The following is a 230,686-nucleotide window of genomic DNA, read 5'->3' on the forward strand; positions in this document are numbered from 1 at the left end:
CTGGTCGTAACGGTCGGTTAGTCTGTACCAGTATTTAAATACTCTGGATGGGAATTTAGGGCTGGTTACCGTCTGGATTTCTAAATGTAGCATGAAGAGTTCCTGCTTTCCGGTACGGAGGTATATTCTGGCCAGCATGTCTGCGTTTCTGGTTCCGCCTTTTTTATTCCGGTCTGGAGAGATTTCCAGAAGCTCTTTGTCCATGAAGCTGATGGGTTTTTCCAGATCAAAGATCTGATCTGCGTCTTTGTACAGAAAGCGCAGCATGTCACAGAAATAATCTTCGAATGCACTTTTGAAAAAGATGTCGTTCTTTTTCTGGATTGGTTTTTTATCTTTTTTCTGCGCTGGCCTGTTGGTCCGTTTTTCTACTGCTCTCATTTATGCTAATGTAGATTTGATATTTCTAAATAAAAAATAATCACAAAACATTTCGAAAATATATTTATTTAGGAGAATTATAGGCGTGGGTTTATTCTAGCTTACGAAGGTTGAGGTTGAAAATATGTTTTCTGATCGCGCTGAACCTTCCAGGTTCTGAGGCTTGATCATGAAAACATATTTTCTTGGGTGCAGACCGGGGAGGGGGGAGAAAGGGAAGGGTAAAATGGTTACTGAAATATTACAAGAGCGGGGCCATGGGGTAATTATCCGGTATGTGGCTATCCTATAATGTAGGTTTTAATATCGGATTTTGTGATATAGCGCAGAAAATTGGAGTGTCTGGCGCTCGTTCTTCCATGAATTGGAAGAACTTGGGGGGGAGGGTGTTAGAGTGCTTCGATTTCCTGAACCGAAAGTTTGGTAGTTTTGGCTATAAATTCATTGGATAAGCCTTCTTTTTTTAATTCTTGAGCTATTTCCAACGCTGTTTCCATTTTGCCATTAATCTCACCTCTGATGTACAAGATGTCTTTTTTTTCTTTGAAAATTTTTCCTGTTAGTGCCATATTATTAAATGAATCTTTTTGTAAGTTACGCAATTGCATCAAAACGCGCAATTGTTTTAAATATCTTCCTTCCTCTAATTCTCCATTACTCCGATTTTCTATTTCCTGAACGATCTCTTGCAAGATGAGTTCCGGGTCTCCGGTAGAGAAATCGCCCAGGATAGCCAGCATCTTTTGCTCTATTTTATCTGAGTTTAAAAACACCTGGGAATCAACCTCCGATAATGACACCAAATTGTACCAGAAGTGGAGATATTTATTACTGATCTCTGTTTGGATTTTTGGCTTCCCGGCACCAATGTAAATTATAAATTGGATAACTGGTAACCCATACTTTCTTTGGAGCATAATACTATATTCTGCCATACGGAAAGGGAGATTTTTCTCGTTGTTACGCTGGTATTCTATTTGGACAATAAAAGTGTTTCCCTTATCGTCTTCCACCTTTTTTAGAAGGTCCGGTTTTCGCTCCTTAGTGTGCTGAACATCATCTGGAATTTCTTCACTTTTAACAATACGGAGGTGCAGTACATCTTTCATAATGTCTGGCAGGGTCTCTTCCATGTTTTCGCGCAATAACTTGTCATACAAGCTGCCCTGTTCAGGGCCATTAATTTTATCGGTCATATTTTATCTGAATTTCACCAATGTAGAGAGGGGAAATTCTAATAAAAAATTATGGTTGATATTTGAAACGGAACAGCTAACAAAGAGAAATTTTGTCCAAAAATGCATAGTGTCATAACAATCGAATACTTATCTTCAGCTCAATAATGGAGATATGGACAGCTTAGTTAAATTTTGCGTAGGTATTGTATTGTTTATTGTGGCTTATGTATTCTATCGCGAGGTTAGGGGTAAAAAACCTTTAAGACTGGGTGATAACCGATTCTTTATTGAAGATGAAAATAGGGTTTCGGCTACTAATTATTACAAAACTTGGCGTATGGTGATTGTCTGTATCATCGGAGGGATAACATTTATCGTTTATTCACTTGAATCTTAGTGTCAGCCTAGTTTCGGGGGTGAAAATATGTTTTCTGATCGCGCTGAACCTTTCAGGTTCTGAGGCTTGATCATGAAAACATATTTTCTTGGGTGCTGACCGGGGAGGGTGGTGAAAGAGGAGCCACTGACTCCACTATGTGCAATTTCTGTAATTCCAATCAACCTGTTCGCTCTATTTAACAGTAGTATTCTAAATTCTTCTAAGAACTGGATTTTGTTCTTATCCGATGTTAGTATTAACACTAAAGATTCGGCAGGTTTGGTGATTTTAGGTCCTTCTGATGCTTTGAAATGTGATTTGTAGCTGATGATTCCTATCTCAGCTACTTTGAATAATGTGTTATGTACCGTAGTTTTATACGTAACCGACCAAGCTTTCAACTCAACTAGGTCAAGAAGCAACGGAATAAATAGGTGGTGCAATAGCCGTATGAGCGTTTATACCGGGATTTCTTGGAACGTGTGAGGGGGACAAGTTAACTTCGTTTGATGATTAAAAATATTCTACTTTTCATCTCTGCTATTGGGATTACATTATCTTCATATCCTCATAGTATGCGTTATTAGAAAAGGATCTATTATAGAAAAATAGAACATGATCGTCCCGCACTCAGGAAGTTCAAAGAATAGAGATTCATTGAATAATATCTAAATAAAGTCCATTAATTAAATTAGTCTATTGTTTTTCTTTATCAATAAGCCGAAGTGAGGCATGAATTGTAGCCAAATAATAATAAAACATCCAGCTGTACCAAATAGCTTTATCATACTTCACCTTCTGGTTTGCATTATGATGTCGAATACCAAAGTTGTTGGCTAAGTTAAAGATATCTTTTTCGTCATTACTCATCAAGGCTTCTTTAATGCTAGGACGTAGATATTCCAATACGTCTGCCAATTCTCTTAAGGCGCTACGTCTATCCTCTAAAGAGGATCTATGTCTTCTGAATTTTGAAATCGCATTATCAACTTTTAAAGTTACATTCTCTTCATCTGTAGATGGGATATTTGCGTCAAGGAGTGGGCCAAGATTAGAATCAGGTAAACTTAAGATTTCTCCCTCAGGGGATAGTTCAAATCCTTCCTTGTAATCTGCTAACATATCATTAATCTTTTTCCGATACTCTGATCTTCCCTTTTCATCATCAAATTTGTTGTAATGCCAACCACAATCATTCCAACTATGGTAACTGCCGTCTAATGGTTTAGAACAATGGTCATGTAAGTATTCAATAATAGTAAATAAGTCATCTTCGGAATATCCCTCTATATTTTCATTAATTGGCCATAGCGCCTCCTTTCTTAAAGTGAGAAATACAACTGTTGGGATATCAGGCCCCAATTCACCTGAAAGTTCACCTCCATCAACACAATAGAAGCCGAAGTACTTCTGAAAGTAGCCATCTCTCTCTAATTGATTATATGTAAATAAGAATAACCTTTTAAAGAGTTTCAGAGTTAATTCTGGGGAATCCTCAAGTTTGCCTTTCCTTTGTGAGTAATACTTCTTCTGATTCATATTTATTAGATTCACACATTAATGTTTATGCATAGAGTTTTAATTATTAATCCAAATATATCTTCATTAAACATGCATTATACCTCGCGCCATAGCCTGATTAGTTAAACCTTGATCAAATGAGACTATATAATGGATCAATAAATCTTTATCCTCAAGCATTAGAATCATAATTTCGTCAACTAAACTAACATCCATTTGTCCATATTTAGATTTAACGAAGAAGTTATCTAATGCTTTCTCATTGTATTTTGAATCGGATATTCTAAACACATTTGGTCTTTCTATAATCTTCTTAAACTCATGTTTAGCTTCTCTTCTAGATAGTTTTGAGTTCACGAATTCATAAAGTGATGGAAATGGAACCACTATATTATGATCTATAATTTGCTCTGCATATCTACTTGCAATCGTATTACGTTCGACCTCCTTTTCAGGATTGTATAAAGCAATCCAGAATCCAGTATCAACTAGTATATTTAGACCGCTATTCACCATCAACTACACTATTTTCCGTATTCAATCGTCCATAGCCCTCCCATGGGGACTGCTTTCTTGCTCCGTTAATAAATTCTCCTCTGATTTTGTTATTGAGACTATCCTTCCATATGATATAGACTCTATCAGTACGAGATAACTTCACTGATTTTTTAATGTCAGAAGTAATCTTTTCTATTAAAGATTTATCTTTTTTATCAATTCCGAGTTGAGATACATCAAAAGAACAATACGCCAATCCAATGCCACATTCTTTAGCATTATTATTGTCTAACCATGTATATAATCCCGTATAATCACCCTTTAATCCGAAGTCGTAAGAGATCCAAATTGCTTTTTTATCAATCATTTGTGTATATAGCTGTATATATTATGAAGATAGTATAAACTTTTAATTTTCAATACTACTCTCACGCAATAATAATTCAACTAAACAGAAGAAATTCACAAATGACTGTTAAGTAAATATTAATACTAGTTACGAGTAAAACGCTTGTAATATTTTGCTCACCGCCTGCGAACGGAGCTAAGATGTCAACTGAAGCAGTACGAAGTACGACAGTTGACTATGTTTTAATACAAGCAACAGGCGATATATTTGTTCGAACATAATGACAGTTGTGAAGCCTGAAGCGACCAGGTAGGTGAGCCGAATAAGGAAAGCTTCTGTATTAAATCCTTGAACGCAGTGAATGCTTTAATGCAGGAAGTGCTTTCACAAAGTAAATTTCTTGAACGATGCAAAACGAATGACAGATTAATCTGGCATGATGTTTTGCGCTTATAACTTTGCGGAGCACCGATTTTCCTGCGTCTAGCTTTGTTTAAAACTCGCAGGTGGAATGTCAGCACGAATGCTCGCGATGCCATTTGTAAACAGCACTACGGGATGTTGATAGTTTTAACATTAAAATAGCTGTATCTGGCTTTCAATCTTAGGATAGAATGCCCCAATTATCATAAATGGATTTTTGGATGGATAATGGTGTACTTGGCTAGTTCCAAGGAAGAGGTGTAAATCATTCTCTTTAGTAAACTTATCAAAGTACTTGTGTTTAACAGCTGCTATTGCCTTATTCTCATCTCCCTCACTTGAAGTCAAAGTATTCCAATATAATTGACCAATTTCCCAATCTTCAATCATCAATTTACTGACTTTGCCTTCTTCGTCTTCGAACACATATTTAAACTTATAAGGTAACTTTTTGACAACCTCAAACAGATCCTCTGGTTGTTTGAATAAGTTAAATTGGATACGTTCTTTCTCTAGTACGTCTAGTTTCTTTTTATCCCATTCCCTAGAGACCTCTTCGACTGTGAAATCTAAAAATCTAGAAGGCTTAAACACAGCTAATGAGGTACAAATATTCTTATTATGGGCTTCCGCAATAAGTTTAGTCATATTTGTATAGACTTTTCTAAGGGCGTGCTGCTTCCTTAAATACCAATTAGATGCTGTATCTACATGTTTCAAGATTTTAATCTCAGTTTCATGAGAGTGTGGTCTATAGCTTTCTGGACGAAAGTCACTTTCGTTCTTGACAAGATCTAATTCAATCCAATCATATTTCTTGTACTGTTGATCATAATCTTTTTTTCTAAAGGCTATTGGATATATTCTAACCCAAGATCCATCTTCTCTAAAACCTGCGGTGCAAACGAGTTCGTCATATTTGCTTGAAATGGTTGGGTATGTCTTGACAGCTATTAGTACTTTTGCGAGAGCCATTGTGCTAGATGTGTTTTAATTCATATTTAAACTCTGGTAGCGATTTAATGCTTTCTGCCAGAGGTTTTCTATGGCATTGACATATATTAGCTTCAAAGCAAGTTAATGCAATCCTTTTATGTTGTTTAAGGAGTTCTAATATAGCGATTTGTACAGACAAAGTAGATGGCAGTCCTTTTTTATATTCTTCAAACAACTTATCATAGTCGCTCTGTGTATTTAACTCTTGCCGTTGGTTAGATTTTATGCCAACTTCAGGGAAATGTTTATAGTCAATTCCTAGGCTCTCACAATAACGGCTCAGAAGGGTTTTGCTGAAGCCGAATTTCATGCTAAGCGGATTACTCCTTACATCTACTAGGACTTTAATGTCATTAATAACAAGTTTGTTCAAGTATTCTTCAAGAGAAGTCCCTTCATAGCCTATTGTATAAAGCGTTGTGTTTCGTCTTTCTTCTTTTAATGCATTGACTTTGGCTAATTCTTCAACATTTAGTATATCACTTGCAACAGTACTTTTGATCGCCCAATATGGATAATGAATATATGTATATTTCATTAGTGAGTTCGAACTCATCTGCCCATAATGTTTATTGATATCCCTAATAATAATTTTGTCATCTTCTTTAATTCCTTTGAAATAGTCTGTTTTATTAGGGAGTAGATATGATGTTGGCGTTTCTGTAAGAATGCCTTTCTTAACCATTGTAATAAGATCTGCTTTTAAGGAAAAAGAATAACAACCAAATTTATATGGAATAAATTGATACTCTGAGTTCTTCTGTCGTTTACACGTTAGAAAGATTAACTTTTGCAGCTTTATCTTCTCAATTTCTCCATTAAACACTTGCAATAATGCCATCAATATCTTTCTTCTATAGAACATAATTCAAAGGTAAGAAATGATTTAAAACAACTAGCTCATTAATAAATCACCAATGTACGAGAATGGATATAAAACGACTTAGATAAGTTTATGTATATACGGAAAGGTTTGCTCACCGACTGGCGAACGGAGCTAAGGTGTCAACTGAGGGAGTGCGCAGTGCGACAGTTGACTATATCTTGACACAAGCAACTGGAATGCATATTTGTTTCAAATATCATAACAGTTGAGCGGCCTGAAGCTACAACGCAAGGTGAGTTGCACCCCTTAAACTCAAAGCCTAGGAAATTTTTCCCAGGTTTTGAGTTTAGATTTTCTTTTGTCCTGCGCGCTACCTTGCTTTGTGTTGGTTGTTCGATGATATGGCCTTTTAGTGCTGATTGTTTGATGAAAGTACCTGTTTGCTTAAGTTATGGGGTAAGAGGGGCGGAGAAGCGACGGACTAAGACGAAACCGGGTATCCGCTATGGGGCCGCTTTTCATAAGGTGTGTTGTTTTATAATCCTGTTAAAACTGGGCATTAATATTTTTTAATTCTGTATTGGTTTAACATGATCCGGAAAATTACCAACGGGCAAAGCGACTAGATTCTTGTTCTAAGTCTGCTACTTCTATACCGCCTAACTTAAGTAAAAGAAGCGCCTAAATTTAACATCTGTTTTAGTAAAGCCGACTTTTTAAAGTTGGCTTTACTAAAACATGCCGCCGGCAGGGCATTAAGGGAAGGAGAGTCAAGGATTGGGCAGATGTAAATAAACAATACATAAATTTTTTAGCCCATTTAATACCATCGGCAATCACATTTCTGTCAGAATTTTGCTTTGATTTATTGCTGTGGGATAATATTTTTTGTGTAGTGAAAAAATAGTAACCACTTATTCGTTTTAATTATTTACTGTTGCTAAAAGTTTTTGGTACTTTTAAACTAACCCTACCTGTGCGTTTATTTAGTAACCGGCTTTGCCATAGCAATATGTAACGATGAGGATGTACGATAAGCTTTCTGATATTGAATTAACTGCTTTGTTAAAAGAGGGGGATGAGGCTGCTTTTACCGAAATCTATAATCGGTATTGGGAGAAGATGGCATCTTATGCCATTAGATTGACTAAATCTTCGGACGAGGGGGGCAGATATTATTCAGGAAATGTTTGTGTCTTTGTGGAACAGGAGTGGAGGTAAGGGGAGCGCTAATTTCTTATTTGATCAAGGGGACCAGAAACCTTTCTTTAAAATACATTGAAAAGAACCTGACTAAGCATAGGTTTCTCGAGCGGCTGTCTGTTGTATCACAAGACCTGAGTTCTGAGATTGAAGAGAATTTGTCTGCAAAAGAACTGCAACAGTATGTAGATGGTGCTGTTGCAAAATTACCAGGAAAGATGAAAGAGATCTATCTTTTGAGCCGGGACGAACAATTAACTCACAGAGAGATTTCTCAGCGCCTTGGAATTGCAGAGGGAACTGTGAAGAAACAAATTAGTAATGCTTTAAAGATCATTTCCACTCATATTAAACCGAATCTGTCGGGTGCGATATATGTTATTCTGATGCATATTTCAAAAGCGTAGGTTCGGGTCCTTGTTTGAAAAATCTTAGCAAAAAGTAATACAGAATAAAGTCTGATAGGAATTATTTTAGAGCTTGTTTTTTCAATTTTATGTGGTTGAATTAAATATAATTATTTGACTGTCAGTATTTTGATTATTTATTTTTTTTGTTATTGTAGCAATATTTGTTCTGGAAATATATAAGTTAGCAGACAACTAATTTATACTGTATGAGTAAAGAAATTGAAAAGTCAAGGCAGATTGCAGATGACATTAAAACACTTATTGAAACGAGTAAAGAACAGGTAGCTCAGACTGTAAACAGTGAAATAACATTGCTATACTGGAATATTGGCAAACGTATTAATGAGGAAATACTCGGGAATGACAGGGCAGAGTATGGTAAGCAAATTGTCGCATCATTAGCGCAGCAATTAGGGAAGGAGTATGGAGGGTCATTTTCGGAAAAAAATTTACGCAGAATGATGCAGTTTGCTTCTGTTTTTTCGGATAAGCAAATTGTCGTATCGGCGATGCGACAATTGAGCTGGACTCATTTTATTGCCTTAATCCCTTTAAAAGATTCATTGAAGAGAGAATTCTATTTAGAAATGTGTAAAATAGAAGGGTGGAGTGTTAAAGTACTCCGTCAAAAGATTGACAGCATGCTTTATGAGCGTACTGCTATTAGTAAAAAGCCAGATGAGCTTATAGAAAAAGAGCTTAAGGAATTGAGAGAGGAAAATAAAATTAGCCCTGATCTAAGGGTCAAATAGAGCTTTATCTTAGATGGCTGGAAAAATATGAAATGCAGGAAGGTGAAGAATTGCCTATTGGACTTATTCTCTGTGCAGAAGGAAATACCGAGCAGATTGAATTATTGCAACTAGACAACTCCGTGCATTTGCATAGGTTTGTCGTTTTATAATCTGGTTAAAACTGGATATCCATTTTCTTAATCCTTTATTGGCTTAGCACCTGGATTTAAGATATCTGATATTTTAAAGCAAAATATTTCTTAGAAGTGTTGTTGATGGATAATATTTTATGTTATGTGAAAAAATAGTAACCACTTATTCATTTGAAATATTTACTATTGTAAAATGATTTTGTAAAGGGCTCTTGCTCTTATATCTACAAATCAAATAAAATGAGTAAATTAGGGATACTAAAGGTATAGGTTAAATACACTATGGCTACAGAACAACCATATAGCAACATACACTTGCCCATTCATTTGAGCCATAACGCCGTATTTGATGTTACTTACCAAAGTTATTATCATCCTCTGTGCTTTTATGCTTCAAAGTTTGTGGGCAGTGAAGCAGAAGATATTATCGAAGATCTGTTTGTTAAACTCTGGTATAAAAAGCAGGTGTTTAATGATCCGGGGCATTTGAGGGCTTTCTTATACCAGGCTGCAAGAAATGCCTGTATGGATTATATCCGCTCCAATCGGAAATTTGGCCAAAAAACAGATACAGAAACAGCAGAAGGCCTGGCGATATCTGATGATGATCATTTGAGTTTTCTGATTAAGGCCGAAACCAGGGGAGAGATTTACCGTGCGGTAAAGGCATTGCCAAGTCAATGCAGTAAAGTGATTTCTATGAGTTTCCTGGAGGGCTTAACCAATTCGGAGATTGCTGCCCAGCTGGGGCTGTCTGAGCAAACTGTAAAAAATCATAAGGTGCGAGGATTGAATATACTGAAAGACAGACTTACGGGAGATGCATTTACTTTGTTGATGCTGTTGGTTTGGGTAAATTAATATCCTTAAACTATTATCAAAACATGGTCTTTAATTGTTTTATTGATTAATAAAAATAATTATAGATTTATTAATTATTCTTTTTATGTTTGCGGTGTAAGGAGGGCTGAAGTGCCTTTCTGATAAATTGTTAAATCTTGTTTTTGTATCAATAATGGCTAAATTGAATTACATTTGTAATAAACGTGACTATGCAATGCCGAATACCGAGAGAGAAACGCTGCTTCTGAAAAGTATCCATTTGAAGGGATTTAAGTCTATCGAAGATCTTTCTGTGGATATTAAACCTGGGCTTAATATTTTAATTGGAAAGAATGGCTCCGGTAAATCTAATTTTTTGGAGTTTTTAGAGGGTGCAATAGGTAGCGGTAATAAACTCAATTATACTTTCGCGTCTTTAGATTATTTTTCAAAGACTAAGAATTTTCAATTGTCCTTTGAAAAAGAAAAGGCTCAAAAGAATTTCAAAAATAAACTTGATGCCGGAATTGATAATGAATATTTAGCCAAAGTTGATGTAGAGGGAAAGAACTTATTCAATTCTAAGGCGTATGTTTCCGGTCAAGATCAGGAAGCTTTTAAATTATTCCAAAAGTTTGCAGCTGAGGTCACTGGAATAACTCATGCAGAAAAGTCCCCTAATGGTTTTCGATACTTGCAAAGAATATTAAAACCACTGATTATCAAATTTAACATTCCGGAATCTATTGGTTTTGTTTCCACACCGGGAGTGTTAACTGTTCCTTACGATGGTGCCTGGTCATGGACCGATACGCTGGATTTTATTGACGATATAGTTTGGGATTTAGAATTTCTAGAAGAGGGCATTGATTTTAACAGTGACAATACAAAACAAGGAATTATTACTGGTTTTAAATTCTCTGAAGAAATTATTGATAATTTAAGGCTGTTCACTCCAATAAAGGATTTGCGGCTCAATGACGCTTTTAGTGTGTATGATGCCGATAAAAATTTCATTGTAGATAATTTAAGGCTTGATTTTTTAATAAATGATACCTGGGTTCCATGGTCATATCTGTCTGATGGTACTAAAAGACTGTTTTATATTGTCACTGAAATCACCTTCAAAAAAGATGGTTTGATCTTAATTGAGGAGCCTGAGCTTGGTATCCACCCACATCAGTTTCATTTGTTGATGAACTTTTTAAAAGAACAATCGAGCGACAAGCAAATTATTATTTCTACGCATTCTCCTAAAGCTCTGGATATTCTAAATCCAGATGAATTAGATCATATCATGATTGCAACTTATGATGTAGAAAGAGGTACTCAGATCAGTGGAATGACAGAGAGCCAGAAAACTAAAGCGAAGGACTACATGAGCGAGGTTGGTTTTTTAAGTGATTATTGGTTAATGTCTGATCTGGAAGAATGGTGAGAGTAGGCCTGGTAGGAGAGAGTCCATACGATACCTTAGCTATTAAAAACCTTTTGTCGAAGAAGTATTCGGATTTAAGTTTTAAAGTCTTAGCTGAGGGTGTTACTGGTTGTCAGTTGGATAGCCCAAAGTTAAGTAGAGCTATTTCAGTTGCTTTAAGGAATGAACCTTTCGATGTGATCTTATATATGAGGGATTTGGACGGTTTTCGGACGCAAACTTCAAAAATTGAAGAATTGAATAACTGGTATAATAAGCTCAATGAAGAGTTTGGAGGCAATGGCTTGTTTTTATTGAATATTTGGGAGCTTGAGGCCTTAATTTTGGCCGATATTGATACTTTCAATAAAAATCATAAAACTAGCCATCAGTTTAAAGGAGATCCTTCTATGCAAAGTAGGCCAAAAGAGACGTTACAGAGGATTACTAAGGATAGTAGAAAAAAATATACAGTTTCTCGTTCTCCGGAAATATTTAATCAACTTGATATTAATACTGTTGAAAGAAACTGTGTTTATTTTCGTCAATTTCTAAAGCAGTTCAGCAAAGCAGTTTCCGTTAATTAACTATCAAATCTCGCAGTTACCAACTGCGAAATTTGACGATTTATTCTTGTAATAAGCTTTACCCTCTATTGCAATTTATAAAACATGTTCAATCAAACCATTATGGAATGGCAATTAAAAAACGGGTTTAAAAAAAAGTTCATTTTCAATAGGTACTTTTTTCAGGTTTATACGTGTTGTGGGTATATCGTTAAAAAATGACACCAGAATACGACCAAAATATAGACCGAATCATCTACTTGCTTGCTACTAAGGCGGCAGGGGAATTGAACGCGGAGGAGCTTAGCGAATTAGAAGCCTGGAAGGATATTGCGCCTATCAATCGGGAGACTGCAGACGAGGTTTCAGTTACTGGTTTTACAGCTGATTTATTGAATAACTGGAAACAGGAAAAGGCAGATCATTCTCTGGGTAGAGTAAGGCAGCAAATAAACCGTAAAAATTTTCGGGTTCTATGGCCACGTATCGCTGCGGCAGCAGCTGTTCTTTTGGTTGTTGGCTTGGGTGTTTTCTTTTATACTCAACGTCATCTCGAGGGAAGCGGAGCGACGAGTGATCTGTTAGCTAATGACATTAAGCCTGGTGGGAACAAGGCTTACTTGGTTCTGTCTAATGGTAAACGGGTATCACTAACGGATGCGGCTAATGGTGAGCTTGCTAAGGAAGCAGGAGTGGAGATTACAAAGACTGCTGATGGGCAGGTGATATATACCGCGAGAGGTAGCGATGGGGTGAAATATTCGAATGCTCTCAACACAATCGAAACGCCCCGCGGGGGGCAGTATCAGATCCGGCTCCCTGACGGATCCAGAGTATGGCTTAATGCCGCTTCTAAATTGATTTATCCTGTGAGCTTTAATGGGCGTGGGCAGCGGGTGGTTGAACTTAGTGGCGAAGCCTACTTTGAAATATTTAAGAATAAGCTCCAACCTTTTGTGGTGAAATCCAAAAATCAGGAGGTTACTGTATTGGGTACGCACTTTAATGTGAACAGTTATAGTGATGAGCCGGATACTAAGACTACGCTTTTGGAGGGCTCTGTGCGGGTAAGCTCCCTGCAACCTCTCGCCCTTTCAGGGAGAGATGGGCAAAGCCCAGAGAGGGTTAACGGAAGTGCTGGTAACTCAAACTCCTCTCTCCCCGCAAGGGGGATCTCTCCTCGGGGAGGAGAGAGGTTTGGTGGGGTGGTCTTAAAACCTGGTGAGCAATCTATCATTGACCGCAACCGTAACTTCGATATCCGGGTTCAGGAAGTTCAAAACCTGGAAGCGGCTGTTGCCTGGAAAAACGGAACTTTCATATTCGATAGTGAACCTATACAAGTGGTCATGAGGAAGGTGGCCCGATGGTATGACGTAGATGTAGAGTACAAAACAACACCAAGTACAAAAAAATTCACAGGAGCTATAGCACGTACAGAAAACATATCTCAGATCTTAGCCCTCTTTGAAAAAACAGACGGTGTAAAATTTGAGATCGTAGGGAGGAAGATCATAGTAAAATAAATAGTAAAATAATAACTAACCGACTATTAACCAACTAACCAACAACCATGTCAACTACAAAAAACCAACCACAGCCGAGTTAAATAGAGAAAACACAGGCAGCTCATAAAAAAAGCCGGAACCGTGCTACGAACACGATCCGACTCTAAGTCTGAGTTAACCTTCCCTTCCAGATCTTGATCGGGTAGGGTAAAGAACAATTGCGAAACCGTTTCTTGAATCAACTCAAACCGACATAAAAGTATGAAAAAATCTACTTTTAACCTAGGTATGCTATATCAATGGCTACCGCCTAAACTATTGTTAGTTATGAAACTAACTACGATGATACTGCTGCTTGCCCTAACCACCGCAAGCGCCACCACATACGGACAAAAGATAACTTTGTCTGAAAAGAATGCAACACTAAAACAACTCATCACAAAGATCAGGGTACAAAGCGGATATGGCTTTTTGTATACTGACGATATGCTGGCCAATACCAAACCTATAACAATAGAATTGAAAGAAGCCAGTCTGGAGGATGCATTAGACGCTATCTTTAAAAATCAACCCTTAGAATATGCCGTAGAGCAAAAAAATATAGTGATCAAGATTAAATCCCCCACCTTTCTGGAACGCCTGGCTAATCGCTGGGCTAGCATTGATGCTTCTGGGCGCGTGGTGGATTCGGAGAATCGTCCGCTTCCGGGCGCGAGCGTGAAGGTGAAGAAAACAGGGAAGGGCGTGAGTACGGATAAGGACGGAAGGTTCTTTCTGAGGGGTGTGGAAGAGGGGGCTGTGCTGGTGGTGAGTTTCATTGGATACTTGCCAAAGGAAGTACTTGCCAGTGCGAATATTGGAAACATCGTACTGGAGCAGAGCTTGTCTAAATTGGATGAGATTCAGGTGATTGCATATGGAACGACTACGCAAAGGTTGAGTACAGGTAACGTGACGACGATTAAGGCGGATGTGATTGAGAAGCAACCGGTGAATAATCCGCTGTTGGCTTTACAAGGAAGAGTGCCTGGGTTGTTTATCGAGCAGGCTACAGGCTTTGCGGGAACAGGGGTGAAGGTGAGGATACAGGGAACGAATAGTATTGGAAATGGTAATGATCCATTGTATGTAATTGATGGAATACCTTTTACTTCTCAGTTGTTACCAGGGGGTAATCCCATTTTAGGGCAATCTGGAGGTTCAGGTGATAATGGTTTTTCATATGGAAATCCGCTAAGTTTTATTAATCCATCTAATATTGAAAGTATCGATGTCCTTAAAGATGCAGATGCAACAGCGATTTATGGCTCGCGTGCCGCTAATGGAGCGATATTGATTACGACTAAAAAAGGAATAACAGGAGATACTAAGGTAAATCTGAACCTCCAGTCCGGTTGGGCAAAGGTCCCCCGTAAGCTGGATTTAATGAATTCACAACAGTATCTTCAAATGAGGAAGGAAGCGTTACGAAATGATGGGATTAGCATTCCCGATCCTGGTTCTTATTTGGATAACGATTTAAATGGAAATTGGGACAATAGCCGTTATACAGATTGGCAAAAAGAGTTGATTGGAGGTACAGCCTCATATCATGACTTGAATGCTTCGGTATCAGGGGGAAATGATCGAACCACATTTTTAGTTGGTGCGGGTCATCATAGGGAGACTAGTGTTTTTCCAGGTAATTACGCAGATAATAAAATATCCTTACATTTTAACATCAATAATGCCTCCGCCAATCAGAGATTTAAAATTCAATTTTCAGGGAGCTATTTATTGGACAATAACCAATTACCAAATAGAGATCTAACCTCGGATGCAATGACATTAGCTCCGGTAGCTCCTGCATTATATAAATCCGATGGTGGTATAAATTGGGCACCCGATGCTGCTGGAGTAAGTACGTTTACTGCGAATCCGATTGGATATATATTCAATAGCTTTATAGACAAAACAAATAGCTTGATGAGCAATATGACATTAAGCTATCAGATTATGTCTGGTTTGGAAATAAAGACTACTTTTGGCTATAACAAATTAAGTTCTAATATAATTGAGAAGAAGCTTCTTCAATCTGTTATACCTGAATTTCTGCAGTACTATACAAGGAGGACAAATTTTACAAATAGTGATATCAACTCATGGTCTATCGAGCCACAGTTAACTTATAATCATGCAATTAGTAAAGGTAAACTAGACGTATTATTGGGGACAACTGTTTATAAAGAATCTGCGTTAGGATCACAAATATATTTCTCTGGTTTTAGCAACGACTTAGTAATGGAGGATATGCTTTCTGCTACGAGGGTAACCCCATTGTCTTCAATAAGTTCAAAATATAAATATAACGCAGTTTTTGCCAGGATCAACTATAATTGGGAAGATAAATATGTATTGAATTTATCAGGGCGGAGAGATGGGAGTTCACGTTTTGGACCAAAAAGCCAGTTTCACAATTTTGGATCTATAGGCGGGGCTTGGATTTTTTCTAATGAGAAGTTGATTAAAGACTGTTTTGATCTGTTAAGTTTTGGAAAGGTTAGAATAAGTTATGGAACAACAGGCAACGATCAGATTCCAAATTATCGTTTTTTGAGCCTATATGATCCTCTTCGTCAGGATACGCCCTATCAAGGAATTGTTGCTTATCAGCCTAATCGACTCGCTAATCCATATCTAGAATGGGAAGAAACAAAAAAACTACAATTTGGATTAGATTTAGGATTTCTAAAAGACAGGATACTGCTAAATGTGAACTACTACAGAAACCGTTCCTCTAATCAGTTAAGGAGCTATACTCTTCCACTGACTACTGGTTTTGGATCTATAGACCGAAATTTAACAGATAGAATAGAAAATTCAGGATGGGAGTTTGGAGTTACAAGTACGAATCTTCAAAATGGGGATTTTAAATGGACAAGCAATATCAATTTGACAATACTTAAAACCTTGTTAATGGCTACCAATGACACCCGATTTTCTTCTAAACCTATTGTTGGGGATCCATTAGGTAGCTTTCGAGTATATCACTTTTTAGGTGTAGATCCGGCAACTGGAATTTATCAATTTCAAGACCATAATGGAAATCCAACATTTTCACCCGATCCAACTTTAGATGCAAAAGTGCTAATTGATCCGGCACCTAAGTTTTACGGGGGTATCCAAAATTCATTCTCCTACAAAGGTTTACAATTAGAATTCTTATTTTCTTTTGTGAAACAAATTGCTCAAACTCAAAAATTCGGTATCAATGGCGTGGGAGGTTCTGGTGCCGGTCTAGGGAATCAACTGATTACCTTATTGGATAGGTGGCAAAAACCTGGAGATATCGCCCCAATACAAAAATTTACAACGGAAGGATCTGATGTATCCCAAGCTTTAGATAGAGTGACAATAAGTGATGCTGCTTGGACTGATGCTTCTTATATACGTTTAAAGAATGTTTCTCTTTCCTGGCAATTGCCTGAAGGGTGGAGTAAACAGGCACATTTGCAGAACTGCAGTTTGTTTGCCCAAGGACAGAATTTGTGGACTTTTACCAGTTATAAAGGACTGGATCCTGAAACAAAAAGTTCGACAACGCTTCCACCTTTAAGAGTAGTTACTATCGGTTTAAAAGTAGGCCTATAAATGTTTTTCAATCTAAAAAATAGCAAAATGAATTTTAAAGTAATTTCCGTTTTGACTTTAGTACTTACTGCTTTTATACTGCCCAGCTGTAAGAAACTCGTTGAGGTAGACGGCCCAGCAACTAGTGTAAGCTCAAAGAATGTTTACAATAATGATGCAACAGCTATTGGTGCTATCACCTCTCTGTATGTAAATTTGAGTAATGGTAGTCCTATAAATTCGCAAGAACTTACCGGGTTATCATGTATTGCTGGCTTATCTGCAGATGAATTTGATTATTATTCTGGGGCAGGAAGTCAGACTTTGGCTGTATATTTTCAGAATGCTCTGAACTCAACAAATGTAAGTAATGATTTTTGGCGAACAATTTATCAACGGTTGTATGTCGTAAATGAAGCTTTAGAAGGACTTGGATCTTCAACAAAGCTTACTCCTAGGGTAAAGCAAGATCTAACTGGTGAAGCATATTTTATGCGCGCTTTTTATTATTTCTACCTGGTCAATTTATATGGCGACGTTCCGCTGGTATTAAGTACTGATTATACGGTTAATGCAGTAATTAAGAGATCACCTAAAGTTCTAGTATATAGCCAGATTGTAGCAGATTTAAAAGAAGCGCAAAGCCTTTTAAATGATTTTTATTTAAAAGGTGATGTGATCACAGCTTACCCAGTTGGATTTGAAGAGCGGGTAAGACCAAACAAGTGCGTAGCAACCGCTTTTTTGGCCAGAACATATCTATATATGGGAGAATGGACAAATGCTGAAATACAGACTACGAATGTTTTAACAAACACTACTCAATTTCATTTAGAGCCATTAAATGAAGTGTTTTTAAAGAATAGTTATGAAGCTATTTGGCAACTACAACCTACTCAGAATGGATTTAATACACAAGAAGCAAACACTTTCATCCTGTCGGCTGAGGGGCCATCAAATGGTGCTTCCGGTAATTATCCAGTTTACATTAGTAACGAACTGATCAAAGATTTTGAAATTGGGGACCAAAGAAAAACTAGTTGGATAGGTTCTGTGAGTGTAAAGAACACCACTTATTACTATCCCTACAAATACAGGGTCAAATATTCGTCTGTAACCAACGCACCGATTACGGAATATAATACTATTATGCGTTTGGCGGAATTGTACTTAATCAGAGCAGAGTCTAGAGCTCGGTTGGGTAATCTAACTAATGCGATTTCTGATATAGATCAAATCAGGAACAGAGCAGGGTTACCTTTGGTTAAGGATACTAATCCAAATATTAGTCAGGAAGATCTGCTTACACTTATACTAAAGGAAAAACGGATAGAATTTTTTACAGAATGGGGGCACCGATGGCTGGATCTGAAAAGAACAGGAAAAGTGGACGAGGTGATGGCTAAAGTAACGCCAAAGAAAAGTAATGGGGGTGAATGGAAAAGTTACCAGCAATATTATCCGATTTGGTCTTATGAGTTACAAAGTAATCCAAATTTAATTCAAACCCAAGGTTATTGAGGCTAATCATGATGAGGATTTTTTTTATAATAATTCTATTTTTCTGTGTAAATAGTTCATTTGGACAGAAACCGATAATAGATTCGATTGCTTATAAACAGTGGCCCTCCTTAGACAGGCCAACAATTAGCAATAGTGGAAAATATGTATTCTATACTATTGAAAATGTTCCGGTAGGAAGTAAGACTTTATTCGTACAATCTACAGATGGCAAATGGAAGAAGGAATTTAGAGGAGGGCTGAAAGATGGCAATGGAGGGGGATTGAGTGATAAATACTTCTTCTTTATCAACAAGAACGATAGCCTGGGCATACTTACTCTTGGAACGAATCAAATTAAATATATTCCAAACACCTCTTGGTACAACCTTCTTGCGAATAAGGGGGTGGAGTATTTAAGGTATCCTTCACCTTCTGGCCATAATTCAAAGGACTTTGTTTTAAAGAATTTAAAAACGAATAACGAAAGGATATTTACCGACGTCGACAGTTATCGTTTTGATGGAGATATACTGGCTTTGATTAAATCTGTTCAAGATGCTGACCACAAACAATCCATTAATATTGTCGATATTACTACTGGAAGAATTTCAAAAGTATGGGAAGGTTACAGACCAGAAAACCTAGTCCTGGATGTAAAGCATAGGCAATTGGCGTTTAAAGCTAATGATTCGGTTTGGTATTATAAATTTGATTCAGGTAATGCTGTCTGTATCTTTGATAAATATACCTCAGATATCGAGGCCGATTTTACTTTGGGTTATTTGGAGTCTTTCAGTAAAGACGGAAAGGCCATATTAACTTCATTAATCAGAAAAGGGGAGACCATAAAACCCAAAAATGAAGTCGTAAAAATCTGGGGCTATAAGGATATAATGTTGCTAACTGAAACGGAGAAAGCAATAATTGATAGAAAATACCTTTCAGTGATTAATATAAAGGATCATCAGATTATACGTTTGCAGCAGGAAGAAGGGGAATCGTTTCAGTTCTCAAAAACTGATAATGCTCAAGATACATTAGGCCTAATACAGAATCCTCGTGTCGGCGATATGTGGAGCAACGCATTGAAATTTACCTGGAATTTGGTTACAATAAAAAACGGAAAAAGAAAAAAATTAGATTTTCTAAATAAGAATAATATAGGATTTGGTAATATTGAACTCTCTCCAATCGGGAAATATATAGTCTATTTTGATAGAATAGCACAGAATTATTTTAGCTACGAAATTGCAACTGGTGCAATTCGAAATTTGACGGAAGCTCTGAGTGTTGTATGGACTAGAATAGATAGAGATGATCTTCCTAACCCTGTAGTTGGAGTTAAAGGATTAGCAACCTGGCTAAAAAATGACAAATATGTTTTAGTTTATGACAGGTATGATATCTGGAAATTAGATCCTCTAAACTTGGAAAAGCCAGTTAATCTTACCAATGGTTATGGAAAAAGAAATCAAATTGTTTTCAATTGTATGTTTGATTCAAATACAGAAAATATAGTAAGTAGTAATGACAAACTATATTTAACTGCATTTGATGAAAAAAATAAAAACAATGGTTTTTTTATCAAACTATTAGATAAAATTGGAGATCCAGAGCTCTTGCATATGGGACCATATTTATATCAAACTAATAGTGGGTATGTCCCACAAGGTTGTAATTTTTCACCTATTAAAGCTAAATATGTGAATACTTACATTGTCCAAAGAATGAGTGCTACTGATGCCCCAAATTATTTCAGTACGAAGGATTTCAAGACTTTTATAAGATTAAGCAATTTACAACCTCATAAAAAATACAATTGGTATACAACGGAATTGCATAGTTGGAAATCACTTGATGGGAGAACCCTACAAGGTATTTTATATAAACCGGAGGATTTTAATTATAAGAGGCAATATCCAGTAATCTTTCATTATTATGAACGTAAATCAGATGGGCTTAATGCCTTCATTGAACCTGAACCTCTTTCAGATGATATGAATATTAATATTCCTACCTATGTAAGTAATGGCTATTTAGTGTTTTGCCCAGATATATACTATGAAATAGGAAATCCTATGCAGGGTACTTATGATGCAGTTGTTTCTGCCAGTAATTATGTTTCTACTCTACCTTTTGTTAATGATAAGAAAATAGGTTTAGAAGGTGGGAGTTTTGGCGGCTTGCAAACCAATTATTTAGTAACTCATTCTAATCTGTTTGAAGTGGCTGTTTCTTCTAGTGGACTCTCAGATATGGTAAGCGGGTATGGCGATTTAAAAGATGGTATTGCTAATAGTCTTGCAAGTTATTTTGAAATTGGACAGGGTCGGATGGGTAAAAATCTCTGGGAGCAGCCGTCTGCCTATATTAGGAATTCTCCAATTTTTGATATACATAAAGTATCTACACCACTTTTGTTAATGCATACAAAGAAAGATGGCATTTATTCATACACTAATATTATTGAGTTTTTCGTAGGACTCAGGCGCATGGGGAAAAAAGCATGGATGCTAGTATATTCAGAAGGTAATCATGGTATTGAAGGTAAAGAAGCTGATGATTTTAGTATCCGAATGATGCAGTTCTTTGATTACTATTTAAAGGATAAACCAGCTCCGATCTGGATGCTCGACAGTTCTAAAGATATGAACCGCAAAGATAGTCTAGAATTGGATAGTAAAGGGAGGATACCTGGACCTAATTTATTAACCGCTGAAGAACAGCGGAAAGTAGATAATCTGATGACAAGAAGTACGATAAGAATTATACTCAAGTGAGTAAGAAGAACTAATAAAAGAAAAGATGAAAAAAACACTATTAGGTTTGGCTTTTTTAGGCCTCGCAAGCCTTGCTTTTGCTCAAAAAAAGGCTGATTATTCGAAAGTACCTTCTTTAGTAAAAGAAACGAGGGAAAAAGGGAATCGCAAATTAGCTGACTCTCTTGCGCAGGATTATATTGATAATTACCTGTGTCGGCTGAAAGTAGATCAACTGATGAATAAAGACAATTTATCGTTTATCAGCGAAAATTTGAATGCTACAGATACTAGAGGGTTTAGATTTTTTTTCAAACAGCGGAATAAAATAAATTCCGTTTTAGGACGGGATAAAGCTGAATATGCAATTAGGTATGCAATAGCCAGGCAGTTTATCCCCAAAGGAACTGGACAAAATTCGGCAGTTGTAGATTGGGAAAAAATAGAACATACAATTACTGCAAAATTTGGTGCCTTGGGTCAAGAAATGGTATATGGAAGAAGAATGGGGTATTACGCCAATGTTAGTGATTGGAATAATTTTGCTAAATACTACATGCTTTATTTTGAAAGAGCATTGAAACGACCAGAATATCATATCAATGGAATTACTTGGCCGTTGTTCGAAAATGTGAATGATCCAAAGGTTTTAAAGTTTGCTTGTGATGTTGTAATGAAGTATGCAATAGAAGAATGGTATCAGAATGACGCTGCCGCCTGGGATACCTACGCTAATCTTTTATATAAAATAGGTAAAAAAGATGAAGCTATTGAATGGGAAGAAAAGGCGGTAAAACTTTCCAATAACACAAAAGAGTTTTTGGAAACGCTAGAGAAGATGAAAAAGAATGAAAGAACCTGGCTGGAAACTGCCAATAACAGATAATCAAATATACACAATTATGAAAATGATATTCTTATCAATTATGGTGCTTTTATCAGTACTTATTTTAGTATCCTGCAAAAAGCAAGAAATTAAAACAACTTCATTGGCGAGTATTCAAATCACTAATGCTGTGGTTGGCGGTAGTGAACTGCGGTTTGGAACTAATGCAGCAACCATTCCAAATAATACATATACCGTTTACGGCATTTTAACTGGAAGTCAAGTGTTGAAATTATCATCAACAATTGCACCCAATCTGATGTATTACAATCAGACCAAGGATTTTGTAAATGGCGGTGTATACTCGCTATTTCTTACTGGAACACCTACTGAGGTGGAGTCTGTGTTTTTGAAAGAAGAAAATATTCCTTCCCATACAACTGATGTATTTGGTGTCAGGGTGATTAATTTGGTTGCCGGTGGTGTTCCGATTAGCGTGAACCTACAAGGTAGTGCTAACGGATCGTTTGTGAGTAGTCTTGTATATAAAGCCATTTCGACCTTTAAGGATGTTTCTTCTGTATCTGCGGAGGGCGATAAGGTTTTTGAATTCAGAAATGCCGCTACGGGTGACTTGATTACTTCCTTTACTGTACCTAACTATGATCTACCAATATTCAGAAATATTACACTTGTGTTTGGTGGAGTGTTAGGTACTGAAATTGTGCTAAGAGCCAATAATTATTGATATTAAAATAATACAATATGAATTATAAAACGAGAACTGTGATAGTAGAAGTGATTTCAGCTATTTTTATCTTACTCTTTGTATATGCTGCATTAAGTAAAATATTAGATTATGAAAAGTTTAGGGTAGAACTTGGAAAATCACCACTATTCAACGCTTTTCCCGGAGCCACTTCTGTAATAGTTCCATTAACAGAAATAGTAATAGCCTTATTATTGATTGTAAAGCGATATCAATATCTGGCCTTGTATATTTCCTTCAGCTTGATGGTGATGTTTTCAGTATATATCTGGATAATCTTGAAGTTTAGTCCATATATACCTTGTTCTTGTGGCGGTGTTTTACAAAACATGACCTGGACACAGCATTTAATCTTTAACATTGGATTTGTGATTCTTGGAGCGATTGGGATACTGGTATATCCTTCAAATATAAAAACCTTATCTGCAGTAAGAGGGAAGGCTTGCGCCCTGTAATGTAAGCATTTATTTAAATAACTAAATACATGAAATTAAGAAAATTATTAATGACCGCAGTGTTGTTAATTGCGATTGGTAGTTCATTTGCTTTTAAACCAGCTAGTACGTCTATGCCCTGGTATTCAATTAATTTAGGCAGTGCAACAAATCCATTTTGTGATATTGTTCAAGTTAATACTGATTGTAAGACAAATTATACAGGTCCTCAATGTACCGCTTATGCAGGTGGAGTTCTTAAGCCAATTTGGGAGGTTCCATATCCGGCGGGTCCAATTTGTGTGACACCCTTGCGTCAATTTTTTCAATAATGGATTTAGGCCTGACTTTTTGTGTCAGGCCTCTTGTGATATTTCGTATGACTATAAAACGATTAAAAATCTTGATTATTTGCTTAATTGGAAGTACCTCTCTTATTGTCATCCTGTACTTTATTTCCAATAAAGGGCATGCGGCTGAAAATGGATTTATTCGTTTGCTTCCTTCTCATAAACTGATTGGAGTAATTTCTCAAGACATTAGATATAATATCTGGTATATCGCCGGTACAAGTAATGGTGCTATTTATTTTGGGAATAATATTGTCCCTGGCAGAATTTCAAAAGTAGATACCTCTATGGTAAATTATCAGGAAATTAATCTTTTTGGTTTTGAAAAGATGCAGGTTAGTAAGGGCTCTTTTATCCAGATAGATTCACCTTTCTTTTATTTTTTAGATGGAGTTAAGCCAGTTATTTTGAGAGGCAGTGTTTCAGACTGTCACTTGTCTAAGCAATTGAACTCCACTACCTATTTTACTGGTGGAATTCCTCTGACTAAAAACTCATTTGCTTTGCGTTCTGTTTATAATGGATTGGGTAATAAATTGATTAAACAGAGTATTAAACCTGGTTCTTTGAAAGCAACTAGCTTATTGGAAAAACAGGTTGATGGAATGTTCTGTACAGATGGGGAAATGGTCAAAATTCCTGGATCATCAAAAATGATCTATGTGTATTATTACCGGAATCAATTTCTATGTGCAGACAGTAATTTAAACCTTTTGTATAAAGGAAAAACCATTGATACGATCAGCCATGCGCAGATTAAAGTGGCCAGGATTAAATCTTCAGGCGAAATCACCATGGCTGCACCACCCTTATATGTCAATAAACGAGCCTGTGCAAATGAAAAATACCTGTTCGTGCAATCTGCCTTAAGGGCGAATAATGAAACGGATTATATGATCAAGGATGTATCTATGATTGATGTCTATGCGGTGAAAGACGGGAAGTATCAATTTAGCTTTTACCTGCCAGATTTTCGAGGCTTTAAAGTTCGTGACTTTAAAATCTACGGTCAATCCCTATATGCCCTTTATGATCATTATCTATACAAATACCAATTGAACTTTTAGAATAAATCACTCATGAAAACTAAAATATTAACTCTGATGCTCTTTTTAATGGTAGGGTATACTGCGGTAGCACAACAAGTGCTGCCGCTCTACCCGGATACTATTCCAGGAAGTACCATAAAACTCTCCAAAGAAGAAGAGCCAACCTTGACCCTATATCTACCCATTAAAGAAAAAGCTACGGGAACAGCAGTACTGGTCATCCCGGGAGGAGCTTATGGCTTTTTAGCTTTTGAAGAAGAAGGTATCGCCATTGCCAAAGCCTTTGCAGAAAAAGGGATTGCTGCCTTTGTACTTAAATATCGGTTGCCAAAAAAGGAGACCATGAGAGATAAAAGCTTCGGCCCATTGATGGATGCGCAGCAGGCAATGAAAGTGATTCGGTCTAATGCGGTGAACTGGAACCTCAATCCGGCTAAGGTCGGTGTAATAGGATACAGTGCAGGAGGGCATTTAGCTTCAACTTTAGGTACCCATTTCTCTAAAAGCTATATCCCCAATAAAGATAACATCAACCTTCGGCCAGATTTTATGATCCTGGTTTATCCTGTGATCAGTATGAGTGATCAGTTGACGCATATGGGATCTAAGATTAATTTATTGGGCATGGAGCCTTCGAAGGAAAAAGTGGATTTTTTCTCTAATGAATTGCAGGTAACTAAGGAAACTCCGCCTACTTATTTGACGCATTGTGGTGATGATGGTATTGTAGATGTGAACAACAGCATTGTATTTTATCAGGCATTACAGAAGAATGGGGTAGATGCGGAATTGCACTTGTTTCCGAAGGGGAATCATGGGTTTACGCAGAGACTGCCTGTGAGCGAGTGGCTGGATCCGATGCTGGGGTTTATGAAAAGGGAAGGGTTTTAATCCTCTCTGCCCTGTGGGCATCTCTCCTTGAAAAGGAGAGAGGTTGCATGGTGCTTACATAGCATATTTACTAAAACACTCGCTATAATACACTCGCTACCTCTCGCCCCTCCGGGGAGAGATGGCACAGCCAGAGAGGGGCAAAATGACTTGGAGGTAATAACGACATAACATACGAATTATGAAAAACAAACAAGGATTAAAATACAACATACAACTCTTCGTCGAACTTCTGGATGATCTGGAAAACCACTCCCTTGATGTTCCTGCTGCGGTGAATGTCAGAGTTGATCTAGCTTACCGAGGTTTATCCGGTTATCTCTTTGATCTGGTCTTATCTCAGGAAGAAGACTTGGAATATAAACAATCGGTGATTAAAAAGTTTATTTCTTCCTTGCTGTTCAGAACTTTCGCCTTACTTAAGGAATATGGTCCAGTGCCTGAAAAATCCGGTATGGAGTTGAATGTACACCAGTCTGTTCTGTTACAAATCAAAGCGGGTTTACATCGCATATTGCAATTCATTAATTACCAGCCTTTGGAAGAAATCTTCCTGGAACTGAATCTGGTGTATCGTCGAATTTTAAAACGCAGTTTATGAAAGAGAATTTTATACCCGAAGAATTGGTCAAAGCTTTCCTGGATCATGTGGAAGGGAAACCATTTACGCTACCAGAGGTTGCAGTGGCTTTAGACTTAGATGAGGAAACAGCGGTGAGCATCCTGATCTATGTCATAGAAAACAAACTGCTTGATGTGACTTGTACCTGGGTGCCTAATAAAAAGTAAAAGGATGTTGCAGGAAACGAATACTTATACAGAGCGCTTTAGACTATTCGATTTAGACTCCATACAATTCCCCTCCTTGCCTTAAGGAGGGGTGCCCATTGGGCGGGGTGGTCTGGGGATTAAAACAAGTAATTAAACCTTAACTAACGAATATCAAAACATCAATAACCTTAGTTTAACATCTCTACCTATGACTAAATATCTTCAAAAAACCGGATTTGAACTCTTCCTGTCCTTACTTCTGGAAATAGGGAACACCCGTAAACCCATCGGTCCTTTTTTCTCCGAACGGCTTACGCATGCGCATTATACGCTAACTACAGAGATCTTTGACATTATTGCGGGCAATACTCAAAAGCAAGCTGCTAAAAATTTGATCAGGGTTAGAATCATCCTTGTTAAACTCCGGCAGGGCATGGGTTTGGATCTGATCGTTCGTTTTGATCCTGAATTAACGGGTATTGGTCAAGGAAGACAGGAACCTGATGTTTTTCGGTTGAAACTTGTTCATCTGGTATTGAAGGAACTGGATGGGATGATTGATTTTATCATTGATTATAAGCCGATACCACGGGTGCCGAAGCGGATTTGATTAGGAAGTTATGCAAACGGATATAGAGCGCAATCATACTTCGGTTTTCACTTCCGGCTTTGTACCTAATGATGTGAAACTGGTTAATGAGCTTCAGGATTTAATTGAGATTTATTATAAAACTTGGCGAAGCCCTGAGTTGTATTGCGATCGGTTAAATATTTCTTTAAAACGGTTGAATCGGTTAACGCGGTGTTACTTTAAGAAATCTGTGTATCAGATGATGCAGGACAGGCTTCACCGGGAGGCAGTGTTACTGCTTATGCATTCAACATTGACGGCTAAGGAGATCACTTTTGAGCTTGGGGTATGTGATCCGGCTCATTTTAGCAAGTGTTTTAAGCAGAGAACTGGCTACAGCCCGGGTGAGTTCAGGAAGATGGTGTGTTCTAAAACATCAGACTGAAGCCTTTGCCTCCTTTTTTGGGTTTGGTCATCTCTTGGAATTTTTCGATCTCCTGTGTCAGAGACTTTTTATATTCATCAGTCATGAAAGCGCGGAAGATGTTTAAATCCTCTTTTTCACGGGTATCTATCAAGGCTTGAATATACTCAGCCTTGGATTCATTGTGCACAATAGCTAATGGAAGTCCATAACATGCCTGAATATAGTTCATTATTAATCTTGATGTCCGTCCATTGCCATCATAAAAAGGATGGATGCTTACCAGATTAAAATGAGCATCAAAAGAAAGATTGATCTGATCGTCCATTGAAATGTCTGGGATCATCATTTCGTTGATCTTAGCTACCATATTGTTGGTCAGCTTTTCTACTTTGTCATAGTTAGGAAAGTAAGTTGATCCAGCAGTTACATTTCCTTTTCTGAATGCACCTGTCCTGGCATCTACGATGCCTAACATGGTATTATATACGCTTCCGGTATTTCTGATTACTAATGAATTGATTTCCTGGATGAGATCTGTTGAAACCGGTCTTTTTGCTTTTGCCTGTTTTAACACAAATTGCAATGCGGCATAGTGATCAGTAACCATAAAAGTGTCCTGAACCGGTTTGCCTTTAGGTGTAAGTCCCTCATTAAGGAGTACTTGGGTTTCAACTTCGGTTAAGGTTGACCCCTCAATTTTGGTAGAGTGGTGCACAATAGAGATGAGATTGAACTTCTCATGGTCTATCACATCATCGATACCAAGATACTTATATCTCTCTATTGTTTTAATTAGGTCCATTTGTACTAGAATATATGTACAAATATATTCGTTCTGGAGCTGACTAACTAATATTGCTGACTTTTTGTAAGTATCGCCATTGGATTACGGAGTGTTGCTTTTGGAAGGTGAATTTTCTGTAGCAAACTGCAGGGGAACGGTATGAGAATCTGGTGATGGTCATACAGGGTGTTTAAACACAATTTTTTGGAAGTAATACTCAATCTTATTGATCTTCTGGTCTTTAGATTTGTAATTGTGAGGGGTTTCCTTTAACTATTTGATTACCTACTAAAATGAAATATATCATCAAAAACGTTCTACTTTACTTGCAGGACCAACAGCATCTGGTGCTTAATGATACTGTGTTGGCCAGAACTTTTATATCTGGTTATTAGGGGCATATATCATGTTGCAGGAAACGAATACTTATACAGAGCGCTTTAGACTATTCGATTTAGACTACTGGCCTCCGGCCTTTAAGCGATTAAAGGTTTTGCAATCTTTGATTGAACTGGATTTTCGGTACAACCGGGATATTTCTGTGTATGCGGTTAAAATGGATACCAGCATTCATGCTTTGAACAGATTTGCGAAGGCTTATTTGGGGAGATCGGTTTATGAGTTGCTGCAGGACAGGATTTATCGGGAGGCTTTGTATTTGCTGCAGTATACGAGGCATTCGGTTAAGGAGATTTCGGAGTTGCTGGGGTTTAGCGATTTGCCCTATTTCAGCAGGTGGTTTAAACAGAGAAATGGCGAGACCGCTAAGGCGTACAGAAAGGGGTTTGAAACGTGAATTACAGGGTGCTGAAGTGGGAAAATATGTTTTCTGATCGCGCTGAACCTTCTAGGTTCTGAGGCTTGATCATGAAATCATATTTTCTTGGGTGCAGACCGGTGAGGGTTCATATCCCTTTTTTAATCCTCTAAAAAATCAAAATATTGACAAGAATTATTATAAATCTAACCAAATACAAATTTTATGATCAAAACTAGTGACCTGGTCCAGTACTTCTGGACTCATGCTAATCTCATTACCAGCAAAGAGGGTGTTGAAGCTGCGCTTCATGGGGATCAACTTATTGAGGTGAGTGTGATGCTCCGCAATCATGAGGAAAATGAGGTGCGGCTTCAGCTGAGATGTGCTTTTAATTCGCCATTAAGGTTTATTGAAGCTTTCAATTTGCAATATCCGGAAGACATCAAAAAGATCAGCATGGAAAATCTGTTATTGCTGTATAAAAACGGGAAGGCGGAACTGAGTGTAACTGAATATCCCAACAACTAAACAAAACAATTAAAAACTAACGATCTATTCTAAAAAACTAAACCTATTAAATTAATGAAACTCGAAAAAACTAAAAAGGAACTGATGGAAATCATTTCATTGGATTCTAATACCCTGACTCAACTTCTGGAAATGCTTAGGAAAGTCAAGAACCTGGGCGAACCGTTTGATCATTATCTGAAGGAGGTAATGGTGGCCAAGCAATGCCTGGAGACTCACGTGATCCATAAAGAAGGAGAAATTACCAAAAGTGCTTATTATATCACTTCTGGTTTTATGATTGCTTATTACTTTACTGAAGCAGGTGACCTTAGGGTGGTCAAGATTCTGGGGCCTGGCAGTATTATGGCTGGTCATGGTTTTCTGAACCATAAGAAATCTAAGTACAACCTGATGATCTTTAAGGATACTTGTGTGTTGGAGATTACTTATGATCAAATGCAGAATGGTTATGCCCAGGTTGGCGGAATGCAGGAACTGGCTATGTTTACCAAGGAGAGTTTTGAGGAGAAAGATTTGGCCCGTAATGAAATGATTAGTAAAACAGGGGAGGAAAGGGTACTTGCTTTTTATAAGGAGTTCCCTATGCTGCTGCCTCCGGGTAGATATATTACAGATATTTATATTGCCAGCCATCTGCATTTATCTTTGGCTACTTTAAGGCGTGTTAGGGCGGATCTGATCGCCAGAAGGTTGTTGTGAAATTTTTTTATTTTTTTGGTGGGCTCTCATTTGAGTGCAGTGTGTTGTTTTTTGAGTGGTATCTTTAGGTATACTAAATTAAACAACTCTTATATATGAAAACTACGCATCTCGGTTACCCATTTACATTTCGAATTAAAATAAACACTGCAGCCTTTCGTGGCCTGGTTAGCCCCGGCTTTGGTGTTGTCGGTTAATACCTGCGGGTGCCAGTGGTTCTGGTACCCGCTTGTTTCTTCCTGAATATTCTTTGTGGCGCGCGACACGGATTGAATATATAATCAATTAATTTTTTACTTTAAAATTCATTAACATGAAAAAATCGTTTAAGGCGGCTTTAATGGTCGTGCTGTGTGCTGGCGGATTGACCGCAGCTTTTGCTTTTAACAAAGCAGCGTCTGTTCAAAGGGCGGGTTTAATTGCTTATACGTACAATTTGGGTACGTCTACTGGTGCGAGGAATGCGGCCAACTGGACGCTGGCTACGGGTTCTACGCCGAGTTGTGGTGTTGCGGGTTCGGTGCCTTGTAAGGTGATTTTTGATTCTTCTGTGTATCCTACGTTGCAGGATTACATCAATGACCAAGGGTTTACGAGTGATGCTGAAGTGGCTTCGGGGCCTGGGGTTGTGAGTAAGCAATAGTCTTTTTTGAAAAATATGTTTTCTGATCTCGCTGAGCCTTACAGGCTCTGAGGCTTGATCATGAAAACATATTTTTCTTGGGTGCAGACTTGTATTGTGTGTAATTGTATGCTGCCACTACCTCAAGATATTTTAGACGTCTTGCTTCGGTTAGAGGGAAAGGTGGATTTGTTGGAAAGTAAGGTGTGTTTGATTCTGGTTAGGGTTGGGCCGGAAACTGAGGGTTCGCCTGTTGAGGAGGAATGGTTGACGGCCAGGCAGGCTATGGAGTTTCTTTTTATGGAGGAGCGGACGTTTTATAGGAGGAAGAGTGAGGTGAAGGGGAAGTGGGTGGTGAGGAGGGTGGGGAGGAAGTGGTTATATTTGAAGTCTTCTTTGTGAAAAATAGGTTTTCTGATGTCGCTGAACCTTCTAGGTTCTGAGGCTCCATCATGAAATCCTATTTTTCTTGGGTGCAGACTTGAGGGGTGGTGATTGGAGTGGGGGGTGATTGGGCAATGGAAAAATAGGGCAGAAATGGCTTTACTTGAAATCTTCTTTGGTTGAGAGAGGGCTTTTTCGTTAAGTTAACTGTTTTGAAGGTCGTTGATAAGATACCTCATTGTGTTTGCTAGATTTGTGTAATCTATAAAGAATTGTATAGTATAGCACAAAAGATTATATTTGTATCGTTATGACAACCAAAGTATTGTATATAAAAAAACCTTCTCAGGGTTTGTTAAATCTTGTAAGAAAGCTTCAAGCAGATAAAGATGCTAAGAAAGAGGCTTTAATTGCATCTAAATTCAATTATTTTCCTAATAAATAGCTCGTTTTTAAATGAGTTTAGAAAAAGTAGTGCCTCTTACTGGTAAGGAGGGGCATGAATATTTCATCCAGTTTTCGCTTTTTAATCAAGAAGTTCTTCCTGCTACATATAATATTGACATTATAGATCTAGTTATCACCTTGGTTGATGATAAAAGAAATGGGTTTAATAGTGCGAGCACATTATTTCAGATATCTGCTTGTATAAAAGAATATTTAGAAGATAATAATGTCGTGCTATATTGCTATTGTGACAATAAACATATTGACAGGAATAAAAATAAGGCTCACCTCAGCCCTCAACAATATAGGAGTAAGTTGTTCTCAAAAATGTTTGATAAGGGAGATGATAAAACCTATACAAATAGCTTAATTGTAATAGGTGATCCTGCAAATCAAGACCATTATATTCATTTAATTTCTAAGAAATCAAATCAAACCATAATTGATGTAATTGCTGCAGATATAAAAGGTTTCGATAATAAATAATCTGTATACCAATTGGCAGAGGTCATTAATTTAAGCCCGGAAGATATGAATGCGTACCAGGAAAGTTTAAAGATTAAGCGTGATAACTACAGTGCTCTTGAGTCTGCGGAGTTGAGGGGGGAGCAGCGTGGGCAGAAGCAGGGTGAGCAGCGTGGTATTGAAATCGGTGCGGAACTGGAACGTGCTAAAGCGGAGCGGGAAAAAAGGGAAATGGCTGTGAAGTTAAAAACTAAAGGTATGCATATTGAAGAGATTGCTGAATTGACTAAACTCCCTATCGAGGAAATCCAGGCACTGGTATAACTTTAAGATAAGCATTAATATTTGAATAAGCCGGGGGAGAAATTCTTGCGGCTTTTTTTGTGAAAAATAGGTTTTCTGATGTCGCTGAATCTTGCAGATTCTGAGGTTCCATCATGAAATCCTATTTTTCTTGAGTGCAGACTGGAGGGGGGTGATTGGGTAGGGAGCAGAGTTGGGGTGTTGTTTGGGTGTAAATAGTGCTTGAATATTTCTTTGTATTATATTTATTGATTTTATTGGTTAATATTTTTTATTTTAAATATCTCTGTATAAGTTTGCTTAACCAACGAAAAACGAATGGCAAAAAAAGCAGACATATTATGGAAGGGGATACTTGAAGATGTATTCGAAGACTTCCTTTGTTTTATTTATCCGAGTGCAAGAGATATTATTGATTTTATACTACTACCGTATTTTGGATAAGTATCAAAAACCCATTACTGCTTTTGTGATTTTTACTGAGTCTACAACGCTTGACCGGATCAACCATTATGAAAGAAACTTTATGGGTACCCGATTATTTTACCAATTCAATACCTTGAAAATCTCGCAGCAAAAAGACGAGGACCTGTTGGCCAGCGATAATCCTTTTGCATTGGTTGTGCTTAGTGCGAAAACTGCTTTTTGTGGGAAAAAACTGGGAACTGATGTTGAAAGGGACAGGGTTCTAAGAGAACTTAAACTAACGATTGTAAAAGCGTTGCATGCTAAGGGTTATCCGGAACATAAAATTACGAAGATCATGAACTTTTTAAGGTTCTATGTAAACTTTGAAACAGAGGAAATTAACAATATCTTTGAACAGGATATACAAACCATTACTGAAAAAACGACAACAATGGGTATAGAAGAATTATTATTGGCAAGAGCAAAACACGAGGGATTAAAAGAGGGGGAGAAGAAGTTAATAGCTGAAAAAAGAAAAGCTCTAGCAGAGAAAAAACAAATTGCGCAGATACTGAAGCAAAATGGTATTGAATGGAACATTATTGCAGAGTCGACTAAATTACCTCTCAGCCTCATTCAATCGTTATAGCTGAAATTCAAGCTTTAGTATAGGAATAAGATCAATTTTAATATTTAAATAAGCCGGGGAGAAATTCTTGCGGCTTTTTTTGTGAAAAATAGGTTTTCTGATGTCGCTGAATCTTGCAGATTCTGAGGTTCCATCATGAAATCCTATTTTTCTTGGGTGCAGACTGGAGGGGGGGGTGATTGGGGAGTGGAAAAATAAGGTAGAAATAGCTTTACTTGAAATCTTCTTTGGTTCAGTATAGGCTTTTTCGTTAAGTTAACTGTTTTACAGGGTATTGGTGAGATATGTAATTGTATTTATTAAATTTGTGTAATTGATAAAGAGATGATCATGAGTGATAAAGACGTAAAAAGACTTATTAATCTTGTTAAAGACGAATTAAAGAGAGAAACGACTAAAGAAGAGGCTTTGCAATCCTTGGTAAGTGCGGGTATTCTAAATAAAAAGGGGAAATACACTAAAAACTATCCAAACCTGGCAAGGTTTGCTGAGGCGCAGCATGTATAATGACAGACCAAATTTTATTCTTGGTTTTCATGGCTGCGATGAATCTGACTGTCATTCTTTATTAAATAGCTCTAGTAAAATCAAGTCTAGTAAAGAAGCCTTTGATTGGCTTGGCCACGGCATGTATTTCTGGGAAAATAATTATGAACGAGCTCTGGTATGGGCGAAGGATAAAAAGAAAAGGGGTAAATTAAAAAATCCTGCTGTAATTGGAGCAATTATTCAACCAGGTCATTGTTGTGATTTCACCGATACGAAGTATATTGAAGTGATAAAAGCTTATTACAGATTGTTATCTGACAAGCATTATAAGGCAGGGGTTCCTTTACCAGTCAATAAAGACGTAAAACATGATCTTCATAAGGATCAACTGATGCGTGAATTGGATTGTACCACTATAGAATTTATGCATAACGGAATTTTAAACCAATTTAGCTCAGATGTGAACTCAAAAGGGTATAGTGAATTTCGATTGTTTGATTCAGTGAAAGGTGTATTTACAGAAGGTGGCCCAGCCTTTCCCGGAGCAGGTATATATAATAAAAGCCATATTCAAATTTGTGTAAGGAATTCAAATTGTATTAAAGGTTTTTTTCTTCCACGAACCAAAGCCGTCTGGCCTTAATTTTCGCTTCTATAATGAATATTTTGAGTAAATGTAACAGTGGAAAAATCAGTCCTGTGGTACCTACGTATGTCAAAGACTGACAAAATCACTGTCAAACGCTGACAAAGTGCTTTGGGCTCTAGGTGGTTAAATATTAGTGGTTTATGTTTGCTTCTGTAATTAGAAAAGTGGTACCGGTGCACAGGTACTGCGAGTCCTGCAGGCGGAGTGATTACATAATTCACAAAAATGTTTAACTATAAAATCTCAAAGAAATGGGAACATATAAAAAAGGGATATTAAGTCCCTTCAGAGGAAAAATCGGGACGGTTATTGGAAGTGTCTGGAATGGGATATTCCACATGAAAAGTTTACCGGATATTACTCCGAACAGAAAGCCGACGACGGCTCAGTTGAATCAACAGATTGTTTTTGCTTTGATTACTGTTTTTTTAAAGCCTTTAAAAAGGGTGCTGGAAATCGGGTATCAGTCTTTTACTAAGGGTGTAACGCCGGTTAATGCGGCTACAGGGTATCATCTTAAATTTGCGGTGACTGGTACGGCGCCTAATTATGAAGTGGATTATCCAAAGGTGATCTTGAGTGTGGGTGATCTGGAGGAGCCGCAGGGGCCTGGTATTACGGCTACGGCTGGGACGGGTAAGATGGTCTTTGACTGGGGTGCTTTGGTGGATTCGGAGGTGGGTAATCTGACCGACCGGGCTACTTTTGTGGCTTATAATCCGACGTTGAAGAAGTATACGACTATCCGTAATGTGATTGCACGTAGTGCTTTAACTTACTCGCTGCAGTTGCCTGCGGCCTGGATAGGGCATGATGCGCATTTCTGGATGGCTTTTACGAGCCTGGATGGAAAGGTGGTGAGTAATAGTGCTTACGTGGGAATGAGTCCTGTACTTTAATTCTGGTGTTGATCCGGTGGCTGAACAGGCCGCCGGATTTGTTTTTAAATCAATCAAATGAAAAATCATGGCTAAATATAAAAACGGAATCACGGGTTCATTCTCGGGAAAGATTGGTCCGGTAGTGGGGGCCACTAACCGGGGGGTAGATTATATGCGTAGTCTGCCGGAAAAGATTACCAAACCTGCAAGTGTTGCGCAGCAAAACAGGCGGGCGATATTTGCTTTGGTGGTGGGGTGGTTACGGCCTTTGCAGAAATTGATCAATGTGGGCTATCAGGTCTATACAGGTACTAAGACGCCGATGAATGGTGCGGTTTCCTATCATATAAGAGAGGCTGTTGTTCAGGATGAAACAGGTTTCAGCATTGATTTTGCTAAGGCAATTTTAAGCAGGGGGGAATTGCTTGTTTCTTTCATCAGGAGTGTTGTTCTCCAAATGGATTCTACTTTGCATATCACCTGGGAAAATGGGCCTTTATCTGTCTTTTGCAATGCTTCAGATCGGGCTGGTTTCGTAGTGTATAATGTCAACAAAAAGAAGTTTATGACTTTTAAAAATGTTGCTGCACGATCAGATCGGGCAGTTACGTTGAAATTGCCGGGGAGCTATGTTGATGATGTGTTGCATGGATGGATGCATTATGTAAATGTGAAAGGAGATCAGGTAAGTACGAGTGTGTATATGGGGCAATTGGTTGTTTAATAAAATAATAAATTATTATATATATTTGTTTGAAGTATTTGATCCGTACATACAGTAACATTCTCAAATTAAAAAGAGCTAGAATTAATATAATGCTATTCTGATGTACAACTATAAGAACCTTTCTGATCCGGAGCTCATTGACTTGGCCAGAGAAGGTGACCATATCGCTTTTACGCAAATTTATGATCGTTATTGGTCTGTGCTTTATCTTCATGCAAAGAAAATGCTTAATGATGAAGAGGAAGCAAAAGATATTGTACAGAATCTTTTTTATAATTTACTCCAGGCTATACCTACCTTGAACTTTCAGATCTCTTTGTCTGCTTACTTATACAGGTCGGTAAGAAATATGGTTTTGGATGCGATAAGGCATCAGCAAACTGCGGCCAGGTACCTGGAATCTTTTAATCAAACTTTGCAGGAGAATCATTTGATTACCGATGATAGTGTTCGGGAGAGAGAACTTGAACGCCTGATTGAAAATGAAATCAAGCGGCTTCCTAAAAAAATGAGAGAGGTCTTTCTTTTGAGCCGGAAAGAACATTTGTCTCATAAGCAAATCTCTGATCGCCTGGGGATTACCGAACATACGATAAAAAGTCAGATAGGTAATGCCATTAAAATTTTAAGGATGAAAATCAATGTTGTTCTGGTTGTTATCCTTTACGGATATTTTTTTTAAAAATTTCTCATACCATGGCATTACTTATACGTCATAGATATAAGAAGGCAAGATAAATGATATGGAAGAAGCTGAATTTAAAAATTTACTGGGTAAATATCTGGAGGGCAATTGCACCAGAGAAGAATTGATTGCACTGGAAACCTGGTATATTAAAGAAGGTAACAAAGACCATATTCAGGATCAAGGGCTTAATGAAGCAAAAGAAGTTATCTGGAATCGCTTAGTAGCGCGTTCGGGAACGCAGCTGTCTGAGGTTCAAAAGCAGAGCAAGGAACGTTCTTTGTATTGGAAACTTGGAATCGCTTCATCAATTCTAATTGTACTCACGGCAGGATTTTATTCTTATAGAGCCTATAGAACTAGCCAGACACTTAAAACATCCTCTAGGGCTGAAAATATTCTTCCGGGTGGCAATAAGGCAATCCTTACCCTTTCCAATGGTACTAAAGTGGTTCTTGATGAAACTCATAATGGTCAGCTGGCTAAAAATTCGGGTATACAGATTGTTAAATTGTCTGATGGACAGTTGCTGTATAAAATGTCAGATAGAAAAAATTCAATGGGTTCAACGGAATACAATACTATTGAAACTCCACTGGGTGGTCAATATCAGATTATTCTGGAAGACAACACTAAAGTTTGGCTCAATGCAGGTTCTTCCTTAAAATATCCGGTTGTTTTTAATACTACAAGAAGGGAAGTGGAACTGACGGGTGAAGGTTATTTCGAGGTTTCAAAAGATAAACAAAGAAGGTTTTTAGTAAAGACGGAAACAGAGCAGGTAGAAGTTTTTGGAACGCATTTTAATATAAATGCTTATAAAAATGAGCATCTTGTAAAAACCACACTGCTTGAAGGTAGTGTGAAGGTTTCTAAAAAGGGAACTGAAGGTTCCGCATTTCTTGAACCTGGTCAGCAATCAGAATTCAGCAAGGGCAAATTTCAGATTATACATGTAGATGCGGAAGAAGCGATTGCCTGGAAAAATGGATATTTTGTATTTGACAACGATGATCTGAAGACTGCCTTAAGAAAAGTGGCCAGATGGTATAGTGTTGACATAGACTATAAGGAAGAGCTGGGGGATGTTCAGATTGGTGGATCTGTTTCTAAGTTCTCCGACGTTAACAAAGTATTAAGTGTATTACATCTTACAACAGGGTTAAATTTCAAAATAGAAGGAAGGAGGTTAATCGTCAGTCGTTAAAATTTTAAACCTTGCATGAAGGTCAAAGGCGGTGGAACGCCTCTGACCAATTTAATTGCAGCCTACAGCTTATCAATCTATAAACCAATTAAACAAACCAAATATATGAATTTCAAACATATTATGGGCTGGACAAACTATGTCCGTCCGGATTTAAAACGATATCTGATTATGAGGATTTCACTAACTTTTATTTTGATCACATTTGTGTTTCTGCAAATGAGTATTGCTGCCTCCGGTCAGAATATAAGTTTAAACGAAAAAAATGCCAACCTGAAAGAGGTTCTGAAAAAGATCAGAAAGCAAACCGGTTATACATTTATTTTTCTCAATAATATTATCCGGAATTCCAGACCGGTCAATATCGTTGCAGACCATCAGGATATCAGTTCTGTGTTAGAAGCCACGTTTAAAGACCAGCCCTTAGATTATGTGGTCAACAACAAGACCATTATCATCAAAGCTAAAATACCAACATTTATAAATCAATTTCCCCTTATCTTCAAGATGGATATTAGAGGTAAGATTGTTGATGAAACGGGTGGTCCATTGCCGGGGGCAAGTATAAAAGTAAAAGACAGCAATGTAAGTACCACCTCTGATATCAATGGTTTATTTAGCCTGAAAGGTATTCCTGATCACTCTATCATCACTGTGTCTTTCATTGGGTATCAGAGTATAGATTTAAATGCAGAGTCAGGGGAGCAAATGCTGATCAGATTGTCGCCTGTAGTATCTCTTCTGGGTGATGTGGTGATTGTGGGCTATGGTACCCAGAAAAAAGCAAACCTTATCGGATCGGTATCGCAATTAAGCGCGAAGGATATTAATGATCGTCCGGTAACTTCCCTGTCCAATGCCCTGACCGGGCAAATGCCAGGGATATCCCTTATACAAAGAAGCGGCCAGCCTGGACAAAGCGGTGCAGCGATGCAAATTCGCGGCGTGGGTTCATTTGGCTCAACATCAAGTGCATTTATTTTGGTTGATGGAATTCCAGTTAATTCCTTTGATGATATAGACCCGAATGACGTAGCCAGTATCTCTGTGCTTAAAGATGCTTCAACGGCTGCAATCTATGGTTCGAGGGCAGCAAACGGGGTTATTCTTGTCACCACAAAAACAGGTGCCACTTCAAAAGGAAAGCTAAAGATCAATTACAATGGCTATGCAGGTTTACAACGGGCTACTGCTTATCCTGATTTTGTAGACTCCTGGGAATATGCAAGTTTGTTGAATGAGGCTTTGCCAGGTACTTATACACAGGCGCAGATCCAAAAATTCAAGGACGGCTCTGATCCGGACAATTATCCTAATGAGAACTATGTCAAGGATGTTTTTAAAAAATCAACGCTCCAGACGGCTCATAACCTGGGCATTTCCAATAATACAGAAAGTACAACGTATTTGCTATCTGCGGGCTATTTGTATCAAAATGGCATTGTGGAAAAAAATGATTATACCCGTTATAATCTGCGTCTGAATATGACCAATGATTTCAGCCGGAAACTGAAACTTACCACCCGTTTGTTTGGGGCTAAATATGTAGATAATCAGCCAGCGCCTCCGGCTACGCTCGACTGGACAGATATGCTGACCAATATTAGTCAGGTGATCAGGGTTCCTGCTATTTATCCAAACCGGCTGAGCAATGGTGACTATGGACTTGGCGTTGTGGCCAAAGGTACTCCGGTTTCTTATTTTGATAACGACTCTTTTTACAAAAACAGGCAAACGGACCTTTTGGCAAACCTGAAGTTAGACTGGGAGGTGATTAAAGACCTCAAACTTTCATTGATAGGTGGTTATACGCAATTAACTGGTCAAGACCAGCGCTTTTTAGCCAGCCAGCGATTAAACAGCACGGTTACGCTCGGACCCGGGAGTTTAAATCAAAGTACCTTAAACAATTCTTATAAAACCTTCCAGCAACTGGCTGAATATAAAAAAGAATTTGGGAAGAATGAATTGGGGATTCTTGCGGGTCACTCTTATGAATATAATAGTTCAGGTAGTTTTTCTGCTAACCGTACCGGCTTTAACAGCAATATTTTAACGCAATTAAATGCAGGAGATGCCAGTACACAGAAGAACAGCGGGACTGCAGCTGAATATACCCTGGATTCTTATTTTGGAAGGCTGAACTATAACTATGCCAACCGTTACCTTGCGGAGTTTACCTTAAGATACGATGGCTCTTCCAGATTCCCTGCAAATTCTAAATATGCTCCTTTCCCTGCGGGGGCTATTGGATGGAGAATTTCAGATGAGCCCTTTTTAAAAGATAAAATCAGCTGGTTAACCGATCTTAAAATTAAAGCTTCTTATGGAACGTTGGGAAACCAGAATATTGGAAACTATGCTTACCAGGATGTATTTACTTCTGGTTATAATTATCCTATCGGAGGTTCATTGTCAACTGGTGTTGCCAATACGACGCTGGTAGATCCTACCATCAAATGGGAATCGACCAGAACAAAAGATCTGGGGATAGATGGTACCTTGTTTAAGGGGAAACTGAATTTCAGCGCCACCTATTTTGACAGGTATACTTATGATATCCTGGTGAGTCCGGCTGCAAGTGTATCCAGTGTACTGGGCTTTGGTGTAGGCGTTCAGAATTCAGGGAAACTGAGTAATAAGGGCTGGGAGTTTACCCTGGATTATAAGAATACCATCGGTGCCTTTTCGTATGGCATTAATGGAAATTTCTCCATCATAAACAATAAGGTACTTGATCTGGGGGTTGGAAATATCAACCAACCGAATGGAATGGTTGGAAATGGTTCGTCTCTTTTTATTAATTATCCAATGAATATTTATTATGGCTACCAGACGGATGGTTTATTTGCAGATCAGAACAGTATTGCCAATTATGCCAATCAGAAAGCAGTCAATCCAAATGTACAGCCTGGCGATATCCGTTATAAAGATATCAGCGGTCCAAACGGTGTACCTGATGGAAAGGTAGACGCCGTTTATGACCGCACGGTCCTGGGCAGCCGGATTCCAAAATACACGTATGGTTTCAATTTGTCAGCCAGTTACAAAAACTTTGATCTGTCTGTGCTCCTGCAGGGCATCAGTCATGTAAATGGTTACCTGGATAATTTTGCCGGGTGGGCATTTTATGGCAATGGTAATATTCAAAGGTACCAGGCCGATAACCATTGGTCGGTAGCTCATCCAGATCCAAATGCCAAGTATCCCAGACTGGAAAGCATTTCAAATACCGGTACCGGAAATACACTGACCTCTTCTTTCTGGATGCTTGATGGCAGCTACCTTAAAGTAAGGAATGTTCAGCTTGGTTATAAATTCCCTGCACCACAACTCAAAAAATATGGTTTGGAAGGGCTTCGGGTGTATGTTACTGCTCAAAATCCGCTCGCTTTTAGCAAGTATCCAAAGGGCTGGGATCCGGAAACCAATACCAGTGGGTCCTATTATCCTATTCTGGCCGCTTATACCTTGGGTTTAAATGTTAATTTTTAATGATTTGGAAATGAAAATATTCTATAAAAATATAATACTGGGCATTTTCGTTCTGCTGGCAACTGCTTCATGCAGAAAAGAGCTGAACAGGGCTCCTCTGGACCAATTCTCCAGCGAAACTTTCTGGACTTCAGAACAAAATACCATGCTGGCCCTTACAGGGGTATATCGTGGTAATATCCAGATGTCTGTGAACCCAACCGGAGCAGAGTATTCTGCAACAGACTGGTGGTCTTACCATGGTTTGTTGTACCTGGAACTGGCAACAGACAATGCCTACGACAGGCGGGGGGACAATTCTGCTTTTAACAAATTGACCAACGGAACATTGACGGCGACCAACAGCTATCTCAGCAATTATTGGAACTTAAGTTACAGCCGGATAGCGAGGTGTAATTATTTTCTTGAAAATATTGGTAAAGCGCCTGTTGATGCGGCTAAGCTGTCCAGAATGACGGCAGAAGCCAAATTCATCAGGGCTTGTCAGTATTTTTACCTTTCGCAATATTTCGGGGCAGTTCCACTTGTGCAAAAAACGCTGTCATTAACTGAAGCGAATACGGTAACGAAAAGCACAAAAGATCAGGTGCAGGCTTTTGCAGAGTCTGAATTTAAATCTGTGGCCAGCTTGCTGCCAAAGCAAAGTGCTTTGCCTTCAACCGAACGTGGCAGGGCTACCCAACAGGCTGCCCTGGCTTTTCTGGGGAGAACTTACCTGGCAGAACAAAAATGGACAGATGCTGCTGCGTGTTACAAGCAGATTATAGATGTTAATGATAATATTATTGATCCTGATTTTGAAGGTCTGTTTAATGGTACAAACGAAAGCAGCCGGGAGATTCTTTTTGCCACTCAGTATTTGCAGGACCTTGCTCCAAATGCAATGTTGCAGCACAATTATCCGGCTAAGCTTGGTGGATATGTATTGGAATGTCCTTTAGGCAGTTTGGTAGAATCTTATGAATTTACCGATGGTACGCCTTTCTCCTTTACAGATCCGCGATACAACGCTGCAGATCCGGGGCAAAACCGTGACCCAAGGCTGAGGTATACCGTGCTGTATAATGGCCGTGCCTTCAAAAACATCATTTACAACAGTAATCCCGACGATGCTTCTTCAGCGGATCAATTGACCTTATCAAAACAGGCCACACGTACAGGTTTTGCGCTTAAAAAATTTAACAGCGAAGCTTTTTCTGGTGGTGATCTTCAAAACTCGGGTATTGACCTGCCTATAGTGAGGTATGCTGAGGTATTGTTAAGCTATCTGGAAGCGAAATTAGAATCTGGTTCTGCAATTGATCAGACACTTTTGGACCAGACCATTAATAAAGTAAGAGGTCGTGCTTCGGTTAATATGCCAAAGGTAACAGAAACCAGTCCTTCTGCTCTGCGGACGATATTGCGCAGGGAAAGGAGGAATGAGCTTGCTCTGGAAGGACTCCGCTATTGGGATTTATTGCGTTGGAAAGTTATCGGGCAGGTTTTAAACGGAGATTTTTATGGCGCTGCTTTTCCTAATGCCGTTAATTTGAGGAAAAAGGGAACAACATCAGATCCTTATGGACGCTGGTATGTGACCTCAAAAGCTTTTCGTACCGGGACGGATGAGTTGTGGCCTGTTCCACAATCTGAAGTAAGTATTAATCCTAATCTAAAATAAAATATGAAGTTCCTATTCCTTTTTATCGCCGTTTTCCTGACCATGAATGCATTTTCGCAGGAGAAGCCCAATGTGATTCTTATTTGTGCAGATGATCTTGGGTATGGAGATTTAAGCTGCTATGGTGCCACAAAGATCCATACGCCCAATCTGGACCGATTGGCTTCTACTGGTTTACGTCTAACCAACGGGCATTCTACCTCAGCGACCTGTACACCTTCCAGATATGCGATGATGACCGGAAATTATCCCTGGAGGAGAAAAGGTACTGGAATTTTACCTGGTGATGCGGCACTGATCATACCTACAGGGCAAAAAAATCTGCCTTTGGTATTTAAAGGTGCGGGATACGCTACCGGAATTATTGGTAAATGGCATCTTGGACTTGGTACACAGGTAGAAAAAGACTGGAACAACGAAATCAAACCCGGCCCGAATGAGGTTGGGTTTGATTATTCATTTATTTTTCCGGCAACAGCCGATAGAGTACCTACCGTTTTTCTGCAAAACCATTCTGTTGTCGCACTAGATAAAAATGATCCTATTGCTGTGGATTATAAGCACAAGATCGGAACAGATCCAACAGGTAAGGAGCATCCGGAATTGTTGAAAATGAAAAGCTCACCGGGACAGGGCCATGATAATACTATTGTGAATGGCATTGGAAGGATTGGTTATATGAGTGGAGGACAGACGGCCAGATGGGCAGATGAAGAACTCTCTTATACTTTTTTGAGCCAGGCACAGGGCTTTATTGAAGAACACAAAACCAAGCCCTTCTTTTTATACCTGGCTCTAACGGAGCCACATGTACCGAGAATGCCGGGTACTCAGTTTAAAGATAAAAGTGGTTTGGGCGCACGGGGCGACGCGATATTGCAGATGGACTGGGTAGTTGGAGAAGTGATGAGGCGGGTGCAGGCGTTGGGGATTGCAAAAAACACACTCATTATTTTCACCAGCGATAATGGACCGGTGCTGGACGATGGCTATCAGGATGAAGCAGTGACCCGTTTGAATGGCCATACGCCTGCAGGGCTGCTGAGAGGAGGGAAGTACAGTGCATTGGAGGGCGGTACTAGGATGCCTTTTATTGTAAACTGGCCAGCCAGAATAAAACCTGGGGTATCTAATGCTCTGGTTTCTCAGATTGATCTGGTAAGGTCTATGTCTGCTTTGCTGGGTCAGCAACTTCCGGCTACGCTTGCCAGAGATAGTGAGGATATGCTTGCTGCGCTTTTAGGTAAAGATAAAAGTGGCAGAAGGACGCTTGTTTTACAAGGCGGACCACTTTCTGTGATCAGCGAGGGTTGGAAATATATTACGCCTGGTGCCGGTCCGGCATATGATAAGCTGGTTGGGATTGAAACTGGAAATTCGCCGTCTGCTCAGCTCTACAATCTAAAAAATGATATGGCCGAGAAAGACAATCTTGCAGAGAAATATCCTGAAAAGGTTAAAGAACTTGCCGCTTTGCTGGAGCGCATAAAAAATCAGCGTAATGATCATTAATACACGGAAAAATGCAGAAGTTAAAAATATATCTGTTGCTGTTTGTTCTGATGCTGCATGCGGGTTCCATGCTGGGGCAGGGGAAGCGCCTTCGCCCGGGTGGGAAGCCAAATATTATTTACATCTATGCCGATGATATGGGCTATGCAGAATTAGGCGCTTATGGACAGAAAAAAATCAAAACGCCAAATCTGGACCGCTTGGCCAGGGAAGGAATGAAATTTACGCAGCATTATACCGGGACACCAGTATGTGCTCCCGCCAGATGTATGCTGATGACCGGAAAGCATGGAGGTCACTCCTATATCCGCGGGAATTATCCTATGGGCGGCAATGCAGACAGCCTGGAGGCTGGGCAAATGCCTCTTCCTGAAGGTACTTTTACTATACCAAAAATGCTTAAGACAGTGGGCTATGTTACAGGGATGACGGGAAAATGGGGGCTGGGTATGAACAATACCACGGGTTCTCCTTTAAACCAGGGATTTGACTTCTATTATGGCTATCTGGATCAAAAACAAGCTCAAAATTATTATCCTACACATTTATGGGAAAACGATCGTAAAGTTAATCTGGGCAATACAGATTTTAATGTCCAGATCGGACTGGACTCTGCTAAAGCCACAGATAAGGGTTTTGATGGGTATAAGGGAAAAGTTTATGCGCCTGATATGATGACCAAAAAAGCCTTGGCTTTTATTGAAAAAAACAAATCAAAGCCGTTTTTTCTGTATATGCCTTATACCATACCTCATGTTTCTTTGCAGGTTCCTGACCAATATATCGGGCAATACCTTGGCAAATTTGACGAGCGTCCTTATTATGGACAAAATGGTTATGCTCCATCAAAATATCCTTTGTCTACTTATGCGGGTATGATCACTTATTTAGATGACCAGGTGGGCATTATCATGAAGGAAATCAAAAAGCTGGGTCTGGATGAAAATACCATAATTATGTTTTCAAGCGATAATGGTACGACCTTTAACGGAGGGGTGGAAGCCCGGTTTTTTGAAAGTGTGGGAGATTTCAGGGGCTTAAAAATGGATGTTTTTGAAGGGGGGATACGGGAGCCTTTTATTGCGAGGTGGCCTGGAAAAATACCAGCCAATACGGTTAGTGATCTGATTTCTGCCCAGTATGATATGATGGCAACTTTTGCGGATATGACCGGGGCAAAAATGAACCATACCGATGGTATCTCTCTACTGCCAACGTTAACAGGTAACCATAAGACACAAAAGAAACATGATTTTTTATATTTTGAGTATCCTGAAAAAGGTGGGCAACTGGCTGTTCGTACGGGCAACTGGAAAGGTGTAAAATTGAATATGCGGAAGAATCCTGGTGCGGGATGGATGCTGTTTGATTTAGAAAATGACCGATCTGAAAGCAATAATGTGGCAGCTCAGCATCCTGATATTATTAAACGTCTGGACGCTATCGTAAAAAAAGAACATCAGACTGCGCATATTAACGAATGGGAGTTTGTTGATAGCAAAATGAGAAAATAAGGAAGCCGACAGTACAGGATGGCAATTCCATAAATACTTTGCATACTTGTATTTTCTAACCAAATTTCTTGTTCTCATGGACCTTTTGCTAAAACACCGTTTCTTCCTTGTTGTTCTGGTTTTATTCAGCGTAAACAGTTTTGCGCAAAAACTGGCTGTTAAAAATCAAACTGTAGAGTATCAATATAATCCTATAGGTTTAGATAGTGCTGTTCCGCGGTTTAGCTGGGCGTTGTCTACTTCTCTGAAAAACACTTTGCAAGCCAGCTATGAGCTCAGGGTGGGGATGGACAGTGTAAAACTCAAAGCTGGAAAGGAAATGTTTTGGACCAGTGGGACGCGTCAAACAGATCAATCTGTTCTGGTTAATTATGGCGGCCCGGCATTACAATCGGATACCCGGTATTTCTGGCAGGTAAGGGTAAGGGATAACCATGGCAATACTTCGGCCTGGTCTGCGGTTCATTTCTGGCAAATGGGGCTTAAAGCTGCAGATTGGACCTCATGGATTACGGTTGCGGGTAAGGATACTTCAAAAGCCAGTCCTTATTTCAGAAAGGATATTCAGATCAGCAAACCTATCCGGAGGGCAACTGCTTATTTGACGGCTAATGGTTTGTATGAAGCTCATATCAACGGGTCAAGGGTTGGAGATCATTATTTTGCACCGGGCTGGACCAGTTATAAAAACCGTCTTCAGTATCAGGCCTATGATCTTAGTGCTCTGTTGAAGAAAGGAAACAATGCAATTGGTATTGTTTTGGGCGATGGGTGGTATAAGGGGAGAATTGGATTTGATGGCCAGCAGCACTATTATGGAGATCAAAGGGCATTTTTGATGCAGATCGTGGTGGAATATACCGATGGCAGCAAAGAAACATTGAAAACGGATAGCGGCTGGAAATATCAATATGGGGCGATTCTTTCCTCTGGTATTTACGATGGGGAAGTGTATGATTCCAGAAGAGTACTCCAGGGATGGTTGGATGGGCGTGTTTTTAAACATGATGCGGTTCCACTATTGGGTACGGTTTCTCCACCGGTAAAGAAACATGAGGAGTTTAAAGCGATTCGGGTATTTAAAACGCCTAAAGGGGAAACTGTTGCTGATTTTGGGCAGAACCTGGTGGGCTGGGAGCAAATTAAAGCTTCCGGACCGGCTGGAACCAAAATCATCATCAGCCATGCGGAGGTTTTAGATAAAGAAGGTAATTTTTATACCCAGAATCTTCGGAGTGCAAAATCTCAAAATACCTATGTTCTCAATGGAGAAGGAGCGCAGGTTTTTGAACCGCATTTTACTTATCATGGATTCAGATATATTAAAATAGAAGGGTATCCGGGGGTGTTGGAGCCTTCTGCTTTAACTGCAATTGCTTTGTATTCTGATATGAAGCAGAATGGCACATTTGTAACTTCAGATACCTTACTGAACAAATTGCAGCGCAATATACTTTGGGGTCAGAAAGGGAATTTTTTAGATGTGCCGACGGATTGCCCGCAAAGAGATGAACGATTGGGGTGGACAGGGGATGCTCAGGCTTTCTTTAGTACGGCTGCTTACAATATGGATGTGGCCGGTTTTTTTACCAAGTGGCTTAAAGATCTGGCTGCCGATCAGTATGCGGATGGTAGTGTGCCTCATGTGATACCGAATGTATTGGGGAGTGGGCAAGGCGGTGCAACCGGCTGGGCAGATGCTTCTACCATTATACCTTGGGGAATGTACGAGAATTATGGTGACAAGCGGATTTTAGAGGAGCAATATGCCAGTATGAAAGCCTGGGAGGGGTATATGATTGGCCAATCTAAGAATGACCTTTGGGCGACCGGTTTTCATTTTGGCGACTGGCTGTTCTACAGGCCTAATGATGATACGGAAGGCAGGTCTGCGGTAACGGATAAATACCTGATTGCACAGACTTTCTTTGCGCATTCTACCCAGCTTTTAATTAATACGGCAAAGGTTTTGGGTAAAAAAGAAGATGTTGAAGTTTATACCGCTTTATTGGCGAAGATAAAAGCTGCTTTTCAGAGGGAATATATGACCAGTACGGGAAGGCTGGTGTCGGGAACGCAGACGGCCTATGTACTTGCGCTTCATTTTGATATGCTCCCTGAAGCCTTAAGGGCTCAGGCTGCAGAACGCCTGGTTAGAAATGTAGAGTCCTACGGTAACCATCTTACCACTGGTTTCCTGGGTACGCCTTACTTATGCCAGGTTTTGAGCCGTTTTGGTTATACAGATGTGGCGTATAAGCTCTTGTTCCAGGAAAGTTATCCTTCCTGGTTGTATCCGGTAAAAACGGGAGCAACAACGATTTGGGAAAGATGGGATGGAATCAAGGAGGATGGGACTTTCCAGAATGATGGAATGAATTCTTTCAATCATTATGCTTATGGTGCCATTGGAGAATGGATGTACAATCATATTGCAGGGATTACACTTTCGGCTCCGGGCTATAAGCAGTTCACCATTGCTCCGGAACCAGGTGGGAAATTAACGTCGGCAAAAGGAACTTTAATGACGCCTTATGGGTTGGTTAAATCGGAATGGAAAATTGAAAACGGAAAAATACTACTGGACATTTCTATTCCTGCCAATACCACGGCAAGTTTGTTGTTGCCGAAGGCGGTGCAGAAGGAAGTAAAGGAAAATGGGATAAGTCTTAAAACGGAGGCTTTAAATGCTGTAGGAAAGGATCTTCAACTCAGCCGGGGTTCCGGGGATTATCATTTTGAATATGGGTTTTAAGGCCTGTCTGACAAAATACCTTCGCTTGTCAGTTTTTGCAGTTTTTTAAACAGGTGCTCCGGACTAAAGGGTTTTGACAGATAGTCATTCATTCCGGCTTCCAGTGCTTTTTCGACAACATTGTCACTTACGCTTGCCGTAAGGGCTATGATAGGCGTAGCGGATTTTGGACCGTCCATTTTCCGGATAGCTGCTGTAGCTTCGTATCCATCCATTTCGGGCATATAAAGGTCCATTAATATTACATCAAATTCTTCCTCCTTTAATTTTTGAACGGCGGAGATTCCATTCTCCGCAATCACAGGAACGATTCCCCATCTTTCGAGCGTTTTTTTTATGACCAGGATATTGACAGGATTGTCTTCGGCCACTAAAACTTTCAAAAGGCTCAGTCCGTTCTCCGGAATCTCTGGTTGAGGTGGTGTGGCCGTATCAAGGGTTTGATAACGAAAATCAATATCAAAAAAGAATGTAGTTCCTACATTTGGGGTACTCATCAGGTTAATATGGCTGTTGAACATGGTGAGTACCTTTTTAACAATAGGAAGTCCAAGACCAGTGCCACCGTAATTCCTGTTGGTGCTTTTTGAGGCCTGTGTATAGGGTTCAAAAATATGTTGTTGTTGGCTAGGGTGGATGCCTATGCCTGTATCTTCAATGCTAAAACGGATCCTGATTTGATCTTTTGTTAAGTCCAGAACCTCTACATTTAAATTGACAGATCCTTTTTCTGTGAATTTAATGGCATTATTGAGCAGGTTTAACAAAATTTGAGTTAAGCGTGTTGGATCACTTAAAATAACTTTAGTTTCCAGTTCTTCGGGAATGCGAAGGTTAAAGTCCAGCATTTTTTCCCGTGCTTTTAGTTTAGTGCTTGAATAGTTGTTTCTGATCAATTCTGCCAGATCAAATGGAATAGTTTCGAGTTCTACCTTGTCAGAATCCAGCTTATTGAAGTCAAGAATATCATTGATCAGGAGCAACAGGTTCTCTGCAGAGAATTTAAGTACGGCCAGATTTTCCTCCTGGTCTTCTCTGGGATTCTGGAGCATTAAGGCGTTTGATATGCCAATAACTCCGTTTAGTGGTGTCCTTAACTCATGAGACATGGTCGATAAAAAATTCATCCGGCTGTTGGACAGTTCTTCGAGATCAGATAGTGTGATACAGAGCTTTTCATTGAGCGCTTTCAACTCATTTTTGGTTTGAGTGAGGTTGATGAAATTCCGGGTAAATGCTTTGAAAAAATAATAGTGGAGGAAAACAATTAATGCAAAATTATAGGTGGTTACGAAGAGATAAGTGGACCTGCTCACTTCATAAGGTCCTGAGCTCAGATAAAAGTAGCTTTTGTGGTCTATAGCGGTATAAATGACTACAGGCAATATATTGATAGCTGAATAAAACCAACCCCATTTTAGGCCGTGCATATAAAAGCTGAGTGCACAAGCAAACCATATAAATTGGAGTGTTTCTGCATTTATTCCATGTACAAATATGGTTAGGTTGCTCCAAACTGCAAGTGTAATGAGCCACAGTGCGGCATGAGAGACGGTCTTCCATCTGTTTGTATAGTAGATAGAAGCAATAAAAAAGGAACTGCAGACGAAAACAATGCTGACCCGAACCAAATGCGCTATTTCTCCTCCTAAAGCATAGGCTGGAATCAAGATGCCCGTGAATATGGAATATAGTACAACTATGCAGAACAGCATTTTCACGCGTGCCTTATTGATAGGGTCCGTTTCCCGGTTCCCGATTTTAAGGAGAACAGCATTAATGTATCTGAATAAGGAAAGCATAATTATTTAAGTTATACAAATCTAAAATAATTGAGCTAAAACTTACCTGATTGATCTTTTTAAATCAATAATTGCCCTGCCGTATAAATTGGGCGTCGGTGAGTGTGAACAGAAAACGAATGAGTTCTTTTTTTTCCTCGTTACTTAGTGGAATACCTGCTTTGCCCTGTTTGTACAAAGTACTGTCTAAGCCTTTGGTGTTGTTCAGTCCGTTGCTGTAATGGTCCATGACTTCCATTAAGGTGTTAAACCTACCATCGTGCATATATGGAGCGGTTAATGCTATATTGCGAAGACTGGGTACTTTGAACTTTCCCATATCTTCCGTTTTTTTTGTAAGTTGACCAAGGCCTTGATCTGCAGTGGTTCCTGTTCCGGTATTTCTTAAGCTTTCATCGGTAAATAATTCGCCGGCATGGCAGGGACTGCATTTCTGCCTGAATATCATTAATCCCTTGTGTTCTTCCTGGGTGTAGTCCAGACTTTCCTTTCTGGAATACAGATCGTATCTGGAATTGGAAGTGACCAACGTTTGCAGGTAATCAACAAGTACTTTTTTGAGCTTTTCTTCAGTGATGTCTTCTGTTCCAAATACCTTTTTGAACTGCTTTTTATAGCCATCAGATTGATTGAGCCGGGCTAAAACGGCAGGTATACTGGAGGCCATTTCTACTGGACTTTTGATGGCATTAAGAACGGTTTGAGACAAATGCTGTGCTCTGGCATCTCCAAAATAGCTTTTCTTCCATTGCAAGTTCATTAAGGCGGGTGTGTTTCGGGCAGCATGTACTGTGCCGCTTCCTCTGCTAAATGCGACACCCGGGTCTGCGTAGGCATGTTCATTTTGGTGGCAGGATGCACAGGAAATGCGCCTGTCTGCCGACAATCCGGGATCTTGAAATAAGGTTCGGCCCAGGGAAATTCCTTTCAGGGTGGCAAGGGCAGTATCTCCAGGGAGCTTGGGGAAGTTAACTGGCCGATTCTGTTTCATTTTTGAATCTGATGCTGAAAACATAAAACCCAGTGCTAAAATGCCAAACCCGGCTGCCAATAACCCTACAATAATCAATTTCCCTTTCTGTTGTCCAGCCATATTATTTTATCATTCGTCAATACTGAGAGAGGGCAAAATTTCGATGTGCAAAAGTAAGAGAAGTGAAGGGGTTTTCCTAGATCGTTTAGAATAATGGTAATAATCTATAAGGAGAAGATAAAATATCTGTCGATCTTAGCAAGAACTGGGTTTAACGATCATCTTATTAGCGATAAATTTGTTGTATAGAAATTACATATTATGAAGACGCAACAAGAATTAGATTATGAAAGGATTGCTGAGGCAATTGCCTTCCTGAAAAATAACTTTAAAGCGCATCCAAAACTGGATGAAGCAGCGGAGCATGTTCATTTAAGCCCGTTTCATTTTCAGCGCATGTTCCAGGATTGGGCCGGGGTAACACCTAAACAATTTTTGCAGTATCTCAGTGTTGAGCATGCTAAAAGATTGTTAATGACGACAAACGCGACTTTATTTGATACAGCCTATGAAACAGGTTTGTCGGGTACCGGACGCTTATACGATCTGTTCGTAAAAGTAGAAGGTATGACTCCAGGGGAATATAAAAATGGTGGTGCAGCATTGGTTATTAATTACACTTTTGCCGACACTCCATTCGGACCGGTTATTGTTGCCTCTACAGGTAAAGGTATTTGCCATATGGCATTTGTAGACGAGGGCGAAAGAAATGCGCTGGAGAATTTGAAACAAATTTTTCCAAACGCTATTTACAACCAGTTAGCCGACAGAAATCAACAAAATGCCTTGTTCGTATTTAATCAGGACTGGAGCAAGCTGGATGAAATCAAACTGCACCTGAAAGGAACTGATTTTCAGATTAAGGTTTGGGAAACCCTTTTGAGTGTGCCAACAGGTGGTTTAACTACTTATGCTGATCTGGCCAGGAAATCTGGCTATACCAGAGCATCAAGGGCTGTTGGAACCGCTGTAGGCAAAAATCCTGTGGCTTTTCTGATACCATGCCATAGGGTAATTAAATCAACCGGAGAAATCGGACAATATCATTGGGGCGCCGCCAGAAAAAATGTGATTATAGGCTGGGAAGCAGCCAGAATGCATAAATGATGGATAATAGATTCCCTTTTCTAAATAAGGAGGGTGAGAATTTGAATTTTTTCTTAAACGCCGCTGAGAAATGCGTGGTGTATTTATAACCTACTTGTGCTGCCACTTCCTTTAAACTAAGGCTAGGATCTTCCGTTAACAGGTGTTTTGCTTTCATCATTTTTAAATCGAGGGTGTAGGTGTGAATGGTTTTTCCGAAAATTGCTTTAAATCCTGTTTGTATTTTTGTTCTGTTCATACCTGCAATCTGGGCCAGCTCATCGATAGAGTAATGTTGGCGGAGATTGCCTGAGATTATACTTTTCAGGCGTTTAAATACACTTCTTTCCTGGACAGTAAATTTGAGGTCTTGCCGGGTAGCCGTTTTTACGGATAAAATGCAGATCAGCAGTTCGCAGACCTTTGTCTGGAGATAAAGCTGCTTAAATTTCGAATCACATGAACAATTCATAATGTCGTGGATAATCATACGGACAGGCATGGATAATTGTTCGATATGCAGGCTGGAAAAAAAATCAGTTGTGATTGATATTTTACCCATCATTTGCAGGAGGGAGTCTTCTGAAATTGTGATGTCCAGGGAGAGCTTATTGTGTGTTGATTTTTCCTGGTCACTGCTTTCTTTTCTTTTGAAGAGTCGTTTAGTCTTTAGCTCATCATTTCTGATTTGCAAATTAACTGTTGGATAATCAGCGCTTTCTAATTCGCATTTCAACAAATATTCGTCCGTTTTCTTAATCTCTATTTTATACATTTTCCTGTTAAATCCGTACAAATCCCTGCACATTCTGTACATGGATTACTCTATTTTTGCCACAAATTAATAATTAGTCTAAATAAGAACAATTAAAATATGCAATATTTATCTCAACGGGTCTATGCATTGCTCATTACACTGGCTTTTCTTTTTAGTGTAGTGCCTGTAAAAGCGCAGCAAAAAATAACAGTAACTGGATTAGTGAAGGGTAATGGTGGGGCGCCATTACCTGGGGCCGGTGTTTTTTTATCACCAGGTAAAAAAAATGCAGTGACTGATGAGAATGGTAAATTTCAACTTTCTGATGTACCGGCCGGGGTTTATAAGATCCGGATTACTTTCATTGGTTTCAGGGATGTTACACAAAATATCGAATTTCCTTTGAAAAGCAAAAATTCATTGGTGTTTTCTCTGGAAGAAGATAAAAATGATTTATCTGAAGTTACTGTTCTCGGACGTACAGCAGTGCAGGAAACCAGCCAGCAGGCTTATAATGTTACGGCTATAGATGCTAAAAAGCTGTACAATACGACACTTGATATTTCCGGTGCATTAGATCGTGTAGCGGGTATACGTGTCCGTGAATCAGGTGGAGTTGGGTCTAATTTTAACCTTTCGCTGAATGGCTTTTCCGGCAATCACATCAAATACTTTATTGACGGGATTCCGATGGATAATTTTGGTTCTTCATTTCAAATTAACAACATCCCTATTAATATTGCAGACCGTGTAGAAGTTTATAAGGGTGTGGTACCTATGTGGTTGGGGTCTGATGCTTTAGGTGGTGCTATTAATATCGTTACTGGTGATCGCTATCGTAACTATGTTGATGCCTCTTATTCCTTTGGATCTTTTAACACGCACAGGAGTGTGGTAAATGCAGCAGCAACGACAAAAGGTGGATTGACCTTTCAACTGAATGCATTTCAGAATTATTCGGACAACAACTATAAAGTAAAAGTAGAAGCTTCGGATATCTATACGGGTGCATATGCTCCTAAAGCAACTCTAAAAAGGTTCCATGATACCTATCACAATGAAACGGTGATTGCAAATGTTGGGGTGGTTGACAAAAGTTATGCTGATAAATTATTGCTGGGTATAACTATGGGCCAGAATTATAAAGAGATACAGACCGGGGCCCGCATGGTATCTGTATTTGGCGGATGGCATAGAAAAGGAAATATTGTGATGCCCTCTTTAAAATACAAAAAGACCAATTTAATTGAAGGCCTTGATGTAACGGTTAATGCGAATTATAACCTTGGACAGGAGCAAAATATTGACACCATGAATGTACGTTATGATTGGTATGGCAACAGCAAGCCAAACGGTTCCAACGGAGAACGTTCCAGAAGTTTATACAAATACAAGAACAACAATGGTCTGGCAACGGCCATGTTCAATTATAAACTGGCTGAAAATCAGTCTCTGGCCTTAAGTAATGTGTTTACGACTTTTAATAGAAAGGGAAGTGATGAACTGAACCCGGCGAACGCTGAATATGAAAAAACAAAAAAGACCAACAAGAATATTTTAGGTCTTGGCTATAACTTCGAAATCAAAAATAAACTCGGAGCTACGGTATTCGGTAAATATATCTATCAGAACAACATTGATGGGAGTGGAAATGCGGACCAAACGGCTATGAAAAAACTCGGATATGGTACTGCCTTAACTTATTTCTTTACACCAAACCTGCAGCTTAAAGCATCGTATGAGTTGACCAACCGTATGCCCGAAGCACAGGAGATATTTGGTGACGTAGAGAACCAGGAGGGAAACCCTGCATTGAAACCGGAAAAGAGTGATAATGTTAACCTTGGAATGAGCTACAGCTTTTCAATAAATAAGATCAACAACTTTTCGGTTACTGCCAATGCTATTTATAGAAAGTCTGACAATTTTATTTATAACCGATTGAACAGTAATCAATCTAAACTGATTGCGGACAACAGAGATGGTGTTCGTACCTGGGGTGTGGACGGAGAGATCAGATATTCCTACAAGGATTGGTTTACGGCAGGGACGACGGTAACTTATCAATATTTGCAGAACCTTCAAAAGTATGAGATCAATCCAAATACTGGCGAAAAATACACTACGGAGAGCGCGGTATATTTAGATCAAATGCCTAATATTCCATATCTGTTTGGTAATGGTGATGTGTCTGTATCCTTCAAAAATGTGGGTAAAAAAGGCAATAATTTGAATATAGGCTATAATCTGCTGTATGTACATGCTTTCTGGTTGTATTGGCCAAGTCGTGGTGGCAGCAGTTCCAATGGGAGTAAATATGTAGTTCCTAAACAGTTGTCACACGATATCAACCTGGTCTATAGTTTAGAGAAAGGCCGCTATAATATTGGGCTTGAAGCAAAAAACATTACAGATGCGCTTCTTTACGATAATTTCAGTTTACAGAAACCAAGCCGCGGGTTCTATTTGAACCTGAGGTATTTCATTAATAAAAATAACAACAATTAATATGAAAGCAACTATAACTAAAGTATTCGGAACTTTGGCTTTTGCAGCCATGCTCAGCTCTTGTACAAAAAAAGACAGAGCAGCCGAAAATCTTGGGAACTATATTCTGGCGGTAACCCCTGTGGCTTCTACTGGTGTTGCAGATTACCTGCTCACTGCTGGTGATTTAGAAAAAGGCACCATATCTACAGCTGGAAATGGTGTAGAACAAGATGGGACTTACCGCTACTATGTAACAAGTCATAATAAGTTCTTTAGTATGTTGTATGGCCAGGGTAATCCTGGAGCAGTAACGACTTATAACATTCTGGATGGTAGGATCAATAAGCTGTCAAATTTCCAAACGGAAACCGTTCAGGCATTTACGCCGGTTAATGACGATCTGTTGCTGGTGAAGATTTCGAGAAATATTACCAATCCATTGTCGAACTGGTATCGTATCAATACCAATAGTCTGTTGATTACCGGTGAAGGAACCGTAAATACGCAGACCCTTTCCAATAATGGGGAAACGGCACATTTTAGCTGGATTAAGCAAGTTGGCAATAAAGTATATGCCCCTTATTTTTCTATAAAAGGATGTTGCGGTGATTCATTTGGTACGGCCTATCCTGATCAGGCATGGATTGCGGTGTACTCTTATCCGCAAATGCAATTGGAAAAAGTGATTAAAGACGACAGGACCAGTTTTATAGGAAGATATATGACCGATGGTTTAGCCGTAGTAGAAAATGGGGATGTATATGCTTTCTCTTCTTCTGTGGCCACCACAAAGAGTGTTTTAAGTTCCACAAAGCCCTCTGCAATCACCAGAATTACTGCTGGTACTACAGAATTTGACCGGAGTTATTTTTATGATTTCGAAGCGATTTCCGGGGGCTATGTAATTACCGACTGGCTTTATATAGGCAATCATAATTTTGTTGTTAATGCGATCCTAAAAGCGCAAAGGGGCGCTTATTCTACAGGAAAAACTATAGCGATTGTGAATGTGAAAGACAAAACCTTTAAGCAAGTAACCGGATTGCCTTCTGAAGCCAATATCGAAAGTATTACGACCAATAATTATACACCAAAAGACGGCAAGCTGGCCTATATCGGAGTGAACATGAAGGGCGCTGCTAATTATGTTTATAAGATAGATGCCTCCAGCCAAACTGCTACTCAGGGATTAAAAGTTGAAGGTGGGGTAATTACGGCTATCCAGTATATAAAATAATGGGACCTAATTCTAAGAACAAAGCGATGGCACCGGGTACTAAAAATGGGGCAACGAAAAAGAAAAGCAAGGATTCCTTATTTACAAGGATTAATAAATGGCTCCATCTTTGGCTCGGTCTGGTTTCTGGTGTCATTGTTTTGATTGTGTGTTTAACCGGTTGCATATGGGTTTTTAATGAGGAAATTACTGGTTTACTGGAGCCTGAAACAAAGATAGAAAAACAGGACAAGCCTGTCCTCAGGCCCTCACAACTTAGTGCTGTTGCTTTGAAATTATATCCTGGGAAGGTAATTTCCTATGCTCAATACCAGCAGGGACGGGCTATACATGTATTTTTAAAGCAACCGAATGAAAAAGGCAGGAGAGGTGGTGGTACAACCTTAAAAATAAATCCTTATACCGGAGAGGTTCTTAAAGCAGAGGTGCGCAAAAAAGGAGAAACTGATTTCTTTAGGTTTGTATTAAACGGTCACCGGTTTTTGTGGATGCCTTATGCTGTCGGGCGGCCAATTGTAAACTATGGGACTATGGTTTTTGTTGTTCTGCTGATTACCGGACTGATCTGGTGGTACCCAAAGAAGTGGAACAAAAGCACAAGAGACAAGAGCTTTAAGATCAAATGGGGCGCATCCTTTAAAAGGGTAAACCTGGATCTCCATAATGTGCTTGGTTTTTATTCCTTGATTTTTTTGCTTGCTATTGCCCTGACCGGAATGGTGTACGGGATTAACTGGTACAGTGAGGGTTTGTATTGGATAACTACGGGTGGAGAAAAAATGGCCGAATTCAGGGATTTGAAATCGGATACACTTCAGGTTAAAAAAGGGTATAGCCCAGATCAATCTATGGACATTGCCTGGAGCAAGGTCATAGCCAAACATCCTAAATCTCAGGGTTTTTATTATTCGTACCCTGATACTGCTGAGAAAAAATCTACCATTGGTATTACGGTTTATCCAACTGCTGGTCAGTTTTATAATAGCCAGGGATATACATTTGACCAGCATAGTTTAAAAGAATTAAAACGCAAGGACATCTATTCTACGCCCTATGCTGATGCTGGCTTCGGAGGAAAATTAAGAAAAATGAATTACGACATTCATGTTGGTAGTATATTAGGTTTCCCAGGTAAAGTACTGGCCTTTTTATGCTCGATGATTGGTGCGTCATTGCCTATAACCGGTTTTCTGATCTGGTACGGACGTAAGTTTAAGAAGAAGCGAAAGACCTGATCTTAAGAAAGCCCGGACTTAAATTTGAGTCCGGGCTTTTTTATGCGGTGCATCATTAAGGATTGTACAAATTTTAAATTTTTATTTAATTAGAAATAAAATAGGTATCTATGTTTTCTGTAAAAATTTAATATACGTATTCTCTTAATGAAGGCACTGATCTTCTTACTTTGTTTTTTTTCAATAACGACGTTTGCCCAGCCGCCTGTTGGAAAGGTGATGCATTATACGCAGAAAGAAGGTCTTTCTTTTGGCATTATTAATAGTATTACACAAGACAACAAGAGTTTCATGTGGTTTGCTACCGCATATGGATTGAACCGTTTTGATGGTGCTACCTTTAAAGTATTCAGATTTGACCCCAGTACAGAGAAAGGATTGCCGGGTAATTATGTACAGAAAGTATTTAAAGACTCTTCAGGAGATTTGTGGGTGTCTTCTCGAAACGGTTTGTTTAGGTTTGATCCTGAAACGGAGCATTTCAATCGGTATAAATTGATTTCTGATCCTCAAAAAAAGGCAGATGTTACTTGCATTAGTGAAAATAAAGAGGGGAATTTATGGATTTCCATGAGTGGCACGGGGTTCTCTTATCTGGATAAAAAAAGAAAAGAGGTTAGAAATTACAATACAAATAACCTGAAAGGTTTATCCAGTAACAGTATTCTAAATATTTATGAGGATACTGTTGGTTTTTTGTGGGTAGGTACAAGAGATGCGGGTATTAACGTTTTCCATATCAACAAGGGCAAAATTGGAGAAAGGGTAATTTTTACTGATCCTATTTCTACATCGGCCCGGGTCAACTGTATATACAGCGATAAGGAGGCAAATATTTGGATAGGTACTTCCGGTGGTTTATGGTTGTATGAGCGTAAAAGCAATAAGTTTCATTTTATATATGGCCAGAACTACCGGCTGAGAAGCAATTTTTTTCTTTCGGTGATTCAGGATAGTCAGCGGCAACTCTATGTTGGATTGCAGGACGGAGGCTTGTACGTTCTTGATTTGAATAGATTTAAAGTTTCTAATCCTTCTGAATTTGTTTTTGAACAGGTAACTAATGAGAATGGCCTCCACATTACCCCCAGATCTGTACAGGACTTATATATCGATAAAGATAAAAATCTTTGGGCAGGGACTTATGGCGACGGTGTTTACATGGTTAATAAGACAACTGAAAAATTCAGGCTCTTTCATAAAAAAACAACAGATCGCTATGGTGAAAGTTATATCCGTTACTATGGTATATGCATGGACAAGGAGGGCTATCTCTGGCTTGGAACTGACGGAGATGGTATTTACAAATCGACTAAAGAAGGTAAAATACTTAAACATTATACGGCTGACGGTAAAAAGAACAGTTTAACTGATCATGCTATTCTTTATGCATTTAAAGACAGTAAAAACAACCTCTGGTTTGGAACCTATGCAAAAGGGCTGCTGCTCTATGATCCCCGTTCAGACGGCTTTATTAGTTTTCAACATCATGCAGCTGATCCGTCTTCACTTGGAGGAAATGATGTTCGGGTTATCCATGAAGATAAGCAGGCAAATATTTGGGTGGGAACGAATGGTGGAGGATTGAGTCTTTTTAACCCCCTTACCCGAAAATTTAAAAATTTCAATACCAGCAACAGTAAAATTAGTTCTAACGACGTAAGGGCTTTGGAACACGACCAGGATAACAATCTTTGGATAGGTACGTATGGTGGTGGGCTGAATTATCTTGATATCCGGCAGCAAATGTTCCGTCCCCTTCTACTCAAAACTAAACGAGAGCCAGGAACTTCAAGTGATATTATTTTAAGTTTGTATTTAGATCAGCAGCGTCATTTATGGATTGGAACAGAAGGGGACGGATTATTGCTTTATACTATTCCCCAAAAGACGCTGACCAGATTCAATGAAAAAAAGGGGCTCGCCAACAATACCGTTTATGCGATCAAAGCAGAGCGGTCTGGTAAAATATGGCTTAGTACAAATAATGGTTTGTCTACCATTGACCTCAGGAATCATAAGATCTATAATTATGAAGAGAGCAACGGCCTCCAGGGAGGGCAGTTTAATCCAGGTTCGGCCATCTATGACGCGAAGGATGATCTTATGTGCTTTGGAGGAACTGAGGGCTGGAATTTGTTTTACCCAAGCCTGATAAAGCCCAGCAGTTATTTGCCGGAAGTGAGGATAACAGGCCTTCAACTGTATGGTAAGGAGGAGGGTGATAATGGTGATATTAAGAATGTAAGCGAATCAAAACAGATTGTTCTGGATGCCAGCCAGCCGGTATTTTCGATACAATATATGGCCTTGAATTATGCTTATCCAAAATCAGCACAGTTTGCTTATAAACTGGAAGGGCTGGATAAAGACTGGAATTATGTAAAATATCAAAAATCTGCTACCTATCGGTACCTGAGTCCTGGAATCTATACTTTTAAGGTGAAAGCCTCTAATCAGGACGGTACCTGGAATGACAGCTATGCAAAAGTTGATATCAGGATATTGCCTCCCTGGTATAAGAGTTGGTGGGCCTATTGTGTTTATAGTATTGTTACCGGAATGGCCGTTTATGCGTTTATCCATTACAAATCAAACCAGGCTAAATTAAAATACAAGATCAAAATTGCTCATATAGAAGCAGAAAAGGAAAAAGAAGTTCATGAGAATAAACTTTCTTTTTTTACGAATATTTCACACGAGTTCCGGTCTCCTCTTACACTGATCATCAATCCGGTTAAGGAAATGCTCCATGATCAGGAAAAAAGCTCCGATTTAAGTAGTTTGAACATTGTTTATCGGAATGCTAAACGCTTGTTAAGCCTGGTTGATCAGTTATTGCTGTTCAGTAAGGCAGAAACTCAGGCAGATCAGCTTAAGGTTTCTGAAATGAATCTGGTTGAACTTGGTCAGGAAGTATTTCTATGCTTTACGTATCAGGCAGCGAAGAAGAATGTTCAATATGAATTTATCTGTAGTCAGGATGATATCTGCATTTTTGGAGATCGGGAGAAAATAGAAATTTCCCTTTTTAACCTCCTTTCTAATGCTTTAAGGCATACACCTGAAGGCGGCAGGGTAGCACTTTCTATACGTGACGAGGAAAGATATGTTGATGTTGTGGTTACAGATACCGGCACAGGGATTGGGGCAGAAGTGGGAGAAAAGATCTTTGACCGTTTCTACAAAGTTCAAAATAGAAGAAATTATGCTAAAGGAGGCTTTGGAATTGGCCTTTATCTTGTCAAAAATTTCGTTGAAAGTCATGGCGGAAAGGTAAGTTATACCAGTAAGGTAGATGAGGGAACCGATTTTAATCTGCGATTTTTAAAAGGCAAAGGACATTTCAGGCAGGAACTTTTTTTTGAAGAACAACTGGAAAGTTCTGTTATTCTGGAGGAACTCCGTGAAGAATTTGAGGAAGAGGGAATGCCTTTATCTCAGCCAGATCTGCAGGAAGATTTGGCTTCTGACAAGAAAACAATGTTGCTGATTGATGATAATATGCAGATCAGACAATATATAAAACAGATCTTTAATTACAAATTTGACTTGCTGGAGGCTGACAATGGAGAGCTTGGGCTGGAAATGATTGGCCGCTACCTGCCGGATATTGTAATCAGCGACGTGCTTATGCAGGGGCTAAACGGCGTAGAGCTTTGTAAAAAAGTAAAAGGAGATCCTGCATTGAATCATATCCCTTTCATCCTGCTTACCGCCAGTACTTCTTCTGAAATCAAATTGAAAGGTATTGAGTGCGGAGCAGATGATTATATCAGTAAACCCTTTGAAAAAGAAATCCTGGTTGCCAGGGTGGAGGGCTTGTTAAAGAGCAGAAATAATCTGCAGCAGTATTTTTATAACGAAATTACGCTGAAGGCTGATAATTTAAAGATCTCGTCTGAATACAAAGAATTTTTGGATCGCTGTATAGCTGTTGTAGAGAAGCACATGACCGATCCAAACTTTGGTATTACCACACTTGCTGAAGAAACAGGTATGAGCCGATCTAATCTGTATGTGAAGATTAAATCGATATCGGGCCAGTCTGCAAATAGTTTTATCCGGTTCATCCGTTTAAGAAAAGCAGCTGAGTTTTTTATCAGCACAGAATACACGGTTCAGGAAACGACCTTCAGAGTGGGGATTAAAGATGCCCGATATTTTAGAGAGCAGTTTCATAAACTGTTTGGTATGAATCCTTCAGACTATATTAAAAAATACAGAAAGACATTTAACGCTAAGTATTCTCTTCATAAATCGATGATTAAGCCAAAAGACAATAAATAGTCGGTTTTCTGTTCAAATCCCCCTGCTTTTTTGGGAGTTTACCCCTCACTACTATGGTATAAATATCCAGATTTTAGCATTGTTCTTTGTGTTGGTTCGCCATGGCAAAGAACAATACAACTAAACCAAATATAGTATGAAACGAAATCTACACCACATCCCAACAGGACATACATGACCTGTGCTGAACATCCAGCCTTAATTCAACATGTATTCACTCAAATTAAATTTATTATGTATCACAGATATTCTATTATCAGGAGTATTCAATTGATTGTGGGGATCTTCATGGTCCTCTTTATTGCTCCATCGGCATTTTCGCAGACGGAAAGTGTTTCCATACAAGGTAAAGTAGTAGATGGTACTGCTTTGCCTATGGCAGGAGTTAGTGTCAAGGTAAAAAATACGACGCTGACTACCACAACAGATGCCCAGGGGCATTTTCAGCTCCGTGTTCCTAATAAAGGTGCTGTCCTCCAATTCTCTTATATTGGCTTTGCTTCTCAAGAAGTCGTGGTCGGAGATAAGACCATGATCAATCTGGTCCTTCATAGCGATGACCGTTCTTTAAATGAAATCATGGTTGTAGGATATGGTTCTCAAAAGAAAGAAACTGTTACAGGATCTATTTCCCAGATCAAAGGCGCTGATCTGGTTAAAAGTCCTCAGCCCAATCTTTCTAATTCACTTGCGGGCCGGTTTTCTGGCGTAGTGATCAACAACAGAGGGGGAGAGCCGGGTTATGATAAATCTGATATTACCGTTCGTGGATTGGCTACTACAGGCAGCAACAGTGTACTGGTGGTTGTAGATGGAATTCCTGGGCAGGTTGGTGGACTTGAACGACTGGATCCAAATGACATTGAAAGTGTATCTGTATTAAAAGACGCCTCCGCGGCGATTTACGGGAACAGGGCAGCAAATGGTGTTATACTCGTTACAACAAAACGAGGAAAAACAGGGAAACCAACAGTAAATTATAGCTTTAATCAGGGCTACACTTCCCCAACGCGTTTACCTAAAATGGCAGATGCAGCAACCTATGCTCAAATCATGAATGAGATCAATTATGATGCAAATGCTGCAGGAGGGCTGAATCAAGCCTATACTGCAGATCAGATTCAGAAATTTGCCAATGGCTCAGATCCGTTATTGTACCCAAATACAGACTGGATTGCTACAGTATTGAAAAAGGTAACTACTCAAAGTCAACATAGTTTATCCGTAACTGGTGGTAATGAGGACGTAAAGTATTTTGTCTCTTTGGGTGCGCTCAATCAGAATGGTTTGTATAAAAATGGGGCAACTACTTATAAACAATATAATTTCCGTTCCAATATTGATGCAAATATCAGCAAACGCTTAAAAATAGGTCTTTCTTTATCGGGAAGAGAGGAAGACCGTAAGTATCCAATTACCAATGCTGGCGATATTTTCCGGTCACTTTACAGGGCAAAACCAATTATTGCAGCCTATTATCCAAATGGCCTGCCTACCCGCGGGCTGGAAAATAACAACCCTGCAGTACAGGTTACTGATCTTGGGGGAATAAACAATAATCCGACTCAAGTTGTGAACGCAATTTTGAAAGGAAGTTATCAGATCCCAGGTATCGAAGGATTATCTGCAGATGGTTTCTTTTCGGTTGATAAGTCCAATACCTTTAGCAAAGCATTTAATAAACCTTATCTGCTGTATGCTTACGACCCTAATACCGGTTTGTATAACAGTAATATTGTAGGTGGAAATAATAATAAAGCCACGCTTATTGAATCGCAAAAAAGAGAATCCCTGATCACCTCAAACGTTAAACTCAACTTTGTGAGACGTTTTGGCTTGCATGATATTAATGCATTTGTAGGTTATGAGCAAAGTAAAAATAATTTAGAATATTTTGATGCACAGCGCTTTAATTATCTATCTGCCCAACTTCCGGAATTGTCGCAGGGTGGAATGTCGGCAACGGATTACCTGAATTCGGGCTACAGCTCTAATTATACGCGTCGAAGCATTATCAGCAGATTGGCCTATACCTATAACGAGAAATACTTATTTGAAGGACAGTTGCGTCGTGATGGATCATCTATTTTTGCTCCCGGGCATCAGTATGGAACTTTTCCATCCGTTTCTGCTGGCTGGAGAATCAGTAAAGAAAATTGGTTTAAAGATGCAACAGGTTTTTTTGATGATCTGAAATTACGTGCTTCTTATGGTTCCCTGGGGAATGATAATGTAAAAGGATTCCAGTATTATGATAATTATACCCTTGTTGGAAATGGTTTTGTAGCGTTGGATCCGCAAGTTTCAGGTGCTACGAATACGATTCAGCCTGGCGTAGGTTTAACTAAACTTGCCAATCCAAATATTACCTGGGAAGTTGCTAAAAAACTGGATATCGGTGTGAATGCAGTATTCCTGAAGGACTTCAGTCTTGAAGCCATTTATTTCCAGCAAAAAAGGTCGAGTATTCTTACCCAGCGTAATGCCTCTCTTCCGGGGTCATCTGGTATCGTGAATCCTTTCGATGATGGTACCGAGAATTACAATCCCCTGGTGCCTTCTGAAAATATAGGTAAAGTAAATAGTGCCGGTTTTGAAGGTACATTAAGTTATAACCATAGGGGAGCTGAATTTAACTGGGGTGTGTCTGGAAACTTTACGTATGCAAAGAGCAAGGTTGTTTTTATAGATGAGGCTGCAGGTACCTTAAGTTACCAGCGTAAAACCGGCAGGGCATTAAATACCTATTTGTTGTATAATGCTATAGGCTTATTCCGTACACAGGCTGAGCTTGATGGTTATCCGCATGTTCCAGGCGCTAAGGTTGGTGATTTGAAATACGAAGATTACAATGGCGACGGCGTACTTAATGCCGATGATATGACCAGGACTAAATATGGCAATACGCCGCAGATTACCTATGGCTTTAACTTTAACGCCTCTTATAAAAACTTTGATATTTCCCTGCTCTTTTCAGGACAGGCCCAGGTGAGTCAATATGTGTTACCAGAGGCTGGCAGTGTGGGTAATTTTTACAGCAGCTGGGCAGATAACCGCTTCAGCCAGAGTAACCCCAATGGTACCTACCCAAGGGTTACCGAACGTGCTTCCAATGCGATTAGTGGTGGGGCATACCGAAATACCTTCTGGTTAAATAACGCTGCATTTCTCCGCCTTAAAAACGTAGAGTTGGGGTATAATTTAAAGGGAGACTTTCTGTCAAAAATAAAATTATCGGGTATCAGATTATATGCCAGTGCTTTTAACCTCTTTACCATCACAAAGGTGAAAGATTATGACCCTGAGGGCAGTAGTGAAAGTGGACAGTTCTATCCTCAGCAAAGGATTATCAATATTGGTGCAAATGTGAAATTTTAATATTTAGCAAGATGAAATACAATCATAAATTATCAGTCCTTATTTTGTTTGCAGGTGCATTGGCGCTTGGCTCATGTAAGAAAGATTTTCTGGATACAAAAGCTACAGATAGAATTCCAGCTAGTACCCTGCAAACAGATACAGCAGTTTTCGAAGCCTTTGTGTTGAATGAGTATATTGGTGCCAGGCTCCAAAATAAAGAAGCTGATGGCTCCAACCCAGGCTTTGGCCGTGGATTTGAATACAGTATGTGGTGTTCTGTTAGCGATGAAGCCATCTACAATAATGACGACGACACCTGGCTGGTGCAAAGAGGTCAGCTGGCTCCTGAAAATTTAGGTGCACTGGGTGTGATCTGGGGCCGTAGTTACCGGAGTATCCGGGAGTGTAATTATGCTTTAAGTGTACTGGCTAATATTTCCATGAGCGCTGCACGCAAATCGCTGTTAGAGGGAGAAATTAAGTTTATCAGGGCTTTTCGTTACCTCGATCTTATCCGTAATTACGGCCGGGTGGTTTTAATGGGGGATAAGGTCTATAATTTGACCGATAATCTTCAGGATCCGTTTTTATTTAAACGGGTCTCTATAAAAGAGGGGATTGATTATGCTGTTGCTCAGTTTGATCAGGCCGCTGCGAAATTACCTTTAGACAACAGTTCAAACTGGGAATTGGGCAGGGCAACAAAAGGCGCTGCTTTGGCTTTAAAATCCAGGTTAATACTGTATGCTGCAAGTCCACTATACAACTCAGGAACCTGGCAGGCTGCAGTTGATGCAGCGCAGCAGGTTATTGCTTTGAATAAATATGGAATTTTTCAGGGTGGTTATGGGAATCTGTTCTTAACCAATCAGACCAATGAAGCTATTTTTGAACGTTTGTTTACCAAAAATGCAAACCATGTCCATCTGGAAATTGCGAACGGACCTAATGGATATGGAGGCTGGGCGGGTAATACACCTTCTCAAAACCTGGTGGATGTATACCAAATGACCAATGGATTACCTGCAAATTCCTCTAACCCTTTGTATAATCCTGCTACTCCTTATGCGAACAGAGATCCTAGATTTGCCGCTACGGTACTGTATAACGGTGCCAGTTATCGGGAACGTAACGTGGAAACTTTTATCCCAGGAGGGAAAGACAGTAAAGATGGCTCAGACAACTGGAATACCACCAAAACAGGTTACTATCTGAAAAAATTCATGAATGACGCTTATCCGCTTCAAAATCCATGGGGCAATGCGGGTTTTCAGCCCTGGATCTATATTCGTTATGCCGAAATTCTGCTCAATTTTGCAGAGGCTGCAAATGAGGCCTACGGTCCTGACGCAGTACCATCTGGCGCAAGTTATACGGCCAGACAGGCGGTGAATATGATCCGGGCAAGGCAGGGTGTAAACATGCCGGCTATTGCCAGCGGTATCAGCCAGACAGATATGCGTACTGCTATTCGGTTGGAACGTCAGGTAGAGCTTGCTTTTGAGGAGCATCGTTTCTATGATGTACGCCGCTGGAAAATTGCAGATGTAACGGAGAATCTGCCGATGAGGGGCGTTATCATCACCAAAAATACAGATGGAACATTTACGTATACCTCTAAAGTAGCTCTGGATGGACGAAAGTTTGAGACAAAACATTATTGGCTTCCTATTCCGCGTGCCGAAATACTCGCTTCCAATAACCAGCTGGAACAGAATCCGGGTTACTAAACGACTTAATTCATTATTTCTATGCGAAGATGCAATTGTTTATTCATTTTATTTAGCCTGTTCATGCCTGGTTTTTTATTTGCCCAGGATATGTCTAAGACCATCTTATTTAATAAAGGATGGAAGTTTCATAAGGGAGAGGTACAACAAGGACAAGCTACCGGGTTAAACGACCAGCAATGGCGTCAATTGGATTTGCCTCACGATTGGAGTATCGAAGGTCCTTTCAGTTCAGAATGGGCCAGCAGTACTGGTTATCTTCCTGCTGGGATTGGCTGGTATCGTAAATCTTTTAAGTTACTGCCCCAACAACAGGATAGGGTATTTATTTACTTCGACGGTGTCTATAAAAACAGTGAGGTCTGGATCAACGGACATGACCTGGGAAAAAGGCCTAACGGCTATATTCCATTTCAGTATGAATTGAGTAAATACCTGAATAAGAATGGAAATAATGTGATTGCTGTAAAAGTAGATCATACAAAATTTGCTGACTCCCGCTGGTATCCAGGCTCAGGAATCTATCGCAATGTTTACCTGATCACTAAAAAGCCAGTTTATATACCAACCTGGGGCGTGTCTTTTACCACACCCCAGGTTGATTCAGAAGTTGCACAGGCCAGCATAGCCGTTCATTTGGAGAATGGCTTGACCAGGGACGCTGCAATTACCGTAAAAAGCCAGTTGCTGGATCCGGAGGGGAAGATTGCTGGCCGTTTTCAACAACAATTAACCGTGAAAAAAAGCAATAAGGCTGAGATCAAAAGTGTTATCCGGCTAAGCAAACCTCGGTTGTGGTCAACAGAGCGCCCACAGCTTTACAGGTTGATCATCTCTGTTTTTGCCAACGGGAAAAAGATGGATGAATACAGTTCGTTGGTGGGTTTAAGAGCTATAAAGTTTGATGCGGATGAAGGGTTCCTTCTTAACGGAAAGAATTTGAAGTTGAAAGGGGTGTGTATTCACCATGATGCAGGTGCGCTTGGAGCAGCAGTGCCCAAAGAGGTGTGGGCAAGAAGATTACGCAAATTGAAAGAAGTGGGCTGCAATGCCATCCGAATGAGTCACTATCCTCATCAGGACTATATGTACGATTTGTGTGATGAAATGGGATTTGTGGTTATGGATGAAGCTTTTGATGAGTGGGCATTGGGTAAGAATAAATGGGTGGAAGGCTGGAATGAAGGTAAGCCTGTTAAGGATGGCTATCATGAGTATTTTCAGGAATGGGCTGACCGGGATTTGCAGGATATGATCCTTCGTAACCGGAACCACCCTTCTATTGTTATGTGGAGCATAGGAAATGAGATTGATTACCCTAATGATCCTTATACGCATAAGGTGCTTGATAGTGGCCGTAACCCTCAAATTTATGGAAAGGGTTATACTGAGGGCCATCCGCCGGCCAGTGATATGGGGGATATTGCCAGGAGGCTGGTGAAGATTGTAAAATTAAATGACACCACCCGGCCTGTTACTGCGGCTTTGGCCGGAGTGGTGATGTCGAATTACACGGATTACCCTGCTTTACTTGATCTGGTAGGTTATAACTACCAGGAATACCGTTATGCTGAAGATCATAAAAAATATCCGAAACGCATTATTTACGGAAGTGAAAACGGTAAGGGAGCAGAGGAATGGCTTGCTGTGGACAGCAATAAATACATCTTTGGACAATTCCTCTGGACGGGTTTTGACTTTGTGGGTGAAGCGAGAAAATGGCCTGTGCGTAGCAGCGGGGCAGGGCTTTTCGATATGGCCGGATTTCCGAAAAATGATTTCTATTTGAGACAATCGTTGTGGACAATACAGCCAATGACCTATCTGATGGCTGCAAAAACGGAGGAAAAGGACAACAACCGATTCTTATGGAGTTCTCATCCGTCCTGGAACTGGTCAGCTGGTGATCAGATCAAAGTGAGGGGTATTACCAATACAGAAGAGGCTGAGCTTTTTTTAAATGGTGTTTCTCTGGGAAGAAAGAAGGCGGGGCGAAAGGAAACTTTGTATTGGGATGTTGCCTATCAGCCTGGAGAGTTGTTGATTAAAGGATTTCGGAATCAGAAGGAGGTGAGTTCTTATAAACTGGTTACTTCTGGGCCGGCGCACATCATTACTGCGAAGGCAGATTTACAAAATTTTGACGCTAAGAGAGAAGAGGTATCCCATATTGAGATTCAACTCACCGATCAGAACGGCAATACTGTATATCATTCCGATAATAATATTGATGTTAAAATTGAAGGGCCGGCCAGGTTAATAGGTCTGGAAAGTGGCGATCTGGCCAGTCATGAAAGCTACCAGTCTGCACAAAGGAAGGCTTACCGTGGAAAACTTCTGGTATATATCAGGTCAAATGCCCGCGCAGGGCTGATAAAAGTGAGTTTAAGTTCGCCTGGCTTAACTTCAAAAACTATAACCTATACTTCTAAATAAATATTTTATAATTTCTTCCATAACCTTGATGAAACAAGCACAAAAAAGTAGATTATCTCCGTTCCTTCTGTTCTTTATCGCCTGCCTATTGATTAATCCGGCTGTGTCAGAAGCTCAAAAAACAGTACATACTTTTCAATTGGGAAATTCTGATTTCCTTCTTGATGGAAAACCACTCCAGATGATTTCCGGAGAAATCCATTATACCCGTGTTCCACGGGAAAGCTGGCGTGCCCGCATGAAAATGGCCAAAGCGATGGGGCTCAATACGATTGGTACTTATGTGTTCTGGAATGTTCATGAACCTGAGCAGGGCAAATATGACTTTTCAGGTAACCATGATATTGCCGAATTTGTACGCATTGCCCAACAGGAAGGATTGTGGGTTGTACTTAGGCCAAGTCCTTATGTTTGTGCGGAATGGGAATTTGGAGGTTATCCTTACTGGCTTCAAAATATTAAAGGTTTAGTAGTCAGAAGTGACGAAGCACAATACCTTCGGGCTTATAAAAACTATATTATGGAGGTGGGTAAGCAGCTTGCTCCGTTGCAGGTTAACCATGGGGGGAATATTCTGATGGTACAGATCGAAAATGAATATGGATCTTTTGGGAAAGATAAGGACTATCTGGAAACCAATAGAAAGATGTTTGTGGAAGCTGGATTTGATGGTGTTTTATATACTTGCGATCCTGCAGAAGCCATTAAAGACGGACATTTGCCCGGTTTATTACCTGCCATCAATGGGGTTGACCAACCTGCAAAAGTAAAACGGCTTGTTAATGAAAACCACAATGGAAGAGGTCCGTATTATATTGCAGAGTGGTATCCGGCCTGGTTTGACTGGTGGGGTACTGCACACCATACCGTTCCTGCAGAAAAATACGTAAGTGCAATTGATTCGGTACTGGGCGCAGGTATCTCCATCAATATGTATATGTTCCATGGGGGTAGTACAAGGGGATTTATGAACGGAGCAAATTTCAAGGATACTTCTCCTTACGAACCTCAAACCAGCAGTTATGATTATGATGCACCTCTGGATGAAGCCGGGAATGCAACAGATAAGTTTATGAAGTTCAGGGAAGTTATACAGAAACATTTGCCTCAAGGGTTTGTTTTGCCGGAAGTTCCGAAAGCGAAGCCTTCTATCACAACACCAATGGTTAAATTTACGACATCAGCCAGCCTGTATGATGTATTGCCCGTACCAAAACTGAGTGCGCGGCCTTTAACCTTTGAACGTATGAAACAAGCCTATGGTTATGTATTATATCGTACAACCTTAAATGGCGGGAAACGTGGGTTGCTCAAGATTAAGGAACTGAGAGATTATGGAATTGTATTTGTTAATGGAAAGAGGCTGGGGACTTTGGATAGACGGCTTGGACAAGACAGCCTGGAACTTCATCTTCCGGCAGGTAAGGTTACCCTGGATATTCTGGTTGAAAATATGGGAAGGATTAACTTTGGTATTTACATGTTACAGAATACTAAAGGCATTACAGAAAAGGTTGTTTTTGCCGGACAGGAGCTTAAAGGATGGAAGATGTTTGGTTTGCCTTTTGATCACCTTCCTTCATTAAAGGCTAAAGTGACAAAGGTCATACCTGGTGTGCCAATTGTGCGTAAAGGGGTTCTTACCTTGGATAAACCTGCAGATACTTATCTGGATTTAAGTAAATGGGGCAAGGGTGTGGTTTGGATCAATGGACATAATTTGGGTAAGTATTGGGAAATCGGCCCTCAGCAAACTATTTATGTGCCTGCAGAGTGGTTAAAAAGGGGGGAGAATGAGGTGGTGGTTTTTGAATTGAATAAACCTGGTCAATCGGTGCTTCGGGGAATAGAGAAGCCTGTTTTGAATAAACTGAAATAGATTATTTATTGATCCTGATGCGGTAAAGTTGGGCATCAGGATCAATAACTATCAATAGTTTGATTATATAGGTTGTGTAGTAGAAGTATTCCGGAAAATTAAACATAGATTTTGGTTAATATCCTGTGGGTTTAAGTTAATACCTGATTATTTTGGAGCTAAATAAATCAGCAGATTTACGGATATGGCCTATCCTAAAAGTTTACCCTATATTATTGCTAATGAAGCCGCTGAACGTTTTAGTTTTTATGGTATGCGATCCATTCTAACTACCTTTCTGGTGGTACAGTTTTTCAATCCTGCCTTAAATCCTTCCTTACAAGGCATTGCAGAAGCACAGGCCAATGAGGCTACGCATTTTTTTGTATCATTGGCTTATGCAGTTCCTTTCCTTGGTGCTGTTGCAGCCGATTGGTTCTTTGGAAAATATAAAGTTATCCTTTGGATATCGATTTTGTATTGTTTTGGACATCTGATTCTCTCTATGTTTGAGAAAGACTTTGACGTATTCAGGATTGGGCTTGTTTTGATTGCAATTGGGGCTGGAGGTATAAAATCTTGTGTGTCTGCCAATGTGGGAGATCAGTTCAATGCAGAGAATAAGCACTTGCTCACAAAGGTTTACGGATGGTTTTATTTCAGTATTAATGCGGGGTCTGCTGTTTCCACATTAGCAATCCCGTTGGTCTATGCAGCTTATGGGCCTAAATGGGCATTTGGAATTCCCGGGATTTTAATGGCAGTGTCTACATTAATTTTTTATTCTGGCCGCAAAACTTATGTTCGTGTTCCACCGGCTGGTATAAAAAAAGACAATTTTCTTTTTATTTCTGTCTATGCATTGGTCCATTTTTATAAAAGGAAGCCCGGTACCTCATTACTGGATGTTGCTAAAGAAAAGTTTAATCCGGAGAAAGTAGAAGATATCAAAGCTGCATACCGGGTGATCGGAATTTTTAGTTTCATTCCATTGTTTTGGGCTATGTGGGATCAAAACCTTTCTGAATGGGTCTTACAGGCTGGAAAGCTGGACCGACATATTTTTGGTTACGAGCTGTTGTCTCAACAGGTGCAGACCGTGAATCCGTTCTTCCTACTGTTGTTGATCCCGGTATTTAATTATGGTATTTACCCTTTCTTTGAGCGCAGAGGTATAAAGACTAGTCCGTTGAGGCGAATCGGAGCAGGACTTATATTGATGGTAATTTCTTTTGTTATTGTTGCCATCTTACAAGGGGATATTGATAAAGGACTTAGCCCTTCCATTTGGTGGCAGGTTTTGGCTTATTTTATTTTGGCTGCGGCAGAGGTTATGGTGTCTGTGACCTGCCTTGAATATGCTTATACACATGCACCAGCCTCTATGAAGAGTACGATGGGGGCGGTATGGTTGCTCACTATTGCTATCGGAAATGTTTTTACGGCCCTGGTCAACCACAGCATCTCCAATCAAGGCTTTTTATCTTCATTTCAGGGAGCCAGTTATTACTGGCTTTTTATTGGATTAATGCTGGTGTTGATCCTGATCTATCTGGTTGTTTCTCCGAGAATAAAGGAACAAAGCTATTTGCATCAGTAAATTAGTGTATCCTTTACAATTAGGATGAAATAAACAATCAATTAATTTTGTTTTTACCCTGTTTGTTTTCTTTGATCCGTTCAATTTCCTTTGCCAAGGTTTGTTTTTCTGTTTTGGATTTTGTTAGCCCAATCGCCTTCTGGTAATGGTTAGTGGCTTTTTCCGAATCAATATTGGTGTATAAGTGACCCAATAATCCATGGTAATAACTGTTCTCATTGAGCTTTAGTTGCTCGGCTTCATGAATTGCTTTTTCATTTCCATATACGCGTGCAAAAGCGAAGGTTCTGTTCAGTGCTGTTACCGGCGAATACTCTATCAGGATAAGTTGATTGTACAATTGCAAAATATGTGGCCATTTATTCTCATTTGCCAATGTCGTATGCCAATAGGCAATACCCGCCTCCAAATGGTACTTAGAGACTTCCAGACCATCACAAGCATTTACCAAATAGTAATTGCCTTTTTCAATCAATGTTTGATCCCACAAACTTTTATCCTGCTGTTCAAATAGAACAACTTCTCCGTTGTCATTTATCCGCGCTTCCAGGCGAGAACTCTGAAAGCACATTAATGCAAGTAAGGCATTGGTTTGTGGTGTATTGGTAAATTGATTTTTTATAAGAATCAATGTTAACCGGACAGCTTCAGCGCATAGTTCCTTTCGGATCAATTGGTTGTCGGTTTTTGAAAAGTAACCTTCGTTAAACAGTAAATACAAGGTTTTTAAAACAATATCAAGCCTTTGCTGGACATCGGTTACGCCTAATTCCCTGATTTGAAAATTTTCATTTCGAAGATTATTTCTTGCTCTTTGCAGACGCTTTTTTATAGTTTCCGTTTTTGTTAAAAAGGCATTCGCTATTTCTTCTACGCTAAAACCACAGAGAATCTGGAGCGCCAGACAGATTTGTGCCTCTGTTGAATTTGTTGGGTTACATACAGCAAATATCATTGCCAGTTGGCTGTCTGCAATGATTTTAATGTCAAATTCAAAAGTATGACTCTCCTGTGCCGTTTCTGTTGGGAGTTCTTTTTTGACCTGGGTTTCAAAAATAGTCAGATGTTTGAAATAATCTTTGGCTTTGTTTTTTGCTACGGTATAAAGCCAGGCAGTTGGGTTTACAGGTACACCATTTACCGCCCAGTTTTCGGATGCTTTCAAAAACGTTTCGCTGGCAATGTCTTCCGCAATTTCAATGTGTCGCAAGCCAAAATAACGGCATAATACAGCCGTTATTTTGGTATACTCTTGTCTGAACAAGTGCGGTAGAATTGCTTCAGGCAAAATTGCGTTTTGCTGCATTAGTCGCGCTTTAAAACCTCTCTCACTTCAATATTGCCGCCGATCTTAAAAATAGGGTTGCTTTTTGCTAATTCAACGGCTTCTTCAATATTCTCTACTCTAACTATGATGTAGCCGCTTATAAATTCTTTGATTTCAGTGTAAGGTCCATCTGTTACCACATTGTCTGGCCGTACCGTTTTTGCACTTCCGGGAATTGGTAAAAGCGTGTTCCCTTTGTCGGCCAGTTTGTTCTGAGCAGCAATATGGCCAAGCCAGTTCATCCTTTCCTGCATTTGTTCAGGTGATGGTTTGAAGTCTGAGGTGTCGTTTAGTCTGAAAATTAATGCAAATTCTTTCATTTTTTTTATATTTATTGTCTGCCCTGATAACGATCCTGATTTCGATATGGGGACAAAATTCTTTCATTTTTTAAGAACATTTAATTTTGAATTGATTGTTCAAACCAAATATACGCATGGCAAAGAACAAAACCAGTGAGACAACAGCGAGCATTCGGGATTTCCTGGAAAAGATCAATGACCCGGTAAAACGAAAAGATAGCTATGTGATTGCTGCACTTATGGAAAAGCAAAGTGGATTTGAACCGAAAATGTGGGGAACTGCGATTGTTGGCTTCGGCAGCTATCATTATAGATACGAAAGCGGACATGAAGGCGATGCGCCTTTAATTGCCTTCTCACCCCGGAGTAATGCCATATCCTTATATATGGCTTCAGATTTTGAGGCTAAAGAAAAGCTACTACAGCAGCTGGGGAAACATAAAACAGGTAAAAGTTGTATCTATATTAAAAAGATTGAAGATGTTAATTTAGGTGTCTTAATACAGCTTATAGATCATTCGCTTGTACATATGAAACGGCTTTATCCAGAGTCTTGATTTCTATGATGCAGCTGCATAAAAAAAGGGACCAGATCTTACGACTGGCCCCTTTTCATTAAATTAACGCTCTCAACGTAAACCTACATAAAAGTTGCGATATGCAAAGAATTATTTTTATTTTTTTTTATCGGATGATAGATGACTTGATGAGCGGGTATTTGATGTAGAGGATGGGGTTGAATTATTATTAACTTAGCTTGCAGCTCAACTGCTTAAGTATGCTTTTTCATTTTAGAACAAAATTTCCTCAGTTAAATGTCTATTGGGACCGGTATCTGGAATTCCAGAAACGACTCGATATTCCTGCGAAGACAATATTGCTGGAAGAAGGGGAAAAATCGCAGAACTATATTTTTATAGAAAAGGGCTGTGTAAGGAGTTTTTTTAATAATAATGGTGAGGATAAAACGGTGCAGTTCTTTTTTGAAAACGAAGGGCTGACTTCTTTTGATAGTTTTGTTAATGATGTACCGAGTCAGTTTACCATTGAAACGATTGAGCCTTCCATTGTCTATTTACTGCCTAAAAAATACGTTACGCAACTAATGGAAGAATTAAGTACAGAGCCCGACTTTCTCCAAATGATCCTGCAAATTGCTGCACAGCGTCAAACCCATTACATTAACGAATTTGTTTCTTTTATACGGGATAGCCCTGAACAACGCTATGAGAAATTGCTGAAAGAAAGGCCACATATTGTGCAAAGGGTAGCACAGCACTATATTGCAGCTTATCTCGGTGTGAGTACGGTTCATTTAAGCCGGATAAAAAGTAAACTGGCTAAAGGCAAATCCCACTTTTAAACTTGATAACATATGTTATCGTCTTGGAAAATTACCACTGCCTACTTTTGTGATGTCTATTTCATTAAAGAAAAGATATAGAAAATGATAAAGATGAAAGCAGCGGTAATGTATCAAAAAGGCGAATTGCCTCAATATGTAGATTTCCCGGAACCAGAAGTGCAGAATGAAGATGAAGTTTTAGTTACAGTCAAAGCTGTTGCTGTTAAACACTTTGATAAAGGTGTAGCATCAGGTAAACACTATTCCAGTGAGGGGTTAAAAGAAAACGGGCGGGTGATTGGTGGTGATGGTGTTTGCGTACTCAAGGATGGGACCAGAGTATATGGAATGGGTGTGTGTGGTATGCTGGCTGAAAAGGCCACGATATATAAAGATAGGATCGTTAAGCTACCTTCGGCCTTGAGTGATGCGGATGCGGCAGCATTACCAAACGCAGTTATCGGTGCAGCGATGGGTTTAAGGTTTAAAGCGGAAATTCAGCCTGGGAAGGTGGTGCTCATCAATGGAGCTACTGGCTTTACGGGACGTGTTGCGGTGCAGATTGCAAAACATTATGGCGCTAAGAAAGTTATTGCAACCGGAAGAAATGAACAATCTTTACATGATTTGTTGTCATTAGGGGCAGATGAAGTCATTTCCATTAAACAGGATGAGGAAGCTTTTATTAAACGCTTAAAGGAAATCCATGAGGCTTCACCCATTGATGTGGTTGTTGACTATCTGTGGGGCCATGCGGCCGAGATGATACTGGCCAGTTTAAAGGGTAAAGGGTCGTTTACTCATAAAACAAGGTTCGTTTCTGTTGGTAGCATGGCTGGGGATTTGATTCAGCTATCAGCGGCGACCCTAAGAAGCGTAGATCTGCAGCTGACTGGCTCAGGCTTGGGAAGCTGGACGAAAGAGCAGGTAGGGAAACTTTTTTCTGAGATTTTACCGGAAATGTTTCAACTGTCTGCGGAAGGAAAGCTGAAAGTACAAACGCTTACCCATAGGCTGGACGATATATCAACGCTGTGGAATCTGGATATTCCTGATGGAAAACGCCTGGTTGTTGTTATTTAGTTTTTCGAAAAATCCTTGTGCTCTACTTCAAGGCTAACGATATCAGGTGCGCGAAGAGCGCACAGATTTCTGAGGCCTTTCCACAGAGCACAAGGATTTTTCGCAGCAAATTGCATAGGGAGGGAGCAGACTATGTAAGGAGCATAAAAATGATTCGGTTAGTCATATTCATTGCGCCAACACAAAGCCACCATTTCCCTTCAGTTCCACTTCATATTTCTGCGCAGTATTCACTTCGCTAATATCAAAGCTAAGCGGCTCTTTACCGTCATTGAAAAGTGTAGCTTTAGCCATTTTCAATGCAGACAAATCGAGTAAAACTTTCTTTGGTTTATTCTCTCCATTTATTCCAGCCACATACCATTTAGAACCACTTCTTCTGGCTATAACGACAAGTTTTCCAGGCAATCCATCTATGAATTTTACCTCATCCCAGTGTACAGGTAATGAACTCAAAAATGTTTTTACATCTGCTGGAACCTTAGCCATCCCTTCCGGCGATTCTGCATAATGCTGGATGCCAGAAAGAAACAACACACTGGTTGCCAGTTCAAAAGCACTGGTGGTTTTGCGGACTACATTTGTTGGGATTTTGTACAGGTTCATTGGTGTAAAATCCATCGGGTCAAACAGGTTGCGTGTAAAAGGGAGCATTGCTGCGTGTGTAGCTTCCATATCTGCCGCCTCCTGCATAAAGGTGACCATTTCAAAACCTTTTACGGCTTCAGTAGTCATTAAGTGAGGATAAGTTCTTGCCCAGCCTCTTGGTAAAGTTGCACCATGGAAATTAACGAGTAACTGGTAATCTGCAGCATCCTTTAGAATTTCCGTGTAATAAGCAATCATAGAGCGTCCATCACCATTAAAGAAATCGATCTTGACTCCTTTGATACCCATTTTTTGCAGGCGGCTGAATTCTTCTACCCGGCTTTCATGCGTTAGCAGTTTGTTTTTTGGATGATAGGGTACTGTATTCCAGCTTCCGGCAGAATTGTACCATAACAACAAGCCTACATTCTTTTTTGCAGCGTAGGCTGCAAGTTCAGTCACTTTTTCATAACCTATTTTAGTATCCCAATCTACATCTATTAAAGTGTAGGCCCATTTCATATCTGCAGCATAATCAATATACTTTTTTTGCTCCTCATAGGTAATAAATTCGTCCTTGCTCATAATCCAGCTCCAGGAAGCCTGGCCGGGTTTGATGAAAGAAGCATCTTTTAAGGATATCGCAGGCAGAGCCAGATCTGTTCCCAGGGTAGACTCCATAACGGTCTTTAAAGAACCAATAGCAATAATCCTCCAGGGAGAAGTCCAGGGACCTTTCGATTCCGGTAAAGATCCTTTGCCAGCGAAAACTTCTCTGGTGTCTGGAAAAGTAATCTGATACACCGGGCTGTCCGGTTCATTTTTTATAAAAGTGCCGCAATATTTGCCATCCATTCCGGCCTCTGTAATGGCCATCCAGACATCATTTGATTTAAAAAGAGCAGGATAAACCCAACCGGTTTTGGAAAACGTGCCGATGGCAACATCTTGCTGATAATTCTCTTCATAGGAAGGATTGGTGTGTTCCCAACCTGTTTGGGCCTCTGCTTTGTGCTGCAGCCAGGCTTTAGCCGTTTCGGGGAAATGATAACTGGTGTATTCTTTATTGACTGTACTAAGCAGATCTTGTTTCCCTGTAAACTCATAACGGAAAGCTACGCCATCGTTGGAAACCTGGAAAGTGACGCCAATCTTCTTTCCTTGTACATTACTCCATATAAATGTGCGTTTGTTGGCTTTATAGGTAATCTCGCGTTTCTTTGCATTCAGCATGTTGTAATGTGCTTCGGTGGTTTGAACAGGGGACACACTGCTTGTTTTTAGCTGATCGTGAAAAGAAAGGTCATTGATGTCTACGCCAAGAGCAGATTTTTGAAGTACTGGAACCTTGTTAAAATAGATACTGTATACCGGTTGACCTGAAGATACCGCTACATCAACTCTAATTTTATGGTCAGGGCTGGACAAGCTTTGTGCCTGTGAAAATGCAGTGCATAAAAGTAAAATCAGAAAGAGGAAATTGTGTTTCATTTGATGGTGATATTTGGTTATTAGAGTAAGTTTTTAAGTTATTAATCGTTAAATTAACATTTATTTTTTAGATGTCTGTTTTTTTTGTCTTTTTATTGTACTTTTAAATGTTGATTTAACGTTTAATGTTTTTTACTACTTTCGATTTATAATCATGAAGCATGGATCATGGTAAAATAATTCCTGCAGCAACCAAATTATAAACACATATTCCCGATAACATCTGATGAACCTACTCCAAAAAAAACTAACCAAATTCACATATGTCTGCTTGCTGAGTCTGGGCAGCCAAGGCTTGTTTGCCCAGCAAACTGTAGTTAAATTACATGCCGATCAACCATCCGGTATAATCAGCAAACATATTTACGGACATTTTGCAGAGCATTTGGGTCGATGTATTTATGATGGTTTCTATGTAGGTGAAAACTCGAGCATCCCTAATACGGCAGGGGTCAGAAATGACATCATCGCGGCGCTTAAGAATTTAAATATTCCAAACCTGAGGTGGCCTGGTGGTTGTTTTGCAGATCGCTACCACTGGAAAGATGGGATCGGGCCAAAAGGGCAGCGACCGTCTGTCGTTAATACCATGTGGGGTGGGGTAACAGAAGACAATAGTTTTGGTACCCATGATTTTTTGAACATGTGTAAATTGCTGGGTACTGAAGCTTATCTGGCCGGTAATACCGGAAGTGGTACCGTTCAGGAGCTTGCAGACTGGGTACAGTATGTGAATTTTGAAGGAAAAAGCCCGATGTCAGACCTGAGGGTAAAGAACGGACAAGTCAAGCCATGGAATGTGAAATTCTGGGGTGTTGGTAATGAAGCCTGGGGCTGTGGAGGCAATATGACGCCGGAATATTATGTAGGAGAATACCGCAAATACTCCACCTTTATGGAAGGAGGCAATCTGTTTAAGATCGCATCCGGAGCTAACGGAGACGATTACCACTGGACAGAGACCTTAATGAAGGGCATTCCATTACAGATGATGGACGGCATTGCCCTTCATCATTATTCCGTTCCGGTCTGGGATAAGAAAGGTCCCGCAACTGGTTTTACCGAACAGCAATATTTTGAAACCATGAAATCAGCTTTGAAAATGGAGGAACTTGTTGCCAAACATTCGGCAATCATGGATAAGTACGATCCAAAGAAAAAGGTTGCCCTTGTTGTAGATGAATGGGGTGGATGGTATGATGTAGAGAAAGACACTAATCCCGGATTTTTGTATCAGCAGAACACCATGCGCGATGCTATGATCGCCGGAGTGACCCTGAATATTTTTAATAATCACAGTGACAGAGTTAAAATTGCCAATCTGGCACAGTGTGTTAATGTACTTCAGGCTGTTATTCTAACCAATAAGGAAAAAATGTTGCTTTCTCCAACCTATCATGTTATGGAAATGTACAAAGTGCACCAGGATGCCACACTGCTTCCGGTAGAAGTAAAAACAGATGATTATGTTTTTGGACAGGAAAAATTGCCCTCGGTATCTGTCTCTGCTTCAAAAAATGCAGCGGGCCTAACACATGTTTCTGTGGTAAATATCAACAGCAGCAAAACTGAAGAGATTGAAATTGATGTAAACGGAGCAAAATTTAAAACAGTAAGTGGCAGGATACTAAGCTCTTCTAAAATAGACGATCACAATACCTTTGAGAAGCCGGATTATATAAAAGCTGTCCCCTTTAAAGGCGCTGTATTGAAAGATGGAAAATTAAAAGTGAAATTACCTCCTTTTTCTTTAGTTGTACTTGAACTTAACTAAAAGGATGATGAGAAAGAGTTTTAAAACCTCCGTTTTACGCAATGCCTGTTTGACGTTGTGCTTCCTGCCTGCATTCAATAGCTTTGCACAGTCTGTTAAAGTTGTGGAAGGCAATCCGATTATTAAAGACAAATACTCCGCAGATCCGGCAGCCCTGGTCTATAAAGATAAGGTCTATCTGTATACTGGCCATGATGAAGCGCCTGCCGGACAGGAACGTTACCTGATGAATGAATGGCTGGTCTACTCTTCTTCCAACCTGGTTGACTGGGAAGAACATCCATCACCACTGAAAGCCAGAGATTTTTCCTGGGCGAAAGGTGACGCCTGGGCCTCTCAGGTGATCGAGAAAAACGGAAAGTTCTACTGGTATGCAGCTGTTGAACATGGTCGTATTCCTGGAAAAGCCATAGGCGTTGCAGTTGCCGATAGTCCAATTGGTCCTTTTAAAGATGCCAGGGGCACAGCGCTGATTACCAATGATATGACTACAGATGTGAAGATCAGCTGGGATGACATCGACCCGACGGTTTTTATTGATGACGATGGACAGGCTTATCTTTACTGGGGCAATAGTCAATGTTATTACATAAAGCTCAAAGCCAATATGACCGAACAAGACGGCCCGATCCATAAAGTTGACCTGCCAGGATTTACTGAAGCCCCCTGGCTACATAAACGTAAAGGCTGGTATTATTTGTCTTATGCCTACCAGTTTCCTGAAAAGATCGCTTACGCCATGAGTCGTTCAGTAATCGGCCCCTGGGAATTTAAAGGTATTTTGAACGAAGTGGCTGGAAATTCCAATACCAATCATCAGGCCATCATTGATTACAAGGGCAAATCTTATTTCATTTATCACAATGGTTCCATTCCAACAGCAGGTGGCAGTTACCGAAGGTCTGTTTGTATAGACGAACTGTTTTACCGTACAGATGGCACCATGAAGCGCATCAAAATGACAACCGAAGGATTAAGAGGGAAATAATATGTTAAAACGATATTTAATTACGACCATAGCCGCATGTAGTCTGTTACATGCACAGGCACAAAAAAGTAAAACTTTTGTGGTGAACCCGGATCAGATCACAGCCCAGGTACAGCCTGAAATGTGGGGCGTATTTTTTGAAGACATCAATATGGGGGCCGATGGAGGTATATATGCTGAACTGATCAAGAACCGTTCTTTCGAATTCTATAAACCCTTCATGGGCTGGACGGTTCAGGGGCAAAAAAAACAGGAAGGCGATATATTGGTGTTGAACAAAGGGGAAGCAGATGCCAATAACCCTCGGTTTCTAAGGGTCGTGTCCAGGGGTTCTGACAAAGCTGATCTCAGCCTGACCAACGAAGGGTTCAAGGGTATAGGGGTTAAAAAGGACCTGAACTACGATTTTTCTATTTACTACAGAAATGCCAGCCCAGGCCTGAAATTGCATGCTGAACTGATCGATAGTACCGGTCGGGTAATTGGTACAGGTGTTTTAATACCCGAACATCAGGACAATCAATGGAGAAAACAATCCCTGAGCTTTTCTGCTTCTGAAACGCTAAATAAAGCCAAATTTAACCTTTGGTTTGAAGGTGCGGGGCAAATAGACCTGGACCAGATTTCCTTGTTCCCAGGCGATACCTGGAAAAACAGAAAGGGTGGTCTGAGAAGAGATATGGTACAAATGCTGGCCGATATGAAGCCAGGTTTTATTCGTTTTCCCGGAGGATGTATCGTAGAGGGGCATGAGCTTTCGACCCGTTACCAATGGAAAAAAACTATAGGGCCGGTAGAAAATCGCAAACTGATGGTGAACCGCTGGAACACAGAATTTGCCCACCGGCCATCACCAGACTATTACCAGACCTTTGGCCTGGGATTTTATGAATATTTCCAGCTTTCGGAAGACATAGGAGCAGAGCCACTTCCGATCCTGAATTGCGGTATGGCCTGTCAGTTCAATACCGCAGAACTGGTTCCGGTGGACGAACTGGATCCCTATATCCAGGATGCGCTGGACCTGGTCGAATTTGCCAATGGCGATGTGAACACCACCTGGGGCAAGGTTAGAGCCGACATGGGGCACCCCGAGCCGTTCCATTTAAAAATGATGGGTATTGGTAATGAGAACTGGGGGCCCCAGTATTTGGAGCGCCTGGCCTTATTTACCAAAGCAGTGAAAAGTAAATACCCTGAAATTAAACTGGTCAACAGCTCGGGGACAGACCCCAATGGCGAGCGTTTCGACCTCCTGAACCAATCGCTCAGGAAAGCGAAAGCCGACATTATTGATGAACATTACTACCGTTCTCCGGAATGGTTCCTGGAGAATGCCAGGCGCTATGACAATTATGACCGGAATGGCTCTAAAGTTTTTGCAGGCGAATATGCAGCGCATCCGAATGGCATTGTCAACCCTCGCGATAAGAACAACTGGAAATCTGCCATAGCTGAAGCTGCATTTATGACCGGTCTGGAAAGAAATGCGGCAGTGGTCCATATGGCCTCTTACGCTCCTTTATTTGCAAATGTGGAAGGCTGGCAGTGGACTCCGGATATGATATGGGTAGATAACCTCAGCGTATATGGTACCCCTAATTATTATGTGCAGCAATTGTATTCTCTGAACAAAGGAACAGATGTGGTGAGGATGCTGGAAGATGGACAGATCATTGCCGGACAAGATAGTATCTATGCTTCCGCAGTAATTGACAGAAACACCAAAGAACTGATCATAAAGGTTATCAATGCCTCTTCTTCAGCCAGCAACAGAGAGATCAATATTGCCGGAGGTAAAAAACTGGAAGCCAAAGGCCGCCTGATCTTATTGCAAAATCAGGATCTGAATGCCGTTAATACTTTTAGTAATGCTGTAAACGTGAGTCCTAAAGAGCAAAGTCTGACGATAAAGAGCAATCGTCTTTCTCTTCAGTTGAAGCCTTATTCCTTTAGTGTGATCCGCATAAAAATGAAATCATGACCAAGATACGCAGTAAAACCGATAAGATCAGATCTGTTCCGTTATAACGCTGACATAATAGGCCTTTTCAATGTTTCCTTTTTCAAATAAGGAGGCCTCGCCAGCTTTTAAAGTTCGGGTCTGAAATTGTTCTGATGGAAAGAGCTTTACACGAAGCTCTTTCTGTTTTAAAACCAGGGGAAGGTTAAAACCTTTTACACAGTCACGCCAGCGATAAGCCACTTCATTTTTTGCCAGGTTGAAACGGAGTTCCAGTTCCGGGATTTGTGTGGTCCTTAAATATTGATCGTAAACCTTACTGTAATCGTAACCTGCCTGTTTAGACAAATAGTTCTCTATTTCTTTAGAGGTAACGGTTTGATGATAGAAGGTTTTATTTAGGCCTCGGATCATATTGCGGAACAGCAGGTCATTGTCTATACTATGGCGAATGGTATGGATCATATTTGCCCCCTTAGGGTACATATCCCCGCTGCCCTGTGCGTTGACGTTATACGCCGGAATAATGGGCTGATCGTTGCGGATGCCCTTTCTGATGCCATAGTTGTAGGCATTTCCAGCTTCTTTTCCAAAACGATATTCAGTGTACAGGGTTTCACTATAATTGGTAAAGCCTTCATGTACCCACATGTCTGCAAGGTCTTTTGTGGTGATGTTGTTACCGAACCACTCATGTCCGCTTTCATGCACAATAATGAAATCCCATTTCATACCCCAGCCTGTTCCTGAGGCATCCCTTCCGCCATATCCGGGTTGGTATTTATTGCCATAAGCCACCGCGCTTTGATGTTCCATGCCCGAATGTGGAGCATCAATAAGTTTGTAACCATCTTCGTAAAAAGGGTAGGGACCCATCCAGTATTCAAAACTCTTAAGCATATATTTTACCTCTGCAGGCATATAGGATCTGGCTTTTTGCAAGTTATAATCCAGCACCCAGTAACTCAAGTCCAGCTTTCCTTTTGCTCCGGGATAGACCTCCGTAAAGTTGACATATTTTCCGATATAGGGAATCAGGCAATAATTATTGATCGGATTAACCACTACCCATTTATAACTGGTTGTGCCATTGCCGTTGTTCTTTTTAGAAGCCAGCCGGCCATTGGCTACGGCAGTTAGACTGTCTGGAACGGTCATAGTTAAAGAAGCGCCTTTATCGGGCTCGTCACTTTGATGATCTTTGCATGGATACCAGATGGAAGCTCCTGCAGCACCCTGGCAGGCCACAGTCATCCAGGGACGGCCCTGTGCGTCTTTAGTAAAGATCCATCCACCATCCCAGGGCGCACGAATGGCTTCATGTACTTTACCATGATAGAAGATCTCAATTTTTTGAATACTGGCCTTTTTCTGATCAGGTAGGTCAAGCAGCCAGGCATTACCATCTTGGGTAAAGTTGATTTTTTTTGATCCGTTTAATAAAATGCTGTCTATGGAAAGCGGGGCTTTCAGGTCAATTTGCATGCGTTTATGGCCTGGATTTGCAGTGACAAGATAAGTGATGCTGTTCTTTCCTTCAATGGTTTTGGCTGTATAATCCGGCTTAACACTGATGTCGTAACGCTGGACATCCCACCAGGACCGTTCAGGTGTCAGGCTCCCCCGGAGGGTATCGGCATGACTATAGGTTTTTGTTGTTGTATGTTGTGCTTTTACCTCATGGCAGAGTATAAGCAGGGTGAAGCTTGTCACAGCGGTTTTGAACAGGAAAGGTATCTTCATTTTATCAAATCAAATTGGTCTAAACAAATAAGGCATCTGATCAAACATCGGCATTCCTGTTTAAATTCTCTGACTCTGAATTGATCCAAACTTTACCAAAATTAACTCTCTTTTTGTTTTTTAGATTGAAATAGGCTTAATTATTGGCCAGATGTAGGGAGCCTTTGTCGTTATGTGCTAAAAATAGGCTATAATCAGACAATTTATGGTGAAATATTGGTGGGGCAGGCACTTAATTTTAGGTTTTGATTTGCTTGTTTCACCCAAACCCCAAAATTATGCCCATTAATCCTAAAATAATTGTATTCGTATTGCTGCAAGGCGCTCTGTGTTTCTCCGGGAAAGCCCAGGACCGATGGAAGGAAATTGCGGCAAGGCCGACTACCCTGGATCTGAAACCGGGAATAATAGATCTTAAAGCAGGCCCTTTCCGGCTTAAACTTGTTAAATCTTCACAAACTGCTGCAGGACTGCAGCCTGAAGGTGAGGCCGACTTTGATTATACACCTGCAGACTGGCTGGAAAAAAGGGGGAAGGATGGGTTTTATCATCTTGGAGACCTCAATTTGCAATTGAGAACAGATCCTTCTCTTTCCTGGCAAAAGTTTTCCACGGCAAGCCAGCGTCATGAAATCAAGACTTTAACTGCCCTGGGAGACACCCTTGCTGCCGCAGATCTTTCAGCCACTTTAGCTCAAAATCTTCCCTTAAATGTGAGGCGCTACTGGATAAAGGATCAGAACAGCCTGATCTTGCTGTTCAGGATCAGCAATACCAGCGCAAGCCCTGTTGAGTTGGGTGCATTGGGTATCCCGATGGTATTTAATAATATTCTGGAAGGGAAATCACTGGAAGAAACCCATGCGGGCAATGTATTTTATGATCCCTATATTGGCCGGGACGCGGGATATGTGCAGGTTACTCGTTTAACCGGGAAAGGTCCGGCTATGTTGGTGCTTCCTTATGGAAAGACACCACTGGAAGCTTATAGTCCTTTGTTGGATGATCCCACCCCCAGAGGAATTGCTTTTGAGGGGTTCCATGAATGGATGGTTTACAGTAAAGCAAGGACAGAGCAGGATTGGAAAGGGGCAGAACAGTGGAACGAAGCTCGTTCTGTTGTGCTAAAAGCTGGAGAAACCAGGGTTTATGGACTTAAATTTGTACTCGCAGATTCTATTGGAGGAATTGAAGCAAAGCTCATACAAGAGCGCAGACCTGTTGCCATTGGTGTACCAGGTTATATCCTGCCAATGGATGTCAATGCAAAATTGTTTCTTAAATACCCTGCTCAGATCAAAGCGATTAAAGTGGCGCCGGAAGGGGCACTTCAGTGGCAGCGGAAAGGTATTTCTGTTGAAGGGTGGACTACTTATGAGGTGAAGGGAAAAAAATGGGGCAATGCCCGTTTAACTTTGACTTATCAGGATGGATTGGAACAGACCATTAGTTATAAAGTGATCAAACCAGAAACGGAGGTGATTGCAGATTATGGGCATTTTTTAACCCGGGAACAATGGTTTGATGAACCTCATGACCTGTTTAAGCGAAGCCCTTCTGTGATCAGTTATGATTATGAAAAGAAGGAGCAGGTAAAACAGGAAGGCCGGGTCTGGATTTCCGGGCTGAGCGATGAAGGCGGTGCCGGTGGCTGGTTGGGCGCCATGATGAAACAACTGGTGCAGCCTGATGCCCTTGAAATCCGTAAACTGCAGCGGTTTGCAGACAGTACCCTTTGGGGCGGGTTGCAGGTTAAAGATGGTCCGGAGAAATATGGCGTAAAGAAGAGTCTGTTTTATTACCAGCCGGATTCGGTTCCTGCAGGGACTTACAGCCCGGACATCAATTATAAAACCTGGGCGGCCTGGAACCATAAGGCGGCTAACGATGTAGGCCGGTCTTATAATTATCCGCATGTAGCGGCAGCAGACTGGGTTTTGTACCGTTTGGCGAGAAACCATCAGGGATTAGTGACCGGAAAGGATTGGAGATGGTATCTGGACCTGGCTTTTCATACGTCGATGGCCATGGTGTCACTTGCGCCAACTTATGCTGAGTTTGGTCAAATGGAGGGGACAGTGTTTTTGCTGATTTTGAAGGATCTGAAAGATGAAGGCCTTGTTCAACAGGCCAACCTTTTGGAAAAGGCGATGCGGGCACGTGCGGATCACTGGCGGTCTTTAAAGTATCCTTTTGGCAGTGAAATGCCCTGGGATTCTACCGGGCAGGAGGAAGTATATATGTGGTCCGATTATTTTGGGTATACCGATAAAGCGGATGTAACCTTGAACGCGATTCTTGGGTATATGCCTACATTGCCAAGTTGGGGGTATAACGGAAGTGCGAGAAGGTACTGGGATTTTCTGTATGGGGGTAAGTTGTCGAGAATTGAGCGTCAGCTGCATCATTATGGTTCGGGTTTGAATGCGATTCCTGTTCTCAAGGCTTTTAGGTCACATCCAGATGATCTTCATTTGCTGAGGGTTGGTTATGGAGGTTTAATGGGCTCTATTGGAAATATTACTGATGATGGATTTGGCCCGGCGGCTTTCCATTCTTTTCCTTCTACGATGAAGATTGATGGGCTTTCCGGTGATTATGGTTCTGGTTTTTTTGGTTATGCGGTAAATTCCGCGACTTATATCACCGAGGATAAGGAGTTGGGTTGGTTGGCTTTTGGTGGGAATCTGGAGGTGAGAAAGGCGTTGGTTCATGTTGAAGTGACTACGGCATCTAAATCCAGGGTGTATATTGCTCCGATAGGCTTGTGGTTGGTTTTGGATGCGGGCACTTTTAAGAGTGTTAGTTATGATGTGCAAAGTAAGGCTGTGGAGGTGGAGCTCTATCCAGCGGATGAATATACAGATCATGCATATTTAGGTATTGAGCAATCAGTTGCTTCTTCTGTTGTTTATGGTTTGCTGGGTAGTTTTGAAACGGAGAGAAATAAGTTTAAGATTCCGTTGAAAAATGGGGTTTTAAAGCTTAAGATTGGACCACGTTAAGTCATGGTTGCTTGCAGAGATAATTTATGGAGGTGAATTGTGTCGGAAAATTCTGTACAACTGCTTCAAGGCTGACGATATCAGGCGGCTGAAGAAGCCGCAGATCTCTGAGGCCTTTCCGCAGTGTACGAGAATTTTCCGTAGCAAATTGCAGAGAGGAGAGCGACGGGTTTTCGTAATTTTATTCTTTTAGCACTTTTCGACTAAAGAGTGATCAACTTTTTATAGGTAGCCTTTCAAGTCTGTTTTTGCGTATTCTTTCAAGATTTTTATGGATCTGGCTTGTATTTTTTGTACGGTTACCGGACTTATTTTCATCTGTGTTGCGATGTCCTTTATTGTCATTGGATAAGCGACATCTAGCCCGTAATGCAAACGGAGGATTTGTTGTTCGCGTTTTCTGAGTTTACTGAGGAGCCTGTTGAGGTCTGATTTGAGGGAGTGGGTATGGAATTCCTGATCTGGTGCTTCTGCCTGGATATTTGGGATCTGATCCAGGAGTATATTACTGTTCTGGTCTTGGGAGGAGGGTTTGTAGAGGGATATGGGATGCGATACGGTGCTTAGGCATTCCAGGATATGTTTTTCGTTCAGTTGTGTGAGGTCTGAGATTTCTTTGAGGTTTGGGGGACGTTCGAGTTGTTGTTCCAGTTTTTGTGATGCTTGTGCAATTTTGGCGTAGCCGGTTATGATGTTTCCTGGGAGGCGGACTAAACGCCTTATTTTTGTAAGGCTGTGGGTGATGCTTTGCCGGATTTCCCAAACGGCGAAGGAAATGAATTTAAAACCTTTGGTTTCATCGTATTTGGAGGCCGCTTTAATCAGTCCTATGTTCCCGTCATTGATCAGGTCACCTAGGGCTACGCCGTAGTCCTGGTATTTTTTTGCAACGGTGATCACAAAGCGGAGGTTGCAGCGAATGAGTTTTTCCCTGGCGTTTGCATCGCCTTCGCGTGCTTTTTTGCCTAGTATAGTTTCTTCCTCCAGACTAAGTGCTGGGTAACGAGAGATCTCAGCGAAGTATCGGTCCAGCGTATAGGTTTTGCTGGTGAGCAATTGGGTGATTTTTATCTCCTTCATACCTCAAACCTATGGGGTTCAAGGTTAATAAAGTGGAATTTTAACTTCGAATTGTGGTGTTTTGGTGATTTTTTCTGAAAACCTTAGGTGTGACGCCTTCCAGCTTCCGAAAACACTTCCCGAAATAGGATGGATCGCAAATGCCGAGTTCGAAGGCAATTTGTTTGGAAGACAGAGTGGTGGTGGAAAGTAATAATTTGGCTTCATTATGGATGCAATCCTGGAGCATTTCGTATACGGTTTTATCAAGATAAAATTTTGTAATCCGATTGAGTCGTGTTAGTGTGAGATGGAGTGATGCGGCATAGTATTCATGATCGTGGTTCTGTCTGAAATGGCTTTTAATAAGCTGCTCGAGTTTTTTTACGAGCTCCAGATCAGGAGGAATATAGCTGCTGGAGTTTGGGTTTAGGTAGTCTGACATTTTTCTGAATGGTTTAGTTTTATTTTATTCAAAAATAAAGTTCTAAAAGCGTTAAAAATTGGACTCTGTGAACGATTCGTTGGACTCTGTAAACACTTTCGGTCAGTTTCATGATTTCATCCGTATCTGAAGTACCAGTAATTGATGTTATAATTCCATTATTTTTTGTTTTTATGGAATAAGTTTGGGTTTCAATTTTTTGATTCATTTATTGTATCGTACGCTTTCTTATTAACGCTTATTCTCCTTTCGAAAATTGAAATTCTTGTTTTTTATACGGGTTGATATTTATTTAAGAAATATAATAGTTGAGTTATGGACAATCAACAAATACAAGACTTAATGGAAAGGTTTCAAACAGGGAAATGTACCCGCTCAGAACTTGTACAGGTGCGATATCTGGTGCATGAATTTCGGGAAAATGAACCTTCTGGCTTGTCAGAACTTGAACTGGAGAGTATAAGAGAGGAGATGCAGACGGCTATTGATCGTGAGCTTGCTTTTGTGGTGCTGAAGCCAAAGCGATTATTGCGCCTGAATGTGCGCTGGGCAGTTTTGGCTGCAGCTGGTGTTGCTTTTATGGTCTTGTTTGTTTATTTCTTTAAAGATCCATTGCATTATAAGCGGTTTGCAAATGATATAGGGCCGGGTTCGAACAAGGCATTTTTGGTTTTGAACGGTGGAGAACGCATCCGTTTGGAAGGTGCAAATATTGGTTTGTTAGCAATGGAGGCTGATACCAGAGTGGTTAAAACCGGGGACGGGAAGATTGTATATACGGATCATCCCGGTGGAGCGAGTATTGCTGAAATGAACAGAATTGAAACACCTCGTGGTGGAAATTATAAAATCTCATTGCCGGATGGCACGATGATATGGCTAAACGCTGCTTCAACTTTAACATATCCTATTTCTTTTAACGGGCGTGGAGAACGTAGGGTTAAGTTGAGCGGCGAAGCCTATTTCGAAGTTTCTAAGGATAGATCCAAACCTTTTTTAGTGGAGAGCAATGGGCAGGTGGTTGAGGTTTTGGGGACGCATTTTGATGTGCGTTGTTATGCTGATGATAACGAGACCAGGACCGCTTTACTGGAAGGAAGTGTAAGGCTGATTACTCCGCCAGTCGGACCGCCCTCCTTAAATACGGTTGGGAAGAGTGTTGCTCAGCGTAGTGTGGTGTTGAAACCGGGAGACATGGCCTTAAATTTGGGGGCTAAGATTGGGGTAAGGCAGGCGGATGTGGTGAGTGCGGTGGCCTGGAAGGATGGAGAGTTTTCTTTTAGAAATGAGTCTATGGAAAATATAATGAAGCAGATTTCCAGGTGGTATGATGTGGAGGTTGTTTTTGAGAATAATAATACTGCACATTTAAGTTTTGGTGGTTCTATTTCTAAATATGAGGATTTATCTAGCGTATTACATATGCTGGAATTGACGGGTGATGTAAAATTTAAGCTCGAGGGCAGGGAAGTGACAGTTTTGTAGGGATTGATTACTTGATATGTTGTTTTCTATATTGTGTGGGAGGAATTTTGGTTACCGCTTTAAATTGTTTAGTGAAATGTGCCGAGCTGTTATAACCGCTATCATAACAAATATCCAGAACTGGCCGGCTGGTTTCTCTCAGAAGTTTACAAGCATGGCCAATCCTGATTTCCCTGATAAAATCAAAATAGCTTTTTTTAATATTTCTTTTAAAAAACCGGCAGAAGGAGGGAATTGACATACTGGTAATTTCTGCAACTTCTTTAAGAGAAATAGGTTTCAGGAAATTTTTGAAAGAATAGTCTATTATTTTTTCAATGACAGAATTTTCTTCACCACTGGTGATGGTATGAAAGGCCGTGGTAATTACTTTTTGCACAGAGGAAACGCTGATTTTTTGCATGCAGTTTAATAGCAGATGAATACGTTCCATTCCTTCAGCATATTCCAGCTGTTTAATGCATAAAGCGATATCACTTGTGCAGTTGCCCAGTAATTGGATACCCATATTTTTATTGTCTAATTGCCTGGATACATTTTTCATTTCAGGCAAGGATAAAAATGCCTCTCCCCAAAAGTCTCTTAAAAAATGAATGACTATTGCACTTCCAATTGTTGTTTGCTGTGATTTTCTAAACCAGTGCGGAACATTAGGGCTCAGGAAAAAGACATCGCCGGGTTTGTACTCTCCAATGTAATCACCAATCAAAGCTGTCCCGTTTCCTTCGGTAATCAGAATTAATTCACATTCGGGATGCTTGTGCCAGGCGGTTTCAAAATCAGGCGTTTTGTAGGTCCGGCAGGCGAAAGAATGGTGCTCTTCTACGTGAATTTTCTGAATGAGTGTTTTCATGTGAATTGATGCCTGTTGTTTTTAACTGCTATATTAACCTAATATAGGATACTTTATTCTGAAAGTTGATCAGATAGCATATTTTTTTTAGTAAATAACAGTTGCGCGGCGCTTACATATTCCTGTAAATTTAAAATGAATGACCCTGGTTGTTTTGGAGCAGCTGGGATAAAACCAAATATATCTTATGCATGAAATTTCAACATACTGCTGATTATGGAAAATACATACGATGCAATTGTAGTTGGTTCCGGGATCAGCGGGGGCTGGGCCGCAAAGGAACTTTGTGAAAAAGGCTTAAAAGTCCTGATGTTAGAGAGGGGTGGCCCTTACGATCATATTAAAGATTATAAAACTGCTCAGAAAAATCCATGGGAGTTTGAACACCGCGGAAGTACGACCGCTGAACAAAGAAAGAAGTATCCTGTTATCCATCGTGGATGGGCAGCTTCAGAAGCCGTTATGGATGCCTGGGCAAATGAAGAAGATTGTCCCTATACAGAAATAAAACCCTTTACCTGGTGGCGCAGTTATCGAATGGGTGGACGCTCTATTTTATGGGGACGACAATCTTATCGCTGGAGTCAAATGGATTTTGAGGCGAATGAGAAGGAAGGTATAGCAACCCCATGGCCAATTGGCTATGCTGATCTGGCTCCATGGTATGACCATGTAGAGAAATTTGCAGGAATCAGCGGTTCACACGAAAACCTTGCCCATTTGCCAGATGGACATTTTTTGCCACCTATGGAGCTGAATTGTGTGGAGAAAGACATGGCAGCAAGAATCAAAAAGCATTATAAGGAAAAAAGGCATTTGATTATTGGCCGGACTGCAAATCTTACTGCCGAGATTCCCGGAAGAACAAAGTGTCAGTTCAGAAACAGATGTTGGGAAGGATGTCCTTTTGGTGGATATTTCAGTACACAGTCTTCTACTTTACCGGCTGCAATGAAAACAGGAAACCTGACGGTGAGGCCTTATTCCTTAGTGAAGCAGGTTTTGTATGACAAGGATACTAAAAAAGCGCGGGGTGTTGAGATTCTGGATACTGAAAACAATCAAACTTATGAGTTTAAAAGTAAAATTGTCTTTTTATGCGCTTCAACTCTAAACACGGCATGGATCTTATTTAATTCGGCAACTGATGTGTGGCCAGGTGGATTGGGAAGCAGCAGTGGTGAATTGGGACATAATGTAATGGATCATCATTATAATATAGGTGCGTCGGGTACTGTTGAAGGTTATGAAGATCAATATGTATTTGGACGGAGAGCGAACGGTTTTTACATTCCAAGATTTGCCAATTTAGGTGGTGATAAAAGAGATTATCTACGTGGTTTTGGTTACCAGGGGGGAGCAAGCAGAGAGGGATGGAGCAGAGAGATTGCGGAGTTAAATATTGGCGGAGATTTTAAAGATGCTTTGACAGAACCAGGCCAATGGACAATTGGAGCAACTGCATTTGGTGAAATTCTTCCTTATCATGAGAATAAAGTTTCGCTGGATCCTCATAAGAAAGACAAATGGGGCTTGCCTGTTTTGGCTATGGACGCAGAATTAAAAGAGAATGAATTCAAAATGCGTAAAGATATGCAGGAAGAAATGCGGGCGATGTTTGATGCTATAGGTGTAAAAAATATTCATACCTGGGATGGCGGCCATGCTTTAGGACACGGTATTCATGAGATGGGCACGGCAAGAATGGGCATGGATCCAAAAACATCTGTTTTGAATAAATGGAACCAGGTATGGGATTGTATGAATGTATTTGTTACTGATGGTGCCTGTATGACTTCATCTGCCTGCCAAAATCCCTCGCTAACTTATATGGCGCTAACAGCAAGAGCTGTAGATTATGCCGTGAGTGAGTTGAAGAAAAATAATATCTAGCCTTATGGAAAGAAGAGAACTTTTAAAAATGATTGCGCTGCTTACCGGGGGCGTGATGATCGGAGGTAATGCTTTGTTGGTTGGTTGCAGCCCTGGAAAAAAGAAAGCAAAAAATGCAATAGATTTTACTCCCGAAGAGGTAGATTTTTTGAACGAAGTTTCTGAAACCATCCTGCCTGCCACTAAAAGCCCTGGTGCTAAAGCAGCTAAGGTTGGCACTTTTATGACGGTTATGGTGAATGATTGCTATGAAGATAAAGATCAAAAAGCTTTTTATGCTGGCATTAGTCAACTTGATGCAGCCTGTAAAAAAATGCATGGTTCAGTTTTTTTAAAAGTGACCCCGGCACAAAGACTGTCTTTACTGGTAAATCTTGATAAAGAAGCGAAAGAATATCAATCAAAAAAAGGTGGTTTAGAAGAGATAGAGCGTAAAAAGAACAAAGACTTTGCTGGCTTGCCAAATCATTATTTCACTATGATGAAGCAATTGACCATGCTGGGGTATTTCACCTCAGAACCTGGTTGTACACAAGCATTAAGATATATTGCCGTGCCTGGACGCTTCGATGGATCTGTTCCTTATAAGAAGGGCGATAAAGCCTGGGCTTAATTTATGAACCAGTTCTTTGGTGCAGATGGCCACCTTGCTATGTATGCTCCTAAAAAAAAGAAGGAATAAGGGAGAAGGCCTTTTAAGGTTTGCGGGCTTTTTCGGCCCGCCTAAGCTTAAAAGGCCTTCGATCTTATCCTTCTTTTTTATAAGAATAATAGGTTTGACTTCAACGTAATGCCTTTAATAACCTGGATTCTGCTTTAAATTAGGGTTTTTCGCAATTTCATCCTGCGGAATTGGAAATAAACTGCGGGTTGGGGATTTCGGGGAGTGGTTGAACCATTGTTTGGTCTCATATATCCCAAAGCGGATCAGGTCTTGTCGACGATGTGCTTCTGCGGCAAATTCCCATCCCAGTTCATCCAGGAAGCGGCCATACTTAATATCAGTACCACCATTTGAAGCGGATATCGTTCCATCAGGTGCTTGCAATCCGTACTGATAAACACTTCCTTTAAGCAAGTCGGCACCTCTGACCGTCGCTTTGGATGCATTGCTTTTAAAGGCACGCTGTCTTACCTGGGTAACGAGGCTAGCCGCCCCATCAGGATCACCTGTTCTCAACAAGGCTTCTGCTTTCATCATCAGTACATCTCCGTAACGAAGGAAAGGAAAGTCATTGTCCAGGTTGTTGGTGGCTTTTTGTTTGATCACAAATTTTCCAATTCTAAAACCTGCATTGCTTGGCGCAACTATGCCGTCCAGACCACCCATTCCCGGTACTGAGTTGACGTAGGTGATGAGTATCTGTCCGGTCAAAGGATTGGATTGTGGCCCCTGGATCCAGGAGTCTTTCAACCTGCTGTCTTCTGGGTCATAGGTGTTGATAAACTGAGGTACAGCACAATTTCCACCCCAAGGCTGAGCAGTCATCTGGTATACACCCTGGCTTAGAGGGTCCAGTGTTTTCATGTGAATCTGGTTGCCTACGCCATAAATTTCATCATATGGAATGGCAAATATGATTTCTGCAGAGTTTTGGTTGGTATAAGTAAATACATCTGAGTAATTGTTGTCCAGACGGTATTTGCCACTGGCTATGATATCATTGGCTTCTTTGATACATTTGGCATATTCAGCGGTACCCACGTAGACCTCTGAGTTCAGATATATTTTAGCCAGCAAGGCTTTTACACCCCATTTGTTTAACCTGCCATAAGTGGTTTTTGCATCCTCGCTCAGCGAGGGCATAATTTCATTGAGTTCTTTTACTACGAAAGCATACACTTCGGCTCTGGTGTTTTGTTTAGGGAGAGTTTTATCATTGGGATCTACTTTGGTAATGATTGGAACATTTCCATGGTTGTCCAGCAACAGGTAATAGCCAAAGGCTCTGACCGCGCGGAGTTCTGCAACTACCCCTGCTTTGATATCGCCCAGCTGAAGGGTGCCCGCATCAATTTGAGAAAGGATGGTATTGGTTTTGGTGATGGTGGCAAAGGCATTTATCCAGGTGTTGTATGGCTGCCATTCCTGGGTAGTCCAGGTATGCTGGTGCATCCGGCGGTAGGTTCCGGCATCATCCCATCCGTTTGGCCGAACGGGTGTAATGATACAGTCTGCAGCCTCTTCCTGCAGGTCAAAATACCCCTGCCATCCACACATCACCGTTCTGAGAGAGGCATAGGTAGGTGCCAGAATGGTTGGGAGATCTTTTTCAGTTGGGGTGAACTTGGAAGGAAGTACTTCAGAGTAGACTTCTTCATCCAGTTTGGTACAAGAGCTTAGAGTGCCTGCGCATCCAAAAGCTGCAATAAGTATATATAATATTTTTGTTTTCATGATGTTATCAGTTAAAGCTTAAAAGGAGACGTTAAGGCCTGCAGTGAACGTTCTTGTGGTTGGATAAGTATCTCTGTTTTCAATACCAGGAGCAAAGCTGAAATCGCCGGTATAACTTACGGCTTCCGGATCCAGGCCTTTGTATTTGGTAATGGTAAACAGGTTCAATGCAGAAACATATATTCTGAGGTTCCTGATGCCTTTAATCAGTTTATCGGAAAAGGTATAACCTAGGGTGACGTTGTCAATTTTAACATAATCCGATTTTTCAATATAGTCACTTACATAAACAAGGTCGCTGTTCAGCGTTTTTCCGTATTTAGGATCGTAAGCGGTTTTTAAAGCATTGTAAGCTTTGTTTACCGGGTTTTCATAATACATCCGCTGCATGTTCAGTACATCATGGCCAAAAGCGCCTCTAACATTCACTTCGAAATCAAAGTTTTTGATCTTAAAGGTATTGTTCCAGCCCAGCAGGTATTTAGGTATGCCATTTCCATAGTACTGTCGGTCGTCATCGCTGGACTGGGAGATGGGGATGACCTTACCGTCTTTACTTTCTACCAGCCATTTTCCGTTGTCGTCTACACCTACGCTTTTAAGTACGAAAAACTGACCTATCGGGCCACCAACTTTTACACGGTGGGTATAGGTTTGTATCGGTTCACCGGTGTATCCTGCATTGATGAAATCTATAGTGACATCGAATTTATCATTGGATAAATTGACCAGTTTGTTTTTATTGGTGGAATAGGTAATGCTGGAATTCCATTTTAAGAGTTTGGTATCTACTGCCTTTACATTGATCAAGGCTTCAAAGCCTGAGTTTTTCATGGTTCCGGCATTGAGCAGCATGTTCCCGGTTAGGAACGGAGGGGTTGGTACAGCAAAATTGTACAGGAGGTCATCTACCGTCCTGGTGTAATAATCCAACGATCCGGTAATTCTGTTTTTGAATAAACCAAAGTCTATCCCTGCATTATACTCTGTCTTTTTTTCCCAGCGAAGATCGGGATTGAAATTTCTGGCAGGAACAAAACCAGGTACCCATTTGCCATCAATATAGGCGCCTTCTGCATAGTCATATTTATAACTGGTCTGTGAGTTATAAGGATCACTGGCGATCGTTCCGGTTACACCATATCCTGCCCTTAATTTTAAATCGGAAATTTCAGGGACGGCTTTCATAAAATCTTCCTTGCTTACACGCCAACCCACTGAAGCTGCCGGAAATGAACCCCAATGATAATTGGCTCCAAATTTGGAAGAGCCTTCTCTCCTGATGCTGGCCATAAACAGATATTTTTCATTCCAGTTATAGGTTAATCTGCTGAAAAAACCAGCCAGCTGCCATTTATTTTTATTGCTGGTCATATCCGCTTTTCCTTCTTTTAGAGCAGCACCGGTTTGGAGGTTATTGTAACTATAGGCGTCTGTAGGGAAGTCAAAATTATAAGCATAGAAGTTTTCATTAACGGCATCCTGCCAGCTGTATCCTCCAAGAATGCTAAAGTTGTGATGGCCTATGCTTTTGGTGTAATTGGTTGTAAATTCGACCAGATTTTCTGTGGCAGCAGTGGTGGAACGGGAGGCTGTACCATTGAGTTTTGATTTGGTGGTGTTCACGTGCTCAAAGGTGGTACTGCTTCCGTACAGGTTATTGGTTTGAATATTGGAAGCCAGCAATTTGATGCTCAGGTCTTTGATCGGACGGTAATCCAAGCTTCCGCTAATACGGGTTTCCCTGAGTCTGGCGTCGTTGGTGGCTTCATTTATCCTGGATAAAGGGTTGTCATAGAAATAGATATCCCGTTCCTGCCATTTACCTTTGTCATTATAAATATTATCGGTTGGATTGCGGATAATGGCCTGACGATAGGCGTAACCATCTGCTCCACCCTGTGAAGAGGTGATGCTGCGATTGATGACGGTGATATTAGTTTTGAGTTTATCGTCGAACATGGAATGGTTTAACGCTGCGCGTACAGTTAAACGTTTCTGTCCGGTCTTTAGAAATAGACCTTCCCAATCTCTGTAGTTTACCGAACCACTGAAATTGGTGGTAGAATTTCCGCCAAACAGGCTTAGGTTATGGTTCTGGCTTACCGGATTTTGTAAGATTTCGTCCAGCCAGTTGGTATTGCCCCCATAATCAGTGTATTTAACCCCCTGGCTGATCAGCCGGCGATAATCATCGGCGGTGAGCATATCAGGTTTTTTAACGATCTTTTGGATATTCACATAATTGGTGTATTCAATAGTTGATTTGGATCCGGTAGGGTTTTTCCTGGTCGTGATTAAGATGACACCACCAGTTGCCCTGGTTCCATAAATTGCAGCTGCAGAACCGTCTTTTAAAACGTCTATGGCTTCGATGTCTTCTGGTGCAACGGTATTTAGCGAACCAGGAATACCATCAATTAAAATCAGAGGTTCCGAGGTGCCGTTAAGAGAATTCAATCCCCGAAGATTAATCTGCGTACCACCTGTTGGGTCTCCCGAAGGAGTTGTAATCCTTAAACCCGCCACTTTTCCCTGGATCAGCTGGCCTGCATCTCTAACCGTACCTTTGGTAAAGTCTTCTGCCTTGACGGTGGCAATTGAACTGGTCACTTCTCCTCTTTTCTGCGTACCGTAGCCCACCACGACTACTTCGTTCAGACCTTTTGATTCGGGCTGAAGCAGGATATTGATTTCCTGCCGGACATTTACGGGCACTTCCAGTTGCGTATAACCTATATACGTAACAATCAGTGTGGCATCGGTACGACTCACTTTCAGGCTATAGTTTCCATTGTTGTCTGCCAGGGTACCATTGGCAGTGCCTTTTTCTTTAACAGAAACGCCAATCAGTGGCGTGTTATCCATAGCATCCCGTACCTTTCCTTTAATGTTCAGGTTGCTCTGGGCAGCGGAAACCTGGTAAATTAAACAGAGCATCAAAAGAGAAAGGTATCTTTTGATGGTGTCGTTCATGTGGTTTTTGGTTAGTGTCATAGTGTTGTTGTGTTAGGTTGGTTATTGTTTTTCGCAGTATGGCGAAAGGAGAAATTAAAGTTACTTGTGCCAGATAACATGTTTTCTTCGGATTTTAGCACATATCGGCAACTTTTTAGCTGGTTAAGACACCTGTTGTTTTCAAGGAAATTGTTTTAGGAAGGAAAAGAGGGTTTTTGTTTCTTGCTTGTTCAGTCTATTGAATGTTGAAGAGTATGATTTTCTCCCATTTTGGCGAATATATTGTTGGTATAGGTTAATATCCTGCTGATATGGTGCTTTTATTAGAATAATTTTGAATTATGTTTTCAAAAGATATATATGTTCAAAGAAGAAGAATACTGGCCAGTCATATCGGGAAAGGCATTATTCTTTTACTCGGCAACCGGGAACAAGGGATGAATTACAGAGACAATCATTATCCGTTTAGACAAGACAGTACCTTTTTATATTATACCGGAATTGATTTGCCAGACCTGGTATTCGTGATGGATCTGGACAGGGGTAAGGAATATGTTTACGGAGAGGAGCAAAGTCTGGAAGATACAGTTTGGACCGGGCCTGTACCTTCGTTGCTTTCTATGGCAGAGAAATCTGGAGTGGAGCAGGTTCGCCGCCTTTCTTCGCTTAAGGATACGCTGAAAGGTGGTTCCACCATTCATTATTTGCCGCCTTACCGTGCAGATGTACAGGTGTTGTTGCAGAGCTGGGAGATCACTGAAAAGCCTTCTGTAGAACTGATACAGGCTGTTGTATTGCAAAGGTCTTATAAGCAAGCGGAGGAGATTATTCAAATTGAGCAGGCTATTGGGGTGAGTGTGGCCATGCAAAAAAAAGCAATGGAACTTGCCCGGCCCGGGATTCGGGAATCTGAAATTGCAGCACAGCTGCAGGCCATAGCTGTTTCGGAAGGTGGGAATCTTGCTTTTCCAACTATACTGACGGTGAACGGGCAGTTTTTGCACAATCATGCTAGTCGTCAGGTGCTCCAGAATGGGCAAATGGTGCTTTGCGATTGTGGTGCTGAAAATCAGATGCATTATGCAGGCGACCTGACCCGGACTTTTCCTGTGAGCGGTGCCTTTACACCGCGCCAGAAAGAGATTTATAGCATTGTGTTGAATGCACATGAAAGGGCCATTGCTGCATTGAAGCCAGGTATACTCTTTAAAGAGGTACACCTGTTGGCTTGTGAACAATTGGCTTCAGGATTGAAAGCCATTGGTTTGATGAAAGGAGACCCAAAGGAAGCTGTGGCACAGGGCGCACATGCTTTGTTTTTTCAGTGCGGTTTAGGCCATATGATGGGACTGGATGTGCATGATATGGAAAATCTGGGAGAACAATATGTTGGCTATACGCCAGACTTACAAAAGAGTACTGAATTTGGATTAAAGTCCCTGAGGCTTGGAAGAGCTCTAGAACAGAATTTCGTGCTTACCGTAGAACCTGGTATCTATTTTATTCCTCAACTGATTGAAGAGTGGAAAGCTACTGGTAAGCATTCGGATTTTATTAATTATGCTGCGGTAGAGGCCTATAAAGATTTTGGTGGCATCCGCGTAGAGGAGGATTTCCTGATCACCTCAAACAGTAATCGTTTACTGGGAACACCATTAAGCAAAAGGATTGAAGAAATTGAAGGCTGACTGAGATTTACGTGTTAATATAAAGCCAGTATGCGGTAATTTTCTGGTAATAAGCCATTTTATTAGGTTTTAAATTTGAATTAAAAATTGAATATATATGAATAAAGATTTTTGGTACGGGGTGTTCCCTGCTGTCACAACTAAATTTACAGCAGAGGAAGAATTGGATATGGACGCCTGTATGGCAGGAATAGAAGCTCAACTGGAAGCTGGTGTAAATGGGATTGTACTGGGTGGTTCTCTTGGAGAAGCCAGTACATTAACTGAAGAGGAGAAATTTAAACTGACCGCTGCTACAGTGGCAAAAGTTGCTGGAAGAGTGCCTGTAATTTTTAACATTGCTGAACAATCTACAAAAGTTGCTGTTCACCAGGCACAGAAAGCAGCAGAACTTGGTGTGGATGGCCTGATGCTTCTCCCACCGCTTCGCTATTTAGCAGCAGAAGAGGAAACCGTTGCCTTTTTTTCAGCGGTTGCGGAGAGTACTTCACTTCCAATTATGATCTATAACAACCCGGTAGACTATAAAATCCATGTTACCCTGGATATGTTTGAACAGTTGAAAAAATATCCAAATATCCAGGCGGTTAAAGAGTCTACCAGAGATGTGGGAAATGTAACCCGTATGCTGAATCGTTTTGGGGATCGTTTTAAGATCCTGACTGGTGTTGACCCTTTGGCCCTGGAAAGTATCCTGATTGGAGCGCATGGGTGGGTAGCTGGATTAGTGGACGCCTTTCCTAAAGAAACCGTGGCTATTTTTCGCCTGGCAAAAGAAGGACGTCATGAAGAGGCCATACAGATTTATCGCTGGTTCATGCCTTTACTGGATCTGGACATCCATCCAAAACTGGTACAATATATTAAATTGGCAGAAGTAGCCACAGGTACCGGAACTGAATATGTGCGTTCGCCGCGTTTGGTTCTTAAAGGTGCGGAACGTGAACGTATTCAAAAGGTAATTGATGATGCTTTAGCGATTAGACCGGAACTTCCTGAAGGAAGCTGGGGCGTATTGAAAGCAGTATAATAAAACATCATGGACGGAAGAAATATTATTGGTTATGAATATGTACCAGCGGGAATTACAGCTTTTAAGGCTGTAAACCCGCTTTCTGAATCTTTACTGGAGGGTGATTTTTATCCTGCAGCGTTAGCTGATGTAGATAGAGCTGTATTGAAGGCTGATGAGGCGTTTAGGCTGTACAGGAAAATGGATAAGAGCAGAAAGGCAGCTTTTTTGCGGTCTATCGGAGAGGAAATTATGGCCCTGGGCCCAGAACTGATTGAAAGGGCCTGTGCAGAGAGTGGTTTACCTGAAGCCAGGATTCTGGGAGAAAGAGGAAGGACAACAGCACAGTTGAATCTTTTTGCCGATCTTGTAGAAGAGGGCTCTTGGGTAGAGGCTGTGATTGATTCCGCGCTTCCTGAGCGCCAGCCTGTACCAAGACCCGACATTAGACGGATGCTGGTGCCTTTGGGACCGGTTGTGGTTTTTGGTGCCAGTAATTTTCCATTGGCTTTTTCTGTTGCAGGCGGCGATACAGTCTCTGCACTGGCCGCGGGTTGCCCTGTTATCGTGAAGGCACATCCGGCACATCCGGGAACAAGTGCTCTGGTTGGTCAGGCCATTGTTAAAGCGGCAAAAGATCATGGCCTTCCTGAGGGTGTTTTTTCTTTGTTGTTTGACCAGGGCTATGAAATTGGTGCCGGGCTGGTGAAACATCCGAAAGTAACAGCAGTTGCCTTTACGGGGTCTTTTAAAGGTGGAATGGCTTTGATCCGTCTGGCAGGGGAACGGGAGATACCTATTCCTGTATTTGCAGAAATGGGTAGTATCAATCCGGTATTGTTGTTGCCGCAAGCACTGGAGAAAAGGGCAGAGGAAATGGCAGTTCAGTATGCCGGCTCAATTTCTATGGGTGCCGGACAGTTTTGCACCAATCCAGGCCTGCTTTTGGCTCTAAAAGGCACAGGTTTGGATCGGTTTAAAGAAAAATTGATTGAAACAGCGTCCGGACTAACTGCTTCAACGATGCTGACTTCCGGTATATTTAAGCACTTTTCGGCGGGAACTGAAAAAGTATTGAAGGAGCAGGGCGTGCAGCTTTTAGTGCAGGCGGGGGATGCGGATGCTGGAAAAGCGAATCAGGCCAGAACGGTGATTGCTCAGGTACAGGCACAGCATTTTCTGAACAATCCGGCTTTGAAAGAGGAAGTTTTTGGCCCCTGGTCTTTGCTGGTGGTTGCGGATACGGAAGCCGAATTACTGCAGGTGCTGAAAGCAGCAGGGGGGCAATTGACCCTATCTGTTATGGCCGAGGCTTCGGAACTGGAATCTTATCCGGATCTTCTGGATCAGGCATTGTTGCAGGCAGGCCGGGTATTGATGAACGGTGTTCCTACGGGTGTAGAAGTTTGCGCGGCTATGCAGCATGGCGGACCTTTTCCCGCCAGCAGTGACAGCAGGTTTACCTCTGTGGGTTCTATGGCGATCAAAAGGTTTGTAAGGCCGCTGAGTTGGCAAAACTGGCCGGTTTTATTGTTGCCTGATGAACTGAAAATTGGAAACCCTCTGGGCATCTGGAGGATCGTAAATAACCAAATGACTAAATAAAAAGATAATGGCAGTAAAGACCTTTTTTTGTGTTGATGCACATACTTGCGGAAATCCTGTACGGCTGGTGGCTGGTGGAGGGCCAAATCTCAGCGGTGCGAATATGAGTGAGAAAAGACAGCATTTTTTGAATGAATATGACTGGATCAGGCAGGGCTTGATGTATGAACCCCGGGGTCATGACATGATGTCGGGTAGTATTCTCTATCCTCCGCATGATCCTGAAAACGATGTGGCTGTTTTATTTATAGAAACCAGTGGTTGTTTACCGATGTGCGGGCATGGTACCATTGGAACCATTACCATTGCCATTGAAGAAGGGCTGATCATTCCTAAAACACCGGGAGTGGTGAAGATGGAGGCTCCTGCAGGGCTGGTTCATATAGAATATGCCGCCGAAAATAATAAAGTGAGCCATGTAAAGCTTCGTAACGTGGCCTCTTACCTGGCGGCTTCAGATCTGACGGTAGAATGTCCGGATCTGGGAACACTGACTTTCGATGTCGCTTATGGTGGTAATTTTTATGCGATTATAGATCCGCAGGAAAATTATAGGGGCATTGATCAGTATGCTGCAGATCAGCTGATTTCCTGGAGCCGGGTGATCAGAAAAAGGATCAATGAGCTATACAGTTTTGTACATCCGGAAAATCCAACCATTAAGGACTGTACCCATATTCTTTGGGCCGGAGATACCATGGATCCAAGTTCTACGGCAAGAAATGCGGTTTTTTATGGAGATAAAGCGATTGACCGTTCACCCTGTGGTACCGGAACTTCTGCAAGAATGGCCCAATGGCATGCTAAAGGAAAACTGAACAAAGGAGACTCTTTTATTCATGAAAGTATTATTGGAAGTAAATTTATTGGCCGGGTAGAGGATGTGGTAGACTTAAAAGGGATAACCGCTATTATTCCAAGTATTCAAGGCTGGGCTAAGGTTTATGGATACAATACCATCAAAATCGATGACGATGATCCCTATGCAAAAGGATTCCAGGTACTCTAAATTAAACGAAGTTTCAACCACATTATCATTTAAACCTTAATGGGAAAAGTTATCATCATCGGAGGTGGGATTATCGGGCTGAGCTCGGCCTATTACCTCCATAAATCTGGCTGGGAAGTCACTGTTTTGGATAAAGGAGAACTGACAGACAATTGTTCTTTTGGAAATGCCGGGATGATTGTTCCCAGTCATTTTGTTCCGCTTGCCGCTCCGGGCATGGTTGAAAAAGGCCTGCGCTGGATGTTCAACAGCAAAAGTCCTTTTTATGTGAAGCCCTCTTTGAACCCGGCATTGATCTCCTGGGGATTAAAATTTCTGAAAAGTGCCAATCAACGGCATCTGGACAATTCTGCCCAGCCTTTAATTGATATTTCATTACTTAGTAAACATTTATACCAGGAACTGGCTATAGCTCTTGGGGATTTTGGTTTGCAGGAAAATGGTATCCTGATGCTATTTAAAACTGGTCATGCCGGAGAGGAGGAGTTGGCGATGTCTAAAGAAGCTAGAAAGCTGGGATTGGATGTTGTTGATCTTTCTCCTGAGGAATGCAGGGCCTTACAACCGGACCTGGAGCTGGACGTGATGGGCGGTGTGCATTACCGCTGTGATGCTCATCTCAGTCCAAATGTTCTGCTGCCAATGCTGACACGCTATTTAGAAGGACAGGGGGTACAGATCAAAAGAAACCACGAAGTGACCCATATTGCAAAAACAGATGGAAAGATCAGTAGTTTAACTGCAGGTGGAAAGGAGCATGTTGCAGATCGCTATGTGTTGGCCGGCGGTTCATGGTCGCCTGGTATTGCAAAACAGGCCGGGTTAAATATTCCTTTGATGCCAGGCAAAGGCTATTCTTTTATGGTAGATGATGTACAGAAGAATATGCATATCGCAGCCTTGCTTTGTGAAGCTAAAGTTGCAGTTACACCTATGGGAGAACAGATCCGCTTCGGGGGAACTATGGAGATTGATCAGATCAACAACCGGATCAACAGGAACCGGGTGAAAGGGATTGTGGAATCTATTCCCAGATATTTTCCCGGTATCCGGCCAGCGCTTCCGGAAGATAAAGACATCTGGTTTGGTTTCAGACCTTGTTCGCCAGATGGCCTGCCTTATATTGGTTCAAGTGCTAAACTGGGCAATCTGGTGATTGCTACCGGGCATGGTATGATGGGCTTAAGCCTTGGGCCGGCTACAGGAAAACTGGTGCAGGAAGTGTTGGACGAAGGGATAAATTCTATCAATATTACCCCTTTTTCGGTGAACCGTTATTTATAGGGGTAATATCTTGTTAGAAATAATAAACGTCAAAATGATTATTATTTTGTGATTTATTATAGAATTCATGTATATTTAATTTCAATTAGATATACATGAAGGTTTTACCATTTACGATACCCGTTTCTCCGAACAAGACCATTATGGTCCAGTTGGAAGAGTTGCCTTACTTCTATACCTTTCTCCACCGTCATCAGGAAATACAGCTGACCTGGGTGCAGGAGGGCGAAGGCACTTTGGTAGCAGGTATGAACATGCATATCTTTCGGTCTGGGGAGATTTATCTTTTTGGCGCCAACATGCCGCATTTATTCAAAAGTGAACCGGAGTATTTTGCACCCGACAGCAAGAAGAAGATCAAAGCGGTAACCATCTTTTTTAATCCCAAAGATAAGCTCTCGAGTTTGTTTGATCTGCCGGAAATGAAAATAGTGAGCAATTTCCTGAAGGATTTTGAAAGTGGTTTTAAGGTGCCTCCTCATATGTATTCTGATATCTCCGGAAGGATTTTAAGTATCCTGCATTCGGAGGGGATTGATCAGCTGATGCAATTCTTGCAATTGCTTAAATCGCTCAGTAGTTTGAAAGATCTGAGCCCTTTAACAGTGAGCTCTTTTCCTCGTTCCATCAACGATAATGAGGGAATGCGGATTGCTTCGATTTATAATTATATCATTCAGAACTACAGCCGTGCGCTGACTCTGGAGGAAGTGGCTGAGCAGGCTTGTATGACACCTCATGCTTTTTGCCGCTATTTCAAAAAACACACACGTTATACGCTGGTGAGCTTTTTGAATAAGGTGAGGATCAATGAGGCTTGTAAAATGTTAACCAGCGGGATTCATAATGGCATTGCTTCTGTAGCTTACAGTTGCGGGTTCAATAGCATCACAAACTTTAACCGGGTATTTAAATCTATTACCGGTAAATCGCCGCGAGGCTATATGGGACAATACTGAATTTTCCTGGTAATTTTGGATCATTATTGATCAATAACGGGAAAGTGCCACCCTGTGAATCTGCTATTTTTGGTTTAAGCTTCAGCTTTTAACGAAGTTGAACAAACCTAAACCAAAAAAAGCAAACCTTCTATGAGTGATTCTACGACTGCCTTTAAGCCTTCTCTTTCCCTGACAGATGCGACCATGCTGGTTGCCGGAAGTATGATCGGTTCTGGTATTTTTATTGTAAGTGCAGATATTGTACGTAATGTGGGTAGTTCTGGCTGGCTTATCGCTGTTTGGCTTATTACAGGGTTTATGACCCTGGCTGCTGCGCTTTGTTATGCTGAACTGAGTGCAATGTTTCCTAAGGCCGGAGGGCAGTATGTATACCTACGTGAAGCCTATAATCCCTTAGTGAGCTTTCTCTATGGCTGGAGTTTTTTTGCAGTGATCCAGACGGCAACTATTGCGGCTGTTGGTGTGGCCTTTGCTAAATTTACAGCTTATATTTTTCCGCAGTTCAGTGAGGATCTGGTTTTTGCAGATCTGGTTCTTGTACGTATTTCCCCTGCGCAGATTCTGGCAGTTGGTGTAGTGATTTTTCTAACCTTTCTGAACACGGCGGGGGTGAAGAGCGGTAAGAATATCCAGACCAGTTTTACTGTAGTTAAACTCCTGAGTCTGGGTGGTTTGATCTTATTTGGTTTCATTGCTGCAAAATCTGATATCTTACAGGCCAATTGGAGCAAGGCCTGGGAGATGCATAAACTGCTGCCTTCGGGAGTAACAGAGGGTTATACTTTTATTCCTGCATTGGGTGCTGTTGCAGCCGCTATGGTGGGGTCTATTTTTAGCAGTGATTCCTGGCATAATGTGACGTTTATTGCGGGCGAGGTGAAGAACCCGAAACGCAATATTGGGTTGAGTCTTTTCCTGGGAACCATGATTGTGACGATCATTTACGTGGCTACGAATTTCATGTATACAGGGGTGCTTTCTTTACATGAAATTGCTTCTGCGGATAAGGACCGGGTGGCGATCACGGCTTCTCATGTGATTTTTGGAAATTCGGGTACAGTGATCATTGCATTGATGATCATGATTTCAACGTTTGGTTGTAATAATGGCTTGATCATGGCTGGTGCAAGGGTTTACCATACCATGGCTAAGGATGGTTTATTCTTTAAATCTGTGGGTACGCTGAATAAGAATGCGGTGCCGTCTTATGCGCTTTGGTTTCAGTGTGTATTTGCTTGTTTGTGGTGTTTTAGCGGGAAATATGGGGATTTGTTGGACATGATCTCTTTTGTGGTGGTTGGGTTTTATATGCTCACGATTTTTGGAATTGTGTTGCTTCGTAAGAAGCGGCCGGATTTGCCGAGGCCGTATAAGGTAATTGGTTATCCTGTTTTGCCGGTTTTGTACATTTTGATGGGATTGGCTTTTTGTGTTTTGCTGATTGTGTTTAAGCCGAAGTTTACCTGGCCGGGATTGATTATTACAGCGATAGGGATTCCAATTTATTACCTCATCAGGCCCAAAAAGGGCTAAGCTTTTTATAAAAGTCAATATACTCTTCGAGGACTGGACTCCTTGCCCCGCTTCGCTCTTGTGGCAAGGCGCCCTGAGGTCCTCTCTGAATATATTGACTTTTCTGGGCGCTTAGTTTGGGTGCTTATCCGGCAAAGCGGATAATATGGAATATTATTAAATCTATATGGAATAACGCTAATATGTAACGTATCAAAATGAAAAAAATGGTTATTTGCCTATGCATCATGCACGGATATCCCCCCTCCATGCTAAGCGCCATGAAAAAATAGATGTTACAAAGGAGAGGACCTCAGGGCGCCTTGCCACAAGAGCGCAGCGGGGCAAGGAGTCCAGTCCTCGAAGAGTACATCTATTTTTTACCCTAGCTTACATTCCTATTTAACTTACATTCCTCTTTCAACCAATTATTTTCGGACGGACTTAAAAAGGGACCAAGCGTTTCAATGACGTAATTGTTGTATGCTTCCAGCCATTGCAGGTGACGATGTTCCAGCAGTTCCGGAAGAACCCCTTTTGGATCAATCACGGCAAGTGTCAATGTTTCTGAGCCTAGAAAAGAACCAAATTCCGTTTCTCCGGCAGGAACCGTGAGGACCAGGTTTTCAATCCTGACGCCGTGATGGCCTGGGCGGTATATACCCGGCTCTATGGAAGTAATCATACCGGCTTTAAAATCTACATCCAGGTTGTTTGGACTGATTGATTGCGGCCCTTCATGTACATTCAGAAAACTACCTACGCCATGTCCGGTACCGTGTCCGTAATTGATACGCTCGTCCCAGAGGGGCTTTCTGATAATGGCGTCCAGCTGGTAGCCGCGGGTTCCTGTTGGATATTGGGCAATGGTTCCCTCTATAAGTGCTTTGAGAACTAAAGTATAGTCTTCTTTTTCCTGTGTTGTTAATGGACCTAAAATGAGCATTCTGGTCACATCTGTTGTGCCTTGGTAATACTGGCCGCCGGAGTCGATCAGATAAAGTCCTTTTTGTTGTAAGGTCAGGTCACTCTGCTCATTTGGAGTATAATGGGGGAGTGCTGCATTTGCCGCATAGCCAGATATCGTATCAAAGCTGGGGCCTGTAAACCCTTCTTGTTCGGCCCTGAATTGTTCGAGGCGTTTGGCGGCAGATAATTCGGTAATGGTCATTTTACCGAGGTTTTCTTTCAACCATTTCATAAAACGGGTCAAAGCAACACCGTCTTTAATCATTGCCTGTTTGAAATTGTTGATCTCCGTGTTGTTTTTTATAGATTTTAGGTGTGATACTAGGCTAATGCCTTGACGGATTTTAACTGAAACTGGGATATTGTTGAATAGCTTTGCATTCGTTCTTTTGGGGTCGATAAACAGACTGGAACCTGCCGGGAGAAGTTTTAAAGTTGCAATGATGTCTTGGTTGTTTGCAATTGTGATGTGGTGATGTCGGAGATGTTCCTGATCATTTCTGCTAAGTTTTTCTTGGTTAATAAACAGATAGGCATATTCTGGTGTAACAAGTGCATAAGCCAGGGTCAGCGGATTGCATTTAATGTCGTTGCCACGAAGGTTGAAAAGCCAGGCAATTTCATCCAGTGCAGAAAGGAGTATGGCATCAGTGTTTAGTTGTTCAAGTTGTTTGCGAAGCTGGTTTAGCTTTTCCGATGCAGATTGCCCGGAATATTGATCTTTTAATAGAAAGGCTGAGTTGGCAGGTAGTGGTGGTCTGTTGTTCCAGATGGAGGAGATCAGGTCTGCTGCAATAGGATTAAAACCGCTGGCCTGCAATTGCTCTAGTAAAACAACGGAAAGCAGTTCTTCTATACAGCCAACTTTGGAGCTTTTAGGGATCCATTTAATGTATTCAGGAGTATGTGGTATATGGAGTTTAACCAGTTGGTAGCTGCTGTTTTTCAGCTGCTGCTCTGCCTGGATGAAATACCTGGAATCTGTCCAGAGCCCGGCAAAGTCCTGGGTAATGACCAAAGCGCCTGCACTGCCGGTGAAGCCCGAGGCAAATGCGATGCACCGATAATGCTCGGGAAGGTATTCATTTTGATAGGGATCAGAAGAGGGGATCAGATAAACATCGATCCCCTCTATTTTCATTTGATTCCGAATGGCCTGTAGTTTTTCCGTATAGGTCATAGTTTATAAAATCTCCAGTTGGTTTTAAAATCTTTGGTGAGGTTTTGATGGGTAAGGATGGCCCGGATCATCTCTATAGGCATACTGTTTTCTTTGATAAAGGAGTCGTGGAATTCTTTGTAGGTCATCTTTCCACTGTCTACCAGTTCTTTTTTTAGGGCCATGACCTGCAGTCCTCCAGTAAGGTAACCAACTTGGTACAGTGGATCTGTCCAGGGAGCAATAGATCTTCTCACTTCTCCTTCGGCATTGGCCCGCTCATGTCCAACACGATCTACCAGGAAGTCGATACATGTCGCCGGTGTCCATTTGCCCAGTTGATAGTTTAAGGAGAAAATGATCCTCGCACAGCGGTGTTTTCTCCAGAAAAGCATACCGATTCTCTCTTCTGGTGTTTTGGCAAAATTCATATCGTAGAGGAGGAGTTCCCAGTACAGAGCCCATCCCTCCATCCAGAACGGGGTGTCGTAATTGCGATGGGTATTGTAGCGACTCATCATAAAATACTGTAGATTGTGACCTGGAATCAGTTCATGTTGTACGGTACCCCTGGAAAAATAAGGGTTGTTTCCGCGCATGCTCATCATCTTGTCTTCATAATTCATACCGTTTGTTGGATAGGAGATACTGATTTCACTTCCGCCGGTAAAAAAAGGATTCACCAGCTGTCTTTCTGGTGTCATCATGATCATACCCCAGGTTTCTTCGGCAAGAGGGGGAATCGTGATCAGGTCTTTAGATTTGATGAAGTCCAGGGCTTCGTTGTAAAGTTTAACGATCAATTCTGGTTGTTTTCCCGGTGCAACATAAGTATTTTTAACCTTCTCCATGGCAGACTGCCAGTCGTTTTTTAAGCCCATTTCTGCAGTGGCCTTTAGCATTTCCTTGTCACACCATTCTAGTTCTCTGGTCGCCATGGTGATCAATTCTTCCGGACTGTAGGGGATCATTTCCATGTCCAGTTTTCTTAGGATCTCGGCTCTGCCAGCAGGAATGCCCTGAAGGCTGGGGTCGGAGCCGGCTTTACTTTCCTGTAGAGTATTTTTGGAAAGTGCAGTTGTGTATACGCGGAGCAGGCTGTCGGTTTGTTTATAGGTTACTGGCACCCACCAGCTAAACATTGGGTCATACTGGTTATAGAAGTCAAATACTTTTTTCCCTGCTTGCAGAAGGTCTCTTCCTGTTTTGTAAGCTTCAAGTGCTTCTGAAGGACTGAATTTTGTGCTGGAGGGTAGTTCCTGGATCAGTTCTTTTAGTTGTTTACTGACCTCATTCAATTGTGCAGCTGTTTTTTCTGGTTCTGAAGTGGTTCCTCTTCTGCATTGTTTTTCCAATTGGTAGATCTGGTCTGCAAAAGGAAAGCGATTTTTGAGTTTTTCATAAGCTTCTTCCGCTTTGCCGATCTGGAAAATCTGCTCTTTTAAGTCTCTGCTGAACAGGAGATAATCTGCCTTTGCTCCGGTATTGAATTGGTTGAAGTCTTCTTTATTGATCTTTTGCAGGTAGTCCTCGGCCAGCGCTTTGAATCTTGCCCGTGATTCTGGTGAGGTCTCAACAGTGTAGAAATTATGGAGCAGGGTTTTATCGGTTTGATAATGCTGCATAATTTGGGCCATAGGATTGGTCTGGGCAATAGATCTGCTGCAATAAAAGACCGATAACGCAAAGAGGAGAAATTTGAATTTGGACATCTTTTTACAATGAAGGGTGAGTCAATTCGCCATTATTTCTGTTAACCGGATCTATTCCCAAAAGCGTTTTCACAAAAAAATCGCGTTTCTTATTTTTTCCAAATGGGCCTCCGTCGCTGTGGCCTAAGCCGGGAACTGTAATGAGTTCGAAATTTTTGCCTGCTTTGATGAGGGCATCGGCAAAGCGGTAGGTAGATTCAGGAGGAACATTGGTATCGGCTTCGCCAACAATAAGCAGGAGATTTCCGCGCAGTTTGGCGGCGTTGGTGATATTTGATTGTGCTTCATAGTGAGGTCCTACAGGATAGCCCATCCATTGTTCGTTCCACCATTGTTTGTCTACACGGTTGTCGTGGCAGCCACAAGCGGCTACCGCAGATTTATAAAATTCAGGATGGAATAAAACAGAACCTCCTGCATTTTGCCCTCCTGCTGAAGTACCATAGACACCAACTCTTGTGGTATCTGCGTAATGGTGTTTTTTTCCAAGAGCTTTCATCCAAAGGATACGGTCTTCGAAACCGGCATCAGCAAGGTTTTTCCAGCAAACATCATGGAAGGCCTTAGAGCGGTTTGCAGTGCCCATTCCATCACACTGAACAACAATAAAGCCGAGTTCAGCAAGACTTTGCATTTCGCTGTAAGGCATAAAACTTTTGGGTACAAAAGAGTCCTGGGGACCTGCGTATATGTTTTCGACTATCGGATAGGTTTTGGTGCTGTCCAGGTGGGATGGACGACATACAATTCCCCAGATGTCGGTTTTTCCATCCCGTCCTTTAGCTACAAAGACTTCAGGTAAAGGAACCCCGGTTTTGAGGAAGGCGGAAATATCTGCTTTTTCCAAATCCATCATTTTTTTGCCGTCTATGGTTCTGTTTAGTGTAGTTATAGGAGGAATGTTGACCTGGGACCAGGTATCCAGATAATGAGATTTATCGGGTGAGAAGGCCAGGTTATGATTTCCTTTTGCAGGCGTGAGCTGAACCAAGCCTTTACCATTGAAGCCGATGCGATAGTAGTGTATAAAATAAGGATCTTCTGAAGGATCCATGCCATTTGCACGGAACCAGATCTGTCTTTTTTGGGTATCCACACTGTCAATTTCTCTGACTACCCAGTTGCCGGTAGTGATGCGGTTCTTTTCTTTACCGGTCAGTTCGTCCATCAGGTATAAATGCCGGTAACCATCTTTTTCTGTGGCCCAGATCAATTCATGGGTATCTGGCAGGTAATGGGTAAAAATCCGTTGTTCATAAATGAAAGTATTGGTCCTTTCGTCGATCAGAGTCTTGGCTGCTGCAGTAGGGATATGTATTTCTATGATCCTGAAACGCTGATGGCCACGGTCTCTTTTTTCGAAGGTAAAATATTGGTTATTTCCTTTTCTCCAGTGGATTTCTGGTGTTCCATAAATATCAAATTTATCGACAGCTGCCTTTTGGCTTGTCCCTTTTTCGGGGTTGATCAGGTACATTTCGAACGTACTGAATTCATCGCCAGGCTGCATGTAATTCTGCGATTTGAGTTCGCCTCTGGTCGTGCCTGGGCTCGAGCTGAGGATATAATAGACTTTTTTATCTTCTTTGTAATTGATTTTATAGGCAATCAGTGTCTTGCTATCCGGAGACCAGATAAATTCTCCATAAGGTTGTTCGGTGCTGCCATCTTTGGTGAATTGGGTTTCTTGCCCAGTTGCTTTGGAACGAATATAGATATTGCCGTTTTTGACAATGGCTGTGTATTTCTGATCTGGTGAAATAGAGTCTCTTTGTTCCTGACGTCGTCTCCAACCTCTTTCTTTGGTTTTTGAAGGTTTTTGAATTTGATCCGATACCAGGAGTTCGTTGTTGCCGGTATCCCAGGTATACCATTTTTTATCTGCAAGGATGCTGATCCTTTTGTCTCCGGGGCTGATGGAGAGGTTTTCTAACGGAAGTTTGCCTGCCTCTGTTTTTTTACCAGTCAGTTTGCTTAAGGCCTCAGCAAGCCGCTGGTGATCAAAAGCAGGTTTTTTCGTTCCTGTAATAAGGTCTACCAGAAGATATTCCCAGGTGTTTTCGGAAGTGTTAATGCGGTACCAGAAGGACTTTCCATTTGTATTCCACTGAGGTTTTACGGAGGAACGGAATACTTTTTTAGAGGCCGTGCTGTCCAACAGGGCCGCATGCTGGTAAGAACGGATCAGTTCCTGGTGGTTTGGCTGGTAGGCTTGCTGTGCATGAAGACCGATCATGGCACTACAAAGGCCGATAAGGAGAAAATATTTCATGGTTCTAAGAGAAGTGTAGGTTTATAGTCTAAAGTACAGACTATAGCCATGAAGAGTTCTCAGGAAATTAGCTGATTGTAGCCGTTAATTAACCCAAATTTCTTAGGAAATGCTTTAAAGTTGCAAGGAATGGTAATTTGGGATACAGTATTTTTTCGATACTGTATCCCGGATAACTACCAGAATTTAACGTACAATGCGGTGATCAGTAATAAAGTGAGGATGATCAGCACCATGGTTGAAGGTTTGACTTTGAACATGCTTTTATCGAGTTCAAAAGCCTTAGGGTTTACTTTTGGTCCGCCTAGGCTAATACCAATCATCAGCAGCATAGTGAACGCAAAAGACAAGCCCATACAAATGTGAAATGGTATTTCAAAACCACCATGACCATTGCTGTATGCAGTGTAGAGCCAAGTGTTATTGCCCAATACTGCTGGAGCAAATTCATTAAAGAAGACCGACAAGACGAAGCCGGCAATGACGCCTACTATAGCTGCAGGGCCGGTAGTTCTTTTCCAGAACATACCCAGGAAGAACATGGCAAATACGCCCGGACTGATGAAACCTGTATATTTTTGGATATAGGTAAAACCACCAACACCACCAATCCCAAGAAGGTCGTTCCAGGTAAACAATACGGCCAGGATCAAGCCAATAAAAACAGTTGCTCTTCCAATAAAGACCAGGTTTTTCTGTTCAGACTCTTTTTTGACGTATTTAGAATAGACATCCAGTGTGAAAATGGTGGATATACTGTTTACTTTACCGGCAAGAGAGGCTACAATTGCTGCAGTTAATGCAGCTATAGAGAGTCCTTTTAAGCCTGTTGGAAGGAAAGTAAGAATGGCGGAATATGCACCATCTTTACCACCGATCAACTGAGGTAAGTGACCATTTTTGTACAAAACAAAGGCAGCAATACCTGGCAGCATCACAATCACGGGCATAAGTAATTTAAGCAATCCGGCAAACAGAATTCCTGTACGCGCGGTATGCAGATCTGCACCGAGGGCCCTTTGGGTAATGTATTGGTTGCAACCCCAGTAGTTCAGGTTAATGATCCAGATTCCCGCTGCATAAGAAGCAATTCCCGGAAAGGTCAGGTATTTACTGATTTCATTCTGGGAAGAGGTTGCTGTGGGTTTAGGGATGATCATTTTGAAATGGTCTGGTACCTGCTGCATTAAAACATTAAAGCCGGCAAAGGCATTGCTGCCCACGCCAAATTTTTCTCCAACTACGCATAAGGCAATATAGGTTGTGACCAAACCACCAAATATGAGTACTGCTACCTGGATTACATCGGTATAGGCTACAACTTTCATTCCTCCCAGAGAGATGAATAAGGCAAAGACTGCAAGCCCAATCATGATCAGGTGCAGATAGTTACCGCCTGTAAGTCCATTAATGGCTACTGCACCCAAATACAGGATAGAAGTTAAGTTTACAAAAACATACAGAAACAGCCAAAATACCGCCATAATCAATGCAACCGATTCATTGTACCTGGTTTTTAGAAATTGAGGCATCGTGTAGATTTTGTTCTTCAGATAGACGGGTATGAACCATACCGCTACGATGATCAGGGCGATGGCAGCGATCCATTCATAGGCCGCAACAGCAACGCCCAGGAAGAAGCCTTCACCACTCATTCCGATGAATTGTTCTGCAGAAATGTTGGAGGCGATCAAAGAGGCACCGATGGCCCACCAGGTTAGGGTGCCTTCTGCAAGGAAAAATGCTTTGGCATCGTGTTCATCCTTTTTCCTTTTCCTGTAGATGGAGTATCCGTAACCAGCTACAATTAAAAAGTAGATGATAAAAACTACGTAATCTGTAGTTGCTAAACTATTGCTCATAAGGTTAATATATATGGTTTGGTTAATTTCCGGATTTAGTGCGTATGGCTTTGGTAATAAACCTCGTTCCATTTCAGTTCATTCCGGAACTGGTTTAAATTGGTATGCTCGTCTATGCTTACATATTCAAGGCCTGCGATGTTCGCAAAATCATTTAAATGCTCAGCGGTTAAGTTTTGGCTATAGCAGGTATGATGCGCTCCTCCGGCATAGATCCAGGCTGCACAACCGGTTTTCATATCGGGCTGTGGCTTCCAGAGTACACGGGCAACTGGTAGTTTTGGAAGTTCGTATTTGGCTTCAACCGGGTCTACTACATTAACCAGCAAGCGGAAACGGTTACCCATATCTACTACTGAGGCATTGAGTGCGGGCCCTGCTGCTGCATCAAAAACCAGGCGTACTGGATCTGCTTTGCCGCCAATACCAAGAGGGTGAATTTCGCATCTGATTGGTCCACTGGCTATAGATTCATCTACTTCAAGCATATGTGAACCCAATACAAAGGAATTTCCTGGTTCAAAATGATAAGTATAGTCTTCCATGAAGGCATTTCCTCCCGCTAAACCACTTCCCATTACTTTCATGGTCCTCACCAGAGCAGCGGTTTTCCAGTCGCCTTCGCCAGCAAAGCCATAACCATCGCGCATTAAACGCTGAACTGCTATGCCTGGGAGCTGAAGCATTCCATGCAGGTCTTCGAAGGTATCTGTAAAGCCCTTGAATTGACCTGCCTGTAAAAAGTTACGCAATCCAATTTCAATTTTAGCAGCTTCGCGCAGAGATTGGTGTTGCGAACCTCCTTTAACAAGACTTTCAGCCAGAAGGTACTGGTCTGCATATTCTTTAACCAGTTTGTCAATGTCACTATCCAGGCTTTGGTTAATTACCTGTACAAGATCACCGATGCCATAGGTGTTTACGGAGTAGCCAAACTTAATTTCTGCTTCTACTTTATCTCCTTCAGTTACGGCTACATTACGCATGTTGTCGCCAAAGCGCGCAAACTTAGCACCTTGAAGATCATACCAGCCTGCGGCTGCTCTTAACCAGGTATTTAATCCTTCGCGTACCTGAGGGTCTTCCCAATGTCCGGCAATTACTTTTCTGTTGATACGCATTCTGGACATAATAAAACCGAATTCGCGGTCGCCGTGTGCACTTTGATTCAGGTTCATAAAGTCCATATCCATTGTGCTCCATGGAATATCGCGGTTAAATTGAGTATGTAAATGAACCAGTGGTTTCTGAAGGATCTTTAAACCACCGATCCACATTTTTGCAGGCGAAAAAGTGTGCATCCAGGCAATAATTCCAATGCAGTTTTCCGCAATATTCGCCTCCTGGCAGATTTTATAAATTTCTTCTGCAGTTTTTACAGTAGGTTTAAATACAATCTTTACTGGGATTTCGGAAGATTCGTTGAGTGCTTTGGAAATTTGAGCGGAGTGTTCTGCAACACTTCTTAAAGTTTCTTCGCCATACAGGTGCTGGCTGCCAGTAATAAACCAGGCTTCAAATTGTTTTAGGTCAGTTGTCATTATATTTGGTTATTGTCCGTAATAGGAGTTTGCTCCGTGTTTTCTTTCGTAATGTTTTTTTACTAATGCATCTTTCATTGGTTTTACTTCAGGCTGTACTTGCTCAGTAAGTAAGGCCATTTTGGCCAGTTCTTCCAATACTGCACTGTTGTATACCGCTTTTTCGGCTGTTTTGCCCCAGGTAAATGGAGCATGGTTGCCCACCAGGATCATCTCGGTCTCTTCGTAGCTGATCTGCTCTTGTTCCAGGTGTCTGATGATCTGATAGCCGGTTTCGTATTCATAATTGCCTGCGATTTTTTCATTATCCATTGGTGGTGCGCAGGGGATGGTTGCAGTGGTATGATCTGCATGGGTGGTTCCGTAAAGAGGAATTGCTCTTAACGACTGTGCCCATGCGGTACCATAGGTTGAGTGTGTATGCACAATACCACCTATGTTTTTCCAGTTTTTGTACAATACAGCATGGGTGAGGGTGTCGGAAGAGGGTCTGAGCTTGCCTTCAACAATATTTCCGTCAAAATCTACAATCACCATACTTTCCACACTTAGCTCCTCGTAGGGCACTCCACTTGGTTTGATGGCAAAAACACGAGCTTCCCGGTCTGCAGCACTTGCATTACCGAAGGTGAAAAGTACCAGTCCAAGTTTGGGGAGGTCCAGGTTGGCTTTGTAGGCCAGCTCCTTTATTTTTTGATAGTTACTCATGATAGGGGTTTTGTTCAATGTAATTTCCAAGGGAAAGGTATTGTGGGTAACGTTTTGCATAATACGCTACATTCTCTGCAATGGGCTGGTATTCGGCATCGAAACCTCTGCCCATGCCAACCATAGCTTCTTCTACCGTAGGATAGATCTCTGCAACTACAGCGGCAAACATGGCTGCACCTAATGCGCAGGTATGCTTGAACTGGTGGATTCTGATGGGCATATTTAGTACATCGGCCATCATCTGCATTACAAAAGGTGATTTTTTTGCTACGCCACCAATACCTATTAAACCTTTAACAGGGATACCCTGTTCCACAAAGCGGTTCACAATGTTTTTTGCACCAAAACAAGTGGCCTCTGCAAGTGCTCTGAACAGACGGGGGGCATCGCTTCCAAGATCAAGATTGAGGAGTGCTCCTTTGAGTTCCTGGTTGGCATCAGGGGTTCTTCTCCCGTTAAACCAGTCTACAGCCAGCTCATGATCCGCTTCTTTGGGTAAAAGGGATGCCAGTCTGCTCAGTTCGGGGATGATCTTTTCTGCTATTTCTTCTTCAAGTGCAGTTGCAGTGGCTGCATCGATAAGAGCAGAATCCTGCAGAAGGTTTTTCAATGGCCAGGATACGATGTTCTTAAACCAGGCATAGGTATCTCCAAAGGCAGATTGTCCCGCTTCCAGACCTACCATTCCAGGGATAACAGAGCCATCTACTTGTCCACAAATGCCTTTAACCAGTTTTCCGTGAAGATCCTCTGTTGGGGCTACTAATATATCGCAAGTAGAGGTTCCCATCACTTTGCTGAGGTAGTATGGTTCAATTTGACCGCCAACAGCCCCCATGTGAGCATCAAAAGCGCCTACGCCGATAACAACATTTGTACTCAAACCCAATTTGTCTGCCCATTCCTGACTAAGGTGTCCGGCAGCCTGATCTGATGTAAAAGTTTCTGTAAAGAGTCTTTGTGTAAAACCATCCAATAGCGGATCCAAAGCATTAAAGAACTCATTTGGTGGTAGGCCTCCAAACTCTTCTGCCCATAAGGCCTTGTGGCCAGCAGAACAACGTCCTCTCTTCATTTCAGAAATGTGTGTTGCTCCGGTGAGCAGAAAAGGGATCCAGTCGCAATGCTCTACCCAGGAATAACAGGCAGAACGGACTTTTTCATCCACCCTCAACACATGAAGCAGTTTGGCCCAAAACCATTCTGAGGAATAAATACCTCCACAATAGCTGAGATAATTGGTCTCGAATTTCGTGGCATGCGCATTGATTTGTGCGGCCTCTTTAACTGAAGTGTGGTCTTTCCACAATACAAACATGGCATTGGGATTTTCCTCGAATTCAGGAAGCAGGGCCAGGGGTACGCCTTGCTCATTTACTGCAACAGGTGTAGAGCCGGTGGTATCTACAGCAATAGCTTTGACATCTTGAGGATGTACAGTCGCTTTGGCTTGCTCGAGGCATTCCCTGATGGTTAATGTAAGCCCTTCGATATAGTCAAGCGGATGTTGCCTGAACTGGTTCGAGCCAGGATTACAATAGAGTCCTTTCTGCCATCGGGGATAATTAAAAACGGATGAAGAAATCTCTTCACCATTAGAGGTGTTGACCAGGACAGACCGGACTGAATCTGAACCATAATCTACTCCAATAACATATTGATCTTTTTCCATAAAACAAATAAACGTCTAATTAACGTTTATTTGTTTACTAAAAGAAATTTTTTGAGATTTTTCTTTAAAGCCTGTGGCTGAAGGCTTAACTGGAAGGTGCGGGGATAAAGCTCAGGAAGTTCGGAAAATTGGTTTTATACCTTTTTTTATCTAGTTTGAAATAGAAGGCCCCTTTTTTTGAATTGGACTTATCTTTTTCAGAAAGCTTGATCAGTAATCCAGCTGCGGTAAGTTTCCTGATGAAATTCCTGTTGTCGATCTGGATATCATAAATGTCTTCGTACAAACTTTGCAGTTGAGGAATGGTGAATTTTTTTGGCAACAATTCAAAAAGCAGTGGATTATGAGCCGCTTTATTCCGGATTGAATTTTTTGCGGTTTCTACCATTTCATCATGGTCAAAAATAAGTTTAGGTTTGTCTTTTAAAGGAAACCATTCCGCATGATAGCGGTCGCTGAGCTGTTGTTTATAATTGTTGATGTCGATCAGGGCAAAATAGACTACCGAAACGGTGCGTTCTACCGGGTCCCTGAAAGGGTCGCCAAAAGCGTGGAGTTGTTCAAGGTATACACCGTCAAGGCCTGTTAAAGTGGTGAGGATGTTTTTTGCAGCCTGGTCAAGGCTTTCTCCTGCTTTAACAAAACCGCCCATAAGGCTCCACTTATCTTTTTCGGGTTCAAAGCCCCTTTTGATTAAAAGAATTTTTAGTTTTTCGCCGTCAAAGCCAAAGATAATGCAGTCAACTGCAATTGCGATCTTGTCTTGTTCTGAATATGTTGTCATTCTGCTCGTTACTTACTGCTGGTAAAATTTTAAATATTAATGTAACTATTAATTCTCAAATTTATAATAAAATATTAATTGTTAATTCGACGTTTAATTATTTTTTTTTACATTGCCTGCCGTTTAACCAATATTAATAAATTATGAACAGGAATATCAAATTAATGTTTTTGATGGCTGGTACTGCCGCAATTTTGAGCAGCTGCCATCAACCGAATGCATCTTCTTCAAATGGTGCAGATTCTACTTCGTTGGTTGCCGGGACAGCCTTGCCCAAGGCAGCAGCATTTAAGAAAACAGTTGATGGGAAAGAGGTACAGTTGTATTTCCTGAAAAATAAAACAGGCAGTGAAGCTGCTATAACTAATTTTGGAGGTAGGCTGGTGTCTTTATTGGTTAAAAATGATAAGGGAGAATTGGTGGATGTGGTATTGGGCCATGATCAACTGGAGGGGTATCAGAAAAAGCAGGAATTCTTCTTTGGAGCTTTGGTTGGAAGGTATGCCAACAGGATTGCTGCCGGAAAATTTAGTCTGGATGGGAAAATATATCAGTTACAGCTTAATGATGGAAAAAATACTTTACATGGTGGTTTTGATGGCTATTACAAACAGGTTTGGGACGCAAAACAGATGGATGATCATACACTTGAACTGAGTTATTTGTCCAAAGACGGAGAGGCCGGTTATCCTGGGAATCTTCAGGTTAAAGTGGTGTATGAACTGACTGAAAATAATGAATTAAAGATCAGTTATCAGGCCATTACAGATAAGGCTACTGTACTGAACCTGACCAATCACGCTTATTTCAATTTGAATGGCGCAGGTGATTCTACCATTACAGATCATCTTTTAACCATTAATGCCGATGAAATTACGCCTGTAGATGAAACTTTGATCCCAACCGGGAAATTGGAAAAAGTGAGTGGAACTCCATTTGATTTTACCAAACCAACACTGATTGGTGCGCGTATCAACGACAACAATGAACAGCTAAAAAGAGGAAAAGGCTATGACCATAATTTTGTGCTGAAGCCATCGAAAGATATTCGTTTAGCAGCAACGTTGCACAGTACCAAAACAGGGATTTATATGGATGTACTGACCGGAGAGCCTGGCCTGCAATTTTATAGTGGTAACTTTTTGACTGGAAAGGAAACCGATGGAAAAGGAAATAAAAGTTACGGCTACCGTTCCGCATTATGTCTGGAAACCCAGCACTTTCCGGATTCACCCAATCAGCCATCTTTCCCATCTACAGTGTTGAAACCGGGACAGGAATATAAAACGACAACAATCTATAAGTTTTATACAGATAAAAAATAATTACAGAGTAGATCCGGCCGTGACCGGATCTACTCTATGTCTTTTAACAAAGCTTTGATGAAGGAGTTAATATTGGGTATCCAGAAGATTTTGGCCCGCGAAAGTTGCCCAGAAACCATCATAACTTCCGGTTAACACAACATTGTTTTTAATTACAGGTGTGGCGTGAACGATGCCGTCGGTACTGGAAAAGAAAACTTTATCCTGGTCAATAGAAGGTGTGGATAGAATTTGTCCCTTGGTTTTAAACTTCCACCTTAATTTACCTGAGCTTTGATTTCAAATTATAGTATGATTTTTCTCTATTTCAACCGGCTGTTCATTTCTTTCATAATCAATGAAGCCAAATCTTTCATGATGTTAACCTGGTCCTCACTAAAGGTTCTTGTTTTTTTATCAGTAATGGAGAGGGTACCTATAATTAATCCAGAAGGTTCGATTAAGGGAACACTCGCATAAAATTTTAAACCATATTCTCCAGCAATAATGGAAGTGCTGAGTAAACATTTTTCCTTTTCGCCATAATTTAATATCATAGGTTCTGAATTTAAGATGGCTATGGTACATAGGCTTTTTTCCCTGGGGATGGAAAGAATTCCATCTGCACCTACTGTGGCTTTAAAGAAAACTTCGTGCAGATCTACAAGAGAGATCAGGGCCATTGGAACTTCAAATATTTCAGCTGTGTGTTGAACAATTCGATCAAAGAAAGCATCTGCAGAAGTGGTGATGAGTTTATAACGTTGCAGTGCGGCTATTCTTTGTATCTCATTGGCGCTGTGGAGGTCAGTGTTGGTTTGATTGGTCATTGTTTTATTTTTGGCGATATGTTTCTTAAACAGGGGGCTAAAAGTAGAGAATTTGGAGTTGTCTGAAGATAATTCAGTTGGGTTTCTTTTTTTTTATGAATATTTAGGGTAAATAAGCGTCTGTGCATTGACGCTTAATAGAAAATATTGAACTCATTATATGATAAAGAACTTTAAATTGGTCATTCAAACTTGCCTGCTCTCAGGAACATTCTTCGCGGCAAATGCACAAAACTCCTGGAAAATGGTAAAGCAGGAACTGGTGTTTGCCCAGCCGCCATTTAAACAATGCCATGCTTCTACCATTGCCGAAAATGAAAAAGGAGAACTTTTACTCTCTTTTTTCGGTGGTTCTGGGGAAGGGAAGAAAGATGTATGCATCTGGCTAATGCAACTTGATAAAAAGAAGGTAAAACCCCATGTGGTTGCAGATGGGATAGTGAATGATACGCTTCGTTTTCCATCATGGAACCCGGTACTTTTCCAGTCTGCTCAGGGCAGGTTATTTTTATTTTATAAGGTAGGGCCTAACCCACGCGAATGGTGGGGAATGGTTAAAACCTCCGATGACGGTGGTAAGACCTGGTCTTCATCCCGGCGTCTTCCTGATGGGATTTTAGGCCCAATAAAGAATAAACCTGTGCAACTGGCTGATGGAACAATTCTTTCTCCATCAAGTATAGAGGAGAAAAATGAACGTTGGAAAGTGCATCTGGAGAAATCAACAGATATGGGGAAAACCTGGAAATTTATTCCAGTAGATACGCTTGGTTTCGATGTGATCCAGCCTAGTATTTTGTTCTACAAAGATCAGCGTTTACAGATTTTGTGCCGAAGTAAGCAGGGAAATGTTGTTCAGGCCTGGTCTTCAGATAACGGAAACAGCTGGGGTAAACTGTCTAAAACGGAGCTTTTAAATCCAAATTCAGGTACTGATGCGGTAACGCTTAAAAATGGTACGCAATTGATTGTCTATAATCCTGATGTGCCTGGAAAAGACTGGTTTAACGGAAGAGGAAAATTACGTGTAGCGGCTTCAAAAGATGGTTTATCCTGGAGCGATATTGCTGTTTTAGAAAATGGCGATAAAGAGGAGTACAGTTATCCCGCCATTATACAAGCCAAAGATGGCTTTGTTCATATTACCTATACCTATGACAGGAAAAATATTAAGCATGTAGTTTTAAAAGAGAATGAATAACTTCTTTATTTTACTATCGGATTAAACCATTTTGATTTTAAAACATCAAAAAGTAAAATCGGACATTATGAAAGCTAACATTTTAGGACGCTCCTTAATGATGTTACTCCTGGCAACAAAAACGATTGCTTTTGCACAGGAAGGTAAGGTTACAAAAACTCACCAACATCTTCACAAAGTTAATTCGCGTTCTGAAATTCATGACAGTCAAATTCAAAGAAATAGGAAAAGAAAAGGAATGGGGAGCATACAAGCCTATAACCTGCATCGGCAATATCGAAGCAACACCCTTAATGAAGAAAAATACCAGATGGTGAAACATCAAGTGCGCGTTATTAAAGGAGCACAAAAACATTCTCCTTTGCCTTGAAAAATAAGTTTTCGAAGAGTTGATGATTAACAGTTCAGCAATCTTATTTATTTGAAATATTCGTCGTCCTCATCATCTTCTTCATCGTCTATCAACTCATTATCACCAATTTCGAAGTAATCGTCTTCATGATCTTCATCAGGATCGCCACCTCCTAAATCGTCTTCATCTAAATCATCTTCATCATCTAAATCTTCGTCTGGACCAGTAATGTTAAATTGTTGGTTCCATTTGTAGGCGTCCTTGTCGTAATTCGCTCCCTGAGTTTTCATAATTGCTGAGATTAAGGGTTTGTATCTTAAACAATTGAGTCTGTTAAAAAGTTTGATAAAGTAATTTTTATAAAAAACGCTGTAATCAATGAAGAGTTAAGTTTGTTTCCATTTTTTCCTGCGCCAAAAAGGTGAAATATAAGCCAATTGAATAGTCTTTTTTTTGCCATAAATTCAATTAAACTTAATTTTTCTGCTGGCTAAGGCCATCTTTGCGGTGGTTAGAAATCAACAGAAAAATTAAATGATAAACAGATTAGCTAAAATACTCTTCTCTACCCGCACAATGGGTGTAATGTTATTGCTTTATGCTTTTTCCATGGCCATGGCCACATTTGTAGAAAATGACTACGGAACAGCTGTCGCTAAAGCACTTATTTATAACTGTTGGTGGTTTGAATTGATTATGCTGATCCTGGTGCTGAACTTTATTGGGAACATCAAGAGGTACCAGCTTACCCAGCGGAAAAAATGGCCTTTGCTGGTTTTCCACCTGGCATTTATTATCATTTTTATAGGGGGGTACATTACCCGATACATTAGTTTTGAAGGATCGATGCATATCCGACAGGGTGAATCGAGTAACTCTGTGGTTTCTGATGCGACATTTTTTAAGGTGCAAATTGGTAAGGATGATCAGGCATTGGCCTATGACGATGTTCCTGCTATTTTAATTTCCAATCACGTACCTACCTATTTAAAACCATTTAAAAAAACATTTACCTCAGAATATGACTACCAGGGCCAGCGGGTAAAGATGAAAATCGTGGATTTTTATGCCAGGGCTCAGGATTCACTGGTTCGGGAGGTCTCTGGTAAACCAACGCTTCATCTGGTGGTACTGGAAAATGGTAAAAGGGCCAATAAATATATCCCTTCTGGCACGGTTCAGCTGCTGCAGAATATGTTGGTGAGCTATAACAAAGAAACGCCTGGTGCCATTAATCTGAACGATTCTAAAGGAGAACTTCAAATCTCCTCACCGTATGAAGGTAATTATATGATCATGGCTACCCAGGAGCGAAAAACGGTAACTGCAGACAACGTTGCCCAACCTTTTCATCTCAGAAGTTTATATACCTATGGAGGTCTGGCCTTCGTCATTCCAGAAGGACCGGTAAACGGACATATCATGTATTATGAAGGTGATAAAAGAACCCATGAACATGATCTGGACCTGGTTAAGGTAGAGGTGCGGACACCAAGCGCGGTAGACACGGTTTCATTTTATGGTGGAAGAGGAATGACCAATTTCCAGCATCAGAGTGAAATCGGAGGACTGAGGATTTCTCTGGCTTACGGTTCTAAGATATATCAGACTCCGTTTTCTCTTAAACTGGTGCATTTTAAAATGGAAAAATATCCGGGAAGTAACAGCCCTGCTGCTTACTCATCAGATGTGATGGTACAAGACGCTGCAGGTGAAAGACCTTATAAAATATTTATGAACCATGTATTGGATCATTCCGGTTACCGGTTCTTCCAGTCCAGCTTTGACGAAGATGAGCAAGGGACTGTACTTTCAGTAAACCATGATGAGTGGGGAACTAATGTAACCTATCTTGGTTATACCTTGCTTTTCCTGGGTATGTTTGTAACCTTATTCTGGAAAGGGACACATTTCTCCAAACTGAATGAGCAGTTGAGAAGTCTTTCCAAGTCAAAAGCCCTCTTGATGTTGCTTTTCTTTCTACCGTTGGGTGGTGCTTTCAGTCAGGAAATTGATATGCATGGCACGGATGGAACCAAACACGATCACAGTCACGAGATGCATGACCATAGCCACGACATCAATGCCGTACAAGGCGGGTTACCGGCTAAAAATGCAGATTCAAAACAGTTTGCCTCTTCTGTTAAAATAGACCAGGAACATGCGGACAGATTTGGTTACCTTCTGGTGCAAAATATAGACGGCCGGATTGAGCCGGTGAATACTATGGCCTTGGAAATACTGAGAAAACTGTTTCATAAAGACCGTTTCTATTCCTTAAACGCGAATCAGTTCTTTCTTTCAGCTTCGACTACGCCGGGCAACTGGATCAATGTTCCCTTAATAAAAGTGCGCAGTAAAGGAGGACCGGATTTGCTAAAAGCTGTACATGCAGACGCCGAAGGCTATGCTTCTATGGTTAACCTGATCCGGCTTAAACCAGACGGTACGCCTGAATTTATTTTAATGGATGATTACTTAAAGGCCTTTTCTAAAAAGGCGGCTGATCAGAACAGTTATGATAAAGATCTTATCGAACTTAACGATCAGTTACAGGCTATGGGGCAATTGGTTTCCGGTCAATATTTACGTATTGCTCCGGTAATTGGTGATGCCAACCATACCTGGAAGGCTTTGACAGTTGGAGAGTCAGACAGCACTGCGACACTTGCTGCCGTTACCCGCTATTTTAAGGCCGTAAATCAAGGCGAAGTATCAGGTAATTGGGCTGCTGCAGATTTTGAACTGAATGGTTTAAAAGCAACGCAACAGAAATATGGTAAAGAGGTTGTACCTTCTGAAGCTAAAATAAAATGGGAAGTAAGCTACAACTCCTGGAATATATTCCTGAATTTAATGATCACTTATGCACTCCTTGGTACGTTGATTCTTGCATTGGCCTTTTTGAAATTATTCAAGAGTTCTAAAATGCTGGATCGTGTGGTAACTGGCGTATTGCTTTTGATGGCCATTGCGGCTACATTACAGGGGATAGGGCTAGGGGTACGCTGGTATATCTCTGGACACGAACCATGGAGTAATGGTTATGAGGCGGTATTGTTTATCAGCTGGATTGGTGTTTTAGCAGGTTTGTTCATGTATAGGAACAGCAATGCTTTTATTCCTGCTGCTGGTTGTTTGATTGCGGTTATTTTAATGGGTTTTGCACATGGCGGATCTCAGATGAATCCTCAAATCACCCCGTTAGTTCCCGTTTTAAAATCATACTGGCTAATGATACACGTGGCCATTATTACTTCCAGCTATGGCTTTTTTGGTCTTAGTGCATTGATCGGTACGGTAGTTTTGGTGCTTTATGTTATTGATAATAAAAAGATTAGTGCAAAAGTGAAAAGCTCTGTAATGGAATTGACCATTGTAAATGAGCTGTCTTTAACCGTAGGAATATTCTTATTGACCGTAGGGACGTTTTTGGGTGGTATATGGGCAAATGAAAGCTGGGGACGTTACTGGAGCTGGGATCCTAAAGAAACCTGGGCTTTTATTTCTGTAATCGTTTATGCATTTATATTGCATGTCCGGCTGATTCCTGGATTAAGAAGTAAATACTTATTTAATTTGTTGTCATTAGTTGGTTTCTCGACTATTATTATGACATATTTTGGCGTGAATTATTACCTCACCGGATTGCATTCTTATGCAAAAGGTGATCCTGTACCTGTGCCTTCATGGGTGTATGTAACCGTTGCAATGGTTTTTGTACTTGCTGTGGTTTCTTATAAGCGTTATCAGAGAAAATTTTAAGTTTGAAAAAGCCCATAAGGATGCACAAATGGTCGGAAGAAATTCCGGCCTTTTTTTTATGCAGAAATAACAGGTAAACGAATAGAGAATTTACTACCCACTTCTGGTGTGCTTTCTACTTCGATATCTCCGTTGGCAGCATGTACAATTTTTCTGGCAAGAAAGAGTCCGATCCCTGAACCTTCCACATCCTGATGTACGCGGCCATAGATGTTAAAGATCTTTTCGTGGTGGTCTTTGGGGATTCCCCTTCCATTATCCTGTACAGAAATGATGATCTCGTTCTCCGATGCTCTGCTGGAAACAAAAATGACAGGAGTTAAATTTTTTGCGAACTTAATGGAGTTAGACATCAGGTTATATAGAATACTCCTCAGGTTTTTTTTAGAGAAATAAATAAACTTAGCCTGCAGGTCAACAACAATTAAAGCTCCTGATTTTTTTATGCGGTCTGCGAGGCTCCATTCAATATTCATAATCAAACCGGCTATGTCAATTTTTTCCATTGGAAGTGTATCATTTTCCAATTTGGCAATGATAGCAATATCGCCTACCAAGGCACGAAAAGTAGAGATAGAGGTGTTTACAATGGCGAGCAATTCTTTTTGCCCCGAATCAGTAAGTTCCTGGTTCATGAGCATAATACTGGTCTCTATGTTGGCTAATGGTGCAAGCAGATCATGAGAAGCTGTATGTACAAAATTATCCAGGTCTGCGTTTATACGAAGCAGGCATTTATTTTTTTTGTCCAGTTCCAGTTGGATTTTCTTTAACTCTGTAACTTCATTGAATGTAATTATCGCTCCGTTTCTCTGAAGGGTGGCTTGCTGGATATAAGGCATGGTCTGAATATGGTACCATTTCCCATCATTGGATTGTATTTCTTTATAGATAACATCTCCATTTACAATCACATTTTTTACATCATTAAGGATATCTTCCAGCTTGAAGTGAGTGCCAAGGCTGCTGAGTGGTTTTCCGAGATCCGATTCCTGGAGATTTAGATGGGTTATGGTACCCGGAGAAAAACGCATGAGCCGGAGATCGTTATCGATGAAAATCTGGCCGTTGATATTGCTTCGGAAGTAATTGTTCAAGTCATCATTAATCTCTAGTAATTCCTTGTTTTTGAGTTTGTAATCGGAGTTAATTGCGTCGAGTTCCTCATTCACAGACTGCATCTCTTCGTTCGTGCTTTGCATTTCTTCGTTGGCTGAAAGCAGCTCTTCGTTAAACGACTGCAAATTTTCATTGTTTGCATCCAATTGAAAATAAGCTGCCTGCAATTTTTCCTTTAGTTCTTTGACTTCTTCTTCCATATTGAGGATATATTCCTGCTGATGAATTTGATGGTCAAAGACAAGATCTGAAGAATCAGAAGATAAGGATTCCGGATAATGCTCCGTAAAAGTGACAATAAGAAGCCTTTCCGTACCTCTTTTTACAGAAAGCGGACTTATAGAAAGATTTATAGAGCGATGAGCAGATATACTTTTGACTTTTATGCCCTTAAGCACTGCTTTCTTATTGGTCGTTAATGCAGTTTTACGAAGAATGTTAAAAGCAATTGCTATAGGTTTAGGCATTAACTCGAGTAAATCCGAATTGAAACTCTTTTGCAATAAGTATTTTGATGTATCCCCGTAGGATTTCAGAACCAGGCCTTCTTCATCGGTGCAAATGACAAGATAGTCGATTTCCCCTGTCAGAGCAGTATGCATGGCTTTGTCCATTGTATTGCTGCTGATTTTTAAATCTTCCACAGGATAGGATACGGGCCTTCGTTTTAGATCCGGACGCTCTGGTAAGAGAAAATTGTCAAAGCGCGATTCCTTTTTGGTTTCCAGGTTCTTGTAAATTTTCCATATTTTATTTTCAACGCTAAGGCTATGGAGGATCGGTGCTGGATTTTCACTCGAACCAAGAAACAGAAAACCGTCTTTCTTCAACCCGAACTGAAGCATGGTAAATATTTTTTTTTGCAGAGCAGGATTCAAATAGATCAGCAGATTACGGCAACTGATCAGATGCATATTACAGTATGGTGGATTTTTAACTAAATCATGTAATGCAAAGACCACCATCTTGCGTATGGCTGGCTTGATCTTGTATTGGTCTTCATCTTTAATGAAGTAATGTTCCAGGCGTTCGGCAGAAACGGTTGAGTCGATGACCGATGCTTTATAAATTCCCTTTGAAGCATGTGAAAGTGCGTGGCTATCTATATCTGTGGCAAAAAGTTTAACGGTGATCTGTTTACCTTCACGTTCCAAAATCTCTGCAATTAAAATGGCCAGCGAATAAACTTCCTCACCAGTTGCACATCCAGCCACCCACATTTTAAGTTCTTCTTCGGGTTGCAGGTTACTAATAATCTCTGGAAGAACAGTAGTCTGGAGATATTCAAAAGCTTCTGGGTCGCGGAAGAACGTCGTAACGCTGATCATAAACTCCTTACACAATTCTTTTATTTCATTGGGATTTGCTTTCAAAAATTCCAAATAGGCAAAAAGTGTTTTGAAATGATGTTTAGCCGCCTTTCTTTGCGTTCTTCTTATAATGGTTGAGGGTTTGTATCCCGAAAAATCCAGTGGAGACTGTTGTTGGATAAGTTCTATAATGGCTTGGATGTTTTCCTCATCTGCATTAGTTTGCTCAGGTTCCTGTGCTTTCATGACAAAAAAATTGGAGCCCTTAAAACCATCATTAAGAACAGTCGTTATCAAAGATAAAATAAATCAGCTCATTTGTACTTTTCTTTGTTAAATATCATGGTTGGATATTTATTTAGGATTGGTTTAGATAGGAATAGAAAGCAGGGGGATATTCAATCCTGAAGCCATGATCCTAGTTTTGCTGCGGTGCACAATGGAAGACCAGAAACCATATTTTTTAGGTACCATGATCAGCAAGTCTGCATTAAACTCTCTAATCTCTTTTTCAATTTCTTTGATCACTTCATTCGATCTTACATTTTTATAATAATAAGTGATACCTTCCAAGCCTTCATTGATAGCATGAACAGCAGTAGAAACATGTGTCTCTGTTTTGAGTTCTTCTACTTTATCATTTACATTGAAAATTTCCACTTCCGACTGACTCAGACTGGTCGCTACCTCTTTTATACGAGCCAGAACTTGCTCGGAAACACCGTGGAATACATCACAGGCGAAGAGAATTTTTCTTGTGCCTTCAAATTTGGCGTGTAATGGTACAGCAAGCACGGGGAAATTCAGTTTTTTAATAGCTGAAGTGGTGGTATTGCCCCATAGGTCTTGTTCCATGGTCTTTGCGGTCATACCCAGCACAACCAGTTCTGCATTGTATTTTGTGATCAGACTGCTTAGTCCTTCTTCTAAAAAAGGAAAGGATGATTCGTGGGTAACCTCTATCTCATAGGTGTAAAAAATAGAAAGTGCTCGTTCAATCAGTCGGATTTCGTTCTCTATCATGAGCCGCTGAATACTTGCGCCAGGTAACAAGGTGTTGGCGGCATGGAATGGAATCGTAAAAGAGTTAAATAATACCAGTCTGGCATTATTTTGCTTGGCTACGGCTGCGGCATATTCTACGGCGTTTTCGGCTACTTCAGAAAAGTCTGTTGCTACAATGATGGTTTTCATGGACTGCGCCTGTTGGTGATTCGTAAATTTAAAGAAATACGATTTAAGAATACCCTGTTATTATAAGCTGGTGTTGTTTTTTTTACAATAAAACAACACCGGCCTTTGGCTGAAATTTAGTTCAAAGCGGCTTTAAAATGCTCGGCCATGATGGCAAATACTTCATTCCAAATTTCCGCCTTTGGATAAGCAAAGCCAATTCTAATGTCCTCAACAGTATCCGTAGGTTTTAGGAAAGGGTTGTTTTCCTGTTTATATATGCCGAGCTTCCTTAAAGCAGGTATACTGCTCATTATAGATTGTGGTTTATTTAAAGCTATCCAAATGACTAATCCATTGGCTGGTAGATGAATAGTGCCAAACTGTGAAAGGTGCTGATTAAAAAGTACTTGTATGTTTTCTGCTTGTTCCTTGTAGTGAGCAAGGGAATCTTGTAAACGTTGCACATATTCCCCGTAACGTGGAACTTTAGCTGCATAAATGATCCAGTCCAGGTCGTCACGATCAGACCTGTCGTCGTTGTTAGAAGAGGAATAATTGTTGAAATCGAGTTCCTGAGTTTCTGGAGTTTCTTCTCCGAGCATTAAGTAAGTCATAGCATTAGGTTTTAACACTATAGGTCAATCAAAACCTATACCTAATATAAAGCCGGTGCCATAAGCACCGGCTTTGATGACGGTTTGAATTATTTAACTCTCCAGTAAACTTGCTGCCTGGCTGTCTAAGAACCAGGTCAGGCTTCCGTCAGTGGGTTGAATCAATTGAGAAGGGTATAAGAACGGATTTCTATCCTTCGGCTGAATCACGTGTTTTGCAGCGTTGGCTTTGTTCTCACCGAAAACAAGGAAAGCTACGTTTTTAGCCTTATTGATCAACGGCGCAGTAAAGCTGATTCTGAAAGTAGAAAGCTTTTCTACATATACAGAATCGACTGATATGCTGGTGTTTTTCAGAATTTCGGTCTCCGGGAAAAGGGAAGCTGTGTGTGCATCATCGCCCATGCCCAGCAGGATCAGATCAAATGAAATTGCCGCACCATCAAAATGTTTAGTGATGGCTTCTTTATAGGCAAGTGCGGCTTTATCAGGTGCGAGTTCCGTATTCACGTAGAAAATATGATCTTCCGGAATATTTAATGGCTCCAGAATACTTTTCTTAGCCATTAAGCCATTGTAATTTTCATGATCTGGTAAAACATTACGTTCGTCGCCAAAAAAGAAATATACCTTAGTCCAGTCAATTTCCGATCTGTATATCGTAGCAAGTTGTTGATAGAGCTCCTTTGGAGAGTTACCACCGGTTAATACAAAATCAAAACGGCCTTTTTCTGCAATAGAAGTATTGGCAATGTTGATGATATATTTGGCCAGATCTGCAAATAACTCTTCCTGTGTTTTATAAATCTGTACGCTCATTAGTCTTTATTTAAAGGTAGGGTAAACCAATGGAAACCATCTCTAGCAATTAAGGCTTCAGCATCTTCAGGTCCCCATGAATCTGCAGTATAATTCGGGAAGCTTAGAGATTTTTTACTTTCCCATGCATTAACCACCGGCATTAATAATTCCCACGCACTTTCTACCTGATCTGCACGCATAAACTGGGTTTGATCACCAGTCATTACATCCAGTAACAGCGTTTCGTAAGCCTCAGGGGTCTCACTGCTGTAGGTGCCTTTGTAGTCAAATACCATGTCCACAGGGTTTAATACCATGTCTAAGCCTGGTCTTTTGGCTTGAACCTGCAACCGAATACTCATTTCAGGCTGAATGCTGATGATCAGCCTGTTTTGTTGCCAGTGTTCCGTTACCGCAGAAGGGAAAATGTGATGCGGAACATCTTTGAACTGTATGGTAATTAATGATGAAGTTTGAAATAAACGTTTTCCTGTTCTTACATAGAAAGGAATACCCTGCCAGCGCCAGTTGTCTACAAAGAATTTAATGGCAGCAAAGGTCTCTGTGTTAGAATCTGGTGCTACACCATTTTCATGTCTGTATCCAGGAACTTCTTTTCCTTCCACCCAGCCCTTGGCATATTGGCCGCGAACAGTACTGAAACGGATATCATCAGGTCCAAACGGACGCATGGCTTTTAATACATCTACTTTTTTATTACGGATCTCATCTGCATCAAAGTTGACAGGTGTTTCCATTCCAATTAAACACAACAGTTGAAGTAAGTGGTTTTGGATCATGTCTCTTAATGCACCTGCTCCTTCATAATATCCACCACGGTCTCCAACACCAAGTTGCTCGGTTACGGAGATCTGAACGTGATCAATATAGGTTCGGTTCCATAGTGGTTCCAGAAAGGAGTTGGCAAAGCGGAAAGCCATGATGTTCTGAACCGTTTCTTTTCCTAAGTAGTGATCTATACGATAGATCTGTTTCTCTGTAAAGATGCCGGTTAAAATCGCATTCAGCTCTTTAGCCGTATCCAGATCTCTTCCGAAAGGTTTCTCAATAACGATTCTGCAAGTATCTTCATTGCCAGCCAGCTCATATTTAGAAAGACACTGCGCGATGAGCGGGAACAAATTAGGGGCAACAGCCAGGTAATAAAGAACCTGTGTTTCCGGACCGAATTCCTTCTGGTGCTTTTCGATGGCAGTTTTAAGGTGGCCAAAAGTATCAGGGGCTTCCACATCTACTGCCGTATAGGAAACATGATCTGCAAATTTACTCCATTTGTCTGCCTTTACTTTTCCTGAACGGGAAAAACTATTGATGCCTTCCATCAGGGTGTCCCTGAACTTATCATCAGTAAGCGGTCTGCGTGCAGTTCCTATAATAGCATATTTTTCGGGCATATAGCCGTCTAAATACAGGTTGTAAAGTGCAGGCGCCAGTTTGCGCATATTTAAGTCACCAGTTCCACCAAAAATTACAACTATGGTCGGTTTTAGGCTAATGCTTGTTTTCATCTTTGTTGTTTTTGCTAGTTAGTTGAATTCCAGTCTGCATGAAAGATACCCTCTTCATCTACACGTTCAAAGGTATGTGCACCAAAAAAGTCTCTTTGAGCCTGAGTGAGGTTCAGCGGAGAATTGGCAGTTCTTAAAGAATCATAATAAGTTAAGGCAGATGCATAACAAGGAATAGCAATACCATGAGCAATTGCTGTAATTACTACATGTCTTGTTCCTGGTATGATATCCTTTAATTTGTGTTGAATACTTTCATCAGAGAACAGATGTGGAAGTTCAGGGTTCTTTTTGTAAGCCTGATAGATATCTTCCAGTAACTCTGCCCGGATGATACAGCCACCACGCCAGATTTGTGAAATTTCTTTCAGGTTTAATTCGTATTTATACTCTGCAGAGGCTGCTTCCAAAAGGTGCAGTCCTTGTGCGTAAGAAGTGATCATTGCAAAGTACAACGCCTGCTCCAATTGCACTTCAAAAGCTTCCTTATGATCGATAGCTTCTCCCTGATGCGGAAGTGCTTTGGAAAGGGCTACGCGAAGGCTCTTGAATTTAGAGAGATCCCTGGTACTTACAGCCTCGTTAATGGTGGGTATAGGCAGTTGCAGGTCCATAGATACCTGCGAAGTCCATTTACCAGTACCCTTAGATTTTGCTTCATCCTTGATCATATCCAGTAAAAGGTTACCTGTTTTAGGGTCTTTTACTTTGAAAATGTCTTTTGTAACTTCCAGCAGGAAAGACTTTAAACGACCATTGTTCCATTTATCAAATGTAGCGTAGATTTGCTCATTGCTGTAGCCCAGGCTATGTTTTAACAAGGCATAGGTTTCGGCAAGTACCTGCATCATTGCATACTCAATACCATTATGAACCATTTTTACAAAGTGGCCTGAAGCACCAGGACCAATATAAGTTACACATGGATCGCCGTTTACTTTTGCTGAAACTGCTTCTAATATAGGTTTTACTGCATTGTACGCTTGTTTATCTCCACCTGGCATCATGCTCGGACCGAAACGTGCGCCTTCTTCTCCGCCGGAGATTCCCATTCCAAAGAAGTGAATCCCTTGCTTAGACAATTCATCTGCTCTTCTGCTGGTATCTGTAAAGTGAGAATTTCCACTGTCAATGATCATATCACCTTTGCTCAGTAAAGGAACCAGTTCCTGGATTACACTGTCAACAATCGGACCTGCAGGAACCAATAACATCACCCTTCTTGGCAACTCCAGGCTTTGTATAAAATCTTCTAATGACGCAAAGCCTTTGAGATCATGTGCTTTACCATCCTCTTCAAGTTTCTTCAGCATCTTGGGATCCTTATCATATCCGGTTACCTGAAAACCATTGTCGGCCATGTTAAGTAATAGGTTGCGACCCATTGTGCCCAGGCCTATCATTCCTAAAGTGAATTGTTTCATTGTTCTGTTGTTTATATTTTAGTAGGGTGCTTATTTATTTGGATTAACGGTAACGATCTGATATTTTTCTGCAGCTTTCCAAAGCTTTGCGCCGCCTTTTATGCCCTCCCTGTTGGAAGCAATAACGACATTGTCATCCAGCTTCAAATCTATAAATTTTGCATTTCCACCGCCAAGATAGAGTTTGTCGTAATTGAAAACAGTCTTGTAAATGTCAATTACACGTTGAACACGCTCTTTCCATTCTTTATCTCCGTGCTTTTTAAGTGCTTTATCTCCAACATAGTCATCATAATCTTTGTCTTTATGAATAGGAAGGTGGGAAAGTTCCAGGTGTGGAAGTAGTTCACCATCAAATAACAAGGCTGTTCCTAACCCGGTTCCAAAAGTGAGTACAATTTCAAAACCTTTACCATCTACAAGACCAAGGCCCTGTTGATCTGCATCATTGATCAGCCGAACAGGCTTGTCTAAAAGATTGCTGACCATCTGCGCAAATTCTATCTTATCCCATTTGCCTTTCTCCAGGTTAGGCGCTGTATATACAACACCGGATTTGGTATAACCAGGAAAACCTACCGAGACTTTAGCAAAGGCACCCATAGTGGCAGCCAATTGTTTGATCACTGTTAAAACGGCTTCGGGAGTAGATTCTGCAGGGGTAGGTAACTTTGTGTATTCTGAAAGTGCCTCACCCTGAGGGCTTAAAAGACATGATTTGATGTTTGAACCGCCAATATCTATAGATAGAATGTTCTGGATCTCTTTGTCCTCGTTTTTTGACATATGAGTTTAATTTTCGATGTAGATTGTTCTGTTATTCAAAATAACAAATTTAGAACCATTTAATCTTATGAATAGTTAATATATTGCAATATTTATTCATTTTAAAAGCTCTTTTATGGATCTGAATTTAGACCAGGGTTATCATCCAGACGTTTTAGGACAGGGTTTTGAAGCGTTAACTTTTCTCCAGCCAGATGATTATGAAGGAAAGGTAGTGGGAACAATAATCCGGAAATGCTGTCCGCAAAAGAGTTCATTAGCTGTTCTCTATGTACATGGCTTCAATGATTATTTCTTTCAGACAGAAATGGCCGAGCAATATATTCTGAATGGTTATAACTTTTATGCTTTGGATCTCAGAAAATATGGACGATCATTTCTTCCTCATCAAAAGATGAATAATGTGCGGGATCTTGCCGAGTATGATGCAGATATTAACTTTGCATTGGCTCTTCTTAAGAATGAGGGAAATACCTTTGTGCTTTTAAGCGGACATTCAACGGGTGGATTGATTGTTTCTCTTTATGCGGCCAAAAACATAGGCCATGAATTGTTTCATGCTGTATTTCTGAATAGCCCGTTTTGGGATATGAATTTGGGGTTTTTGGAGAAGAGCTTAGGGATTCCATTGGTAGCCTGGTGGGGAAAAGGGCATCCGGATGTTCAAATAGATGGTGGTTTTTCTCCGTTGTACGGCCTGAGTTTGCATAAAGATTTTCATGGTGAATGGGAGTACAATTTGGCTTGGAAACCTAATGTAGCACCGCGTGTCAATTGTGGATGGGTAAGAGCTATTCATCTTGGACATAAGCGCGTGAAGACGGGTTTGCGCATTGCAGTTCCGGTTTTGGTGATTCACTCTTCAAGATCTATCAGCGAGAAAAAGTGGAGCGAAAGGATGTTTAGCGGAGATGCCGTGTTGAATATTAAAGACATGGACAGGGAGGCTGCCCGTATACAAGGGGACTGCCAAGTTACTGTGATTGAAGGCGCACTGCATGACGTCGTGCTATCCCGGAAACCTGTAAGAGAAGAGGTTTATGCAGCATTATTTTCTTGGTTGAATTCTTTACCAACCCTTGTTTACCACTAAGTAAAAATGACATTATTTATCCTGTAGTGATATTAATCACTTTTTTTATGATATAAAATTGGTTATTTTGTGACAAAGTGCTTAACGATTACCTGGTGTAACCTAACTCTCAGCTGCATGAAGAACATCTATCCCTTTAACAAAAAATCCAAAAAAACCTTTTTTGCTTTACTTTTCTGTCTGGCTTTCCCAACGCTGCTTTGGGGCCAGAATGACCCGGCAGATAGTACAAAAAAGACCATTAGTATTAACCTTCCAGTTACAAAAATTACCTTTTCAGGTATGCTGCAAACGCAGTACATTTATTCTTTTACAAAGGACAATGATATTAACGGCGTAAACCATGCACCAGGGGAGCAATTTTCTGGAAATTCCTTTTTGGTAAAACGTGCCAGGATGCAGTTGAATGCAGCAGTGAATGACAGAATCAATGCTGTCATTCTGGTTAATTTTGGAGATTTCAGCGGAAACCCCCAAAACAAAGTCCTGGAAAATGCATTTATCAAATACAGTGTAAATGATTACGTTAATTTTCAGGTTGGTCAATTTCGCCCTCAGTTTGGACAGGAAGACAACTATCCAGTAGATTTTGTAAGGTCTATTGACTACTCCAACCAGTACTATCTTTTTGGAGCCAACAGCTGGCAGAGTTTCCAGCTAGGAGGGTCTTTTTCAGGAGCAGTTAAAAATGGTCCTGTGCCTTTCACTTATTCTATAGGTGTTTTTAATGGCAATAACAGGAACCAGGTTGATAATGATAACGGTAAGATTGTTCCTGCCAGAGTGGTGATGGAATTTGATAAGAACTTGCTGCTTGGTTTGAACGGTGGTTATGGGAGCAATACCCGTAAAGAAATCTGGGCGTATGGATTTGATGTAGACTATAAAAAGCCCTTGAATGAAGATTGGAGTTTTGAATTGGTTTCAGAATATAAACAAGGAATTAACAGCCAGATGTTCTTTGCAGCAGCCAATCCAACTTCTATTGGCAATTATCAGATGAGGGGTGTTTATGTATTGCCCAATTTGGTGCGTAAGATTCGGAATACGCGTTTAAAGTCTATTGAATTTGCTTTTAGATATGAGTATCTGGACTCAGATTTTAAACGAGAAGGGAACGCCAGGAACAGTTATGTCCCTATGGTAAGTGCATCTTTTGCGCAATCCTATGCCATTAGGGTGCAGGCAGGTTATCTTATAGATCGTTACCAGAATAATATACCAGGAACTGCTCAATATAATGGAAACAGATTGATTTGCCAGGTTCAGGCTCGTTTTTAATCGCTTATTTAAACTACCTTTTATGAAAGAAATTAATTACAAAATGATGTTGGTGACCCTGGCTTTTGGGGTAATTATTTGGTTTATTCCAGTTCCGGAAGGTGTTAAACCCGAGGCCTGGCACTTACTGGCCATTTTCCTTGCTACCATCCTGGGAATTATCCTAAAAGCAGCTTCAATGGGAACAATGTCCATGATTGCGATCGCTTTAGTTGCAGTTACTGGTGTGTTAGCACCAGGCAATCCGGGAAAGTCCATTTCTATGGCGCTGAGTAGTTTTGGTGATAAAGTGATCTGGCTGATTGGGATTTCTTTCTTTATTGCAAGAGGTTTTATTAAAACCGGCCTGGGCAGTCGCATCGCTTATCTTTTTATACGGGTTTTTGGGCGGAGTTCTTTAGGTCTGGGCTATGGTTTAGGTCTGGCAGATTTGGTACTTGCTCCGGCCATTCCTAGTAACACAGCGAGGGGGGGAGGGATTATTTACCCAATTATGAAGTCTATGGCCATTAACTTCGGTTCTATGCCAGATAAACCCGAAACTCACCGGAAACTAGGCTCTTATCTAACGCTGAACTGTTACAATATCAATCTGATCACCTCATCTATGTTCCTTACAGGAACAGCAAGTAACCCGATGTGTCAGAAGTTTGCAAAAGATCTTGGAATTGACATCACCTGGATGTCCTGGATGTGGGCAGCAATCATTCCAGGAATTATATCTTTAATTGCCATACCTTATATCTTGTACAAGATCTATCCACCGGAATTAAAAAAAACCAGTGGTGCAACCCAGATGGCTTCTGAAAAACTAAAAGAAATGGGACCTGTAAGCCGCAATGAATGGTTAATGCTAACGGCTTTTATCCTGTTGCTGATCTTATGGATTACCGGTGATATTTTTAAAATTGACGCCACAACAACCGCTTTTCTTGGTCTGGTATTCTTGCTCCTGTCACAAGTGTTGACCTGGGATGATGTAAAAAGTGAAAAAGGTGCCTGGGACACCATTGTTTGGTTTTCAGCTTTGGTGATGATGGGAAGTGCACTGAACACTTTGGGTTTAATTCCTTGGTTTAGCGGTTTGGTTAAAGCACAGATTGGCGGGATGAGCTGGACAATGGCCTTTCCAATTATCATTCTGGTCTATTTCTATAGCCATTATATGTTTGCCAGTGCCACTGCGCATGTGGCGTCTATGTATGCAGCATTGCTGGGTGTGGGGATTTCTGTGGGGATTCCGCCTATGCTTTTAGCACTTTCCCTTGGCTTTTGTGGTGGTATTTATGGTACACTAACCCATTATGGACATGGCCCTGCACCAGTTTATTTTGGTAGTGGTTTTGTTGATGTAAAGAGCTGGTGGTCAAAAGGATTTGTTTTAAGTATTGTATTCCTGGTGATCTGGATGGGGATAGGTGGTTTATGGTGGAAAGCAATTGGTATTTATTAAACAGAAACGTATGAAAAAAGAAACGCTATCTACGCTGTCCAGGAAATACCTGATGGCACTAACCGGATTGTTTTTATGCTTTTTCCTGGTCATTCATTTAGCCGGTAATTTCCAGCTTTTCTTGCCCGAAGCTCAAGCAAGGGAAAGTTTTAATGGGTATTCAGAGCTGCTATCGGGAAATATTTTTATTAAAGCAATATCTTATATTTTATATGCTTCAATTATTATTCACTCTATTGATGCCTTGGTAATTACCTTGTTTAACCGTAAAAAGGCGGGGAAATATGAGTATGATAAGAGAGGGGTGGTGAGTAAATGGTATTCGAGGAATATGGGGATATTGGGTACTGTGATCCTGATTTTCCTGGTCTTCCATTTCAAAGATTTTTGGTACCAGTATAAGTTTGGCACTTTACCGGTTGACTCCGCGGGAAATAAAGATCTTTACGAGATTGTGATCCGGGCATATGGCGACCTTTGGTATGTTCTTTTTTATGTCTTGGCCATGTTTGCCCTGGGTTATCATTTGTTGCATGGGTTTTACAGCGCAGCGCGCACTTTAGGTGTTTATCATCCCCGTTACGTTGCCTTTATCAGAGTTTTTGGTACTTGGTATAGCTATATCATAACGTTCGGTTTTGCAGCTATACCTCTATACATTTATTTTACTCATTACTAGCTATGGAATTAAATGCGAAAATCCCGCCAGGTCCTTTAAAGGATAAATGGAATTATTATAAAGACCATGCAAAGCTGGTTAATCCAGCTAACCGTAAAAAACTGGATATCATAGTGGTAGGAACCGGTCTTGCCGGTAGTTCTGCAGCAGCTTCATTGGCAGAAATGGGCTATAAAGTGAAATCATTTTGCTTCCAGGATTCCGCCCGCCGTGCGCATTCAGTTGCTGCACAAGGGGGTGTAAATGCGGCGAAAAATTATAAGAACGATGGAGATAGCGTTTACCGGATGTTTTATGATACCATCAAGGGTGGAGATTTCCGTTCAAGAGAAGCAAATGTGTATCGTCTTGCGGAATGTTCTCTTCATTTAATTGATCAGGCTGTTGCTCAAGGCGTACCATTTGGACGGGAATATGGGGGATATCTGAACAATCGTTCTTTTGGTGGAGTACAGGTGAGCAGAACATTTTACTCCCGCGGGCAAACCGGACAACAATTGTTATTGGGCGCCTACCAGGCACTCATCAGACAGGTAAGTGCAAAAGCAATTACTTTGTATACCCGACATGAGATGCTGGACCTGGTGGTGGTTGATGGAAAAGCCAGGGGTATCATTGTCCGTAACCTGGATACAGGGGAGATTGAAAGACATAGTGCTCATGCAGTTATTCTGGCTACGGGTGGTTTTGGTAAGATCTATTACCTGTCTACCTTAGCTATGGGTTGTAACGCATCCGCCATTTGGAGGGCACACAAAAAAGGGGCCTTAATGGCAAGCCCAAGCTGGACACAGATTCATCCAACCTCCCTTCCGCAATCTGGAGCGTATCAAAGTAAACTGACCTTAATGTCTGAGTCTTTGAGGAACGACGGCCGGATTTGGGTGCCGTTAAAAAAGGATGATGCGCGCAAACCAAATGATATTCCAGAAACAGAAAGAGACTATTATCTGGAACGCAGGTATCCTGCCTTTGGTAATCTGGCACCACGTGATATTTCATCAAGGGCTGCAAAGGAAAGGATTGATGCAGGATATGGAATTGGCGCACAGAAGAATGCCGTTTACCTGGATTTTTCCAAGGCACTCAAAGAACAGGGAGAGGCCAAGATCAAAGAGAAGTATGGCAACCTGTTTAGTATGTACCGGAAAATTACAGATATTGATGCCTATAAAGAACCTATGATGATTTCTCCGGCAGCGCATTTTTCTATGGGCGGGCTTTGGGTAGATTACGAGTTGATGACAACCATTCCGGGCTTGTTTGCCTTGGGGGAAGCCAATTTCGCAGATCACGGAGCGAACAGGCTTGGAGCCAATTCCTTGCTCCAGGCTTGTGTAGATGGATATTTTGTAGCACCATATACGGTTTCGAATTACCTGGCAGATGAAATTAAAACCGGACCAGTGCCTGCAGACAGTATGGAATTTATAGAAGCAGAGCAGAAAGCGAAAGAATTACTGGCCAGGCTTGTCGCCATCAAGGGAGATAAAACAGCAGATTATTATCATAAGAAATTAGGTAAACTTCTCTATGATTATTGTGGATTGTCCCGGAACCAGGAAGGGCTAAGTTTTGCCATAACAGAAATCAAAAAACTTAGAGCAGATTTTTATTTACATCTGGCCGTACCAGGTACACCTCAAGAAATGAATGGTGAACTGGAGAAAGCTGGCCGGGTGGCTGACTATCTGGAAGTTGCTGAACTGATGTGTTACGATGCTCTAACCCGGGAAGAGTCTTGTGGGGCGCATTTCAGGGAAGAATACCAGACACCAGAAGGGGAGGCGCTTCGTAATGATGAGAAGTTCTGCTTTGTATCTGCCTGGGATTGGAGAGGGTTTGATCAGGAGCCAGCGCTCGTGCCAGAGCCCTTGACCTTTGAAAATGTAGCCTTAACGGTTCGGAGTTATAAATAAAACCATAGCCTAATGAAGATTTTTTTAAAAATATGGCGTCAAAAGGATGCTAAAAGTAACGGTAAGCTGGTGGATTACGAGATGGATAACGTGATCCCGCATATGTCCTTTCTGGAAATGATGGATACGCTGAACGAGAAACTGGTTCTCAGCGGCGAGCACCCGGTTGAATTTGATCACGATTGCAGGGAAGGCATTTGCGGACAATGTGGAGTAATGATTAATGGCAGAGCACACGGACCGTTAAAAAACACCACGACTTGTCAGCTTCATATGAGATCGTTTAAAGATGGAGATACCATTTATATAGAGCCTTTCCGGGCCGAAGGATTTCCTATAAAAAGAGATCTTAAGGTAGACCGCTCTGCCTTTGACCGGATTATCGGGGCTGGAGGTTTTGTTTCCGTCAATACAGGGCAGGCACCTGAAGCCAACAGCATCCCGATCACCCATGAAATTGCCGAATCTGCATTTGATTCTGCAGCTTGTATCGGCTGTGGTGCATGCGTGGCTACCTGTAAGAACTCGAGTGCGGCTTTATTTACCTCTGCTAAGATTTCGCATTTAGCAAAACTGCCTCAGGGGCAACAAGAAGCGCGTAAGCGGGCATTGACAATGGTGGCGCAGATGGATGCTGAAGATTTTGGGCATTGTTCCAATACAGAAGCTTGCGAAGTAGAATGCCCTCAAGGAATTTCTGTCCTGAATATAGCCCGTATGAATTGGGAGTTTTTAAAAGGAAATGTGCTTAAGTAACATTTAATTCCAATTCCTTTTTTAATAAGGTCTTCACTTCTTCCCAACTGTGTACCCTTTGATGACGGTCTGTTGTTGCATTATGTGCAGCGTGGAATAAGATGGCTTTTCCTTTACAGAAATCCAGGTTTTTGAAATGGTCATCAATCATATAATCCGTATCGATGATGCTCTTGTCTCCGCAAAGCACGATGTTTTTCCATGAAATAAATGGAAAATGTTCTTGTAGCCACTGGTGTTTTTCAAAAAGAGATTGCGGAAATTCCATTGCTGCAGATACAATATAGACCTCAAAGTCATTCATTAATTCTTTTACAGTTTCTATTGCGCCTGGCATGACCGGTAGCGTGCGGAAAAAACCTGGAGAATTTACAAATTTCCATACGGCTTGTTTGTCTGGAAAAGCTTCTGATTCCGGTTTTCCAATCAGATCTTCCCGGTTGATCTGTACCCCATAATCTTTACGATACCAGGTAATGAAATGAGATTCTGTGTCGGCTATTACGCCATCCATATCGATAGCTATGCTTGGTTTTTTTGTTTTCATATTGCAAATATATGCAATATATTTATTTAATATTGCAACATATTGCAAATAATAAATCTTTATATTTGCAGAATGATTAAGGCAGAAAGACAAAATTTAATCCTTGAATATGTAGCGAAGGATAAAAAAGTATTGTTAGATCAGCTCAGTGAAATTCTGAATGTATCTGAGGATACCGTAAGGCGGGATATTAAAGAATTGTCAGATCAGGGGCTTTTACGGGCGGTCAGAGGGGGTGCGATACATCACTCTCCCATTCCTATGCATTACCGAGACAGACAAAATGTTGATGTCGAACATAAAAAAATCATCGCTGCCAAGGCCTTGGAATTTATTAAGCCTAACATGGTTTTGCTTGTCGATTCTGGCACATCTACACTTGCAGCTGTTGCAAATTTGCCAAAAGACATGCAACTCACTGTAGTCACCAACAGTTTCCCTGTAGCCTCAGTTCTGGAGGATCATCCAAAAATTGAAGTATTGTTTATCGGAGGAAGGTTAAATAAGACCAGTTTTTCTACTACCGGATATGAAACCATCCAGACTTTGAGAAGTATCAGAGCTGATATTTGTTTTTTGGGCGTATGCAGTATCGATTTGAATTATGGAGTTACAGGAGTAGACTATGAAGACAGCCAAATTAAGAAAGCAATGGTAGAAACTTCGAAATATATTGTCGCGTTGTCTACTTCCGATAAGCTCAATACTTCAGAATCCTTTTACATCTGCGCTGCCAATCTGCTTAACGTCATTGTTACGGAAGTTGATCCTAAACTGGTGAATTTAAGCGATTATTCCAATGCAGGCATAGAAATAAGATAGTCTGCCCGAAAACTTTTTTGCAGTTTCTTTGTTCTTCTTTTAGCTGAACCTGAAGGCTCTTTGGTTTGCAGGCGGTTAATCATCTATATCTGAAAAAAAATGGAGAAGCGGATATTAATTGTAGAGAACGATCTGGAAATGGAGGACATCTTTAAAGAGATTTTCTCAGATAATGGTGAAGAGGTGTTCTTCTATGAGGAAACTGATGACATTTTGGAATTGGTAGAGAAGCATCGCCCAACCATTGTTATCCTAGATTACAATTTGAATGGAGTTAATGGTGGAGAGCTTTGTAAACTCATTAAAAGTAGTGAAAAACATAAACAGATTCCAGTGTTATTACTGTCGGCATTTCCTAAGTTTATTTACAGCAACGAAAATGTAGGCAATAATGCTTTTTTAGAAAAACCATTCGATGTTGATGAATTGAAAACCGTTGTAGAACATATAATTAATGGATCACCAAAATGATGATTTATTTAAAGCTTTTCTTCAGAAAACGCATGTTGGTTTAGTCCTTAAAAAGGAAAAATTGTCATTTAGCATCTATGTAGCTGGTGATAATTACCTCAAAATAACTGGATTAAATAGAGAAGCTCTTATTGGAAAGGATATATTTGATGTCGAAAAAGACCTGTTTCCTTCCAATATACTGGAGGTACTGGAAAGGGTACTGATGTATAAATCTGAAGCAGAGATCAGTCCTTTTCTCCTTACGCCCTCCAATCATTCCAAAAGTATATATATATCCATTCACATTTCTCCCGTAGTTGATCATCAAGGGGGCGTAGAATACCTGTTGTATACTGTTAAGGATATTGATCAGGAAATCAGGTATGCAAATGAACGGGCTAACCGAAATTATTTTATGGAGCTGATTGAACAGGCGCCTGTGGGCATGGGGATTCTCAAGGGAAAGGAACTGATTATTGAGTCTGCAAATACCCGAATGCTCGAACTGTGGGGAAAGAACAAATCCGTATTAAATATGCCTATGGCTGTTGCCTTGCCAGAATTAGAAGGACAGCCCTTTTTAAGACTGCTGGAGGATGTCTATACCTGGGGAGAAGCTATGGTAGGGAATGAAGCCAAAGCTTTTATTTTACGCAAGGGGAAGCTGGAAACAGCTTATTTTAATTATGCCTACCAGCCCATTAAAGATAAAAAAGGACAGACTACAGGCATTATGATGATTGCTACCGAGGTTACCCCTTTGGTATTGGTAAAACAGAAACTCGAAGAGAGCGTATCGAGCTTCAGAAGTGTTGTGATGAATGCACATTATTCATTACTGGTATTAAAGGGGAAAGACTGGATTGCCGAAATAGCCAATCAGCGGTTATTGGATTTATGGAACAAAAAGAAGGAGGAGGTCATTGGCTTACCGCTGTTGCAGATCCTCCCGGAATTGGTCGGGCAGCCTTTCCTTGAATATCTGAAAACTGTTTATGAAACAGGAGAGCCCTATGGGCAGGAAGAAGAGGTATTCTATTTTAATACCGCCAACGGAATTGGAAAGAAATATGTGAGTTTCTTTTATGATCCGATGATTGATGCTGAAGGGCGTGTGTATGGTGTTATTGTTGGTGCTGAAGATATTACAGCAAGAGTAGAAAGCAGGCACAAAGTTGAACGTGCAGAGGAGATGCTTAGAATTGCAATTGAGTCTGCTAACCTGGGAACATGGCATTACGACCCGCTCAGTAAACGCTTAACGGTTTCTCCAAGATTAAAGGAACTCTTTGGCTATAAGTCTAATGAAGAAATGACCTATGATACGGTTATTGCACAGGTGACTGAGGAGTACAGGGAAGTGGTGCAGAAAGCCATCCAATCTTCCGTCATTAAAGGCGAGCATTTCGATCTGGAGTTTTCGATTAAGGGCCACTATGATCAGCAATTGCGCTGGATGAGGGCAACAGGAAGAATTTACAGAGATAAAGAAGGAGTTCCCGTTCGGTTTTCAGGAATTCTGCTGGACATCACAGAACACAAACAGGATGAAATCAGAAAGAATGATTTTATTGCCATGGTGAGCCATGAATTGAAAACTCCGCTTACTTCATTAAAAGCCTATGTTCAGTTATTGAGTTCCAAGGCAAAGGCAAGTGGAGATATTCAGGCTACGAATTCGCTAAGCAAAGCTGACGGGCAGGTCAATAAGATGAACAACATGATCAAGAGCTTTTTAGACTTGTCACGTCTGGAGGCTGGTAAAATCAACCTGGAAAAGCAGCAATTTTCCTTGAATGAACTGATTGCCGAAGTCATAGAAGAAATTACACTTACAGACCGGACGCATAACATTTCGACTGGAGACAGCCAGGAAGTTATGGTTTTTGCAGACCGGGAAAAGATTGGGCAGGTCATTAATAATCTAATAGGTAACGCCATCAAATATTCTCCTCAGGGCAAAATTGTAGAAGTGCTCTGCAAGGAAGTGAATGGAGAAACTTTAGTGAGCGTTAGGGATGAGGGGATCGGTATCCCAAAGGATGATATCGGTTTGTTGTTTGATCGCTTTTACCGGGTAGAAAGCAGAAAATTTAAAACCATCTCCGGATTTGGTATCGGGTTATACCTGAGTGCGGAAATTATTAAGCGCCATGATGGCCAGATATGGGTAGAAAGTGAAGAGGGAAAGGGCTCTACGTTTTATTTTACCCTGCCACATAAAGATCTAATTCTATAAGTTCTGCTATTAACATAAAAGAGGGTACCCAAGGGCACCCTCTTTTATGTTAATAAAGATAATTGGTTTAATAACCATAATAATGTCTGTGATGGTGAGGTCTGCCTCCACGTTCGGCAACGATACATGAACTAAAGCTAACAGCTACTGCCAGCAAAAGAAATAGATACTTAATTGTTTTCATATTATAGGTTTTTATGTGTTAATGATAAGACCCTATTGAAATGAAAAGGTTTAGTCTCCCCCCCACAGAATAATGTTAGAATGAATAACGCAGGGTAGCTCCGTAAGTCCTTGGATCACCAAGTACACCAGCATATAGGCCAGAATTACCCGCGGCAGCCTGCAATTGTTCATAATAATTTTTATTTGTAACATTTCTGCTCCAAATAAATGCAGAGAATTTATCTGATTTAAAACCTAGCCTGGCATTAAATAATGAATAGCCATCAACATTTAATACGCTCGAAGGTGTCGGGTTTGAAGAATATTCTGAGCGGTAACTTGCATCGCCGGCAATAAAATATCTACCCGCTTTAGTTGCCAAATTACCCGGAACACTAAATTCTGCACCACCAGAAATATTCCATTTAGATATACCAGGTAAACGGCCTCCTGAAGCATCTTTAAATGCTACCTGCGTAGCCACGCCATTAACCTGTTCTGTATGGCCAGTTTCTTCAAGTGGCAACGGAGCATTTGTGAACTTTACATATTTACCATCCAGATAGGCCAGGGCAGCATTTAGCGTGAAGAACCTTTCCAATTGATAAGTTCCATCAACCTCTAAACCTTTTACATTTACCTTTTCTGCATTGGCAAGATAACCTCTGTTTACACCCAATTGCGGCGATTGAACATTGGTCTGATAATCTTTAATATCCGTATTAAAAGCACTAACATTAACCAATGCACCTTTAAAAGGTCTGGTTTTAACGCCCAATTCATAATGTTGAACATATTCTGGTTTTACTACAGCCAAAGACAAATCTGCTGCTCCGGTAGAAGTAGTTGGAAGGCCCCCTACATTAACACCAACTGGTTTATAAGCTGTAGAGAAAGTTCCATAAGCATTTAAGCTGGGGTTAGGGCGATAAGATAAGGTGATGTTTCCAGACAAATTATTGTTGTCTACATTGGTTGAGAATTGCTGGTTGTTATAAACAGCGGCTTTCAGTGCAAGCAATGCCGCATCTGTAGTTTGCAGACCTCCATAGGTTACCCTGTTATAATCTACATCCTTCTTATCATAAGTATATCGCAAACCAGGTAAAATATGCAGATGGTTCAGAAACTCCCAGTCTACCTGAGCAAACACAGCAGCACTTAAAGATTTAATGGTTGAATTGGTCTTGATGCCGTAGCCATCTAGTAAACCAGGCGTTGAGTACAAGGCTTGAGAACCCGTATTGCTGGTTTGTACAAATCTCCACTGATCTTTGCCAACCTCTTCCGTTTGGTCTAATCCTTTTAAATTCTGTCCAAGAAAAAACACACCAATTACACCGCTTACTTTTTCGGTCAGATTACCGGCGTAGCGAACCTCCTGAGAATATTGATCATGACGTGAGTTTCCCTGAGATTTGGTCAATGCAGATAATTCAGAGAAATCCCTGTCGTTTGTAGGATCCCAGTTCCAGAATCTCCAGGCCGTAGTAGAGGTTAACGTTCCGTTGCCGATTTTATAATCCACATTTACGGATACACCCCCAATGGACTGATTGTGTCTCCATGGTGTATTGGTATTGATCTCTCTGGAAAAAGGATCTATTTTAGGCTGCTGATAACCTAAATCAGAAACGATTTTGGCATACTGGCGATAGGCACTCCTTTCAGTTGTAGCCACACCTGCAATCACCAGCGGATAACCGGCAGGATGCTGAATACTGACATCACCACTTAACAATACCTGCAGCTTATCTGAAGGCGTGTAATACAACTGACCTTTAAAACCCAGGTTGTTTTGACCGCTATATTTGCGTTCTTCTTTGGTGTTCCAGATGGTACCGTCGCGCTGAGTACCGGAGATGGATAACCTGGCTGCAAGATTTTTTGCGACGCTTCCGGAAACCGAGGTTTTAGCCTGAATAAAATTATAATTTCCAAAACTCAATTCTACTTTTCCGGTTGGAATTTGAGTAGGTTTAGCTGTAGTGATGTTAAATGCACCTGCAGTAGTATTCTTACCAAATAAAGTTCCCTGAGGTCCTCTAAGGATTTCAATTTGCTCAATATCAAGAAAATCTGTAGAAGTAGCTGCCGGACGCGCCTGGTAAACCCCATCTACATAAAAGCCAACACCCGGATCAATACCATCATTGGTTAACCCGAACGTAGAGCCTAAACCCCGGATGTTAAGTGTGGTATTTCTGGCGTTTGAAGCATACAACTGTACCGAAGGGACCAGTTCTTTTAAGCGGTTAACATTAAAAGCTCCTGCATTTTCTGCAGCCTGCCCACCGATAACGGTAATGGCGATAGGCACATCTTGCAGTACCTCTGAACGTCTCCTTGAAGTGACCACAATCTCATCTAGTTGTGAACTTTCAATCAAAACCAATTCAAAAGGGGTATCCTGGAGTTTTAAAATCTGGAAATCCTGAGGCTTGTAACCAATTGAACTGACCTGAAGGTAAAATGGAAGGTCTTGCTTGGAGTGGATAATGAACTTTCCGTCGTTATCTGCAATTGCAGAAATCTTGGTGCCTCTGATCACTACTGTAGCGTGTGGTATTGGCGCGCCGTTGCTACCCTTTATGACACCTGTTATCGCATCCTGGGCAAAAACATAGTTTGCCGTAAGTATAAGTGAAAGGATAAGAAGTAATTTTTTTTTCATTTGGAATATAATTATTAATGTTTGGTTTATTGTTCTGATTTGTATTAATGAGCTCGTAAAAAAATTGCAAAGCAAAGCCACATGGATGTTTTAACGTCCAGTTCTATCTCAAACTATTGGATTTGCAGGTGCCTTAATTTTGCAAGGCGATTTTCGAACTAAATCAACAACAACAGCAACAGTCTAAAAGGAAGAGCATTCCTTTTTCAGATGTTTTTCTTTTCATTTTCATAAAATGTAAGTCTGTTTTCATTTGTATCTAAGTTGTAGATTGTTATTTAGTTATGCGAAGATAGCACTCTTTTTCATTAAAAAAATAAAATCTATGGATTTTGTAGTTTTTATTTTAATAATAAAAAAGAAAAGACTGAAATTAGGATGACTTTATCAGTTCTATTGCGAAGAATCGGGAGGTTATATACCGGCTTAAAATCCTGCTTTGATAGTGTATTTTGATCATTTTCGTTACAGACGTCCTATCTGACTCAATAGAATAGTCTTCCTTAAAGACGCTTTATCAGATTTATACCGACAGCAAAAAAAGCATCGATATTGAGCAATATAGCATAACTTTTCCGAGTCTAAAATATCTAAGTTTATGCTTGTATTTATCTAAGCTAATTGACCAGGTTATCTTAAAGCCATCCATTTTTCATGAAATGATCAACAAAAACCATGAGTAAAAAGAAACGGCTGGATGAGCATAATGCTGATGAAGACAGCCTATTATTAGAGCGGATTTTTGCCGGAGATGAACGGGCATTCAACCAAATGTATTATCAGACCAATAGAAACATTTTTAATGCAGTGATGTCCTATGTGAAAAATGAGCATATTGCTATTGAGCTTGTGCAACAAGTGTATGTCAAGTTTTGGAACAATCGCCACAAATTAAAAGATGTAAGGAGTTTGAAAGACTATCTTTTTATTATTGCCAGAAATTTAACCCTTGATCATTTTAAAAAGGTAACCCTGGAGACTAATTTTTTTGCAGAATTTATATTGAGGGAAAATAATCCCGTAAATACCACCGACGAAAAAATTGAACAAATAGAATATGACAGACTATTGAAAGATGCAATTGCACAGTTACCTCCACAACAAAAGGAAGCCTGGCTTTTGATCAATGAAGAAGAGCTCAGTTATGCAGAAACCGCTGTAAAAATGAACATTTCCAGATTAACAGTAAAACGTCATTTGGAACTGAGCCGCAAAAGTGTACGAGAGTACCTCAAGTCTCAAATTTATATCGTGTTAACGCTTCCTCTTTTCATTATTATATATCTTGCTTTTTAACTGTTATGAAGTCATCATACCGTCTGATTCTATTTAGTCGGTTTTGTATGCTGTTGCAGATGGTAGTTTGATTATTTAAATTATTTTCTGATGAGTTGGGCCATTTGTTTTTGTCAATCGTCTTTAGTTAAAATACGATTACAATAATGAACAATAGCCGTTTTTATACACTCTTACAATATTTTAAAGAAGATGTTATTTCTGAGAAAGAATGGCGTGAATTGCAGAAAATGGCAAAAACGGGATGTTTTGATGATCTGCTGGAAGATGACATTTTAATTTCTTTAGAAAGGAAAGGAAAAAAAGAGAAGTGGACTACAGATATCGAACAGGAAATACTAGTTGGTATTCATACTCAAATAGGTAAACATCAAAAAAGTTCCGGGTACAAATTATGGATCGCTGCGGCTGCAGTATTTTTACTGATGCTAACCGCAGGAATAATTTTCATTAAGCCAAAAGGCTTGCCGGCCGTTACAAATATAGCTTACCATAAACATGATATTCCGCCTGGTGGAAATAAAGCAGTTCTTACATTAGCGGGTGCTGAACCTATAGTCTTAAACGATTCGACCCTTGATCAACTAGCCCACCAAAAGGGCGGCCCGATCATTAAAGGTGCTAGTGGTATCCTTATTTATAAAGCGAATTCTTTAGCTGAAAATTCCGGAACACAAACAGGAAAAGACATCTCCAACACCATTAGCACACCACGTGGAGGGCAGTACCAGGTCATATTACCTGATGGAACTCATGTATGGCTCAACGCAGCCTCTTCGCTTAAGTTTCCTTCTGCTTTTAAAGGGGAAAAGCGTCTGGTAGAACTTCATGGCGAGGCTTATTTTCAGGTTACTAAGAATAAACGGATGCCATTTGTAGTGCATACTGAAAATCAGGAAGTAGAAGTATTGGGAACTCACTTTAACATTTGCAGTTATGCCGATGAAACAACAACAAAGACCACCTTGCTGGAAGGTTCGGTTAAGCTAATTGCTCAAGCTCATGAGAAAATCCTGGTTCCTGGCGAACAGGGTCAAACCAATAGAAGGACAAAGGAGATTAAAGTTATGCCAGTTAACATAGAAGATGCCGTTGCATGGAAAAACGGCTATTTCGTATTTAACGACGAAAAACTGGAAAGCATCATGCTAAGAGTATCCAGGTGGTATGACGTTGATTATGAATTTGAAGGTAAACAGCGTGATGTATCTTTCTTAGGTGTAGTAGAACGATCGAAGAATATATCATCTCTATTGAAAGTATTGGAATCAACCGGAAATGTTCATTTTAAAATAGAAGGGAGGAAGATTATCGTTATGCCATAATATTTACAAACCTAACGGTAGTTTAAACAAGTCAGGGATGCGGGAACACCCCTGACCAATGTTTGGATATACCATGATAAATTAAGCAATACAACTCATCAATTATCAACCAAACAACCAAATGTATGAAATTTTACGATCAATCCAGATTTAGGAAGCCGCTTGCTTGGAACTCTGGACAAATAATACGTATAATGAGGCTAACCATTCTCATATTAATCACGTGCTTACTTCAGGTAAGTGCTTCCACAAAAGCGCAAAAGATCTCCCTAAGCGAAAAAAATGCATCGCTGGAAACCATTATCAGGAAAATCAGAAGCCAAACCAGCTATTATTTCATTGGCAATACGGCTTTAATCAGAAAGGCAAATCCTATAAATATTAACGTCAGGGATGTATCTGTTGAAGATGCATTGAACAGGTGCTTCCTAAATCAACCATTGGCTTATTCTATTGTAGATAAGACCGTTGTTATTAAAACAAGAACATTGCTTTCCCTGTCGGAGATGATGAGACAAAAGGTATCCATAAAAGGTAAAGTTACAGATGAAAGCGGAACCTCACTACCCGGAGCTTCTGTAAAGGTGGAGGGTACCGGAGAGACGGCGACCACCAACACCAATGGCGAATTTCAAATCGAAGTTCCCAGCAAGGATGCCGTTTTATTGGTTTCTTATGTGGGATATGAAGTGATGCGGATAAAGGTTGAGGAAGGCACTTTTATGACCATTCGTCTTAAGCCTCAGCTGCGCGACTTAAATGAAGTCGTTGTAGTAGGGTATGGAACAAAAAATAAGAGGGAAATTACGAGTTCCATGGCATCTGTAAATGTAAATGAAATCAGCGCCAATGCTTCTAACAACGTAACAGATGCACTTCAGGGACGTGTTGCGGGAGTGTCGGTTGAATCCAGTAATGGTGCACCTGGCGCGGGATCATCTATTACAATCCGAGGTTCGGGAACTCTTGGCTCCAATGGTCCGTTGGTGGTTATAGATGGAATGCCTTTTGGTAGTTTAGACGGAATAAACCCTTCTGACATACAAAATATTGAAATCTTAAAAGACGCTGCTGCCGCAAGTATTTACGGATCGAGAGCTGCAGGAGGAGTTATTTTAGTCACAACAAAATTGGGCAGGAAAAATTCTGAACCAAAAATTCAACTCAATGCAGTCTATAGCAACCAGTCGATTGCTAAGCGCATGAACGTACTTAATGGAGAGCAGTGGACCAATCTGTTCAACGCACAAGGCGGACACTTTCCAGCATATAATGGCACGAATACGAATTGGCAAGATGAAATTTTCAGATCTGCCCCGGTTTACAAGGTTAATGCAGATGTTACAGGAGGCTCCGAACACTTGTTGTATAGCTTATCTGGTAGTTATTTGAACCAAAAAGGTACTATTGAGAAAACCGATTTCAACAGCGCTAATTTCAGAGCAAAATCGGTATACGAAAAGGGCCGGATAAAAATTGGAGAGACATTTATCTACAACAGGAGCGGTGGCCGAACCCTTCCTCCGGGAGGAGATCAATCTCATAGCAATATATTAAGTGCATTGATTGTACCTCCAACTGTTCCGGTATATAATCCTGCAAACCAACCAGGTGGTTGGGGGGGGATTACCACCGGCATGAAGAACCTTTCAAATCCTGTAGCCATTTTGAATGCCAATGATTTTAGAAACAATAACAGCTCAGTAACTGCAGATATCTTTGCCGAGGTTAGACTGATTGATCAGTTAAAATATAAAGTCAATGCGGCACTATCAGAAAACAGAGGCTTTGGCAATAACTATAGTTATGCCTATAACGATGGGAATGTAATACTTGCCTTACCAACACTGTCTCAAAATAGTGGCGTTTCAGACTCGTGGTTATTAGAACATACCCTGAGTTATGACAAAAAGCTCGGCCTGCATAATATTTCGTTACTTGCGGGTTTTACTGCTCAAAAGGATACAACCAATTCTTTTAATGCAAGAGGAAATAACATTCCAAACGGGATTTATTCTCTGTCGGCAGCCACATCCGGGCAGTCGGTAGGAGGCGGATCGTCGTCTACCAGAAGAGAATCCCTTATTGGAAGGATTTCTTATTCCTATGATACAAGGTACCTGATCAGTGCATCGATTCGTAGAGACGGATCGTCTATATTTCCATCAGGTTATCAGTATGGTGTGTTTCCATCGGTATCTGCAGGCTGGAACATCAGCAATGAAAAATTTTATGGCAACTCAGGAATTTCCGCATTTATGAATTCCTTGAAAATCAGAGGCAGTTATGGTCTGTTAGGAAACGATCAGATTCCAAACTATTCTACCATTAACGGAATTACCAATAACCTGAACTTTCTGACCAACGGCGGAATGATACTGGGATCTATTCCCAGCGGAACTGCTTCACCTCAGAATTTAAAATGGGAACAAACAAAGACAGCAGACGCTGGTCTTGATGCTACATTCTTAAACGGCCGACTTTCGTTGGTGTTTGACTGGTTTAGTAAAACATCAAGCGGCGTATTGCTTGCCGTTCCAATACCACCAAGTGCAGGTATCAATGGTACACCAACAGTTAATGCCGGTACAGTAAATAATAAAGGGATAGAGCTGGCTTTAGATTACTCAGGTACTGCTGGCGAACTTAGTTATAAAGTAGGGTGGAATATGACTTCGATCCGGAACAGAATGACCGCGATTACGATAGGAAGTGGTAACCAGCAATTTGGCGATATCGAAAGAGCTATGGTTGGGTATCCGCTGGGAAGTTTCTTCTTGATCAAAACGGCGGGTGTTTTTAAAACACAAGCAGAGATTGACAGTTATAAGGGCGCAAATGGCCAGAAAATACAGCCTAATGCACAACCAGGAGACCTGAAATTTATTGACTTCAATAATGATGGTAAAATTGATAATAATGATCAGCAATATACCGGAAGTCCTATTCCAACCTTTGAAACCGGACTAACAGGTAGTCTGGTATGGAGAAATTTTGATGTGAATGTATTGGTACAGGCGGTTTTTGGAAATAAGATCTATAATGGAGGCCGAATCTGGACAGAGCAAATGACGGCATATACCAATTTGTCTACTTCAGTTTTAGACGCCTGGACACCTCAAAATAGCACTTCGAATTTCCCAAGATTTACGCTTGCCGACCCAAATTTAAACTCTCGCGGAAATAGCGATCGTTGGTTGGAGAATGGTGCCTACGTAAGGATAAAGCGGTTTGAATTAGGGTATACCTTAGCCGAAAGTATTGCGAAACGATTAAACGTTTCAAAAATAAGAGCCTATGTATCGGGTCAAAATTTATTTACATTTTCGAAATATAAAGGGTATAACCCGGATCTAGGAAATGGCGGTAGTCCACTTTCCAGAGGTTACGACAGTGGAGCATATCCACTTCAACGAATTGTTTCCTTAGGCTTAAACGTATCTTTTTAACTGAATAATTAAAGGAATTATGAATAAAAATATAATTAAAACAATAGCAATAGCCGTTCCGCTTGCATTGTTTACGATATATGGTTGTAAAAAAGATTTTCTTCAGACAACAAATCCAAATCAAATTACCGAAACCCAGTTCTGGAAAACCGAAGCAGATGTCATTTCTGCGGTAGCCTCAGTTTATAGTCCTATGCGACAACCTTTATATGGCTATTGGGGTGCATTTACGGGTATCCAGAACATCAATTCCTTAGGCGATGATGTACTTACATTTCCTGGAGGAGAAGCGGCTACGACGAATATAGCTTTATTCACAAATGATGCTACAAATTCAGACGCATCATCTACTTTTGCAGCGCTGTATAAATCTATTTATCGTGCTAATTTGGTATTGGCCAATATCGATAAGGTTCCAATATCCGACGATAAGAAAAAGGCCTATATCGCGGAGACCAAATTTCTGCGTGGGCTTTGCTACTTTACCCTGGCCTCAAATTTTGGAGATGTTCCGCTGATCATTACTTCGGCAAAAACAGCAGAAGATCAATTTGTTCCAAGTACCCCGGTAAAACAGGTTTACGATCAGGTGGTTCTTGATTTCACCGATGCCAGGAATGGATTGCCAGACTCCAGGCCTAGTGCAGATTTAGGAAGAGCAACCAGTGGAGCGGCCATTGCTTACCTGGGAAAGACTTATTTGTATATCAAAGATTATCAAAAAGCTCAAACTACATTAGCATTGTTAAATGCAAGTCCATATAATTACGATTTAGTTCCTGAATTTTCAGACAATTTCACTGCTAAGAATGAATTTAACAAAGAAGCTGTCTTTCAGTGGGTTTATGGCCCATATGGAGACCCATATAACCCCTGGGGTGCAGAAAATGCAAATGCAGGGATGTACAATTATCTGCCCCAGTTAATAGGCCCTCCAGCCGGAGGCGGTTGGTTTAAATATATCCCAACTAATTATTTTGTTAATCAGTTTATGTTAGAGAAAAGACCGGCCGGTTCGGATACTAAATTTGATAAAAGAATGTATTATACCTTATCATGGAAACGCTCAAATTTTGGCGAAGCTGATGTAACCTGGTATGGAGGCACTCAAACTTTTGATAAGCTTTGGGCCTCAGCCCGTGCTAATGTGACCAAAATCTCTCCTTCGTCATTATTAGATACCTCTGGAACCAACAAGTTTTTGATTAATAAATTTACTAATGGCTGGAGTGGCGTAGCCAGTGCAGATAACTATTGGTCTGCTACACCTTCTACCGCCAACAACGTAATTATGCGTTATGCAGAGGTATTATTGATGCACGCCGAAGCTGCAGCACAAAATGGAGATTTGGCCAGTGCAATTACTGATGTTAACCGAATTAGAGTAAGAGCAGGTTTAACGGCTAAAACAGCAATTGATCTTCCTGATATGATGAGTGTGATGAATGAAATTAGCCATCAAAAAATGTTGGAAATGTTTTTTGAGCAAAATAGATGGCAGGATTTAAAGCGTTGGTATACACCAGCTGATTTAAAGACCCATTTTATCGCGGTAAATAAGCAAGGGGCTCAATACCTGCAGCCTAGAAATTACATTTTTCCAATTCCTGCATCTGAGCTGCAAACCAATAATAAAATTAAACAAAATCCTTTGTGGTAGAATTTTTGACTTTATCCTGCTTATTTTATACTAAATGTATTTAAAAATAAACCCTTCAAGGCTATTTTTTATTGGATTGATGGTTATTGGAATCTGTGCGGTCGCCTGTTTAAACAGTGCGACCGGCACTTTTAATCATATCTCCTTAAATGAAACCGCAGATAAAAACTCCTTGAGAGTTTCTGTTGATTTTTCCAGTTCCAAACCTGTGGACGCCTATGTGGAGTACTGGATAAAGGGGAAACAAAATGAAATGTTTACAAGCCCCGTTTCTATTCAAAAAACGGACTTCAAAATAGTCCTTACCAATCTGAAATTTAATTCCGGTTATCAGTATCGCATTGTATCGGGCAAAGGAGCAGACAAGATTCAATCTGATGTGTATTCTTTTACAACCAAAGATATTCCTGATGGAGTATTAGGTCTGTATCATGTCAGCGATAAGAATCAGGGAGATCTGCCTGTGGAATTCAAACAAGGCAGCATGATGGTTTATAACCGGGAAACTCCAGGTTTTATTGGCATGATAGACTATAGAGGAGATCTACGATGGTACCAGAGACTTAAAAATACCGGAGTTAAGGTAGCTCACTTTACCCGGAATAAAACCATTCTTTCCATTTTGGCCCCAATGAATTACCCGACAAGTTATGGGAATGAAATTTTGGAATTATCGCTCACAGGTGATACCATTTTTCATTTAATGAAGGGAGAAAAAGATTTTAAGAAAACCATTCATCACGAAATATTACTGAACGCAAAGAATCAATACGTTACCCTGTGCGCAGACGAAAAAGTTGTCGATTTAAGGGCAGTAGGTGGTAAGGAGGCAGACTCTGTTAAAGGAGATGGCATTTTAGTGTTAGATAAGTCTGGAAAAAAGATATGGAGCTGGAGTGTTTTTGATGTGCTTGATCCTTTAAAAGAAAAGAATATTCTAAAGGAAGCAAAAGATTGGATGCATGCCAATAGTCTGTTTATAGATGCCGACGGGAATTACATCATTTCGTTTTATAATAATGGACAAATCTGGAAGGTTAATGCCTTAAGTAAAAAGGTGATGTGGAAGTTTGGAAAAGGAGGTGATTTTGCATTACCCCCGGGCGCTATGTTTGATCAGGGACATGCTGTGCACATCAACAACCAAGGTAACCTCATGTTATTTGATAACGGAACAAGTAAAAAACGTTCGCAGATACTGGTTTTTAACTTAAATGAAGCGTCCAAACAGGCATCTCTGAAATTACGCACACAATTACAGGAAGGAAATTTTACGGATAGAATGGGCAGTGCCTATTTGATTAACGACCATACTATTTTAACCTGCGTTTCTAAACAAAACCAAGTGATGCTGACCAGTAAAAACGGTGATGTATTGTGGAGTATGATGTGTGCCAATACTCCTTACCGTGTTGAATTTGTTCCGTTTAGTAAGTCAATGCCTTACATCGGAGAATTGTAAATAAACCAAACTGAACCATTGAGATGTTAAAAAGAACCAAAAGCCGGATAATTCCTTTCTTGCTCATCTTTATAATTTCTGCTGTTGCTTTTTTCTCTTGTAATGAGACAGAAAGCAAGGAAATGAATGAACAGGAGCAAAAGATTGCTGTCGATACGACAATGATCCCAAATACCAAATTTGGTGCTGCCGTTAAATATGGCAGACAATTGATGTTGAACACAGCCTATTATATTGGTCCTAATGGAACCAAAGGCCGGTACCTCGGAAATAAGATCAGCTGTACCAATTGCCATCAGGAGGCGGGCACTAAACTATTCTCTTTTAACCTGATGAAATCGCATGACGATTATCCACAGTACAGAGCCAGAGAGGGGAAAATACTGACATTGGCAGAAAGAATAAACAACTGTGTGATGCGACCACAAAATGGTGTAAAACCGCTTCCTTTGGATGGAGAAGAAATGGTTGCTTTTTTGTCTTATCTGAAATGGATCAATTCGTTTGCCCCTAAGGGCGAAGAAGTGTTTAATGGTCAGAAAAACAAAGCAGTAGATTTACCTGCAGTGGCGGCCAATCCAGAAAAAGGCGCATTGTTATATCAAGCCAATTGTGCGCGGTGTCATGGAAAGGATGGGGCAGGGGTTCTTGCAGCAGATCGGCACGCTTATCGTTATCCACCTTTATGGGGGGCTCAAAGTTACCAGCCAGGATCCAGTATGCACCGGGTAATTAAACAGGCACAATGGTTGAAATCTAACATGCCTTACGATAAGGCAACAGCCGATGCTCCTGTATTGACCGATGCAGAAGCCTTGGATATCGCAGCATTTGTCAATTCAGATAAGATACACCAAAGACCTAATCCTAAAACTTTCGACTATCCACATCCGGAGGAAAAAGCCATTGATTATGCACACGCACCATTTGTTGATCCATTTACCGAAGAACAGCACAGGATAGGGCCATGGCAGCCCATTATAGATTATCTGAAGAGTAAAGGGTATACAGCAACTTATTAAAAACATATTTTCTTGGGTGCATACCGGGGATGGTGCGGATTTGTTTTAATACAAGAAGCCAAACATCCACAAGGGAATTTTATGATTATGGCCAATTTCGATGTCATCTGCTGCTACAAATGAATTTTCAATGTGCTTTACCTGTTTATTTGTTTTGTTCTTTCCACCAATTTCAAAAGTATAGTTTTTGAATGCGAAATCACCTTCTGGTGTGTAGGTAACCGGGCCAAGTTTGCCAATTTGATTAATAAAGAAACTTTCCCTTATGTTGCCAATATTACTTTGTTCATCGGCCAGTGCGTATTGCAGATTTGGATGATGAAGGTAAATCTTTTCAGGTTTTTGTAGTAGTCCGATTCCTTTAGTATCTGGATACAGTCCCTTTATGATCCTCATGTCTTCCAGGTATTTAATGAATAGTACAAGGTTATTGCGACTAATATCTATGCGCTCACTTAGTTTTGAGATATTGGGCTTAAAAGGAACTGATTCTGCAATGATGTGCAGTAATAACCGGATCTTTTCAATACTCTTAAAGCTGATGTCGTGAAAAGCGGGTAGATCTATGCTGATTGCGAGTGAAATGGTTTCGGCAAGTTTTTGGGGGTATAGGTTGGGATTCTCTAAAAAATATGGATAATGGCCGTATTTAAGGTAGTTTCCGAAATGTTCGTAAGGATGCATGTTTGCCACTATATCCATTGCAATGGCGGTGTGGTTATTTATAATATCATTAAAACCAATTGCTTTAAGCGACATATCTTGGGCAAAGTTAAGGTATTCCCGAAAGGAGAGTCCGGCGAGTTCGTACATTACAGCACGCCTGCTTAGGTCTCCTTTTGCTCTATTTAGGTGCATAATCGAAGAGCCGGTAAATATGATCTTCAGGTCTGGTTGGTCGTCATAAATATTTTTAATTTCCTGGGACCAATTTGCATAACGGTGTACCTCATCCAACAAAAGGAATTTACCGCCTTGTTGTACAAATCTATCGGCGAGGTCGACTAAGGTGTTCTCTGTAAAGTATAAACTGTCTAAACTGGTATATAGTGTTTCTTTACCTTGGGGTAGATGTAATTTGGCATATTGTAGCATTAGTGTCGTTTTTCCTGCCCCACGCGCGCCTTTTATGCCAATCAGACGGCTGGTCCAATCAATTTCTTCTGCCAGATATCTTTTAAATTGGGTTGGTACTCTTATCAGTTTTTGATATGATTTTTCGAACAGCCTTTCCATTTTGCTATTATTTTTCAACAAAAATAGTTAATAATGCTTTATATAAAAAGCATTATTAATAAATAGTGCTTTTTATATAAAGCATAAATGGGTCTGACAAGATAGTTAATTTTTAATGGGCCTGATTGGCTGCCGCCCAAGTCTTGAATTGAGCTATTGCTTTGCTTAATACACCAGCAGATCCCTTAAATTTACCTGATCCGCTAGGTACATCTCCCTGGCCATACCATTCATAAAACCCTTTGTTTTTTACCACGCGGTCGATCATAGGACGAACTTCTTCATAGGCTTCTTTTACAAAACCATTTGCAATGAGTTGCTGGATCATTCTTGCACCGAACCAAGTCCAGTCGCCACCATTTTGATAGACATAGGCTTTAGACATTCCACCAGCAAAAAAACCTTCAGGATAAGTAGGGTATAAGGTCAGGCCGATACTAGGCATCCCGGAAAGTTTTACGTTTTCTACCATTTTCTTATTCACTGCGGCAATTTCTGCTTTAGAAAGCAACCCAGCTTCTATCGCAACTGCGGTGCCCCCGTGGTAAAAGATGGTGTTTTCATCAAAGCCAGCTGGGATAGGAGACTTATTAGGGTAGATATGCGGAATAAACTTCTGGTTTTTAGCGTCCCAAAGGTGTTTTCTTACCTTCTGATAAATACCCTTTTTTAATTTGGTCCACTGTTCTACTTTATGCTTGTCTGGTACAACATCAATTAAATATTGCAGGGCGATAATGAACATCGCATTATCATAGACATCAATAGCTTCATCCGAGAGTTCGTTCCAGTCACAGCCAAAGGTATCATGTGGCTGAACATCTCCCCAGTCTGCTGTCATTGCTCCCCACAGTAAGCCGTATTGTTTATTATAACGTTCGCGCAACAGATAATCAATCATTTTCTCTATTCTGGTCAGCACAGTTACACCAGCTACTTTTTCATTTAGGAGGCCAACATCTCCAGTCTTTTTGATGTATTTTCCCACCAGCTGAATAAGCGAGGTTTCCTGATCCGTTTCAACCGTGTTTTTAAATCCTACGTGACCCGGAGCAGCATCGGAGTAATATGGCGTATTGTCATTCCAGGTAAAGTCCTTTTTTAATACATATCCATCCACCATTTCATCGTTTTTTTGCTGGAGCGCAAAGAAGAGCAGGATAGCTCCCCGAACATCTTCTTTGGAACGTACCTCTAAAGAAGTTTCAATCAATGTATTAAAGTCGCGTGCCCAGATCTGAGAGTAACCACTTCCAGCATTGAAGCCCTCTTTAATTACGCCCTTTGCCAGATTGTCTACGACTGTCAATGAAGAGTCTGCAAGGATCCGGGCGGCCAGTTCCTGATTTTGGGCCTTTCCTTTAACGGGGCAGAGGGTTACCAAAAATGCACAGGATAAGATATAAATTGAATAGGATTTCATTTGTTTAATTAAATTTCTAGTTGTTTTTGTAATTGGATGTTATCAGAGGAAGAACCGATCATAATGGTGAAGGTGCTGGTGGATTCAAAAACCTTTTTCATATCCATATTGATGATGGATAAATCATCAGTTGTCAGTTCAAATTCTATAAGTTTTGATGCGCCTGCTTTGAGTTTAATACGCTCAAAATGTTTCAATTGCTTTACAGGTTGAGATGTTGAGGCAAACTGATTTTTCAAATAAAGCTGGGCTACCTCGTCTCCATCATATGATCCGGTATTTTGTAAGGTAAAGGACACCCGATAAGTTCCTTTGGTGGCATCTTTACTGATGTTTAGGTCATGATAAGCGAAAGTCGTATAACTCTTGCCATAACCAAAGGCGTAGCGTGGAGTCGCTTCCTCTTCCACATAACGATGGTCGAGCGGACTTTTCCTGTTGTAATGAACCGGAATTTGTCCAACACTTCTGGGTACAGAAATAGGGAGTCTCCCCGCAGGATTATAGTCTCCAAATAATACATCTGCAACAGCTGAACCACCTTCCTGTCCAGGATACCAGGCACAAAGCAATGCATCCGCATTTTCCGCTGCCCAGTTCATATTCAGTGGCCGGCCTTGTATATAGACAACTACAAGAGGTTTACCTGTCTTTTTTAAGGCCTTTAATAAATCCATTTGCTTGCCCAGAAGATCAAGTGTGGAGCGATCAAACCCTTCGCCACTCTCCATATCTCCGATGGTCTTATCTGTTGCAATTGCAGCTCCTGTTGTGGCATATTCTGTCTTAAAGTCCCGTGCACTGGAGCCACCAACTACAGCAATAACTACATCGGCTTCTTGTGCTGCCGCAATGGCCTGAGGAATGGTGTTTTCTGTGGTATCCCGAATGGCACATCCTTTAACATAGCTTACTTGGGCGGCTGATAATTTGGAACGAAGCCCTTGTAATACCGTGATCACACTTCCTTCAGCTTGTGGAGCGGTATAATCTCCAAGCATATTATATACATTATTTGCATTAGGGCCTACAACGGCAAGTTTGATTCCCTTTTTCAAGGGGAGAATGTTGTTTTTGTTTTCCAGCAGGATGATAGATTCTTTGGCAACCTGGCGGGAAAGCAAGATTTGTTCTTGTGTTTTGATTTCCTTTTTGGCTTTTTGAGGATTTACAAAAGGATGTTCAAATAAGCCCATTTCGAACTTTAAGCGGAGTACCCTGGATACTGCGGTATCAATTAAACGTTCTTCAATCTTTCCTTTTTCAACAGCGGCAATCAGGTTGGGATAGGCATTTCCTCCAAGATCCGCGTCTAAACCAGCTTTAAGTGCCAGGATAGAGGCTTCGGTATAGTCTCGTGCAATGCGATGACTTCCTTTTATGCCCTCAATACTTCCTAAATCGGATACTGAAAAACCTTTAAATCCCCATTCTTTATTTAGTATATCCGTCAATAAGAAACTACTGGAACTACAAGGAACGCCATCTATGGAGTTGTAAGCGGCCATAATTGATTTGGCTCCGGCATTTACAGCAGACTGAAAAGGAGGGAGGTAATACTCCCTAAGTTCCCGTTCGCCAACACTTGCAGCTGCGCCATTGTGCCCTCCTTCAGGTATTGCATAAGCTACAAAATGCTTGAGTGTTGCTATGGTGCTGTAAGGATTGGCCAGCTTTCCTGCGCCCAGTCCCTTAATGATAGAAGCTGCAAGCTTACCTGTTAACACAGGATCTTCACCATAACCTTCTTCCACACGTGACCAGCGTGGATCACGTGATAAGTCCAATACAGGGCCATAGCTGATATGACCTCCTTGTAAACGTACTTCTTTGGATACACATTCCGACATCTTTTCTAATAAGGAGGTGTCCCAGGTAGACGCTTGACCGACACCCGTTGGGAATACCGTGGTGCCAATCGCCATATGCCCATGAGGTGCCTCTTCCGCCAAAAATATAGGAATACCCAGACGCGTATTTTGTAGCATATATCGCTGTAACTCATTTGCAGCTTCTGCTGCCATCTCCGGGTTAAGACCATTGGTCAGGGTTTTTTGTGTCCATGGATCGGCTCTGAATGTTGCCCAGAGCATCCCAATCTGCTTTTTGGATACGATGTCTTTGAATTTCTGGGATACCTTAACTTTATTTCCTTGTCGTTCATACATTTCCCATCCCAGAGGACATAAAAGTTGACCTACTTTCTCTTTGAGCGTCATTCTTTTGATTAAATCCTGAGTTCTTAATGCTATTGGCTGACTGGCATCTTTGTAGAGTGGTTGCTGGCTATAAGAATGAAGAGGTAACGAAAAAAAAGTACAGAGGATTAATATAGTCAGTCTATTCATGATATTGGTTTTCGGAATGTATGTATATACAAGTATAGTAAATTTAAATTTTTTTTGCTAAATATGTATGTACATTTGAATAACCAAAACTTTAAACCAAGATGAAAAGGATTGTTCTCCTCTTATTAATCACTACCCAAACGGCCTTCCTTTATGCCCAGAAAGAGGATGGACCAGTTCAATATGTGAGGCCCAATATCGGGTCTGCCCATAGCCGATACTTTTTCTATACCCCAGCTGCGGTTCCTTTTGGTATGGCCAAATTAGCCCCCAGCACAAATGGAAGTGAAGGCAATCCATCAGGATGGGAAGCCGTGGGTTATGACGATCGCCATACTTCCATAGAAGGTTTCGCAAACTTTCATGAATTTCAGATTGGAGGGGTAGTCTTTGCGCCAACAGTAGGAAAACTAAAAACATTTCCGGGTAAAAAGGAAGAGAAAAATTCAGGATACAGGTCATCTTTCGATAAGTCTGAGGAATATGCCACGGCGGGATATTATCGGGTACTTTTAAAAGATTATCATATAAAAGCAGAACTTACCGCCACAGAAAGGGTGGGTTTTCATCAATATACTTTTCCAGAAACAGATACAGCCAATATTATATTTGATATCGGGCATAAGATGGGCGAGAGTGGCCCGGTGCTGGACGCAAAAGTGACTTATGATCATGGTCATGTATGGGGCTATGTGGTTACCAAACCTGTATATGTTCAGAAATACCAGGAAGCAGCAAATGTGACCATGTACTTTTATGCGGTACTCGATAAAATGCCTGATTCTTATGGCGCATTTAGAGATAGTACACAGTATAAAGGGCTTAAGACCATGCAGGGAAAGGGCGCTGGAATATATTTACAATTTAAAACAAAAAAGGGTGAGCAAATTGGAATTAAAACAGGTCTTTCTTATACTTCAGTAGATAATGCAAAACTCAATTTGACGAAGGAGGCTTCAGGGTTAACCTTTGCCAAGGCAAAAGCTAATGCCATTCAAAACTGGAATAAGTCATTGGGTAGGATTGAAGTAAAAGGTGGACTAGAGCAAGATCGAATTAAGTTCTATACCGGCCTTTTTCATGCACTTTTAGGCAGAGGTCTGGCAAGTGATGTGAATGGTGCATATCCTAAAAATGATGGTACAGTAGGACAGATTCCACTACTGAAAAATGGTAACCCGAAATACCATCATTACAATACAGATGCTATTTGGGGCGCCTTCTGGAACTTAACCCAGCTATGGTCTATTGCCTATCCTGAATACTATAACGATTGGGTACAAAGTCAATTGTTGGTGTATAAAGATGCAGGATGGCTAGGTGATGGTATTGCCACGAGCAAATACGTATCGGGTGTTGGAACGAATTTTACAGGATTGGCCATTGCGGCAGCTTATAATGTAGGCATTCGGAATTATGATGTTCCTTTGGCCTATGAGGCCGTTCGAAAAAATGAACTGGAAAGTAAAGGCCGGCTTCCCGGAGCCGGAAAGTTAGACGTTGGCGTTTTTGTGGAGAAAGGTTACTCGCCCTATATCAATGACCAGAGTGGTAACCCCGAGCTCAATACCCAAGGTTCTCCTTTTGGGGCTTCTCATACCCTGGAATATTCTTTTTCCGCCTTTGCAGCAGCGCAGTTTGCTCAAGCACTCCACAAAACAGACGACTATAAACAGTTCACTAAACTCTCAGAAGGTTGGAAGTTACTATATGATCCTGCAACAAAATTCATGAGACCTAAGGATAGCGATGGTAAATTTTTAGATAAGTTTAATCCTTTCGAGCCCTGGAGAGGCTTTCAGGAGGGCAATGCCTGGCAATATACATTTTACGTGCCTCAAGCACCAGAGCAATTGGTCAGTCTGATAGGAAAGGAGACATTCAGCAGCAGACTGGACAGTATCTTTACTGTTTCGCGGAAAAATTTATTTGGTGGGGGCACGCAGATTGATGCCTTTGCAGGAATTGAAGGTTTGTATAATCAGGGAAATCAGCCAAACTTACATGTTTCCTGGTTATTTCATTATGCCGGCAGACCGGATCTGAGCCAAAAATGGGTTAGGGCAATTTGTAATGAATTTTACGGTGCTGATGGTATTCATGGTTATGGATATGGACAGGATGAGGATCAAGGGCAGCTGGGCGCATGGTATGTATTGTCTGCAATGGGGCTTTTTGATGTAAAAGGACTCACTGGACCTGATCCTTCTTTTCTAATTGGAGCACCTTTGTTTGAAACCGTAAGGATTAAACTTCCTAAGGAGATAAGAAAAAATGAGTTCCTGATTAAAGTTAGTCAACAGGATCCAAATCATCCATATATCCAGCGTGGAACGTTCAATGGCAAACCATTGAATAGGTTGTCGCTCAAATTTGAGGATTTGGCAAAGGGAGGAGAACTGGAATTGGTACTTGGTGGTCAACCTAAAAGGTTGTATTAAAGATGTGTACACGTAGCTTTTGATAAAGCTACGTGTACACATCTTCAGTTGCAAAATTTAACGCCAACCTAATCCAGGTGCCACATGTTCTAAAATAGAAGAAAGTGCATGCACATTGTAGTCCACTCCTAATGTATTGGGAATTGTCAAAAGGATCGTGTCTGCCTCTTGGATGGCTTCGTCTTCAGCTAATTCCTTTATGAGTTGATCTGGCTCGGCGGCATAGCTTCTTCCGAAAATGGCGCGTTTCTCTGATTCAATCATTCCGATTTTATCGACCCGGTCGGTTTCCTGTCCAAAGAAATAGCGATCCTGCTCGTTTACCAACGCGAAAATAGACCGGCTCACCGAAACCCTCGGTTCGCGATCGTGTCCTGCTTTTTTCCAGGCATCTTTGTATAGCCTGATCTGCTCAGCCTGCTGTATGTGGAAAGGTTTGCCACTTTCGTCGTACTTTAAGGTAGAACTTTGAAGGTGCATACCGTTTTCAGCCGCCCAAACAGCAGTAGCATTAGAAGCAGCTCCCCACCAGATGCGTTCCCTTAATCCTTCAGAATGTGGTTCCAAGCGCAGCAAGCCAGGTGGATTCGGAAACATTGGGTAAGGATTAGGTTGGGCAAATCCAACACCTTTTAATTTATCCAGGAATTCCAATGCCTTATGACGTCCCATATCGGCGTCCGTTTCTCCTTCCTCTAATTTATACCCGAAATAGCGCCAGCCGTCAATTACCTGTTCCGGTGAACCTCTGCTGATTCCCAGTTGTAATCGCCCTTCAGAAATTAAATCTGCAGCGCCGGCATCTTCCACCATATACAGTGGATTTTCATAACGCATATCAATTACACCCGTTCCAATTTCTATTTTATTTGTTTTGGCGCCAATAGCCGAAAGCAAAGGAAATGGCGATGCCAACTGCGCTGCAAAATGATGCACACGAAAATAGGCGCCATCTAAACCAATTTCTTCGGCAGCGACAGCCAAATCAATAGATTGAAGCAATGTATCACCCGCTGTACGCGTTTTATAGGCCTGATGGTTAGCCCAATGTCCAAACGATAAAAATCCTATTTTCTTCATAGCTTATTTTCGTACTGAAAAATAACTCTTTATTATCTATTTTTTGTTGCTAAAATGTTTTTTTTCAGTGCCCAACTATATTTTGTAGTTTAGTACTAGACTGGCTGACAATCATCTCAGCAAATGAGTATATATGCAAAGAAACCGAAAAAACAAAGCAACTGAGCCTGAGCAGCCGCAGTCTGAAGGACAGGAAAAACATTTACCCCATGAAGAGTGGCATGTGCTGCAGCAGGAGCATTAAGTTAACCTAAATATAAAACATATTAAACAAGTAAGGTGTTTAATTTAAATAACTTAGGTCATAACTTAAATATAATCATATGAATACTCAGGAAGTAGCTGACAAATTAGTGCAGCTTTGCCGTGAAGGTAAAAACGAACAGGCCATTGATGAGCTTTACGCAGATAATATAGTAAGTAAAGAACCAAAAGGTTCTCCAATGGAGCTGACAGAAGGTAAGGACGCTGTCAAAAAGAAAACCCTGCAATGGGAAGAAAGTGTTGAAGAAATACATAGTGCTTCATGCTCTGATCCGATCGTTGCGGATAATCATTTTTCTATTGTCATGAACATTGATGCGACATATAAAGCACATGGAAGAATGGCGATGAGTGAAATTTGTGTCTATGAAGTTAAAGACGGAAAAATCGTAGCCGACGAATTTTTCTATAGCATGGGCTAAATTGAATTTAAGAATATTTTAAAATGGAAAAGCCTGCAAATCGTAAGATTGCAGGCTTAACTTTTATTATTTCAGTTGCAAAGAAAACATCAGCAAATGTCAAGATGCAAGTTGTTTCTTATTGGATTATAATAGACCTTGGGTTGCTTTACAAAGGGAAATAAAACAAGTGATGAACAAAATTTGCTTCAGCATAATAATAATTGTATTGGTGCCTTTTTTAATGGTACAACAAGGTTACGGTCAAACTGAAAATTTGTGGACAAAGTTGAGTGAGATTGCGAAAACTCCTTATCCTGACTCGTCCATACGTGTGCCATCGCCTGGGCATATAACCTATTTTGTTAACCCTAAAACGGGTAACGATCAAAGCAAGGGAACTAAAGCTTCAGCAGCATGGAAAACCTTTGCTAATGTTAATGCTTTAAAATTTGCGCCAGGAGATAAAATTATCATTGCACCGGGCATCCATGAGCAAACATTGATGCCGTTTGGTAAAGGGACTGTAGAACAACCTATTGTTGTTGAGTTTTTACCTGGAAAGCATGAATTTACCTCATTAAAATCCTTACATCGTGTATGGTTTGTGTCTAACACTGCTGACTTTGCGTTTACTCCAAAGCCATGTGGTATATTAATGGAAGGAGCAACACATGTTAAAATTCGTGGTGGTGGAGTTGCTGGAAAGCATAAAACAACGATTATGATGAGCGGGCCGGAACGTATGGTTGAAGTCATTAATCATTTATCAGATGATATTTCTTATAAAGATTTGGTATTTGATCTTAAGCGCCCATCCGTTTCAGAGATTATGGTTTTGGATGCAAATAGAGATGCGGCTACAATCCAGGTAGCAGATGGATCCACCTATAAAATTAAAAATGGAAAGTTTGCATGGACAGGCGATTTGGGATATGGTTGGATGATGGCGCAAGAGGCAGACTTGAAAACAAGAAAATCGAAGCGGCTAGACAGATGGTCTCCGTTTGATGCCGCCATTGCGACGGATTTAGGAAAAGGAAAAGTAGGTCTTAGCTATCCAAAAAAAGATGGTGTTTTAGAGAAAGGAAAGTCCTATGGTTTTCGGTATATCCTTCACGATTTGCTTAGTTTTCATAATGCTCACAGTAAGAATATTTCTTTTTATAATTGTGAAATTAATGCAATGACCAATATGTCTTTTGTGAGTCAATTCACAGAGAATCTTACTTTTAGGAGAGTTAATGTTATCCCTCCCAAAAATACAAGTCGTGTTTCTCCATCAAGTATGGATGTGTTCCATTTTGCAAATTGCCGTGGTCAAATTTTAATAGATTCCTGTAAAATCTCGGGGGCAGGGGATGATGGCGTAAACTATCATGGGATTAATATTGGCGTAGCAGGAAAACCGGCAGAAAATAAATTGCAATTACGTTTTATGCAACAGCAAACTTATGGATTTGCTCCATGTGCTCCTGGCGATGAAATTGCGGTTATCAATCATTTTACTTTACGTGAAATACATGACAACCCACGCCGTAAAGTAACTGCAGTAGAAGTTATGCCAGGTGATACAACGCGAAAAAATTGGATTGTAACTTTAGATGGGCCTGCTCCAATGTTTAATAAAGGAGATGTGGTAGATAATATTTCATGGCATGCCGATATTACGATGAGCAACAACCTGATAGAATTGGCCTCCTGTCGTGGGATACTTGCCACCACGCGTGGTAAAATTGTTATTGAAGGTAATACTATAAATAGTCTTATGCCGGGCATTTTAATTGAAGACGATGCCAATAAATGGTGGGAATCAGGTCCGGTTCGTGATCTGTTAATTAAAAATAATACTTTCCTCAACTGTGGTATTGATATTGCCCCTCAAATCATCAAAAGCGAAGGTGCAGTGCATGAAAACATACGTATTGTGGGCAACAGGTTTGTTGGTGAAGCAAAAACGAATCCGACCGAGTCAAGAGGTGTAATAAAATGCCCATTTATTACAGCAAATGGGGTTAAAGGATTGAAAATATCAGGCAACAAATTTCCGGGTGAGCTATCCCTGTTTACAGAAAATTGTGAGGATGTGATTATTGAAGGCAATTTGATAAATCAAAAATGATTTTCTTTATAATTGGACTTGAACTTAAGGGATATATTTTAAAATGAAAAAACCTGAAATTTTGTGATTTCAGGCTTTTTTTTCAAAAAAAAGAGCCGCCAGCCGTTGAGCTTTAGTCCTGTCCGCGTAATATGCAAAGCTGTCAATTAACTCGCGTATAGCAATATCATTTCTAAATTCATTTGAATTTCGTTGTTATTGTCTGTCCACTGTGTAATTCAGTTCAGTTACCCCACAAGTAAATTGTCTGGTAGTCAATAGGTTTAGATTTAGTTTGTCTTTGATGTCTACAAACAAAGGAATACCTCGTCCAAGAATAATTGGATTAACAAATAGCCAGTAGCCATCAATTAAGTTCTGTTGAATAAGTGAATGTGTGGCTGTCGGGCTACCAAAAAGCAGGATTTCTCCACCTGCCTGTTGTCTTATTTCGTTTATTTTATCCGAAAGGTTGTCGCTAATAATTGTTGTATCAATCGCACCTGCGTCTTTCATTGTTTTCGATAAAACAACTTTGTGAGCTTTGTTATACCACTTTGAATGTTCGATGTCGTGCTTGGTCGCATTCGGCTTGTCTCCTGCGGTAGGCCAGTAATTTTCCATCATCTGGTAAGTTACTCGTCCGTATAATGCCGTATCCGTTTCGTCGATCCGCTTACCGACATGATCAAAAATTTCCTCACTAAGTTTGATCCAGTTCATCTCTCCGTTCGGTCCTGCTACAAAACCGTCGAGCGATATGTGCATAAATGAAATTATTTTTCTCATATTTTCTATTTTTTTATGGTTTTTTACTTTCTAATATCTTAATATAGTTTTCAAGTCGATTTAAAGTCTGCTTGCCGCCTTCAATGGCATTTATTTTTCTATTTAATTCTTCAATAATTGCTTTTGACTTAAATACTGACTTCAATGTCAGTAATGTTTTTTCTTCAACTTCTTCAAATAAAATTGAAACTGTGAAGTTATAATCTTCGCTTTCCCCAAAATGTTTATAAGATAAAAGGGAAGGTTTTATTACTTCCACGTACTCAATTTTGTTATCAAAATCCTGTCCCCAACCATGCATAGTAGAGTCCAAAATTTTGCCTGGTTCTACATTCATTGATTTTATAGTTAGCGAAAAACCATCTGGCCCCCACCATTCTTTTAAATGTGCTGGATTCGTCCACACTTCCCAAACTAAATCCCTTGGGGCATCAAGAATCTTTGTATGTATAAGAATATTCTCTTCTTGTTTGAATGTATTATATTTTTCCATTTTTCTATTTCTTCTTTTTTTGAATTTTAGCAAGATAACCTTCCAATGAGTCAAGTTTATTGTCCCAATATCTTCGATATTGATCTACCCAATCTGTGACTTCATTTAATTTTTCGAGTTTAGCTTCGCAATATCTTTCCCTGCCTTGTTTTTTGATTACAATAAGACCACAATCATTAAGGAATTGGACATGCAATGAAACTGCTTGTCGGGTAATATCAAACTCCTTGGCAATAGCATTAACATTGAGTGATTTCTGAGCCAGCATACCTATAATTTGTCTACGAGTTGGATCGGCTATTGCCTGAAAGATGTCTCTTGTTTGTGTCATAATGCGCAAGTAATTTCTTGCAAATATATACGCAAGGTTTGACTTGCGCAAATTTATTTTAATATTCCTATAAAAAATAGACCTATTATCATTTTCGGGCTTTGAGACAATACACTATACAGGAACCATCAACGCGAACCACTGATTTTTTAAAATGAACAGTAATTCTCTTTGTGTGTTGCATTCGGCTAATATAGACCCAGACTTTGCTAATTTACTTTTACAAAGGTTAATTGCACAACAGTAATTTAGAGAGTGAGGTTTAATGTCAGTAATCATTTATGGTACGGCCTTCTTTTAACATATAGAACTATTATAAATAACTAATCCTGACATACTAAATAAACAACACATGACAAAAATAATTTATCTAACCCTAACCTTCATTTGTTTGTATTGTACAAAATTGCAGGCGCAGTGGTCCGTATTGAATACGGATGAGATCCCTAAGCAAACGGCTTTTAAGTACCAATCTTTCAGCAAAGAGCAATGGGATGGAAGTAATTTCGCTAGTCCAAAGCAAATGGAATGGTTTTCCAACGCACGTTACGGCATGTTTATTCATTTTGGACTTTCTGCTTATGTTGATAAGGATATCAGCTGGGATATTTGTGAAACTCGTAAAGCTCCAGATATGGGGCATGGTGCTTATCTGGATACCGTATGGAAGAAATGGCCTTCGAAATTTAAAATTGAAAATTTTAATGCCCATGATTGGGTACAAATAGCAAAAGATGCAGGGATGAAATATGTTGTGGTAATTGCAAAACATCATGATGGTTTTCATATGTGGGACACTAAATTTTCTGATTTCAAGGTTACCAATACGCCGTTTGGTCGCGACTACTTAAAAGAAATTGCTGATGCCTGCCATAAAATAAATATGCCTTTTGGAATTTATTATTCTCAACGGGATTGGTATCATCCTGATTATGCACCGGTTGATACTTCAAAAGCAGTGAATAAGCAGAATGGACATATTTGGAAATCTCTTGCTGGAGGAAATGCAATTCCTGGAGCTACACACAAAAAATATATAGAATATCAACGTAATGTAGTCAGGGAGCTATGTACCAAATATGGAAAAATAGACATTTTTTGGTTTGATGCCGCCTGGTGGGGTGGGATGTTTACTGCTGATATGTGGGATGCGGAGAATTTGACCCGTATGATGCGCAAATTACAACCAGATATTATTATAAATAACCGCGCTAGTATTCCTGGTGATTTTGATACACCAGAACAAGAAGTAGGACGTTATCAAAGTCGGCCATGGGAAAGTGCGCTTACTTTAAATGGAAGTTGGGCTTATTCCCCAATTCCTAATAAATCAAAGAAAGAATTATTGCGTGATTTGTTTTCTTCTGCCCAGGGAAATGGCAATGTGTTGTTAAGCTGGGGTGCGCATTGGGATGGCAGATTTGACCCGGCCCAAAAAGATTTGCTGCTTGATATGGGAGGATGGCTGAAAAAATATGGTTATGCCTTTTATGAAACTAAAGGCGGACCATGGATGCCAGGGAAATGGGGTGGTGCTACCTATAAAGGAAATAAGGTGTACTTGTATGTTTATGATTGGAACAATGGTGAAATAAAGCTGCCTGCCTTACCAGATAATTCGGTTGTGAGCTCAAAATATTTAAATGTGGAAGGGGAAAAAGTTAATCTTAAAAGCGGGACTGAAGAATGGCAATTTTCCGCGCCAGTTCAACCAGATAGCATTGCTACTATTATTGAACTGGTGATGGAGAAACCCCTGAAGGGAGTGTTAAAGGCTAAAAATCATTCTGTTTTTGAAGGCATTGCTTTTGGGGGCGCTATAGAAAATAGAGAGATCGCCGGTACTGACTGGAAAAAAAGTCAATACATTCTTGATCTGAAAAAAAGTTGTAATGTTACGGGTATTGGGATCTATGACAGTAAAAATTCCATTGTGGTACGCGTCTCTTCTAACGGGATAAATTGGACTGAGGTTGGAAAGATAAGCGCTTCAGATAGAGAGCTCAGTCTTACTACCTATTTAGCAGGTGCCGAAGTATTAGGTCGCAACATACGGTATATACAACTGAACACGGCAGGAGAACCCTCAAAAACTAAGATTATGGTATATTCTAAGAAGCCGTGAACATGGTAAGTCAATTCACCGAATCACTCACCTATAGGATCTGAATTTGTGCGAAAATTGTAACCCTTTAAAATGTTAAAAGCCTGCTATCATACGATTTGCAGGCTTTTAAAAGGTTTTGATCTCTTGGCGGAGAGTGGGGGATTCGAACCCGCGGACCTGTAACAGTCAACAGTTTTCAAGACTGCCGCAATCGACCACTCTGCCAACTCTCCGGCGCAAAAGTACAAATACAAACCGATTCTGCAAACCCGAATCGGCTGCTAAGCTTTGTCTACGCTGATTATTAGGCTAATAAAACGTGTTAATACAAATTTTTATATTACTTTCAAATATTCTTAACCCTTAGTGAACTTGAAAAAGAGCCTTTTGATTACCTTACTGATGTTGCTTGGCTTTTTTACAAATGGGCAAAGCAGGTCTGAGCAACTACAACAATTGTTTGATACCCTATATGCGAAGCATCAATTTAACGGTTGTGTGCTTATTGCAGATTCTGGGCATCCAATTTTCAAAAGCGCATATGGTTATGCTGATCTTGATAAGAAAACTGCACTAAACCTGGAAACCCGTTTTGAACTGGCCTCCCTGACCAAGCAATTTACAGCGATGGCTATCATGCAACTTCAGGAGCAAGGCAAATTGAAATACAGTGATAGTATCCGGCAATATTTGCCAGGGCTTCCATATCATGGGGTTACAATAATTGATTTACTGCATCATACTTCCGGGATCGGGGATTTTTTAGGATGGACTTCTAACCAGATTGATACTGGAGAGATTCATACTACTGCAGATATCATCAAGCTGTTGCCAATGAACACGCCTGCTACCAACTTTGCACCAGGTACAGCTTTTGCCTATTCCAATTCTAACTATGTGCTGCTTGCAGCCATTATAGTTAAGGTATCTGGTCAGTCTTTCCGCAACTATATGGAAGAAAATATTTTTCATAAAATTGGCATGACAAATACATCGGTGTATTCCAGACGCACAGCAAAACATCCGCTGAATAATTATGCGTTGGGGTATGAGTGGGATGCAGGAGATAACAAGTTTGTAGCACCGGAAACCATGACCGCCAACAGGTATATTAACTATATGGATGGTGTGAATGGAGCCTATGGCATAAGCAGTACAGTAGAAGATCTGTTGAAATGGGACCAGGCGCTGTATACGCAACAACTGGTGTCATCTGCCACCATGAAAGAAGCATTTACTCCCCAAAAACTTAAAGATGGATCATATGCCGGTTTTGAAGAATCGATGCCTTACGGTTTCGGATGGATACTTACAACCGATACCAGTGAAAATACTTTTGTGTGGCATACAGGATCCTGGGCAGGTTATTCAAGCCTCTTAACCCGTTATACAAAACGCCGTCTTACGGTGATTGTACTTCAAAATATAGGAAATGACGTATCTCCTAATGCACTGATGGAGCCGGTTAGTCAGATATTAGATCAGGAACAAAATTATGATTTGCCGGAAGTACCTGCCCTGAAAAAGAGCATTGTAGTTACTTCTGCCCAACTAAAACCATGTGTGGGAACCTATCAGGTAAACGGAGATTCTTCAAAAAAAATGGTCATCAGCTCCCGTCAAAATCGTTTGTATGCCAAATATATGGAGCAAGTAACTGCCAACATCTATCCCTCGTCTGCCGAAACTTTTTTTTATACGGTGATAGATGCGACTATAAAATTTACAAAAAAGAATGGAAGTAATTATGATGAATTAACGCTGTTTCAGAATGGTCATGAAGTTTTGATGCATCGGATTCAATCTATAGTACTTGAAAAGCAATAATCACACTGTTCCCATTTTGTATATTTGATGATTATAGCTAATAAAGCGACTATGATTTTGGAAAACATAATCAACCATTTCAATACAGAAACTTCCGTGTAATTATTGAAGACAAATATATCGAACTTCAAGACAGGTTATTGCAAACGGTTAGTGCCACTGCATTGAACAGGTATGAAAGTTTTATTAACCAATATCCTCAATTAGCCAATAGGCTACCCAGTACTCAGATCGCTTCCTATTTGGGTGTTACCCCCGAATTTCTAAGTAAAATAAAGAATGAGCGATTTAAAAAGTAGCTTAGCTCTTAAACTACATTAAGGGTATTTCTTATCATACCTTATAAGTTCAGATTGATTGTTCATTGCAACTTTGTATTGTCAATATCGACATACAAATTTTTAATATAAGGCGATGAACACAACAACTAAAAAAACTAAAGTAGCCGTTATCGGTTTAGGAAACATCGGTAAAGCCATTGTTGCCAATCTTGTAAAAGGTAACCATCCGGTTATTCTTTCTTCCAGAGAAATTGAAAAGGCAAAAAGCCTTTCTGCGGAGATAGGTACTCTTGCTACGGCCGAAGAGATAGGTCAGGCGATCAACAATGCGGACATCATTATTCCAGCCATCTATTTTGATGAAATCAAGGAATTTTTAGAGAAATATGCCACCGAGCTGAAGGGTAAAATAATTGTAGATGTGTCCAATCCTATTGCACCGGATGGCAATGGAGGTTTCAAAAAAATTATTGATAAAGATGTCTCTGCCGGTCAAATCCTTTCATCATTGATACCAAAAGATGCAAGCCTAGTAAAGGCATTTGGAACATTAGGTGCGGGCTCTTTGTCAGGAGATGCATTTGCGGAGCCTGAAAGAAAGGTGCTTTTCTACGCATCGGACAGTACGAACAGCAATAAACAAATTGAGGAATTGATCACCGATAGCGGCTTTAAGCCTTTTCATATAGGTGGGATCAATCAGTCTATCCGCATTGAAGTATTTGGTGACCTGCATGAGTTTGGGGCATTGGGTAAGACCGTAACGCTTGAAGAAGCAAAAAACGTATTAAACTAACAAAAAAACAAGGCATTATGAGAATGGTTATTGTATCGGTAGTAGCCAAAGTAATTATCAGAGTGCTTTAATCATAAACTTAAACAAAAAAGCCTGCTATCTTACGATTTGCAGGCTTTTTCTTGGTTTTGATACCATAGTGGCGGAGAGTGGGGGATTCGAACCCGCGGACCTGTAACAGTCAACAGTTTTCAAGACTGCCGCAATCGACCACTCTGCCAACTCTCCGGCGCAAAAGTACAAATACAGACTGATTTTGCAAACTTTGATTAAGTAATACTTGGTTGAGAACTGATTATCAGATAGAATAATTGTTGTTGAACTGTTTTTTACGCCGTTTTTCGTTATTTACAGCCATTACTATAGCCTGAATTTGTAGCAGAGAAAATATATTTTGAGATTTTTTGTAACGAATGATGACCTGCGAATACTTATTGATTAAACAACTTTGATGGGTATAACTTTATAAATACATTAGATATAACCTAATACCAGTAAACGACTATTAAAACCGATACATTGAATACAAGAGAAAAGGAATTTCTTGAGCTTATTGATACCCATAAAGGTATTATTCATAAAATCACCAGGATGTATATGAATAATATGGAGGATCAGGAAGACCTGTTTCAGGAGATCGTAGGTCAGTTATGGAAGGCTTTTGACTCTTTTAAAGGGAACAGCAAGTTCTCTACCTGGATGTACCGTGTTGCTTTGAATACCGCTATTGTATTCCTTAAGAAGGAGAAAAGAAAGGTGGGCACTACAGACGATATCCCGGAGAATATAGCCCAGGAACCTGACGATACAGGAGAAAAGGAATTACAATTGAAACTTTTCTATGCAGCGGTGCAAAAACTCGATAAGATAGAACGGGCGATTATCTTCTATCACCTCGAGAATTATTCTCATCGGGAAACCGGAGAAAACTTAGGGATTACAGAAGTAAATGTCCGGGTAAAGTTAAACCGGGCAAAAAATAAAATTAAGGAACTTATACAAAAACAAGGATATGAATTTTGATGACTTTAAATCTGCCTGGGAAAATGACAAGGCAGAAGATCCTATAAAAACAACAATTGACTTAGATAAGTTTAAGACAGCTCGGTTGCCACTGGATCAGTTGCGTGCTAAAATGAAAGACGAGTTCTGGGTGCAATGCATAGCCCTTTTAATTACGGCCTTTTTTCCGCAGATATTCGGTTTAAACCAGGAATTTTACTTGCCTTTTTATGGTTTTTTTGTCTTCTATCTGGCTATTTGTGTGTATTATCTGTCCAGGTTTTACTTTTTCTATAAGCGGCTTTTGCCTGCAGATTTACCCACCATGGAAAATTTGTACGAAACTTATTATGATATAAAATTGCATATAGAGATCTATAAATCCTTTACCTATGCCTTATTGCCCTTCGCTTTTGTGTTTGGGGGGATGATTATTCTGAACGTCAAAAACGGAAAAATAGTGAGGATGTTTATGGAACATGGTATCTCCAACAACCTCACTATTGTCCTTGTCGCTTCTTTTGCCATCGGTATGATCGTTCTGATGCTGATAACCGAGTTTTGGGTTCGGAAGCAGTACGGTAAGTACGCCGCTCAGATCCGTCAGTTACTGGACGAACTTAAAGGGGCCTGAGCGGGTATACCCGCTTTTTCTTTCAGTTTCTCTTCCTGGTAAGGTTGTGCAAAACGAAGTTTAAAGTCTCGTTTTGAATCGTGATAAGAGGTGATGATACCCATTTTTCTTCCAGACCAGATATAGTACCAGGCCAGGTCTATCTGATGCGTCAGAAATCCTGTTCTGGCGCTTTTTGGATATAAATGGTGGTTGTTGTGCCATTCACCGGCCACAATTCCGGGCCACATCTGATTGATGGACATATCGTTTGTATTAAAGTCTGTACCTTCTCGTCTTTTGTCTTCTCCTTTTCCATGACCTTCGTAGTTAAATGTACGTACACCAACAGCCCAGAAAGCGGCTGCAGCAAATACTGTACAAGCCATTGGATGTCCGCCAATTAAAAAGAAAACGGCGTACCAAAAGGACCAGTTCAATAAGCAAAATAAGATCGCTGTGCCAGGATGGGTTACCGAGCCCCAGCTTTGATACTGGGAATAAGTGTTTGGAGTTACCCCGGTATGCTGCATCAGTTTTACTGTTCTGGAGTAATCTTTTTCCGATAAGGTTTTTGATATTGGCTGATGGTTTACGTCGGCCAGGAAACAATATAGGAAACCTCCGGAAGCATTATATGGATCTCCGGGTTGATCTGATTTTGCATGATGTACGTGATGGGAAACCACGTATATTTCTTCTGGGATCATACTTATGGTTAAATTCTGGGTAATGAAACGCCAAAATTTGTTCTTAAAAGTGTAAGCTTGATGTGTACAGTACCTGTGGTGCCATATGGTTCCATGGGTACCCATAGCAATCATGCTGTATACGAAAAAGACAATAAGCAGTGGTATACTGAAAAATTTAAATATAAACAGGAAAACCAGTGGAACGAGTATCAGTACTCTGAACCAGCTAAAGAAAGGAAGCCAGTTTTTCCTGCATTTTATAACGTTCAGTCTCTTAAAGAACTCTTTAAATAATTGTTTTGCTGTGGGTTTACTCAGCGTCCCCTCGTCGTCGGCCCAGCCGTACACCGGCGGATCAAGCACTCTGTCCAAATAGGCCATCAAATATAAATTTGCTCAATATACAATTCAATTTTGACAATAGTGTGATATTTTATGAATAAGTTCTGTATGTCACTTCCACATAAATTTCATATGAAGAATACATTAACTGCATAGCATCTGCACAGCAGGTACATACATTGTTCGCAAAACAGGGGCTTATGTGCGAACAATGTGTGCAGTTTGTATGGGTTTGCCGTACAGTTGGCCATATGAAAATTTTGCCCTATTGATTCGGGGCTAACGATATCAGGTGCGCTGAAGAAGCGCACAGATCTCTGAGGCCGCCTCATCTAATAGGGTAAAATTTTCTGTAGCAAATTGCAGAGGGGGCTGAGTGGACAGGACTGGTCGTCAATAACTGTGTGTTCGTCGATGGTTACCCTGCTGTTGGTCTAATAGGGGCAAAAGGGGTGAAACGTTTCCGGTTTGCGCAGGTCTTATGTACAAAAAGAATTTAAAAAACTTAAAACATAAAGATATGAAAACTGCTATCAAAACCTTATTCGCAACAGCATTAACTGCTATCGTTTTAACCTCATCTGCGTTTGCTACTTTTGCAAAAGAAGGGGACAAAAATCCATCTGCAATTTCTACCGTTTCTGGTGCAACAATGATCAAAGTGACTGGAAATTTGAAGGTGTATTTAACTCAGGGAACTAAAGAAGGTTTCCGTGTAGAGACAGATCAACAGGAAGCTAAAGTTTCTTTCAAAAGAGAGGGTAATAAATTGTTCATCAATTCTACGGGTGATGAAACAACAACCGTTTATTTGACAGTGAATGATTTGAAAAGAATCGATGCTTCTGAAAATGCAATTGTAAAATCAACCGGTCGTTTCAACTTACCAGTGCTTCAGGTATTTGTACAGGATAATGCTAAAGTGGATGTGAATGTTGTTGCTCAGGATGTATACACCGTGACCAAAGATGCTTCTACTTTAAAACTAAGCGGATCTGCAGAACGCCATGTATCGGTAATCTCTGATGCTTCACAAATCAATGTAAATCAATTTGCAGCCTTAAAAACTGTTTCATCGAGCCCTGTATTTCACGCTGATCTGGACGCTCAGCTTGCAGAGTCAGTTAATATAGTTGTAACTTCTAGCAAGCTTTCCAAATAAGAATAAAGAATCTGAATATAAATGGCGGGTATCTAACTGATACCCGCCATTTCTGTTTAGCGATTTCATCAATTGTGTAGGTGACTTGCCCTATAATATAGGTTTTAATATCGTATTTTGTGGTTATGCGCAGAAAATTGGAGTGTTTGTCGCGCGTTCTTCCAAGAATTGGAAGAACTAGGAGGCAGGTACTAAAGAGCTTAGTGCCCTGTTTTTAATTGATGTTTTTCCTATATAAAAAATTGCTAATGCATTCTCTCCGGTCTGCCCCCAGGAAAATATGTTTTACGGATCGAACATCAGAACCTGTAAGGTTAAGAGAGATCAGAAAACATATTTTCAATCTAAATCGCACCAATGTAGGCTTTAAGATTTTCAAAGCCCCGGAATAATTTCCAGGGCTTCTCTTACCAGCATTTGAGTCAAACTTTAATAGGTCCCTACCTCTGCAATGGCAGAATCATTGGTGCCATCATAGTTTGAGGTAACAACCAACCTGAAATACCTTGCGTTAACAGGAGTACTCAGATTATAAATACCTTTAATGGCATTGTTTGGTGCAACAAAAGTACCCGCAGGTGTATAAGTTGTATTATCGGTACTGAACTCCACACGAAAATCTTTCACCATTTTCAGCGTATCCGAGCGTTGTTTAAGTGTAAAACCATGGATCAGCCTTAAAGACGACATATCTACCCTGAAACTATGCGGAAGAACACCAACAGGCGCACTGGTATACTTTGAGCGCCAATAGGTAGAATTGCTTCCATCAATCAGGTTTGAGGCCGGATAATTGGTTTCCTGCGTACTTTGAGCAATGACCACCCATCCCGTTTTTGGATATTCATTAATGATATTGAATACCGGAACATTATTGATAAAATCGAAATTATACGTTGTTTGTGAAATAGTTCCGTTTTCATGGATCAATTTAACCTTCAGTTCATAGGGTGTTGTTCCCTTAACCTGCATCTCCGCAATTGGAATTTGTACATAAAAACTATCCGTACCAATAACATTGCTTTTCCATGAATTTGCATTATAGTCTTTGTTTGTTCCTACACCCTCATTGTTTACATTCGGATCCAGGTAATAGGCTACATTTGTTACGGTTGTGTTGGTTTGAAAACGCCCGGACACCGTGATGTCGCCGCTGGCCGAGTTGTATGAAGCAAAAATCCTCTGGATAGAAGCCGCAACAGGGGTATAATAGGTAATGGAACTGCTGGTCTGAAAAATTTGGTTTGCGTTCAGAATGGCGCAATCGGCTGCGGTCAGAAAAGTTGGCGACTTTCCATAGGTATAGTTGCCTGCACCCATCAGTGCTGTTCCAAAGTTCGGGTCATTTTTTTGTGAGACCAGCTCCTTATTGTGCGGAAGGTTCAGGCCATGCCCCATTTCATGGAACATTCCACCGATCCATTTTGTTGCCCTGTTTCCTAGTGTGGTACTCTGACCAAGGTATTTTATATCCAGGTCAGCATAGTCCAGGGCGTAATCCCAACGCCCGGTGCCATAAAACGGAACACCACCGGGTTCACCATTGGCATCATATGTTGCAGCAGGCATGATCACAAGCACATGATCACTGGTAAAATCAGATGGATGTGTTGTCCTATAGGCATTTATCTCTGCTGCTGCAGCGGCAGAACCGCCAGTATATGGATAGCTTGCCTTGGGCAGCGATCCGTTGATAACGATAATTTTAACCTGTTTTGCCACGGTATCCCTTAAGAGCCCAAAGGTCTTAAAACCATACCCCCGTGCCTGCATCTGGTCTCCATAGAATTTTTGTCCCTGCAACAATATGGCCCCTAAACGTGTTCTGTACCCTGGGATCGTGTCATTATCGGAGGGTACAAAATACACAACAGTCAGGTTTTTATCATGATCGCTTGTAAAAACAGGATCGGTCGAAAGTAATGTTGCAGAGCCCTTGGCAGGGAGCGTTTCTGCGTTCATGATTTTCTTACAGGAGGCGCCCGCGAAGGCTATCCATAGCAAAAGCAATAAGGTTCTTTTTTTCATAATTCAGTTCTTTTGAAATCGTTATTTGTTGTTGTGAAATGCTTATTTGACCCAGCCCGCATTTTGTATCAGTTTAGGATTAGCCAGAATTTCCCGTTGCTGTATAGGGTATAGGTTCATATACTCTTTAAATATCCTGTCTTCGATTTTATAAGGGGCATAAGTAAATGTCGTGCCCGATTTTGTGACCTTCATACCAAAAAAAGGCCCGTTAAAAACATCCTTGGCTATATTCCACCTTCTCGCGTCCCAGTACCGATGACCTTCAAAAGCCAGTTCTACACGTCTCTCATTCCGGATGCGGTTGCGCATTTGCTCTTTGGTGAGTCCGGCAGGTAGATTGGGCATTGTAACCCTGGCTCTGATCTTGTTAATTGCGGCATAGACTTCTGCAACCGGGCCTTCTGCTTCATTTTTGGCTTCTGCATAATTTAAAAGCATTTCTGCCAGCCTGAAATAGATGAAATTATGTTGGCTGGCCTGGGCTAATGGAAGGCTTAGGTTCAGGTCAAGGTGCTTTTTCATATAATATCCAGTTAAAGAGCCAAATACTTTCTGCGGACCATCCAGTCCTCCATTAAAGGTTTCTATATTTCTGCCTGCTTTAAACACCGCACCATTATAAAAGATTGTAGCGGCAAGTCTTGGATCTCTGTCGTTATAAGGGTTGGCTGGATTGTAGTTGCTTGTCGGATCAGAAATAGGTTTACCTGAACTTTTCATGTCATAACTGTCTACCAGCGATTGGGACGGATTGATTCCTCCCGTACTTCCATCAATTCCGATCGGGTAATTGGCCGTTTCCAGGACATTTGAATTTGTGGCCGGTCTGGACCAGATGATCTCCGATAAATTTGTCGTATTGCCTTTGAACAAAGCCTCATACCCTGCGATCCCGGAATTTAATGACATAGTTGGCGTTACAGGAGTACCATCGAAAAAAGGTTTGGCCGCTGTATAGGCCGCTATCCATTTATCGGCATCGTTACCTGGATTGTTAATTGGGCTGGCTGCATATAATAATACCCTGGATTTTAAAGCTTGCGCAGCCCATTTTGTCGCTCTGCCATAATAGTTGACGACAGAAATGCTCCTGGGGCCAGCAATCAGATAGGACGTTGGTAATTTAAGCGCTGCTGCATCACAGTCGTCCACAATCTGTTTAACCACCTGGTCATAGGTGTTCCTGGGCAGATCAAGGTCGTCATCAACACCCAGCACCTGTGTAACCAGAGGTATGCCTCCATAACGCTTCAACAGTTCGGCATAAAAATAGGCCCTCAGAAACAGTACCTCGCCAATCAGACGGTCTTTTTGTTCGGTCGCCGTGTAGCCGTTGATCTTCACATCGGTACCATGATCTTTTAGTTTTACCAGGTCTATTTTGCTTAAGAACATATTGCATTTGCGTATGCCTGCATAAAAGGCGGCATATTTATCATCCGGATTTAACGTAATGCCCCAACTGTCGTTTGTAAAACGGTAGGAGGCATTACCCGGATTGCCGTGGCGGGCATCATCTGTAGCGGCCTCATTCAACGTTGAGGAAAAGTCTGTATAGCCATTGGGTATAACGGCATACACATCAGTTACAAAATCTGTTGCATAATTGATGTAACCAAAAACAAGTGAGTCTTTAACTTCAATGTCCAGAGGCCTGTCTAATACACTTTTTTTACAGGATGTTATTGTAGCCAGCAGGCAGAAAGATAGGCCTGTACCAGCAATAAGTTTTAATATCGGGTTCATAAAATCTATTTATTTATGAGGTTAAAATTCTACGTTTAGGCCAAAGTTGAAAGATTTTGTTCTGGGATAGCTGCCAAGGCCTGCACCCAAAAATTCGGGATCCAGGTTTGAAGGCAGGTCACTCCAGGTACAGAGGTTAAAGGCGCTCGCAAAAAGACGGGCATTGGCCAGTTTAACCTTGCTCACCAGGCTTCTCGGAAGAGAATAGCCAATCTCGATGTTCTTAAGTCTGAGGTAGCGGCCGTTCCTGGTCCAGAATGAGGATGCCTGATAGTTATTGGCATTCGTTCCTAAAGACAGGCGGGGAGAGGTTGCTGTTTCGGCTGTTTCTGGTGTCCATCTGCCCAATATAAAATCAGTGGGCTTATTGTCGTCGTTAAAACCCTGTGTGGCCGAATTTAGTACACTCACTGTCCGGCTGCCAGCGCCCTGGAACAATACTTTCAGATCAAAGCCTTTATAGGCCAGGTCCAGACTTGCACCATAATAAAACTGCGGAAGGTTTGGATTACCCAGTTTGATCTGATCGTAAACATCCACCACTCCATCGTTATTCTGGTCTTTGTACTTGATATCGCCTGGTTTTACTGCGCTGAAATTCTGTTTTGGACTGTTGTTGATGTCGTTCTGGTCTTTAAAGAAGCCAATTGCGGTTAAGCCAAATGGAGTTCCCAGGGCATTGCCTGTTCGGTACAGGTAATCGTAGGGCTGGATCTGTTCTTCCTGGTTGATGATCTTATTTTTGATAAAAGAGCCTAGGGCATGCACTGCAAAAGAAAATCCATTAATTCTTCTCTGGTAGTAAATATCCCATTCTAAACCCTTGTTCTCCATAATACCCACATTAAAGGGTTTGGTCGTAAATCCGCCGATACTCGAAATTGATGAAGGATAGGCCAAAATATCTTGCCTCCGTTCCTTAAAAACATCAATACTGCCACCAAGGGTATGGTTAAAGAACTCCATATCTACACCGATGTTGGCATTCTTGCTGGTTTCCCAGGTAATGTTCTCATTTCCCAATTGGCCTTCCCTTCGTCCGGTAGCGGTAGCTGGGTTATTGCCAAAAACATAACTACTTCCAGTTTCGTAATTGCTTAAATAAAGGTACCTGGCCCTTGCATCACCACCTATGCCGAAATCGGTGTTTCCTAACAAGCCATAGGATCCACGCAATTTTAACAGGTCAATAAGATCTGATTTTGCAAAGGCCTCATTGCTGATGATCCAACCAAGCGCCAAAGAAGGGAAAAAACCGTAACGACGTCCTTTCGGCAAATTTTCACTGCCGTTATAACCGGCACTAAATTCAGCAACATATCTTTTATCATAATTGTAAAAGGCCCTGCCAAAAAATCCCTGGGTAGCATAAGGATAATCGTCACCCGATAGTGTGTTTACACTCTGATTGAAGCCTACACTAGCATTCAGTTCTTGCTTGTCACCAAAAGTCCGCTGATAATCGGCCTTGGTCCAAAAAATATTCAGCCTGTTCTGACTTGCTGTTCTTGCCCTTACGGCCAGAGCAACATCGTTCCCAAACTTCTGATAGGAACCATCAGACTGCAGTTCATAACTGGCAAAATTCATGCTTCTGCCCTCGGTATTGTTATAGCTGTTATAATAGGAGAAAGCACCTGTTAAGCTGAGCCCTTTAACAAGTTTATCCAGATTCTGGCTTAAGCGAGTTGTACCCAGCAGGCTACGGGTGGCAATATTGGTATAACCGGTACGGGTAATGATGCCATAAGGGTTGCGGGCAAACTGACTGTTCCCGCCAATGTTCCCATTACTGTAGATCATAGGAAATAAGCCCGAAGGATAGCGGGAGAGGTTTAACCAGATGCCATTGGTTCCATCTGTACCGGCTCCCGGCGATCTTTGATTTTCAATGCGCCCTCCAAGATCGACAGATGCCGTTAGGCTGGGGGTAATGGAAAAATCGATATTTGTCCTGAAGTTGTATCTGTCAAATGAATTATTGCTGTTGAACTGATATAATCCCTCATTAAAATCGCCGTATTTGAAAAGACCTTCCTGTTTGGCGTATCCCAGCAATACGAAGTACCTTACTGCATTGGTCCCTCCGGAAAAGGTAAGGTTATACTTTTGCTGGATAGCTTCTGTTTTGATCAATTCTTTATACCAGTCTACATCCGGGTACTGATCCTTATTCCTGTTCGGGTCATCATAGGCGGCTATCTGTTCTGGTGTAAACCTTACCGGGAGGCCGTCATTGGTTGCAGCCTCGTTGTACAACATCATATAATTCTTTGCTCCAAGATAATTTTGGGGAGCATTAGGCTTTATAAAACCGAACTGGGAATAGAAATTGATCTTGTTTTGATACGCAGTTCCTCTTTTTGTGGTTACGATCAATGCCTTGTTTGCTCCGCCTATACCGTAGGTAGCATTGGCAGCCGCATCTTTCAAAATTGATATCTGATCAATTTCCAGAGGATCCAGCTGGCTGAATGTAAGGGGTACATTGTCTACATAGGTAGAGATGCCACCAAAGTTATACGTGCTTGTGCCTCGTATGTACAAAGATGATCCATCATAGCCCGGCTCGTCGCTTCCCTGCACTGTAATTAGCCCCGCCATACTGCCCGCCAATGAGTTTGAATTGTTGAGGTTGTGGTATTTGGACATTTCTGCACCAGTGGTGGTACTTATCGCTCCCGGATAGTATTTTTTTGCAACCGTAGTGTTCCAGGGCAAAATGATGTTGCCATCAAAATTTTGCGTTGGATAGAGAACGATTGAATTATAATCCTGTATGGCATTAGCCGCTTGTTTAAAGGGCAGGTAGCCATTTTTGCTGATGTAAATGGTATCTGCTCCTTTGTCGCTTATGGAAAAAGCGCCTTTTGAATCGGTAATGATGGGATATTTTGAGGTCCCAGCATCTACTCTTGCGCCGGCGACCGGTTTTCCAGACTGATCTTTAACCACACCTTTTCTCCCCTCCTGGGCAAATACAGAAGATAGAACTGAAAGGATGATTATCAGGGATAAAAAAGCTTGTTTTTTTATCTTTTTATAAAAATTGTTCATCATAAAAATTGTTAGGTGTTAAAAATCAGTAACCTGGATTCTGGACAATATCTGCCCCTTTGAATATCTCTACATCCGGTATAGGGTATAGATACATCCGAGGTACAAACTTTCTAACTTCTAGGGTGTAACGTTTATGGGTAATGGTGGTGCCGTTTTTTTCGACAACAAAGCCCTGAAAAGGACCGTTATCTGTCTGTTCTGCAATTTTCCACCGCCTTACATCAAAGTAACGCTGGTTTTCAAAGGCCATTTCCACTGCACGCTCGTTCTGTATACGCAGGCGCATTTGCTCTTTGCTTAAGCCGGCAGGTAGGGGAGGCATCACTACAGTTGGTCTGTTTCTAACGGTATTAATGGCCGTATAGGCTTCTGTTGTAGGTCCATTCACTTCGTTTGCAGCTTCAGCCAGCATCAGGTATACATCTGCCAGCCTGATGTAATGATATTTGGTTACAATAGCTGAATTGTCCGGACGCTGGAATTTTTTAATGGTCATCGCTGTTTGGTTCTGGGTTCCCCAGTCCAGACCGGGAAGGTTGTTGTTGGAGAGGTCCCTGGCCCAGAATTCCATGGTATTTCCTCTCCACAGATCGCCATTTTTTAATACACTAAAAGCCAGACGAGGGTCGCGGTTTACCCACCATTTTTGTTCGTCGTATCCGGAACCGGCGTCATTTATCGCCAGGCCAGATTTCATCTCAAATTTATCAACCAAGTTAAGCGATACATCAAATCCTGTAAAACCACCCATGCGGTTTGGTGGATTAAAATAAGTATTAGACTGGCTGGAGCCTTGTCTGTACCAAATGATTTCCTTGTTGTTCGGGTCTCTGGATTCGGTAAAAAGTTTATCAAATCCCCCGTTATATAAACTGTACCAGTTTGAGCCGGCCGCATTCTTGCTGAAAAAATCGCGGGCGGCCTCCAATGCACGCTGCCAGCGTGCAGGATCTGCGGCAGGGTATCCCGTTACTGCGTTTCCTGAACCATTAAACAAGGGGCTTGCTGCAACTAATAAAACCCTGGCTTTAAGTGCCGCACAGGCAGCAGCGGTTGCCCTGCCTCTTTCCAGATCAGAAGGGGGCGACCAGGGTAAAACTGCAGCTGCAGAGTCTAATTGCTTTACTATAAAATCTACACATTCTGCATAAGTATTGCGTTTAATGTCCTTTTTCAGTTCAGCCTGCGCATTTAAGTCCTTAATCTGCTCATAATCTATGGGGCTGGTAATAATGGGCATGCCACCAAAACGTTTTAAAAGTTCGGTATAGAAAAACGCTCTTAAAAACTGTGCTTCAGCCAGGTATTGATCTTTTAATGCCGGGGTAAAGGTCATCAGGTCCTTATTGGACAGCATAACATTGCACTTGCGTATTTTACGGTAGTTGTCGTTTAAAGATGCATTATCGGGGTTGTTACTGCCATCAAAGGAGGCTACATTGCTGGCATTCGATGAGTAATAGGCATAGCCTGCTTCTGCTTCGTCGCACATATTTGTAAAACCAGTGCCAGATCCAAACTGGTCCGGGCCGCCATTCAGCTCAGAATAGATATTGGCCAAAAAGCCCGAAGTTTGTAGCTGGTTGCTAAATATGGCGTTCGCGTCAACTACATTTACCGGAGGAGAGGATAAAAAATCTTTTTTACAGCCGATGATCGCACAGCTGCTTAGTATAAAAACTAAACTATATATAAATGCTTTTTTCATTTTTTCTTAATGTTGGAGTTAGAAAGAGACACTTGCGCCAAAATTGAAGATGCGCTGCTGCGGGTAATACCAGGCTCTGATATCCCTGTTCTCCGGATCCATATAATCTACCTTGTCCCAGGTGTAAAGATTAAAGCCATTGGCATAAACCCGGGCATTGGTTAACCCGATCTTTTTTATCCATGACATGGGCAGGGTAAAGCCCAGTTCAGCTGATTTAATACGCACATAACCTGCATCGATCAGGAAAAAATCATTAGGAACATAGTTGTGCTGACTATCATCCGGAGAGGACGATAACCTTGGGTAAGTCGCAGTGGCAGCTGTAGCTGGAGTCCAACGGTTAAGGTGCAGGTCCATTACCTTTCCTTTGTTGAAAAACTCCCATCCAGCCTCCATTGTCCTCACCATGGAAGTTTTCGATACGCCTTGTATCAGCAGGCTAAAATCGAAGTTCTTATAGCTCAGTGATAAAGTACCTCCAAAGGTAAACACAGGAACTAATGGGTTACCAATAGGGACCTGATCATAGATGTCGATGATCCCGTCATGATTCTGATCTACATATTTAAAATCTCCTGGCTGCAATTTGCCTAAGGGACCCGGATCAAATGATGATTTGGCCCAGCTGTCTATTTCTGCCTGATTGTTGAAAAAACCGGCCGTTTGATAGCCCCATTGCTGACCGATTGACTGCCCGGTCTGGCGCATCCAGGGGTATTTTTTTCCGGCTTCGTCTCTGAATATAATTTTGTTCCTGGCATAATTTAAGTTTGCCTTAATGGTATAACCAAAATCGTTTATTTTATTATTATGGCCAAGTTCAATCTCGTAGCCCTTATTTTGCACAATACCCAGATTGACTACGGGAGACGTCTGGCCAAAAGTGGTGGGGATATTGCCGTACCTGCTCAGAATATTGCTCCGCTTATCATAAAAGACATCTATATTTAAGGTCAGCTTGCTTTTCAGGAAGGCACTCTCCAAACCTAAATTGGCCTTATTTGCTTTTTCCCAGGTAACCACGGGGTTTCCAAATGCGCCTTCTACATAGCCAGATACTGTATTGTTATTGGTTAAACCAAAAGAATAACCTGTACCTGTAGTAAATGAGTTCTGGATAAACAAAAAGCGGTCGGTGGTATTGGTTTCCTCGCCATATTTATCATTCCCCACCTGGCCATAAGAGCCTCTGATCTTTAACAGGTTGATCCATTTAGCCTCTTTCAAAAATTCTTCATGAGAAGCTACCCAGCCTGCGGAGATGGAGGGAAATAAGCCGTATTTTTTGTTTGACGGAAAGTTTTCGGAACCATTGTAGCCCAGGTTTGCTTCGGCAAGATATCTATCGTCATAATTATAGGTCACCCTGCTCACTACACCCTGATAAGAGAATGGCCAGTCGTAGGCAGCGTTGTTTCTTATTTTCCGGCTTCTGTTTCCAAGTATTAATCCGGTAATGGTGTTTTTTCCGAAAGAATTGGTGTAATTCAAAGCAGCCTCCAGATAGGTGGTGCGGGCAACAGCAGGGTCAAACACCTGGGAGAAAGCTAAAGTTGGGTTATAAGATCCGGCGGCTTCACTATAAATATAAGTGCCGTCATCATTTTTCCCCAGTATTTTGTACTTTAGATAGTCGGCATAGGAACGGGTAACGGTATGGGTATACTCATTGGTAAAAGACAGATTGGTTTTAAAGCTCAAGCCTTTAAGCAGGGAGCTGAGTTTATAATCCAGCACCACTGTTCCCTCCAGTTTATTGTTGTATTCTTTAGAAAAGCCCGATTGAAACTGGGCCAGTACATTTGCCTGCCGGAAATTGTAGCCATAGGTGCCATCTGGATTGGTTAGTGGCGCGCTGTTGGGAGGAAAAGCCACTAATGAACTAAATAGCGTTGATGTTGATGTAGCGGGACCATTTCGTGTTTGTGCCCTTACCGCCAGATTTGCTGATATTCTCAAGTTTGGCGTTACATCCAGATCTACGTTTGACCGGAAATTGTAGCGGTTATAATTCAGATCGCCATTAAATGCATTCTCATTTGTTCCGGTATGTTTATATAATCCATCTTGCGAAAAGTAACTGCCCGAGACAAAATATTTGGCAATTTTAGTGCCTCCAGATACATTCGCATTAAAATTATACTGGTTTGCTACGGGTTTTAAAAATTCTTTCATATAATCCACATCCGGATACAAATAGGGATCGGTGTGGTTTTTAAAGCCGTCCAGGTCTGCTTGAGAATAGGCATAGAAGGGGCCTTTGCCTTCGTTTGCATAAGCCTCGTTTAGCAACAACGAGTAGTTGTAGGCATCCAGGTAATGCGGCAGGCGCGTAGGCTGTTGTATGGCGTTGTTGGCCGTGATGCTGACTATGGTTTTACCCTCTGTTCCGCGTCTGGTGGTGACCAGTATGACCCCGTTTGCACCACGTACACCATAAACTGCAGTGGCCGAAGCATCTTTTAAAATGCTGATGTTTTCTACTTCATTGGGGTCAATGGTGCTAAAGGTTCGTTCTACACCATCAACAAGAACCAATGGGGAAGCATTGTTGTAGGTTCCCTGGCCACGTATCAGTAAATTTGCGGCATCCCGGCCCGGGTCGCCGGATGTCTGCTGTCCGATCAGGCCCGGCAGCCGGCCAACAAGAGCATTGTTCAGGTTGGCAACAGGAGATTGCTTCAATTCTTTTGAAGAAACCGTGGATATTGCAGCGGTTACACTAATTTTTTTCTGCTGACCGAAACCCACAACGACCACCTCATTAAGGTCACTGTTGTTTTCTTTCAGTACCACAGTGAGGCTTTCCTGGGAAGAGATGGTAATTTCCTGGGAGATGTAACCTGTAAATGTGACCAGAAGGACGTCTCCGGGTTTTGCGTCGACCGTAAACAGGCCGTTGTTGTCGGTTCCGACCGCCTTTTTGCTTCCTTTGATGGTAATTGTTGCTCCCGGAAGTCCCAGGCCTTTCTCATCGATGATTTTTCCCTTTATGGGCTTAAAGAAATTCCTTTTTAGGTGAATTTCTTCTGTGGCAATTGGATTTGTTGCAAGATGCGGATGTCCATTGGCCTGAAAGCCGGATACCACGATTTGAACAGTTACCAAGCCGGGTAAGAATCTGGTAAAGAATTTAATCATTTGTTTGGGATTTGATTGGTTTGTATTGTTTTTACTTTATGGTTTCTAGGTCACGTTCGGTAATTGTTTTTTTTTCTTCGCGCAGTTTCATATAATCTTTTTTGTTCAGAGTGGGGAAGCCTTTTAGTTTTAGCTGCTTTCCTACTTCTATCAGGGCATTTTTATCGGCAGGAACAATAGAGCCATCGGGATAGGGACCAATATTGAGCAAAAGATTAGCATTGTTGTCTGCAGCTTTTTGAAGCAGTTGCATAACCTCGTCAGCACTTTTATGCGTCGCCTTATCGTAATAGCCCCATAGAGAATTCTGCATAGTGGTGGTTAATTCTGCCTTTTTAGCTTTGTTTTTCTCCCATGCCAATGAAGCCATTTCAGCTGTTTTGTTTCCCTGAACACTTTTCATGAGCGAATTGAGCGACTTTACTTCATGCTCACAACTGATAAAATCTTCGTTTCCGTTAAAACCTGTTTTGTAAGAAATTAAAGATTGCGGCTGCAACCTTCTAATCATCTTATAAATATCTTCTACTTCGAAAAGGTCTGGATTGGTATAGGCACCACCAATAGGGTCGAACCAAAAGCCGGCCACTGAACCATAATTAGTGCAGAGCTCGTAAATCTGTGCTTTTACCGAATTCCAGTAATAAACAAAGTCAGATTTATCCTGAAAACGGATTTCTGATTGTGGTGTACTGTATGCTGGCCTGGCTTCATTATAATATTTTTTAGTTAAATAGAATGGGTGTGTCCAGTTGATACCTAAGGAATAGTAAATAAATAGTCCCAGCCCTTCCCGGTTGCACGCAATAGAAAGTTCCTTTAAATAGTCCCGGTGGGCGGCGGCCTTCATACTGGTAAAATCAGTAGCCTTACTGTTGTACATGGCAAAACCATCATGATGCTGTACTACATAGGTAATATATTTCATATGCGCCGCCTTGGCCAGGTTAACCATACTGTCGGCACTGAACTTCTCTCCGGTAAATTTCATGGCCTGTTCTTTATAGAGAGCAATCGGAATTTTATTATAAAACATATTCCATTCTCCTTTTTTATAAAAAGTTGAGGCACCCCAATGAATAAATAAACCAAAACGGGCATCATCAAACCACTTTAAAGCGGCCTGGTGTGGGTCTTTGCGATAAAGTTCTTTGTACGACCGGAGGTAAGGGGGCAGTGGCTCCTGAGCGGTTACTATAGCATAGGAGATAATAATTAACAGTGCTGTTAATAATTTACGTTTCATATTTAAGTTTGGTTAAGGTTAATTTTTTGTTAACTAATTAGTTTCCAGATGATTTGTGTTGTGGTGGATGTGCGGTTGCTATTTGGTTATCGTAAATTTATTACAATAGGGGGAAGGTGCGAGGCATTTATGCCTTGCAAAATTATTGCAAAAGAATGTGTAAGGTAATTATTTGTTAATCAGCGTATTGTTGTGTTTTTGCTGTGCTAAATGAACAAGGTAATTGTTTATTTACAGGGTACTTCCGGTCTTAAGGTCTTTAAGTTGAAAGTTTTTGAATTGCCCGATACCGGTAAACATAATCTTTATGCCCATTACCTTACCGATCGGTTTGTTGTAGTGGGTTTGAAAAACCAGCTGGTTATTGATGAGTAGCTTTACTTTTTTATTGGCAATGTTCAGGATAATATTGGCTCCCGATGTCAGGTCATGACCTAATGATCTAAGATCGGTGGTTTCCCCATCTTTCAGGTTTTCTGAAAACTTGAAACCAGCCCATACTGCACATTCGGGTTTTATGATATCTATATAATGTATATCTCTTTCTCCGTAAATGACAATGTCTGCCTGGGAGCACCTAACACCCTTTCGGGGGAGGGATGTTTTCATATAGGCGGTCATTTGCAGATTATCGGCACTAATGTCTGTTGGTTTGATATTGAGGAAGGAAACCAAAAATGTTTTATTGGTATCTATACCTGCAGCGGCCACTTCAGCTGCACTTGCCGTAAATACGTTATTCGGGTCGGTATTTTTGAGTTTTATCTGTTGAAACCAGGCCGTATCGGCGATTGCATGGGTTTGAATTGTCCATCCATTGCTTTTCAGGTAAACAATGGTGGTGTCCAGAATGGTGTTTTCATGGTACAGTTTTGGAAAGAACCGACCCGGATGTTCATAATAATGGTTAACAATTTGATCTGTACCGATGGATTTTCTCTTTTTTCCATCACCAAAATCAACCACAAGGTCTGAAGGCGTGTCTGTTTTGTTTCCTTTTAATTTGAAGATGGCAGAGTGCGGCATTATGCCTTCTGGATTGACACAGACCAATTTAACCTGACCAGCATTTTGATGATTGAATACGAAAAAGTATAATACGGAAGCCGATAACAGGATCAGGACTATCAGTAAGCTATATTTATAAGATGTATAAGTCCTTTTTGGGGGAGTTACAGAAACAGGTGGCACCACATCTGCAACAGGTATATCTATCTTTTCGCTCAGGGGAGCCTTTTCATTTTGAACGGAATTCATCAGTTCAAATTCGTACCAGTCGCGATAACCTAAAAACTGTACGAGCGCATCTCTTGTGGCTGCCTGGGGATAATAACGTGTTGAAGTTTTTAGTTTACCAAATACTCTTTTTAGCGTTTCGGGACTTAATCTGACCTTGGTTTGGTTGAACAACTGCCGGCTCAGCATCTCATAATCGCTGTTTTTCCATTCAGAAATGTCTTCTTTTCCAACCTTCACTGCTATTTTTTCACAGCAAATGCCCAGTAACTGGAAAAAAATCAGCTTATCAGCTTGTTCAGAATCATTTTTCATTTGTTGTAACCGGTTGTTTTTTAGTTGTATAGCTTGTTCAGGATATTGATTTGGTATTGCATAGTCTACAGGTTGGCTTTGGAACCAAGACCTGCTAAATTTACATAAATGTCCAATAATTCAAAATGATTGACATACCAACCAAATAAAAAATCAATAAACCTACAACACAATAATGACGATGAGAAAAATATCTCTTCTGCTTGCGGCTACATCGCTTGTTTCGATGAATACGTGGGCACAAACTGCCAGACCTCTGCAGGTCAGCGGAGTTTATCCGCACCTGGCTACATTTAATGAAAGCTGGACCCTGCCAAACAGCACGAAAAAGACCAATGGCGATGGTGCCGAGAATGGTATAGGCGCTCTTACGCCCTGGGCAGGACAATTATGGATGGTTACCTATTCGCCACATATGCCGAAGGGAAGTTCTGATAAGCTCTATAGCATAGATCCTGATTTAAAGGTAACTGTACATCCGGAAAGCATTGGTGGAACGCCCGCAAACCGGATGATCCACAAAGAATCCAGGCAGCTGATTACCAGTAATTATTTTATAGATGAAAAAGGCCATGTGCGGGTAATTCCGTTTTCGGTGATGCCGGGCAGGATGACCGCCACTGCACGTCACTTAACAGATCCGGTAAACATGGTTTATTTTTATGATATGGAGGGCATGTTATATGAGGCCAATGTACATACGCTTGAGGTTAAAAAGTTGTTTAACAAACCCGTGCCCGGCTGGCATGGTAAGGGTGCCTATACTGCACAGAAGCAACTTGTTGTGGCCAATAATGGAGAAGATGCTGTTTTTAAAATACGGAAAGAAGATCTTGAGGCTGGTGATCTGCCCCAAAATGAGGAGGAAAAGGGCGTATTGGCGAGCTGGGATGGCAAAGCCTGGAAAATTATTGAACGCAGGCAGTTTACCGATGTAACCGGGCCTGGAGGAATCTACGGTTCGCCTGATGACAAAAGCCCGTTGTGGTCTATTGGCTGGGACAAGCGTTCTGTGATGCTGAAATTATTGGATCATGGGCAGTGGTATACTTACCGCTTACCCAAAGCAGCACATACCTATGACCATCGTGGTGGCTGGTATACAGAATGGCCACGGATCAGAGCGGTAGGTAAGGATAAAATGATCATGGATATGCATGGTATGATGTATGATTTTCCTATAACTTTTTCCAGAAAGAACAGCGGTGGTATTTTACCTTTAAATAGTCATTTACGTTATATTCCTGATTTTTGCAGCTGGAACAACCAGATCGTGATCTCTACCGACGAAACTACCGTGCTGGAAAACCCGATGGCCGGACGTGCGCAGTCTAACCTTTGGTTTGGCCAGTGGAATGACCTGAAAAGCTGGGGCAGTACAACAGGCTGGGGTGGGCCATGGGAAAATGACAAGGTTAGGGCTGGTGTGGTTTCTGATCCTTTTCTGGTAAAGGGTTTTCCTGAAAAAGTACTTCACCTAACGCAGAACTCAGATCAGACTGTGCGTTTTACCATCCAGATTGATCAATTGGGCAACAATACCTGGGTGGATTATAAAACGATATCGGTACCAGCAAAGGGTTACAGTTATTTTCTGTTCCCTGCAAACTTTAATGCTAACTGGGTACGTTTTAAAACGGATAAAGATTGTACTGCATCTGCATTTTTCCATTTTACGGGTAAAATGCAGGAAAAGCAGGACCAGATGTTCAGTGCTCTTGCAGGTATTCATGAAAATGCTGCTGTTCATGAAAACCTCATCCGGCCATCGGGCTATAATAAAAACCTCCAGGTTCTCGATATAAGCGGCGGTAAGAAAAAATATGGCGAAGTGGATGAAAAACTGCAGTTTTTGAGCAGTACGCCCGACAGTACAAAACAAATGGAAAGGTTGCTGGCCATCAAGAAAAACTATTCTATAGATGAGGCTTCGGTGATTATCAAAGATAAAACGGGTACGTTCCGTTTGCCGGCAGGTTCTCTGGTTTATGAAACGTTTGCTTCGAGAGATAAACGTGAAGTTGAATCAGAAAGATTTATGCTCAATATTCAGGGTACGTTTTATGAGGTAGGACGTGAATCCGGATATATTGCTATGCGGCCGGTAACTACTCACGATAAAAAGATCACGGACTTCTGTACCTGGAGAGGTTTATTGGTGTTGAGTGGAACCAAAGAGAACGCGGTTGCTGATGGACATTTTTTTGGGAACAGCGCAAATGGGCTATGGTATGGGGGCATTGATGATTTGTGGAAAATGGGAAAACCAAGGGGCCAGGGGGGTGTTTGGAAGAAATCGGATGTGAAGGCGGGTGTGCCGTCTCTGCCTTATTTAATGACGGGATATGACCGGAAAAAGGTATCGATTACGGCAGACAGGGATGTGAATATTACGCTGGAAATTGATTTTGATCTGACTGGTTTTCATAGTTATAAAAGCTTTTCGGTAAAAGCAGGGCAAAGTATTGACTATGAATTTCCAAAAGGTTTTAGTGCGCATTGGGTAAGGGCAATTGCAGACAGAGATTGCCGATCGACTGTGATGTTTACTTATCAGTAAGTTTTTTTGTGAAAATAGGATTTATGGTCTCTCTGGGCCTTACAGGCCCTGAGGTTCGACCATTAAATCCTATTTTCCTGGGTGCAGACCGGGGAGGGTGGTTAGAGAGAAAATTGGTTATTGTTGATGCAGCTATCCTATTATGTGGGTTTTAATATTATATTTTGTGGTTTTGCGCAGAAAATTGGAGTGTTTGGCGCGCGTTCTTCCATGAATTGGAAGAACTGGGGGGAGGTATTAGAGCGCTTCGATTTCCTGAATCGAAAGTTTGGTGGTTTTGGCTATAAATTCGTTAGATAAGCCTTCTTTTTTTAATTCCTGGGCTATTTCCATCTTACCTTCCATCTTACCTTTAATCTCACCTCTGATCTCACCTTTAATCTCTCCATTAATTTCACCTCTGATGTACAAGATGTCCTTTTCTTCTACAAATATTTTTCCTGTTAGTGCCATATTTTTAATTGATGTTTTCTCTAAATTACGCAATTGCATCAAAACGCGCAATTGTTTTAAATATCTTCCTTGTTCTAATTCTCCAATGCCTTTGTTTTCTATTTCGTGAACGATCTGTTGTAAGATCATTTCTGTATCCTCAATCTGGAGATCTCCGAGAATGGCCAGCATCTTTTGTTCTATTTTATCTGAGTTTAGAAATACCTGGTAATCGATCTCCGAAAATGTGAGCAGGTTATACCAGAAATGGAGGTATTTGTTCCTGATCCGCATGGGCATAGTGGGTTTTCCTGCACCAATATAAATCACAAACTGGGTCACTGGCAGTCCATATTTTCTTTGCAGCATGATGCTGTATTCTGCCATGCGGAAAGCCATATTTTTCTCGTTGTCGCGCTGGTATTCAATGTGGAGTATAAAGACCTTCCCCTGGTCGTCTTCAACTCTTTTTAAAAGATCAGGTTTGCGTTCCTTGGTATGCTGAACGTCATCTGCGATCTCTTCACTTTTTACGATATGGAGATGGAGTACATCTTTAATAACGTCGGGTAGGGTGTCTTCCATGTTTTCACGGAAAAGCTTGTCATACATGCTGCCCTGTTCGGGTCCATTAAATTTTTCTGTCATATTTTATCTGAATTGCACCAATGTAGAGATGGGAAATTCTAATAAAAAATTATTGCTGATTTTTGAAATGGAACGGCTAACAAAGAGAAATTTTATCCAAAAAAGCATGAGAAAATGGGGGTAAAACTGGGTGACGTTAGTTTTTGTCTTGAATTGGCTTAATGGGTGAAAATAGGATTTATGGTCTCTCTGGGCCTTACAGGCCCTGAGGTTCGACCATTAAATCCTATTTTCTTGGGTGCAGACCGGGGAGGGTGGTGAAAGGGAAGAAAAAAATGGTTCCTGGAAAATTGACTAAATAGTAGGGCTTAAAATTAAATATGCTCTAGTATAAATTTAGGGTCTATTTTGAGTTTATAATAGATGGCTTTTATGAAAGATACATCTGGTTTGCGCTTCCCTGTCATTATCTGAGACAGTTTCGGTTTACCAATTCCCAATTCGTCAGCAAGCTTGGCCTGTGAAATCTTATTCTCAAACATAAATAATTCAATGGCTTCTGGTAGAGACTCAGGTTGTTTAACAGGCTTCAGTCCTAAAACTTCATCTTCAAATTTTTCAGCAGCAGTTGTCATGGAAATTAATTGTTGCGTTTCAGATTCGTTCAAGTTCGATTCACCTTTATTCATTAGATCATAGATACTAACCATGGTTTCATAGTAGTGTCTTTCTGAGTTTATTTTATATTCCATGTAAATACAGTGTTTTGATTTAGAATCTGAATCACCCACCATTTTAGCATCAATTTAGTTTAGGGGAGTGAAAATAGGATTTATGGTCTCTCAGGGCCTGTAAGGCCCTGAGGTTCGACCATTAAATCCTATTTTCTTGGGTGCAGACCGTGGAGGGTGGTGAAAGGGAAAAACTTTTTTATTGCTAATCAAATTCCATCACAGTTACCTGCTAACATTTACAACTAATCCGCCTCCTAGTGGGCTCTGCTGATAGACTTTTCTGATGGATTTTTGAAAAAATCCCAGATGTCCATAGATGCATTCAAATACTATTTTACCCTCGTGGCTTAAAATAAACGTATTGGTGTCAAATTCTATCTCTTCTGAACCTACAGTGACAAAAATTTTATCGGATCTCGTCTCTTGATGGAAGACACTACTTATGCTTTCATTTGCGAAGGTAGTTATCATTGACGATGTGGGGTTAGACTTTAAGAATGTTAAAATCTCCTCGCGTTCACTTCTAAAGGTGTTTTCTTTTTCATAAATATCTTTATAGTATTGTTCTAAAAAGGGTAGCAGGTCTTTTTCTAAAATTTCCGGTTTTAGTGTCCAGATATATTTTTCTTCGGTTTTTTCGAGGTTGAATGAAGTAGGATTGTCTACTGAAGCATTTGCAAATGCTTCTATTGAGAGTTCACTTTTAGCTTGTAAAGCTTCCACTGATTTAACTGATGTGCTAAATCTTGTAATAATTCCTGTTCTTAAAAATCTTCCCATTGTTTAATTATTTTGTTGTTAGTTAATGTTACAAAGGTATGTTTAATAATTAAAGGTGTCAATATTTATTTAAAAATTAATATTTAATATTAATATGATAATATTGGAGGGTTTGCCAAAATTTTGATTTTATCATGTTTAAGCCTGGGCTATTTCCAAAGCTGTTTCCATTTTGCCTTTAATCTCATCATTCGAGAAAATTGGGGTAAAACTGAGCAACATTTTTTTTTGTCTTGAATTGGCTTAATAGGTGAAAATAGGATTTATGGTCTCTCTGGGCCTTACAGGCCTTGAGGTTCGACCATTAAATCCTATTTTCTTGGGTGCAGACCGGGGAGGGTGGTGAAAGAGAAAATTGGTTGTTGTTTATTAAATTTTTGAGTTCTGATTACCATATTTTGTAACGACTTATTTTTATTTAAATTTGTTTTCAAAATATTGATTTACAGATTTTTATGAAAATTTTTATTTAGAAAAACTATCGTTACACTTGAAGTCATTTTTAAAAAATCAAGTGTAAATTATGAGTAGTACGAAGTACATTAATCCGATGTTGGATTGGAGTTTTAAGAAAATTTTTGGGACGGATCCAAATAAAGACTTACTAATCGCGTTCCTAAATGAGGTTTTCAAAGGGAGAAAAAAAATTGTAGATCTGGTCTATAACAAGACCGAACATCATGGCAATAATAAAAAGGAAGGGTCGGCGATATTTGATCTGCTCTGCACCGGAGACAAGGGTGAAAAGTTTCTGATAGAAGTGCAAAATGGTAAGCCTGTTAATTTTAAAAAGCGAGCAATATTTTACACCTCCAGACTGATCAGCGAGCAGGCACCCAAAGGAGAAATGGATACGTGGAAGTATGATATTACTGAAGTGTATTTTGTGGCTATTTTAGAAAAAACCCTGGAAGTCCAGGAGCGATATTTTCGTGATATCTGTTTGTGTGACAGAGATACGGGAGAAATATTTTATGATGAACTTGGGTATACATTCATTGAATTGAGTAACTTTGTTAAGACCAGTAATGAATTGGAATCTGAGCTGGACAGGTGGCTATACTACTTAAAGCACTTAAGCGAAATGGATGATATGCCGCCACATTTACGAAAGACGATTTTTGAGAAACTATATAATATAGCGGATTATACGAAGATGACAAAGGAAGAACAGGACATATACGATCAGGAGTTGAAGAGGAAATGGGATAACGAAGCCGTTAGGGAACAGTCATTTCTTGATGGTGAGGAGCGTGGCCGGGTTGAGGAAAAGAAAGAAATTGCTCTATCCTTAAAAAAGATGGGCTTGTCTCCGGAACAAATCTCAGAAGCTACAGGTCTTACAGCTGAAGAAATAGCAAATCTATAAAACCGTATAACCAAAACCAACACTAAAAGCCCTGGAAATTTTCCAGGGCTTTTTTGAATAGCGGTTACCTCATTACTATTTCTGTCAAAATTTTGCTTTAAACTATAGCTTAAATAGAATATTTTAGGTGAAGTGAAAAAAATATAACCATATATTGAAGCGGAATATTTAAATTGCAGAAAGATTTAGTAACCGGCTTTGCCATAGCAATATGTAAATGAATAGGATGTACAATAAGCTTTCTGACGCTGAATTAACTGCTTTACTTAAGGAGGGGGATGAGGGGGCTTTTACTGAGGTTTATCAGCAATATTCGCCGGAGTTAACGGCATGGGTGAGTAGGAAGGTGTTGTCGCTGGATGATGCGCATGATCTGGTGCATGATGTTTTTATTCATGTATGGCTGGATAAGGGGAATGTAACGGCTGTTAAGCCTTATCTGTATTATATTACCCGGAATAAGATTGTGGATTATTTCAGGAAGAATGCGAGCCGCAGGGAATATGCGGTTTTAACGCAGCTTGTGAATCAAAAGCAGGAGCCTCATATGGATCCGGTTGCTTCTATTGAGGCTAAAGATCTGCGGGAAAATCTGGAGGCTGCGATTGAGCAGCTGCCGCCGCGGACAAAAGAGATCTTTAAACTCAGCCGGCAGGAAAATTACAGCACGGCTGAGATTGCGGCTAAACTGGGCCTGAGTGAGCAGACGGTAAAGAACCAGTTGAGTACAGCCTTGCATTATTTAAAAAATACAGCAGACAGGTTATCTATTCTGGCTCTGCTGTATGTATTGTATAATTAGGTCCAGTCTTTCTCTTCGAGGGTGAAAATTTCTTCTACAGTAGTGTTAAATACTGCGGCGATTTTACAGCAGACCATTTTTTTAATTCGAGCATAAACATATTTTTATTCTCGGAGCAAGTACGTATCTTTGTTTTAAATACACGTGCCATGACAACAAAACTTACATTAACTGTAGAAGAGGACGTTATTAAAAAAGCGAAATCTTATGCTAAGCAAACCGGTAGAAGTCTGTCAGAATTAATAGAAAAGTATCTGGAGACACTAACAGAGGAACATAGAGAGACAAAACAGATTTCTCCAAAACTTAGGAAATTAGTAGGGGCGGTTAAGTTACCTGCAGATTTTGATGAGAAAAAGGAGCTGAATAATTATTTTGAAAGCAAACATTTATGAAGAATGTCTTTGTAGATACGAATATCCTAATCGATCTTCTTGCTGACAGACCACCCTTTAGTAAATTTGCAATTGAAATCTTTGACTTAGCTGAAAAAGAGAAGGTTCGACTTTTCACGTCTTCTCACTCTTTCGCTACTACGCATTATCTGTTGAAAAAACATGTTAGCGAAAAAGAACTTCGGGAGTTGTTATATGCATTATTAGACTTTATTAATCTCATCTCTATCGATACCTCCATTATAAAAAAAAGCCTGATGTCCAATCATAAGGACTTTGAAGATGCTATTCAAATATTTGCAGCAAATTCAATAACGGATATGGATTTTATTGTGACCAGGAATTTGAAGGATTTTAAAGATGCCGGAATAACTGTTTTACCACCTGATGAGGTAATTCAATTTTTATAAGGCGAGGTATCTCACTCTAATTGCTTAGGTCCAGTCTTTCTCTTCGAGGGTAAAGATTTCTTCTACCGTGGTGTTAAATACTGCGGCAATTTTTAACACCAGTATGCTGGATGGAACAAATTTTCCAATTTCTATGGAGTTAATGGTCTGTCTGGAAACATTTACTTTGTCTGCCAATGCGGCCTGGGTAAGGTCGTGCTTGGCACGTTCCACTTTTATAGTATTCTTCATGGTTTGGGCTTATGCCATAAAGATGTATAGTCTGGAATAGCGGATCAGGTTTGCAAGGGCAAAAACAATGATCAGAAAGTAATTGATCGATATCAGATCGAAGGAGATGATGTGGTTTTGATAAAGATTGCTGATCACGAGTTTTATGGTATAGCCTGCAATTAATGCGATAAAAGCCGAAGAAGACCTGATGGCACCTGATCTTTCATCTTCTCTAGCTTGAAAGGAGTTAAATAAGGTGAATAGTCCTACCAGCAGCGGAATTTCAGCAGTTGATGACTTTGAGGTAAACAGGATTGGAATTCCCACTACAATAAGGAATAAGCCAACGAAGGGAGCGATTTTGATAAGAGTTTTCATAACATAAAGATTAGTTTAATTATCCAAATGTACAGTTTGTTTATTTAAAAGACAAGTTTGTTTGTCTTTTTTTAAAATATTTTTAATACCTGGTACCTGATGAGGTAATTCAATTTTTAAAGTATGTAGTTTATTTTTTTAGTGGTCCGAGGTGTTTATAGGTATTGATGTGTAAACCGGTTGGTGTGGACTTGGAGCTGACAAACTCAAGTTCCCGGGCATCTATACTGTCTGACAATAAGCGTTTACCTTGGCCAAGCAATACTGGGTAAGTGATGAGCACAACCTCATCGGCTAGTCCCTGGTCTAGCAATACAGAAGTTAACGTAGAACTTCCTACAACGATTACATCGGGACCATCTGTGGACTTGAGATGGCGAATTGCCTCTACAATATCCTCGCCCAGGTCTTGCACAGGGCCCCATTCCAGGCTGTCTGGTCTGTGGGTGGCGATGTATTTGGTTGCGGCGTTTATGGCATTTGCCATTGGGAAATCTCCGGCGTTAGGCCAAAAGCCACTAAATATATCGTAGGTGTTGCGGCCAAGCATGAGGTCAAAGTTTGGACCATAGGCTTCAAAAAGCATTGCTGCCCCGGCAGGGCTTCGGTAAGGAGTTGTCCATGCGCCATAGATGTAATCTCCGTCATGTTCTATTATACCGTCGAGGGAGATGTGTTCGAAAATTCTGATCTTTCTCATTTTGTTTCCATTGGTTTGTTGTTATCCAAATTTACAGAGGGCAAGTCATAGAAATGAGGTGTAATCGCGACAATATGAGGGCATTTTTAATCATTTGTATTTGCCAAAAGAGAGGCGAATGATATAAATATGTAGTTTACATCTCATGATGGCGTGTTTTACATGGTTTAGTGGCGGGTTTTTATTGATTACTAACAATCAAATTCAAGACGGGACAATCAGATTATACCTTAAAAAAAAGAAAAAGCAATACATGTAATGGGTTGCTTAATGATAATGAAACAAACTTTACATAGTTTTGTAGGAAGTAGCAAGAGTAGAGTTAGAAAACATCATCTCTATAAAAAACGAAACCCGCTAGTTTGAATTGCTTCAGGGACTAACGGGAATAAGATAATACAAATATAAACCTTTTTCAGTGGATGCAGATAGACGAGGGATCTTTTCTTTACGGATTGGATCATATTTCAACTGCCTGTAATGAAATTGACGCCTTATAGCAGTTTATGAATATATCTATCCCGCCCTTAAACCATGTAAAAACACGCCATCATAAGATGTTATTTACAGTTTTAAAAAATATTTCATTTTCTTATAGTACCATTTGCTTGTTGGTACGTGTTATTGTTTAATAGCACCAGAAAAAATGAATGCAGAAGAGTTAGATCAATTATTAGAAAAGTACCTAGAAGGGAAATGTACACCAGAAGAAACGCTGCTGGTGGAGCAATTGGTGGATAACTACGACAATAAAAGTACAGCCTGGGAAGACCTGGACGATAACAAACAACAAGTATGGTTGCAGCAACTATGGGCGGAGATCAAAGCGAGTATGCTTACCTATGAAACTCAGTATTTAAAATTCAGGAGATTTAAATTATGGTCACGCATTGCTGCGGCAGCAGCCGTTCTTTTAATCGTTGGTTCGGGTGTTTTCTTTTACATCAACTCTAGCCGCCACGTCATCCTGAATTCAGTTCAGGACCTCGGACTCGCTAGTAACGACATCAAACCCGGAGGCAACAAAGCCTACTTAGTCCTGTCTAACGGCAAACGCGTATCACTAACCGATGCGGCTAATGGTGAGCTTGCGAAGGAAGCGGGGGTGGAGATTACAAAAACTGCTGATGGGCAGGTAGTCTATAAAACGGCGAGTGATATTAGCGGTCGTCATCCTGAATTTAGTTCAGGATCTCCACATCAATATTCGAATGCTCTTAACACAATCGAAACCCCCAAAGGGGGACAATACCAGATCCGACTCCCTGACGGATCCAAAGTATGGCTTAACGCCGCTTCTAAATTGATTTATCCTGTTTCCTTTAATGGGCGTGGGCAGCGGGTAGTTGAACTTAGTGGCGAAGCCTACTTTGAAATATTTAAGAATAAACTCCAACCTTTTGTGGTGAAATCCAAAAATCAGGAGGTTACCGTGCTCGGAACCCACTTTAATATTAACACGTACGATGATGAACCGGGTACTAAGACTACGTTGTTGGAGGGAAGCGTAAGAGTGAACGACGCAACCCTGAAACCTGGCCAGCAAGCTACGCTAACCAATAACCAACTTAAGATAGCCGAAGTGAACACCGATGAAGCCATTGCCTGGAAAAACGGTCTGTTTGCCTATAAAAACACACCGCTACAAAACGTTATGCGGCAAATTGCCCGGTGGTACGACGTAGACATCATTTACCAAAATAACGATTTACCCCAAAAGCTGCTTAGTGGTTCTGTATCCAGATACGACCAGGTATCTGGTATCTTAAAAGCCATAGAATCTACAGGAACAGCCAGATTTAAAATAGAAGGAAGGAAAATAACTGTATTACCCTAACAATGAATCATTAAAACGGGTCTAACCAGCCCATAAGTAACCATATCAACAAATACTAACCGACAAAAAAAATGAAAAAGATTAAAAGCAAAGGAAGTTAATACGACCGCGGTTTAGAAGAAAAAAGCCATGAAAGTGTGACTAGCACCCTCATGGCAAATATTCTGAGTTAACCCTTAAAAACAAATTGTTAGATCCATTTACGTATTAACCCAAAACACTAAAGTATGAATAAATATGCTTTTAACCAAGGCATGCCGTATTGTTGGCTGCCGCCAAAAATACTATTGATTATGAAATTGATCATAGTGATAATGACCACCTGCCTGATGCAGGTAACCGCCGCTACCTTTGCCCAGAAACTTACCTACAGTAAGAAAGGCGCCAGCCTGGAGGAGATTTTTAAAGAGATCAAAAAACAAACCGGATATAACGTATTGTATTCACCAGAAAAAGTAGACGATACCAAGAAAATAGATGTGTATTTTAAAGAAGCCGCATTACCAGAAGTACTGGAAAAAGTAGTGAGCGGACAGGCATTAGAATACACGATCAATGATAAGAATATTAGTTTAAAACCTAAAGAACCCACCTTTCTGGAACGCCTGGCTAATCGCTGGGCTAGCATTGACGCTTCTGGTAGGGTGGTGGATTCGGAGAATCATCCGCTTCCTGGCGCGAGTGTGAAGGTAAAGAAAACAGGGAAAGGCGTGAGTACGGATAAGGATGGGAAGTTCTTTCTGAGAGGCGTGGAAGAGGGCGCTGTGCTGGAGGTGAGTTTTGTTGGGTATTTGCCAAAGGAAGTGAGTGCTTCGGCAAACATGGGGAACGTGGTGCTGGAGCAGAGTTTGTCGAAGCTGGATGAGATTCAGGTGATTGCTTATGGAACAACGACAAGAAGATTGAGTACTGGTAATGTGACTACGATAAAAGCAGATGTGATTGAGAAACAGCCGGTGAATAATCCGCTTCTTGCGTTGCAAGGAAGAGTGCCAGGATTGTTTATAGAGCAAGCTAGTGGATTTGCAGGAACTGGAGTTAAAGTGAGGATACAAGGGCAAAATAGCATTAGCAATGGAAATGATCCTTTGTATGTTATAGATGGGGTTCCTTATTTTTCTCAGCTGTTACCAGGAGGCAATTCAATTGTTGGAGGTTCCGGCGTGCCATACGGAACTGCAAGCTCATTTGGAAATCCATTGAGCTTTATCAATCCTTCTGATATCGAAAGTATAGATGTGTTAAAAGATGCTGATGCAACTGCAATTTACGGTTCGCGTGCCGCTAACGGAGCCATACTTATTACGACAAAAAAAGGAAAGGCAGGAGATACAAGAGTAAACCTGAATCTCCAATCAGGTTGGGCAAAAGTTCCCAGAAAGCTGGATCTAATGAATTCACAACAATATCTTGAAATGAGAAGGGAGGCTTTAAGAAACGACGGTATCACTGCGCCCGAGGTTGGTCCTTATACCGACAGTGATTTAAATGGCAACTGGGATACTTCCCGTTATACGGACTGGCAAAAGGAACTGATTGGTGGAACTGCTACCTTTCAGGATTTGAATGCTTCAGTGTCTGGAGGGAATGATCGGACCAACTTTTTAGTAGGGGCAGGGCATCATCGGGAAACTACAGTTTTTCCTGGTCATTACGCGGACAATAAAACTTCTATACACTTTAATCTCAACAATACCTCCACTAACCAGAAATTCAAAATTCAGTTTTCAGGAAACTATCTGCTAGATGATAATAAATTGCCGAATAATGATTTAACAGAGTTTTCAATGGAGCTGGCTCCTGTATCTCCTGCTTTATTTAAAACTGATGGCAGCATCAATTGGGCGCCCGATGTTTCTGGATATACAACCTTTGCCTTAAATCCAATGGGGTATATGTTCGATAGTTTTTTAAATAAAACAAGTAACTTGATGAGCAACATGAATTTGAGCTATGAATTAGTACCTGGACTTGAGATGAAGAGTGTTTTTGGTTACAATAACTTGAAAACTAACATCGTTAACAAGGTTCTTCTTCAATCTCAACCACCAGAAGTTGCTCCATATGTCCCTCGAAGTACTCTATTCGCAAATCAGGATATCAATTCATGGTCTGTAGAACCTCAACTAATCTATAATCATTATATTGGTCAAGGTAAACTAGAAATACTTTTGGGTACAACTATTTCTAAAATTACAAGTCTTGGATCTGGTATTCTAGCGCAAGGTTTTAGTAACGATCTGGTCATGGATGATATCCTCTCGGCGACTAGTGTGTATGCACTTTCTTCAATAAGTTCCACTTATAAATACAATGCAGTATTCGGTCGGATCAATTACAATTGGCAAGATAAATATATTTTAAACTTCACAGGCAGAAGAGATGGAAGTTCAAGGTTTGGACCTAAAAGTCAGTTTAACAATTTTGCTGCTGTTGGTGGTGCCTGGGTCTTTTCCAGCGAAAAGTTGATTAAAGATCATTTACCCTTTTTAAGTTTTGGAAAGCTACGGGCTAGTTATGGCACAACTGGTAGCGATCAGATCGGGGATTATCGCTTTTTAAGCCTGTATGATCCTCTTCAGCAAGGCATCTCCTATCAGGGAATTGTTGCCTATCAACCAAACCGTTTAACGAATCCTTATCTCGAATGGGAGGAGACTCGAAAATTGCAGTTTGGATTGGATTTGGGGTTTTTGAAAGATAGAATACTTTTGAATGCAAATTATTATAGGAATCGTTCATCCAATCAGCTAGGTAGCTATGTTCTTCCATTGACTACTGGTTTTGGAGCTATAGACCAGAATAAAACAGATAAAATAGAAAATTCAGGATGGGAGTTAGCTATCACAAGTGCGAATTTTCAGAATAAGGATTTTAAATGGACAAGCAGTGTCAATGTAACGATACCTAAGACCTTATTAACTGCTACTAATGATATACGCTTTCCTTCTAAACCTATTGTTGGGGATCCATTAAGTGCTGTGCGTGTGTATCATTTTTTGGGGGTAAATCCAGCAACTGGATTGTATCAGTTTGCAGACCACAATGGCAATCCTACATCGAAACCTGATCCCAGTCTAGATGCAACTGTGTTTATTGATCAGGCACCGAAGTTTTATGGAGGTTTTCAAAACTCATTTTCCTATAAAGGTTTTCAGTTAGATTTTCTGTTCTCTTTTGTGAAACAGATTGCCAAAAATCAGAGATTTGGATTTGGATTTCCAGGTCAAGGTCATGGGTCTGGTTATGGAAATCAACTGGCAAGTCTGATGGACCGTTGGCAGAAGCCTGGTGATATTTCAAGTACACAAAGATTTTCAACAAACAAATCTGAGGTATCTCAAGCCTTAACTAACGTATATAATAGTGATGCTGCTTGGACTGATGCTTCGTATGTCCGTTTAAAGAATGTTTCACTTTCCTGGCAATTAGCTGGGAACTGGAGTAAGCATGTACATCTACAAAATTGCAGTTTATTTGTTCAGGGACAGAATTTATGGACTTTAACCAGCTATAAAGGACTGGATCCTGAGACAAAAAGTTCAACTACACTTCCTCCATTACGAGTAATTACCATTGGTTTAAAAGTGGGTTTATAAATGTTTTTAATCTAAAAATATAACAAAATGAATTTTAAAACGATTTCCATTTTGACTTTAGTCCTTTCCGTCTTTGGACTCTGCAGTTGTAAAAAACTCGTTGAGGTAGACGGCCCAGTAACTAGTGTCAGTTCTAAGAATGTCTACGGCAATGACGCGACTGCAATTGGTACGATCACTTCCCTATATGTAAACTTAAGTAATGGCAACCCAATATTTCCACGAGAAATCAGCGGCTTATCTGGTATAGCTGGTTTATCTGCAGATGAGCTGGATTATTATATAAGCGCAGGAAACGAGGGACTGACCGTATATTATCAAAATTCGCTTACCTCATTAAATGTCAGTAATGATTTTTGGGGCAATACTTATCAGAGGTTGTATGTGGTCAATGCCGCTTTGGAAGGGCTTGGATCTTCTTCTGGCTTAACTCCAGCAGTTAAGCAACATTTATTGGGTGAAGCTTATTTTATGCGGGCTTTCTATTATTTCTACCTGGTTAACTTATATGGTGATGTGCCATTGGTATTAAGTACAGATTATACGGTCAATGCGGTGGTCAAGAGAACTGCGAAAACTCAGGTTTATGATCAAATTGTAGTAGACTTGAAAGCTGCGCAAGGCTTGCTGGGGAGTGGTTATTTGAAAGGAGATGGGATCGCAGAGTATTCCCCAGGATCAGAAGAACGGGTGAGACCGAACCAATGGGCTGCAACTGCGTTGCTGGCAAGGACTTATCTTTTTATCGGGAGATGGGCGGATGCTGAGACAGCTGCTTCGCAGCTCTTGTCAAATCAGACATCTTTTCAGCTGGAAACTTTAGGGAATGTGTTTTTAAAGAATAATCGTGAAGCAATCTGGCAATTGCAACCTACGGGAATCGGATTTAATACTCAAGAGGCCCAGGTATTCGTCATACCTGATGAGGGGCCATCAGGTTCTAACCCTGTTTATTTGAGCAGTGAATTGATTGAAGATTTTGAAACTGGTGATGGGCGGAAAAACAGTTGGGTGGGTAGTGTAAATGCTAATGGTACAATTTACTACTATCCATATAAATACAAGGTAAAACAATCCGCTATAACGAATGCTCCTGTTACAGAATACAGTACGGTAATCCGTCTCGCTGAAATGTATTTGGTCAGAGCAGAGTCCAGGGCCCGGTTGGGCAATCTAACTGGTGCCATTTCGGATATTGATCAGATCAGGAACAGAGCGGGATTACCTTTGGTTAAGGATACCAATCCGAATATTAGCCAAGAAGATTTGATTGCGCTTATTTTAAAGGAAAAAAGAATAGAACTTTTTACAGAATGGGGGCACCGGTGGTTGGATCTGAAGCGAACAGGAAAAGTAGACGAAGTAATGGGCCGAGTAACTCCGAAGAAAAGTAAAGGGGGGACATGGAAAAGCTACCAGCAGTATTATCCTATTTACTCGTATGAATTACAGAGTAATCCAAATTTAGCGCAGACAGTTGGGTATTAATTTAAATATGATGAGATTTTTTTTAACAATGATGATGATTTTCTGTGTAAGCAGTTTATTTGCACAGAAACCACTTATAGATTCTACAGCCTATAAAGCTTGGCCTTCTTTAGGGTGGTCAAAAATAAGTAAAAATGGACAGTATGTATTCTATACTATTGAAGGTGTCCCTGTTGGAAGTAAGACTTTGATTGTGCAATCTACAGATGGCAAATGGAAGAAGGAATTTAACGAGGGTCTGAAAGATGGCTCACTTAGAACCTTAAGTGATAAATATTTCTTTTTTATCAATAAGAATGATAGTCTGGGTATGCTTATACTTGGAACAAGTCGAATTAAATATATTCCAAAGATTAGCTCTTGTCGTCTTTTTGAAACAGGAGATCGTGACTATATAGGATATCCATCTAAAAGTAATTCAAAAACTTTGTTAATTAGAGATTTGAGCTCAAATAAAGAGCGTTCTTTTACTGATGTGAATAGCTGGAATTTTAACGAGGATGTATTGATTTTATATAAATCTGCACAAGGGAATGATCAGAAACAAACCATAAATATTGCAGATATTATTACAGGAAAAGTTTCTAAAATATGGGAAGGCTACAAACCGGAAAACTTAATTCTTGATGTTAAGCATCGTCAGCTGGCGTTTAAGGCTGGAGATTCGATTTGGCATTATAAATTTGACTCGGCTAATGCTGTTTGTATCTCTGATAGAAACTCTTCAGGTATTACGGCTGGGCTTACCTTGGGTTATCTGGAGTCCTTTAGCAGAGACGGAAAGTTTATACTCACCTCATTAAATGGAAAAAAGGAAGCCATAAAACCCAAAAATGGAGTTGTAGAAATTTGGAGTTATACGGATGTACAATTGCAAACCGAACAGGAAAAAGCTACTATTGATCAAAGATATGTTGCGGTAATAGATGTAGATAATCATCGTTTGATCCGTTTACAACAGCAAGCTGGCGAGGATTTTCAATTTTCGAAATCTGAAGATGATATAACTAAAGTAGCCTTGGTAATGAATCCTCTGGTGGTTGATAGGCAGAATATCTGGAATACTGCTATTGAATACAGTTGGGATTTGGTTACCTTAAAAAATGGCAACAGAAAGCGTTTAAATTTTCTAGACGGGATGGAGTCCGCTATACTCTCCCCCTCCGCAAAATATATCCTATACTTTGATAAACAAAAGCAAGTTTATTTTAGTTATGAGATAGCAACAGAAAGACTTCAAAACCTGACTAAAGGACTCAATGTTTCATGGACTGACATTAATAGAGATGATATGCCAGACGCCTCATCTTTTGGTCGAGGAGGATTACCACCAGCCTGGCTAAAAGATGATGAGTCTGTATTGGTTTATGATCGATATGATATTTGGAAACTAGATCCATCAAACAAAGAAACTCCGATTAACCTGACCAATGGCTATGGAAAAAGAAATCAAATCATTTTCGATTATGCATTTGCATCTGATGAAGTAAAAATAATAGCTAAGAATGAAAAATTATATCTAACTGCTTTTAACAAGGAGAATAAGAAAAATGGATTTTTTCTTAAACAATTGGATAAAGCTGGAGACCCTGAACTTTTGCACATGGCTCCCTATTTGTATAAAACAAATAGTGGTTATGTTCCAGGTGGATCCGACTTCTCTCCAATTAAAGCAACAAAATCTGAAATGTATGTGGTTAGACGTATGAGTTCTACTGATGCTCCAAATTATTTCAGCACTAAGGATTTTAAAAATTTTACCAGGTTAAGTGATTTACAACCGCAGAAGAAGTATAATTGGTATACTACAGAATTGCATACTTGGAAATCTTTGGATGGGAGAAAGTTACAGGGGATTCTATATAAACCGGAGAATTTTGACCCCAATAAAAAATACCCAGTAATATTTCATTATTATGAACGTAAATCAGACGGATTGAACGTCTTTATTACCCCTGAGTTATTATGTAATGGTTGTCAGATTAATATTCCAACTTATGTCAGTCATGGTTACTTAGTTTTCACTCCCGATATCTACTATAAAATTGGAGATCCTATGCAAGGTACTTATGATGCAATCATTTCCGCAGCTAGCTATCTTTCTACACTGCCTTTTGTTAACGACAAAAAAATGGGACTTCAAGGCTGTAGTTATGGAGGATTACAAACAAACTATCTTATAACTCACAGTGATAAGTTCGCGGCAGCGGTTTCTTCTTCCGGATTATCAAACATGATTAGTGCATATGGTGATATTTATCCAGATGAGGGGAGCAGTATGGAAGTTTATTTCGAACCTGTCGGCCAAGCCCGTATGGGAAAATCTCTTTGGGCTATTCCCGAAAGTTATATTAAAAGCTCGCCAATTTTTAATATCCATATGGTAAAAACACCGGTTCTAATCATGCATACAAGGAAAGATGGATCCGCAGCGAGTTATAAGGACGCTCAGCAATTTTTCACAGGATTAAGACGAATGGGTAAGAAAACCTGGATGCTTGCGTACTCAGAAGGGGATCATGGTATTTTGGGTAAGGAGGCAGATGATTTCAGTATTCGCATGTTACAATTCTTTGACCATTATTTGAAAGATAAGCCCGCTCCGCTCTGGATGGTAGATGGGGTTTCCGCTGAAAATAGAAGTTGGAAAGCTGGCCTTGAATTAGATACAAAAGGTAGAACGCCTGGTCCAGGCTTGTTAATACCGTCAGAGCAAGCCAAAGTAGATAGCTTGATGACAAGAAAACCTATAACTATCACATTGAAATAAAAATAAGTAAGAAAAACTAACACCGAAAACAAATGAAAAAACTACTATTTTGTTTGGCTTTTTTGAGCCTTGCAAGCTTGGGCTTTGCCCAAAAAAAAGCCGATTATGCAGCAATACCTCCCTTGGTAAAAGAAGCTAAAGAAAAGGGAAATTTCAAGTTAGCTGATTCCCTGGCACAGGATTATGTCAATAACTACTTGTTCAAATTGAAAGAAGATCAATTGATGAACAAAGACCATTTATTGTTCATCAGCGAGAACATGAATACTACAGATAGTAAAGGATTTAAACTTTTTTTCAAACAGCGGAGCAAAATAAATTCAGTTTTAGGCCCTGATAAAGCTGAATATGCAATTAGGTATACAATAGCTAAGCAGTTTATACCTGAAATGGCTGGACAAAATTCTTCAGCAGTAGATTGGGAGAAAATAGAACGTACAGTTATCACAAAATTTGGTGCTTTGGGGCAAGAAATGGTATATGGAAAAAGAATAGGGTATTACTTTAATGTTAAGGATTGGAATAATTATGGTAAATATTATATGCTTTATTTTGAAAAGGCACTAAAGAGACCAGAATATTATGTCAATAACCTAACCTGGGCACTATTTGAAAACGTAAACGATCCTAAAGTATTAAAATTTGCCTGTGATGTGATGAAGTACGCAATGGAAGAATGGTATCAAAATGATCCAGAGGCACATGATACCTATGCCAATCTATTGTATAAAACTGGAAAGACGACCGAAGCAATTAAATGGGAGGAGAAAGCCGTTCAAATGAAAAAAGGACAACCTGATGAGAAGGTATATACAGAGACTTTAGATAAAATGAAGAAGGGGTTGCCCACCTGGCCTACACCTTCAAATAATTAATAACCCTACTTTTTATGAACTCAAATAAGAGAATACTCCTGGTAGAGATCATCAGTGCGCTATTTATACTGTTATTTGTCTATGCTGCTTTAACTAAATTGGTGGATTATCAGAAATTCAGAATTGAACTGGGTAAATCTCCTTTGTTAAACAGTTATTCTAGGATTATTGCTGTTGCAATACCTGGAATTGAGCTGCTGATTTCCGTACTTATAGCCATTAAACGATTTCAATATTATGTCCTATACCTTGCATTTAGTTTAATGGCTGTTTTCTCGGCCTATATTGTGGCCATTTTAAAATTCAGCCCCTATATCCCATGTTCCTGTGGGGGCATTTTGCAAAGCATGACCTGGACACAGCACTTGATTTTCAATGTAGGATTTCTATCGCTGGGTGCCATAGCTATCTTATTATACCCTAAAAAGACCAATGACCTTACTCTAGAATAAGAAGGCAAGTCTGCATCCTTAAAATTGCAGGCAATTAACTTAACAACTAAAAGAATGAAAATTAGGAATTTATTAATGACAGCTGCTTTTCTGTTGGCTGTTACCTCAACGTTTGCTATAAAAGCTAGGGGGACATTCACGGATTATCTCTCATATAAGCTTGGAGGTACTTGTTATGTTGGGCGTGGTTCAAATCCAGTAGATTGCGATCCATCGTATACAGGTGCACAATGTACGTACATTGGCCAACTTGCTTATGTTTATAACGTTGTTGGATTTCCTCCTCCAACGTGTACAATTCCTCTTAGACAACATTAAACTTTTCAATTTGCCTGGGTTGTTTGTAACCCAGGCTATATACCTTTTTTTATGATGTTTAAAAGAATACTTTTGTTAGTCACTTGCCTTTTAGGGAGTGTTTTGGTAGTCATTTTATTGTGCTTCTTTTCTAATGGTTGTAGGCATAATAAAAACAATTTTATCCGTTTACTACCTCCCTCTAAAGTGACGCCAGGTAATATTTTAGATTTTAAGACCGAAGGTTGTAATTTTGCAGGTTATAGCCATGATTCCATTTACATAGGGAATTTGTATACGCCTGACAGGCTAGTCAGGGTTGACTCTAACTTAAAAGATACATTGGCCGTGAGACTGGGTATTCCAAACCATACCAAATTAACTAAGGGCTATACCAATTTGGTTGCTGACAATTCGGTGTATACCCTGGATGGAAACCAGCCACTACTGCTTGAAGGAAATAACTCAAACAGGATTCTTAAACCAGTTTCTAAACCGCCTTATTTTACCCAGGCCATTCATACAGAAGGCAATTCCTTTGTTTTAAGGGTTGTGCAGGCTGGTCAAAACAAGCTGGTTACTTACAGGACAGATTCTGCGGGATTTAAAATGCCTGCAAACCTTCTAGAAAGACAGGTGGATGGAATTTTTTGTACAGATGGAAACCTGGTTAAGGTCCCGAATTCTAATAAAATTATTTATGTGTATTACTACCGGAACCAATTCATCTGTGCAGGTGATCACCTGAACTTGTTGTATAAAGGAAAAACTATTGATACGGTTTCCCATGCCCATATTAAAGTAGATTACATCAAGTCGCTCAATGAAACGACCATTTCATCACCGCCACTATATGTAAACAAGCAAAGTGCAGCGAATGAGAAATACTTGTTTGTCCATTCTGCATTAATTGCTGACAATGAAATCGCCAAATCATTGGAAAAGGTCTCGGTAATTGATGTCTATGCCGTGAAAGATGGGAAGTACCAATTTAGCTTTTACCTGCCAGATTTTAGAGGAAATAAGATCGGGGATTTTAGGGTCTATGGTCAATCATTATATGCCCTCTATGATCACTATCTATACAAATACCGATTGAACTTTTAGAACTAATTACATATGAAACTCAAAAAATTAACTCTGATGCTCTTTTTAATGGTAGGGTATACTGCGGTAGCACAACAAGTGCTGCCGCTTTACCCGGACAGTATTCCCGGAAGTACAGTAAAACTCTCCAAAGAAGATGAACCAACCCTGACCCTATATCTACCCATTAAAGAAAAAGCAACCGGAACAGCCATCCTGGTTATCCCTGGAGGAGCTTATGGCTTTCTAGCTTTTGAAGAAGAAGGGATCGCCATAGGCAAAGCCTTTGCGGAAAAAGGAATTGCGGCCTTTGTGCTCAAATACCGGTTGCCAAAAAAAGAAACTATGAGGGATAAAAGCTATGGACCATTAATGGATGCGCAGCAAGCTATGAAGGTGATCCGGTCTAATGCGATAAACTGGAATGTTAATCCTGCTAAGGTCGGTGTAATTGGATATAGTGCTGGAGGACATTTGGCTTCGACCTTAGGAACGCATTTTTCCAAAAGCTATATCCCCAATAAAGAAAACCTTAGCCTTCGGCCGGATTTTATGATCCTGGTTTATCCTGTGATCAGCATGAATGATCAGTTGACGCATATGGGTTCGAAGATCAACTTATTGGGCATGGAGCCTTCGAAGGAAAAAGTGGATCTGTTTTCAAATGAGCTTCAGGTAAATAAAGAAACCCCACCAACGTATTTGACGCATTGCGGTGATGATCAGGTTGTGGATGTAAATAACAGCATCGTGTTTTACCAGGCTTTGCAGAAGAATGGGGTAGATGCGGAATTGCATTTGTTTCCGAAAGGGAATCATGGGTTTACGCAGCGATTGCCGGTGAGTGAGTGGATGGACCCGATGCTGGGGTTTTTGAAAAGGGAGGGGTTTTGAAAAAGCCTCTATCCGGCACTCCGTGACACCTTTCGTCCATGATATGGAGAAAGGGCAAGTGGGTTAGCGAGTGGGAAAGATAGGGCGTTATACAGGTTAGGCGTCATACTATCCCCCTTTGGAGGGGGCAGGGGGAGGCCTAACATTGAGATTTATAATATTCCTCCCCCAACCCCCTCCAAAGGGGGACAGCGAGGTGGTTATAGCATAACATATAAATTATGAAAAACAAACAAGGATTAAAATACAACATACAACTCTTCGTCGAACTTCTGGATGATCTGGAAAACCACTCCCTTGATGTTCCTGCTGCGGTTAATGCCAGAGTTGATTTAGCTTACCGAGGTTTATCCGGTTATCTCTTTGATCTGGTCTTATCTCAGGAAGAAGACCTGGAGTATAAACAATCGGTCATTAAAAAGTTTATTTCGTCCTTGCTGTTCAGAACCTTCGCCTTGCTTAAAGAATATGGTCCAGTGCCTGAAAAATCCGGTATGGAGTTGAATATACACCAGTCTGTTCTGCTGCAAATCAAAGCGGTTTTACTCCGGATATTGCAATTCATTAATTACCAGCCTTTGGAAGAAATCTCCCTGGAGCTGAACCTGGTATGCCGTAAAATTTTAAAACGCAGTTTATGAAAGAGAATTTTATCCCCGAAGAATTGGTTAAAGCTTTCCTGGATCATGTGGAGAAAGCGCAAGTGGGTTAGCGAGTGGGAAAGGTAAGGAGTTATACAGGCTAGGCTCCATACAACTCTCGCCCCTCCGGGGAGAGATGCTCACAGGGCAGAGAGGGGAATACTAACCGCTTATTCCAGCGGAATATAAAGGATGTTGTTCTTTGAAAATGTTTGTGAAAGGAAGGCGGTGTTAATTTTAAATATTGTTTGTTTTCTTTTAAGATTAAATATTTATCTTAATTATAAATACTAAATATATTAGTAATTTTGTTTTTAAACTATAATTAAAAATGAAGAAAAGAGAAACTACTCCGGAAGTTGTGTCTATAGAACAGCTTTATGGCAATGTTAAACAGGTTATTGAATCATCTAGGGCTACGGCTTACCGTGCGGTAAATTTTGCTATGGTGCAGAGTTATTGGCAAATTGGAAAATTGATTGTTGAAGAAGAGCAGAACGGAAAAGAGCGAGCTGGTTATGGCGATGCGCTACTTAAGCATTTGGCTAAAAAACTCGGGATGGATTATGGAAAGGGGTATACGGTAAGTAATCTCCAGTATATGCGTCAGTTTTATATTACATTTCAAATATACCACGCACTGCGTGGTGAATTGAGTTGGACACATTACAGGTCATTGCTAAAGGTTGAACGTGAGGATGCGAGGATGTTTTACATGAATGAAGCGGTGAATTGTAACTGGAATACGAGGACCCTGGAACGGCAAATTAACAGTTCTTATTTTGAAAGGTTAGTGATGACTCCTGAGCAAAGCAGACCTTTAATAAAAGAAGAAGCTGAAACTCAGAAAGTGGAATTAGAGGCTAAAGATTTTATCAAGGATCCGTATGTATTGGAGTTTTTGGATTTAAAGGCGAACCCCGGTTTTTATGAAAGAGAATTAGAACAGTCCATTATTGACAAATTGCAGGAGTTCTTGCTTGAATTGGGTAAGGGGTTTTGTTTTGTTGCGCGCCAGTATAGAATTAGTCTGGAGGATGAGCATTTCTATGCAGATTTGGTCTTTTACAATTATATCCTTAAATGTTTTTTGATAGTAGATTTGAAACGAGGTAAGCTAACTCATCAGGATATTGGACAGATGGATACTTATGTTCGGTATTTTGAAGATCAGGTTAGGCAGGAAAATGATAATCCGACTATTGGCCTGATCCTTTGCGCTGAAAAAAACAAGGCTTTGGCTAAGTATAGTTTGCTGAATGATAATAAGCATGTTTTTGCATCCAGGTATAAGACTTATTTGCCTTCAGAGGAAGAGTTGCAGCGGGAAATAACCAGAGAGATTAGTCAAGCGGAGCTTGAAGCTGGGTTAAAGAAGTGATAGCGCAATTGCTAGGTAAGGTTCGATACGTCATGTCGACGATAGGAGAGATCTATTTGCAAAGTGATTACAGGTCTCTCTTAGCTGCGCTTCCATCGAGATGACGGGATGGTGATAGAGAGTGGGAAGTATTTGGTAGTTTCTTTTTATACGCTTTCTTTCACAAACAATATTTACTGTTTTAATTGTTATCTCTCTGCGTTGTGTTTCGTAGAGGGATGCTTTGTGTATCAAAAAATCATAATTATTGTCAATTGCCTTAATTTAACATCTCTACCTATGACTAAGTATCTTCAAAAAACCGGGCCTGAACTTTTCTTTGCTTTGCTGGAGGAAATAGGGAATACCCGTAAACCTATTGAGCCTTTGTTCTCTGAACGGGTTACGCATGCGCATTATACCTTAACCTCGGACATCTTTGATATTATTGCTAATAACAATCAAAAGCAAACTGCTAAACATTTGATTTTGGTTAGGAAGCTGCTGGTTAAACTCCGGCAGGTCAAGGGGGTGGATTTGCTGGTTCGTTTTGATCCTGAACTGACGGATATTGGTGGTGCTGAGGGGAAGGAGGAGCCTGATGCTTTTCGGCTGAAACTGGTTCATCTGGTGTTGAGTGAGTTGGATAGGGTGATTGATTTTATTATTGATTATAAGCCGATACCGCGGGTGCCGAAGAGGATTTGATTTAATGTTGTCATCATGTTGCAGGAAACGAATACTTATACAAGAGGATTTAGTTTGGTAGACTCAGACTACTGGCCTCCGGCCTTTAAGCGATTAAAGGTATTACAGTCCTTAATTGAGATGGATTTCAGATACAACCGGGATATTTCTGTGTATGCGGTTAAAATGGATACCAGTATCCATGCTTTGAACAGATTTGCTAAGGCTTATTTGGGGAGATCGGTTTATGAGTTGCTGCAGGACAGGATTTACCGGGAAGCTTTGTATTTGCTGCAGTATACGAAGCATACGATAAAGGAGATTTCGGAGCTGCTGGGGTTTAGCGATTTGCCTTATTTCAGCAGGTGGTTTAAGTTGAGAAATGGGGAGACGGCTAAGGTTTATCGTTGTTCGTTTGGGGATTTAGGGTGTAAAAATGTAAGGAGGGGGAATGGTGGTCCGGATAGATTTTAACAGAACTTTGGAGCATTTTAAGGATGGTTATCTTCCTCCGGATGTGAAGGTGGTGCTGTTGTTACAGGAGTTGTTGGAAAGGCATTTTAGGGAGGAGCATGATCCGAAATTTTATGTTCAGCGGGTGGGTATGTCTGAGCGTAGATTGAATGGCTTGTTGAAGAAGTTTCTTGGGAGGACGATTTATCAGTTGATTCAGGATCGTATTCATGAAGAGGCTGTTAAGTTGTTGCTTTATACGACGTTGACGGTTAAGGAGATTTCTTATGGATTGGGTGTTTGTCATCCTTCGTGGTTTTCGCGGCATTTTAGGAAGTTGACGGGGTTGAATCCGAGGCAATATCGGGTAAAGTTTAGGGTGGAAAATATGTTTTCATGATCTCGCTGGACCTTACAGGTCCTGAGGCTTGATCATGAAAACATATTTTCTTGGGTGCAGACCGGGGAGGGTGGGCTGAAAATTTAAAGTTTGTTGGATTCGAACCCTTTTGGGTCTATGACTGGTAGGATTGCGTTATGTAATGCTGTTCCTTTTAGCGTGGAGAACATCAATCCTCTGGCTGTTGAGATTGAAATCGAATTTAAGGAGGTTTGCAATTCAGTTGGGACGATGTATTTCTGATCCTTGTCTTTTAAGATCACTTCATCAAAGTTATCTATTGTGTATAGATAGTTAGAGGAGAGGCGTCCATATTTTGTTTTCCCGTTTTTAATATGAATGTCCAGGTTAACCAGTATTAGTTTATTATTATGGTCTATATGACTTTCTATGTCTATATCATACTGATAACGCTCTAATGGCCTAAAATCTGGCGGCAGGGACATTTCAAAGCCAACAAATTCGATATTGGTTATCCGGAAATGCACTTCTAATTTCTGTTGTTTTGTCATGCTTTTAGAGATAGTGTGGATTCTTTATCGTTACCCAATGAGATAGATTGATTATCTGGACTAGTAAGATGCTTATTAAAAAGGTTAGCGTTTGAAGACTTAATACTATTTTTAAAGAAATCAGGTGTCACACTTGTTTTGAAATAAGGTTCAAAAGCATTTACTTCTAAGTAGCCCTTATATGCTAATGGAATGTCTTCATGTTCAATTAATCCTAGGAGTGGACCTTCGTTATATTGACTGGAAAATTTTTGACGTATTTTTTCTAATAAAGCTGGGTGTTCGTCTTGTTCATTATCCTCATGAGCCAGCCAATTTTTAATTACCGTATAGACGTCAAGCTGATCATAAGAAATTTCAATAGCTCTTTCTATTTGCTGATGTGCCGACTTTTTAATTGATGCAGAACTCATTAGATCCGTTTGAAGTATTTCTTCAAGTTTAGCTATAGTAGATAATTGAAGGTTTGCATTTCCTTTCACAATCTTTGAAATCATTTGACGTGATACACCCGCTTTTTGGGCAAGTTCACTTTGCGTCATATCCTTTGACCTTAGGGTTCTTAGGATTTTAATCGCTATTTTCCTGGATTTATCGAGCCAAGCTTTGTTGGCTTTTTCCCATTCCGCCTTCGCCATCCATTTGTCGTCATTAGTGGCAATGTCAGCTAATTTGGTTTTTATATGTTTTTCAATACTCATAATTCAAGTTCAAAATCTAGAAGCCCATCCTGATCAAAAACGCCTTTGCTCTTTAAGAAGGCTTTGCATTGATCCATTTTCTTTAGCTCTTTGGTTGTATGTTCTCTCACCTCCATCTTTTTTGTAAGTTTGATTGCTCCTCCTGTAATTAAATAACCATTTTCGGGCACTTTAACTGCATATAAACGAAGCCAGCTCTTTCTTCTTGTTCCATAAGCCTTTCTGTTGCCATATGGTATTTCTTTTTGTATCTCTGATAAGGGTTTGAAAAGTGATTCTAGTCCTTTTATATCTTTACCTTTTGCTAATTGTAAAACTTTTTGTTCAAAGGCGGAAGCTTCCTCTATCGTTTCGAAAATTGCATCTTCGATTGAAATGTCGTTATAGAAGCCTGAGTTAAAATCTTCAATGTTGTCTTCGAAAAATTGCTCAAGATATTCAGGGTCTTTCCAACATTTTATTAGCCTTCCAAATTCGTTTTGTTTCTGTCCTGGATATTTTGCTGCATAAATATCAGAATTTATTTTTTCTATACGCATTTTGTCAACCTATAAGTGTACAAAATGTTCTTGAAATGATGGTTAATTGACAATTTCATGACATAATATTGTGTGTTATTGTAGCTAAGTTAATGAATCCTTTTTCAAATAAAAAGCTGAAAACAAGTGTGATATGCCTTTTTTATCTCCGAAAAGTAAACTGAGGATCATGTTTGAATAAAATTATATTTAAAGAAAATTTATTCGTTTAAAATGTATGGGATGTTAGTGAAAAATTGCGGCACGCGATGTTGTGGAAGTTATCGTGACTGTATTAATTTAGTGTGGTTTGCTCTATATGGCAGTTAATTTTCTTTTTAGTTATATTGATTTATTTTAATTTAAGCACTTTAAATAAGCCAGCGATGTTTATCACCGTAAAGTTTATGGGGAAAATATGTTTTCTGATCGCGCTGAACCTTGCAGGTTCTGAGGCTTGATCATGAAAACATATTTTCTTGGGTGCAGACCGGGGAGGGTGCAGGGTGGGTTTTACATTTGATTGATGAGGGCTCCGTATGCGTCCAGGCCGATGGATTGGCAAACTGCGGATTTCTGTTTTTCATTCATGGTTGCAATATCCCATTTGTATACGTCATCGGCAAGGCCTGCTTGTTTTCTGAATTGGGTTATGTACAACTTATCATTTGTGATACTTGTAAATTCTGGTTGGAATTGGTCGTTGCTGGTGTCTCGTGTTTGCCAGATTGCTTTTGTTGTTGCTTTGATATTTTTGGTGAAATTAACGTTGCTGGTTTGCGTGTTGAGCTTTCCGAGATAGCGCATCAGGATGCCGCGGCCTGCTAAATAATCGTTACCGAATTCGGGGCCAAAGTTTGCTTTAAAGGGTGCTTCTCTGATGATGTTGTCAGTGTTTCCTGTCAATCCGGCTTTGATTCCTTTGCTGACTAGTTGTATGTACTGGGTTATTGTTTTTTCAAAGTGGTCTACTTTAAAGTCTGCTTCAATTTGGTTTTTTGTAATCCATGTGGCAAGGTCATTTTTTATCGCCAGCATATCGGTCAGTGCGGCCAATAGCATTCCCTGGTCGCCGGTCCAGGTCCAGCCTTTTTCCCAGGTTGGATGTGCGGTGTCTTTATAATCTGAATCTTCAAAAAAGGCGGTTGGGCGTTCTTGTACCAGGGCGCTGTCGTTGGAGATTTTCTGTAGGTATTGGTATTGTTCGAGCTTAAACCAGTTATTGAACCAGGTCCACTGATGGTAGGCCATTTCAAGATATTTCTCGTTGTCGGCCATGTTTTCTTGTTGGGTTAAGCGATAAATGCGTGTGGACAGCAGGAAGTATAATACATTTGTAACTGTGTTTTTTACGCCTTTACTTTGTCCTTTGGCATCTCCATTGCGGTATCCATGGGGTATTGGTTTGGCTGTTTTGGTAACATCATAGGCATGTGTTTTTCCTTGTTGCCAGCATAAATCGGTACTTAGTTGAAGGTATTTATCTGCAAGATCTTTGTTGCCTGATTTTAACAGGTGTTTTCTGGCGTTTATTGCCATTAATCCCCACCAGCCAAAATCATCGGCCCATAATCCTCCTGGATCAAAGGATTTGAAATAGGTGTAGTTTTCTTCCAGCATTTTGTCGATTTTTCTTTGCAGCGAGCTTACTTCGACGTCATCTGGCCATTTGTTTTGAAGGGCATTGGCAAATGTTAGGCATGCATCGAAAGTGTTTCCGCGTTTCCAGAAATCATTGAAGTTCCATACGGATTCAAATTGTTTAAATGCGGCTAAGGATTGGGTTTTTATATCCTCTGCGTATTGGCCGTGATCGGCAACGAATCCTTTACCTATTTTACTGTAGGGCAGCAATAAGCCGCATGCTGATATCTTTACAAAACTTCGTCTGTCCATTTGGTTTTTTTGATGGTTTTGTTTTGAAAAAACTTGCTGTTAATGCTTGTTCTTCTTTACAATTATAGGGAAGCAAAATTGGTTATGCAATTTTTCTTGAGCGCAGATCGGGGATGGTGTAGAATTGGGTCCTGGTAGTTGCTTTTTTGGTATTGTTGTTCTGTTTTTGCTTTGTTTGTTCTTTTAGTTTTGGTGGATATTTTTAGCGCTCCATTCTGTTGTTCTCTTTTGCTGTGTTCTCAGCGGGAAAATCAAAATTTTGTGTTAGAAAGCAATTTATTGTTTAACCAAATCTAAATCTTATGATTAAAAATGAACAGTTAATCCAGTATTTCTGGGAAAATGCTAATGTGGTTACGTCTAATGCGGGGGTGGATATAGACCTGCATGGGGATTCTTTTGTTGAGGTGAGTGTGTTGATACGTAATCATGAAGAATATGGTGAACGGATTCAACTGACTGCTTCTTTTCATTCTTTGCAAAATTTTGTGGAGTTTTTTAAACTGGAGTGTTTGGAGGATATGAAATTGATCGGGCTGGAGGATATGTTTGTTTTGTATAAAGCGGGTAGGGCTGAACTCCGTGTAACAGAATTTTAGAACTAACCTGTTAAATTAATGAAACTCAAAAAGAAAAAACCAGCAATGGAATATGTTCCTATGCCGGAAAAGGCCTTCAAAAAACTAATTGCCTATCTGGCTTCTATTAAGAAACCTTTACCTGAAAAACTGGAACCCTATTTGGATGAGGTAATGAAAGCTGCCATATGTAGGGTGAAACATGATATCCATAAGCAAGGTGATGTAATTGGCAAGGCCTATTATATTGTTCGTGGTTTTATGATGGCCTACTATCTTGACGAGGCTGGTCATGAACATGTATTAAGGATCTATTCTGAGGGAGAGATTGTTGCTGGGAATGGTTTTATGAATGGTAGTGCTTCGAGGTATTATCTGAAAATCTACGATGATAGTTTTGTACTGGAGATTACTCATGCGCAAATGGAGACGGGGTACCGGACGATTGAAAAGATGGATGAGCTGGCTCGTTTAACCATTGCTAGTTTTGAAAACAAGGAGATTGAGAAGGATGAAAAGATCCGTAAGGGTGGTGAGGACAGTGTGCTCCATTTTTACCTGAGTCACAGGGGGCTTTTGCCTGCTGGAAAGGTGATCAAGGATGCGCACATCGCGAGCTATTTGCATATGAAAATCAGTTCTTTGACTCGTATTAGGGCTTCGCTTATAAAAAAAGGATTGCTTTTGGGGGTAAAATAGGGGGTAATCTATATTAAATGAGGTAGTTAAGTGTGTTCTGGCTTGCTACCTTTGGGTATATCAATTAATTAACTCTGTTATGAACGTTACGCATCTCGGTTACCTATTTATATTTCGAATCAAAGTAAACACTTTAGCCTTTCTTGGCCTGGTTAGCCCTGGCTTTGGTGTTGTCGGTTAATACCTGCGGGTGCCAGTTGTTCTGGTACCCGCTTGTTTCTTCTTGAATATTCTGCGCGGTGCACAGCGTGAATAGAGTATATAATTAATCCATTAATTCATTTAAAAAACAAATTATGAAAAAAACGTTAAAAGCGGCTTTAATGGTCGTGCTGTGTGCTGGCGGATTGACCGCGGCTTTTGCTTTTACTAAAGCGGTGTCTGGTAAGAAGGCGGGTTTAATTGCTTACACGTACAATTTGGGTACGTCTACTGGTGCGAGGAATGCGGCCAACTGGACGCTGGCTACGGGTTCTACGCCGAGTTGTGGTGCTGCAGGGTCCGTGCCGTGTAAGGTTGTGTTCGATAGTTCTGTGTATGCT

At 40.6% G+C, this 230,686-nt stretch carries 180 protein-coding genes, 2 tRNA genes and 2 pseudogenes (1 of these 184 cut by a window edge); 117 read left to right on the top strand and 67 right to left on the bottom strand.

What is annotated here, in order from left to right; genetic code table 11:
* Together R2S08_RS07575 and R2S08_RS07580 are read right to left on the bottom strand one after the other, a co-directional pair.
* A pseudogene (locus R2S08_RS07575) lies at positions 1-381 on the bottom strand (hypothetical protein); the annotation flags it as partial.
* A 389-nt stretch (positions 382-770) separates the two neighbouring features.
* Positions 771-1,577, bottom strand: a complete 807-nt coding sequence (locus R2S08_RS07580; RefSeq protein WP_316834590.1) for an Rpn family recombination-promoting nuclease/putative transposase — start codon at positions 1,575-1,577, stop codon at positions 771-773.
* A 154-nt stretch (positions 1,578-1,731) separates the two neighbouring features.
* Here R2S08_RS07580 and R2S08_RS07585 point away from each other — a divergent pair, with 154 nt between their 5' ends.
* Entirely contained in the window at positions 1,732-1,956 is a 225-nt protein-coding gene (locus R2S08_RS07585; protein ID WP_316834591.1) for a hypothetical protein, read from the top strand.
* A 678-nt stretch (positions 1,957-2,634) separates the two neighbouring features.
* Here the strand turns inward: R2S08_RS07585 and R2S08_RS07590 are convergent.
* The 5 genes from R2S08_RS07590 to R2S08_RS07610 form a co-directional block, all read right to left on the bottom strand.
* Positions 2,635-3,477, bottom strand: a complete 843-nt coding sequence (locus R2S08_RS07590) for a hypothetical protein (RefSeq protein WP_316834592.1) — start codon at positions 3,475-3,477, stop codon at positions 2,635-2,637.
* A 66-nt stretch (positions 3,478-3,543) separates the two neighbouring features.
* On the bottom strand, positions 3,544-3,975 hold the full coding sequence (locus R2S08_RS07595) for a hypothetical protein (RefSeq protein WP_316834593.1): 432 nt from the start codon (positions 3,973-3,975) through the stop codon (positions 3,544-3,546).
* On the bottom strand, positions 3,965-4,324 hold the full coding sequence (locus R2S08_RS07600) for a hypothetical protein (protein ID WP_316834594.1): 360 nt from the start codon (positions 4,322-4,324) through the stop codon (positions 3,965-3,967). The genes R2S08_RS07595 and R2S08_RS07600 overlap by 11 nt, the downstream gene beginning before the upstream one ends.
* 558 nt (positions 4,325-4,882) lie before the next feature.
* A complete protein-coding gene (locus R2S08_RS07605; RefSeq protein ID WP_316834595.1) occupies positions 4,883-5,704 on the bottom strand; it encodes a hypothetical protein in 822 nt (273 codons plus the stop codon).
* 4 nt (positions 5,705-5,708) lie between these two features.
* On the bottom strand, positions 5,709-6,590 hold the full coding sequence (locus R2S08_RS07610; RefSeq protein ID WP_316834596.1) for a DUF488 domain-containing protein: 882 nt from the start codon (positions 6,588-6,590) through the stop codon (positions 5,709-5,711).
* A 981-nt stretch (positions 6,591-7,571) separates the two neighbouring features.
* On the opposite strand from R2S08_RS07610, the gene R2S08_RS07615 reads away from it, so the two are divergent.
* The 20 genes from R2S08_RS07615 to R2S08_RS07710 all read left to right on the top strand — a co-directional run bounded on the left by R2S08_RS07615 (position 7,572) and on the right by R2S08_RS07710 (position 27,340).
* On the top strand, positions 7,572-7,772 hold the full coding sequence (locus tag R2S08_RS07615; RefSeq protein WP_316834597.1) for a hypothetical protein: 201 nt from the start codon (positions 7,572-7,574) through the stop codon (positions 7,770-7,772).
* Complete coding sequence (locus R2S08_RS07620) at positions 7,763-8,161, top strand: sigma-70 family RNA polymerase sigma factor (protein WP_316834598.1); 399 nt, start codon at positions 7,763-7,765, stop codon at positions 8,159-8,161. Before R2S08_RS07615 ends, R2S08_RS07620 begins: the two co-directional genes overlap by 10 nt.
* A 209-nt stretch (positions 8,162-8,370) precedes the next feature.
* Positions 8,371-8,916, top strand: coding sequence for a DUF1016 N-terminal domain-containing protein (locus tag R2S08_RS07625; RefSeq protein ID WP_316834599.1), 546 nt, complete (start codon positions 8,371-8,373; stop codon positions 8,914-8,916).
* Between the two features lie 416 nt (positions 8,917-9,332).
* Positions 9,333-9,911, top strand: coding sequence for an RNA polymerase sigma-70 factor (locus tag R2S08_RS07630; RefSeq protein WP_316834600.1), 579 nt, complete (start codon positions 9,333-9,335; stop codon positions 9,909-9,911).
* Positions 9,912-10,065: 154 nt separating this feature from the next.
* The gene (locus R2S08_RS07635) at positions 10,066-11,310 is read left to right on the top strand and encodes an AAA family ATPase (protein WP_316834601.1); all 1,245 of its coding nucleotides are present in this window, start codon (positions 10,066-10,068) and stop codon (positions 11,308-11,310) included.
* Positions 11,304-11,876 (top strand): DUF4276 family protein, encoded by a 573-nt coding sequence (locus tag R2S08_RS07640; RefSeq protein WP_316834602.1) that lies wholly within the window; start codon positions 11,304-11,306, stop codon positions 11,874-11,876. Before R2S08_RS07635 ends, R2S08_RS07640 begins: the two co-directional genes overlap by 7 nt.
* Positions 11,877-12,073: 197 nt before the next feature.
* Complete coding sequence (locus tag R2S08_RS07645; protein ID WP_316834603.1) at positions 12,074-13,381, top strand: FecR family protein; 1,308 nt, start codon at positions 12,074-12,076, stop codon at positions 13,379-13,381.
* Positions 13,382-13,690: 309 nt separating this feature from the next.
* On the top strand, positions 13,691-16,993 hold the full coding sequence (locus R2S08_RS07650; RefSeq protein ID WP_316834605.1) for a SusC/RagA family TonB-linked outer membrane protein: 3,303 nt from the start codon (positions 13,691-13,693) through the stop codon (positions 16,991-16,993).
* A gap of 27 nt (positions 16,994-17,020) precedes the next feature.
* Entirely contained in the window at positions 17,021-18,493 is a 1,473-nt protein-coding gene (locus R2S08_RS07655; protein WP_316834606.1) for a RagB/SusD family nutrient uptake outer membrane protein, read from the top strand.
* Between the two features lie 8 nt (positions 18,494-18,501).
* Positions 18,502-21,255: an alpha/beta hydrolase family protein gene (locus R2S08_RS07660; protein ID WP_316834607.1), complete on the top strand. Its 2,754-nt coding sequence runs from the start codon at positions 18,502-18,504 to the stop codon at positions 21,253-21,255.
* A gap of 25 nt (positions 21,256-21,280) precedes the next feature.
* The gene (locus R2S08_RS07665; protein ID WP_316834608.1) at positions 21,281-22,120 is read left to right on the top strand and encodes a hypothetical protein; all 840 of its coding nucleotides are present in this window, start codon (positions 21,281-21,283) and stop codon (positions 22,118-22,120) included.
* Positions 22,121-22,160: 40 nt separating this feature from the next.
* Complete coding sequence (locus R2S08_RS07670; protein ID WP_316834609.1) at positions 22,161-22,808, top strand: hypothetical protein; 648 nt, start codon at positions 22,161-22,163, stop codon at positions 22,806-22,808.
* A 17-nt stretch (positions 22,809-22,825) separates the two neighbouring features.
* Entirely contained in the window at positions 22,826-23,284 is a 459-nt protein-coding gene (locus R2S08_RS07675) for a MauE/DoxX family redox-associated membrane protein (RefSeq protein WP_316834610.1), read from the top strand.
* 29 nt (positions 23,285-23,313) lie between these two features.
* Positions 23,314-23,595, top strand: a complete 282-nt coding sequence (locus R2S08_RS07680) for a DUF6520 family protein (RefSeq protein WP_316834611.1) — start codon at positions 23,314-23,316, stop codon at positions 23,593-23,595.
* Between the two features lie 71 nt (positions 23,596-23,666).
* Complete coding sequence (locus R2S08_RS07685; RefSeq protein ID WP_316834612.1) at positions 23,667-24,680, top strand: hypothetical protein; 1,014 nt, start codon at positions 23,667-23,669, stop codon at positions 24,678-24,680.
* A 12-nt stretch (positions 24,681-24,692) separates the two neighbouring features.
* Positions 24,693-25,553 (top strand): alpha/beta hydrolase, encoded by an 861-nt coding sequence (locus R2S08_RS07690; RefSeq protein WP_316834613.1) that lies wholly within the window; start codon positions 24,693-24,695, stop codon positions 25,551-25,553.
* 181 nt (positions 25,554-25,734) lie between these two features.
* On the top strand, positions 25,735-26,154 hold the full coding sequence (locus R2S08_RS07695) for a hypothetical protein (protein ID WP_316834614.1): 420 nt from the start codon (positions 25,735-25,737) through the stop codon (positions 26,152-26,154).
* Positions 26,151-26,342 (top strand): hypothetical protein, encoded by a 192-nt coding sequence (locus R2S08_RS07700; protein ID WP_316834615.1) that lies wholly within the window; start codon positions 26,151-26,153, stop codon positions 26,340-26,342. Before R2S08_RS07695 ends, R2S08_RS07700 begins: the two co-directional genes overlap by 4 nt.
* A gap of 190 nt (positions 26,343-26,532) precedes the next feature.
* Positions 26,533-26,934, top strand: coding sequence for a hypothetical protein (locus R2S08_RS07705; RefSeq protein ID WP_316834616.1), 402 nt, complete (start codon positions 26,533-26,535; stop codon positions 26,932-26,934).
* 10 nt (positions 26,935-26,944) lie between these two features.
* A complete protein-coding gene (locus tag R2S08_RS07710; RefSeq protein ID WP_133781358.1) occupies positions 26,945-27,340 on the top strand; it encodes a helix-turn-helix domain-containing protein in 396 nt (131 codons plus the stop codon).
* On the opposite strand, the gene R2S08_RS07715 is transcribed toward R2S08_RS07710, so the two are convergent.
* Positions 27,324-28,124: a Fic family protein gene (locus R2S08_RS07715; RefSeq protein ID WP_133781360.1), complete on the bottom strand. Its 801-nt coding sequence runs from the start codon at positions 28,122-28,124 to the stop codon at positions 27,324-27,326. The two genes, R2S08_RS07710 and R2S08_RS07715, sit on opposite strands and share 17 nt — an antisense overlap.
* 388 nt (positions 28,125-28,512) lie before the next feature.
* Between R2S08_RS07715 and R2S08_RS07720 the strand changes: the two genes are divergently transcribed.
* The 19 genes from R2S08_RS07720 to R2S08_RS07810 all read left to right on the top strand — a co-directional run bounded on the left by R2S08_RS07720 (position 28,513) and on the right by R2S08_RS07810 (position 48,951).
* On the top strand, positions 28,513-28,902 hold the full coding sequence (locus tag R2S08_RS07720) for a helix-turn-helix domain-containing protein (RefSeq protein WP_316834617.1): 390 nt from the start codon (positions 28,513-28,515) through the stop codon (positions 28,900-28,902).
* Positions 28,903-29,088: 186 nt separating this feature from the next.
* Positions 29,089-29,394 carry a hypothetical protein gene (locus R2S08_RS07725; RefSeq protein ID WP_316834618.1) on the top strand — a complete coding sequence of 102 codons (306 nt, stop codon included), beginning with the start codon at positions 29,089-29,091 and terminating at the stop codon, positions 29,392-29,394.
* Positions 29,395-29,448: 54 nt separating this feature from the next.
* On the top strand, positions 29,449-30,096 hold the full coding sequence (locus tag R2S08_RS07730; protein WP_316834619.1) for a Crp/Fnr family transcriptional regulator: 648 nt from the start codon (positions 29,449-29,451) through the stop codon (positions 30,094-30,096).
* A gap of 313 nt (positions 30,097-30,409) precedes the next feature.
* Positions 30,410-30,739 carry a hypothetical protein gene (locus R2S08_RS07735; RefSeq protein ID WP_316834620.1) on the top strand — a complete coding sequence of 110 codons (330 nt, stop codon included), beginning with the start codon at positions 30,410-30,412 and terminating at the stop codon, positions 30,737-30,739.
* Between the two features lie 673 nt (positions 30,740-31,412).
* Positions 31,413-31,547: a hypothetical protein gene (locus tag R2S08_RS07740; protein ID WP_316834621.1), complete on the top strand. Its 135-nt coding sequence runs from the start codon at positions 31,413-31,415 to the stop codon at positions 31,545-31,547.
* Between the two features lie 11 nt (positions 31,548-31,558).
* Positions 31,559-32,035, top strand: coding sequence for a hypothetical protein (locus R2S08_RS07745; protein WP_316834622.1), 477 nt, complete (start codon positions 31,559-31,561; stop codon positions 32,033-32,035).
* A gap of 45 nt (positions 32,036-32,080) precedes the next feature.
* Positions 32,081-32,338 (top strand): hypothetical protein, encoded by a 258-nt coding sequence (locus R2S08_RS07750; RefSeq protein WP_316834623.1) that lies wholly within the window; start codon positions 32,081-32,083, stop codon positions 32,336-32,338.
* A gap of 376 nt (positions 32,339-32,714) precedes the next feature.
* Positions 32,715-33,374, top strand: a complete 660-nt coding sequence (locus R2S08_RS07755) for a hypothetical protein (protein WP_316834624.1) — start codon at positions 32,715-32,717, stop codon at positions 33,372-33,374.
* Positions 33,375-33,704: 330 nt separating this feature from the next.
* Entirely contained in the window at positions 33,705-33,881 is a 177-nt protein-coding gene (locus R2S08_RS07760; RefSeq protein ID WP_316834625.1) for a hypothetical protein, read from the top strand.
* The gene (locus R2S08_RS07765; RefSeq protein WP_316834626.1) at positions 33,874-34,506 is read left to right on the top strand and encodes a hypothetical protein; all 633 of its coding nucleotides are present in this window, start codon (positions 33,874-33,876) and stop codon (positions 34,504-34,506) included. Before R2S08_RS07760 ends, R2S08_RS07765 begins: the two co-directional genes overlap by 8 nt.
* A gap of 257 nt (positions 34,507-34,763) precedes the next feature.
* Positions 34,764-35,411: a DUF6266 family protein gene (locus R2S08_RS07770; protein WP_316834627.1), complete on the top strand. Its 648-nt coding sequence runs from the start codon at positions 34,764-34,766 to the stop codon at positions 35,409-35,411.
* A gap of 67 nt (positions 35,412-35,478) precedes the next feature.
* Positions 35,479-36,117, top strand: a complete 639-nt coding sequence (locus R2S08_RS07775; RefSeq protein WP_316834628.1) for a DUF6266 family protein — start codon at positions 35,479-35,481, stop codon at positions 36,115-36,117.
* A gap of 103 nt (positions 36,118-36,220) precedes the next feature.
* A complete protein-coding gene (locus tag R2S08_RS07780) occupies positions 36,221-36,802 on the top strand; it encodes an RNA polymerase sigma-70 factor (protein ID WP_316834629.1) in 582 nt (193 codons plus the stop codon).
* Positions 36,803-36,863: 61 nt separating this feature from the next.
* On the top strand, positions 36,864-38,012 hold the full coding sequence (locus R2S08_RS07785; protein ID WP_316834630.1) for a FecR family protein: 1,149 nt from the start codon (positions 36,864-36,866) through the stop codon (positions 38,010-38,012).
* A 15-nt stretch (positions 38,013-38,027) separates the two neighbouring features.
* Complete coding sequence (locus R2S08_RS07790; RefSeq protein WP_316834631.1) at positions 38,028-41,507, top strand: SusC/RagA family TonB-linked outer membrane protein; 3,480 nt, start codon at positions 38,028-38,030, stop codon at positions 41,505-41,507.
* A 10-nt stretch (positions 41,508-41,517) separates the two neighbouring features.
* The gene (locus R2S08_RS07795) at positions 41,518-43,170 is read left to right on the top strand and encodes a RagB/SusD family nutrient uptake outer membrane protein (protein ID WP_316834632.1); all 1,653 of its coding nucleotides are present in this window, start codon (positions 41,518-41,520) and stop codon (positions 43,168-43,170) included.
* A gap of 3 nt (positions 43,171-43,173) precedes the next feature.
* Entirely contained in the window at positions 43,174-44,682 is a 1,509-nt protein-coding gene (locus R2S08_RS07800) for an arylsulfatase (protein WP_316834633.1), read from the top strand.
* A gap of 11 nt (positions 44,683-44,693) precedes the next feature.
* The gene (locus R2S08_RS07805) at positions 44,694-46,196 is read left to right on the top strand and encodes an arylsulfatase (protein ID WP_316834634.1); all 1,503 of its coding nucleotides are present in this window, start codon (positions 44,694-44,696) and stop codon (positions 46,194-46,196) included.
* A gap of 76 nt (positions 46,197-46,272) precedes the next feature.
* Positions 46,273-48,951 (top strand): glycoside hydrolase family 78 protein, encoded by a 2,679-nt coding sequence (locus R2S08_RS07810; protein ID WP_316834635.1) that lies wholly within the window; start codon positions 46,273-46,275, stop codon positions 48,949-48,951.
* Here the strand turns inward: R2S08_RS07810 and R2S08_RS07815 are convergent.
* Together R2S08_RS07815 and R2S08_RS07820 are read right to left on the bottom strand one after the other, a co-directional pair.
* Positions 48,948-50,753, bottom strand: a complete 1,806-nt coding sequence (locus R2S08_RS07815; protein WP_316834636.1) for a response regulator — start codon at positions 50,751-50,753, stop codon at positions 48,948-48,950. The two genes, R2S08_RS07810 and R2S08_RS07815, sit on opposite strands and share 4 nt — an antisense overlap.
* Positions 50,754-50,817: 64 nt before the next feature.
* A complete protein-coding gene (locus R2S08_RS07820) occupies positions 50,818-51,846 on the bottom strand; it encodes a cytochrome-c peroxidase (RefSeq protein WP_133784130.1) in 1,029 nt (342 codons plus the stop codon).
* A 201-nt stretch (positions 51,847-52,047) separates the two neighbouring features.
* On the opposite strand from R2S08_RS07820, the gene R2S08_RS07825 reads away from it, so the two are divergent.
* Positions 52,048-52,893 carry a methylated-DNA--[protein]-cysteine S-methyltransferase gene (locus tag R2S08_RS07825; protein WP_316834637.1) on the top strand — a complete coding sequence of 282 codons (846 nt, stop codon included), beginning with the start codon at positions 52,048-52,050 and terminating at the stop codon, positions 52,891-52,893.
* On the opposite strand, the gene R2S08_RS07830 is transcribed toward R2S08_RS07825, so the two are convergent.
* Positions 52,859-53,647 carry an AraC family transcriptional regulator gene (locus R2S08_RS07830; RefSeq protein ID WP_316834638.1) on the bottom strand — a complete coding sequence of 263 codons (789 nt, stop codon included), beginning with the start codon at positions 53,645-53,647 and terminating at the stop codon, positions 52,859-52,861. The genes R2S08_RS07825 and R2S08_RS07830 overlap by 35 nt on opposite strands.
* A gap of 99 nt (positions 53,648-53,746) precedes the next feature.
* Here R2S08_RS07830 and R2S08_RS07835 point away from each other — a divergent pair, with 99 nt between their 5' ends.
* The 9 genes from R2S08_RS07835 (at position 53,747) to R2S08_RS07875 (ending at position 73,865) form a co-directional block, all read left to right on the top strand.
* Positions 53,747-56,137, top strand: a complete 2,391-nt coding sequence (locus R2S08_RS07835; protein ID WP_316834639.1) for a TonB-dependent receptor — start codon at positions 53,747-53,749, stop codon at positions 56,135-56,137.
* Between the two features lies 1 nt (position 56,138).
* Positions 56,139-57,356, top strand: coding sequence for a DUF4374 domain-containing protein (locus R2S08_RS07840; protein WP_133784122.1), 1,218 nt, complete (start codon positions 56,139-56,141; stop codon positions 57,354-57,356).
* Positions 57,357-57,382: 26 nt separating this feature from the next.
* On the top strand, positions 57,383-58,591 hold the full coding sequence (locus R2S08_RS07845) for a PepSY-associated TM helix domain-containing protein (RefSeq protein ID WP_410479520.1): 1,209 nt from the start codon (positions 57,383-57,385) through the stop codon (positions 58,589-58,591).
* Between the two features lie 147 nt (positions 58,592-58,738).
* Complete coding sequence (locus tag R2S08_RS07850) at positions 58,739-62,881, top strand: two-component regulator propeller domain-containing protein (RefSeq protein ID WP_316834641.1); 4,143 nt, start codon at positions 58,739-58,741, stop codon at positions 62,879-62,881.
* Between the two features lie 234 nt (positions 62,882-63,115).
* Complete coding sequence (locus R2S08_RS07855; RefSeq protein WP_316834642.1) at positions 63,116-66,259, top strand: TonB-dependent receptor; 3,144 nt, start codon at positions 63,116-63,118, stop codon at positions 66,257-66,259.
* 11 nt (positions 66,260-66,270) lie between these two features.
* Positions 66,271-67,971: a RagB/SusD family nutrient uptake outer membrane protein gene (locus tag R2S08_RS07860; protein ID WP_316834643.1), complete on the top strand. Its 1,701-nt coding sequence runs from the start codon at positions 66,271-66,273 to the stop codon at positions 67,969-67,971.
* A gap of 90 nt (positions 67,972-68,061) precedes the next feature.
* The gene (locus tag R2S08_RS07865; RefSeq protein ID WP_316834644.1) at positions 68,062-70,407 is read left to right on the top strand and encodes a glycoside hydrolase family 2 TIM barrel-domain containing protein; all 2,346 of its coding nucleotides are present in this window, start codon (positions 68,062-68,064) and stop codon (positions 70,405-70,407) included.
* A gap of 28 nt (positions 70,408-70,435) precedes the next feature.
* Positions 70,436-72,286 carry a beta-galactosidase gene (locus R2S08_RS07870; protein ID WP_316834645.1) on the top strand — a complete coding sequence of 617 codons (1,851 nt, stop codon included), beginning with the start codon at positions 70,436-70,438 and terminating at the stop codon, positions 72,284-72,286.
* 184 nt (positions 72,287-72,470) lie between these two features.
* Complete coding sequence (locus R2S08_RS07875; protein WP_316834646.1) at positions 72,471-73,865, top strand: POT family MFS transporter; 1,395 nt, start codon at positions 72,471-72,473, stop codon at positions 73,863-73,865.
* Positions 73,866-73,902: 37 nt separating this feature from the next.
* Here the strand turns inward: R2S08_RS07875 and R2S08_RS07880 are convergent, their stop codons facing one another.
* Both R2S08_RS07880 and R2S08_RS07885 read right to left on the bottom strand, forming a co-directional pair.
* Positions 73,903-75,171, bottom strand: coding sequence for an RNA polymerase sigma factor (locus R2S08_RS07880; RefSeq protein WP_316834647.1), 1,269 nt, complete (start codon positions 75,169-75,171; stop codon positions 73,903-73,905).
* Positions 75,171-75,512 (bottom strand): YciI family protein, encoded by a 342-nt coding sequence (locus tag R2S08_RS07885; protein ID WP_316834648.1) that lies wholly within the window; start codon positions 75,510-75,512, stop codon positions 75,171-75,173. Before R2S08_RS07885 ends, R2S08_RS07880 begins: the two co-directional genes overlap by 1 nt.
* Positions 75,513-75,628: 116 nt before the next feature.
* Here R2S08_RS07885 and R2S08_RS07890 point away from each other — a divergent pair, with 116 nt between their 5' ends.
* The 3 genes from R2S08_RS07890 (at position 75,629) to R2S08_RS07900 (ending at position 77,922) form a co-directional block, all read left to right on the top strand.
* On the top strand, positions 75,629-76,051 hold the full coding sequence (locus R2S08_RS07890; RefSeq protein ID WP_316834649.1) for a DUF1801 domain-containing protein: 423 nt from the start codon (positions 75,629-75,631) through the stop codon (positions 76,049-76,051).
* Positions 76,052-76,272: 221 nt separating this feature from the next.
* The gene (locus tag R2S08_RS07895) at positions 76,273-76,857 is read left to right on the top strand and encodes a Crp/Fnr family transcriptional regulator (protein WP_316834650.1); all 585 of its coding nucleotides are present in this window, start codon (positions 76,273-76,275) and stop codon (positions 76,855-76,857) included.
* An 84-nt stretch (positions 76,858-76,941) separates the two neighbouring features.
* On the top strand, positions 76,942-77,922 hold the full coding sequence (locus tag R2S08_RS07900) for a zinc-binding alcohol dehydrogenase family protein (RefSeq protein WP_316834651.1): 981 nt from the start codon (positions 76,942-76,944) through the stop codon (positions 77,920-77,922).
* A gap of 168 nt (positions 77,923-78,090) precedes the next feature.
* Here the strand turns inward: R2S08_RS07900 and R2S08_RS07905 are convergent, their stop codons facing one another.
* Entirely contained in the window at positions 78,091-80,001 is a 1,911-nt protein-coding gene (locus tag R2S08_RS07905; protein ID WP_316834652.1) for a glycoside hydrolase family 97 protein, read from the bottom strand.
* 226 nt (positions 80,002-80,227) lie between these two features.
* On the opposite strand from R2S08_RS07905, the gene R2S08_RS07910 reads away from it, so the two are divergent.
* From R2S08_RS07910 to R2S08_RS07920, 3 genes are read left to right on the top strand one after another with little or no spacing between them, the layout of a single operon-like run.
* Positions 80,228-81,775: an alpha-N-arabinofuranosidase gene (locus R2S08_RS07910; protein ID WP_316834653.1), complete on the top strand. Its 1,548-nt coding sequence runs from the start codon at positions 80,228-80,230 to the stop codon at positions 81,773-81,775.
* A gap of 4 nt (positions 81,776-81,779) precedes the next feature.
* Entirely contained in the window at positions 81,780-82,763 is a 984-nt protein-coding gene (locus R2S08_RS07915; protein ID WP_316834654.1) for a glycoside hydrolase family 43 protein, read from the top strand.
* A gap of 1 nt (position 82,764) precedes the next feature.
* On the top strand, positions 82,765-84,747 hold the full coding sequence (locus tag R2S08_RS07920; protein WP_316834655.1) for an alpha-L-arabinofuranosidase C-terminal domain-containing protein: 1,983 nt from the start codon (positions 82,765-82,767) through the stop codon (positions 84,745-84,747).
* A gap of 27 nt (positions 84,748-84,774) precedes the next feature.
* Here the strand turns inward: R2S08_RS07920 and R2S08_RS07925 are convergent, their stop codons facing one another.
* Positions 84,775-86,469: a M1 family metallopeptidase gene (locus tag R2S08_RS07925; protein WP_316834656.1), complete on the bottom strand. Its 1,695-nt coding sequence runs from the start codon at positions 86,467-86,469 to the stop codon at positions 84,775-84,777.
* Between the two features lie 278 nt (positions 86,470-86,747).
* Between R2S08_RS07925 and R2S08_RS07930 the strand changes: the two genes are divergently transcribed.
* Positions 86,748-89,474: a DUF5695 domain-containing protein gene (locus R2S08_RS07930; RefSeq protein ID WP_316834657.1), complete on the top strand. Its 2,727-nt coding sequence runs from the start codon at positions 86,748-86,750 to the stop codon at positions 89,472-89,474.
* A gap of 222 nt (positions 89,475-89,696) precedes the next feature.
* Here the strand turns inward: R2S08_RS07930 and R2S08_RS07935 are convergent, their stop codons facing one another.
* Both R2S08_RS07935 and R2S08_RS07940 read right to left on the bottom strand, forming a co-directional pair.
* On the bottom strand, positions 89,697-90,554 hold the full coding sequence (locus R2S08_RS07935; protein WP_316834658.1) for an RNA polymerase sigma factor RpoD/SigA: 858 nt from the start codon (positions 90,552-90,554) through the stop codon (positions 89,697-89,699).
* Positions 90,555-90,594: 40 nt separating this feature from the next.
* On the bottom strand, positions 90,595-90,978 hold the full coding sequence (locus R2S08_RS07940) for a helix-turn-helix domain-containing protein (protein WP_316834659.1): 384 nt from the start codon (positions 90,976-90,978) through the stop codon (positions 90,595-90,597).
* Between the two features lie 315 nt (positions 90,979-91,293).
* On the opposite strand from R2S08_RS07940, the gene R2S08_RS07945 reads away from it, so the two are divergent.
* Positions 91,294-92,463, top strand: coding sequence for a FecR family protein (locus tag R2S08_RS07945; RefSeq protein ID WP_316834660.1), 1,170 nt, complete (start codon positions 91,294-91,296; stop codon positions 92,461-92,463).
* Positions 92,464-92,470: 7 nt separating this feature from the next.
* Here the strand turns inward: R2S08_RS07945 and R2S08_RS07950 are convergent, their stop codons facing one another.
* Complete coding sequence (locus R2S08_RS07950) at positions 92,471-93,316, bottom strand: AraC family transcriptional regulator (protein ID WP_316834661.1); 846 nt, start codon at positions 93,314-93,316, stop codon at positions 92,471-92,473.
* A 213-nt stretch (positions 93,317-93,529) separates the two neighbouring features.
* Between R2S08_RS07950 and R2S08_RS07955 the strand changes: the two genes are divergently transcribed.
* Together R2S08_RS07955 and R2S08_RS07960 are read left to right on the top strand one after the other, a co-directional pair.
* Positions 93,530-95,209, top strand: coding sequence for a GMC family oxidoreductase (locus R2S08_RS07955; RefSeq protein ID WP_316834955.1), 1,680 nt, complete (start codon positions 93,530-93,532; stop codon positions 95,207-95,209).
* Positions 95,210-95,213: 4 nt separating this feature from the next.
* Positions 95,214-95,822: a gluconate 2-dehydrogenase subunit 3 family protein gene (locus tag R2S08_RS07960; protein ID WP_316834662.1), complete on the top strand. Its 609-nt coding sequence runs from the start codon at positions 95,214-95,216 to the stop codon at positions 95,820-95,822.
* Positions 95,823-96,005: 183 nt separating this feature from the next.
* Here the strand turns inward: R2S08_RS07960 and R2S08_RS07965 are convergent, their stop codons facing one another.
* A complete protein-coding gene (locus R2S08_RS07965) occupies positions 96,006-97,607 on the bottom strand; it encodes a RagB/SusD family nutrient uptake outer membrane protein (protein WP_316834663.1) in 1,602 nt (533 codons plus the stop codon).
* 18 nt (positions 97,608-97,625) lie between these two features.
* Positions 97,626-100,604 carry a SusC/RagA family TonB-linked outer membrane protein gene (locus R2S08_RS07970; RefSeq protein ID WP_316834664.1) on the bottom strand — a complete coding sequence of 993 codons (2,979 nt, stop codon included), beginning with the start codon at positions 100,602-100,604 and terminating at the stop codon, positions 97,626-97,628.
* 302 nt (positions 100,605-100,906) lie between these two features.
* Here R2S08_RS07970 and R2S08_RS07975 point away from each other — a divergent pair, with 302 nt between their 5' ends.
* The 7 genes from R2S08_RS07975 to R2S08_RS08005 all read left to right on the top strand — a co-directional run bounded on the left by R2S08_RS07975 (position 100,907) and on the right by R2S08_RS08005 (position 109,658).
* Positions 100,907-102,253, top strand: coding sequence for an aminopeptidase P family protein (locus R2S08_RS07975; RefSeq protein ID WP_316834665.1), 1,347 nt, complete (start codon positions 100,907-100,909; stop codon positions 102,251-102,253).
* Between the two features lie 97 nt (positions 102,254-102,350).
* Positions 102,351-103,283 (top strand): dihydrodipicolinate synthase family protein, encoded by a 933-nt coding sequence (locus R2S08_RS07980; RefSeq protein ID WP_316834666.1) that lies wholly within the window; start codon positions 102,351-102,353, stop codon positions 103,281-103,283.
* Between the two features lie 9 nt (positions 103,284-103,292).
* Positions 103,293-104,870 (top strand): aldehyde dehydrogenase (NADP(+)), encoded by a 1,578-nt coding sequence (locus R2S08_RS07985; RefSeq protein ID WP_316834667.1) that lies wholly within the window; start codon positions 103,293-103,295, stop codon positions 104,868-104,870.
* A 7-nt stretch (positions 104,871-104,877) separates the two neighbouring features.
* Positions 104,878-105,879, top strand: coding sequence for a 4-hydroxyproline epimerase (locus tag R2S08_RS07990; protein WP_316834668.1), 1,002 nt, complete (start codon positions 104,878-104,880; stop codon positions 105,877-105,879).
* 39 nt (positions 105,880-105,918) lie between these two features.
* Positions 105,919-107,163, top strand: a complete 1,245-nt coding sequence (locus tag R2S08_RS07995) for an NAD(P)/FAD-dependent oxidoreductase (protein ID WP_316834669.1) — start codon at positions 105,919-105,921, stop codon at positions 107,161-107,163.
* A gap of 95 nt (positions 107,164-107,258) precedes the next feature.
* Entirely contained in the window at positions 107,259-108,122 is an 864-nt protein-coding gene (locus tag R2S08_RS08000) for an AraC family transcriptional regulator (RefSeq protein ID WP_316834671.1), read from the top strand.
* Positions 108,123-108,254: 132 nt separating this feature from the next.
* Complete coding sequence (locus R2S08_RS08005; protein WP_316834672.1) at positions 108,255-109,658, top strand: APC family permease; 1,404 nt, start codon at positions 108,255-108,257, stop codon at positions 109,656-109,658.
* 364 nt (positions 109,659-110,022) lie between these two features.
* On the opposite strand, the gene R2S08_RS08010 is transcribed toward R2S08_RS08005, so the two are convergent.
* From R2S08_RS08010 to R2S08_RS08045, 8 genes are all read right to left on the bottom strand, one after another.
* Complete coding sequence (locus R2S08_RS08010; RefSeq protein ID WP_316834673.1) at positions 110,023-111,786, bottom strand: aminopeptidase P family protein; 1,764 nt, start codon at positions 111,784-111,786, stop codon at positions 110,023-110,025.
* The gene (locus R2S08_RS08015) at positions 111,783-113,477 is read right to left on the bottom strand and encodes a DUF885 family protein (protein WP_316834674.1); all 1,695 of its coding nucleotides are present in this window, start codon (positions 113,475-113,477) and stop codon (positions 111,783-111,785) included. Before R2S08_RS08015 ends, R2S08_RS08010 begins: the two co-directional genes overlap by 4 nt.
* A gap of 4 nt (positions 113,478-113,481) precedes the next feature.
* Entirely contained in the window at positions 113,482-115,749 is a 2,268-nt protein-coding gene (locus R2S08_RS08020; protein WP_316834675.1) for a S9 family peptidase, read from the bottom strand.
* A 176-nt stretch (positions 115,750-115,925) separates the two neighbouring features.
* Positions 115,926-117,611, bottom strand: a complete 1,686-nt coding sequence (locus R2S08_RS08025) for a sodium:solute symporter family transporter (RefSeq protein ID WP_316834676.1) — start codon at positions 117,609-117,611, stop codon at positions 115,926-115,928.
* Between the two features lie 35 nt (positions 117,612-117,646).
* A complete protein-coding gene (gene araA / locus R2S08_RS08030; protein ID WP_316834677.1) occupies positions 117,647-119,152 on the bottom strand; it encodes an L-arabinose isomerase in 1,506 nt (501 codons plus the stop codon).
* A gap of 9 nt (positions 119,153-119,161) precedes the next feature.
* Entirely contained in the window at positions 119,162-119,860 is a 699-nt protein-coding gene (gene araD, locus R2S08_RS08035; protein ID WP_316834678.1) for an L-ribulose-5-phosphate 4-epimerase AraD, read from the bottom strand.
* Positions 119,853-121,535 carry a ribulokinase gene (locus R2S08_RS08040; RefSeq protein ID WP_316834679.1) on the bottom strand — a complete coding sequence of 561 codons (1,683 nt, stop codon included), beginning with the start codon at positions 121,533-121,535 and terminating at the stop codon, positions 119,853-119,855. Before R2S08_RS08040 ends, araD begins: the two co-directional genes overlap by 8 nt.
* An 85-nt stretch (positions 121,536-121,620) precedes the next feature.
* Positions 121,621-122,319 carry an NUDIX hydrolase gene (locus R2S08_RS08045; protein ID WP_316834680.1) on the bottom strand — a complete coding sequence of 233 codons (699 nt, stop codon included), beginning with the start codon at positions 122,317-122,319 and terminating at the stop codon, positions 121,621-121,623.
* A gap of 143 nt (positions 122,320-122,462) precedes the next feature.
* Here R2S08_RS08045 and R2S08_RS08050 point away from each other — a divergent pair, with 143 nt between their 5' ends.
* Positions 122,463-123,644: an aldose epimerase family protein gene (locus R2S08_RS08050; RefSeq protein WP_316834681.1), complete on the top strand. Its 1,182-nt coding sequence runs from the start codon at positions 122,463-122,465 to the stop codon at positions 123,642-123,644.
* 66 nt (positions 123,645-123,710) lie between these two features.
* On the opposite strand, the pseudogene R2S08_RS28865 reads toward R2S08_RS08050, so the two are convergent.
* Positions 123,711-123,899, bottom strand: a pseudogene (locus R2S08_RS28865) (PQQ-binding-like beta-propeller repeat protein); the annotation flags it as partial.
* 47 nt (positions 123,900-123,946) lie between these two features.
* The gene (locus R2S08_RS08055; protein ID WP_316834682.1) at positions 123,947-124,453 is read right to left on the bottom strand and encodes a GAF domain-containing protein; all 507 of its coding nucleotides are present in this window, start codon (positions 124,451-124,453) and stop codon (positions 123,947-123,949) included.
* Positions 124,454-124,613: 160 nt separating this feature from the next.
* On the opposite strand from R2S08_RS08055, the gene R2S08_RS08060 reads away from it, so the two are divergent.
* Positions 124,614-125,654 (top strand): sialidase family protein, encoded by a 1,041-nt coding sequence (locus R2S08_RS08060; protein ID WP_316834683.1) that lies wholly within the window; start codon positions 124,614-124,616, stop codon positions 125,652-125,654.
* A gap of 67 nt (positions 125,655-125,721) precedes the next feature.
* Positions 125,722-126,024, top strand: coding sequence for a hypothetical protein (locus tag R2S08_RS08065; protein WP_316834684.1), 303 nt, complete (start codon positions 125,722-125,724; stop codon positions 126,022-126,024).
* 47 nt (positions 126,025-126,071) lie between these two features.
* Here R2S08_RS08065 and R2S08_RS08070 read toward each other — a convergent pair whose 3' ends face one another.
* Positions 126,072-126,296 carry a hypothetical protein gene (locus tag R2S08_RS08070; RefSeq protein ID WP_133784026.1) on the bottom strand — a complete coding sequence of 75 codons (225 nt, stop codon included), beginning with the start codon at positions 126,294-126,296 and terminating at the stop codon, positions 126,072-126,074.
* A 244-nt stretch (positions 126,297-126,540) separates the two neighbouring features.
* Here R2S08_RS08070 and ccsB point away from each other — a divergent pair, with 244 nt between their 5' ends.
* Entirely contained in the window at positions 126,541-129,771 is a 3,231-nt protein-coding gene (ccsB, locus tag R2S08_RS08075; protein ID WP_410479516.1) for a c-type cytochrome biogenesis protein CcsB, read from the top strand.
* Positions 129,772-129,827: 56 nt separating this feature from the next.
* Here ccsB and R2S08_RS08080 read toward each other — a convergent pair whose 3' ends face one another.
* From R2S08_RS08080 to R2S08_RS08110, 7 genes are all read right to left on the bottom strand, one after another.
* Complete coding sequence (locus R2S08_RS08080) at positions 129,828-132,446, bottom strand: CheR family methyltransferase (RefSeq protein WP_316834685.1); 2,619 nt, start codon at positions 132,444-132,446, stop codon at positions 129,828-129,830.
* A gap of 123 nt (positions 132,447-132,569) precedes the next feature.
* Entirely contained in the window at positions 132,570-133,394 is an 825-nt protein-coding gene (locus R2S08_RS08085) for a universal stress protein (protein WP_316834686.1), read from the bottom strand.
* Between the two features lie 116 nt (positions 133,395-133,510).
* Positions 133,511-133,990 (bottom strand): hypothetical protein, encoded by a 480-nt coding sequence (locus R2S08_RS08090; protein ID WP_316834687.1) that lies wholly within the window; start codon positions 133,988-133,990, stop codon positions 133,511-133,513.
* Between the two features lie 93 nt (positions 133,991-134,083).
* Positions 134,084-134,809 (bottom strand): 6-phosphogluconolactonase, encoded by a 726-nt coding sequence (gene pgl, locus R2S08_RS08095; protein WP_316834688.1) that lies wholly within the window; start codon positions 134,807-134,809, stop codon positions 134,084-134,086.
* The gene (gene zwf, locus R2S08_RS08100; RefSeq protein WP_133784016.1) at positions 134,809-136,320 is read right to left on the bottom strand and encodes a glucose-6-phosphate dehydrogenase; all 1,512 of its coding nucleotides are present in this window, start codon (positions 136,318-136,320) and stop codon (positions 134,809-134,811) included. The genes pgl and zwf overlap by 1 nt, the downstream gene beginning before the upstream one ends.
* Before the next feature lie 14 nt (positions 136,321-136,334).
* A complete protein-coding gene (gene gndA / locus R2S08_RS08105; RefSeq protein WP_133784014.1) occupies positions 136,335-137,744 on the bottom strand; it encodes an NADP-dependent phosphogluconate dehydrogenase in 1,410 nt (469 codons plus the stop codon).
* Between the two features lie 30 nt (positions 137,745-137,774).
* Positions 137,775-138,530, bottom strand: coding sequence for an ROK family protein (locus R2S08_RS08110; protein WP_133784012.1), 756 nt, complete (start codon positions 138,528-138,530; stop codon positions 137,775-137,777).
* 115 nt (positions 138,531-138,645) lie between these two features.
* On the opposite strand from R2S08_RS08110, the gene R2S08_RS08115 reads away from it, so the two are divergent.
* The 6 genes from R2S08_RS08115 to R2S08_RS08140 all read left to right on the top strand — a co-directional run bounded on the left by R2S08_RS08115 (position 138,646) and on the right by R2S08_RS08140 (position 145,711).
* Complete coding sequence (locus R2S08_RS08115) at positions 138,646-139,623, top strand: alpha/beta hydrolase (RefSeq protein WP_316834689.1); 978 nt, start codon at positions 138,646-138,648, stop codon at positions 139,621-139,623.
* A gap of 117 nt (positions 139,624-139,740) precedes the next feature.
* Positions 139,741-140,904, top strand: coding sequence for a porin (locus tag R2S08_RS08120; protein WP_316834690.1), 1,164 nt, complete (start codon positions 139,741-139,743; stop codon positions 140,902-140,904).
* 22 nt (positions 140,905-140,926) lie between these two features.
* Positions 140,927-142,357, top strand: a complete 1,431-nt coding sequence (locus R2S08_RS08125; RefSeq protein ID WP_316834691.1) for an anion permease — start codon at positions 140,927-140,929, stop codon at positions 142,355-142,357.
* A 10-nt stretch (positions 142,358-142,367) separates the two neighbouring features.
* Positions 142,368-143,036 (top strand): succinate dehydrogenase cytochrome b subunit, encoded by a 669-nt coding sequence (locus R2S08_RS08130; protein WP_316834692.1) that lies wholly within the window; start codon positions 142,368-142,370, stop codon positions 143,034-143,036.
* 2 nt (positions 143,037-143,038) lie between these two features.
* The gene (locus R2S08_RS08135; protein WP_316834693.1) at positions 143,039-144,955 is read left to right on the top strand and encodes a fumarate reductase/succinate dehydrogenase flavoprotein subunit; all 1,917 of its coding nucleotides are present in this window, start codon (positions 143,039-143,041) and stop codon (positions 144,953-144,955) included.
* Between the two features lie 12 nt (positions 144,956-144,967).
* Positions 144,968-145,711 (top strand): succinate dehydrogenase/fumarate reductase iron-sulfur subunit, encoded by a 744-nt coding sequence (locus R2S08_RS08140; RefSeq protein ID WP_133783995.1) that lies wholly within the window; start codon positions 144,968-144,970, stop codon positions 145,709-145,711.
* Here the strand turns inward: R2S08_RS08140 and R2S08_RS08145 are convergent.
* Positions 145,704-146,258, bottom strand: coding sequence for a 5' nucleotidase, NT5C type (locus tag R2S08_RS08145; protein WP_316834694.1), 555 nt, complete (start codon positions 146,256-146,258; stop codon positions 145,704-145,706). The two genes, R2S08_RS08140 and R2S08_RS08145, sit on opposite strands and share 8 nt — an antisense overlap.
* 72 nt (positions 146,259-146,330) lie before the next feature.
* Here R2S08_RS08145 and R2S08_RS08150 point away from each other — a divergent pair, with 72 nt between their 5' ends.
* The 3 genes from R2S08_RS08150 to R2S08_RS08160 all read left to right on the top strand — a co-directional run bounded on the left by R2S08_RS08150 (position 146,331) and on the right by R2S08_RS08160 (position 149,772).
* Positions 146,331-147,080, top strand: coding sequence for a DeoR/GlpR family DNA-binding transcription regulator (locus R2S08_RS08150; protein ID WP_316834695.1), 750 nt, complete (start codon positions 146,331-146,333; stop codon positions 147,078-147,080).
* Between the two features lie 99 nt (positions 147,081-147,179).
* Positions 147,180-147,551 carry a two-component system response regulator gene (locus tag R2S08_RS08155; RefSeq protein ID WP_316834696.1) on the top strand — a complete coding sequence of 124 codons (372 nt, stop codon included), beginning with the start codon at positions 147,180-147,182 and terminating at the stop codon, positions 147,549-147,551.
* Positions 147,535-149,772 carry a PAS domain S-box protein gene (locus tag R2S08_RS08160; protein WP_316834697.1) on the top strand — a complete coding sequence of 746 codons (2,238 nt, stop codon included), beginning with the start codon at positions 147,535-147,537 and terminating at the stop codon, positions 149,770-149,772. Before R2S08_RS08155 ends, R2S08_RS08160 begins: the two co-directional genes overlap by 17 nt.
* A 259-nt stretch (positions 149,773-150,031) precedes the next feature.
* Here the strand turns inward: R2S08_RS08160 and R2S08_RS08165 are convergent, their stop codons facing one another.
* A complete protein-coding gene (locus tag R2S08_RS08165; RefSeq protein WP_316834698.1) occupies positions 150,032-152,611 on the bottom strand; it encodes a TonB-dependent receptor in 2,580 nt (859 codons plus the stop codon).
* 675 nt (positions 152,612-153,286) lie between these two features.
* Between R2S08_RS08165 and R2S08_RS08170 the strand changes: the two genes are divergently transcribed.
* The 6 genes from R2S08_RS08170 to R2S08_RS08195 all read left to right on the top strand — a co-directional run bounded on the left by R2S08_RS08170 (position 153,287) and on the right by R2S08_RS08195 (position 162,825).
* Positions 153,287-153,907, top strand: coding sequence for an RNA polymerase sigma factor (locus R2S08_RS08170; protein WP_316834699.1), 621 nt, complete (start codon positions 153,287-153,289; stop codon positions 153,905-153,907).
* Between the two features lie 146 nt (positions 153,908-154,053).
* Positions 154,054-155,232, top strand: a complete 1,179-nt coding sequence (locus R2S08_RS08175; protein ID WP_316834700.1) for a FecR family protein — start codon at positions 154,054-154,056, stop codon at positions 155,230-155,232.
* A 194-nt stretch (positions 155,233-155,426) separates the two neighbouring features.
* On the top strand, positions 155,427-158,681 hold the full coding sequence (locus tag R2S08_RS08180; RefSeq protein WP_316834701.1) for a TonB-dependent receptor: 3,255 nt from the start codon (positions 155,427-155,429) through the stop codon (positions 158,679-158,681).
* Between the two features lie 19 nt (positions 158,682-158,700).
* Positions 158,701-160,341: a RagB/SusD family nutrient uptake outer membrane protein gene (locus R2S08_RS08185; protein WP_316834702.1), complete on the top strand. Its 1,641-nt coding sequence runs from the start codon at positions 158,701-158,703 to the stop codon at positions 160,339-160,341.
* Between the two features lie 34 nt (positions 160,342-160,375).
* Positions 160,376-161,803 (top strand): aryl-sulfate sulfotransferase, encoded by a 1,428-nt coding sequence (locus R2S08_RS08190; RefSeq protein ID WP_316834703.1) that lies wholly within the window; start codon positions 160,376-160,378, stop codon positions 161,801-161,803.
* Positions 161,804-161,826: 23 nt separating this feature from the next.
* A complete protein-coding gene (locus R2S08_RS08195; protein ID WP_316834704.1) occupies positions 161,827-162,825 on the top strand; it encodes a c-type cytochrome in 999 nt (332 codons plus the stop codon).
* A gap of 45 nt (positions 162,826-162,870) precedes the next feature.
* On the opposite strand, the gene R2S08_RS08200 is transcribed toward R2S08_RS08195, so the two are convergent.
* The 3 genes from R2S08_RS08200 to R2S08_RS08210 all read right to left on the bottom strand — a co-directional run bounded on the left by R2S08_RS08200 (position 162,871) and on the right by R2S08_RS08210 (position 167,832).
* A complete protein-coding gene (locus tag R2S08_RS08200) occupies positions 162,871-164,061 on the bottom strand; it encodes an ATP-binding protein (protein WP_316834705.1) in 1,191 nt (396 codons plus the stop codon).
* Positions 164,062-164,173: 112 nt separating this feature from the next.
* Complete coding sequence (locus R2S08_RS08205) at positions 164,174-165,484, bottom strand: hypothetical protein (protein WP_316834706.1); 1,311 nt, start codon at positions 165,482-165,484, stop codon at positions 164,174-164,176.
* An 8-nt stretch (positions 165,485-165,492) separates the two neighbouring features.
* A complete protein-coding gene (locus tag R2S08_RS08210) occupies positions 165,493-167,832 on the bottom strand; it encodes a glycoside hydrolase family 3 N-terminal domain-containing protein (RefSeq protein WP_316834707.1) in 2,340 nt (779 codons plus the stop codon).
* 101 nt (positions 167,833-167,933) lie between these two features.
* Between R2S08_RS08210 and R2S08_RS08215 the strand changes: the two genes are divergently transcribed.
* A complete protein-coding gene (locus tag R2S08_RS08215) occupies positions 167,934-170,273 on the top strand; it encodes a GH92 family glycosyl hydrolase (protein WP_316834708.1) in 2,340 nt (779 codons plus the stop codon).
* Between the two features lie 57 nt (positions 170,274-170,330).
* Here the strand turns inward: R2S08_RS08215 and R2S08_RS08220 are convergent, their stop codons facing one another.
* A complete protein-coding gene (locus R2S08_RS08220; protein ID WP_133783963.1) occupies positions 170,331-171,353 on the bottom strand; it encodes an LLM class flavin-dependent oxidoreductase in 1,023 nt (340 codons plus the stop codon).
* 323 nt (positions 171,354-171,676) lie between these two features.
* Here R2S08_RS08220 and R2S08_RS08225 point away from each other — a divergent pair, with 323 nt between their 5' ends.
* The 3 genes from R2S08_RS08225 to R2S08_RS08235 are packed head-to-tail and all read left to right on the top strand — an operon-like array spanning position 171,677 to position 174,140.
* Positions 171,677-172,039, top strand: coding sequence for a nuclear transport factor 2 family protein (locus R2S08_RS08225; protein ID WP_316834709.1), 363 nt, complete (start codon positions 171,677-171,679; stop codon positions 172,037-172,039).
* A gap of 23 nt (positions 172,040-172,062) precedes the next feature.
* Complete coding sequence (locus R2S08_RS08230; protein WP_166644130.1) at positions 172,063-172,203, top strand: hypothetical protein; 141 nt, start codon at positions 172,063-172,065, stop codon at positions 172,201-172,203.
* 5 nt (positions 172,204-172,208) lie between these two features.
* Positions 172,209-174,140, top strand: a complete 1,932-nt coding sequence (locus tag R2S08_RS08235; RefSeq protein ID WP_316834710.1) for a hypothetical protein — start codon at positions 172,209-172,211, stop codon at positions 174,138-174,140.
* Positions 174,141-174,335: 195 nt separating this feature from the next.
* Here R2S08_RS08235 and R2S08_RS08240 read toward each other — a convergent pair whose 3' ends face one another.
* The 3 genes from R2S08_RS08240 to R2S08_RS08250 are packed head-to-tail and all read right to left on the bottom strand — an operon-like array spanning position 174,336 to position 175,732.
* The gene (locus tag R2S08_RS08240; RefSeq protein WP_316834711.1) at positions 174,336-174,908 is read right to left on the bottom strand and encodes a dihydrofolate reductase family protein; all 573 of its coding nucleotides are present in this window, start codon (positions 174,906-174,908) and stop codon (positions 174,336-174,338) included.
* Between the two features lie 13 nt (positions 174,909-174,921).
* Positions 174,922-175,401 (bottom strand): SRPBCC domain-containing protein, encoded by a 480-nt coding sequence (locus tag R2S08_RS08245; RefSeq protein WP_316834712.1) that lies wholly within the window; start codon positions 175,399-175,401, stop codon positions 174,922-174,924.
* Between the two features lie 4 nt (positions 175,402-175,405).
* On the bottom strand, positions 175,406-175,732 hold the full coding sequence (locus R2S08_RS08250; protein WP_316834713.1) for a metalloregulator ArsR/SmtB family transcription factor: 327 nt from the start codon (positions 175,730-175,732) through the stop codon (positions 175,406-175,408).
* A 352-nt stretch (positions 175,733-176,084) separates the two neighbouring features.
* Between R2S08_RS08250 and R2S08_RS08255 the strand changes: the two genes are divergently transcribed.
* On the top strand, positions 176,085-177,857 hold the full coding sequence (locus R2S08_RS08255) for an alpha-L-fucosidase (protein ID WP_316834714.1): 1,773 nt from the start codon (positions 176,085-176,087) through the stop codon (positions 177,855-177,857).
* A 127-nt stretch (positions 177,858-177,984) separates the two neighbouring features.
* On the opposite strand, the gene R2S08_RS08260 is transcribed toward R2S08_RS08255, so the two are convergent.
* Positions 177,985-178,072 (bottom strand) — tRNA-Ser (locus R2S08_RS08260).
* A 139-nt stretch (positions 178,073-178,211) separates the two neighbouring features.
* On the opposite strand from R2S08_RS08260, the gene R2S08_RS08265 reads away from it, so the two are divergent.
* Positions 178,212-179,666, top strand: a complete 1,455-nt coding sequence (locus R2S08_RS08265) for a serine hydrolase domain-containing protein (RefSeq protein WP_316834715.1) — start codon at positions 178,212-178,214, stop codon at positions 179,664-179,666.
* Positions 179,667-180,080: 414 nt separating this feature from the next.
* Positions 180,081-180,743 (top strand): NADPH-dependent F420 reductase, encoded by a 663-nt coding sequence (locus tag R2S08_RS08270; protein ID WP_316834716.1) that lies wholly within the window; start codon positions 180,081-180,083, stop codon positions 180,741-180,743.
* Positions 180,744-180,883: 140 nt separating this feature from the next.
* Here the strand turns inward: R2S08_RS08270 and R2S08_RS08275 are convergent.
* A tRNA-Ser gene (locus R2S08_RS08275) sits at positions 180,884-180,971 on the bottom strand.
* Between the two features lie 291 nt (positions 180,972-181,262).
* Between R2S08_RS08275 and R2S08_RS08280 the strand changes: the two genes are divergently transcribed.
* Positions 181,263-181,766: a sigma-70 family RNA polymerase sigma factor gene (locus R2S08_RS08280; protein ID WP_316834717.1), complete on the top strand. Its 504-nt coding sequence runs from the start codon at positions 181,263-181,265 to the stop codon at positions 181,764-181,766.
* Positions 181,756-182,379: a hypothetical protein gene (locus R2S08_RS08285; RefSeq protein ID WP_316834718.1), complete on the top strand. Its 624-nt coding sequence runs from the start codon at positions 181,756-181,758 to the stop codon at positions 182,377-182,379. Before R2S08_RS08280 ends, R2S08_RS08285 begins: the two co-directional genes overlap by 11 nt.
* Here the strand turns inward: R2S08_RS08285 and R2S08_RS08290 are convergent.
* Positions 182,349-183,431, bottom strand: a complete 1,083-nt coding sequence (locus R2S08_RS08290; protein WP_316834719.1) for a fatty acid desaturase — start codon at positions 183,429-183,431, stop codon at positions 182,349-182,351. The two genes, R2S08_RS08285 and R2S08_RS08290, sit on opposite strands and share 31 nt — an antisense overlap.
* A gap of 481 nt (positions 183,432-183,912) precedes the next feature.
* On the opposite strand from R2S08_RS08290, the gene R2S08_RS08295 reads away from it, so the two are divergent.
* On the top strand, positions 183,913-184,554 hold the full coding sequence (locus R2S08_RS08295; protein WP_316834720.1) for a GIN domain-containing protein: 642 nt from the start codon (positions 183,913-183,915) through the stop codon (positions 184,552-184,554).
* A 429-nt stretch (positions 184,555-184,983) separates the two neighbouring features.
* On the opposite strand, the gene R2S08_RS08300 is transcribed toward R2S08_RS08295, so the two are convergent.
* From R2S08_RS08300 to R2S08_RS08330, 7 genes are all read right to left on the bottom strand, one after another.
* On the bottom strand, positions 184,984-186,582 hold the full coding sequence (locus R2S08_RS08300) for a discoidin domain-containing protein (RefSeq protein WP_316834721.1): 1,599 nt from the start codon (positions 186,580-186,582) through the stop codon (positions 184,984-184,986).
* Positions 186,583-186,624: 42 nt separating this feature from the next.
* A complete protein-coding gene (locus R2S08_RS08305; RefSeq protein WP_316834722.1) occupies positions 186,625-188,331 on the bottom strand; it encodes a RagB/SusD family nutrient uptake outer membrane protein in 1,707 nt (568 codons plus the stop codon).
* A 21-nt stretch (positions 188,332-188,352) separates the two neighbouring features.
* Positions 188,353-191,391, bottom strand: coding sequence for a TonB-dependent receptor (locus R2S08_RS08310; RefSeq protein ID WP_316834723.1), 3,039 nt, complete (start codon positions 191,389-191,391; stop codon positions 188,353-188,355).
* 22 nt (positions 191,392-191,413) lie between these two features.
* Positions 191,414-193,099, bottom strand: coding sequence for a RagB/SusD family nutrient uptake outer membrane protein (locus tag R2S08_RS08315; RefSeq protein WP_316834724.1), 1,686 nt, complete (start codon positions 193,097-193,099; stop codon positions 191,414-191,416).
* A gap of 18 nt (positions 193,100-193,117) precedes the next feature.
* Positions 193,118-196,243 carry a TonB-dependent receptor gene (locus tag R2S08_RS08320; protein WP_316834725.1) on the bottom strand — a complete coding sequence of 1,042 codons (3,126 nt, stop codon included), beginning with the start codon at positions 196,241-196,243 and terminating at the stop codon, positions 193,118-193,120.
* 31 nt (positions 196,244-196,274) lie between these two features.
* Positions 196,275-197,489, bottom strand: coding sequence for an alpha-L-fucosidase (locus tag R2S08_RS08325; RefSeq protein ID WP_316834726.1), 1,215 nt, complete (start codon positions 197,487-197,489; stop codon positions 196,275-196,277).
* A 231-nt stretch (positions 197,490-197,720) separates the two neighbouring features.
* Complete coding sequence (locus tag R2S08_RS08330; protein WP_316834727.1) at positions 197,721-199,040, bottom strand: hypothetical protein; 1,320 nt, start codon at positions 199,038-199,040, stop codon at positions 197,721-197,723.
* A 181-nt stretch (positions 199,041-199,221) separates the two neighbouring features.
* Between R2S08_RS08330 and R2S08_RS08335 the strand changes: the two genes are divergently transcribed.
* A complete protein-coding gene (locus tag R2S08_RS08335) occupies positions 199,222-201,600 on the top strand; it encodes a hypothetical protein (RefSeq protein ID WP_316834728.1) in 2,379 nt (792 codons plus the stop codon).
* A gap of 237 nt (positions 201,601-201,837) precedes the next feature.
* Here R2S08_RS08335 and R2S08_RS08340 read toward each other — a convergent pair whose 3' ends face one another.
* The 3 genes from R2S08_RS08340 to R2S08_RS08350 form a co-directional block, all read right to left on the bottom strand.
* Positions 201,838-202,680 (bottom strand): Rpn family recombination-promoting nuclease/putative transposase, encoded by an 843-nt coding sequence (locus tag R2S08_RS08340; protein WP_316834729.1) that lies wholly within the window; start codon positions 202,678-202,680, stop codon positions 201,838-201,840.
* Positions 202,681-202,994: 314 nt separating this feature from the next.
* Positions 202,995-203,372 (bottom strand): helix-turn-helix domain-containing protein, encoded by a 378-nt coding sequence (locus R2S08_RS08345; protein ID WP_133784860.1) that lies wholly within the window; start codon positions 203,370-203,372, stop codon positions 202,995-202,997.
* Between the two features lie 204 nt (positions 203,373-203,576).
* Complete coding sequence (locus R2S08_RS08350) at positions 203,577-204,134, bottom strand: hypothetical protein (protein ID WP_133784856.1); 558 nt, start codon at positions 204,132-204,134, stop codon at positions 203,577-203,579.
* Between the two features lie 523 nt (positions 204,135-204,657).
* On the opposite strand from R2S08_RS08350, the gene R2S08_RS08355 reads away from it, so the two are divergent.
* The 4 genes from R2S08_RS08355 (at position 204,658) to R2S08_RS08370 (ending at position 207,110) form a co-directional block, all read left to right on the top strand.
* Entirely contained in the window at positions 204,658-205,503 is an 846-nt protein-coding gene (locus R2S08_RS08355; RefSeq protein ID WP_316834730.1) for an Rpn family recombination-promoting nuclease/putative transposase, read from the top strand.
* A gap of 217 nt (positions 205,504-205,720) precedes the next feature.
* Complete coding sequence (locus tag R2S08_RS08360) at positions 205,721-206,305, top strand: RNA polymerase sigma-70 factor (protein ID WP_316834731.1); 585 nt, start codon at positions 205,721-205,723, stop codon at positions 206,303-206,305.
* Between the two features lie 149 nt (positions 206,306-206,454).
* Positions 206,455-206,700: a DUF6364 family protein gene (locus R2S08_RS08365; RefSeq protein WP_316834732.1), complete on the top strand. Its 246-nt coding sequence runs from the start codon at positions 206,455-206,457 to the stop codon at positions 206,698-206,700.
* A complete protein-coding gene (locus R2S08_RS08370) occupies positions 206,697-207,110 on the top strand; it encodes a PIN domain-containing protein (RefSeq protein ID WP_316834733.1) in 414 nt (137 codons plus the stop codon). The genes R2S08_RS08365 and R2S08_RS08370 overlap by 4 nt, the downstream gene beginning before the upstream one ends.
* 24 nt (positions 207,111-207,134) lie before the next feature.
* Here the strand turns inward: R2S08_RS08370 and R2S08_RS08375 are convergent, their stop codons facing one another.
* From R2S08_RS08375 to R2S08_RS08385, 3 genes are all read right to left on the bottom strand, one after another.
* Positions 207,135-207,341 carry a helix-turn-helix transcriptional regulator gene (locus R2S08_RS08375; RefSeq protein WP_316834734.1) on the bottom strand — a complete coding sequence of 69 codons (207 nt, stop codon included), beginning with the start codon at positions 207,339-207,341 and terminating at the stop codon, positions 207,135-207,137.
* Positions 207,342-207,350: 9 nt separating this feature from the next.
* Complete coding sequence (locus R2S08_RS08380; RefSeq protein WP_316834735.1) at positions 207,351-207,701, bottom strand: hypothetical protein; 351 nt, start codon at positions 207,699-207,701, stop codon at positions 207,351-207,353.
* A 130-nt stretch (positions 207,702-207,831) separates the two neighbouring features.
* Positions 207,832-208,401 (bottom strand): dihydrofolate reductase family protein, encoded by a 570-nt coding sequence (locus R2S08_RS08385; RefSeq protein WP_316834736.1) that lies wholly within the window; start codon positions 208,399-208,401, stop codon positions 207,832-207,834.
* 646 nt (positions 208,402-209,047) lie between these two features.
* Here R2S08_RS08385 and R2S08_RS08390 point away from each other — a divergent pair.
* The 13 genes from R2S08_RS08390 to R2S08_RS08450 all read left to right on the top strand — a co-directional run bounded on the left by R2S08_RS08390 (position 209,048) and on the right by R2S08_RS08450 (position 225,240).
* Positions 209,048-210,238, top strand: a complete 1,191-nt coding sequence (locus R2S08_RS08390; RefSeq protein WP_316834737.1) for a FecR family protein — start codon at positions 209,048-209,050, stop codon at positions 210,236-210,238.
* A gap of 293 nt (positions 210,239-210,531) precedes the next feature.
* Positions 210,532-213,837 carry a SusC/RagA family TonB-linked outer membrane protein gene (locus tag R2S08_RS08395; RefSeq protein WP_316834738.1) on the top strand — a complete coding sequence of 1,102 codons (3,306 nt, stop codon included), beginning with the start codon at positions 210,532-210,534 and terminating at the stop codon, positions 213,835-213,837.
* A gap of 27 nt (positions 213,838-213,864) precedes the next feature.
* Positions 213,865-215,325: a RagB/SusD family nutrient uptake outer membrane protein gene (locus R2S08_RS08400; protein WP_316834739.1), complete on the top strand. Its 1,461-nt coding sequence runs from the start codon at positions 213,865-213,867 to the stop codon at positions 215,323-215,325.
* A gap of 7 nt (positions 215,326-215,332) precedes the next feature.
* A complete protein-coding gene (locus tag R2S08_RS08405) occupies positions 215,333-218,095 on the top strand; it encodes an alpha/beta hydrolase family protein (RefSeq protein WP_316834740.1) in 2,763 nt (920 codons plus the stop codon).
* Positions 218,096-218,127: 32 nt separating this feature from the next.
* Positions 218,128-218,970, top strand: a complete 843-nt coding sequence (locus tag R2S08_RS08410; RefSeq protein WP_316834741.1) for a hypothetical protein — start codon at positions 218,128-218,130, stop codon at positions 218,968-218,970.
* A gap of 14 nt (positions 218,971-218,984) precedes the next feature.
* Entirely contained in the window at positions 218,985-219,422 is a 438-nt protein-coding gene (locus tag R2S08_RS08415) for a MauE/DoxX family redox-associated membrane protein (protein WP_316834742.1), read from the top strand.
* Between the two features lie 369 nt (positions 219,423-219,791).
* Positions 219,792-220,826 (top strand): hypothetical protein, encoded by a 1,035-nt coding sequence (locus R2S08_RS08420; RefSeq protein ID WP_316834743.1) that lies wholly within the window; start codon positions 219,792-219,794, stop codon positions 220,824-220,826.
* Between the two features lie 12 nt (positions 220,827-220,838).
* Positions 220,839-221,699 carry an alpha/beta hydrolase gene (locus R2S08_RS08425; RefSeq protein WP_316834744.1) on the top strand — a complete coding sequence of 287 codons (861 nt, stop codon included), beginning with the start codon at positions 220,839-220,841 and terminating at the stop codon, positions 221,697-221,699.
* 221 nt (positions 221,700-221,920) lie between these two features.
* Positions 221,921-222,340 (top strand): hypothetical protein, encoded by a 420-nt coding sequence (locus R2S08_RS08430; protein WP_133784828.1) that lies wholly within the window; start codon positions 221,921-221,923, stop codon positions 222,338-222,340.
* Positions 222,341-222,671: 331 nt separating this feature from the next.
* Positions 222,672-223,721, top strand: a complete 1,050-nt coding sequence (locus R2S08_RS08435; protein ID WP_133784826.1) for a YhcG family protein — start codon at positions 222,672-222,674, stop codon at positions 223,719-223,721.
* Positions 223,722-224,000: 279 nt separating this feature from the next.
* Entirely contained in the window at positions 224,001-224,408 is a 408-nt protein-coding gene (locus tag R2S08_RS08440; protein ID WP_316834745.1) for a hypothetical protein, read from the top strand.
* A 15-nt stretch (positions 224,409-224,423) separates the two neighbouring features.
* The gene (locus R2S08_RS08445) at positions 224,424-224,861 is read left to right on the top strand and encodes a helix-turn-helix domain-containing protein (RefSeq protein ID WP_316834746.1); all 438 of its coding nucleotides are present in this window, start codon (positions 224,424-224,426) and stop codon (positions 224,859-224,861) included.
* The gene (locus tag R2S08_RS08450) at positions 224,839-225,240 is read left to right on the top strand and encodes an AraC family transcriptional regulator (protein ID WP_316834747.1); all 402 of its coding nucleotides are present in this window, start codon (positions 224,839-224,841) and stop codon (positions 225,238-225,240) included. Before R2S08_RS08445 ends, R2S08_RS08450 begins: the two co-directional genes overlap by 23 nt.
* A gap of 83 nt (positions 225,241-225,323) precedes the next feature.
* Here R2S08_RS08450 and R2S08_RS08455 read toward each other — a convergent pair whose 3' ends face one another.
* From R2S08_RS08455 to R2S08_RS08470, 4 genes are all read right to left on the bottom strand, one after another.
* Positions 225,324-225,752, bottom strand: coding sequence for a hypothetical protein (locus R2S08_RS08455; RefSeq protein WP_316834748.1), 429 nt, complete (start codon positions 225,750-225,752; stop codon positions 225,324-225,326).
* Positions 225,749-226,453 (bottom strand): helix-turn-helix transcriptional regulator, encoded by a 705-nt coding sequence (locus R2S08_RS08460; protein WP_316834749.1) that lies wholly within the window; start codon positions 226,451-226,453, stop codon positions 225,749-225,751. Before R2S08_RS08460 ends, R2S08_RS08455 begins: the two co-directional genes overlap by 4 nt.
* Positions 226,450-226,992, bottom strand: a complete 543-nt coding sequence (locus R2S08_RS08465; RefSeq protein WP_316834750.1) for a hypothetical protein — start codon at positions 226,990-226,992, stop codon at positions 226,450-226,452. Before R2S08_RS08465 ends, R2S08_RS08460 begins: the two co-directional genes overlap by 4 nt.
* A gap of 492 nt (positions 226,993-227,484) precedes the next feature.
* Entirely contained in the window at positions 227,485-228,867 is a 1,383-nt protein-coding gene (locus tag R2S08_RS08470; RefSeq protein WP_316834751.1) for a hypothetical protein, read from the bottom strand.
* 302 nt (positions 228,868-229,169) lie between these two features.
* On the opposite strand from R2S08_RS08470, the gene R2S08_RS08475 reads away from it, so the two are divergent.
* From R2S08_RS08475 to R2S08_RS08485, 3 genes are all read left to right on the top strand, one after another.
* Positions 229,170-229,466: a hypothetical protein gene (locus R2S08_RS08475; RefSeq protein WP_316834752.1), complete on the top strand. Its 297-nt coding sequence runs from the start codon at positions 229,170-229,172 to the stop codon at positions 229,464-229,466.
* A gap of 18 nt (positions 229,467-229,484) precedes the next feature.
* The gene (locus R2S08_RS08480; RefSeq protein ID WP_316834753.1) at positions 229,485-230,144 is read left to right on the top strand and encodes a Crp/Fnr family transcriptional regulator; all 660 of its coding nucleotides are present in this window, start codon (positions 229,485-229,487) and stop codon (positions 230,142-230,144) included.
* A gap of 296 nt (positions 230,145-230,440) precedes the next feature.
* Positions 230,441-230,686, top strand: the 5' portion of a protein-coding gene (locus R2S08_RS08485; RefSeq protein WP_316834754.1) for a hypothetical protein. It continues 84 nt past the right edge of the window; the window shows 246 of its 330 coding nt (coding positions 1-246); the start codon lies at positions 230,441-230,443; its stop codon lies off the right edge, out of view.

Source organism: Pedobacter nutrimenti (genome assembly GCF_032678445.1).
Classification (GTDB): domain Bacteria; phylum Bacteroidota; class Bacteroidia; order Sphingobacteriales; family Sphingobacteriaceae; genus Pedobacter; species Pedobacter nutrimenti_A.

Excerpts from the sequence above, each read along its gene's own strand:
- R2S08_RS07580 (WP_316834590.1), bottom strand. The coding sequence starts at position 1,577 with ATGACCGATAAAATTAATGGCCCTGAACAGGGCAGCTTGTATGACAAG.
- R2S08_RS07585 (WP_316834591.1), top strand. The coding sequence starts at position 1,732 with ATGGACAGCTTAGTTAAATTTTGCGTAGGTATTGTATTGTTTATTGTG.
- R2S08_RS07590 (WP_316834592.1), bottom strand. The coding sequence starts at position 3,477 with ATGAATCAGAAGAAGTATTACTCACAAAGGAAAGGCAAACTTGAGGAT.
- R2S08_RS07595 (WP_316834593.1), bottom strand. The coding sequence starts at position 3,975 with ATGGTGAATAGCGGTCTAAATATACTAGTTGATACTGGATTCTGGATT.
- R2S08_RS07600 (WP_316834594.1), bottom strand. The coding sequence starts at position 4,324 with ATGATTGATAAAAAAGCAATTTGGATCTCTTACGACTTCGGATTAAAG.
- R2S08_RS07605 (WP_316834595.1), bottom strand. The coding sequence starts at position 5,704 with ATGGCTCTCGCAAAAGTACTAATAGCTGTCAAGACATACCCAACCATT.
- R2S08_RS07610 (WP_316834596.1), bottom strand. The coding sequence starts at position 6,590 with ATGTTCTATAGAAGAAAGATATTGATGGCATTATTGCAAGTGTTTAAT.
- R2S08_RS07615 (WP_316834597.1), top strand. The coding sequence starts at position 7,572 with ATGAGGATGTACGATAAGCTTTCTGATATTGAATTAACTGCTTTGTTA.
- R2S08_RS07625 (WP_316834599.1), top strand. The coding sequence starts at position 8,371 with ATGAGTAAAGAAATTGAAAAGTCAAGGCAGATTGCAGATGACATTAAA.
- R2S08_RS07630 (WP_316834600.1), top strand. The coding sequence starts at position 9,333 with ATGGCTACAGAACAACCATATAGCAACATACACTTGCCCATTCATTTG.
- R2S08_RS07635 (WP_316834601.1), top strand. The coding sequence starts at position 10,066 with ATGGCTAAATTGAATTACATTTGTAATAAACGTGACTATGCAATGCCG.
- R2S08_RS07640 (WP_316834602.1), top strand. The coding sequence starts at position 11,304 with ATGGTGAGAGTAGGCCTGGTAGGAGAGAGTCCATACGATACCTTAGCT.
- R2S08_RS07645 (WP_316834603.1), top strand. The coding sequence starts at position 12,074 with ATGACACCAGAATACGACCAAAATATAGACCGAATCATCTACTTGCTT.
- R2S08_RS07650 (WP_316834605.1), top strand. The coding sequence starts at position 13,691 with ATGAAACTAACTACGATGATACTGCTGCTTGCCCTAACCACCGCAAGC.
- R2S08_RS07655 (WP_316834606.1), top strand. The coding sequence starts at position 17,021 with ATGAATTTTAAAGTAATTTCCGTTTTGACTTTAGTACTTACTGCTTTT.
- R2S08_RS07660 (WP_316834607.1), top strand. The coding sequence starts at position 18,502 with ATGATGAGGATTTTTTTTATAATAATTCTATTTTTCTGTGTAAATAGT.
- R2S08_RS07665 (WP_316834608.1), top strand. The coding sequence starts at position 21,281 with ATGAAAAAAACACTATTAGGTTTGGCTTTTTTAGGCCTCGCAAGCCTT.
- R2S08_RS07670 (WP_316834609.1), top strand. The coding sequence starts at position 22,161 with ATGGTGCTTTTATCAGTACTTATTTTAGTATCCTGCAAAAAGCAAGAA.
- R2S08_RS07675 (WP_316834610.1), top strand. The coding sequence starts at position 22,826 with ATGAATTATAAAACGAGAACTGTGATAGTAGAAGTGATTTCAGCTATT.
- R2S08_RS07680 (WP_316834611.1), top strand. The coding sequence starts at position 23,314 with ATGAAATTAAGAAAATTATTAATGACCGCAGTGTTGTTAATTGCGATT.
- R2S08_RS07690 (WP_316834613.1), top strand. The coding sequence starts at position 24,693 with ATGAAAACTAAAATATTAACTCTGATGCTCTTTTTAATGGTAGGGTAT.
- R2S08_RS07695 (WP_316834614.1), top strand. The coding sequence starts at position 25,735 with ATGAAAAACAAACAAGGATTAAAATACAACATACAACTCTTCGTCGAA.
- R2S08_RS07700 (WP_316834615.1), top strand. The coding sequence starts at position 26,151 with ATGAAAGAGAATTTTATACCCGAAGAATTGGTCAAAGCTTTCCTGGAT.
- R2S08_RS07705 (WP_316834616.1), top strand. The coding sequence starts at position 26,533 with ATGACTAAATATCTTCAAAAAACCGGATTTGAACTCTTCCTGTCCTTA.
- R2S08_RS07710 (WP_133781358.1), top strand. The coding sequence starts at position 26,945 with ATGCAAACGGATATAGAGCGCAATCATACTTCGGTTTTCACTTCCGGC.
- R2S08_RS07715 (WP_133781360.1), bottom strand. The coding sequence starts at position 28,124 with ATGGACCTAATTAAAACAATAGAGAGATATAAGTATCTTGGTATCGAT.
- R2S08_RS07720 (WP_316834617.1), top strand. The coding sequence starts at position 28,513 with ATGTTGCAGGAAACGAATACTTATACAGAGCGCTTTAGACTATTCGAT.
- R2S08_RS07725 (WP_316834618.1), top strand. The coding sequence starts at position 29,089 with ATGATCAAAACTAGTGACCTGGTCCAGTACTTCTGGACTCATGCTAAT.
- R2S08_RS07730 (WP_316834619.1), top strand. The coding sequence starts at position 29,449 with ATGAAACTCGAAAAAACTAAAAAGGAACTGATGGAAATCATTTCATTG.
- R2S08_RS07735 (WP_316834620.1), top strand. The coding sequence starts at position 30,410 with ATGAAAAAATCGTTTAAGGCGGCTTTAATGGTCGTGCTGTGTGCTGGC.
- R2S08_RS07740 (WP_316834621.1), top strand. The coding sequence starts at position 31,413 with ATGACAACCAAAGTATTGTATATAAAAAAACCTTCTCAGGGTTTGTTA.
- R2S08_RS07745 (WP_316834622.1), top strand. The coding sequence starts at position 31,559 with ATGAGTTTAGAAAAAGTAGTGCCTCTTACTGGTAAGGAGGGGCATGAA.
- R2S08_RS07750 (WP_316834623.1), top strand. The coding sequence starts at position 32,081 with ATGAATGCGTACCAGGAAAGTTTAAAGATTAAGCGTGATAACTACAGT.
- R2S08_RS07760 (WP_316834625.1), top strand. The coding sequence starts at position 33,705 with ATGAGTGATAAAGACGTAAAAAGACTTATTAATCTTGTTAAAGACGAA.
- R2S08_RS07765 (WP_316834626.1), top strand. The coding sequence starts at position 33,874 with ATGTATAATGACAGACCAAATTTTATTCTTGGTTTTCATGGCTGCGAT.
- R2S08_RS07770 (WP_316834627.1), top strand. The coding sequence starts at position 34,764 with ATGGGAACATATAAAAAAGGGATATTAAGTCCCTTCAGAGGAAAAATC.
- R2S08_RS07775 (WP_316834628.1), top strand. The coding sequence starts at position 35,479 with ATGGCTAAATATAAAAACGGAATCACGGGTTCATTCTCGGGAAAGATT.
- R2S08_RS07780 (WP_316834629.1), top strand. The coding sequence starts at position 36,221 with ATGTACAACTATAAGAACCTTTCTGATCCGGAGCTCATTGACTTGGCC.
- R2S08_RS07785 (WP_316834630.1), top strand. The coding sequence starts at position 36,864 with ATGGAAGAAGCTGAATTTAAAAATTTACTGGGTAAATATCTGGAGGGC.
- R2S08_RS07790 (WP_316834631.1), top strand. The coding sequence starts at position 38,028 with ATGAAGGTCAAAGGCGGTGGAACGCCTCTGACCAATTTAATTGCAGCC.
- R2S08_RS07795 (WP_316834632.1), top strand. The coding sequence starts at position 41,518 with ATGAAAATATTCTATAAAAATATAATACTGGGCATTTTCGTTCTGCTG.
- R2S08_RS07800 (WP_316834633.1), top strand. The coding sequence starts at position 43,174 with ATGAAGTTCCTATTCCTTTTTATCGCCGTTTTCCTGACCATGAATGCA.
- R2S08_RS07805 (WP_316834634.1), top strand. The coding sequence starts at position 44,694 with ATGCAGAAGTTAAAAATATATCTGTTGCTGTTTGTTCTGATGCTGCAT.
- R2S08_RS07810 (WP_316834635.1), top strand. The coding sequence starts at position 46,273 with ATGGACCTTTTGCTAAAACACCGTTTCTTCCTTGTTGTTCTGGTTTTA.
- R2S08_RS07815 (WP_316834636.1), bottom strand. The coding sequence starts at position 50,753 with ATGCTTTCCTTATTCAGATACATTAATGCTGTTCTCCTTAAAATCGGG.
- R2S08_RS07820 (WP_133784130.1), bottom strand. The coding sequence starts at position 51,846 with ATGGCTGGACAACAGAAAGGGAAATTGATTATTGTAGGGTTATTGGCA.
- R2S08_RS07825 (WP_316834637.1), top strand. The coding sequence starts at position 52,048 with ATGAAGACGCAACAAGAATTAGATTATGAAAGGATTGCTGAGGCAATT.
- R2S08_RS07830 (WP_316834638.1), bottom strand. The coding sequence starts at position 53,647 with ATGTATAAAATAGAGATTAAGAAAACGGACGAATATTTGTTGAAATGC.
- R2S08_RS07835 (WP_316834639.1), top strand. The coding sequence starts at position 53,747 with ATGCAATATTTATCTCAACGGGTCTATGCATTGCTCATTACACTGGCT.
- R2S08_RS07840 (WP_133784122.1), top strand. The coding sequence starts at position 56,139 with ATGAAAGCAACTATAACTAAAGTATTCGGAACTTTGGCTTTTGCAGCC.
- R2S08_RS07845 (WP_410479520.1), top strand. The coding sequence starts at position 57,383 with ATGGCACCGGGTACTAAAAATGGGGCAACGAAAAAGAAAAGCAAGGAT.
- R2S08_RS07850 (WP_316834641.1), top strand. The coding sequence starts at position 58,739 with ATGAAGGCACTGATCTTCTTACTTTGTTTTTTTTCAATAACGACGTTT.
- R2S08_RS07855 (WP_316834642.1), top strand. The coding sequence starts at position 63,116 with ATGTATCACAGATATTCTATTATCAGGAGTATTCAATTGATTGTGGGG.
- R2S08_RS07860 (WP_316834643.1), top strand. The coding sequence starts at position 66,271 with ATGAAATACAATCATAAATTATCAGTCCTTATTTTGTTTGCAGGTGCA.
- R2S08_RS07865 (WP_316834644.1), top strand. The coding sequence starts at position 68,062 with ATGTCTAAGACCATCTTATTTAATAAAGGATGGAAGTTTCATAAGGGA.
- R2S08_RS07870 (WP_316834645.1), top strand. The coding sequence starts at position 70,436 with ATGAAACAAGCACAAAAAAGTAGATTATCTCCGTTCCTTCTGTTCTTT.
- R2S08_RS07875 (WP_316834646.1), top strand. The coding sequence starts at position 72,471 with ATGGCCTATCCTAAAAGTTTACCCTATATTATTGCTAATGAAGCCGCT.
- R2S08_RS07880 (WP_316834647.1), bottom strand. The coding sequence starts at position 75,171 with ATGCAGCAAAACGCAATTTTGCCTGAAGCAATTCTACCGCACTTGTTC.
- R2S08_RS07885 (WP_316834648.1), bottom strand. The coding sequence starts at position 75,512 with ATGAAAGAATTTGCATTAATTTTCAGACTAAACGACACCTCAGACTTC.
- R2S08_RS07890 (WP_316834649.1), top strand. The coding sequence starts at position 75,629 with ATGGCAAAGAACAAAACCAGTGAGACAACAGCGAGCATTCGGGATTTC.
- R2S08_RS07895 (WP_316834650.1), top strand. The coding sequence starts at position 76,273 with ATGCTTTTTCATTTTAGAACAAAATTTCCTCAGTTAAATGTCTATTGG.
- R2S08_RS07900 (WP_316834651.1), top strand. The coding sequence starts at position 76,942 with ATGATAAAGATGAAAGCAGCGGTAATGTATCAAAAAGGCGAATTGCCT.
- R2S08_RS07905 (WP_316834652.1), bottom strand. The coding sequence starts at position 80,001 with ATGAAACACAATTTCCTCTTTCTGATTTTACTTTTATGCACTGCATTT.
- R2S08_RS07910 (WP_316834653.1), top strand. The coding sequence starts at position 80,228 with ATGAACCTACTCCAAAAAAAACTAACCAAATTCACATATGTCTGCTTG.
- R2S08_RS07915 (WP_316834654.1), top strand. The coding sequence starts at position 81,780 with ATGATGAGAAAGAGTTTTAAAACCTCCGTTTTACGCAATGCCTGTTTG.
- R2S08_RS07920 (WP_316834655.1), top strand. The coding sequence starts at position 82,765 with ATGTTAAAACGATATTTAATTACGACCATAGCCGCATGTAGTCTGTTA.
- R2S08_RS07925 (WP_316834656.1), bottom strand. The coding sequence starts at position 86,469 with ATGAAGATACCTTTCCTGTTCAAAACCGCTGTGACAAGCTTCACCCTG.
- R2S08_RS07930 (WP_316834657.1), top strand. The coding sequence starts at position 86,748 with ATGCCCATTAATCCTAAAATAATTGTATTCGTATTGCTGCAAGGCGCT.
- R2S08_RS07935 (WP_316834658.1), bottom strand. The coding sequence starts at position 90,554 with ATGAAGGAGATAAAAATCACCCAATTGCTCACCAGCAAAACCTATACG.
- R2S08_RS07940 (WP_316834659.1), bottom strand. The coding sequence starts at position 90,978 with ATGTCAGACTACCTAAACCCAAACTCCAGCAGCTATATTCCTCCTGAT.
- R2S08_RS07945 (WP_316834660.1), top strand. The coding sequence starts at position 91,294 with ATGGACAATCAACAAATACAAGACTTAATGGAAAGGTTTCAAACAGGG.
- R2S08_RS07950 (WP_316834661.1), bottom strand. The coding sequence starts at position 93,316 with ATGAAAACACTCATTCAGAAAATTCACGTAGAAGAGCACCATTCTTTC.
- R2S08_RS07960 (WP_316834662.1), top strand. The coding sequence starts at position 95,214 with ATGGAAAGAAGAGAACTTTTAAAAATGATTGCGCTGCTTACCGGGGGC.
- R2S08_RS07965 (WP_316834663.1), bottom strand. The coding sequence starts at position 97,607 with ATGAAAACAAAAATATTATATATACTTATTGCAGCTTTTGGATGCGCA.
- R2S08_RS07970 (WP_316834664.1), bottom strand. The coding sequence starts at position 100,604 with ATGACACTAACCAAAAACCACATGAACGACACCATCAAAAGATACCTT.
- R2S08_RS07975 (WP_316834665.1), top strand. The coding sequence starts at position 100,907 with ATGTTTTCAAAAGATATATATGTTCAAAGAAGAAGAATACTGGCCAGT.
- R2S08_RS07980 (WP_316834666.1), top strand. The coding sequence starts at position 102,351 with ATGAATAAAGATTTTTGGTACGGGGTGTTCCCTGCTGTCACAACTAAA.
- R2S08_RS07985 (WP_316834667.1), top strand. The coding sequence starts at position 103,293 with ATGGACGGAAGAAATATTATTGGTTATGAATATGTACCAGCGGGAATT.
- R2S08_RS07990 (WP_316834668.1), top strand. The coding sequence starts at position 104,878 with ATGGCAGTAAAGACCTTTTTTTGTGTTGATGCACATACTTGCGGAAAT.
- R2S08_RS07995 (WP_316834669.1), top strand. The coding sequence starts at position 105,919 with ATGGGAAAAGTTATCATCATCGGAGGTGGGATTATCGGGCTGAGCTCG.
- R2S08_RS08000 (WP_316834671.1), top strand. The coding sequence starts at position 107,259 with ATGAAGGTTTTACCATTTACGATACCCGTTTCTCCGAACAAGACCATT.
- R2S08_RS08005 (WP_316834672.1), top strand. The coding sequence starts at position 108,255 with ATGAGTGATTCTACGACTGCCTTTAAGCCTTCTCTTTCCCTGACAGAT.
- R2S08_RS08010 (WP_316834673.1), bottom strand. The coding sequence starts at position 111,786 with ATGACCTATACGGAAAAACTACAGGCCATTCGGAATCAAATGAAAATA.
- R2S08_RS08015 (WP_316834674.1), bottom strand. The coding sequence starts at position 113,477 with ATGTCCAAATTCAAATTTCTCCTCTTTGCGTTATCGGTCTTTTATTGC.
- R2S08_RS08020 (WP_316834675.1), bottom strand. The coding sequence starts at position 115,749 with ATGAAATATTTTCTCCTTATCGGCCTTTGTAGTGCCATGATCGGTCTT.
- R2S08_RS08025 (WP_316834676.1), bottom strand. The coding sequence starts at position 117,611 with ATGAGCAATAGTTTAGCAACTACAGATTACGTAGTTTTTATCATCTAC.
- araA (WP_316834677.1), bottom strand. The coding sequence starts at position 119,152 with ATGACAACTGACCTAAAACAATTTGAAGCCTGGTTTATTACTGGCAGC.
- araD (WP_316834678.1), bottom strand. The coding sequence starts at position 119,860 with ATGAGTAACTATCAAAAAATAAAGGAGCTGGCCTACAAAGCCAACCTG.
- R2S08_RS08040 (WP_316834679.1), bottom strand. The coding sequence starts at position 121,535 with ATGGAAAAAGATCAATATGTTATTGGAGTAGATTATGGTTCAGATTCA.
- R2S08_RS08045 (WP_316834680.1), bottom strand. The coding sequence starts at position 122,319 with ATGACAACATATTCAGAACAAGACAAGATCGCAATTGCAGTTGACTGC.
- R2S08_RS08050 (WP_316834681.1), top strand. The coding sequence starts at position 122,463 with ATGAACAGGAATATCAAATTAATGTTTTTGATGGCTGGTACTGCCGCA.
- R2S08_RS08055 (WP_316834682.1), bottom strand. The coding sequence starts at position 124,453 with ATGACCAATCAAACCAACACTGACCTCCACAGCGCCAATGAGATACAA.
- R2S08_RS08060 (WP_316834683.1), top strand. The coding sequence starts at position 124,614 with ATGATAAAGAACTTTAAATTGGTCATTCAAACTTGCCTGCTCTCAGGA.
- R2S08_RS08065 (WP_316834684.1), top strand. The coding sequence starts at position 125,722 with ATGAAAGCTAACATTTTAGGACGCTCCTTAATGATGTTACTCCTGGCA.
- R2S08_RS08070 (WP_133784026.1), bottom strand. The coding sequence starts at position 126,296 with ATGAAAACTCAGGGAGCGAATTACGACAAGGACGCCTACAAATGGAAC.
- ccsB (WP_410479516.1), top strand. The coding sequence starts at position 126,541 with ATGATAAACAGATTAGCTAAAATACTCTTCTCTACCCGCACAATGGGT.
- R2S08_RS08080 (WP_316834685.1), bottom strand. The coding sequence starts at position 132,446 with ATGAAAGCACAGGAACCTGAGCAAACTAATGCAGATGAGGAAAACATC.
- R2S08_RS08085 (WP_316834686.1), bottom strand. The coding sequence starts at position 133,394 with ATGAAAACCATCATTGTAGCAACAGACTTTTCTGAAGTAGCCGAAAAC.
- R2S08_RS08090 (WP_316834687.1), bottom strand. The coding sequence starts at position 133,990 with ATGACTTACTTAATGCTCGGAGAAGAAACTCCAGAAACTCAGGAACTC.
- pgl (WP_316834688.1), bottom strand. The coding sequence starts at position 134,809 with ATGAGCGTACAGATTTATAAAACACAGGAAGAGTTATTTGCAGATCTG.
- zwf (WP_133784016.1), bottom strand. The coding sequence starts at position 136,320 with ATGAAAACAAGCATTAGCCTAAAACCGACCATAGTTGTAATTTTTGGT.
- gndA (WP_133784014.1), bottom strand. The coding sequence starts at position 137,744 with ATGAAACAATTCACTTTAGGAATGATAGGCCTGGGCACAATGGGTCGC.
- R2S08_RS08110 (WP_133784012.1), bottom strand. The coding sequence starts at position 138,530 with ATGTCAAAAAACGAGGACAAAGAGATCCAGAACATTCTATCTATAGAT.
- R2S08_RS08115 (WP_316834689.1), top strand. The coding sequence starts at position 138,646 with ATGGATCTGAATTTAGACCAGGGTTATCATCCAGACGTTTTAGGACAG.
- R2S08_RS08120 (WP_316834690.1), top strand. The coding sequence starts at position 139,741 with ATGAAGAACATCTATCCCTTTAACAAAAAATCCAAAAAAACCTTTTTT.
- R2S08_RS08125 (WP_316834691.1), top strand. The coding sequence starts at position 140,927 with ATGAAAGAAATTAATTACAAAATGATGTTGGTGACCCTGGCTTTTGGG.
- R2S08_RS08130 (WP_316834692.1), top strand. The coding sequence starts at position 142,368 with ATGAAAAAAGAAACGCTATCTACGCTGTCCAGGAAATACCTGATGGCA.
- R2S08_RS08135 (WP_316834693.1), top strand. The coding sequence starts at position 143,039 with ATGGAATTAAATGCGAAAATCCCGCCAGGTCCTTTAAAGGATAAATGG.
- R2S08_RS08140 (WP_133783995.1), top strand. The coding sequence starts at position 144,968 with ATGAAGATTTTTTTAAAAATATGGCGTCAAAAGGATGCTAAAAGTAAC.
- R2S08_RS08145 (WP_316834694.1), bottom strand. The coding sequence starts at position 146,258 with ATGAAAACAAAAAAACCAAGCATAGCTATCGATATGGATGGCGTAATA.
- R2S08_RS08150 (WP_316834695.1), top strand. The coding sequence starts at position 146,331 with ATGATTAAGGCAGAAAGACAAAATTTAATCCTTGAATATGTAGCGAAG.
- R2S08_RS08155 (WP_316834696.1), top strand. The coding sequence starts at position 147,180 with ATGGAGAAGCGGATATTAATTGTAGAGAACGATCTGGAAATGGAGGAC.
- R2S08_RS08160 (WP_316834697.1), top strand. The coding sequence starts at position 147,535 with ATGGATCACCAAAATGATGATTTATTTAAAGCTTTTCTTCAGAAAACG.
- R2S08_RS08165 (WP_316834698.1), bottom strand. The coding sequence starts at position 152,611 with ATGAAAAAAAAATTACTTCTTATCCTTTCACTTATACTTACGGCAAAC.
- R2S08_RS08170 (WP_316834699.1), top strand. The coding sequence starts at position 153,287 with ATGAGTAAAAAGAAACGGCTGGATGAGCATAATGCTGATGAAGACAGC.
- R2S08_RS08175 (WP_316834700.1), top strand. The coding sequence starts at position 154,054 with ATGAACAATAGCCGTTTTTATACACTCTTACAATATTTTAAAGAAGAT.
- R2S08_RS08180 (WP_316834701.1), top strand. The coding sequence starts at position 155,427 with ATGAGGCTAACCATTCTCATATTAATCACGTGCTTACTTCAGGTAAGT.
- R2S08_RS08185 (WP_316834702.1), top strand. The coding sequence starts at position 158,701 with ATGAATAAAAATATAATTAAAACAATAGCAATAGCCGTTCCGCTTGCA.
- R2S08_RS08190 (WP_316834703.1), top strand. The coding sequence starts at position 160,376 with ATGTATTTAAAAATAAACCCTTCAAGGCTATTTTTTATTGGATTGATG.
- R2S08_RS08195 (WP_316834704.1), top strand. The coding sequence starts at position 161,827 with ATGTTAAAAAGAACCAAAAGCCGGATAATTCCTTTCTTGCTCATCTTT.
- R2S08_RS08200 (WP_316834705.1), bottom strand. The coding sequence starts at position 164,061 with ATGGAAAGGCTGTTCGAAAAATCATATCAAAAACTGATAAGAGTACCA.
- R2S08_RS08205 (WP_316834706.1), bottom strand. The coding sequence starts at position 165,484 with ATGAAATCCTATTCAATTTATATCTTATCCTGTGCATTTTTGGTAACC.
- R2S08_RS08210 (WP_316834707.1), bottom strand. The coding sequence starts at position 167,832 with ATGAATAGACTGACTATATTAATCCTCTGTACTTTTTTTTCGTTACCT.
- R2S08_RS08215 (WP_316834708.1), top strand. The coding sequence starts at position 167,934 with ATGAAAAGGATTGTTCTCCTCTTATTAATCACTACCCAAACGGCCTTC.
- R2S08_RS08220 (WP_133783963.1), bottom strand. The coding sequence starts at position 171,353 with ATGAAGAAAATAGGATTTTTATCGTTTGGACATTGGGCTAACCATCAG.
- R2S08_RS08225 (WP_316834709.1), top strand. The coding sequence starts at position 171,677 with ATGAATACTCAGGAAGTAGCTGACAAATTAGTGCAGCTTTGCCGTGAA.
- R2S08_RS08230 (WP_166644130.1), top strand. The coding sequence starts at position 172,063 with ATGGAAAAGCCTGCAAATCGTAAGATTGCAGGCTTAACTTTTATTATT.
- R2S08_RS08240 (WP_316834711.1), bottom strand. The coding sequence starts at position 174,908 with ATGAGAAAAATAATTTCATTTATGCACATATCGCTCGACGGTTTTGTA.
- R2S08_RS08245 (WP_316834712.1), bottom strand. The coding sequence starts at position 175,401 with ATGGAAAAATATAATACATTCAAACAAGAAGAGAATATTCTTATACAT.
- R2S08_RS08250 (WP_316834713.1), bottom strand. The coding sequence starts at position 175,732 with ATGACACAAACAAGAGACATCTTTCAGGCAATAGCCGATCCAACTCGT.
- R2S08_RS08255 (WP_316834714.1), top strand. The coding sequence starts at position 176,085 with ATGACAAAAATAATTTATCTAACCCTAACCTTCATTTGTTTGTATTGT.
- R2S08_RS08270 (WP_316834716.1), top strand. The coding sequence starts at position 180,081 with ATGAACACAACAACTAAAAAAACTAAAGTAGCCGTTATCGGTTTAGGA.
- R2S08_RS08285 (WP_316834718.1), top strand. The coding sequence starts at position 181,756 with ATGAATTTTGATGACTTTAAATCTGCCTGGGAAAATGACAAGGCAGAA.
- R2S08_RS08290 (WP_316834719.1), bottom strand. The coding sequence starts at position 183,431 with ATGGCCTATTTGGACAGAGTGCTTGATCCGCCGGTGTACGGCTGGGCC.
- R2S08_RS08295 (WP_316834720.1), top strand. The coding sequence starts at position 183,913 with ATGAAAACTGCTATCAAAACCTTATTCGCAACAGCATTAACTGCTATC.
- R2S08_RS08300 (WP_316834721.1), bottom strand. The coding sequence starts at position 186,582 with ATGAAAAAAAGAACCTTATTGCTTTTGCTATGGATAGCCTTCGCGGGC.
- R2S08_RS08305 (WP_316834722.1), bottom strand. The coding sequence starts at position 188,331 with ATGAACCCGATATTAAAACTTATTGCTGGTACAGGCCTATCTTTCTGC.
- R2S08_RS08310 (WP_316834723.1), bottom strand. The coding sequence starts at position 191,391 with ATGATGAACAATTTTTATAAAAAGATAAAAAAACAAGCTTTTTTATCC.
- R2S08_RS08315 (WP_316834724.1), bottom strand. The coding sequence starts at position 193,099 with ATGAAAAAAGCATTTATATATAGTTTAGTTTTTATACTAAGCAGCTGT.
- R2S08_RS08320 (WP_316834725.1), bottom strand. The coding sequence starts at position 196,243 with ATGATTAAATTCTTTACCAGATTCTTACCCGGCTTGGTAACTGTTCAA.
- R2S08_RS08325 (WP_316834726.1), bottom strand. The coding sequence starts at position 197,489 with ATGAAACGTAAATTATTAACAGCACTGTTAATTATTATCTCCTATGCT.
- R2S08_RS08330 (WP_316834727.1), bottom strand. The coding sequence starts at position 199,040 with ATGAAAAATGATTCTGAACAAGCTGATAAGCTGATTTTTTTCCAGTTA.
- R2S08_RS08335 (WP_316834728.1), top strand. The coding sequence starts at position 199,222 with ATGAGAAAAATATCTCTTCTGCTTGCGGCTACATCGCTTGTTTCGATG.
- R2S08_RS08340 (WP_316834729.1), bottom strand. The coding sequence starts at position 202,680 with ATGACAGAAAAATTTAATGGACCCGAACAGGGCAGCATGTATGACAAG.
- R2S08_RS08345 (WP_133784860.1), bottom strand. The coding sequence starts at position 203,372 with ATGGAATATAAAATAAACTCAGAAAGACACTACTATGAAACCATGGTT.
- R2S08_RS08350 (WP_133784856.1), bottom strand. The coding sequence starts at position 204,134 with ATGGGAAGATTTTTAAGAACAGGAATTATTACAAGATTTAGCACATCA.
- R2S08_RS08355 (WP_316834730.1), top strand. The coding sequence starts at position 204,658 with ATGAGTAGTACGAAGTACATTAATCCGATGTTGGATTGGAGTTTTAAG.
- R2S08_RS08360 (WP_316834731.1), top strand. The coding sequence starts at position 205,721 with ATGAATAGGATGTACAATAAGCTTTCTGACGCTGAATTAACTGCTTTA.
- R2S08_RS08365 (WP_316834732.1), top strand. The coding sequence starts at position 206,455 with ATGACAACAAAACTTACATTAACTGTAGAAGAGGACGTTATTAAAAAA.
- R2S08_RS08370 (WP_316834733.1), top strand. The coding sequence starts at position 206,697 with ATGAAGAATGTCTTTGTAGATACGAATATCCTAATCGATCTTCTTGCT.
- R2S08_RS08375 (WP_316834734.1), bottom strand. The coding sequence starts at position 207,341 with ATGAAGAATACTATAAAAGTGGAACGTGCCAAGCACGACCTTACCCAG.
- R2S08_RS08380 (WP_316834735.1), bottom strand. The coding sequence starts at position 207,701 with ATGAAAACTCTTATCAAAATCGCTCCCTTCGTTGGCTTATTCCTTATT.
- R2S08_RS08385 (WP_316834736.1), bottom strand. The coding sequence starts at position 208,401 with ATGAGAAAGATCAGAATTTTCGAACACATCTCCCTCGACGGTATAATA.
- R2S08_RS08390 (WP_316834737.1), top strand. The coding sequence starts at position 209,048 with ATGAATGCAGAAGAGTTAGATCAATTATTAGAAAAGTACCTAGAAGGG.
- R2S08_RS08395 (WP_316834738.1), top strand. The coding sequence starts at position 210,532 with ATGAAATTGATCATAGTGATAATGACCACCTGCCTGATGCAGGTAACC.
- R2S08_RS08400 (WP_316834739.1), top strand. The coding sequence starts at position 213,865 with ATGAATTTTAAAACGATTTCCATTTTGACTTTAGTCCTTTCCGTCTTT.
- R2S08_RS08405 (WP_316834740.1), top strand. The coding sequence starts at position 215,333 with ATGATGAGATTTTTTTTAACAATGATGATGATTTTCTGTGTAAGCAGT.
- R2S08_RS08410 (WP_316834741.1), top strand. The coding sequence starts at position 218,128 with ATGAAAAAACTACTATTTTGTTTGGCTTTTTTGAGCCTTGCAAGCTTG.
- R2S08_RS08415 (WP_316834742.1), top strand. The coding sequence starts at position 218,985 with ATGAACTCAAATAAGAGAATACTCCTGGTAGAGATCATCAGTGCGCTA.
- R2S08_RS08420 (WP_316834743.1), top strand. The coding sequence starts at position 219,792 with ATGATGTTTAAAAGAATACTTTTGTTAGTCACTTGCCTTTTAGGGAGT.
- R2S08_RS08425 (WP_316834744.1), top strand. The coding sequence starts at position 220,839 with ATGAAACTCAAAAAATTAACTCTGATGCTCTTTTTAATGGTAGGGTAT.
- R2S08_RS08430 (WP_133784828.1), top strand. The coding sequence starts at position 221,921 with ATGAAAAACAAACAAGGATTAAAATACAACATACAACTCTTCGTCGAA.
- R2S08_RS08435 (WP_133784826.1), top strand. The coding sequence starts at position 222,672 with ATGAAGAAAAGAGAAACTACTCCGGAAGTTGTGTCTATAGAACAGCTT.
- R2S08_RS08440 (WP_316834745.1), top strand. The coding sequence starts at position 224,001 with ATGACTAAGTATCTTCAAAAAACCGGGCCTGAACTTTTCTTTGCTTTG.
- R2S08_RS08445 (WP_316834746.1), top strand. The coding sequence starts at position 224,424 with ATGTTGCAGGAAACGAATACTTATACAAGAGGATTTAGTTTGGTAGAC.
- R2S08_RS08450 (WP_316834747.1), top strand. The coding sequence starts at position 224,839 with ATGGTGGTCCGGATAGATTTTAACAGAACTTTGGAGCATTTTAAGGAT.
- R2S08_RS08455 (WP_316834748.1), bottom strand. The coding sequence starts at position 225,752 with ATGACAAAACAACAGAAATTAGAAGTGCATTTCCGGATAACCAATATC.
- R2S08_RS08460 (WP_316834749.1), bottom strand. The coding sequence starts at position 226,453 with ATGAGTATTGAAAAACATATAAAAACCAAATTAGCTGACATTGCCACT.
- R2S08_RS08465 (WP_316834750.1), bottom strand. The coding sequence starts at position 226,992 with ATGCGTATAGAAAAAATAAATTCTGATATTTATGCAGCAAAATATCCA.
- R2S08_RS08470 (WP_316834751.1), bottom strand. The coding sequence starts at position 228,867 with ATGGACAGACGAAGTTTTGTAAAGATATCAGCATGCGGCTTATTGCTG.
- R2S08_RS08475 (WP_316834752.1), top strand. The coding sequence starts at position 229,170 with ATGATTAAAAATGAACAGTTAATCCAGTATTTCTGGGAAAATGCTAAT.
- R2S08_RS08480 (WP_316834753.1), top strand. The coding sequence starts at position 229,485 with ATGAAACTCAAAAAGAAAAAACCAGCAATGGAATATGTTCCTATGCCG.